Annotated in this window: 147 protein-coding genes, 1 tRNA gene and 1 riboswitch; of the genes, 79 read left to right on the forward strand and 69 right to left on the reverse strand. The window is 60.3% G+C overall.

What is annotated here, in order from left to right; genetic code table 11:
• Positions 1-503: 503 nt before the first annotated feature.
• On the reverse strand, positions 504-887 hold the full coding sequence (locus A8O26_RS13420; protein ID WP_064118459.1) for a hypothetical protein: 384 nt from the start codon (positions 885-887) through the stop codon (positions 504-506).
• Positions 888-978: 91 nt separating this feature from the next.
• On the opposite strand from A8O26_RS13420, the gene nudK reads away from it, so the two are divergent.
• The gene (nudK, locus tag A8O26_RS13425; RefSeq protein ID WP_064118460.1) at positions 979-1854 is read left to right on the forward strand and encodes a GDP-mannose pyrophosphatase NudK; all 876 of its coding nucleotides are present in this window, start codon (positions 979-981) and stop codon (positions 1852-1854) included.
• Positions 1855-1856: 2 nt separating this feature from the next.
• On the opposite strand, the gene A8O26_RS13430 is transcribed toward nudK, so the two are convergent.
• Positions 1857-2093, reverse strand: a complete 237-nt coding sequence (locus A8O26_RS13430; RefSeq protein ID WP_172828160.1) for a hypothetical protein — start codon at positions 2091-2093, stop codon at positions 1857-1859.
• Between the two features lie 191 nt (positions 2094-2284).
• Between A8O26_RS13430 and tspO the strand changes: the two genes are divergently transcribed.
• Complete coding sequence (gene tspO / locus A8O26_RS13435) at positions 2285-2728, forward strand: tryptophan-rich sensory protein TspO (protein ID WP_064118461.1); 444 nt, start codon at positions 2285-2287, stop codon at positions 2726-2728.
• Positions 2728-3705 (forward strand): alpha/beta hydrolase, encoded by a 978-nt coding sequence (locus A8O26_RS13440; RefSeq protein WP_172828161.1) that lies wholly within the window; start codon positions 2728-2730, stop codon positions 3703-3705. The genes tspO and A8O26_RS13440 overlap by 1 nt, the downstream gene beginning before the upstream one ends.
• Here A8O26_RS13440 and mug read toward each other — a convergent pair.
• Positions 3693-4208: a G/U mismatch-specific DNA glycosylase gene (mug, locus tag A8O26_RS13445; RefSeq protein WP_064118463.1), complete on the reverse strand. Its 516-nt coding sequence runs from the start codon at positions 4206-4208 to the stop codon at positions 3693-3695. The two genes, A8O26_RS13440 and mug, sit on opposite strands and share 13 nt — an antisense overlap.
• 8 nt (positions 4209-4216) lie before the next feature.
• Positions 4217-4840, reverse strand: a complete 624-nt coding sequence (locus A8O26_RS13450; RefSeq protein WP_064118464.1) for a TetR/AcrR family transcriptional regulator — start codon at positions 4838-4840, stop codon at positions 4217-4219.
• 271 nt (positions 4841-5111) lie between these two features.
• Between A8O26_RS13450 and A8O26_RS13455 the strand changes: the two genes are divergently transcribed.
• The 5 genes from A8O26_RS13455 to A8O26_RS13475 all read left to right on the forward strand — a co-directional run bounded on the left by A8O26_RS13455 (position 5112) and on the right by A8O26_RS13475 (position 11392).
• Positions 5112-6248: an HlyD family secretion protein gene (locus tag A8O26_RS13455; RefSeq protein WP_064118465.1), complete on the forward strand. Its 1137-nt coding sequence runs from the start codon at positions 5112-5114 to the stop codon at positions 6246-6248.
• Entirely contained in the window at positions 6248-7726 is a 1479-nt protein-coding gene (locus A8O26_RS13460) for a DHA2 family efflux MFS transporter permease subunit (protein WP_064118466.1), read from the forward strand. Before A8O26_RS13455 ends, A8O26_RS13460 begins: the two co-directional genes overlap by 1 nt.
• Positions 7727-7745: 19 nt before the next feature.
• The gene (locus A8O26_RS13465) at positions 7746-9212 is read left to right on the forward strand and encodes an efflux transporter outer membrane subunit (RefSeq protein ID WP_064118467.1); all 1467 of its coding nucleotides are present in this window, start codon (positions 7746-7748) and stop codon (positions 9210-9212) included.
• A 22-nt stretch (positions 9213-9234) separates the two neighbouring features.
• On the forward strand, positions 9235-10188 hold the full coding sequence (locus A8O26_RS13470; protein WP_064118468.1) for an aldo/keto reductase: 954 nt from the start codon (positions 9235-9237) through the stop codon (positions 10186-10188).
• Between the two features lie 268 nt (positions 10189-10456).
• Positions 10457-11392: a LysR family transcriptional regulator gene (locus A8O26_RS13475; RefSeq protein ID WP_064118469.1), complete on the forward strand. Its 936-nt coding sequence runs from the start codon at positions 10457-10459 to the stop codon at positions 11390-11392.
• Positions 11393-11436: 44 nt separating this feature from the next.
• Here the strand turns inward: A8O26_RS13475 and A8O26_RS13480 are convergent, their stop codons facing one another.
• Together A8O26_RS13480 and A8O26_RS13485 are read right to left on the reverse strand one after the other, a co-directional pair.
• The gene (locus A8O26_RS13480; RefSeq protein WP_064118470.1) at positions 11437-11694 is read right to left on the reverse strand and encodes a DUF2790 domain-containing protein; all 258 of its coding nucleotides are present in this window, start codon (positions 11692-11694) and stop codon (positions 11437-11439) included.
• 177 nt (positions 11695-11871) lie between these two features.
• Complete coding sequence (locus A8O26_RS13485; protein WP_064118471.1) at positions 11872-12066, reverse strand: hypothetical protein; 195 nt, start codon at positions 12064-12066, stop codon at positions 11872-11874.
• Between the two features lie 157 nt (positions 12067-12223).
• Between A8O26_RS13485 and A8O26_RS13490 the strand changes: the two genes are divergently transcribed.
• Genes A8O26_RS13490 through A8O26_RS13500 form a run of 3 tightly spaced genes read left to right on the forward strand, consistent with a single transcriptional unit; the run spans position 12224 to position 14835 of the window.
• Positions 12224-14083, forward strand: a complete 1860-nt coding sequence (locus A8O26_RS13490; RefSeq protein ID WP_064118472.1) for an ABC transporter ATP-binding protein — start codon at positions 12224-12226, stop codon at positions 14081-14083.
• Positions 14080-14484, forward strand: a complete 405-nt coding sequence (locus A8O26_RS13495) for a hypothetical protein (RefSeq protein ID WP_064118473.1) — start codon at positions 14080-14082, stop codon at positions 14482-14484. Before A8O26_RS13490 ends, A8O26_RS13495 begins: the two co-directional genes overlap by 4 nt.
• A 3-nt stretch (positions 14485-14487) precedes the next feature.
• Positions 14488-14835, forward strand: a complete 348-nt coding sequence (locus tag A8O26_RS13500; protein ID WP_253756852.1) for a hypothetical protein — start codon at positions 14488-14490, stop codon at positions 14833-14835.
• A 57-nt stretch (positions 14836-14892) separates the two neighbouring features.
• Here the strand turns inward: A8O26_RS13500 and A8O26_RS13505 are convergent, their stop codons facing one another.
• The 7 genes from A8O26_RS13505 to A8O26_RS30605 form a co-directional block, all read right to left on the reverse strand.
• Positions 14893-15978 carry a patatin-like phospholipase family protein gene (locus A8O26_RS13505; protein ID WP_064118474.1) on the reverse strand — a complete coding sequence of 362 codons (1086 nt, stop codon included), beginning with the start codon at positions 15976-15978 and terminating at the stop codon, positions 14893-14895.
• Positions 15978-16883 (reverse strand): diguanylate cyclase regulator RdcB family protein, encoded by a 906-nt coding sequence (locus A8O26_RS13510; protein ID WP_064118475.1) that lies wholly within the window; start codon positions 16881-16883, stop codon positions 15978-15980. The genes A8O26_RS13505 and A8O26_RS13510 overlap by 1 nt, the downstream gene beginning before the upstream one ends.
• The gene (locus A8O26_RS13515) at positions 16880-19294 is read right to left on the reverse strand and encodes a dynamin family protein (protein ID WP_064118476.1); all 2415 of its coding nucleotides are present in this window, start codon (positions 19292-19294) and stop codon (positions 16880-16882) included. Before A8O26_RS13515 ends, A8O26_RS13510 begins: the two co-directional genes overlap by 4 nt.
• Positions 19295-19432: 138 nt before the next feature.
• Complete coding sequence (locus A8O26_RS13520; protein WP_172828162.1) at positions 19433-20845, reverse strand: hypothetical protein; 1413 nt, start codon at positions 20843-20845, stop codon at positions 19433-19435.
• A 242-nt stretch (positions 20846-21087) separates the two neighbouring features.
• Positions 21088-21501, reverse strand: a complete 414-nt coding sequence (locus A8O26_RS13525; protein ID WP_064118477.1) for a PaaI family thioesterase — start codon at positions 21499-21501, stop codon at positions 21088-21090.
• A gap of 165 nt (positions 21502-21666) precedes the next feature.
• Positions 21667-23067, reverse strand: a complete 1401-nt coding sequence (gabP, locus tag A8O26_RS13530) for a GABA permease (protein ID WP_064118478.1) — start codon at positions 23065-23067, stop codon at positions 21667-21669.
• A gap of 161 nt (positions 23068-23228) precedes the next feature.
• Positions 23229-23447, reverse strand: coding sequence for a hypothetical protein (locus A8O26_RS30605; protein ID WP_437339883.1), 219 nt, complete (start codon positions 23445-23447; stop codon positions 23229-23231).
• Between the two features lie 223 nt (positions 23448-23670).
• Here A8O26_RS30605 and A8O26_RS13540 point away from each other — a divergent pair, with 223 nt between their 5' ends.
• The 3 genes from A8O26_RS13540 to A8O26_RS13550 all read left to right on the forward strand — a co-directional run bounded on the left by A8O26_RS13540 (position 23671) and on the right by A8O26_RS13550 (position 26192).
• Complete coding sequence (locus A8O26_RS13540; RefSeq protein WP_064118480.1) at positions 23671-25020, forward strand: HEAT repeat domain-containing protein; 1350 nt, start codon at positions 23671-23673, stop codon at positions 25018-25020.
• A 91-nt stretch (positions 25021-25111) separates the two neighbouring features.
• Positions 25112-25567 (forward strand): GNAT family N-acetyltransferase, encoded by a 456-nt coding sequence (locus A8O26_RS13545; protein WP_064118591.1) that lies wholly within the window; start codon positions 25112-25114, stop codon positions 25565-25567.
• Positions 25568-25715: 148 nt separating this feature from the next.
• A complete protein-coding gene (locus tag A8O26_RS13550; protein WP_064118481.1) occupies positions 25716-26192 on the forward strand; it encodes a hypothetical protein in 477 nt (158 codons plus the stop codon).
• Between the two features lie 47 nt (positions 26193-26239).
• Here A8O26_RS13550 and A8O26_RS13555 read toward each other — a convergent pair whose 3' ends face one another.
• Entirely contained in the window at positions 26240-26674 is a 435-nt protein-coding gene (locus A8O26_RS13555) for a hypothetical protein (protein WP_064118482.1), read from the reverse strand.
• 184 nt (positions 26675-26858) lie between these two features.
• Here A8O26_RS13555 and A8O26_RS13560 point away from each other — a divergent pair, with 184 nt between their 5' ends.
• On the forward strand, positions 26859-27107 hold the full coding sequence (locus tag A8O26_RS13560; RefSeq protein ID WP_016984867.1) for a DUF6555 family protein: 249 nt from the start codon (positions 26859-26861) through the stop codon (positions 27105-27107).
• Between the two features lie 2 nt (positions 27108-27109).
• The gene (locus tag A8O26_RS13565; RefSeq protein ID WP_064118483.1) at positions 27110-27502 is read left to right on the forward strand and encodes a GFA family protein; all 393 of its coding nucleotides are present in this window, start codon (positions 27110-27112) and stop codon (positions 27500-27502) included.
• 80 nt (positions 27503-27582) lie between these two features.
• Here the strand turns inward: A8O26_RS13565 and A8O26_RS13570 are convergent, their stop codons facing one another.
• On the reverse strand, positions 27583-28590 hold the full coding sequence (locus tag A8O26_RS13570; RefSeq protein WP_064118484.1) for a hypothetical protein: 1008 nt from the start codon (positions 28588-28590) through the stop codon (positions 27583-27585).
• Positions 28591-29085: 495 nt separating this feature from the next.
• Between A8O26_RS13570 and A8O26_RS13575 the strand changes: the two genes are divergently transcribed.
• Complete coding sequence (locus A8O26_RS13575; RefSeq protein ID WP_064118485.1) at positions 29086-29448, forward strand: DUF6124 family protein; 363 nt, start codon at positions 29086-29088, stop codon at positions 29446-29448.
• Positions 29449-29745: 297 nt separating this feature from the next.
• Positions 29746-30609, forward strand: a complete 864-nt coding sequence (locus A8O26_RS13580) for a hypothetical protein (RefSeq protein WP_064118486.1) — start codon at positions 29746-29748, stop codon at positions 30607-30609.
• A 518-nt stretch (positions 30610-31127) separates the two neighbouring features.
• Here A8O26_RS13580 and A8O26_RS13585 read toward each other — a convergent pair.
• Positions 31128-31538, reverse strand: a complete 411-nt coding sequence (locus A8O26_RS13585; RefSeq protein WP_064118487.1) for an ASCH domain-containing protein — start codon at positions 31536-31538, stop codon at positions 31128-31130.
• Between the two features lie 179 nt (positions 31539-31717).
• Between A8O26_RS13585 and A8O26_RS13590 the strand changes: the two genes are divergently transcribed.
• Positions 31718-32185: a thiol-disulfide oxidoreductase DCC family protein gene (locus tag A8O26_RS13590; protein WP_064118488.1), complete on the forward strand. Its 468-nt coding sequence runs from the start codon at positions 31718-31720 to the stop codon at positions 32183-32185.
• On the opposite strand, the gene A8O26_RS13595 is transcribed toward A8O26_RS13590, so the two are convergent.
• The 4 genes from A8O26_RS13595 to A8O26_RS13610 all read right to left on the reverse strand — a co-directional run bounded on the left by A8O26_RS13595 (position 32169) and on the right by A8O26_RS13610 (position 35590).
• On the reverse strand, positions 32169-32660 hold the full coding sequence (locus A8O26_RS13595) for a DUF2269 family protein (protein ID WP_064118489.1): 492 nt from the start codon (positions 32658-32660) through the stop codon (positions 32169-32171). The genes A8O26_RS13590 and A8O26_RS13595 overlap by 17 nt on opposite strands.
• A 1-nt stretch (position 32661) precedes the next feature.
• Positions 32662-33789 carry a saccharopine dehydrogenase family protein gene (locus A8O26_RS13600; protein WP_064118490.1) on the reverse strand — a complete coding sequence of 376 codons (1128 nt, stop codon included), beginning with the start codon at positions 33787-33789 and terminating at the stop codon, positions 32662-32664.
• 73 nt (positions 33790-33862) lie between these two features.
• Entirely contained in the window at positions 33863-35089 is a 1227-nt protein-coding gene (locus tag A8O26_RS13605; RefSeq protein ID WP_064118491.1) for an NADH:flavin oxidoreductase/NADH oxidase family protein, read from the reverse strand.
• A 78-nt stretch (positions 35090-35167) separates the two neighbouring features.
• The gene (locus tag A8O26_RS13610; RefSeq protein WP_064118492.1) at positions 35168-35590 is read right to left on the reverse strand and encodes a MerR family transcriptional regulator; all 423 of its coding nucleotides are present in this window, start codon (positions 35588-35590) and stop codon (positions 35168-35170) included.
• A 245-nt stretch (positions 35591-35835) separates the two neighbouring features.
• A riboswitch (cobalamin riboswitch) is annotated at positions 35836-36041 on the forward strand.
• 92 nt (positions 36042-36133) lie between these two features.
• Here A8O26_RS13610 and A8O26_RS13615 point away from each other — a divergent pair.
• From A8O26_RS13615 to A8O26_RS13630, 4 genes are read left to right on the forward strand one after another with little or no spacing between them, the layout of a single operon-like run.
• Complete coding sequence (locus A8O26_RS13615) at positions 36134-38071, forward strand: TonB-dependent receptor plug domain-containing protein (RefSeq protein ID WP_064118493.1); 1938 nt, start codon at positions 36134-36136, stop codon at positions 38069-38071.
• Positions 38071-38430 (forward strand): (2Fe-2S) ferredoxin domain-containing protein, encoded by a 360-nt coding sequence (locus A8O26_RS13620; RefSeq protein ID WP_064118494.1) that lies wholly within the window; start codon positions 38071-38073, stop codon positions 38428-38430. The genes A8O26_RS13615 and A8O26_RS13620 overlap by 1 nt, the downstream gene beginning before the upstream one ends.
• The gene (locus tag A8O26_RS13625) at positions 38427-39350 is read left to right on the forward strand and encodes an ABC transporter substrate-binding protein (protein ID WP_064118495.1); all 924 of its coding nucleotides are present in this window, start codon (positions 38427-38429) and stop codon (positions 39348-39350) included. Before A8O26_RS13620 ends, A8O26_RS13625 begins: the two co-directional genes overlap by 4 nt.
• A gap of 54 nt (positions 39351-39404) precedes the next feature.
• Positions 39405-39608: a PLD nuclease N-terminal domain-containing protein gene (locus A8O26_RS13630; protein ID WP_007916127.1), complete on the forward strand. Its 204-nt coding sequence runs from the start codon at positions 39405-39407 to the stop codon at positions 39606-39608.
• 60 nt (positions 39609-39668) lie between these two features.
• On the opposite strand, the gene A8O26_RS13635 is transcribed toward A8O26_RS13630, so the two are convergent.
• Positions 39669-40895, reverse strand: coding sequence for a zinc-dependent alcohol dehydrogenase (locus tag A8O26_RS13635; RefSeq protein ID WP_064118496.1), 1227 nt, complete (start codon positions 40893-40895; stop codon positions 39669-39671).
• A 317-nt stretch (positions 40896-41212) separates the two neighbouring features.
• On the opposite strand from A8O26_RS13635, the gene A8O26_RS13640 reads away from it, so the two are divergent.
• The 3 genes from A8O26_RS13640 to A8O26_RS13650 all read left to right on the forward strand — a co-directional run bounded on the left by A8O26_RS13640 (position 41213) and on the right by A8O26_RS13650 (position 44339).
• Positions 41213-41689, forward strand: coding sequence for a hemerythrin domain-containing protein (locus A8O26_RS13640; RefSeq protein ID WP_064118497.1), 477 nt, complete (start codon positions 41213-41215; stop codon positions 41687-41689).
• Between the two features lie 103 nt (positions 41690-41792).
• Positions 41793-42845, forward strand: coding sequence for an NAD(P)/FAD-dependent oxidoreductase (locus A8O26_RS13645; RefSeq protein ID WP_064118498.1), 1053 nt, complete (start codon positions 41793-41795; stop codon positions 42843-42845).
• Between the two features lie 93 nt (positions 42846-42938).
• On the forward strand, positions 42939-44339 hold the full coding sequence (locus A8O26_RS13650; RefSeq protein ID WP_064118499.1) for a PLP-dependent aminotransferase family protein: 1401 nt from the start codon (positions 42939-42941) through the stop codon (positions 44337-44339).
• Here A8O26_RS13650 and panB read toward each other — a convergent pair whose 3' ends face one another.
• The gene (gene panB, locus A8O26_RS13655) at positions 44340-45155 is read right to left on the reverse strand and encodes a 3-methyl-2-oxobutanoate hydroxymethyltransferase (RefSeq protein ID WP_064118500.1); all 816 of its coding nucleotides are present in this window, start codon (positions 45153-45155) and stop codon (positions 44340-44342) included. It abuts the gene before it with no gap.
• A 304-nt stretch (positions 45156-45459) separates the two neighbouring features.
• On the opposite strand from panB, the gene A8O26_RS13660 reads away from it, so the two are divergent.
• From A8O26_RS13660 to A8O26_RS29190, 5 genes are all read left to right on the forward strand, one after another.
• Complete coding sequence (locus tag A8O26_RS13660) at positions 45460-45942, forward strand: GNAT family N-acetyltransferase (protein WP_064118501.1); 483 nt, start codon at positions 45460-45462, stop codon at positions 45940-45942.
• A 19-nt stretch (positions 45943-45961) separates the two neighbouring features.
• Positions 45962-46651 (forward strand): phytanoyl-CoA dioxygenase family protein, encoded by a 690-nt coding sequence (locus A8O26_RS13665; RefSeq protein ID WP_064118502.1) that lies wholly within the window; start codon positions 45962-45964, stop codon positions 46649-46651.
• A 60-nt stretch (positions 46652-46711) separates the two neighbouring features.
• Complete coding sequence (locus A8O26_RS13670; protein WP_064118503.1) at positions 46712-48253, forward strand: class I SAM-dependent methyltransferase; 1542 nt, start codon at positions 46712-46714, stop codon at positions 48251-48253.
• A gap of 122 nt (positions 48254-48375) precedes the next feature.
• On the forward strand, positions 48376-49284 hold the full coding sequence (locus A8O26_RS13675) for an alpha/beta fold hydrolase (protein ID WP_064118504.1): 909 nt from the start codon (positions 48376-48378) through the stop codon (positions 49282-49284).
• A gap of 162 nt (positions 49285-49446) precedes the next feature.
• Positions 49447-49605, forward strand: a complete 159-nt coding sequence (locus A8O26_RS29190; RefSeq protein WP_064503199.1) for a DUF2986 domain-containing protein — start codon at positions 49447-49449, stop codon at positions 49603-49605.
• Positions 49606-49637: 32 nt separating this feature from the next.
• On the opposite strand, the gene A8O26_RS13680 is transcribed toward A8O26_RS29190, so the two are convergent.
• Together A8O26_RS13680 and argG are read right to left on the reverse strand one after the other, a co-directional pair.
• A complete protein-coding gene (locus tag A8O26_RS13680; protein WP_064118505.1) occupies positions 49638-50219 on the reverse strand; it encodes a hypothetical protein in 582 nt (193 codons plus the stop codon).
• Positions 50220-50381: 162 nt separating this feature from the next.
• Positions 50382-51713 carry an argininosuccinate synthase gene (gene argG / locus A8O26_RS13685; protein ID WP_064118506.1) on the reverse strand — a complete coding sequence of 444 codons (1332 nt, stop codon included), beginning with the start codon at positions 51711-51713 and terminating at the stop codon, positions 50382-50384.
• 445 nt (positions 51714-52158) lie between these two features.
• On the opposite strand from argG, the gene A8O26_RS13690 reads away from it, so the two are divergent.
• The 5 genes from A8O26_RS13690 (at position 52159) to A8O26_RS13710 (ending at position 59195) form a co-directional block, all read left to right on the forward strand.
• Positions 52159-53445 carry a lysine N(6)-hydroxylase/L-ornithine N(5)-oxygenase family protein gene (locus A8O26_RS13690; protein WP_064118507.1) on the forward strand — a complete coding sequence of 429 codons (1287 nt, stop codon included), beginning with the start codon at positions 52159-52161 and terminating at the stop codon, positions 53443-53445.
• A 54-nt stretch (positions 53446-53499) separates the two neighbouring features.
• Entirely contained in the window at positions 53500-54786 is a 1287-nt protein-coding gene (locus tag A8O26_RS13695) for an ATP-grasp domain-containing protein (RefSeq protein ID WP_064118508.1), read from the forward strand.
• 114 nt (positions 54787-54900) lie between these two features.
• Positions 54901-56811 carry a class I tRNA ligase family protein gene (locus tag A8O26_RS13700; protein WP_064118509.1) on the forward strand — a complete coding sequence of 637 codons (1911 nt, stop codon included), beginning with the start codon at positions 54901-54903 and terminating at the stop codon, positions 56809-56811.
• The gene (locus A8O26_RS13705) at positions 56808-57974 is read left to right on the forward strand and encodes a saccharopine dehydrogenase C-terminal domain-containing protein (RefSeq protein WP_064118510.1); all 1167 of its coding nucleotides are present in this window, start codon (positions 56808-56810) and stop codon (positions 57972-57974) included. Before A8O26_RS13700 ends, A8O26_RS13705 begins: the two co-directional genes overlap by 4 nt.
• A 24-nt stretch (positions 57975-57998) precedes the next feature.
• Positions 57999-59195, forward strand: coding sequence for an MFS transporter (locus A8O26_RS13710; protein WP_064118511.1), 1197 nt, complete (start codon positions 57999-58001; stop codon positions 59193-59195).
• A 78-nt stretch (positions 59196-59273) separates the two neighbouring features.
• Here A8O26_RS13710 and A8O26_RS13715 read toward each other — a convergent pair whose 3' ends face one another.
• Complete coding sequence (locus tag A8O26_RS13715) at positions 59274-60686, reverse strand: aldehyde dehydrogenase family protein (RefSeq protein ID WP_064118512.1); 1413 nt, start codon at positions 60684-60686, stop codon at positions 59274-59276.
• A 124-nt stretch (positions 60687-60810) separates the two neighbouring features.
• On the opposite strand from A8O26_RS13715, the gene A8O26_RS13720 reads away from it, so the two are divergent.
• The gene (locus tag A8O26_RS13720) at positions 60811-61713 is read left to right on the forward strand and encodes a LysR family transcriptional regulator (RefSeq protein ID WP_064118513.1); all 903 of its coding nucleotides are present in this window, start codon (positions 60811-60813) and stop codon (positions 61711-61713) included.
• Positions 61714-61727: 14 nt separating this feature from the next.
• Here the strand turns inward: A8O26_RS13720 and A8O26_RS13725 are convergent, their stop codons facing one another.
• Positions 61728-62435, reverse strand: a complete 708-nt coding sequence (locus tag A8O26_RS13725) for a class I SAM-dependent methyltransferase (RefSeq protein ID WP_064118514.1) — start codon at positions 62433-62435, stop codon at positions 61728-61730.
• A 426-nt stretch (positions 62436-62861) separates the two neighbouring features.
• On the reverse strand, positions 62862-63185 hold the full coding sequence (locus A8O26_RS13730) for a hypothetical protein (RefSeq protein WP_155740660.1): 324 nt from the start codon (positions 63183-63185) through the stop codon (positions 62862-62864).
• A 127-nt stretch (positions 63186-63312) separates the two neighbouring features.
• Between A8O26_RS13730 and A8O26_RS29785 the strand changes: the two genes are divergently transcribed.
• The 5 genes from A8O26_RS29785 (at position 63313) to A8O26_RS13750 (ending at position 69033) form a co-directional block, all read left to right on the forward strand.
• A complete protein-coding gene (locus tag A8O26_RS29785) occupies positions 63313-63810 on the forward strand; it encodes a hypothetical protein (protein WP_155740661.1) in 498 nt (165 codons plus the stop codon).
• 101 nt (positions 63811-63911) lie between these two features.
• Positions 63912-64370 (forward strand): metallophosphoesterase family protein, encoded by a 459-nt coding sequence (locus A8O26_RS13735; RefSeq protein WP_064118516.1) that lies wholly within the window; start codon positions 63912-63914, stop codon positions 64368-64370.
• Positions 64371-64442: 72 nt separating this feature from the next.
• A complete protein-coding gene (locus A8O26_RS13740) occupies positions 64443-66824 on the forward strand; it encodes a DUF3772 domain-containing protein (RefSeq protein ID WP_064118517.1) in 2382 nt (793 codons plus the stop codon).
• A gap of 181 nt (positions 66825-67005) precedes the next feature.
• Positions 67006-68448, forward strand: a complete 1443-nt coding sequence (locus A8O26_RS13745) for a surface-adhesin E family protein (RefSeq protein ID WP_064118518.1) — start codon at positions 67006-67008, stop codon at positions 68446-68448.
• A gap of 123 nt (positions 68449-68571) precedes the next feature.
• Complete coding sequence (locus A8O26_RS13750; RefSeq protein WP_064118519.1) at positions 68572-69033, forward strand: DUF3574 domain-containing protein; 462 nt, start codon at positions 68572-68574, stop codon at positions 69031-69033.
• 185 nt (positions 69034-69218) lie between these two features.
• On the opposite strand, the gene A8O26_RS13755 is transcribed toward A8O26_RS13750, so the two are convergent.
• The 13 genes from A8O26_RS13755 to A8O26_RS13815 all read right to left on the reverse strand — a co-directional run bounded on the left by A8O26_RS13755 (position 69219) and on the right by A8O26_RS13815 (position 83807).
• Complete coding sequence (locus A8O26_RS13755) at positions 69219-70619, reverse strand: APC family permease (RefSeq protein WP_064118520.1); 1401 nt, start codon at positions 70617-70619, stop codon at positions 69219-69221.
• A complete protein-coding gene (locus A8O26_RS13760; protein WP_064118521.1) occupies positions 70609-72993 on the reverse strand; it encodes a TonB-dependent receptor plug domain-containing protein in 2385 nt (794 codons plus the stop codon). The genes A8O26_RS13755 and A8O26_RS13760 overlap by 11 nt, the downstream gene beginning before the upstream one ends.
• 433 nt (positions 72994-73426) lie before the next feature.
• A complete protein-coding gene (locus tag A8O26_RS13765; protein WP_064118522.1) occupies positions 73427-74098 on the reverse strand; it encodes a sulfite oxidase-like oxidoreductase in 672 nt (223 codons plus the stop codon).
• A 150-nt stretch (positions 74099-74248) separates the two neighbouring features.
• Positions 74249-75304, reverse strand: coding sequence for a substrate-binding domain-containing protein (locus tag A8O26_RS13770; RefSeq protein ID WP_064118523.1), 1056 nt, complete (start codon positions 75302-75304; stop codon positions 74249-74251).
• Positions 75305-75327: 23 nt separating this feature from the next.
• On the reverse strand, positions 75328-76353 hold the full coding sequence (locus A8O26_RS13775) for an ABC transporter permease (protein ID WP_064118524.1): 1026 nt from the start codon (positions 76351-76353) through the stop codon (positions 75328-75330).
• Positions 76346-77902 (reverse strand): sugar ABC transporter ATP-binding protein, encoded by a 1557-nt coding sequence (locus A8O26_RS13780; protein WP_064118525.1) that lies wholly within the window; start codon positions 77900-77902, stop codon positions 76346-76348. Before A8O26_RS13780 ends, A8O26_RS13775 begins: the two co-directional genes overlap by 8 nt.
• A gap of 8 nt (positions 77903-77910) precedes the next feature.
• Positions 77911-78582 carry a methionine ABC transporter permease gene (locus A8O26_RS13785; protein WP_064118526.1) on the reverse strand — a complete coding sequence of 224 codons (672 nt, stop codon included), beginning with the start codon at positions 78580-78582 and terminating at the stop codon, positions 77911-77913.
• Positions 78579-79379 carry a methionine ABC transporter ATP-binding protein gene (locus tag A8O26_RS13790; RefSeq protein WP_081265196.1) on the reverse strand — a complete coding sequence of 267 codons (801 nt, stop codon included), beginning with the start codon at positions 79377-79379 and terminating at the stop codon, positions 78579-78581. Before A8O26_RS13790 ends, A8O26_RS13785 begins: the two co-directional genes overlap by 4 nt.
• Positions 79376-80185 carry a MetQ/NlpA family ABC transporter substrate-binding protein gene (locus A8O26_RS13795; RefSeq protein WP_064118527.1) on the reverse strand — a complete coding sequence of 270 codons (810 nt, stop codon included), beginning with the start codon at positions 80183-80185 and terminating at the stop codon, positions 79376-79378. Before A8O26_RS13795 ends, A8O26_RS13790 begins: the two co-directional genes overlap by 4 nt.
• Positions 80186-80212: 27 nt before the next feature.
• Positions 80213-81259 (reverse strand): isopenicillin N synthase family dioxygenase, encoded by a 1047-nt coding sequence (locus tag A8O26_RS13800; protein WP_064118528.1) that lies wholly within the window; start codon positions 81257-81259, stop codon positions 80213-80215.
• A gap of 228 nt (positions 81260-81487) precedes the next feature.
• Positions 81488-81784: a hypothetical protein gene (locus A8O26_RS13805; protein ID WP_064118529.1), complete on the reverse strand. Its 297-nt coding sequence runs from the start codon at positions 81782-81784 to the stop codon at positions 81488-81490.
• A gap of 1010 nt (positions 81785-82794) precedes the next feature.
• Entirely contained in the window at positions 82795-83322 is a 528-nt protein-coding gene (locus tag A8O26_RS13810) for a hypothetical protein (RefSeq protein WP_064118530.1), read from the reverse strand.
• 197 nt (positions 83323-83519) lie between these two features.
• Positions 83520-83807, reverse strand: a complete 288-nt coding sequence (locus tag A8O26_RS13815; protein ID WP_064118531.1) for a hypothetical protein — start codon at positions 83805-83807, stop codon at positions 83520-83522.
• Between the two features lie 153 nt (positions 83808-83960).
• Here A8O26_RS13815 and A8O26_RS13820 point away from each other — a divergent pair, with 153 nt between their 5' ends.
• Together A8O26_RS13820 and A8O26_RS13825 are read left to right on the forward strand one after the other, a co-directional pair.
• Entirely contained in the window at positions 83961-84797 is an 837-nt protein-coding gene (locus A8O26_RS13820) for an AraC family transcriptional regulator (RefSeq protein WP_064118532.1), read from the forward strand.
• A 55-nt stretch (positions 84798-84852) separates the two neighbouring features.
• Complete coding sequence (locus A8O26_RS13825) at positions 84853-85449, forward strand: LysE family translocator (RefSeq protein WP_064118533.1); 597 nt, start codon at positions 84853-84855, stop codon at positions 85447-85449.
• Here A8O26_RS13825 and A8O26_RS13830 read toward each other — a convergent pair.
• On the reverse strand, positions 85446-86216 hold the full coding sequence (locus A8O26_RS13830) for an AraC family transcriptional regulator (RefSeq protein WP_064118534.1): 771 nt from the start codon (positions 86214-86216) through the stop codon (positions 85446-85448). The genes A8O26_RS13825 and A8O26_RS13830 overlap by 4 nt on opposite strands.
• Before the next feature lie 232 nt (positions 86217-86448).
• On the opposite strand from A8O26_RS13830, the gene A8O26_RS13835 reads away from it, so the two are divergent.
• From A8O26_RS13835 to A8O26_RS13855, 5 genes are all read left to right on the forward strand, one after another.
• The gene (locus tag A8O26_RS13835; protein ID WP_064118535.1) at positions 86449-88074 is read left to right on the forward strand and encodes an APC family permease; all 1626 of its coding nucleotides are present in this window, start codon (positions 86449-86451) and stop codon (positions 88072-88074) included.
• A gap of 22 nt (positions 88075-88096) precedes the next feature.
• The gene (locus tag A8O26_RS13840; RefSeq protein WP_064118536.1) at positions 88097-89023 is read left to right on the forward strand and encodes a 4-hydroxyproline epimerase; all 927 of its coding nucleotides are present in this window, start codon (positions 88097-88099) and stop codon (positions 89021-89023) included.
• Between the two features lie 55 nt (positions 89024-89078).
• Positions 89079-90026, forward strand: coding sequence for a dihydrodipicolinate synthase family protein (locus A8O26_RS13845; protein WP_064118537.1), 948 nt, complete (start codon positions 89079-89081; stop codon positions 90024-90026).
• A gap of 61 nt (positions 90027-90087) precedes the next feature.
• On the forward strand, positions 90088-91680 hold the full coding sequence (locus A8O26_RS13850; protein ID WP_064118538.1) for an aldehyde dehydrogenase (NADP(+)): 1593 nt from the start codon (positions 90088-90090) through the stop codon (positions 91678-91680).
• On the forward strand, positions 91670-92932 hold the full coding sequence (locus A8O26_RS13855; RefSeq protein ID WP_064118539.1) for an NAD(P)/FAD-dependent oxidoreductase: 1263 nt from the start codon (positions 91670-91672) through the stop codon (positions 92930-92932). The genes A8O26_RS13850 and A8O26_RS13855 overlap by 11 nt, the downstream gene beginning before the upstream one ends.
• A gap of 92 nt (positions 92933-93024) precedes the next feature.
• Here A8O26_RS13855 and A8O26_RS13860 read toward each other — a convergent pair whose 3' ends face one another.
• The 3 genes from A8O26_RS13860 to A8O26_RS13870 all read right to left on the reverse strand — a co-directional run bounded on the left by A8O26_RS13860 (position 93025) and on the right by A8O26_RS13870 (position 96455).
• Positions 93025-95310, reverse strand: a complete 2286-nt coding sequence (locus A8O26_RS13860) for a hypothetical protein (RefSeq protein ID WP_064118540.1) — start codon at positions 95308-95310, stop codon at positions 93025-93027.
• A 25-nt stretch (positions 95311-95335) separates the two neighbouring features.
• Positions 95336-95410, reverse strand: a tRNA-Lys gene (locus tag A8O26_RS13865).
• Positions 95411-95528: 118 nt separating this feature from the next.
• Complete coding sequence (locus tag A8O26_RS13870) at positions 95529-96455, reverse strand: Gfo/Idh/MocA family protein (protein WP_064118541.1); 927 nt, start codon at positions 96453-96455, stop codon at positions 95529-95531.
• 184 nt (positions 96456-96639) lie between these two features.
• Here A8O26_RS13870 and A8O26_RS13875 point away from each other — a divergent pair, with 184 nt between their 5' ends.
• The 8 genes from A8O26_RS13875 (at position 96640) to A8O26_RS13910 (ending at position 105547) form a co-directional block, all read left to right on the forward strand.
• Positions 96640-97689 (forward strand): NAD(P)-dependent alcohol dehydrogenase, encoded by a 1050-nt coding sequence (locus A8O26_RS13875; RefSeq protein ID WP_064118542.1) that lies wholly within the window; start codon positions 96640-96642, stop codon positions 97687-97689.
• A gap of 144 nt (positions 97690-97833) precedes the next feature.
• Entirely contained in the window at positions 97834-98529 is a 696-nt protein-coding gene (locus A8O26_RS13880; protein WP_301336276.1) for a tRNA (adenine(22)-N(1))-methyltransferase, read from the forward strand.
• 106 nt (positions 98530-98635) lie between these two features.
• Positions 98636-99469, forward strand: a complete 834-nt coding sequence (locus A8O26_RS13885; protein ID WP_064118544.1) for an oxidoreductase — start codon at positions 98636-98638, stop codon at positions 99467-99469.
• An 11-nt stretch (positions 99470-99480) separates the two neighbouring features.
• Positions 99481-100419 (forward strand): AraC family transcriptional regulator, encoded by a 939-nt coding sequence (locus A8O26_RS13890; RefSeq protein WP_064118545.1) that lies wholly within the window; start codon positions 99481-99483, stop codon positions 100417-100419.
• A gap of 88 nt (positions 100420-100507) precedes the next feature.
• Positions 100508-101431, forward strand: coding sequence for a LysR family transcriptional regulator (locus A8O26_RS13895; protein ID WP_064118546.1), 924 nt, complete (start codon positions 100508-100510; stop codon positions 101429-101431).
• A gap of 108 nt (positions 101432-101539) precedes the next feature.
• Entirely contained in the window at positions 101540-102046 is a 507-nt protein-coding gene (locus A8O26_RS13900; protein WP_064118547.1) for a sigma-70 family RNA polymerase sigma factor, read from the forward strand.
• Positions 102043-103011, forward strand: a complete 969-nt coding sequence (locus A8O26_RS13905; RefSeq protein ID WP_064118548.1) for a FecR domain-containing protein — start codon at positions 102043-102045, stop codon at positions 103009-103011. Before A8O26_RS13900 ends, A8O26_RS13905 begins: the two co-directional genes overlap by 4 nt.
• 100 nt (positions 103012-103111) lie before the next feature.
• A complete protein-coding gene (locus tag A8O26_RS13910) occupies positions 103112-105547 on the forward strand; it encodes a TonB-dependent siderophore receptor (RefSeq protein ID WP_064118549.1) in 2436 nt (811 codons plus the stop codon).
• A gap of 63 nt (positions 105548-105610) precedes the next feature.
• Here the strand turns inward: A8O26_RS13910 and A8O26_RS13915 are convergent, their stop codons facing one another.
• Positions 105611-106195 (reverse strand): TetR/AcrR family transcriptional regulator, encoded by a 585-nt coding sequence (locus A8O26_RS13915; protein ID WP_064118550.1) that lies wholly within the window; start codon positions 106193-106195, stop codon positions 105611-105613.
• 211 nt (positions 106196-106406) lie between these two features.
• Between A8O26_RS13915 and A8O26_RS13920 the strand changes: the two genes are divergently transcribed.
• The 4 genes from A8O26_RS13920 to A8O26_RS13935 all read left to right on the forward strand — a co-directional run bounded on the left by A8O26_RS13920 (position 106407) and on the right by A8O26_RS13935 (position 112736).
• The gene (locus A8O26_RS13920) at positions 106407-107084 is read left to right on the forward strand and encodes a type 1 glutamine amidotransferase domain-containing protein (protein WP_064118551.1); all 678 of its coding nucleotides are present in this window, start codon (positions 106407-106409) and stop codon (positions 107082-107084) included.
• A 70-nt stretch (positions 107085-107154) separates the two neighbouring features.
• A complete protein-coding gene (locus A8O26_RS13925; protein WP_064118552.1) occupies positions 107155-108279 on the forward strand; it encodes an alkene reductase in 1125 nt (374 codons plus the stop codon).
• A gap of 327 nt (positions 108280-108606) precedes the next feature.
• Complete coding sequence (locus tag A8O26_RS13930; protein WP_064118553.1) at positions 108607-110145, forward strand: cryptochrome/photolyase family protein; 1539 nt, start codon at positions 108607-108609, stop codon at positions 110143-110145.
• A 128-nt stretch (positions 110146-110273) separates the two neighbouring features.
• The gene (locus A8O26_RS13935; protein ID WP_064118554.1) at positions 110274-112736 is read left to right on the forward strand and encodes a hybrid sensor histidine kinase/response regulator; all 2463 of its coding nucleotides are present in this window, start codon (positions 110274-110276) and stop codon (positions 112734-112736) included.
• Here A8O26_RS13935 and A8O26_RS13940 read toward each other — a convergent pair.
• A complete protein-coding gene (locus A8O26_RS13940; RefSeq protein WP_064118555.1) occupies positions 112698-114245 on the reverse strand; it encodes a sensor domain-containing diguanylate cyclase in 1548 nt (515 codons plus the stop codon). The two genes, A8O26_RS13935 and A8O26_RS13940, sit on opposite strands and share 39 nt — an antisense overlap.
• 295 nt (positions 114246-114540) lie before the next feature.
• Positions 114541-115173: an isochorismate family cysteine hydrolase YcaC gene (ycaC, locus tag A8O26_RS13945; RefSeq protein ID WP_008081401.1), complete on the reverse strand. Its 633-nt coding sequence runs from the start codon at positions 115171-115173 to the stop codon at positions 114541-114543.
• Between the two features lie 317 nt (positions 115174-115490).
• Between ycaC and A8O26_RS13950 the strand changes: the two genes are divergently transcribed.
• Positions 115491-116237: a helix-turn-helix domain-containing protein gene (locus A8O26_RS13950; RefSeq protein ID WP_064118556.1), complete on the forward strand. Its 747-nt coding sequence runs from the start codon at positions 115491-115493 to the stop codon at positions 116235-116237.
• A gap of 209 nt (positions 116238-116446) precedes the next feature.
• Here the strand turns inward: A8O26_RS13950 and A8O26_RS13955 are convergent, their stop codons facing one another.
• From A8O26_RS13955 to A8O26_RS13975, 5 genes are all read right to left on the reverse strand, one after another.
• Positions 116447-118405, reverse strand: coding sequence for a MacB family efflux pump subunit (locus A8O26_RS13955; protein WP_064118557.1), 1959 nt, complete (start codon positions 118403-118405; stop codon positions 116447-116449).
• Between the two features lie 2 nt (positions 118406-118407).
• Positions 118408-119556, reverse strand: a complete 1149-nt coding sequence (gene macA, locus A8O26_RS13960; RefSeq protein ID WP_064118558.1) for a macrolide transporter subunit MacA — start codon at positions 119554-119556, stop codon at positions 118408-118410.
• Between the two features lie 66 nt (positions 119557-119622).
• Positions 119623-137451, reverse strand: coding sequence for a non-ribosomal peptide synthase/polyketide synthase (locus tag A8O26_RS13965; RefSeq protein WP_064118559.1), 17829 nt, complete (start codon positions 137449-137451; stop codon positions 119623-119625).
• Positions 137448-150464 carry a non-ribosomal peptide synthetase gene (locus A8O26_RS13970; RefSeq protein ID WP_064118560.1) on the reverse strand — a complete coding sequence of 4339 codons (13017 nt, stop codon included), beginning with the start codon at positions 150462-150464 and terminating at the stop codon, positions 137448-137450. Before A8O26_RS13970 ends, A8O26_RS13965 begins: the two co-directional genes overlap by 4 nt.
• 256 nt (positions 150465-150720) lie before the next feature.
• On the reverse strand, positions 150721-157131 hold the full coding sequence (locus tag A8O26_RS13975) for a non-ribosomal peptide synthetase (protein ID WP_064118561.1): 6411 nt from the start codon (positions 157129-157131) through the stop codon (positions 150721-150723).
• Positions 157132-157607: 476 nt separating this feature from the next.
• Between A8O26_RS13975 and A8O26_RS13980 the strand changes: the two genes are divergently transcribed.
• From A8O26_RS13980 to A8O26_RS13995, 4 genes are all read left to right on the forward strand, one after another.
• Positions 157608-158402 (forward strand): helix-turn-helix transcriptional regulator, encoded by a 795-nt coding sequence (locus A8O26_RS13980; RefSeq protein ID WP_064118562.1) that lies wholly within the window; start codon positions 157608-157610, stop codon positions 158400-158402.
• A gap of 174 nt (positions 158403-158576) precedes the next feature.
• Complete coding sequence (locus A8O26_RS13985; protein ID WP_064118563.1) at positions 158577-159971, forward strand: efflux transporter outer membrane subunit; 1395 nt, start codon at positions 158577-158579, stop codon at positions 159969-159971.
• 156 nt (positions 159972-160127) lie between these two features.
• Positions 160128-160733 (forward strand): SCO family protein, encoded by a 606-nt coding sequence (locus tag A8O26_RS13990; protein WP_008079652.1) that lies wholly within the window; start codon positions 160128-160130, stop codon positions 160731-160733.
• A complete protein-coding gene (locus A8O26_RS13995) occupies positions 160733-161212 on the forward strand; it encodes a copper chaperone PCu(A)C (RefSeq protein WP_064118564.1) in 480 nt (159 codons plus the stop codon). The genes A8O26_RS13990 and A8O26_RS13995 overlap by 1 nt, the downstream gene beginning before the upstream one ends.
• A gap of 121 nt (positions 161213-161333) precedes the next feature.
• Here A8O26_RS13995 and A8O26_RS14000 read toward each other — a convergent pair whose 3' ends face one another.
• The 3 genes from A8O26_RS14000 to A8O26_RS14010 form a co-directional block, all read right to left on the reverse strand.
• A complete protein-coding gene (locus A8O26_RS14000; RefSeq protein WP_064118565.1) occupies positions 161334-162044 on the reverse strand; it encodes a hypothetical protein in 711 nt (236 codons plus the stop codon).
• 115 nt (positions 162045-162159) lie between these two features.
• Positions 162160-163176: an ABC transporter substrate-binding protein gene (locus A8O26_RS14005; RefSeq protein WP_064118566.1), complete on the reverse strand. Its 1017-nt coding sequence runs from the start codon at positions 163174-163176 to the stop codon at positions 162160-162162.
• Between the two features lie 74 nt (positions 163177-163250).
• On the reverse strand, positions 163251-164270 hold the full coding sequence (locus tag A8O26_RS14010) for a sterol desaturase family protein (protein ID WP_064118567.1): 1020 nt from the start codon (positions 164268-164270) through the stop codon (positions 163251-163253).
• A 437-nt stretch (positions 164271-164707) separates the two neighbouring features.
• On the opposite strand from A8O26_RS14010, the gene A8O26_RS14015 reads away from it, so the two are divergent.
• On the forward strand, positions 164708-166918 hold the full coding sequence (locus tag A8O26_RS14015; RefSeq protein WP_064118568.1) for an LTA synthase family protein: 2211 nt from the start codon (positions 164708-164710) through the stop codon (positions 166916-166918).
• Positions 166919-166965: 47 nt separating this feature from the next.
• Here A8O26_RS14015 and A8O26_RS14020 read toward each other — a convergent pair whose 3' ends face one another.
• The gene (locus A8O26_RS14020; RefSeq protein WP_064118569.1) at positions 166966-167352 is read right to left on the reverse strand and encodes a hypothetical protein; all 387 of its coding nucleotides are present in this window, start codon (positions 167350-167352) and stop codon (positions 166966-166968) included.
• A 276-nt stretch (positions 167353-167628) separates the two neighbouring features.
• On the opposite strand from A8O26_RS14020, the gene katG reads away from it, so the two are divergent.
• On the forward strand, positions 167629-169899 hold the full coding sequence (gene katG, locus A8O26_RS14025) for a catalase/peroxidase HPI (RefSeq protein WP_064118570.1): 2271 nt from the start codon (positions 167629-167631) through the stop codon (positions 169897-169899).
• A gap of 491 nt (positions 169900-170390) precedes the next feature.
• Here the strand turns inward: katG and pepN are convergent, their stop codons facing one another.
• Genes pepN through A8O26_RS14055 form a run of 6 tightly spaced genes read right to left on the reverse strand, consistent with a single transcriptional unit; the run spans position 170391 to position 176907 of the window.
• Positions 170391-173048 carry an aminopeptidase N gene (gene pepN / locus A8O26_RS14030; protein ID WP_064118571.1) on the reverse strand — a complete coding sequence of 886 codons (2658 nt, stop codon included), beginning with the start codon at positions 173046-173048 and terminating at the stop codon, positions 170391-170393.
• Positions 173049-173058: 10 nt separating this feature from the next.
• Entirely contained in the window at positions 173059-173889 is an 831-nt protein-coding gene (locus A8O26_RS14035; protein WP_064118572.1) for a DUF2797 domain-containing protein, read from the reverse strand.
• Positions 173886-174146: a YeaC family protein gene (locus A8O26_RS14040; RefSeq protein ID WP_007919229.1), complete on the reverse strand. Its 261-nt coding sequence runs from the start codon at positions 174144-174146 to the stop codon at positions 173886-173888. The genes A8O26_RS14035 and A8O26_RS14040 overlap by 4 nt, the downstream gene beginning before the upstream one ends.
• A 33-nt stretch (positions 174147-174179) precedes the next feature.
• On the reverse strand, positions 174180-175049 hold the full coding sequence (locus A8O26_RS14045; RefSeq protein ID WP_038366006.1) for a rhomboid family intramembrane serine protease: 870 nt from the start codon (positions 175047-175049) through the stop codon (positions 174180-174182).
• Complete coding sequence (locus A8O26_RS14050; RefSeq protein WP_064118573.1) at positions 175046-176017, reverse strand: metallophosphoesterase; 972 nt, start codon at positions 176015-176017, stop codon at positions 175046-175048. The genes A8O26_RS14045 and A8O26_RS14050 overlap by 4 nt, the downstream gene beginning before the upstream one ends.
• Positions 176017-176907 carry an NAD(+) kinase gene (locus tag A8O26_RS14055; protein WP_003224174.1) on the reverse strand — a complete coding sequence of 297 codons (891 nt, stop codon included), beginning with the start codon at positions 176905-176907 and terminating at the stop codon, positions 176017-176019. Before A8O26_RS14055 ends, A8O26_RS14050 begins: the two co-directional genes overlap by 1 nt.
• Before the next feature lie 115 nt (positions 176908-177022).
• Here A8O26_RS14055 and A8O26_RS14060 point away from each other — a divergent pair, with 115 nt between their 5' ends.
• Positions 177023-177973 (forward strand): DUF1853 family protein, encoded by a 951-nt coding sequence (locus A8O26_RS14060; protein ID WP_064118574.1) that lies wholly within the window; start codon positions 177023-177025, stop codon positions 177971-177973.
• 130 nt (positions 177974-178103) lie between these two features.
• Here the strand turns inward: A8O26_RS14060 and A8O26_RS14065 are convergent, their stop codons facing one another.
• Positions 178104-179387, reverse strand: coding sequence for an arsenic transporter (locus A8O26_RS14065; RefSeq protein ID WP_064118575.1), 1284 nt, complete (start codon positions 179385-179387; stop codon positions 178104-178106).
• Positions 179388-179552: 165 nt separating this feature from the next.
• Complete coding sequence (locus A8O26_RS14070) at positions 179553-180110, reverse strand: NADPH-dependent FMN reductase (RefSeq protein WP_064118576.1); 558 nt, start codon at positions 180108-180110, stop codon at positions 179553-179555.
• Between the two features lie 183 nt (positions 180111-180293).
• Here A8O26_RS14070 and A8O26_RS14075 point away from each other — a divergent pair, with 183 nt between their 5' ends.
• Together A8O26_RS14075 and A8O26_RS14080 are read left to right on the forward strand one after the other, a co-directional pair.
• Positions 180294-180524 carry a hypothetical protein gene (locus A8O26_RS14075; protein WP_064118577.1) on the forward strand — a complete coding sequence of 77 codons (231 nt, stop codon included), beginning with the start codon at positions 180294-180296 and terminating at the stop codon, positions 180522-180524.
• An 85-nt stretch (positions 180525-180609) separates the two neighbouring features.
• The gene (locus A8O26_RS14080; protein ID WP_064118578.1) at positions 180610-181503 is read left to right on the forward strand and encodes a LysR family transcriptional regulator; all 894 of its coding nucleotides are present in this window, start codon (positions 180610-180612) and stop codon (positions 181501-181503) included.
• Here the strand turns inward: A8O26_RS14080 and A8O26_RS14085 are convergent.
• From A8O26_RS14085 to A8O26_RS14105, 5 genes are all read right to left on the reverse strand, one after another.
• Positions 181469-182083 (reverse strand): GNAT family N-acetyltransferase, encoded by a 615-nt coding sequence (locus tag A8O26_RS14085; protein ID WP_034152338.1) that lies wholly within the window; start codon positions 182081-182083, stop codon positions 181469-181471. The genes A8O26_RS14080 and A8O26_RS14085 overlap by 35 nt on opposite strands.
• 14 nt (positions 182084-182097) lie before the next feature.
• The gene (locus A8O26_RS14090) at positions 182098-184353 is read right to left on the reverse strand and encodes an Orn/Lys/Arg decarboxylase N-terminal domain-containing protein (protein WP_064118579.1); all 2256 of its coding nucleotides are present in this window, start codon (positions 184351-184353) and stop codon (positions 182098-182100) included.
• A gap of 165 nt (positions 184354-184518) precedes the next feature.
• A complete protein-coding gene (gene dnaQ, locus A8O26_RS14095; protein ID WP_064118580.1) occupies positions 184519-185277 on the reverse strand; it encodes a DNA polymerase III subunit epsilon in 759 nt (252 codons plus the stop codon).
• 192 nt (positions 185278-185469) lie between these two features.
• Positions 185470-185940 (reverse strand): ribonuclease HI, encoded by a 471-nt coding sequence (rnhA, locus tag A8O26_RS14100; protein ID WP_064118581.1) that lies wholly within the window; start codon positions 185938-185940, stop codon positions 185470-185472.
• Between the two features lie 91 nt (positions 185941-186031).
• Positions 186032-186790 carry a class I SAM-dependent methyltransferase gene (locus A8O26_RS14105; protein ID WP_064118582.1) on the reverse strand — a complete coding sequence of 253 codons (759 nt, stop codon included), beginning with the start codon at positions 186788-186790 and terminating at the stop codon, positions 186032-186034.
• Between the two features lie 66 nt (positions 186791-186856).
• Here A8O26_RS14105 and gloB point away from each other — a divergent pair, with 66 nt between their 5' ends.
• The 8 genes from gloB to fabI all read left to right on the forward strand — a co-directional run bounded on the left by gloB (position 186857) and on the right by fabI (position 197795).
• A complete protein-coding gene (gloB, locus tag A8O26_RS14110) occupies positions 186857-187624 on the forward strand; it encodes a hydroxyacylglutathione hydrolase (protein WP_064118592.1) in 768 nt (255 codons plus the stop codon).
• A gap of 99 nt (positions 187625-187723) precedes the next feature.
• Positions 187724-189187 carry a transglycosylase SLT domain-containing protein gene (locus A8O26_RS14115; RefSeq protein WP_064118583.1) on the forward strand — a complete coding sequence of 488 codons (1464 nt, stop codon included), beginning with the start codon at positions 187724-187726 and terminating at the stop codon, positions 189185-189187.
• 412 nt (positions 189188-189599) lie between these two features.
• The gene (locus A8O26_RS14120) at positions 189600-191432 is read left to right on the forward strand and encodes an extracellular solute-binding protein (protein WP_064118584.1); all 1833 of its coding nucleotides are present in this window, start codon (positions 189600-189602) and stop codon (positions 191430-191432) included.
• A complete protein-coding gene (locus tag A8O26_RS14125; protein WP_064118585.1) occupies positions 191429-193270 on the forward strand; it encodes an extracellular solute-binding protein in 1842 nt (613 codons plus the stop codon). The genes A8O26_RS14120 and A8O26_RS14125 overlap by 4 nt, the downstream gene beginning before the upstream one ends.
• Positions 193271-193274: 4 nt before the next feature.
• Entirely contained in the window at positions 193275-194348 is a 1074-nt protein-coding gene (locus A8O26_RS14130) for a microcin C ABC transporter permease YejB (protein ID WP_016987121.1), read from the forward strand.
• A 1-nt stretch (position 194349) separates the two neighbouring features.
• Positions 194350-195369, forward strand: a complete 1020-nt coding sequence (locus A8O26_RS14135) for an ABC transporter permease (RefSeq protein WP_064118586.1) — start codon at positions 194350-194352, stop codon at positions 195367-195369.
• A 1-nt stretch (position 195370) separates the two neighbouring features.
• Positions 195371-196981, forward strand: a complete 1611-nt coding sequence (locus A8O26_RS14140; protein ID WP_064118587.1) for an ABC transporter ATP-binding protein — start codon at positions 195371-195373, stop codon at positions 196979-196981.
• A 19-nt stretch (positions 196982-197000) separates the two neighbouring features.
• Positions 197001-197795 carry an enoyl-ACP reductase FabI gene (fabI, locus tag A8O26_RS14145; protein WP_007910591.1) on the forward strand — a complete coding sequence of 265 codons (795 nt, stop codon included), beginning with the start codon at positions 197001-197003 and terminating at the stop codon, positions 197793-197795.
• Positions 197796-197918: the final 123 nt, after the last annotated feature.

Raw genomic sequence — 197918 nt, forward strand, 5'->3', positions numbered from 1 at the left:
GGCTGGGACGGCCCCTTCGCGAGCAAGCTCGCTCCCACAGGGGATGTTGGGTGTTTGCCGGACTTTGCGCATCACCGAAATCAGTGTGGGAGCGAGCTTGCTCGCGAAAGCGGTGGGTCAGTTGCGGTGATGTTGGCTGGGACGGCCCCTTCGCGAGCAAGCTCGCTCCCACAGGGGATGTTGGGTGTTTGCCGGACTTTGCGCATCACCGAAATCAGTGTGGGAGCGAGCTTGCTCGCGAAAACGGTGGGTCAGTTGCGGGGATGTTGGCTGGCCGAGCCCGTTCGCGAGCAAGCTCGCTCCCACAGGGGATGCTGGGTGTTTGCCGGACTTTGCAGTTCACCAAAATCAGTGTGGGAGCGAGCTTGCTCGCGAAAACGGTGAGTCAGCTGCGGGGATGTTGGCTGAGAGGGACCCTTCGCGAGCAAGCTCGCTCCCACAGGGGATGTTGGGTGTTTGCTGGACTTTGCAGTTCACCAAAATCATTGTGGGAGTTGTGGGGATCAGGCTTTGTTGAGGGCGTGCAGAATCCGTTCAAGCTCGGGCCGTGTCCAGCGTTCCCACGGGGAGACATCCCGGGTGTCGCCCGTGTGCCAATGCTCTCCTGCATCGAACGCACGGTAGATCGAGAATGCCGGTTCGGGCATGTCTTCGTGCATGCCCAGGTCGACGATGTCGCGAGACAGGATATTCATCACCTCGTCGCATGCGTGGAAGTCGCGAGTGCCGGCCAGGAACTGCCGGGCCATGGCGATGGCCACTTCATTCAACAGGTCGCGCGAGGTGATCTGCAAGCGCTGGCAAATGCTGCTCAAGTCATGCATCGCCGCTTGCAAAAGATCTTGCAGGACGTCCTCGACATCCGCTGGGCTCAGACGCGTTTTCATTGCTTCAGACTTCGTCCCCAAAGGCATCTCCTGAACAACGAGTGAGCGGCAGTGTGTTATTAATTCACAAATTTTCAAAGGATCACGGCCCATGCATCACCGCAATGTGCGAATCGTCGCCCAGCATCTGCTCTCGGACAACTGGTACCTGCTGAAAAAGATCGACTTCGAATTGCAGCGCCGCGACGGCAGTTGGCAGGCGCTGAGCCGCGAGGTGTACGACCGTGGCAATGGCGCGACGATTGCCCTGTACAACCTGGCGCAACGCACGGTCATCCTCATTCGCCAGTTCCGCATTCCGACGTTCGTCAACGACCATGACGGCTACTTGATCGAAACGGCGGCCGGGCTGTTGGACAACGCCGGTCCCGAAGAGCGCATTCGCCTGGAAGCCGAGGAGGAAACCGGTTATCGCGTGCGTTCCGTGCGCAAGGTGTTTGAAGCATTCATGAGCCCCGGTTCGGTCACCGAGCGCCTGCATTTTTTTGTCGGTGAATACCAACCCGAAGACCGCGTCAGTGCCGGCGGCGGGCTGGCCGATGAAGGCGAAGACATTGAAGTGCTGGAACTGCCTTTCGAACAGGCGCTGGCGATGGTCGACGACGGTCGCATCATGGACGGCAAAACCATCATGCTCCTGCAATACCTCAAGCAGATCATGCCGTCCTCACCGGCCCTGACAATTGTGCTGGCCGGGGCTAATCTGCCGGCGCTGCAAACATGCGCTGGCGAGTTGCTGCAAGCCGGGCACTTTCCACTGCTGGCCCCACTGCTCGCCAATGAGGGCAGCGTCGGCGATCAGGCTCATTATCATGAGTACGCGAAAGCGCTGTTGCAGCGTTGCGACGCGGTGCTGTGCATTGGCGGTGAATCCGCGGGCGCGGATCCGTTGGTGGAACTGGCCCGGCAGCGCGGACTGGCGGTCTATGACGATCCGCGCGAAGTCCCCGCCGCCAGGCCGCGTTGATCTCAGTGGGGTTGGCTGACGACCTCAATCTGCGTCAGGCCAACCCGCTCGGCCTGCTCGATAATCTGCTCAGGCGAGTCGTCCGCCGTGGGCATGAGCAGGCCGTTTTCGGCATCGCCAAGGTGCAGCTCCAGCAGGTGCATCGCCGCTTCGTGCTTGGCAAGCTGTGCTTCTTTGAGGTCAAGTTCGTACGTACGCGGCTCGCCGTTGAACAGGTACTTCAAGACAAAGTGATGCATGGTCTGCTCCTTGTAATGAGTGAAAGGCAACTGAATATCCTGACGCACCAGTCAGTTTTTAGTTCAAATCCATCGTTGCGCGGAGAAATCTGCCGGATCGCTTCAAACTTTTCGCTGCGCCGGGCGTCCCTTCTTTAACGGCCGACATGGCTTGGCAACCTAAACCAGCTGACCTCAGCTAAGGATTGGCGATGACCTTTTTCATTTTTCTTCTGGCCTGCGCAGCGGCGGCAAGCACCGGGATTATTTTCAAACCGGGCGCGTGGTATGAGTCGCTGAACAAACCCTCTTTCACCCCGCCGAACTGGGCATTTCCGCTGGCCTGGACGGTGATTTATCTGTTGCTGGCCTGGGCCGGTTACCGCTTGAGCCTGATCCCCGGCAGCCAGGTGGTGTTGGCCTTGTGGGCAGCACAGATTGCGCTGAACACGCTGTGGACGCCGGTGTTTTTTGGCGCGCATCAGGTGTTCGCCGCAATGGTCATCCTCACGCTGCTCTGGCTGGTGGTCGCGGCCATGGTGGTGCTGGCGTTGCAACTGGACCTGATCACCGGGTTGATCCTGTTTCCCTATCTGGTGTGGCTGTGCGTGGCGGCGGCGCTTAACTTTTCCATCCTGCGCAACAACCGCACGTGATGAATGCCAACGTGAACTCGCAAACACCCTGGCCACAAGGCGAGCGCGAGTTGGCGCAAGTGCGCGACTTCAACAAGAAGCTTGCCTGGCTGCCGCGCTTTAAAATTCGTAATCGCCTGACGCCGCGGCTGATTCAGGGGTTGCTGCGGGTCATTCAGCTCGGCGGCGACGCTAAATTGCTCAAGCATGGCCTCTCGGTGCAAAGCAAAACCCTCGCAAGCGGCGGCGCTCTGCGGATCATTCGGCCGCAAGGCAAATCCTTGGGCGTGGTCCTGGATTTCCACGGCGGTGGCTGGGTGATTGGCAATGCGCAGATGAATGACAATTTCAACCTCGCCATCGTCAACACCTGCAACGTCACCGTGGTGTCGGTCGATTACCGGCTCGCGGTGTCGACGCCGATTGAAGGTTTGCTCGAGGATTGTCTGTGCGCGGCGCGCTGGTTATTGAATGAAGAAGAGTTTGCCAGCCTGCCGGTGGTGGTCGTCGGTGAATCGGCGGGCGGCCATTTGGCTGCGGCCACTTTGTTGGCCTTGAAGCCATTCCCAGAGCTGTTGCGGCGGATCAGCGGCGCGCTGCTGTATTACGGCGTCTACGACTTGACCGGCACGCCGAGCGTACGCGCCGCGCCACCGGAAACGTTGGTGCTGGACGGCCCGGGCATGGTCGAAGCGTTGCGCCTGCTGACGCCGGATCTGACGGATGAGCAACGTCGCCAGCCGCCGCTGTCGCCGCTGTACGGCGACTTCAGCGACTTTCCGCCGGCGCTGATGTTGGCCGGGGAGCTCGATCCGTTGCGCGACGACACGCTCGACATCGCCCAGCGCTGGGCGCAATCGGCGCCGGTCGAAATGTACCTGCTGCCCTCCTCGCCCCACGGTTTTATCCACTTCCCCACGGCCATCGCTGAGGGTGTGCTGGCCTACAGTCGCCAATGGATTTCGGCCCGCGTCGCCGCCGCGACTCAACCGGCTTGAAGCGCGGCAGCCTCATACAATTGCCGATACGCGATGACCAGTTGTTCTTGAGAAAAAGCCAGGTTGCGCCCGCTGGGGTTGGGCAGCACCCAGACCGCTGCGCCGGCGAAAGTGTCAGTCTGCAAGCCCCACGGCACAGCCTTCTGGCCCGATAAGCCGAGATAGGCCGCTTTACCGAGAAACGCCAGATGGCGCGGTGTGTACCGGGCAATCTTCTGCTCGAATGCTGCGGCGGCAGCGACAAACTCCTGCGCCGACACTTGATCGGCGCGCGCGGTGGGTCGGGCGACCACGGCGGTCAATCCGCAGCGATAAGCCAGAATCGAGCGGTCGTTTTCCGGGCGCACTTCTTCAGCGGTGAACCCGGCCAGGTGCAGCGTGCGCCAGAAGCGATTGCTGCGCCCGGCGAAGTGATGCCCTTGCTCCGCCGCGAGCAAGCCGGGATTGATCCCGCAAAACACCACGGACAAATCCTCCGCGAGAATGTCCTCAAGAGCGTTCATGACGCCCCTCAGCCGCAAATGACACTGACGGCGTTGCGCACAATAGCCGCCAGTTCTTCACGGGATTTCCCCGCCCGCGCGCGGATCGAGATGCTGTGCAGCAGCGAAGATGCCAGCACCGCCAACGCGGCGAGGTCGCTGCCGGCTTTCAGTTCGCCGTTGTCCAGCGCGGTTTGCAGACGCGCTTCGAGATCAGCATCGAGCTGGCTGAGTCGGGCCGATAGCACATTGCGAATTTCCGGGTCTTCCACCGCTTCAGTGGTTGCCGTGCCGATGGCAAAGCAGCCGCGTGGCTGGCCGTCACCCGAGAAATAGATCGCCAGTTGCCCTTCATAAAAACCGTTCAGCGCTTGCGCCAGCGTCAGGCTGCTGTCGGTCAGCGCCGCCTGCATGGCGATGTGCGCGGTTTCCCAATATTGGTCGAGGGCCTTGATATACAGCGCGTGTTTGTCGCCAAACGCGGCGTACAGGCTCGGGCGGTTCATGCCGGCGGCACTGGCGATGCTGTCCAGCGAAGCGCCGGAGTAGCCGGTGTTCCAGAACACACCGAGGGCTTGTTGCAACGCGGTCTGCGGGTCGTACGCACGAGGGCGGCCGCGGCCTTTTCCTTCTGTCGGTTTATTTTGTGCCATGTCGTATAAATTCCTTGCGTGGAGAAGAACACGCTCATATTCTTACACCATCGCACAAAATTAAGGAACCAGAAATTCCTTGGTTGGCAGGTTTGTTGTAACGCAGCTCGAATCGGGTGTGACAACGACGCAACAGCGGTCAGGAGCGATCCTCCCCCACCGCGCACGGTTTTGCTTTCTCGCAGCAATTAATGACGTCGCGGCCACCGGCACATTGCCCGGGTCGGCCCGATTTCCCGGTTCAGGTTTCAACACTTGGAAACAGCAGATCATGACCAAGCCCTTTGATCTCACCGCAGAACAAGCCAGCGCCCAGCCGGTTTCAGACCTTGCCGGTGCGGCGCCGAAAAAACCGCTCAAGCAACGCTTGCGCCCACTGTTGATGACCGGCGTGCCCGCGCTCTTCGCCGTGATCGGCTACGCCCAATACGTAGCCAACGCGCCGTTCGTGTCGACCGACAACGCTTATGCCCGCGTGGCCAAAGCCTCGATCAATGCGCGGGTTTCCGGGCAAGTGGTCGAGATTGCCGTCGATGACAATCAGCCCGTGCGCAAGGGCCAAGTGCTGTTTCGGATCGACTCGCAACCCTTGCAGATCGCCGTCGACCGCGCCGAAGCACAACTGGGCAATGCACGCCTGCGCATCGACGGCCTCAAGGCCAGCTACCGCCAGCAACAGGCGGAACTGCAATCGGCGCGGGCGTCGGCGGATTACGATCAGAAAGAGTTCACCCGCAAGAAAGCGCTGATTGCCAGCGAGTTCGTCTCCCGTGCGGTTTATGAACGCGCCGAAACCGACCTGAAGGTTTCGCGCCAGCGCATCGCGTCCATCGAGCAACAGATCGCCAGCACCGTGGTCGCCCTCAACGGCGACCCGGACATTGCCGTCGATCGCCACCCGACCGTGCGCGAAGCCAAGGCTCAGCTCGACGAAGCGCAACTGTATTTGTCTTACGCGACGGTGACCGCGCCGGCGGATGGCATCGTGGCCAAGGTCGACGATTTGCAGGTGGGCAATTACGTCAATAACGGCAGCGCGGCCTTCGCGTTGATTTCTGATCATGAGATCTGGGTCGAAGCCAATTTCCGCGAAACCCAGCTCACGCATATGCGCCCTGGGCAGACCGCGACGATCACCCTCGACACTTATCCGGATCGGCCGTTCAAGGCCCACGTCATCAGCATGAGCCCGGGGGCCGGCGCCGACTTCGCCCTGCTGCCGCCGGAAAACGCCACCGGCAACTGGGTCAAGGTCGTACAGCGGGTGCCGGTGCGCCTCGAACTCGACGATGCCGACCCCGCGTTGCCGCTGTTCTCCGGCACCAGTGCGACGGTCAAGGTCGACACCGGGCACCGCACGCCTTGGTGGTATCCGCTCAAGTCGTTGCTCAGCGCAGGTAATTGGTGATGAACGCCACCGCCCGAATGACCTCGGCCGACGTGCGCCTGTTGCGATTCGTCGCGCTGCTGGCGACCTACCTGCAATCGATGAATCTGCCGTTGCCCAACGCGGCCCTGCGATTGATTCAGGGCAGCCTGTCGATGACCGATGATCAGGCCGGCTGGATTTTCACCGCTTATCTGGCGGCCAGTGCGATCACCTTGCCGATCGCGCAATGGCTGGCCGCGTCGTTCGGTTTGAAACGGGTTTATCAGTTGGCACTGGTCGCGTTTGCCCTCGGCCTGTGGCTCGGCACCTTGGCGAGCACGCCGCTGGAGTTCATTGCCGCACGCATTCTGCAAGGCTTGGCCAGCGGCGTATTGGCGCCGCTGTCGATGGCGATTGCGCTGGAAACCCTGCCTGCGGAAAAGCGTCCTGCGTTCGCCCCGAAATGGACGGCGCTGGTGCTGTTCGGCATCGTCAGTGGCCCGAGCATCGGTGGCTTGATCTGTGAGTATTTCGACTGGCGCCCGATGTTCTATCTCAGCCTGCCGCTGACCGCGTACATCTTTATGGTGGTGACATTGCTGCTCGCGGAGAAAAAAGCCGAGCAACGTCCACCGTTCGATTTCTTCGGTTTCGGCACCTTCACCCTCGGCATGATCGGCCTGCAGATGCTGCTCGATCGCGGCGAGCGTCTGGACTGGTTCGACTCGCTGGAAATCTGCCTCGAAGCGTTGGCCTGCGTGCTCGGCCTGTATTGGTTCTGCGTGCATCGGCTGACCGCCAAAACGCATTTCATCAGCAAGGCGTTGCTTGGCGATCGTAATTTCGTCCTGTCGACGGTGATGTTTTTCGCCCTCGGTTTTGTGCTGCTGTCGACCATGGCGCTGACCTCGCCGATGCTCGACGAAATCATGGGCTATCCACCGGACACCACCGGTTTTCTGACCATCCCGCGCGGCATCGGTCTGGTCGGCGCATTCCTGTTGATGGGCCGCGCGCCAGGCTGGATCGACAGCCGCGCGTTGATCGCGATCGGCATTGCGCTGGTGGTCTACGCCAACTGGCTGATGCTCGGCTACTCGCCGCTGATGGACTGGACGCCGGTGGCGTTGACCGGGTTCATCCAGGGCGTCGGCCTCGGCATTTTGATGCCGGCGCTGAGCAAGGTTGCGTTCAGCACGATCAACCCGACTTTGCGCCCGGAAGCCAGCGGCATTTTCAACCTGATGCGGGTGTACGGCAGCACCCTCGGTGTGGCGGTGGTGCAGATCTTTTTCTTCAACAACACCCAGGCCATGCACGTGGCGCTGGTCAGCCATCTGACGCCTTATCGCACGGTGCTGCCGACTTCGCTGCCGGCGCTGGAAGGCTTGAACCACTTGGTGACCCATCAAGCCGCGTTCGTTGCAGTCATGGGCCAATTCAAAATTCTGATGCTGGCGATGCTCGTGGTGAGCCCGCTGGTGTTGTTCCTGCGCAAGCCGGCTGCGGCCAACTGAATTTCGTGGAGTGTGCACAATGAAAACGTCCAAGCGTTTCACCCGTTCTGCAATCCCGAGCGCATTCAGCGCGCTGGCGCTGTTGGTGATGCTGTCGGCCTGCAGCGTCGGCCCTGACTTTCAACGACCCGATACAAGCTCATCGCAGCACTACGATCAACAGGCTGAGCGCCCTTCCGCCGATCAGCGCTTCGACATGGGCCAGCGCATCAACGGTGACTGGTGGTCAGCCCTGCGCTCGGTAAAACTCGATCAGGTGATGCGCCGCGCCATCGCTGGCAACCTTGAACTGGTCGCCGCCGATGCCACCCTGCGTCAGGCCGCCGCCTCGGTTGCGGCGGCGGAAGGTGCGCTGTATCCGCAGGTGGATTTCGTCGCGGCGGGCGGTCGGCAACGCACCCACAACGGGCCGGAGCCCAGCGTCGCCAATGTCTATGCAATCGGGCCGCGCGTTGCCTTCGATCTGGATGCCTTCGGCGGCATCCAGCGCGAAGTCGAAGGCCAGCAGGCGCTCACCGATTTGCAGAAACACCGCTACGAGGCGGCGTACCTGACATTGACCGGTGACGTCGCCCGCCAGGCGCTGCTGCTCGCGTCGGCGAATGCGCAGATCGCGGCCGTGCAAACGCTGCTGAGCAACGATGCGAAGAACCTCAATCTGGTGCAGCGCGCGCAGCAAAGCGGCAGCACGACGCGGATTGATGTGTCGCTGGCCGAAACCCGTCTGGCCCAGGATCGCACCCTGCTGCCGCCGCTCGCGCAACAGCGCGATGCGGCGCGGCATGCGTTGTCGATCCTCGCCGGCAAAGGCCCGGCCGACTGGATCGCGCCGGACTTCAGCCTCGACGAATTCACCTTGCCGGCGAACCTGCCGGTCAGCCTGCCCTCGCAGATGGCGCGCACCCGGCCGGACATCCTCCAGGCCGAAGCCGAGCTGCACATGGCCAGCGCCGCTGTCGGTGTGGCGACGGCCAATCTGTATCCGCGCGTCGAACTGTCGGCGTCACTGGCGCAAGCCGCCTCCGGCAATGGCGGTGCAGCGTTATGGGGATTCGCCGCCGGACTGACGGCGCCGATCTTCAATGGCGGCACGCTCAAGGCTGAACGTCAGGCAGCGGTCGATGGCTACAACGCCTCGCTCGCGCGCTATCAACAAACAGTGATTCAGTCGTTCGGCCAGGTCGCGGACAGCTTGCAGGCGATCCATCACGGCGCTGAGCAAAACGTCGCGCAGGACGACGCATTGCGCGCAGCCGACAGCAGTTTTCGCCTCAACCAACAGGCTTACGCCCAGGGCGAAAACAGTGTCCTGCAAGTGCTCGAAGCCGAGCGTGCCTACGAGCAGGCGCTGCTCGGCCAGATTCGCGCGAAGACCGCACGCTATCTCGACACGGTGCAATTGTTCGTGGCGCTGGGCGGCAACGCCGTCGGCGTCTTCGAGCAGAAAGTTGCCACCCGCGAACGCACTGATCAAACCCCGCTGTAATCACTGACACTGGAGAAATACCATGACCTACGAAGCCTTTCACGATGCGCTTCGCGACACTCGCTGGCCGCTGAACAACGGTGCAGGCTCGATGCCCGCCGTTGGCTTCGGCACCTTGTTTCGCGATTTGAGCACCACCACCGACGCGGTCAAATGCGCGCTGGAGGTTGGTTTCCGCCACTTCGACTGCGCCGAGCGTTACCGCAACGAAGCGCAGATCGGCATCGCCTTTCAGCAGGTTTTCGCTGTCGGGCAGATTCGCCGCGAAGACGTGTTCATCACCACAAAATTATGGAACACCAACCACCGGCCCGAGCGGGTTAAACCGGCATTCGAAGCGAGCTGCCAGCGCTTGCAGACCGACTACATCGATTGCTATCTGATCCACACGCCGTTCGCGTTCAAGGCGGGTGATGATCAAGACCCGCGAGACGCTTTCGGCCATGTCATCTACGATGGCGAAATCACTTTGCTCGACACCTGGCGTGCGCTGGAAAGTCTGGTGGATGAAGGTCGCTGCAAATCCATCGGTCTCTCGGACATCACCCTGGAAGCATTGCAGATGATTGTCGCGGCGGCACGGATCAAACCAGCCGTGGTGCAGATCGAATCGCACCCGTACCTGCCGGAATGGGAGATGCTCGAGTTCTGCCAGGCGCACGGCATCATCCTGCTGGCGTTCGCGCCGTTGGGCCACGGCATGGAACCGAACGTGCTGGAAGACGCCGTGCTGACCGGCATCGCCCGCCATGTGCAGAAAACCCCGGCGCAAGTGGCACTGGCGTGGGCGGTGCAGCGTGGCACGGCGTTTCTGACGACGTCAGCGACGCCGAGCCACATTCTGGAGAACTTTGATATCGCGACCTTGCCGCAGCGGGCGATGCGTGAGATCAAGGAGGACATCAGCACGCGGATTCGCTTTAACTCGGTGGTGGAGACTGGGGTGCCGGGGTTTATTCCACGGCGTCCGGCTTGAAGCTTGTGGCGTGATGTAGATCGTGGCCCTCACCCCCCGCCCTCTCCCGGGGGGAGAGGGAGCCTGATTGTGGGATGCTCAAGTAAGTCGCCACACCGAAAGCATGTTACCGAATCCATAATCGCTAAGGTCTTTCAGGTCGGCGGACAGCCTGAGACACCTCGGTCAGTCCCCTCTCCCTCCGGGAGAGGGTTAGGGTGAGGGGCTGCCATTAAAAGTGAACAGCGACGCACCAACACCACACAACCCACCATAAGGCGGAACAACGATGGACGTTTTCCAGAGCATGCGTTTCTTCGTCGCCGTCGCGCAAAGCGGCAGCTTCACGGCCGCCGCCGAACTGCTCGACACCACCACGACCAACGTGTCCAAAGCCGTGTCCGCCCTTGAAGCCCGTCTGCACACCCGCCTGATCAACCGCACCACCCGCCGCCTCGCCCTCACCGAAGCGGGCCTGCGCTACCTGCAACGCTGCGAAAAAATCCTCGACGATGTGCGTGAGGCCGACACTGAAGCCGGCACCGCGCAAACCCTGCCGGTCGGTCGCCTGAAAATCCATGCGATGTCAGCCATCGGCAACCACTACGTGATCGACGCCATCGCCCGTTACCGGGAGATTCACCCCACGGTCATGTTCGACCTGACGTTGACCAATCGCGTCCCCGATCTATTGGAAGAAGGCTACGACATGTCCATCGTGCTGGCCCGCGACCTGCCCGACTCAGGCTTCGTCGCGCAGCGTCTCGGCATGACGTACAGCATCCTCTGCGCGGCGCCGGCCTATCTGGAAAAACACGGAATACCGGACACACCCGCCGCGCTGGCTGAACATGAGTGCCTGCGGATCGTCAACACGGTGATGCCGGTAGAGCACTGGACGTTCGAAGGCCCGCAAGGCTTGGAGACCATCACCATTCCCCTGTCGCCCTTCCATATCAATACGGCCGACGGCATGACCATCGCCATCAGAAAAGGCATGGGTATCGGCATTCAGCCGATTGCATCGGCCGTGGAGGGCCTGCGGGCGGGGACGTTGGTGCGGGTGTTGCCGGAGTACCGGCTGGAGGAGTTGAACCTGTTTGCGATCTATCCGTCGCGCAAGTTCGTTGATGCGAAGACTAAAACCTGGGTGGATTTTCTCAAGCTGTCGATCCCGGAGTTACTGGCATCGGATGAACAGATTGCTGGAGCAAGAAAGCACTGAGCGCAGCAGACAAGGAGTGTCGACCCTCCCTTCTCTGCAGTGAATCAACTGGAGCAGCCAGTGCCCATGACCTGGTATTGCAGAACATGGCGCTCGCCATGGGAATCTTCATAGGTCATTTGAACCGGCACGGGGGCGCACTCGTTGGCCGGCTCGGTGATCGAGATCACATGCTCGATGTCGAGATTGGTCGAGTAGGCGTAGGTTTCAACCGGAAGATTTTCGGTCGGCACTGTATCCGCATACGCTTGCGCGCCCAGAGTGCCAAGCAGTAACGCCATTGCGATTTTCATTGTGTTCATGATGTTCACCGTCTCGTTGAGTGGGCCGCGTCAGCGTGATTGCTGGTGGCCTGGAGACGATGCTAGGGAATGACGATGGCGGGAAAAATCGGGCGGAGGGACAAACACTGTTGCCAAATCAGCGATGAATGTCAGAGGTGATAAGTCAGGGCGGGTGACTCATGCATCGCCGGCGTCTCAAGCGAGGTAAAAGAAGTACAGCGCCAAGCCCAGCAACTGCATGATCAGCAGGATAGAAAGCACATGATTGCAGCCCTTCCACGCCTGGCTCACCGGTTGTTTTTTTGCCACTCGGTAGCGAAGGTAACTGTCGAGTGACAGAGACGCTGTGGGGATGAGCACGAACAAAAACGTCAAAAAGAAATTAAACATTTCCGTTGCTCATCGACTCCCAACAGGAAACCCGGTGTGTTCGCTGCATTTTGTTCTGCTCAAGTCACTTGAACCGTTAGCGTAGCTGATAGGGCGAACCCTCAAAGCTGCAATTAAATGGCAGAATTCGCTGAACCTGATTATTTCGGAGACCCCAATGCTTCGCGTGTTTGAACGAAGACTCGACCCCTTTCCCCCTGACGAAGCACCCCCACCGCCAATCGGCCTGATGCGGTTTCTGTGGGCGTGCACGCGCGGCGCACGCGGTTATATCCTCGCGCTGGCGTTGCTCAGTGCCGGGGTGTCGATCTACGAGGCCTGGCTGTTTTCCTTTCTCGGTCAGGTCGTCGATCTGCTCTCGACCTGGCAGGCCGGCGGCGGTGTCAACGCGCAAGAAAGCCGCGTGCTGTGGGGCATCGGCATCGTCCTGTTCGTCAGCATCGGCCTGGTGGCGCTGCGCACCATGGTCCAGCACCAGATACTGGCGATCAATCTGCCGCTGCGGCTGCGCTGGGACTTTCACCGGTTGATGCTGCGGCAAAGCCTTTCGTTTTTCTCCGATGAATTTTCCGGGCGGGTCACGACCAAGGTCATGCAGACGGCATTGGCCGTGCGCGAAGTGCTGTTCACCCTCATCGAAATCGCGCCGGGCATCGGTGTTTACTTCATTGCGATCATCGCCCTGGCTGGCGGTTTTGCGCTGAAACTGATGCTGCCGTTCATTGCCTGGCTCGCGTTGTTCGGGCTGGCCATGCTGTATTTTGTGCCGCGCCTGGGCAAGGTCGGCCAGGAACAGGCCGATGCGCGCTCGTCGATGACCGGGCGCATCGCCGACGCCTACACCAACATCACCACGGTCAAACTGTTCTCGCACTCCAAGCGTGAAGCGCACTTCGCACGCGCGGCGATGGAGGATTTCAAGCTCACTGGTTTTCGCCAGATGCGTCTGGTCAGCCAGTTCGAGATCGTCAATCAGGCGCTGGTGGTCGGGCTGATCATGGGCGCCGGCGGCTATGCCCTGTGGCTGTGGCATCTGGGTCAGGTCGGCACCGGCGCCGTCGCGGCGATCACGGCGATGGCGTTGCGCATCAACGGCATGTCGCACTGGATCATGTGGCAGATGACGTCGCTGTTCGAGAACATCGGCACCGTGCAGGACGGCATGGCCACCCTCACCCGTGGCCCAAAAGTGCAGGATGCGCCGAACGCCGCCGTGCTCGCCCCCGCTGGCGGCGCGGTGTCTTTTGACAAGGTCTGCTTCAACTACAACGGCGAACGCCAGGTCCTCGACAACCTGAGCCTGAACATTCGTCCCGGTGAAAAGATCGGTCTGGTCGGGCGTTCCGGCGCCGGCAAATCGACGCTGATCAATCTGCTGCTGCGCTTCTATGACGTCGACAGCGGTGAAATTCGCATCGATGGGCAAAACATCGCGCAGGTGACTCAAGACAGTCTGCGCAGCGCGATCGGCATGGTCACGCAGGACACGTCGCTGCTCCACCGTTCGATTCGCGACAACATCGCCTACGGCCGCCCGGACGCCACCGACGAAGACATCCGCCGCGCCGCCGCCAATGCGCAGGCCGACGGTTTCATCAGCCAACTCAGCGACAAGCAAGGCCACAGCGGCTACGACACGCTGGTCGGCGAGCGTGGCATCAAGCTCTCCGGCGGCCAGCGCCAACGCATCGCCATCGCGCGCGTGATGCTCAAGAACGCGCCGATCCTGTTGCTCGACGAAGCCACCAGTGCGCTCGACTCTGAAGTCGAAGTGGCCATTCAGGAAAGCCTCGATGAAATGATGCAGGGCAAAACCGTGATCGCCATCGCCCATCGGTTGTCGACGATTGCGGCGATGGATCGACTGATCGTCATGGATGAGGGGCGGATTATCGAGCAAGGCACCCATACCGAATTGCTCAACAGAAACGGCATCTATGCGCGGCTCTGGCAGCATCAGAGCGGTGGGTTTCTCGGGGAAGATCAAGGCGTGGCGGCGGCGATGGATCAAGCATGAGGTATTCAAAAGGCTCAGGCCGGCCACCGACGCATCTCACGTTGATCAGCTCGGTGGACACCGAAACCGGCAGCCTGGTGTTTGCCGACACCGAAGTCGGGGAGCACAGCGTGCATTACACATCACGTGCCGAGTTGCTGAGCCTGCTCAACAGCCTTTTGCGTCAGCGCGTGCCCATTGCTGTCGGCGGCATGCTCCCGGGGCCTGCCGACGAAGTCGACATGTTAATAGCGAGCAAAGCACTTGAAGGGCCGTACATAGAACTGTCTTGGTCCGGCCCCGGGCAATGGACTCTGCGCGAAATTGGCGTCACTGCTGGGCAATGGCAATTAGTCGCCGACGCTCGAAGTATGGCCAATGTTTCATTCGATCCGCAGTCACTGAAAGTCTCACGCCGGTAGAGGATGGCATCGGCCAATAGCGCACTCACGGCCCATGCCTTCTTCGACCAGAAGGCGCCGACTGAAAGACAATTCATGACAGCTGTCTCAAATACGGGAAATAGAGCCGTGCAGTTTCAAATTATTTACACCCAGACAGATATGCTCCTCTCCAAGCATCCTTATCCATCCTGGAGAGAAATTCAAAATCAGTACAGTGACTACCTGACTTCTCTCGGTCCGTGGGATCAAGGCACGGTTATCGAATACCTGGCAGATGAATATCCCGATCTTTTCCCTCCTCCAAAACAGCAAGTCGTTGCGTTAATCGAGGATATTCAAGAGACGAGAGTGCTGACCTTTGCCGTGTAAAAAGTCTCCGTGGCGGCCATTCGCTTGCAGATCAGCGAGCTCCATCAGCCAGTCTTGTCAGGGCTGCCTGGATAATCGTGCCATTGCATCGGCCAGTGTGGCATCGGCACTTGCGGACTCATTTGCGATGCCTGCGAGAGCCGCTTGCGCGACACGCAATTCGTCGCGGCTTTGCTGAGCCTTCATGACCCGTCCAACACAATGCAGCGTGTCCTGATAACCCTGTTCGATCCACGTGGGGATCTTGTCGACATCAAAACCGAGCAAGTCCTGAGCGCCGCTCATGAGACCCGTCGCTCGGTTCAGGCTTTGCTGGGGCCGAATTTCCAGAATGGTCGCATCCGGAAATCGTTGACGGCTCCATGGCGATCCATCACTCAGGTGAGTAACGATCACCAGATTGCATCCAGCTTCCAGCAATGGGGTGATTGGCGTATTACCCTGCATCGTCTGCCAGCCACCTTGTCCGCCGTCCGAGTAACGTTTTTCACCGTGTTTGCGGGAGGCGAACAATAGCGGGATTGCAGCAGAAGCCAGCAAAGCCTGTTTGCGTAAGTCTTCCTCAAGGGACTGTATATGCACAAACTCCGAATCCGACGTATTGCTTAGCCCCAACTCGGCCATGAATGCTGACGCCAAGTCCTGTAGACCGCCGTTGCTGCGATACAACGAGACATAGAGTGGCATCCCTGTCGCTAGCTGCTTGCTGTCGAGAAACTCATCCATCAACTGCTTCAACGGCTGGTCGTCCAGCAAGCCTTCGTCGAGCCCGTCCAGCCAGCTCGGTAACTCGAACTCAAAGGCCCCCGCTATTTTCTTCACGGCATGAACAAGCCCCAACACAGCGCCTGCACCCTGGACCCGCAAGCCCGCTGCAGCCAACAGCGCCAGATACCCAGGCGCTTTCATGCTTAACGGGGATTCATTGGCCAACCGTTCCCAAACGGCCTCAAGGCGCTCGATAGCAATATCCAGTGATGGAGAAGAAGCCAGGACGCCGCCATTGAGGGCGCCAATGCTGGCGCCTGAAACTGCATCAATGCGGGTGCCGAGTTCGCGCAAGGCTCTGAGCACACCGACCTGATAAGCCCCCTTGGCCCCACCACCGGAAAGTACCAAACCGACCTTCATGGGAGCAGTCATCACAAGGCCTCCAGAAACAGCTCGCTGATCATGGCTTCTGTCACCCTTGGCGCCGCAATGATCCTTGGCAGATGCACAGGCAACGCTTCCGGGGTCTGCGAGGCCGCAAATGCGAACGGTGTGGAATATGGGTCCGTCCAGTCCCCCAGATAGCGAATAGCATCTTCGCCATCAGCCGAAACGACACTTCCAACAGGACGAGCCAGCCACCGGTCGCGAGTCGCGATACGCTCGCCCTGACTGATTCCTGCATCCTTGTTCATCTGAATGATTGCCTGATTGGCCAGACGCTCGAGCTGTTTCTGTCGTTCGTGCCCGGACACGGTCTGGCAATAGTCGCCAAACGCCCCCCATCGCAGTTCTTCAAGTGCTGCGTAGCAGCGCCCGGACAGCGTGAACATATTGAACCGCCCTGCTCCCCACTTCCCGAAAACATCGTCAAGGTGCAGATGCGCCTGCTGTAGTCGGTCAATCCTTGCGACATTGCGATCCAGCTCATCACAACGCTCATCCAGACGTTGCGAAAGCAGGTTAATGGCCTGGCGGCTCTCTATCGAAAAATCGACGAGGGTGGCGACATCATGTTTGAGGGCGTTGACCCGGGTGTTGACTTGAACAATCGCATGATTGCTTTTGGCCAACGACTCGCTCAAATCCTTCAACCAGTTCAACGCACCTTCCACGCCATCAGTAAGGCTTGCGTTGATCTCAGCCTGATTGCGATCACCCTGACCGGTAAAGCCGTCGAAAAGGCGAGTGAAAAACCCATCCCGCTTGGCCATGTAACGTTGGCGCTCCCGCGCGACATCAATGCCGTTGGCAAAATCCACCACGAATTTTTCGGGCAGACACGTCAGTGTCTGGCAGATATCCGAGCCGGGTGAAATCGGGGTCTGCTCACTCATACCGCCACCTCAACGCCCGCGGAAGGGACGTCACGTTTGAGCGCATCACTGTCCTTTTGAATACCTGGCACATGGCGTTTGAAGCCTGCCAGCAGTTTACCCAGTCTTTGCTGCTGCCCTTGATCGGACTGTTTGTCGCGAATACTTTGATTCAGGTCGCTGCGAATGGACTCGACGGTGAGCCTGAGTTCATCAAAGAAGTTGTCAACACTGGCTTCCAGTGGCTTGGCGATGGTCTCGACCGTGGCACTCGCCAAACCAGCGAACACATCGGCGACAGACTTTTCGATAGAGGCCTTCACCTTATTGACGTCGATTTCAAAATATTCCTCTTTCGACGAATAGGTTTCCCAACCCCAGTCATCTGTCTCGAAGAAGCTGCAAATGCCGCCCCACAGGCCACCGGCTCGACGCCGCCGACGCACACTGCGCTGCTTGTTTTCGATGACCTCACCCAACACTTCTCCACTGGAAGGTCGCATTGAAAGCGCTGGCATGGGAGGCAATTTGATTGCAATGGAAAAACCGCTGCGGTTCAAACGCTGGTTGAGTTGACTGATAATCTCACTGGCCTGAGTTGAAATGCCTTGCTCGAACAAAACATGAAAATCTCGCAAAATGAGCTCAGTCTCTGCGACTAAACGCCTTTCATTGAGCGTGATTATCTCCCGGACTCCATTCTCGATACCCTGCGTAATCTCTTGAGCTTTTTCCCGATTGCTGAGTTTGATGACAGGCGTGTCTTCATTAAACTCATAGCCGTAAGTCGTACGTCGTCTCTCCAGCCTCCGTTGGCTACCCGCACCCGTCAGCATCGAGAGCAGTCCGGTCAGAGACTCTCTTTTGCGCTCCGGAGGTTGTTGCTCTTCGGTTTCCTTGCCCGCTTTGAATCCCTCTTGAATCTGAGCGCTGATGGCGGCACGAATTTCAGAAAAGACCTTATTCATTTTTCCATCAATGGCTTGCAAGGCGCGTTCGGCATCCTTTCGCGTCTTGGCCTCGAGACCGGTGATACGTTCGATGTCACTGCGCAAAGAATTGATCTGCTCGCTCAATTCTTCTACGCCCTTTCCCAGCGCGGCATCTCGAACAGAGAGAAAGTTGTTCAATCTGCCCGCGATGTCAGCGAGCTTGGCGGCAGCAGAAGCCACGGCAAGTGTCGCAGCGCCGGCGTGGGCTTTACGAATGATCTGATCCAGAGGGGCCGCGAACAACGAGGCATTCCAGAGTGCGTTGGCCGCTGTTTTCACGGCCTCCGGATTTGTCACCATACTCGTCCAAAGCATGCCGAACGCCGCTTTACCGAAGTCCTCCACCCAAGCGTTCTGTTCGCCGACAATCGTAGGCAAGCAGCCATTGAGTGCCAACTCGCGTCGTGCACGGTTGGCAAGATCGCCGAATTTTGACGATACGGGGAATACCTGAGAATGCTGTAGTCGTCCCCCCATCAATGAATCAGCAACAAGGCGTTTGGTCTGCGCCTCATCATCACTGTTGCGATCTTTCTCATCGAACTTGTTGACGAGCGCAAACATCCGCCCTTGAGCTACATCTGCGATTCGCTCCAGCTCTTGGCGCACATGCTGGTCAGCATCTGACTTGAGTTGAGTGAAGTCCAGAACGGCTAAAACAGCCGAGGCGTTTTTCAGTTGCTCGCCTAGCATTTTGCGAAGATGCTGCTGGCCGGCTTCATTCGGGCCGGGCGTGTCGAGCAAGGTCAGACGGCCCAAACCTTCTGGCATTGCGGCCAAATGGGAAAACTCGACTTCAATAGCGGGGATTTCGTGAATTTCGTCATAGCTATCAAATGGGAAGTCCACGCCCAACTCGAGCGCTACGCGCACTAGATCATTCAAGCTTCTGAGAAACCAGAAAATGGCCTCAGCCCCCTGATAGCAGTTGTCAAACCGCTGATTCTCGTCAATTAGCCGCAGCAGGGACTGCATATCCTTGTCGTCACTCAGTTCGTAGGGCAATTGCTGCCCGGCGGGGTCACGCAACAACTCATGCAACTCAGCTACGACACTGTTGATCGGGCCAATGTTTTCCAGACGCAAAACAGGCTCGATCTGTCCAAGCGTGTGACGAATCAACGTCGGTAACGCGGTCATCGGCCGGTTGCGATTCGGGAGCACCTCGGTGCCGACAATGGCGTTAATCGTGGTCGATTTGCCTGCCTTCATCGTACCGACAACGGCCAGCACCATTTCCAGACGCTGAAGCTTGTCTACTTCGCCCCGGAGCATTTGCAAATCTTTCTGGATGCTGGCTTGGGTAAACGTCTGGTGCTCATGACTGTGCTCATCGACCACAACGCCGTCCGCGTCCTTCATTCGTTGCAGCAGATCGATTTCCACTTCAAGCAAACGCAGGGATTCTTCGCGCAGCAGTTCGATATTTTGCTCGTACATCTGATCTCCTTGAAAATTAGCGGCCCGGATTGTGGTCCTTGAATCTGCCAATGCTTTACTCACAACAGCTGTCACTGCATCTAATAACGAAGGGATCATGGCCAACGCCTCAGAAACTTGAAAACTCACGGCGTGCTATCAGCGAACGTCGTACCCCAACATAAACAACGAACGCTCCAACATGCTTAATGTCACCGTGTAACCCTGCGCGCCGAGAATTTCGCCCGTAGCCCGCAGCAAGCGGCTGCTCATCCGCACCAGTTCAGCCCACTCGCTGTTACGTGCAGGAATGTCGCTGGAGGCGGTATAGAGGTTTGTAAAAATGAACAGATCTTGCGAAGGATTTCTCGTTTCGTCCTTCTGGTTCTCGGTCTTGGTATTCGGGCCCCAGCGAAACGCCAAGTCCGTGGGAACTGTGCGTTGAGCGTTTGCCAGCAACCAAGTGCGCGCCAACAAGCCCAAGGCGGCTCCCACGCGACCGTCATAAATAATCAAGCTGTCCGGCGCTGCAGCGGCATAGATCTTGGTCATGGCCGAATTCATCAACAGTGTCTTCCCGTTGAAATCGATCAACGATGCCGCAGATTGACGGTCAAGCAAGTCAACGGCCTGCAGAATTGAGCGGCACAAAGTCTTGGCAGCTGCCTGCGACTGCACCCAAAGCAAAGAAGCATCATCCGCCTTTCGTGCAACGCCCCCCCAGGCAAAGATCGCCTTGCACGCAACCAACGCTGCAGCATCATCATTGGCCGCCAGACTCTTGCGCAGCTCAGCTGCAATACTCGCAAAATCATGCGGTGCGGCTTTTTCAGGCCAGCAATAGTGTTGATTCGCCTGGCTCAAGCTCTGGCACCACCAATCGCTGGCGCCATGCCGAGCTCTCCAGTCTTTCCAGGAATGGTGCCTACTGACCTTGTAGCGATGCGAAAACGAACCTGCTGCACCTGTCCATAACCCGCTCAGATACCGCGCAAAATCAAATTGCCTGGCAGTGAGCAAGCCCTTCCCGACTCGTCGTACCGGGTTCGAAAATGAAAGATCATTGGCTGCGAGAGGCGTCACGAGCCAGACAGCATTAGGCGTCGATGTGCGAATATCGACCACGCCGAGGGCTTGCAGAATTGGCAGTACGTAATTGATGTTTCGCGGTCCGTACGCCCCGCTCAACGTAACTCTACTGGCACGACAGAGCGGGCCGGATAGCGTCGGATCATTGTTCGACTTGATCAGGCACGGACTTTCAATCCCATGGCTGTGTTGGTGAAGGTAATTCAGCGCAGCTTCGAACGCCGATCTGAGCAGGACGTGGCGCTTGGAGGCGACCAATACGATCACCCGGTCATCGGCGAAATCCTCAACGATGTATTCACTGCGTTGGGACGGAGTACGAAGTCGACTCAGCTCTCCCATGCGCGACCAGGCACGAGAAATCGTTTGCACCACCCTCTGCGTCATGCTGATTCCTTTCGATCTCAAAGCTGCTCGCGACTGACTGAAACTGGCTGGCCGATCCATCTCCAAGATCGCCAATATGATGTCGAAAAGGCGCACGAAGGCGCTCCCTTTCCCATGATTCCACTTCAGTCTGCTTTGGCAGCGGCGCCCGATTATGCACAGGAAGACATCGAAATGCCATCACGCCAGACACCGACCAAAGTTCTATCGACGCGGCCGAAACTCAATCAGAAACGGCCCTGATTGGCTTACCGTACGAGTTTCAACGGGTGCGCCAAAAGATGCAGTGGCGCAAGGGTTAATGGCACAGCGATCAACGCTTTGATGAATACTCACTTTCAACCCATCGGCACCGCAAACACCGCACTGGCCCGTGCAACCGTTCGCTCACCGACATGCAAACTGACGGCAGCAAACGCCAGTTGCCGTCCTTTTTTCGAGTACTCAAGACGCACTTCCAGCCACTCATTCATTTTCACCGCGCCGAGATAATCCAGGGTCATGCTCGCCGTGATCAAAGGCTGTGGAGGGTCGCTGGAAAATGCCATGGCGTAGCCCATGCCGACATCGGCCAAGGTCGCCAGGACGCCGCCATGCAAGGTGCCACGGCCATTGGCATGACGTGAGTCAGTCAACAAGCCCAGTTCCAGTTGCAGCCCACTGCCCCGCGCGTAGATCGGGCCCAGCAGATCAAGCAACGGACTGCTGCGGGTAAACGGGGTGAAACCCTCGGGAATTGCGGTGGCGTCCATGATCCCTCCGTGCGCCGGCGACTACCGGCGTCATTGACCTGAATACTTCGCTTCAGTGAGAGGGTTTATGGGCGAACGCGTAACGGGGCAAGCACTATACGGATGCGGAATTTGCAGTGATAACGCCCGGCGACATCAATAGATCAGCGCAATCCGCTCCCTTTTTTACCCGACCGAAGTCACTCGCGCCGCCGGCGCAGGATGACGCGACGTCACCAGGCCGATAAAGGAAATCGCCAGCGCCAGGCCAATGGTGGTGGTGACTTCGGTGCGGTGCTCGGGGGTGATCATCATCACCGCCAGCGCGGCACAAATGAACACGATTACCAACCACGTCAGCCACGGAAACAGCCACATGCGAAAGGTCAGTTCGACCTTGCGCTGACGCAATATGCGGCGCATGCGCAGCTGCGAAACCGCAATCGCCAAATACACCAGCAAGGCAATCGCACCGGAGCTGGCCAGCAGGAATTCGAACAACCCGGCCGGCATGAAATAGCTCCACACGGTGATCGAAGCACCGAGCACGGTGCTGGCAATAACAGCGGCCCGTGGCACGCCTGCCGAGGAGGTTGTCCTGAGCATTTTCGGCGCGTCGCCACGCCGCCCCAGCGAATACAACATGCGCGAGGCGATGTAGATCGAAGAGTTCATGCAACTGGCCACGGCGATCAGCACGACCACATCGACCATGAACTTGGCATGGGGAATGTTCATGATTTCCAGGGCGCGCTGATAAGAGCCGACCGACGCCAGCAACGGATCATTCCAGGGCACCACGGAGATCACCACGAAGATCGACAACAGGTAAAACACGCCGATGCGCCAGATCACCGAACGCGTGGCCTTGGCAATGTTGCGCGACGGATCGTTGGATTCGGCTGCGGCGATGGTCACCGCTTCCGTGCCGATGAAGCTGAACATGATGGTGATGAAGGCGCCAACCACCGCCGACAGGCCATTGGGCGCAAACCCGCCGTGCGCAGCCATCAGCCCGCTCAATCCACTGACTTCACGGTCGGGCACCCAGCCCATCAACACGGCAAAACCGACACCGATAAAACCAATGATCGCCACGACCTTGGCCATGGCGAACCAGAACTCGAATTCACCGTACTTGGACACGCTGAACAGGTTGGTCACCACCAGCGCAATGATCGAGCCCAACGCGAACAGCCAGGCATCGACCTGAGGAAACCATTGGTTCAGCACATGCCCGGCGGCCAACGCTTCGATGGGAATCACCAACACCCAGAACCACCAGTAAAGCCAACCGATGGTGAAACCGGCCCAGCGCCCGATGGCCTGATCGGCATAGGTGGAGAACGAACCGGTGTCCGGATTGGCCACCGCCATTTCACCGAGCATGCGCATGACCAAAACCACAAGCAAACCCGAGAACAGATAAGCCAGCAGAACCGCTGGCCCCGCCGCCGCAATGGCATGCCCCGAGCCGACGAACAATCCGGCGCCGATAATCCCGGCGATGGACAGCATGGTGACGTGACGAGGCTTGAAGCCCTGCGCCAATTGGCTACTCGAATCCGTTGAGTTCGGGCTGATCATTGGTTTTTTTATTCTCTGCTGAGAGACATTTGAGCGAGTTGACTGGGCAAACGAGCACGATCGTTGCCTGTTGCCCCCCCGAAAGAAGACCGTCCAATCGCCGCAGTTCTTATCAACCCCATGATCTGGATGGGATTATTTTGATGTGAAGACACCTCACCTTACCGGGCCTGACGAATGGCTAAGTAGCCTGATTGCGCCATGGTTGTGTCTGATATCGACATTTGAAGACCGAAAGGTCGAGAGGGATACCCTTCAGTCAGCGACGCGGCTTCAACCTTTGTCCCCAGTATCAGATAGCCGGGAAGCGTGTTCGCCAGATGGTGATTGATGATCCAGTGTTCGGTTTCATGAATGATGAAATGCGGGGCAATTTCCATGTGCCGGAGGTCCTGAAGCTTCTGAGGCCGCAGAGCAATGCCCGCCATGGGCCAAAATGGTCATCACCCATGAGGTAACGTTTGAAGAGCTTGAAAAAATCAGGTCGCTCCTGACTGATATGAAGTCTTCTGAAAAACAAGGATTTTTTTGCCCTCCGGTGCAAGTCGCGTACGCTGACGCTTTTGCGCAAAACAATTTGCCCCCGCAAGGACGCACTGCCCGATGAACACCACACAAGACTGGCTGACCCGGTTGGCACAAAAGCAAGGACAGCCTGCCACTTATGAAGACTATCGGCGCAACGAGGCGCTGGAGATCCTCACTCGCCTTGGCAACACTGGCACTTGGGCAGATGTGAGCAATGACCACAACGGTTTTGTTCGCGAAGTCGCGGTGCGGGAGCTGTGCAGGCAGCCGTCTGCTGAAGCATTAGCGGTGTTGATCGAACGCCTGAACGACTGGGTCCCGCAGGTGCGCGACCTGGCGGCGGCGGGCCTGCAACACTACTTGTCGCCCGCCCACACCCAGGCTTGGCTGTCCGCCCTTGAACCGTTGATGGCACTGGCAGCGCAACGCCGGGTCGACCACAGCCAGACGCTGTCGACGGTGCGTGCACTGCTGCAATCGGCGCAATGCCGGGATGAGGTGTATGCCGACTTCTTGCATCGTCAGGGCAAAACCGCGCGCTACCTGTTTGCGCTGTTGCTGGAAAATCCTGAGAACCCCGAAACCCTGCTGCGCAGCGCTCTGGCGCATCGCGAGTTGACCGTACGCTCGATGGCAGTGCCGGCGAGTGCGATGTTGCCGGCGGCACAACGTCTGCCGTTGCTGCTTGAAGCGATGTCACACCCGGGCGCCAAAATCCGCGCGCTCGTGCTGTATGCGCTGCTGCCGCTGCTCGCCGATCCAAAACCTGTTCTGCGCGAAGCCCTGTTGGATGTGTCACCGGCAGTGCGCAATCTGGCGCTGTGGGCCGCTCCGCGTAACGACGTTGATGCGCACACAGTCCTCGCCGAGCGCTTGAGTCAACCTTTGCCCTCAGCAAAACAACACTGGCTGGGCGTGCTTGGCCTGACCAGTGAACTCGCTGACACGTTGCCAGAGCACTGGCATGCCCGCGCATTACGTTCGGCTTTTGTCACCGTGCGACAGGCCGCAGCGCGCCTGCTTCGCGATGATCAATTGCCTGAACTGTTCGCGGCACTCGATGATCCGTCGGATAAAGTTTTTTCGGTGGTGATTGCGCGACTGGACGAAGTGTCCTGGCCGCTGTTGATCCGTGGCGTGAAAGCCAAACTTGATCAAGACTGGCATGAACTCCCGCTGACGCGCCGCAGCGCCATTTTCCAACTGCTGCCGACCTGGCAACAAATCGGCTACTTGTTAGGCCGCCTCGACACGGGGCATGCCGGACAGACTTACTGGATCAGCCAAATCGAATCGTGGTGCGACCGGCAGTATCTGGCCGCCGATCCGATAACGCCCAAGGCCGAGCGCGAAGCGTTGCGGGAAAAGATTCGAGAGTTGACGGCACAAGGACTGATCCGCTCGGGTGTGCGTTTGCTGTCCTGAGTGACCGGGCTGATCAGCGCGGCCGTTGTGAACCGCCTATTAGGCACCGGATCGAACAACCCACGCCGTAAATCGGGAGAGCGCTGGCTTGATCAATTACCTGATTCGAAAGGCTACGCATACAGATGCGCCGGCCATCAGTCAAACCATCATCCACACGCTGCGCGAGTCCAATGCGCAGGACTATTCTCCGGAAATCATCAATCAAGTGACGCAACACTTTACGCCTGAGGCGATCCTTCAATGGTTGACCGAACGCCAAGTACTCGTCGCAACAATCGACAGCCGAGTCGTCGCAACGGCAAGTATGGATAAGAATGTTGTCCGCAGCGTATTTGTCGACCCGCGCTATCAGGGCAAGGGCATTGGAAGACACCTGATGGCGCAGATTGAATCAAGCGCACTCGACGCTGGCATGGAGGTGCTTCGTGTTCCCTCCTCAATCACCGCGGAGGGCTTTTACGCTTCGCTCGGCTTTCAGAAAATCCGCGACGAGTTCCACGGATCGGAGCGCACGATCATCATGGCGAAAGCATTGGACCTGTAGCATTGCTACTTCGCCCGGCCTTCACCGGGCGGAATTGTTTTGACCGTTTGCCGGCCAGTTCCTCGACAACCGCTACCTTTACTCCTTTACATGGAACGACGGTCAATCCTTGTTCTCTACCGCTGAACCTACAGCGGAGGGATTGACCATGATTGCCCCTGAAACCGGTATGAAACCGGGTGAGCGTTATCGCATTGAAAGCGTCGAGCGCGCGCCGCAATTTTCTGGATTTTTCCTCGACGGCAAATACTACCTGGGCCCTGAGTTGCAGACGGCCGTGGGTTGGCTCGAAGGGCAGAATTTCTTCTATGACCAACTCGATCCCAATGGCGAACCGGTGTATCCAGACAGACTCGTCGGCACGATCACCGCGCGCACCCTGGAGTTGTCAGATGGCCTGCGTCTGAGCATCGAGGAAATGCCCTTTCAGGCAGAAGTCGTTACGCCAATCCAGAGGCTTGACGAAATGACCGTTGAAACCCGACCACGGGCGATATCGCAGCGGCATACAGCGGCAGGCTTGCGCCAACCGATGCAACCTTCGGCGCTGCTCGTTGCAGGCGCAGCCCTGTTGGTCGGGCTGTGCCTGTTGGCAATCAATCGTTCTGGCGGCCGAGTCAAATAGGCTTTACACGACGCGGGCGGTGACCGTTTCTCTGTCACGGCCCGCGATCAAAGGCCAAGCACAGCGCTTGCTTCACGCATGAAAATTTCCACGGTTTTCGGACCGATGCCGTCGAATTCTGCCAGGCGTTTCTCAAACGCCTGGCGATCAGCGCTGACCTCGATCATATGGCTGACCTTGCCCGCGTACTCGTCGTTTAACCGGCGTGCCAAGGCGAGCAGCCGCACGGCGGTGGTTTCGTCGTAACGCACGTAATGCGCCTCCCCGAGCATCGCGACCAGTTCACGATGGCTGCACGCCGCCAGTTTGCGCGGTGTATCGCGCCCGTGTTTATCGGCAATCACCCGATAGGCTTCGGCGGCGATTTCGGCCTGTATCCGCTTGCCCATCAGGAAACTGGCAAGCAGCCACTTGAACAGGGCAGCGTCATCGTTGTGTTTTAGCTGAATGTTCAAATCCTCGGCGCTGATCGTCTTGTTCACTGGCAGCCTCCGGGGGTGAAATCGTGGGGTCTGTTAGTCCGCGCGGGGACTTGATTTTTAGGCTGCGGCCAGTCCCAACCGTTCAAAGCAAAACAATTGTCAGCGGCCTGAAACAAACCCCGAAAATCCTTTGAATTTTTTTTGTCGGCAAAACTCATTTGCGTATGAGCGTAAGGAGGAACGCATGAGTAACGTCGACATCTTCGTCATCGAATACAAACTTCACGGCCAGCCAAAGTCTTTCGTCATCCGCGCAAAAACCATGCGCAACGCTGACGCATGGCATTGGGCGAGCTGCGACGCCGGCATTGCGCCGATTCCCAAACCCGGCAAGCCACCGTTGAAAGTCATCTCCAAACCCCAGGCCGAGCGGTTCGGCATCACCGAGGTCAAATGGCGGGAAACGGCAACGGTGGACTGGATGGAGGCTTGATCATGCTCAAACAGATCGGCAACACACTGATCCGCCGCGACCATCGCGCCAGTTGCCATTGCGGCGCCGTGATCCTCGAAATCCACTTGCCCGACGGCCTGCCCACGCCCCATCGCTGCGACTGCTCGTTCTGCAAACGCCGGGGCGCGATTGTCGCCGCAGTGCCGGCGGCCGACCTGAAAGTGATCCGAGGAAAATCCGCACTGTTGAAGTACAGCTTTGGCCAGCAAGTGGCCGAGCATTTTTTCTGCGGTAACTGTGGCATCTACACCCATCACCGACGTAGCACCAATCCGCAGGAGTTCGGCTTCAATGTTGGCTGCCTTGAAGGGGTCAATCCCTATGATCTGGGCGAGGTGCCTGTGGCGGATGGTGGGGCTTGGCAGTCGCCTTAGAGCAAATGACCGCTGACGAGCGCATCAAGGCTCGTCAGCGGTTCAATGAGCAAGATCGGCATTGCCGATAGCGACCTGCCTTATTGCAACTTCAGCTCAAGCAACTCACCGCCCTCCTTGCTCAGACGCTCCAGATACGCGCCGGCCTCCAGCAACTGATAAGGGAAGTAAAGACCTGCCGGCGTAGGCGCTCGACCATCGAGCCCGAGCAGTCGCTCCAGCAGCATCGCGACACTCAACCCCGTCAGCGCCGCAGCACCTGCCGGATGAACGAGTGCATGCCGCGTGTGCATCGGTCGCCCGCTGCGATCTTCGCCGACCATTTCGATGAGAATTTCGGTAGACATCGGCTGTCCCGCGCGACGCGAAGAACTGACCCCGCTGCCGAGATTGAACTGCACATTCGGCGCATCGGTGGCGGCCGCCAGCCCGGTGACGTCGATGGACGAGAAACCGCTGGCTGGCATCGATATACCGTCTACCGCGCGGAAGCTAACGTTCTTGTCCTCCCCTTCACGCCAGACGTAATCGCCATCGCGCCGAATCAGGGCGGCCGGCAGCATCTTGTTCAGGTGCTCGAAATCCTTGGCCACGGTCGGCCCGCCACCGTCCTCCTCGTCGACCAGCGCATCGATGCGGATATCGCGCACCCGCGAAAACGACTCGGCAAGGTGCAGCGTCGCCACCGTCGTTGCACCCACCATCCATTCGTAACCGAGCACGATGGGCGCCGCGTCAGGGCGATGGATGTAACTGGCGATTTGCGGCGCAATCTCGAACACGCCGGAAGAAATGCTCAGATGCGGAATCTTGCGCTGCTGCGCGAAACGCAGCCCGGCCAGGGAATGATCCATGTAGAAAACCGCCACGGCGCTGACCGGGCGATCGCCCAGCCCCAAGTCGTCGGCAGCAGGATCAATGACCACGCCCTGTGCCCCGCCCATTTCCTCGGCGGCTTGCTGAGCCTTGGCCAGGTCACGGCCGCCGATCAGTAACGGTACGTCGGGATGGGCGGCGCGCAAGGCTTTGGCAGAACGGTGGCCGATGGCGCCGGAGCCGCCCAGAAACAGAATTGGATGAACTGACATAGGTATCCCTCCTCGTCTTTTTGAGTTGCAACTTAGTGTTGGTGCGTGCCTTGGCGTGAGGGTTCCGCACCATTACCTGAGCTGGAGGGTGGACTGACGGACGTCATTTTGAACGGTGTGTTGATGAAGCGTGTTTAGGAGTTTTTCGTGATTGTTTAAAAGACACGTCGCGTTACTTGCTTAAGGCTACAACTTCTTGCGCCGTTGCCTACGACTACGCCAGAATCCGCCGGCTTGTGCGTCTGGGGTGCGGGTTTTATCGTTTGTCGGTCACTGAAAAACAGTGATCGGGTTTGGTAGCCCGGTATTCCCAGGCGCATCGCGCACCTCTCTCAGAGATCGTTTTTCTTGATCTCCGTTTTATGGTGGCCATGCGTAGGGCGTCCTCGGACGCGCCGGGTTCCTGGGCCGGTCTACCAACCTGTGCATGGCCGCCACCCTTCGCTTGGTAGCGAATCGTGATGGCTCCTTAATCGTTTCCCAGGAGTGTCATCTATGTTCAAAGTCACGCCCAACCCACCAGAAACCGATCCAGTCTCACCCTACAAATTCCCGGACTCCCGAACACTCAACGACGCCGCCGAACGCGCCCTCGATTACTACCTCACGCCAACCCAACGCATCATGGGCAGCGACGAGAAACACGCCCCCATGTTTTTGGCCAACGCCGATTACGACAGCGAATCCCTGCTCGTCAACGCCAGCGAGTCCCTAAGCTCAGCCACCGAAATGCTCTGCAACTTCGCCGCCCTCTTGGACCCCGGCCACCGCAAAACTGCGCTGGGGATTGCGCAAGTGGTGATGCTGGGGGAGCTGGCGGTGAATCGAGCGCTGGATAATGTTGTGCCGGTGGATTGAGGGGTAATCCCTTTGTGGCGGCGGACAGACTGCCACAGAGGGATTAAAGCTACATGGTGCGTCTGTCTTTGGCCATAAATGGACGTTCACAATCGACCGCCAACGGTCGGAAGCAGTCATTCGTGGGTGGTCGTTTTCGGCCAGAAAAAGGATTGTGGATACCATGCAGTGGAGATGGTAGCGTATTAATAAAAATACTCGAAGTTGAGCCTCGAAATAACAACTCACTAAAGGTGTATTTTGAAACATTACAAGAATAGATTGATCTGCTTTCTAGACGTTCTTGGTTAATCCTCCATGATAGAGAAAGTTGGGATCGAAGAGATCTACAACAAGTATTCGCAATTTGTTGACATAGCGAAAAACAAAGTATTTTTCGGAACACCTGACGACTACGAAGGCCCGAGCAATAATTTCGAAATATCAGAGATTGTTTCCGACTCAATACTTTTAGTCTCTTATGATGTGGGCGATGTAGCATCTATCAATAACTTCATAGGGTCTATACACTTTTTTCTGGAATTAGGTCTTGCAAGCGGCTTTATGTTTCGCGGATGCATTAATCAAGGTGAAATTATATTCGATGAACAAAGGAATATTTTTTTAAGCAAGGAGTTTAATGAACTGGCCAAGTTCGAGCCAAAAATTGATGCTCCGGTATGCGTTATTTTCGATGAGGCGAAATCTACAATCCTGTCATCTTTGTTTGGGCCTAGGTTTGGAAAAGATGGAGTAGTACCTTCAAAATCCTTGCCAGTTATTAAATGGCCCACCCCTTTAAAAGGTGACATAACAAAAGATCTTTGGTGCATTAATTACACTTTTTTCTGTAATAAAAAACACATAACCGACTCTATTGAGTATTTAGCAGGAGATTCAGCAAAACAAAGAAACTTTATTAAGTATCTTGATTTTCTGGAGGTTTTGCCTGAGGAAAGGCTGACATCTAACAACCAAAACCCTGATAGCAACTATTTGAAAATAATGAAAAGTAGAAGCGGAATGCGAGTTGCATTTGCAAATAAACGCGATGAAATTACGCAGCCACCTATTCAGTGGGGTTTTCCTACTGTCTTTATTTCGCCGCCAGAAGAGATAATGATGCAAGTTGATCCCGTAACATGCCTGGTGAGCTTCACCGCGAAAGGACGATGGTGCTGAATAGTTCACCTTTGCGGTCAAAATCCTATCGCCGGAAGGAACGGGTAGATTAGCCACAGTGCACCGCTGTCTTTATTCGGCACAAAGCTGGCCCTTGCGAAGGGCAGCAATTGGCCAGAAGCAGTCAATCGTGAATGGCCGTTTTCGACCTAAAGCTGCCAATCAACGCCTGCGGAAGTCAGCAAACATTAGCCAATCGTTCTTGAGCTGAGTTACGAGGATTGTGAGAGGCTCCCATTGAGGTTAGCCTTCTGAAGCGTAAGCGCTGCAATTCCAGGTAAATTAATAGGATGGTAAGCCATGCTTCTACCCTTTCTCCTGACTGAGCGCAGTACGTTGCAATCATTTCGTACTGTGAACTCATACACAGCGCATTTAAAAGTGCCCTGTGTACCTACTGACGATTAATTATCATGCCAAATATATCGAAAGGATCTCTCAGGGTCAGACCTCCATTAACTTAAACGTGGTCTTACACCGACTTCACCAAGTATTTGCGTGCTAGGGAGCCTTGCCTATTACAATACTTCGACCAGTTCAAACTCTTCCGCCACAAGTTCCATAGCCTCGTCGAACCAGCCCTCTCTTTGGAAAAAATCTTTATGACCTTCCCTCCAGTACTTGAGGCTGAGATCCCCTTCGCCTTCTTTCCTTGCAAAATCTTGATCTACATCGCAGTAACGAGTGATACGCATCGAAACAACCCTGATCACGCATACCGGTTCGTCCTTACTGTTGAGGACGATGCTATAACCGCCAAGAGTGGGTGATTCATCTTCAAGTTTGAATGACGAGAACGAACTACATGTGGCTGTTTTTACGCCTTTAACAACCCGTTCAGCCAGCTCATCTGCCATTTCTGGAGCATCCCCAAATGACCAGGCAATGGCGCCGGGGTACTTGATCTTTAAATCATCAATCATGCTCATAATTCAATCCCTTTAAATCATGGAGAGGTCACATACTTATTTATATTTGGCTACGCCAATCATGAATCGCGGCGTTGTAGTGATCAATGGTTCGACGTCAGCTATCGGCCGAGTACAGTCATTCGCGAACGACCGCTTCCAGCGCTATGATCGAAACCCAGCTTCCAGAACGACCACCCATGCCCACCTCAATAAAACGCCCAACCCCCGCCCCGCTACTCAATCCGGGCGAATCCGTCGTCCTCTTCGACGGCGTCTGCAAACTCTGCAACGGCTGGGCGCGCTTCCTGATCCGCCACGACCACGAACGTCGCGTACGCCTGGCCTCCGTGCAATCTCCCGAAGGCCAAGCCCTCCTCGCATGGGCCGGCCTGCCAGTGGACCAATTCGACACCATGGCCGTCATCCGCGACCACCACTACTGGGAACGCTCAGACGCCTTCTTCGAAGTCATCAGCCAATTACCCGCCCGCTGGCAGCCATTGCGATTGCTGCGCGTCTTCCCGCGAGGCCTGCGCGACTGGGCCTACGACCGCATCGCGCTAAACCGTTATCGCCTGTTCGGCAAGTACGACACCTGCCTGCTTCCTACTCCGGACCATGAACAACGCTTCCTGAAAGCCACTGCAGCTAAAGCAGAAAGCTGAACAGCTGCACCGGGGTCATCTTCGTGACCATCATCAGCACGATGACGAACATCCCGGCGAAACCCATCACGCCCATCCAGAACCATTTGCGGTACACGGCTTGATATTGCTCATCCAGCCCCGCGCCCGCCTCGCTCGCATTCGCCGCCATCACGCACAGGCGTTTCTGCAACAGCAGTACCGGTAACCACAGCGCGCCGACGCAGAAGAAGATGATCAACGATGCCAGCACCCACTCGGTGCTCATGTTCAGCCCGGAAAGTCGCATCAGCACATAACCCGTGATGATCTGCACGAAACCGGCCGGCGTGGTAATCCATGTGTCGAAGCCGACGACCATGCGCGCGACGTGGGCAATCACTTGCGGGTTGCGCGTGCGGCTGGCGGCGATCAGGTAGAGGTAGGAGCCCATGCCGAAACCGAACAGGAAGATCGCGGCGATGATGTGCAGGTATTTCAGGCTCAGGTAGAGCATGTCAGCGCTGCCCGTCCGAGTAGTTCACGGCCAGGCTCAGGTTGGCCGGGTCGTTGATGGCGGCCATGTATTCGGCGACGCTGATTTCGCCCACGCACGGTCGGGCGCCGGCGGATGGCACGTAGCCTGAGGCCATTTTTGTCGCCAGCGCGACGGCGGCGCAGCTGGGGATTTCCGGGCCTTTGTCGTTCAGGGCGGTGAGTTGCGCGGTCATCGACAGCGGTTTGCCGTCGACACCCAAACCTTGAACGTCGATGTACATCGCACTTTTGCCATCGCCGAAACGTTCGAAGTGCAGGCCGAGGCGATGCAGTCTGGCCGCCCACAGCGCATGGTCGCGCACCAGTCCGACTTTCAGTGCCTGAGCCAGCAGGCCGTTGGCGATGCCGCCGAGTTTCAGCCCGGCGCCGGCCTTGAACTTCAGGGTCTGCGCGCCATAACGGCTGGCGAAGATGTCCATGTCCGGCACATCGACGTTGGCCAGCAGTCGGGTGCCCATCTGCGGCATTTTGCGCAAGGTCAGATCCAGCCAGCCGGACACCTCATGCACCTTGCCGTTTTTCAGTTGCTTGATCGGTTTGCCGGCGTAAGCGAGTACGCCTTCGATGGTCGACAGCCCGGGCATTTTTGCCGATGAAGAAATGCCGTGCTCGATCGAGTCGATGCGTGAAAAGCGTTGGCGCTGTTCATCGATGATCGCCGACGACAACGTCGGCACCGAGCTGCAACCGCTGAGGATCGCCACGCCAGCCTGTTTCGCACGTGCGTCGAGCACGTCGATGCCGTTGACGAAAGTGCGGCAATCCGCGAGATCGCAGTAGTTCACGCCGGCATCGATGCAGCTCTCGGCGACCGCATAGGATTGCCCTTGAAACGGCCCGCCGGTGTGGACGACCAACTGAATGTTCAGCGCGCTCAATGCGGATCTGAATTCGCCGCCCATGGCATCGCCGCACCAGCCTGCGCAGACGTTGGCTGATTTACTGTTGAGCTCATCGAGTTTGCTTTGCAACTTGCGCGGATCGCGCCCCGAAAGCACCAGTTCGACATCCGGCATCAGCGCCAGATGCCGGCAGACGATGCTGCCGAAATTTCCGTAACCACCGACCACCATCACCCTGAACGGCATGCAATTCTTCCCTAAGTCGTTCCATCACACAGGCGTGCAGGATATAGGGCCGAACGTCAGCAAGCCATTCAGATCAGTTGTTCGCCACCCATTTGCGGTACTGACGCGTACGCAAGGCATTGCCGATTTGCTGCATGATCAGCGCGCGCAGCGGTGACACGCGCGGATCGGGCTTTTGCGCCTGACTGAGTTTGCGCAACTGGAACTTGACCACCGCCATGTTGGCCAGCGACGCCATGGCTTTGTTCTTCCAGGTGATCGGTGGCAGTTCGGGGGCGCTGTCCTTGCCCTGCAGCCAGTCACGCGGCAGGTTCGGATCGATGGCCAGCGCAGTGCCGATGCCGACCATGTCCACGCCACTGTTAACGACCATTTCAGCGATCGGCCGACGGCGCACGCCACCGGTGACCATCACTGGCATCCGCGCGACTTTCTGGATGTCTTGGGCGAACTCGACAAAATACGCCTCGCGCGCGAGAGTGCGGCCATCGCGCGCCTCGCCCTGCATGGCCGGCGCTTCGTAACTGCCGCCGGACAGTTCGACCAGATCCACGCCCAGATCATTGAGCATTACAACCACCTGACGCGCGTCATCAGCACTGAATCCGCCGCGCTGGAAATCAGCTGAATTGAGCTTCACCGCCACGGCAAAACTCGGTGAAACCACCTGCCGTACAGCCTTGACGATGTCGAGCAACAGCCGCGCGCGATTCTCCAGAGACCCGCCCCACTCGTCCGTGCGCTGATTGGTCAGCGGCGACAAAAACTGGCTCAACAAATAGCCGTGCGCGGCGTGGATTTCCACGCCAGTGAACCCGGCTTGCTCGCCGAGTTGCGCGGTGCGCGCGAAGCGCTGAATGACGTCTGCGATCACGCGGGCTGTCATCGCATGCGGCGTGGAGAAATGCCTGGACAGGCTGCCCATGCTCAGCGGGACCGCCGATGGCGCCCAGGTTTTCTGGCCGAGGTTGGCCTGCATCTGTCGGCCGGGGTGGTTGATCTGCAACCAGAACTGCGCACCGCCGGAACGGCCGACCTGCGCCCAACGCTTGAACTTGGCCAGTTGCTGATCATCCTGCAACACCACGCCGCCCGGCCCGGTCATCGCGCGGCCATCGACCATGACGTTGCCAGTGATGAGCAAACCGGCACCGCCGTCGGCCCAGGCTTGATACAGGCGCATCAGTTGCTCGGACGGCGCCTGATCGGCGTCGGCCATGTTTTCTTCCATGGCGGCTTTGGCGATGCGGTTTTTGAGGGTGGAACCGTTGGGAAGCAACAGGCTGTCGAACACGTTCATGAGGAATCCTCGTTTGGGCGTGCGGCAACCATAAGATTAAAGCGAACTTTAAGGTCAAGAGCTTTTTATCAACGTTGATTATTTGACCGAGACGGCCTTCTCCTTGCGCATCTGATTGATCAACAACTGCGCGTTGTCCGCACAGCCGACGTCCGCCGGTTTGCTCTCGATGCCGTGGATGACGCGCAGCAGTTGCGCCTTGTTGTGCGCCAGGCGCTGCTGCAGCACTTCGATTTCCTCGACCTTGCGCTTGAGTCCGATCAGCATCTCTTCGTGCTGCCAGTCCTGCGCATTCACCGGCAGTAACTGGCGGATTTCCTCCAAGGAAAACCCCGCCGACTGTGCACCGGTGATGATTTGCAGAATCCACTCGGTTTCCGGGGCGTAATCGCGATAGCCGTTGGCTTTGCGCCCGACCGATTTGATCAGCCCGCTCGCCTCATAAAAGCGGATGCGCGAAGGCGCCAGGCCGCTGATTTTTGCCAGTTCACCGATTTTCATGTTTCACCTGAGCAGTGATCGACTTTGAAGTGAACTTTAACCCTTCACCTATCAAACGACCAAGTGCGACCTCGACCTGTTTTTAATGCAGAGCAGAGATCCTGTGGGAGCGAGCTTGCTCGCGAAGAGGCCGGGTCAGTTACATCATTGTTGATTGACACCACGCATTCGCGAGCAAGCTCGCTCCCACAGTGGCTAGAAGAGTACGCACCCGGGAAAGTTGACGAACGGTCTGTCGAATGTTCAGATGCCGCCCTGTTTCAGGTGCCCCCTGCCGCCGTGCATGGGGTGAAACGGGAAACCGGTACGTTCTTTTCGAACAAGTCCGGTGCTGCCCCCGCAACGGTAGGCGCGTGATGCTTTCGATACACCACTGTGGCCAGACGGCCATGGGAAGGTGAAAGCCTCGATACGCGCGAGCCCGGAGACCGGCCTGAAATGCTGTTTGGCAAAATCCTGCGGTGGGCGGGCATGGGCCGGTATTGGCTGTGCGCGATGCCTTCTCCTGCATGCTCTTCTGCGAAGATCCTTTTCGAGAAGACAATGATTCGACCTTTCAACACTTCTGCTCCCTCCCTGTTGCTTGGCTGCCTGTTCAGCCCGCTGCTGCTGGCCGACGACGCGCCGCTGGAACTCAATCAGCAAATCGTTTCTGCACCGTCCGTGGAATCCACCACCGTCGCCGACATGGCGAAGTTCGGCAGCAAGGTCGAGATTGTCAGCCGCGAGCAGATCGAACGCGCCGGCCCCAGCGCCGATGTCAGCCGCGTGATGCAGATGTTCATTCCCGGCCTCTACGTTGCGCCGAAAAACGGCCCGTTCGACTACGGCACTTATTCGTTGCTCGGCGGGCGCAACGACGACACGCTGATCCTGCTCGACGGCGTGCGCCTGAACAATCGCCTGTACGGCGGCCTGTACCTGGACACTCTGCCGGCCAACGCCATCGAACGCATCGAAGTGCTCAAGGGCGGCCAGAGCCTGTTGTTCGGCACCCAAGCCGTTTCGGGGGTGATCAACATCGTCACCCGCAGCCCGCAGAGCCGCAAAGCCGCCGGCGAGGTGAACCTGGGCGTGGATAGCTTTGGCGGCACCAGCGAAGATGCGCGGGTCGAGAATATTTTCACTAACGGTTTCGGCGATCTCGGTTTGCTGGCCTACGTCAGCCACAACGTCTCCGACGGTTACCAGCCGTATCGCAATCGCGACATGAAAAACGACTCCGGCAAGGATCGCGCCTACGAAGTCACTACGTTCGGCGGCAAGGTAATCCAATCGTTCGGCGATGATTCGCGGCTGGAACTGTTCTACCAATACGCCGACGCCAACCTCGATTTCGCCCGCCCGGTCGACAACCACAAGACCACCAACGACCGCGTTCAACAGATCGCTACCGCGACGTTCGAACAGAACATCAACGAGCGCCTGAGCTACTTCGTCAAAGGCCATATCAACGATTGGGACACGCGCTACACGCGCATCAACAACGTCGCCGGCGGCGGCACCAAAGTCATCAACCACAATGACTATTGGGGCTTCACCGATTGGGGTGTGCAGGCCGAGGGCAAAGCACAATTGCCCGGAGGCCATGTACTGGTGTTCGGCACCGACAACCAATGGTTCAAGGGCCAGGACGATGTGCTGGTCATCGACAACGACAAGGCCGAAGCCCACGCCGTCTACACGCAATTGCGCCCGCAGATCGACGCCCTGCCGAACTGGCACCCGAGCATCGGCGTGCGTCACGAAGCCATGAGTGGCGGCGACGGCGCCACGGTCGGCATGCTCACTTCGCTGTATGACCTCAACGACAACTGGTCGGTGCGTGGCCAATATGGCAGCGCTTACAAACTGCCGAACGCCGAGCAACTGTTCGTCAACGAACCGGGCGACGAGATCGGTAACCGCAATCTCAAGCCGGAAAAAAGCCGCAACGCGGAACTGGGTGTCGACTACAAAGGCTTCCTGCTGGATCGCGAATTCAGCGCCAGCGTGACCCTGTTCAAACGCAAGATCGACGACCTGATCACCCTCGACGACATTCAGTGGGTCAACGGCGAAGGTCAGGTGCGCATGCGTGGTTTCGAGGCCGATGCGAAGCTGGCGCTCAACGATCAGTGGAGTCTGCAAGCGGACATGACCCGCAACCTCACCGAATCACGCACGGGGGCGACCATCAATGATATCCCGAGCTTCTTCGCTCGCTCCCGTGTGGGTTACGAGTCGGAAAATCGCCTGTGGGGCGCCGGCGGCGCGATCCGCTATATCCGCGACATCACCAGTTCGAAACAGGTCGAATACGGCCACTATTCGGTGGTCGATGCCGACGCTTATCGCTACCTCGACAATGCCCACCAACACCGTGTCAGTCTGCTGGTGGAGAACCTGTTCGACCGCGATTACGTTACCAGCCGTTCGAGTAACGTCGACAACCTCGGCCGGCCGTTCACCTCCGAAGTGCGCTACACGTACCGCTTCTGATGAGTGAAATCAGCCCTGTCGACGGCGTCGACTCGCACCCGGACTGGTCACATGTGCCCGAGCATGCGCGTCATGTGTTCATCTGCACCGGCCCGCGCTGTACTCAGCGCGGCGCCCAGCAGTTATGGAAAACCTTGCGTCGGCATCTGCTGGAGCACGATCGCATCGAGACCCCGGGCGGCGTGTTGCTGACCCGCACGCACTGCCAGTTTCCGTGCAATCGGGGGCCGATCCTGACGGTGTATCCGGAACGCTGCTGGTATGGCGTGCACAGCAACGCGGACGTGCAGCGACTGGTCGAAGTGCATCTGGTCGGCGGTGACGTGGTCGAGGATTTGCTGATCAAGGCGCGGACATGAGGAGACTTTTATGTTTGTTCGGCGCCCTGCTCTGCTCGTCAGCGGTGCTCGCCGACAATTTCAGCAATTGCGGCGAAGACTGGCGCCAGGCACCCACACCGCCCTCGCGGATTGTGGCGCTCAACCAGCATGCGGCCGACATCGTATTGGCATTGGGCGCGGGGCCATCGTTGATCGGCGTCGCCTACCTGGATGACACCACTGCCGGGCAGCTGCCGTCCGAGTATTTCGGCGTGCCGGTGATCGCGCGGCAGTACCCGTCCAGCGAGGTGTTGTATGCGCAGAAGCCGGATCTGGTGATCGGCGGTTTCGCCACCGCGTTCGGAACCGGTGTGACTTCCCGCTCAGGGCTGGCGCGCAACGGTGTCGGCTCGTATTTGCTGGAGTCAGCCTGCAACGGCCATTCGCTGGATTACTTCGCGCTTGTGCGCAAGGACTTGCTGACGCTGGGCCAACTGCTGCACAAACAGTCGCAGGCGCGGCAATTGAGCGAAGCCATGGATGCCGATCTTGCCAGTGCCCGGGCCTTGGCCGGTGCGGGTAAACCGCTGTCGGTGTTCTATCTCGACAGCGAGGTCAAAGGCCTCGACAGCGAAGGCCGACGCGGCTTTGTCACGCCGCTGCTGGCCGCCGTCGGTGCGCGCAATGTGTTTGCCGACATCAACCTCTATCGAGTGACGGTGAACAGCGAAACCCTGCTGGCCAGCGACCCCGACGTGATTCTGCTAGCCGATGCGCAATGGTCGCCGGCCAGCCGTAAACGCTATCTGCTGACCCACGATCCCGTGCTCTCGCAACTGCGCGCCGTGCGTGAAAACCGCCTGATCGACATCCCCTTCACCCATTTGCTGCCCACCCTCAACAGCGGTCGAGTGGCATTGGAGCTGGCCCGCCAGCTCGACGCCTTGAACAAAAAATAAATGAACCCGCCGCACCACACGCCGCCTAACGCACAGACCATCAGGAGGTAGCCAATGCAAATCGAAACCGTGTGGATCGTACTGGCGGCAGTTCTTCTGCTTATCGAACTCTGGGCCATCAATCGGGTGCGCAAGAGCGAGGGGAAAGCGAGCAATAAAGGCGTGTGGATCGTACTGATCGTGTTTGTACCGTTGTTTGGCTTGATTGCCTGGGCGCTGGCGGGGCCCAAGCATGTCAGTCAGCATTCGGCGTCGTAACTCGATTCAACGCCGTGATGCGGGGCTTGCCATCGGCAGCGCCCCGCTGATCACGTTTGATCAACTGACGGGCACCAACGGCGGCATCTCCTCCATCTGCGCCAGCGGCACGTCACTGCTGCCGGGGGTCAGGATGACCTTGCGGCAGTTTTCCTCTTTTTTGTCGAAGATCTTGTAACCCTCGGCGGCCTGCTCGAGAGACAGCCGATGAGTGATGATTGCGTCGGGTTGCAAGGCGCCGGTTTCAATGTAGCCGAGCAGCTCCGGCAAGTAGCGCTGCACATGGGTCTGGCCCATTTTGAACGTCAGGCCCTTGTCGAAGGCATCGCCGAACAGAAAACCGTGGATGAAGCCCGAATACACGCCCGGCACGCTCACCACCCCGCCGCGCCGCACAGCCGCGATGCACTGGCGTAACGCTTTGCCGCTGCTGCCCTCAAGCTTGAGCGTGGCGAGGATCGTTTCGGTGGTGCTGCCCTTGGCTTCGAACCCTACGGCATCAATCACGGCATCGACGCCACGACTGCCCGGGGTCTGGCGAATAATCGTATCGGCCGGGTCATCGTCGTCATCGAAGTTGATCGGTATCACGCCATAAGTACGTTGCGCGTAGTCGAGCCGATACGGGTGGTGATCGACCATGAAAATACGTTCGGCGCCGAGCATCTTCGCGCATGCAGCGCTGAGCAGGCCAACCGGTCCGGCACCGTAAATCGCGATGTTTGAACCCTGACCGATGCCAGTATTGGTCACGGCTTGCCAGGCGGTCGGCAGGATGTCCGAGAGGAACAACACCTTCTCGTCCGAGAGTGTCCCCGGCACTTTGAACGGCCCCATATTGGCCTTCGGCACTCGGACCAATTCCGCTTGGCCTCCGGGGATGCCACCGTACAGACGGCTATAGCCAAACAACGCAGCAGGCGGCGGAATGACTTTCTTGTTCATCGCTGAACCGGGGCCGCTGTTAGTGGTTTCGCATGCGGCATACAGTTCCTGCTGACAGAAAAAACAGTCGCCGCAGGCAATCACGAACGGAATCACCACGCGGTCACCGGGCTGCACCGCAGTCACCGCCGAACCGGTTTCCTCGACGATGCCCATGAATTCATGGCCGAAGATATCGCCATGCTCGACAGTCGGAATCTTGCCCCGATACAAGTGCAGGTCGGAGCCACAAATCGCCGTGGCCGTCACCCGCAGAATGATGTCGTCGTCGGCTTCCAGTTTCGGGTCCGGCACGGTTTCGACTCTGACGTCATGGGCGCCGTGATAGGTCATTGCTCGCATGGTGAGTTCCTCGATCGCTTGAGTAAAATGGCTGCTGTCTCCCATACGGCAGGGCAACGCCAAAACGAGTTCAGAACGCTTTCGCACATTCGGATCAGCGGGCCAACACTTGCGGCGAAGCGGTGATCTGCAATGCCTGCGACCCCCGTTTCATGCAGCCTGCACGAAGGCTTTTTGCCTGTGCCGTCGCAAACCCCTTGATTCATCGCGCTTGAACTTCGCTCCCCGATTGGCACGCCAAATGCTGTGGGTTCAGGGCATTCACAGATCCGTGAGACAACGGCCTGTGTTCACTCCGTGACAGCAGAGGCAACGCCATGAACGCCATCGACCTACTCAAAGCCGATCATGCCAAAGTCAAAGACATCCTGAGCCAACTGAGCGAATCGACCGAGCGCGCGCTGAAAAAACGTGTCGAGCTGCTGGGCAAGCTGGAAATGGAAATTTCCATCCATACCCGCCTCGAAGAGGAAATCCTCTACCCCGCCTTCAAGGCTGCCGGCAGCAAAGAACAGGACGTCATGTACTTCGAAGCCAAGGAAGAACATCGCACCGTCGACTCGCTGGTGCTGCCCGATCTGAAACTCACCGACCCGGGCACCCCGGAGTTTTCCGGCCGGGTGAAAGTGGTCAAGGAACTGCTTGAACACCATATCGAAGAGGAGGAAACGGAAATGTTTCCTCAGGCGAAAAAGCTTCTCGGCAAGGAAAAACTCGAAGAGCTGGGCGCGCAGATGGAAGCCATGAAGGCCAGCTACAAAAAGGAAATGGCCGCAGGAAATATGGCTGCTTAATTCGTTGCAAGCGTCCGAGCCCGGCTTTGGCCGGGCTTTTTTCTGGTTGCTCGCATTGCCTCACTGTTGCAGGATCAGCGCGTCGACAACAGGGAGTGTTGAAATGAAGCAGAACGCATGCGAGCGAATTGTAGTGGTGGGTGCGGGCATCGTCGGCGCCTCCCTTGCGTATCACCTGGCTGCCAAAGGTGCGCAGGTCAGGTTGATCGAGGCCGGCGAGATCGCGAGTGGCGTCACGGCAAGCTCTTTCGCCTGGATCAATACCACGCACGCTGGCGCGGATCCGATTGCGCAATTGCGCGGTGCGGCCATCGAGGAATACCGCCGACTCGAAATCGAGTTGCCGGATTTGCAGATTCGCTGGACCGGAGCTTTGTCGTACAGCGAATCTGCGCAGAGCTGCGCTTTGACAGCGTTGATAAACCGCCCCGAGATCCTTGTACACGAACCCAACCTGAAGCATCCACCGCCTTACGCGCTATACAGCGCTGAAGAAGGCGCGCTCGACGCCGTACAGGCCACCCACGCCTTGATTGCCGGCGCCCAGGCGCTGGGAGCGACGCTGCTTACGCAAACCCGAGTGACCGGTTTCAAAATCTGCAACGCAGCCGTGAGCGGCGTTGAAACCACAACGGGCACGATCAATGCCGACCTTGTTGTGCTTGCAGCGGGGACCGGTACCCAACAGTTAACGCAGATGCTCAACGTCTGCCTGCCCATCGACGCCTCGCCGGCCATTTTCATCCGCTACAAGACCCAACCGGACCTCGTCAAAGGCATCATTTCCAGCCCCGAAATGGAAGTTCGGCAAAATGCCGACGGCACGTTGCTGGCCGCTGAAGATTATCTGGGAGAGGCGCCGGGTAACTCGCCGACAGACATCGCCTGGCGCACCGCCGAAGCCATACACAGTGAACTTCACGGGGTAGTTTCCATAGAGCCGCAAACCGTCGCCGTCGGGCTGAGGCCGATACCCGCTGATGGCATCCCCGTTGTCGGTTACCTGCCCGGTGTCGGCGGGGTTTACGTTTGCGCGATGCATCCCGGGGTGACGCTGGCGGCAATCGTCGGGCGCCTCGCCAGTGAAGAGCTGCTTGATCGCCAGTCATCTGCCGCCCTTGAGCCGTGCCGCCCAGAGCGCTTCGTTCAGGCTTGATTTAGACTTGCCGACGTTTTGCAGCTGGGGTCTGCGCGGCAATGCATCGTCATTCCGGGCAGTGGTAAATCGAAGTACAAAAGGAGAGCAGCATTGACGGTACGCAAGGACGCTTCATTCGCCTATCAGGAGGTCTACCACTACCTCGTCGGGTTGATCGATGCGGCCAGAGGCACGACTGAACAGAAACTGCCATCCCTGCGACAACTGGCCCTGCGCCTCGGCGTTTCGGTGTCGACGACCAAATACGCCTACGCACTGCTTGAAGACGAAGGCAGAATCCACGCCAAAGCCAGGTTCGGTTATTTCACCCGGGGAACACCGGCGGCGCCTGTGACGGCCAGCGCAGACAGCCTGCTGGACAACGTTTTCGCCAGTGCCCGTCAGCCCTCCATGCTGGCCCTGAGCAGCGATGCCCCGGCGATGCTGTTGTCGCTACAAGGTCCGTTGTTGACAATCGAGCGCGAACTGACCCGCCAATACCCGCGCTCGCACGCGCCGCTTTATCAGCCACTCGGCGAGCCCGAATTGCGCGCGGCGCTGGCTGAACGCTACACCCGTTCCGCGCACGGCCACTGGCAGGCCGAACACGTGTACATCGGCGCGGACTTGCGCAGCGTATTGGAATTGTCGCTCGACGCCTTGAACCTCGGCGGCACTGTAGCGCTGGTCGAATCGCCCTGCTCTTGGGCGATTCTGCGCCAGTTGCAGGCGGCCAACATCCGTGTGATCGAGATGCGCCTCGACGATGACGGCCGCTTCAACCTGCCTGCATTGAAGGCGTTACTGATGCGCGAACCGGTGCGCCTGGCGGTGTTTTCCTCCACGGTGAATATTCCTCAGGGCCAGTTGATGCCGGCCCACGACAAGCAGCAGATCTGTGACTGGCTGGCCGAGCGCGATATCTGGCTGTTCGAAAACGACACGTGGGGCGAGTTGTGTTTCGCCGAGTCAGCGCCGCGCTATCGCGATTTTGCCGATCCGCACAAGCTGCTGGTGTTCTCGACATTCGACAAAATCATGGGCGGCGAAGCGCCCTACGGCTACGTGCTGTGTCGCCAGCAGACCGCGTCATTTCATCGACTGTTTATGCAGCGCGGATTTCGTCTCTCGCCGATGCGGCAGAAAGCGATTGCCAGACTCTACGGTTCCAGGCGCATCGACCAGCACCTGACGACGCTGCGCGGGCTGTTGTTCAAGCGCATGCAACAGCTGCAGACCTTGCTGGAAGAGCACGGCAACGACCAGTGGCAGGTCGTCGCCCCGCAAGGTGGTGCGAGCTTCTGGCTCAAGGCTGTGCGTCCGATCGACATGCAACGGGTGTTCGAACGCCTGCTGGCCGAGCGGATCGTCATCGCTCCCGGCGAGATCTTCAGTCAGCAAGGCGCCTGGCAACAGTACGTGCGCCTGAGCTACACCGTCGATTGGGACAAAGACATCGGCCACGCGGTGAGACAACTGGCGCAAGCTATCGGCGCAGAACATCCGGCGTAACTAGAGTCCATAACAATGCCGCGCTTCAGGAAAGCGGCCATGGCGCACATCGTCGGCGAACTGCGCGCAAGCCTCGCTGATCACCGCGCCGACATCGGCGTACTGTTTGACAAAGCGCGGCGGCTGCCCACCGCCCAGTCCGAGTACATCTTCGGTGACCAGCACCTGCCCGTCGCAGGCCGGTGAGGCGCCAATGCCGATGGTGGGCATTGTCGAGTCCAGCGTAATCTGCCGCGCCACGCCCTCCGCTACCCCTTCGAGCAACAGACTGAAGGCACCGGCATCGAGATTGGCCCGGGCGTCTTCGGCAATCAGCGCGCCGGTTTCAGCGGTCAGGCCCTGGGCCTTGAAACCGCCCATGACATTGACGAACTGCGGCATCAGCCCGACATGCGCCATGACCGGAATCCCGCGCGCCACGAGAAACTCGACGGTCGACGCCATGGCCTGGTTGGCTTCCAGTTTGACCGCGTCGCAACCGGAACGCGCCAACACCTGAGCGCAATTGCGAAAGGCCTGCTCGTGGGATTCCTGATAACTGCCGAACGGCATGTCGGCCACCACACAGGCCAGGCGCGTACTATCGACCACCGCCCGCGTGTGGCCGATGATTTCTTCGAGCTGCATGCTCAGTGTCGAGGCGCGGCCATAACCGACCATGGCCGTCGAGTCGCCGATCAGAATGAAGTCGACGATGGGGTCGATCAGCTTGGCGATCGCACTGGAATACGCCGTGAGCGAGACGATTTTCTGCTGGCCTTTCATCGCGACCAGTTGCGGTACGGTCAGGCGTCTGGTGCGGGTATGCAGACTCATGAGCGCACCTGCGAACCGATTGCCCGCGCGCCCTGAATGTCGTCGAAATGAATGTTTATTGCTTGCATACAATGCCCAATTCCCAAGGATTCGAGCGCTCGATTATTGGTTTAACGCAGCAATATTCAATGTACAGATTGGCCCGAAAAAGCAACCCAGGCGCTTCCCACCTCAGGCTTCGTCCTGGAAAATGCGCACAACCTTTCGGATGCTTTATCTCGCCGTTTATCGCAGGATAAGTGGCTGATACAACGGTCAACCGATCGGTTCTGATCACGGGCTACAACTGGAAACGGAAGTCATCATGGAAGCAACCATTACCTACCGCACCGCCACACCTGACGATGCATTGAAAATGTGCGAGCTGGGCCAGTTACTCAATTCGGTACACCACGAGGCCCGCCCGGACATTTACGCCGCCGCGACCGCAGACTTTTCCCGTGATTTGCCGCACTGGTCCGGCGTTTTCGAGAAACCGGGCCATGTTGTGTTTCTCGCTAGCGTGGCCGACCAGGCCGTTGCATTCATTACCGCCAACCTGTCCGCCAGTTCCGGGCCGTTGATGCAGCCGCAGAATGTTGTTCGCATCGGCTCGGTGTGTGTCGCCGAGCCGTTCTGGGGCAAAGGCATTGGCCGCGCACTGATTCAACGGATTAAGGACTGGGCCATCGAGCAGAATGCGCAGGACTTGCGCTTGACAGTCTGGCCTTTCAACGAGCGTGCGGTGCGCATGTATGCCGAGTTCGGTTTCGAGACCCGTGCCCTGGAGATGGGCGTTCGATTGTAAGGAGCGGACACGTCCAATCATGAATAAACGTGAACAGCTCCATCAGCAGGGTTTTGCCCTGCTCCGTCGCGCTATACCCGCCAAGTGGCTGGACGACCTGCGCCAGGCGTTCGATGCGGGTGTGTTGCCGTCAGATCGCTGGCCCGTCCCGCGCGGTCATGACTGGCGCCATTCGCTGCTGGATGAGCATGCAACCGTTCGCGCGGTGTGCCGCTTGCCAGCAGTGTTGGCAGTGGTGGGCGAGCTGATCGCGGAGCGCTTCTTTCTGTCCCAGGTCGAGGGCCGCGAACCGCTTCTGGATGGCGGCCATCAGCAACTGCATCGCGACTTGTCCGCGCAACGCCCCGGAGACTGTGCAGTGGCCCTGGCTTTTTTCGATGATTTTGGCGCCGACAACGGCGCGACCCGTATTGTCCCCGGCAGCCATCGCCCCGCGCCGGGAGCGCCGCCCGTAGATGGCAATGATGAGACGGGGTCGGTGCAGCTCACGGGCCGCGCGGGTGACATTCTGGTGTTCGATGTCGACCTGCTGCATGCCGGCAGCAAGAATCTGTCGGGCGCACGCCGGCGCTCGATTCTGATCAACTACTGCGCCGAGCCGCTCTACGCGGCTCACCGGCAGACCATGGCGCTGCGAAATATCCGCATGGACCCTATCGAATGGTTCGATCCTGCCGACAACATCGTAGTGGACACCAAGAGGTTTTAGCGGCGAAAGTCCACCTCCGTACAAGAGCCACTTTCACTTACGATTCAAGAGGCTGCACCCATGAGCAACGCCTGGAACGAAGGTTATTTCACCGACGAAGGCTACACCTACAGCTATAGCCGGGAGATCAATCCGGTATTCCAGCGTTACTGCTTGCTGCTGCGCGGTTTTGCCAGCCTGGACAATCCCGACGGTTATCACTGCGAACTCGGTTTTGGTCAGGGTGTGTCAATCAATATTCACGCCACGGCCAACCCTGCCGGCTTCGTCGGAACCGACTTCCACCCCGGTCAAGCCGCTCACGCCATTGAACTCGCAGCGCTCAGCAACAACGGTGCAAAGCTGTATGACGACAGCTTCGAACAGCTGCTGGCGCGCCATGATTTGCCGCAGTTTGACAGCATCAGCCTGCATGGCATCTGGACCTGGGTCAGCCGCGACAACCAGAAGCTGATTGTCGAATTCGCCCGCCGTCACCTCAAACCGGGTGGCCACCTGTACGTCAGCTACAACGTCTTCCCCGGCTGGTCGCCGTCAGCGCCGTTGCGCCAATTGTTCAGCCTGCACGACCGTTTTGCCAATCACTCCACGCGACCGGATCAGCGCATCGATGCCGCGTTGCAGTTTTCCGAAGCGCTGTTGGCGGCCAACCCCAAGTACGCCTTGGCCGCGCCGAGCCTGGGCGCCCGGCTGCAGACCATCAAAGGTCAGGACCGCCAATACGTCGCCCACGAATATTTCAATCGCGACTGGAACTGCATGTATTTCGCCGACATGGTCGATGCGCTGGCCCCGGCCAAGCTCGATTACGTCACGACGGCGGTGCCGCTGGATTCGGTCGACGCACTCAATCTGAGCGCCGAAGGCCTGGCCTTTCTCGACGCTATCGAGCATCCGGTGATGCGCGAACAGGCACGCGACTACTTCGTCAACCAGGCTTTCCGCCGCGATCTGTACGTGCGCGGTGCCAACCGGCTCTGCGCGACCGAGCGCCGGTCGCGCCTGCTCAATACGCGATTTGTGCTGATGCAACCGGCAGAAAACGTCGCGTCCAGCGTTACCGGCCCCGCTGGCGAAGCATCACTGCAAGCGGAAATTTACGGACCGGTTCTCGATGCACTCGCGGGCCAGACGTATGAAGCCAAAACGCTGCAGCAGTTGCTCGAATCGGTGTCGCCAATGGCCTATGACGATCTGGAACAGGCCATCGCCATCCTGGTCGGCATGGGCGCGGTAGCGCCTTGCCAGAGCGAAGCCGCCGAGGCGCTGGTGTACGAACGCTGCGCCGCATTCAACTTGCAACTGTGCAAGCGCGCGCTGTTCAACGCCGACATTCAGGTGTTGAGCAGTCCGGTCACCGGTGGTGGCGTCACGGTCAGCCGCTTCCAGCAACTGTTCCTGATTGCGATCCGCCAAGGCAAACAGCACCCGGCGGAGTGGGCACAACTGGCGTGGAGCATCATCGCCGATCAAAACGAAGTGTTGCTCAAGGACGGCAAACCGCTGACTACCGCCGAAGCCAACATTGCCGCGCTGACCGAACAGGCCCAGGCATTTGCCGAGCAGTCGCTGATCGTGCTGAGTGCTTTGAAAATCGTCTGATCAAGGTGGGTGGCGCGCAGTTATGCAAGCAGGAAATCGGCTGCCACCGGCCTGGTTTATTCCACCGCCCCTGACCGATACGTCTACGCTGTCTCCATCGCCATCACGCCTGGAGACTCGCCATGACCCGCACGCTGTTGACCGGCCTCGCCCTTTTCACCTTGAGCCTCGCGGCGCAAGCGGATGTCACGCCATTCCCGGCGACCTTCCACACCCAAGACATCAAAGTCGAAGGCGCGACCCTGCATGTGCGTGTCGGCGGCAAAGGCCCGGCCGTGGTGCTGTTGCATGGTTTTGGCGACACTGGCGACATGTGGGCACCGCTGGCAGCAGACCTGGCGCGCGATCACACGGTGGTGGTGCCGGATCTGCGCGGCATGGGCCTGTCGTCAATTCCCGACGGCGGCTATGACAAAAAAACCCAGGCCGCGGACATCCGCCAGGTGTTGAGCACCCTGAAGATCGAGCACTCGGTGGTCATCGGCCACGACATTGGCACCATGGTCGCCTTCGCCTACGCCGCGCGCTATCCGCAGCTCACCGAGCGGCTGGTGGTGATGGATGCGCCCGTGCCCGGCATCACGCCGTGGAACGACATTGTCCGCTCGCCGATGCTCTGGCACTTCGACTTCGGCGGCGCGGACATGGAACGTCTGGTGGCCGGGCGCGAGCGCATTTACCTCGACCGCTTCTGGAATGAATTCGCCGGTACGCCCGCCAAAGTCGATGAAGGCACCCGCCAGCATTACGCCAAACTCTATGCGCGCCCCGGCGCCATGCACGCCGCATTCGCCCAGTTTCGCAGCATTCGTCAGGATGCCATCGACAACGCCCCCGTCCTGCAGAAACACCTGAGCATGCCGGTGCTGGCCGTCGGCGGTGAAAAGTCCTTCGGCAACAACGAAGCGATCGTCATGCGCAATGCAGCGGACAACGTCACCGAGGTGGTGATTCCGGCGGCGGGCCATTGGTTGATGGAAGAAGCACCCGCGCCGACCATCAAGGCCGTGCGCGACTTTATCGCGATGTGAAGAATTGGCGTTGCCTTGGCCCGAGGCTTACGTCAGGATTCGCCCCTTTTCGAGCGAAAGGCGCAAACGTGGAGTGTCCATTCGTTTATGGGCTCGACCCTTGACGCGCACGTTCACGCCCTTCGCTAACCGATATTCAAACGTGTAAGCCGGATAGAAAACATGAATCGCCAAAAGAAACTCAAGCAGTTGTTCAAGGAAAAGGCCAAAAAGGCCAGCGCCAAACTGGCGCCGAAAAAAACCAAGTACATCAGCAAGGCTGACCGGGCGAAACTGGAAGCAGAGGCCGCTGCGCAACCCGTCGATACCACCGAGAGCTGATCGACGCTTGCAGGCGTCGATTGCCCTGCGGGTTAATCCGCCTGCAACTGCGACTCAGCAACGCCTTTGGGTGGATACAGCACTTCTTGAGTGTCCAGATTGCGAATTTCGGAATCGACGGCAATGCTCATCACCTCACGGCCCCGAGCGCCACTGATGCCTTCGCGCGTGGAGAAGTCGACGATGTAACGCTGGCCTGCGCGGAACTCGACATCGCGAGCTTCAAAGCCACATCTGGCGCCGCCGGTGCCCAAGCCATTCATCGATGCCCAGCACCACGTCAGCGAGTGTTTGCCCGGCGTCAGGCGCAGTGCTTGCATGCCGGACACGTCAAGGATCGAACGCCGGCCAGCGCCCTCCAGCAATTGGTCATCGACATGCGTGGCCAACAACAAGCGATGAAACGGCACGCCGAGCGCGCGGTAGCGCGTAGTTGCGAAGTAAACCACCGGCGCATCGGCCTGGTGATTGGACAGGTCATACGGGGTCATCGACTCCGGCGCCCAATCGGCCTGGTAATGCTTGTAGTGGTAGTTGGAGCAGGCGGTACTGAGCCCGGCCAGCAGGAGCAGGGCCGGGATCTTGAGAGACGACAGCAATGACAACGCGCGCATTTTTCTTCCTTGATTGACGAAGCGGCGCAGGATACCGCAGCGCGAGTCAGTAAGTAATTGCCCTCCTTGTCAAATGTTGACCAAGACGGTCGAGCGCTTGCTCAACCGTCCTCTGGATCGCGTCGAATGAAGCGTGCCCGTGCTGATCGCCGGGCTGGCGACTCAGTCGTCGCCCTTCTCTTGCGCCAGAACCGAGGCATTCGCCGCCGTGAGCAGGCCGGCTTCGGAGTAGATCCGCAGCTTGTCGAGGGTGTCGGCAATGTCCAGGTTGCGCATCGTCAACTGACCGATCCGGTCGCGTGGCGAGAACGTCGAAACGACCTTTTCCATCGACAGGCGTTCCGGGTGGTAGGTCAGGTTCGGCGACTGCGTGGCGACAATCGAGTAATCATTGCCGCGACGCAATTCGATTGTCACTTCACCGGTAATCGCCCCCGCCACCCAGCGCTGAGCGGTTTCGCGCAGCATGATCGCCTGTGGGTCGAACCAGCGTCCCTGATACAGGAAACGCCCCAGCCGGCGGCCGTTCTCGCGGTACAGCTCCATCGTGTCTTCGTTATGAATGCCGGTGACCAGACGCTCGTAGGCAATGTGCAGCAGCGCCAGGCCCGGCGCTTCATAAATGCCGCGACTCTTCGCTTCGATGATGCGGTTTTCGATCTGATCGCTCATGCCCAGGCCATGCCGACCGCCAATGCGATTGGCCTCGAGCATCAACTCCACGGCATCGCTGTAGACCTTGCCGTTCAATGCAACGGGATGCCCTTGCTCGAAACGGACTGTGACGCGCTCTCTGTCGATCCGCACGTCATCACGCCAGAACGCTACGCCCATGATCGGATTGACGATATCGATGCCAGTGTCGAGGCTCTCGAGGTCTTTGGCTTCGTGCGTCGCGCCGAGCAGATTGGAGTCGGTCGAATAGGCTTTTTCGGCGGACATCTTGTAGGCAAAGCCTGCCTGCTGCATGAACTCGGACATCTCGGCACGGCCGCCGAGTTCGTCAATGAATTGCGCGTCGAGCCACGGTTTATAAATCTTCAGGTCCGGATTCACCAGCAGGCCGTAGCGGTAAAAACGCTCGATATCGTTGCCCTTGTAGGTGCTGCCATCGCCCCAGATGTTGACGCCGTCGGCCTTCATGGCCGCGACCAGCATGGTGCCCGTAACGGCACGGCCGAGCGGCGTCGTGTTGAAGTAGGTCGCGCCCGCCGTCGTGATGTGAAAGGCGCCGCATTGCAGCGCGGCAATGCCTTCGGCCACCAGTTGCGCGCGGCAGTCAATCAGACGCGCATCTTCTGCGCCGTACTCCATGGCCCGACGCGGAATCGACTGATAGTCGTCCTCGTCCGGCTGCCCGATGTCGGCGGTATAGGCGTAAGGCACGGCGCCTTTGATACGCATCCAGTGCAACGCCGCACTGGTGTCGAGGCCTCCGGAGAAGGCAATGCCGACCTTTTGACCCAGCGGAAGGTTTTCAAGAATGTTGCTCATGACTCAGTTCCTTGTAGTCGGGGAGCAGGAGAATACCGCGAATTTCAACGTTGCACAGACTCCCGAACGTGCCCTTGGCAGCGCTGAATATTCGCGCGGACTAATTTTTAAATACGCCTCGCAAGGACATTGACGGTTGAAAAATCGTCGTCCATATTGGATCCAATCTATTGTTGATGCATGTTTACAATAACGACACAAGGACGTGTGTATTTCAAATGATTACAAAAAACCCTAGCGCTGAAACCCGAGCACGCCGCCACCGGTCACTTCAAAAAACAACATCCTGACCGGCCTCCAAGTTCTTCTATTTGCCTGTCACTGAAAAGTTCGAATCTGCTGACAATCAAGAGAGCGCCGTAATGGCCTTCTCCTGGTTGATCTCGCTTATTGATTGCGAAAGTTCTCACTCGCACGACGCGGTGAGCCAATGGAGAATGTTGAAATGGAAAACCAGATATACGATTGCGTAGGGATCGGCTGCGGACCGTCGAATCTCAGTATTGCTGCGCAACTGTATGGCCTGCGCGACGTTCGCAATATCTTCTTCGAGAAGAAAACCGAGTTCTCCTGGCACAGCGGCATGATGCTGCCGGATGCCTGCCTGCAAGTGTCGATGTTCAAGGACCTCGTCACACTGACCGAGCCGACCAATCCATTTTCGTTTGTCTCGTACCTGCATCAGCACGGCCGCTTGCTGCCGTTCCTCAACGCCCAGTTCGCGCAGATTTCCCGTCTGGAGTTCGCCGCGTATCTCAAATGGGCAGCGCACACCAATCAGAACGTTCATTTTGGCGAAGACGTTCAGGCTGTCGATTTCGATGGCACGCACTTCGTCGTACAAACGTCGAAACGCCAGGTACTGTGCAAACACATTATTGTCGGCGTCGGCATTGCACCGTACCTGCCTGATTTCGCGCGGCCGCACATCGATAGCGACAGCCATTTTCATATTTACGAGTTCGCCAACAAGCCGCGCCACTTGGGCGGTCAGCGGGTTGTTGTGGTCGGTGGTGGCCAATCCGGAGCAGAGATCGTGCTCGAACTGCTGCGGCGCACGGGCGATGAGGCACCGAGTCAGGTTTCCTGGATATCGCGTCGGGAAAACTTCTCGCCCATCGATGACTCACCGTTTGCCAACGATCTTTTCACGCCCGCCCACTCGGATTTCTTTTATAGCCAGGATGCGAACTTTCGCGAGGCGTTTCTCAAGCGCAATGAACTCGCCAGCGATGGCATTTCCGAGCACACATTGCGCAGCATCTACCAACGTATTTATACCCTGCGCTACATCGAACACTCGCCCATGAGCGTGCGCCTGATGCCGTCACGCAGTGTCTCGGAAGTCTGGCGCGAAGACGCTGGGTGGAAGCTCGCCGCGCAACATCCGGGCAGTGCAGCCGCAGAAATCCACGAAACCGATGTGCTGGTGTGGGCCACCGGTTTCCGCTCGGCCGCTCATCCATTCATGGGGGCGCTGGAGAGTCGCCTCGAACGCGAAGGCGGGGAAATTCGTGTGGACCGTGACTACGCCGCCGTTTGGTCAGGCCCGGCCGACCGCCATATCTTCATGCTCAATGCGACGCGGCGCCAACGCGGCCTCGCCGATCCGAACCTGAGCCTGATGGCATGGCGCGGCCAGATCGTCATCGACCGGATACTGAACCGCCCGCGCAGTACGGCCATGGACAATGACTCCTTTGTCAATTGGCAACCCCTGGCGGCCGGTTGAGCCGCCGACGTTGCGCAACCGCAGTCTCATCATTGAAATAACAAGGATCAAATCGTGAGCCGATTAGTCAACAAGGACGTCATCGTTATCGTCGGTGGCCTGTCGAGCGGTCGTCACCTTGCACCGCTGTTCAAAGGGTTGGGTTTCAGTTGCATCCACGTCTGTACCGTGGACGCTCTCGAGCACCCGATTCTCAAGCCGACATTCAACCCGCTCGATTACGCCGAAAATCACTTGCTGGCGTCGGAACAGGAGGCAGATCAATTCATCTCTGCCCTGCGCGGGCGTCATGTCAAAGCCGTGATTGCCGGGTGTGAACCTTGCGTGTTGTTTGCCGACAAACTCGCCGAAATGCTCGACGCACCACGCAACCTTGGCGCCCTGAGCACCGCGCGCAGAAGTAAATACCTGATGCACGACACGCTGCGGCGCCATGCACTGAAATCGGCCAGACAGCTGCTCACCGATGACCTGGAACAGATCTATGCATTCCACGAGGAGATCGGTGCCCAGATCGTGCTGAAACCGGAAGCGGGCGCCAACACCGATGGCGTGCATTACTGCAAAACACGCCAACAGATTGCTGACGCCTTCGATTCGATTCTCGGTGCGAAAAGCCTCTTCGACGACTTCAGCGAAACCTACAACAAGGTGCTGGTGCAGGAGTACCTCGACGGCAAGCAATACCTGGTCAACACCTGTTCTTCGGACGGGCATCACTATGTCTGCGATGCCTGGGGCGAAACCCGAGAGAACGACGATGCACCCTCGAACGACAGCCACGCGGACCTGGTGAGTCGCGAAAGCGCCCTCCACCATTCACTCTGCGAATATGTCGGCCGGGTCTGTGATGTGCTCGGCATTCGCTACGGCGCCGCGCATTTCGAACTGCGCATGACCGATGAGGGCCCCTGCCTTATCGAAGTCGCTGCACGCATGTCCGGCAACGTCGACTTTTCCGTCCTGTATGACACCCACAGCCTGACCCAACTCTCACTGCTTGCCGATGCGATGCTCGATACCCAGGCCTTCGTGACGCGTACACGTGGCGCCAATCCCAAGAGCAAAGCGGCGAGAAAGGTCTACTTGTCCTCCGACATCACGGGCGATGTGCTGCGCGAACCTGAGCTGAATCTGCTGCTCGATATCGAGACCGTGCGCAGTGTGCTGTTCCGGGTTGGCAACGGCGATCGGTTGTACAAGACCGACCGCTCTCAAGGCCACGACCGGCCGGGTCATCTGTATATGGTCAGCGATGATGCAGAAACCATCGAACGCGATTACCAACGCGTACGGCGCAACGAACGCCAGCTGTACGAAACGATGCTCTTGCGCCCCTGAGGCCACTGCCAGCATCAGGATTCAATAAACCAGGCCGTCGCCCTCCTCTTCCAGTCGATAACAGACAGGACGGGCCACGGCTGCGCCGCGACCTCATTTCATGTGTGCAGGCTTATGAAAATTACCCGTACCTTTCCGTCATCCTTTGATCTGCAATCCGGGCAAGTAAACGTTCGCGAGATCACCCTGGCCCCCTCGAAAAAGACCAACATCCACAATCACCACGACCGCGAATGCTGGTCAGTGCTCAGTGGTGAAGGCGTGCTGACGTCGGGCGCGCAACGCGTGACGATCCGTGCCGGCGATCATGTGCTTTTCATGCCGTTCGAAGAGCACACGGTCGAAAATCAGGGCGACGCAGACTTGCGCTTCACCTCGCACTGGTTCGTCGACTGGAGTGCGGTCGCCAATGAACACGATTCCCGCTCGCCAGCCGACGAGCACGTATTGATCGAGACGGCATTCCCGACGCCTAACGGCCCCTTGCATCTGGGGCATCTGTCGGGCGCATACCTCATGGCGGACGTTCTCAAACGCAGTTGCGAACTGACCGGCATCGACTCGTTTGCCTACTGCGGAACGTACGGCCACACCAATCACATCGACAAAACCGCCGCCGCCAAAGGCTTGACCTACGACGCGCTGGTGGCCAGTTGCGAAGGCGTCATCGGCAACGACCTTGAGATGTTCCACATCCAGTACGATGCTTTCCTGCCGCATTTTCCGGTTTCGCAAGGCTTCGAAAAGGCAAAAACGAGGTTCATCGATCTGTTGATGCAATCCGGTTTCCTCATCGCGCGCACGGTCGATCATCCTTACAGCGAAGCGTTGCAGCAGTTTGTCTGCGAGAGCTACGTCGCCGGTCAGTGTCCGCATTGCGCGAGCATGACCATCGCCATGGAGTGCGAAAATTGCGGTCTCTATCAGGATGAATGCAACCTGCTCGAACCGGTTCATTCGCTGACAAAAGAGCCGCTCGTGCAGCGCAAGGTCGAGCGTCTGTATCTGCGGCTCGACCACTCGATCATCGGTGAAATAGCGGCACTTCTGTACAGCCACAACACCGCTGCCAGCCGTATCTGCTACGACCGTTTGCTGGAATACATCAATGCCGGCGCCCTTCACGACATCCCGGTGTCGTCCTTGCGCGGTCAAGGCGTGCCCGTGAAAGGCGAGCAAGTGCTGACCGTGGTGATGGAGCGGGCACTCCGATCGTTTTTTGGCCTGTCGCTTTACCCTGTCGCTACCCGACACCTGTTCTTTTGCGGCTTCGACAACCTCTGCGGTTCGGGGATTCTGCTGCCGTACGTGTTGAAAGTTCTCGGCATTGCCGATGCGCAACTGCCGGTCGCCGCCATCAACCACTTCAGCTTGCTGGATAACCGCAAATTTTCTACCGGTGCCAATCACGCGATATGGGCCAACGATTTTTTGCAGGCCTACCCCGCCGATCTGGCGCGCCTTTATCTGTGCCATTTGCACAACCCGACCGGCGAAAGCAACTTCCGCGTTGCTGAGTTTGGCAACTATTCGCGGCGGTTTGTGCACACGCTGATCGACGTCTTCGCCAATGGCCGCGAACTCGTCGCACACTTTGCCGATGGCCCGATCGAGGCCGGGCCGTGGCTGAAGCAGGACATCGCGTTTTATCGTGAACTGAGCGCGGCCATGGACTACTGCCTCGATCATTACGCGCATCACTCGCCGCGCGCCGCCGTCCACAGAATTGATTATCTGCTGGAAGTAATCGCTGACTACATCGGCCAGAGTTACGCCTATCGCGATGATCGCAACCTGTTGCGCACCAAGGTCGCGTTAATCCTGCATGCCTATCAGTGCCTGGCTTACTGCCTGTTTCCGGCGATGCCGGAGTTGGCGACGCAACTCTTCAGCGGCCTCGGCGCAGAGCGCACGCAATGGCACGCCGAGCGCCGTGCCGTACGCATCACCGAGCGTGCCCAGACTGGCATCGACGCAATTGTCGAGGTCTTGAGCAGCCTGCAGAAAAAGGTCGCGCAAGCATGAAAAAGACCATCGCACTGATCGGTTGCGGCAATCTCGGTTTTCCGCTGGCGTTGCACATCGGCCAACTGGGGTTCGACACCTTGCATGTTCACGATCTGGATGCGCGCAAGGCGGCGCAACTCAAAAGTGACATTCAGCAGGCCAATCCGGCCTTGCATGTCGTCGACCATCTCGACACCCATGAACTGGACGTGGTGCTACTGGCGCTCAGCGGGCCGGCGACCATTGCCTTCGTCACCGATGAACGCAACTACGCCTTGTTCAAGGGTCGCGCGGTTTTCGTCAGCCTCGGCCGCCCCAGCTACGACGATTTCGCCGCGCACGAAGCGCTGCAAGGCTTTTTGCTCGAACGTAACGCCGCCCTGCTCTTCGGATTCGGCGTGGAACCGGGCCTCGTCGAACTGCTGATGCACGACCTCGCGGCACGCTACGAACCGGGCATGGTGAAGAGTCTGAGCGCGTTTTGCGGCGGCGTCCCGCAGCATCCCACGCCGCCACTGAACTACGATCTGTTGTTTGGTGATCGCCTGCCCGCGCTCAATCGCAAAGCGCTGATGAAGCTCGACGGCCACCTCGGGCATTGCCTGCGTTTCGACATGAAAGAGTCCCGGTTCATCGAAGAGGTGGGCCTGCTTGAGGTCTACCACGACGGTCTTTCGCCTTACCTTTTGCGCTCGCCGCACCTGCAGGCCATTCCAACGATCAAGCAACAGACCGCCCGCTGGCCGGGCTTTCATGACAGCGTGCGCAGCCTGATCGCGTTGGGTTTACTCGATGAGCAGGCATTGCCTGGCAGCACCGTCTCACCGAGCGATCTGGTGCACGACATCCTGGTGCGCAACGGCAGGCTCGCGCGTAACCGCCCGGACGTCAGCTTTGTGGAAGTGGTGGCCGAGCTGGTCTCGGGTGACCGCACGACCCTGCGCATCATCTCCCGGTTTGACGACGACACGGGGTTGACCGGCATGGCACAACTGACCAGTTTCCTCGCCGCGTGGTCGGCACGTCGGGTTGCGCACGACCCGGCGTCATACCAAGCGGGGCTGACCCTCAGCCATGAGTTTTATGACGGCGAGGCAACGCGTGAACTGCTGGCGGCGTATCAGCAATACGTGAAGTGCAGCGTACGCTCGTCAGTACAGCCTCATGACGTATCTCTCTAACCCCATACTTTCGACAGGACGTCCATGACCGCCACCCTACCTATCCCACTGACCCGGCCCGAACTGAAAGTCGTGACGATCGTCACCCTGTTGCTGCTGGTCGGTTTGCTGGGCACCGATATCCACCTTTCCGCGTTACCGCGAATGATGCAGGACATGCACACCACCCAGTCGCTGATGCAATCATCGATTTCGGTGTTCCTGTTCGGCATCGGCCTGAGCGCGCTGGTCTACGGCCCGCTCAGCGATGTTTATGGCCGCAAGCCCGTCGTCCTGACCGGGCTGGTCATCGCCATCTTCGGTAATCTGCTGGGTGCGTCACTGTCCGAAATCGGACCTTTCCTGGGTGCACGCTTCATTCAGGGGGTCGGCAGCGGCGTATGCCTGGCGCTGTCGCGCATCGTGCTTTCGGACATTGTGCGCGCCGATCGATACGCGATTACCAGTTCCTACATCACCTTGTTCACCGGATTGTCGATCGTGCTCGGCCCGGTCATCGGCAGCTTCATCGAAATGTGGTTTGGCTGGCGGGCCAACTTCATCACGCTGGCGATTCTGCTGGCGGGAATGCTGATGGTGTACGCCTCGCAGTGCCCGGAAACCAACGCTTACCGAAACAAAAACCTGCGCATCGGGAATGTCATCGCGAACTATAAGTTCGTCCTGCAAAACCCGACGTTCGTCTGCGCCGCGACACTGGCGGGCATCGGCATGTCGTGCTTCGTGATGTACACCGCAACCAGTCCGTTCGTGTTGCAGCAACAGTTCGGCTTTTCACCGACGCTGTACGGTTGGGTCACGGCGCTGGTCAGTGCGGGGTTGCTGATCAGTCGCTCGTTGCTGCCGCGACTTATCCGCCAGTACGGAATGATCAGAATAATCCGCCTGGGATTGCTCATTCTGCTCGCCTGCGGCGCTTCACTGCTGATCCTCAGCCGGCTCTGGGGCCTGTCGACGTTGTCCTTTCTGGCGAGCGTGTCGGGCGTATTTTTCAGCTATACGTTCATCGTGCTCTGCGCATCGGCGATTTCGATGACACCCTTTACCGACAAGCGCGGCGCCGCCGGTGCCGTTTATTCCTGTTCGCAAATGGCCCTGGCGTTTGCCGTCAATTCGCTGGCTTCGTCATTCTCCGGCAATGAAGTGCTGCTGCTCGGCGTGACCTTCATCGTGTTGCCGATTGTGGGTCTGTTGCTTTGCCGACGCATGCAGACCGAGTGAAGCGGGGATGGCCGCTGTTGCAGGCGTCACAACGGCAGCGGCCGATCCTGCACCACCCGTTTCATCATCAGCGTCGGGTCAGATCAATGTTTTCGGCTCCAGGTACGCGTTCATGCCCCACTTGCCCATTTCGCGGCCAAGGCCTGAGTGCTTGAACCCACCGAACGGTGCGCGCGGTTCGTGGGCCAGCGTGTTGATGAGCACACGTCCGCAATTGATCTGGCGGGCGATACGCCCGCAACGTTCGGTGTTCGTCCCCAGCACCAGTGCGCTCAGGCCATAGTCCGTATCGTTGGCAATACTGATCGCTGCAGCGTCATCTTCGTAGGGAATGATCGTCAGCACGGGGCCGAAAATTTCCTCACGGGAAATGCGCATCTGGTTATTGGCATCGGTGAAAATCGTCGGTTTGACGAACCAGCCGGCGTGCAGACCTTCTGGTCGACCTTCGCCACCGGCCAGCAATCGTGCGCCCTCTTGCTGGCCGAGTTGAATGTAACGCTGTACCCGCTCCCATTGTTTCTGGCTGACCATCGGGCCGATGTCCGTGTCAGCCTTGCGCGGATCGCCCGATTGAATCTGTGCGACGTGCGCCTGCGCCACTTTCTCGAACTCTGCCAACCGCGTGCGCGGCACCAGGATCCGGGTGCCGGCGATGCAAGCCTGGCCGCTGTTGAGAAACCCGGCTTGCAGCACCAACGGCATGATCGCCGGGAAGTCGGCATCATCGAGCACCACGGTCGGGGACTTGCCGCCCAGTTCGAGCGTTACGCGTTTCATCGTGTCGGCGCTGGTTCTGAGCAGATGCTGGCCGACAGCGGAGGAGCCGGTGAACGAGATCTTGGCCACATCGGGATGGCGGGCGATTTCCTCGCCCACCACATCGCCGCGGCCGTTGACGATGTTGAAGACACCCGGCGGCAGCCCCGCTTCGTGCAGAGCCCTGAGCACAACCTGCGTCTGCAACGCACTCATTTCGCTGGGTTTGATGACGGAGGTGCAACCTGTTGCGAGTGCGGTGGCCAGCTTGCTGCAGATGAAGCCCGCATTGCTGTTCCAGGGCGTAATCAGACCGGTAACGCCCACGGGCGTCAGCACGACCGTGGCGATACCGACCTGTTCCTCGAACTCGAACGCTTGCAGTGCATCGATGGCCTGCGCGATCACATCTGCCGGATAAGTCGCCATCCAGCGTCCGCGAACCGCAGGGGCGCCGTACTCGGCCAGGATGGCTTCGTGCAATTCCTGCTCCCGGGCCGCCAGCGCCCGGTGCATGCGTTGCAGCGCCGCGATACGCTCCTCGCGGGTGGTTAGCGCCCAGGCCGGAAACGCCGCTTTGGCGGCGGCGATGGCGCGCTGCGCGTCCAGTGCATCGCCCAAGCGAACCTGGCCGATGACCTCCTCGGTGCTCGGGTTATGCAGGTCGAACCATTCCTGGCCATGAGGAAGGACGAACTCTCCATTGATGTAGATGTGTTCAATGCGTTGCATGACGACTCCTGGTTGAGTGCTGCCCGACTGGATCGAGCTTCTGTGAACGGGAGTCTATGAAAGGTCTATTATTCCGATAAGCCACTCTTTACCTTATGAAGTATCCGTATTTTCAGGACAATTAATGCACAGAACAGGAATGACCGAGCTGGAAGTCGTGTTAGCGGTGGCGCGCCGCAACAGTTTTCGTGGCGCGGCACAGGAATTGGGCATGTCCACCACCGCGGTGAGCAGCGCGGTGGCCGGACTGGAAGCGCGGCTGAAGGTGCGCCTGTTCAATCGCTCGACGCGCAGTGTGGCCCTCACCGACATCGGGCAACGCTATGTGGAGCGCATTGCCCCGGCATTGGCGCAGATCAAAAGTGCCGGCGAAGAAGCCAGCGTCGGCCTCGATGAGCCCAGCGGCACGCTGCGCATCAATGCTCCGTATGGCGCGGCCTACCTGCTGCTGGAGCCACTGTTCAAGCAGTACGCCGAGCGCTATCCCGACGTGCGTATCGACATCGTCAGCGAGGCGAGCATGGTCGACATCGTCGCCGGGGGCTTCGACGCCGGAATTCGCCTGGCCGAGTCCGTACCGCAAGACATGATTGCCGTGGCGTTGTCAGGCGACATCCGCATGTTTGTGGTGGCAACGCCGGAGTATCTCGCCCGCCATGGCGTGCCCGAACACCCGCGAGACCTCCTGACCCACCAGAGCATCGGCATGCGCATGGCCCACGGCGGGCTCTACCATTGGGAACTGGAGCGGGACGGGCAGAAATTGCAAATGGAACTGCCCGTGCGCTTCGCGTCCAACGAAGTGTTGGCGATCAAGCAGGCCGTGGTGTCCGGCCTTGGCATCGGTTTCATTTCCGAGTGGTTTATCCAGGAAGAACTGGCAAGCGGTGCCCTGGTGCCACTGCTGATGCCGTGGTGCCCGGCATTTGGCGGATTGACGCTGTACTACTCGGGCCATCGCTTCGTGCCAGCGCGATTGCGCGCACTGATTGATCTGGTGCATGAGCTGCGACCCGCTCAGCGTTGAAATGGCGAGAACGCTCAGCGCAATTTACACGCCAGCCATGCGCCCCAGAACAGACTGCTGAAAAACCGCGTCGCCGCGCCAAACCCGGCCTCATGCAGCAACGCCTGAATCGCTGCCTCGGAATGCGGCGGATCGGCGCCCTGGAGAATCTTCCCCAGTTTGGCCTGCACTTCCTCTGCGCTGGCGCCCTGCTGCCGCCACCGCTGGCCCCACGCTTGCAGCATCAGTGGCTGACTGGCGTAAGCGTAATGGTTACCCGCGATAATCAGCGGTGCACCCGGCTTCAGGCGTGCCTGAATCGATCGCAGGATCTGTTGTTTGGCTTCATCGCCGTTGAGGTGATGCAGCACACCGATCAAGGTTGCCGCATCGAAGGACTCGTCTGCCGGCAAATCCTCGACATGCCCCAGATGCACCTCGGTTCTGTGCAGCAAATTGTTGGCTTGCAAGTGCTGTGTCGCGGCTTCCAGCATCGGCACCGAAGGATCGATAGCGGTGAAGCGCCAGTCGGGTTCCAGCGCCGCCATCGCGATGATCTCCTGCGCCGTACCACCCGCGCCGACCACCAGCACCCTGGCCGCCCGAGAGGAACCAAGCGTGGCAGCCAACATGCACGCGGCCAGATCGTGACAGGCGTCGTAACCGGCCAGGGCGATGCGGCTTTGCCGGGCGTATTCGCTGGCGCGCGAGGTGTCGAATTTTTCAGCGGCGCTTGAGGTCACGGGCGATTCTCCTTGGCTTTTGGAGGACGTTACGCCGTAGGGCTAGATAAGAAAAATTCATAAATTTTATGCGCTGTATTCCTGGGGGGAATGGGCCGTTAACTTATTTGCTGCTGCATCGGGTCAAACCCCGATGAAGGTTGGCATCGACCTCTAGCAGCAACTCCCCGCGGTCGACCACCTCAACTCCGCCCTGAGAGGCCCGATCGGTCAAGACAGAGTCGATGAGGGTGAAGATGTATCAGCGTCACCTCACTGCCGACGCCTGAAGCACGCCCCTTTAGGAGCAGGCGACGGCTGTGAATTTTTGGCTTTTATAGATTGCGTGGTGATGCATCCGCTCGTCGCCACTTGGATTAAATCCGTAATCCTGACAAGCGGTGATGAGGATCGGATTTCAGTTTTGGGCAAGGAACCTTTTCGACACTACTCTTTATACTTCTCACTCAACTCTTTTGTGTAGTCTTCCATCGCAAGCTTTTTCGCCCTGAACAAATCAAAAACATACTTGACTATTAATATAAAAACAAACAAGGGAGAGAGACACATAAGACCAATACCAACACCAATACCTTGTCTGAAAGCAGCTTCTTTCTCTTTCGCCAAGTCTACTGGAACATCCATAAAGTACATTGAATACACCCACCCCAAGGCGAATGACACCAATATTGCCAGCGCCGCATTTTTGAACAACGCCATAGCGGACGGCGCATATTTTTCATAGTATCTAACAGGATCTGTTGGTGACATCAGAGCTTATACCTCAATAAATTTACAGACAGAAGTAGCACAAGGCTACTACACTCAGTAAAATTGTACCACCTCGACTTTCCCGCCTATCGCACAGGGATAAGCATTCTCCAAGGATTAATAAAATATGAATACTCCAACTACGTTTGATCTCGATGCACATGGTTCAGGCTGGTACTCTTGGGATGATATACATAAGTGCTTTTGGCCTGGTGTTGGAAAAAAATCAATACACATAGATCCTGTACTTGGGGAAATTGCCACATCAAAAGGAATTTATTGCATTGCATGGAGAGCGACTGGAAAGGCTTCCCCTGATAATCCGGCCATTAAATATATCGGACAAACAAGTTCATTCAAATCTCGAATGGAGCAGTTTGGTTGGTCTGCCGGCTTCTGGGGTGAAAGGGCACGAGGACATTCAGCAGGTTGGCGCTGGCACGAAAGAAACAACGAAAAAATGTACGTCTCCTTCTTTCCCCTTGCCACTTCAAACTTGCCAAAACATATGCTCAACGGATATTTACACTGGTACGAAGCCCTTGCGTTGGATATTCATCACAAGCAGTGTGGGTCATTGCCATTTATCAACATACCAAAGAATGGCGTCATTGTTTTGAGTTAACTAATCGCTTATGTATGTATTACTATACTGCTTGCTTGACTACTCACTGAGCGAGCGCTGCTTCTGACCAAGGCAGCCATCCAAGACTGCTACTCTCTCCCATGAAAACCGCCCTCATCTCCGACACTCACGGCCTCCTCCGCCCCGAAGCCCTGACCGCCATCCAAGGTTGCGACCTCATCCTCCATGCCGGTGACATCGGTGCGCCCGAGATCCTCAGCCAACTCGCCGCCATTGCCCCGCTCCACGCCGTGCGCGGCAACAACGACCTCACCCTCCCCTGGGCCGCAAACATTCCCGACCACCTCACCCTCGACCTCGACGGCTGGCCAACCCTGCTCACTCACGACATCGCCGACGTTCCCGCCCTCCTTACTGACCACATCAAACTGATCATCACCGGCCATTCCCACAAGCCCTTGATCGAATGGCGCGACGACCGTCTCTACCTCAATCCGGGCAGTGCTGGCCGGCGGCGTTTCAAACTGCCGGTGACGCTGGCCTTGCTCGAAGTCAGCGCAGACGCCCTGCAACCCCGGCTCATCCACCTGCTGCCGTGAAACTTTTCCGCCCCATCCGGCCTGATCACCTAACCTCATAGACTGTGTGTTTATCGAGAGTCGGTCCGGCCCATGCGCAACACCTTGAAGTCGTTGTTTTTGGTCATGTTCGTTCTGCTCATCGGTGGCAGTCCTTCGCCGTGGGCAGCCGGTTTTCCGGCGCCCACCGTCACGGCGGCGGCGCCGCTGCCGGTGATTTCGCAGAGTGATCTGCAAGCGCTGCAGCAACGTCTCGATGGGCTCAAGCAGCAGATTTCTGCGGCGAATAATTACAACCAGTTGGAAGGTCCGCAGGATCGGGTGCAGGCGTTCATTCTGGATGTCGATAAGTTGTCGGCGGCGTTGTTGCCGCAGCAGGCGCAACTGGCGGTGCAGTTGGGCGTGTTGGGCGCGGCGCCGGGGACTGAAGTGGCGGCTGAGCAGGCGGATATTGTCGCGCAGCGTGCGTCGTTGACGGAGCAGAAAAACAAAGTCGACGGGACGTTGAAGAGTCTGGCAGCGCTGAAACAAAGTGCGGCGGATCTGATTACGCAGATTGCCGGGATTCGACGCACGTTACTGGAAAGCGAGCTGACGCTGGGCACCGAGAGTGTCTTGAGTCCGGCATTCTGGTCGCCACTGGTGCGGCCGACGGCGGATGATCGTCAGCGCCTGAGTTTTTTTGTCGCGCAGGTGCGTGATACCTGGGCGACGGTGTGGGCGCCGGGGGAGCGGTTTTACACCAGTGTGCTGGTGTTGCTGGCGCTGCTCATCTGGACCTTCGGACGCCGGCTGGCCGAGCGTGGTTTGACCTGGATATGCATTCATCGCATGCCCGAGGGGCGTTTGCGCCGCAGTGCGCTGGCGTTTGCGTCGGCGCTGGCAACCATTGTCACCACGGCGTTTGCCTTGCAACTGCTGTTCTACGCCTGCACCCGCCACCAACCTTTACCGCCGGTGTTGGAGACCTTTTCCGAGGAGTTCGAAAAGGTCGTGTATGCCTGCGTGCTGATCACCGGGCTGAGCCGCGCGCTGTTGTCGACGCAGCATCCTTCGTGGCGGCTGCCAGCGATTGCCGATCAGGTGGCCCACGCACTCAAGCCTTATCCACGCATTCTGTCCTGCACGTTGCTGGTGCTGGTGACGCTGGTGCAGGTGAGCAATGCCACGGGCATGAGTAGCCAGATTGTGATTGCCGGGCGCGGAGTGATTTCGTTGGTAGTGCTGGTGATTGTCACGTCGCTGCTGTTGCGCGTCGGCAAGGTGCGCAAAGCGCTGGTCGCCGCCAATGACCCGCAGGCGGGCAGTACGTTTGCCGGGGTGATTTACACCGTTGCGACCATTTCAATGTTCGTTTCGGTGATTGCTTTGCTTGCCGGCTACGTGTCGCTCGCGCGCTTCATCAGTTATGAACTGGTGTGGGCGTACATCGTGCTGTCTGGCTTCTATCTATTGATTCAGGTGCTCAAGGATGGCTGCGAGCATCTGTTTTCGCCCAAACACGCAAGCGGCAAGGCGCTTAAACAGTTGCTCGGCATTGGCGATCGGCGGCTGGATCAGATCTCGATTCTGTTGTCCGGTTTCAGTCGCGCCGGGTTGTTGCTGCTGGCGGTGATCGCGCTGTTCGTCGGCGGCATCGGCACCACGCTCGGGCAGTTGGCGACCAATATCATGGCGATCCTCGGCGGCGCCGGGTTGCGCAAACTGAACATCGTTCCGGGGCATCTGCTCAACGCGCTGCTGGCGTTGATGATCGGTATCTGGCTGATCCGCGCCCTGCGCCGCTGGCTCGACAATGAGTTTTTGCCCAAGACCGAGATGGACCCGGGCATGTGCGCCTCGTTGAGTACGCTGTTTTCCAACATCGGTTACGCCTTTGTGATTCTGCTGACGCTGTCGTCGCTCGGCGTGCAGTGGACCAATCTGGCGTGGATCGTCAGTGCGCTGTCGGTGGGCATCGGTTTTGGCTTGCAGGAGATCGTGAAGAACTTTGTGTCGGGACTGATTCTGTTGACGGAGCGACCGGTGAAGGTCGGCGATCTGATCAGCATCAGCGGCGTCGAGGGCGATATCCGCCGGATCAATGTGCGCGCCACGGAGATCCAGCTCAGCGACCGTTCGATTGTGATCGTGCCGAACTCACAACTGATCTCGCAGAACCTGCGCAACGTCACACTCGGCGGCAGTGCTCAGGGCGTGGCGTCACTGGAGCTGGTGTTTCCGCTGGATATCGATCCTGAAGAGGTGAAGGACCTGCTGCTCAATACTTATCGTGAAAACGAAACCATCCTTGAGAAACCGGCGCCGTTTGTGCGCTTCAGCAAGTTGTCGCCGGACGGCATCACGTTGACGGTGACCGGTTATGTCGGCAGCCCGAGGATTGTCGGGGTGACCAAGAGTGATCTGCTGTTCGAGATTCTCAGGCGTTTGGGGGCGGCGGGGATTGCATTGGCGAAGCCGCCGGCGAGTGCTTGAGGGCAAAGTGTTGTATCTGGCGTGGAGCAAGAGCGTGCTCAAGAGCCCAAGCCTGCTATACCTGCGCGACGACTTGCTGGCTGAGTTCAATCGGGCGGTCTGAAGCAGTCTTTTTCGGTTATGGATGGCTCTGCCGTCATGCTAATATGCCATCACTTTTTTCTTGATAGCGTGCACTCGCATGGATGCTTTGTCCCACCGTTTCAAATGCCTGTCTTTAATCACCCTTGTCCTCGGCCTGAGCGGTTGTCAGAGCGCCCCGACCGGACTGACCGATGCCGATCTGGATGCCTTGGGTCGCAAGGAACTCGACGCCGCCCTGCTCGACCAGCCTGATCCAGATTCCATCGTGCGTGACGGTGATCGCGTGACCTACGTTGTCTCGGCGGGCGAGGGACGGATCATCCACCACCTGGCCCGCTTCGATGCCGACTGCCATTTGCCGGATGCGCAAATGGCCTATCTGACCACCACCGGTATGCAGCGCTTCGCCGTTGATTCCAGAGGCAGAACGCCAGAAGGCCAGCAGATGCCGGCCGCCGAGAAAAACCGCTATTTGCAGAGTGCCCAGCTCAAGCAAGTGTGCGCTGAGGTGCCGGTGCCGCAATGGCGAGTCATTGCGGCGCCCGATCAGGAGGATTGGCACCTGATTGATCGTGCCAGCCTGAGTCAAAAGGACGGCCAGGTGGTTTTCTGGTCGGCGCGGGTTCCGGCCATGGAAACCTTGTTGCCATCTGACGAGGGTTTGTACGCCCAAACGCGGCAACGCTGGAGCGCCAATTGCGCGCGCGAGCAATTGACCTCACTGAGTACGTTCTACGTGAGTCAGCAAAACGTTGTTCGCGAAGGGTCAGTCTCCCAGCAAGCGAGGCCCCTGAAGAACCTCGATGCGGACCAGCGTCAGTTGCTCAAAGTGGCCTGCGGGACGACGCAGGCGCTGGATCAATACAAGCCTTTTCAGGGCCGGACACAAACGCCTTTTGTGCTGCCCGACCCGGTCTTGCCAAGCTCCATAGTGAAATCGATCGAGGCTTTGAAGCTCCCCACCCCGCAGCAAAATCTTCAGCACCTGCGCGTGTCGTTCCATGATTTTCATGAGCCTGACCGTGGCAGATTCGGACGCCTGGGGCGGGACACGAACTATCTTGCCTACCAGCCAGGCAAACAAATGACGGAGCGTTACAACGGCCAGCAACGTCAATTCGTGAAACTCAGTTTTCGCGGTCTGATCCCGTTGGCCGAGATCGATTACACCCATGACCGATACGGGACACGGGTCAACCGAGACGCTATCACCGACCTCAGATTCACTGGCGACTGGGCGACCCTGCCCGTCGGCGCACAGTTGAGCTACACCGAACAAAGATCCTTCACCCCATACGAGGGAGCACCGAAGCTGACCGACAGGACATTTGCCTGCGAGGTGCAATCCCACAAGTCCGCCAGTGAGCTTTATCCGACGTTGACCGGGATGGCCAACGTTATCCGCTGTACCGGTGAATATTATCGCCATGGTCTGGGCACCGGCACATACGCCTACCTGCAGAATTACGGGCTGTTTGTGCCGATCGATTTTCAGGAGCGATCGGCTTACGGCCAGTTCAAAATCCTCATGGCGGATTGAGTCTCGTGGCGCCGAGGGGGTTATTCCCGAAGCGCCTATCACCCTGCTTTTTAGGTCTTTATTGGCCGGCAAATGGCAACCTTATACTCGCGGGGCTCACCCCGAATTCAATAAGGATGTTCCATGCCTCAACGTCTTTTACTGGCGGCACTGTTCCTTGCCGTCGCCGGTTGCGCCAGCCCTCCTCCTGCGTCCGTTCACACCCACGATCCCGCCAGTTCGACCCTGCAAGGCGACGCCGCACGGCCGGCGCAGGCGCAGTGGCTTCGCACCGAGCTGTACTTCTCGGCGGGCTCGATCGATGGCAAGGAAGGTGCGGTCAGTCCGGCGCGCTGGCGCGAGTTTCTCGACAAGGAAGTCACGCCGCGTTTTCCGGACGGCTTCAGTGTGCTCGATGCTTATGGGCAGTGGCGGGATAAAGGCGCGCAAGAGCCCGAGCGCTTGAGCACCAAGGTCATTGTGATCTTGCATGAGAACAGCGCGAAGAATGGGGCCAGCATCGAAGCGATTCGTTTGGCGTACAAGCGTATTACCGGGGATTTGTCGGTACTGCGGTTGTCGCAGCCGGCGCAGGTGTCCTTCTAGAAGTAGAAGCCCCTCACCCTAGCCCTCTCCCAAAGGGAGAGGGCACCGATCCGGGGATATTGGAGGGATACGCCGACTTGAATTCGCTTTACTGAATCCATAACCGACTCAGCCTGAATTTGCACCACTGCATGCATAATCGACCTCGACCTGTATTTGGCTCAAGCCATAATCGGTTCGGTCTTTCAGGTCGATGTATCACCCAAGACACCTCGGTCGGCTCCCTCTCCCTCGGGGAGACGGCTGGGGTGAGGGCTTGGCGTTAGTCGGCTCAATACTGCCAGTATCACCGCCCCCACCAGCAACACCCCTATCCCCAAAAACGCCCCGTACCCGACCACCGTCACGCTGGAATACAGCATGTACAGGCACAAGCCGAAAAACAGTAACGGCAATAGCGGGTACAACGTCACTTTGACCGGCCGCGGCACCTCGGGAAAGCGTCGGCGCAGCATGATCAGCGCGACACTGCTCAAGCTCAAAAACAGCCAGTACACCGGGGTCAGGTATTCGACCATGGTGTTGAATCCGCTCTGAGTAAAACTGCCGAACAACACCAGCAACAATGCCACCGCGCCTTCCGCCAGCAAGGCTTTGCGCGGCACGCCATGGCGCTCATCCCAAGCGCCGAAACTGCGCAATTGCGGCACATCGCGGGCGGCGGCGTAGGTGGTGCGGGCGCCGACCAGCAAGGTCGAGTTGATGGTCGCAATCGCAGCGATGCCGACCATCAACAGGATCAGCGTGACGCCCGGGGCGCCGAATGCACGGTTCAACAGTTCAACCGCCGGTGCATTGCTGGCTGCCAGTCCGGCAAATCCAAGGCCTTCGACGAACGCCCAGTTCAGCGCCAGATAGATCACCATCAGCACGCTCAGCGCACCGAGCATGGCGATGAAAATGCCCCGTCGACCGTCGCGTACTTCTGCCGATAACGTCGCCGCATCGCTCCAGCCGCCGAAGGCCAGAAAGACGAAAATCATCGCTGCCGAAAACCCGGCCATACCGGTGTTTTCAGCTACAGGCGAGAGACTCGGCGCAGGCGGTTCAATGCCTTGCCACGCCAAAAACACACCGGCGCTGGCAATGCTCAAAAAGCCCAACGCCAACAGCCCGACCAGCAACGTCTGGGTGATGAAGCCGATGTGTTTGCCCGTGAGGTTGAGCAGCACCAGCGCTGTAATCACCGCGCCGGCAAACAGTCCCGAACCGTATTGCCCCAACGGCACCACGGCATTGACGTAGTCGGCAAACATGAACGCCGACAGCGCGATCCAGCCGGTGTGCATCACCGAAAACCGCGACCAGGCGAACAAGAATCCCATGCGCTCGCCATACGCCGTGCGCAGAAAGTGATAGTCGCCGCCCGGGTGCGGAAACGCCGTGGCCATCTCGGCAAAACACAGCGCGCCGATCATCGACGCGATGCCGCCGAGTACCCACACCAGGTAGAAATGTTCGGGCCCAACGTTGAGGGCCACGGTCGGCGCGGTTTTCAGGATGTCGGTGGTGATCACCATGCCCAGCGTGATCAGCAGCGCCTGAACAACCGGCAGGTGCCGCCCCGGTCCCGCGTTAGAAACCATAAGTGGCGCGAGCGTAGTAATAGGCACCGTTGGTGCCGATCGGCGAGAGCACGTCGTACGGCAGGTTGCCGCCGTAGTTGATCGCCGAACCGGAGCGTTCCGGGTAGTTGTCGGTGAGGTTGTTGCCGCCCACGGCAATGTTGAATTTCGGAGTGAATTTGTAGGCCACTTCGGCATCCAGTTGCCACACCGCGCCGTAGGTCTGCTCAGGTTGCGAGTCGCCGAAATCGAACACGCGAGTGGTCTCGCCCTGACGGGTCAGACGTCCGAGCAAGCCCCAATGCTCGCTGGCCCAGTTGGCAGAGAATACAAAGCGATCCTTCGGTGCCGCGTCGGTCAGGGTGTTGGTTTCTTCGACGCCGACCAAGGCGTCGTTGCCGATCCCCAGCGCGGTCAATTGCGACGGCGTGCCTTTGGTACTGGTGACGCTAGTGTGGTTGTAGGTGTACGCGGTGGTCAGGCCCAGTTGCCCCTCGTAGAACGGCTGATGGTAGTTGAGCACCAGTTCGGCGCCGTGGGTGCTGGTGTCGGCGGCGTTGGTGAAGAAGTTGACGTCGTGCACCCCGGCCACGCCAAAGTTGTCGTTGATGTAGTTCTCCAACGCGTCGCTGCCGATGCGTTGCGACAGGGTGATGCGGTCTTTGACGTCAATGCGGAACACGTCCAGCGAGGCATCGAAGCGTTCGTTCAACTGGAAGGTCAGGCCGAGGCTGAAGTTTTTCGAGGTTTCCGGATCGAGTTTTTCCGCACCGAGCGCGCGGGCAATCGGGTCGTTGACCGAGAGCACACGGATGTCGGTCAAGGTGCCGCCATCGCCGAAGTTGCTGGTGGTGTTCTGGAAGCCGCTTTGCGCCAGCGACGGCGCGCGGAAGTTGTTCGACACCGCGCCGCGCAACGCCCATTGTTCGGTGAGTTTGTAGCGACCGCTGAGTTTGCCGGTGAGTTTGCTGCCGGCATCGTCGTAATGCTCCCAGCGCGTGGCGGCGTCGACGAAGAAGCGGTCAGTGAGATCACCGGACAATTCGGCGTAGGTGCCGAACACGTTGCGATCCAGATCCGACTCTTCGCTGGGACGCAGACCGTTGGCGCCATCAGCGCCGGAGCCAATATAAGAGGCCTCGTCACCCGCGAAGGTCAGGTAGTTTTCATAACGGTATTCGCCGCCGACGGCCAGCACGAACGAGCGCTCGCCGAGGCGCAATTCGCGGCTGAAATCAAGGTTGGCCGTGGTCTGGCGCAGCTCGTAGTCACCGGTATCGAACTTCGTCGGCGAGTCTTCACCAAGACTGACGTTAAGGGTGCGTTGAGTCGAGCCGTCGAAGCGGTTGCGACCGTGGGTGACGCTACTGTCGAAGTCCCACTCATCCCCGAGCAGGCCTTTGAAACCGGCGGTGGCGGAGATGTCCTTGTTGTCGCCCAGCGACTGCGGCAGGTAGCCGTTGGGATAGAACTGCGGTTGCTCGTAGGGATAGCGATAAAACTCGGCGCCCGTGGTGTGGCGTTGGTTGTAGGTGCCGAAACTGTAGGCCTTGCCGCCGGCCAGCGGCAGTTCGCCGTTGAACCAGGCGTTGACGTCCCGCGCGACGCCATCGCCCATCACGTAATTGCGTTGGCCGGGGGTGTCGGCAAAACCGTCGAAGCCGGCGCGGTTGGTCGGGTTGCGATTTTTGTACTCGGTGCCGCCGCGAATGAAGCCGCCCTCCTCGCCGAGGCGCGTGCCGATCTTCGCGGTGGTGACGCTGTTCTGGCCGTCGGTGGTGGTTTTGTCGATGGCATCCTGATGCGTGTGATAGGCGCCATAGCTGGTCGACACCTCACCGCCCTCGGGCGCGTCATCGAGGATGATGTTGATCACCCCGGCAATCGCATCGGAACCGTATTGCGCGCCGGCGCCGTCACGCAGCACTTCGATGCGTTTGATCGCGCTGAGCGGGATCGAGTTGAAGTCCACCGGCGCGGTGCCGCGGCCGATTTTCGACGAGTCGTTGACCACCGCCGAGGTGTGCCGGCGCTTGCCGTTGACCAGCACCAGCACTTGATCCGGACTCATGCCGCGCAGTTGCGCGGCGCGCACATGGTCGGCGCCGCCAGAGTTGGACTGACGCGGCAGGCTGAAGGACGGCAACAGCGTCTGCAATGCCGCGCCCAGTTCACCGTCGGCGGCGCCGGCGGATTTCAGGTCTTCGGCGGTGAGCACATCGACCGGTACGGGTGAGTCGAGCACGGTGCGCGCGGTGCCGCGGGTGCCGGTGACCAACACCGTGCCGAGGCGCGATTCGTCTTCAGCGGTGGCGGTTTCTTCGGCTTTCGCAGGAAGTTGCCAAATCGCGGCCACGACCGCAGCAGCCAGTAATGAACGGGAACGGTAATACATGGAACAGCTCCTTGAATCGCAGCTAATACCTGGCCTCGCCAACCATAAGGAGTCGGCAATCAGTGCGCGGCAATGTCTGCTGTAGTTTTAAATATCTGAAAGGCAGTGCAGGCGGTTTGATCTTTTACATGCTGATAAAGCGCAGGATCCCCAACGTTAGTTATTCCCCTTGAAGACTGATCCTAGAGGACTTGATGGCATCTGCAAAAGAACCATTAACACTTAGGTTAGATCGGCTGAAAGGGTTGTTGTTAGTTCAACACAAGTGTTGCTGAGGCAACACTAAAGCCAACTAACAACAACTAACCAAATTGTAAATACCTCTCCCCTGTGGGAGCGAGCCTGCTCGCGAAAGCGCTGGATCAGCCAACTCGGAGAGAGCTGGCCCGGCCCCTTCGCGAGCAGGCTCGCTCACACACGTTGATCAGGCGTCTTAATCGAAGGCCTTTTCCAGCCAGGCATCTTCGGCAATGTCCAGTTGATCACCACTGAAACGCTGTTCGGCAAACGGATCGGCATGCAGGTGAAAACCGTTTCGCTCCCAGAACCCCGCGTGCTCATGGTCGACGAATTCAAGTCCGCGCAACCATTTGGCGCTTTTCCAGAAGTAGCGCCCGGCCACCACCAATCGTAATGGCCAGCCATGTTGCGCGGTCAGCGGTTGGCCGGCGTAATGGGTGGCGAGCAGACTGTGCGGATGCAACAGATCATCAAGTAACACATTGGTTTGATAGTCGTGATCAGCGTGGGCCATGACGAATGTTGAGGTCGGCTGAATATCGAAAGCCTGCAACACATCCTGCAAATGCACCCCGCTCCATTCGGTGTCGAACTTCGACCAACGCGTGACGCAATGGATGTCGCATTTCAACTGACGATGCGGCAACGCTTGCAGATCGGCGTAACGCAGTTCGATTGGCGTTGCGAGCGTACCGAACAGGCGTAGCGACCACGTCGCCAGGTCATATTCCGGCACTGCGCCTTCATGGAGAATCGGAAAGCGCTCCGTCAACACCTGCCCGGGTGGCAGTCGCCCAGCGAACGCCGGATCCGCTTTCGGCGAACGGCTTTTGCGCAGGCGCGAGGCTTTGTTGTGTTCTTTCATTCTTGACCCTCCCTCGATTTGCTCAACTGCCCGCCAACCTGTGGGAGCGAGCCTGCTCGCGAAAGCGCTGGGTCAGTCACTGAAGAGGTAACTGACCTGGCCTCTTCGCGAGCAGGCTCGCTCCCACAGGGACCCTGTTGCGGCTGATGTTTAGTTAGCCACCGGAATCCACGGCGCCCGCGCCACATTGGCGCTATCACCGAACGCCGGGAGTTTTTTGGCCAGGTCACGGACATTCTTCACATCCAGATCCAGCAGTTGCTGACGGGTGATCAGCGTCGGTGGCACCAGCACTTGATGGCCCGGATTTTCCCCGGCAATCAACATCGCCAGACTGCGTACACTGATCGCCCCCGCCACTTGCGGGTTGACCGCCGCCGTGGCGGCCCAGGCGCTGTCCGGTTCTTTCATGATCTGGATGTCGGCGGTGGAAATATCGGCGCTGTAGATCTTCACCTTGCTCGCCAGTCCTGCCTCGTCCACGGCGATTTTCGCGCCTTTGGCAAACTCGTCGAACGGCGCGAAGATCACGCTGATGCCCGGATTGGCGCGCAACACGGCGCTGGCCTGATCCGCCACAGAGTTGGCAATCGGCGGGTTCAACGTGCCGAAACGTGCCTTCTCAACGATCCCCGGATTGGCTTTTTTCACCTGGCTCCAGATTTCGTCACGCCGCTCCATCGGCGTAAAACCGCTGATGTACACGTAACCGGCATCGAAGCGCGTGCCGTTGTCCTTCACCGCTTGCTCCAGCGCCAGACGCGCCAGCGCATGGTGATCCTGCTCGACCTGGGTCACTTGCGGCGTGTTCAGATCGACATCGAACGCGACGACTTTGATGCCTTTGGCGATGGCCCGGTCAATCGGCGCCTTGAGGGTTTCCGCCAGGCCCAGTTGCACGATGATGCCGTCGACGCCCAGTGCAATCGCCTGATCGATCATCTCGCCCTGACTCGCCGCCTGCTGGCGCGCATCGAACACCCGCAGGTTGGCGCCGAGCGCTTCGGTCTGTTGCTCGACGCCACGCAGATACGCCTCGGGGAAGTCTCCGGAAAACAGATAACCGACCAGCGCGATCTGCACCTGCCCCTTGTCGAACGGCGCCGGTGCACCGGGCAAGGCCTTGGCCTGAGCGTTCACTGCCAACGCCGAAAGCAAAGCCGCCGCCAGGCAATGGCGGGCGAATTGTTTGATTGAACCGTGCATACAACGTCCTTGAATAAAGCGGCTCAACGCGCCCGATGCGCGAGGCCGAAGGTGAACATCAGGGCCAGCACCAGCACCAGTCCCTTGACGAAATCCTGCGCGTAATACGGCGCGTTGAGCATGGTCAGGCCGTTGAGCAACGAAGCCACCAGCAACGCGCCGACCAGGGTGCCGAAGGCGTTGGGTTTCTTCGCGCCGAGCACGGCAAAACCGATCAGCGCGGCACCCAGTGCGTCGAGCACCAAACCATTGCCGGAGCTGACATCGCCACGCCCCAGGCGAGCTGCGAGGAGCAAACCACCCAACGATGCCAGCAACGACGACAACACGTAGGCCAATAACTTGAAGCGCTGCACCGGCGCGCCGGCGAGTCGCGCCGCCTGCTCGTTGCCGCCAATGGCATAGAACAGCCGACCGATGCGGGTCCGTTCGAGAAACAGCCACACCGCCAACGCGATCAGCGCGGTAATCAGCACCGGCACCGGCACCACGTCCCATAACCGGCCACGGCCAAGCGCAAGAAACGCGACACTGAACGCGCCCTCGGTTTCCTCGCCACTGGGCAAGGTCATGCCGACGGCAATCGAGCGCCCACCGGTAGGAATCAGTTGCACACCGATCACCAGAAACATACTGCCCAACGTCGCCAGAATGTCCGGCACCCGCAGCTTGACGATCAGCCAACCGTTGAGCAGCCCGACCAATGCCCCACCGGCGAGGCTGATCAGCACCGCCGGCACTGCGCCCCAACCGAGCACTACCATCACGTAACTGGCGATCATCAGGCTCATCGCCGCCACCGCACCAATCGACAGATCGAGTCCACCGACGGCCATGGTCAGGGTCACGCCCAACGCCAGCAACGCAACGATCGACACTGATTGCAGGATGCTGAACAGGTTGCCGACGCGCAGAAACGCCGGCTCGGCAAAGCTGAAAAACACCACGATCAGCGCCAGCAGCCACAACAGGCCGTAGCGAATCAGCGCTTGCAGCAGACGCTCGGTCGGCGCTGGTGCGGTCGATAACAGTGAAGTCGAATCAGGCACTCGCTCTGCTCCTTGGCGTGGCTTGAAGGGGATGTTTGCTGACGTCGGTGCCCGCCAGTGCGGCCACCAGCTCTTCGCGATTAAGACCGGCGCGGGGGAATTGGGCGACCACCGCGTGATCACGCACCAGCAGAATGCGGTCGGCAATTTCCAGGGCTTCGTCGACATCGGCGCAAATCACCAGCGTCGCCCGGCCCTTGGCGGTGTCGCGCAGCAGTTGGCCGATCTCGCGGCGGGCGCGTACGTCGACACCTTGGAAAGGTTCATCGAGGATCAACACCCGCCCTTCGCCGAGCAACCAGCGACCGAGCACGACTTTCTGTTGGTTGCCGCCGGACAACGCAGCCATCGGCACATCGATGCCGGTGGTCTTGATGCCGAGCGCAGCGACCTGCGCTTGCACTGCGGTCGCCTCGGCACGATTGCGGATAAAACCCGCGCGGGTGAAGCGCTCGAGAAACGGCAAGGTCAGCGTGCGGCGCAAGGAAAAGTCGCCGACCAAAGACTGACTGGCGCGGTCCTCAGCGGCATAAAACACCCCGCTGCGAATGGCCTCACCCGGCGAGCCCGGCAGCCACTCGGCGCCATTGAGTTTGACCGTCCCGGACGCGGCTGTGCGCAGCCCGAACAACACCTCGGCAATGGCGCTTTTGCCGGCGCCGAGCAGCCCGGTCAGCACCACCACTTCGTTTTCGTGCAGGCTCAGATCGAAGGCTGTCGAGCGCGGTAATAGCTGCATCGCCTGCAACTCAAGCACGCCGCGCCCCGCCACTCGCGGCGTATAGACATGCGCGTCCAGCGCCTGGCCGAGCATGGCGTGCACCGCCTCGGGTAACTGCCGGGACGTGAACTCGCCCGCCAGGCGTCCATCGCGCAAGACGACGGCGCGATCGGCAACCCGTTGCAGGTCCGAGAGTCGATGTGAAATGTACAGAATCGCTACGCCACGGCTGCGCAAGGTATCGATCAAACCAAACAAGCGCTGCGCCTCGGCCTCCGATAACGCTGCGGTGGGCTCATCGAGAATCAGCAATCGCGGCTGTAACGCGAAGGCGCGGGCGAGCACCACCAGCTGCCTTTCCGCCTGCCCTAGATGTTCGATCGGTTGCTCCAGCGGCAACGTCAGGCCGAGCCCGGCGGCGATGCTGGCGGCGCGTTCCAGCAGGCGTTTGCGATTGAGCCAGAAGTCCGCGTCGGGGCGGCACAGTTCATCGAGCAGGAGGTTTTCCGCCACGCTCAAACCCGGCGCGATGCCCTCATTGATCTGCTGATGCACGGCAACGATGCCGAAGCGCCGTGCCGACAGCGGCGAGTTGAAATGCCGAGGTTCGCCGTCAACGCGAATTTCGCCGGCGTCTGCGCTTTGGCTGCCGGCGAGGATTTTCACCAGTGTCGACTTGCCCGCGCCATTGGCGCCCAACAACGCCACCACTTCAGCGGGATAAATATCCAGACTGACCCGATCCAGCGCCCGGTGCGGGCCAAACAGTTTGCTCAGTTCACGTACACGAATCAGCGGCTCTTGGGCCACGGCGAGCGGAACACTCATAGATTTCCTTAGCGGCGATGCGCCAGCGAACGCACCAGTCGATCGCCCAGGCTTTGCACGCCCTGAACGAGGATGACCAGCACCACCACGGTGGCAACCATCACTTCATTGTTGAACCGTTGATAGCCGTAACGGATTGCCAGATCACCGAGGCCGCCGCCACCGATGACCCCGGCCATCGAGGAAAATCCGATCAGCATCACCAACGTCAAGGTGATCCCCGCCAACAACGCGGGCAGCGCTTCGGGCAACAACACTTTGAAGATCACATGACGAATATCACCGCCCATGGCAATGATCGCTTCGATGCGGCCACGGTCGACTTCGTCCAGGGCGTTTTCGACGATGCGCGCGAAAAACGGAAACGCACCGATGGTGATCGGCACCACAGCAGCGGTGCTGCCCAGGGTGGTGCCGACCACCAGCCGGGTCAGCGGGATCAGTGCAATCAGCATCACCACAAACGGCAATGAGCGGCCGAGGTTGACCACGCCACTCAGCGCAGCATTCAAGCGTGGCAGCGGATACAAGCCACTGCGGCGGCTGACAAACAGCAACACGCCCAACGGCAAGCCGATCAGCAGCGTGAACAGCCCCGCGAGCAAGACCATGTACAGGGTCTCGCCGGTGGCGTTGAACACCAGTTGGAGGATTTCATTCCAGTTGATCGTGCGGTTCATGAGTGCGCCGCCCTTACCCCGTATTGTTTGAGAAAACTCAGGCCGGGCGCGTCGTGACCCAGCGGCAGTCCGCAGGTCGGACGCAGCGAAGCACCAAGACTCGACTGCGGATCGGCCAACAGCCGTGGCACCGGACCGGACTCGACCAGACGACCGTTGACCATGAACGCCGCGTGGTCGCAGATCGACTTGACCACGTCCAGTTCATGGGTGATCAGCACGATGGTCACGCCCAATTGCCGATTGATATCGCGCAGCAGGTCCAGAATCGATGCGGTGGTTTCCGGATCCAGCGCACTGGTGGCTTCGTCCGATAACAGGTACGCCGGCTCTGCCGCCAAGGCGCGGGCAATGCCCACGCGCTGTTTCTGCCCGCCGGACAATTGCGAGGGAAAGGCTTGTGCCTTGTCACTCAAGCCGACCAGTTCCAGTAGCTCGCGAACCCGCACATGCCGCCACGGTTTGCCGACACCGGCGATTTCCAGCGGCACCGCAATGTTGTCGAACACCGTGCGCGAGTGCAGCAAATTGAAGCCCTGGAAGATCATGCCGATGCGCTGACGCTGGCGGCGCAAGTCGCTGTCGGACAGTGTCGTCAGGTCGACGCCATCGAGCAGCACTCGTCCGCTGTCCGGGCGTTCAAGCAGATTGAGGCAGCGCAGCAGCGTCGACTTCCCCGCCCCGCTACGCCCGAGAATGCCGTAGACCGCGCCGTCGGCAATGCTCAGCGATACCTGATCCAGCGCCGGTTGCGGCGCCGCCGGGTAGGTCTTGCTCAACTGCTCGACGAGGATCATGGCTGGCTGCCCGCCACCGGAATCACTGAACCGGCGAAGTTGTCGGTGATGTACTTGGCCACTTGCGGCGAGGTCAGGTCCTTGGCCAGTTGCGCAATGCGCGGATCGCTGGCCAGTTGCGGCGTGGTCACCAGAATGTTGGCGTAGGGATTGTGCTCGGCCTTCTCCAGGCCCAACGCATCCTTGGCCGGCACCAGTCCGGCGTCCAGCGCATAGTTGCCGTTGATTACCGCCAGATCGACGTCGTCGAGCGAGCGCGGAATCTGCGGCGATTCGATTTCAAGGATCTTCAACTGTTTCGGGTTTTCGGCGATGTCCTTGGGCGTCGCCTGATCGGCAGCCGGATCGTTGAAGCCGGGTTTGAGTTTGATCAGGCCGTTGTCCTGCAACAGGTACAGCGCGCGGCTCAGGTTGGTGACGTTATTGGGCACAGCGACGGTGCCTTTTAGCGGCACGTCGGCGAAGCTTTTGTGCCGGCGCGAGTAGATGCCCAAGGGCTCGATGTGCACCGTGGCAGCCACCGCGAGTTTCTCGCCGAGGGCCTGTTCCTGCGACTTCAGGTACGGCAGATGCTGGAAGTAATTGGCATCGACATCGCCATGCACCAACAACTCGTTGGAGTTCACGCCGTTGGGGATTTCGATGACTTTGAGATTGAGTTGCGGATCGATTTTCTGGATGTACGCAAGGATCTGCGCGTGGGGCACCGGGTCGGCGGCCACGCGCAGCGGTTCCAGCGCCTGAGCACCGAACGAAGTCACCAGCGCGCCGAGAATGGCCAGGGTCAAACCTGCTTTCTTGATCATGTGCGGAGTCCTTGAACGAGGGCTGTATCAGGCGGATTTACGAACGGCAACTGGCGGCAGCAGCGCATCGGCATAGAAGCGCTGAGCGACGTCCGGATGTGAGCGCAACCGACCCTTGAGGTAGTTCCAGCCGACATCGCGAAACAGTGGATTGAGCGGATCACTCGCCGGCCCGCGTGCCTCGCGCAACAGTGCGGTGGGCAACGGGTACAACGGCACCGTGGCGTCGAGTTGCGCACCGAGGAAGAATGCGATGGACAGGCGCTCGCTGCCCTGAGGCGGCGACACCACGCGATGCACCGTGGCGCGCAAATAGCCGTTACTGGCCAGTTCGAGCAGCTCGCCGATGTTCACCACCAGGGTGTTCTCGCGCGGCAGCGCATCGATCCAGCGGCCCTCTTCGATTTCGACTTGCAGCCCGGCTTGCTGGTCTTGCAACAGGAAACTGAGGAAACCGGAATCCTTGTGCGCACCGACACCCTGATGGCTGTCCTCGACCGCTTGACCGGGATAGCGCATCAGCTTGATGTGTTCGTTGGGCTTGTCGCCATACAGTTGATCGAAGGCATCGGCGCGCAGCGACAGCGCCTGCGCGAAGGCGCGTAACAGGCGCAGCGACATGTGCGTCATCGCCTGCTGCCATTCGAGCAGCAAAGGTTTCAGTTCAGGCAAGGTCGCCGGCCATTGGTTGGGGCCCTGCAGTCGCGCCCAGAACGGACTGTCCGCTTGCAACGGCAAGGCTTCGCGCTCGGCGCCCAGATCGAACTGCTCACGTTGATCGGGCTGACCACGGGTGATCTCGGAGGCCGCACGGTTGTAGCCGCGAAAGTGCGGCGAGTTGATCATGCCGACGGCGGTTTTCTCGCTGTCGGGCAAGGCGAAAAATTGTCGGGCATGCGCCTGCACTTGCTTGAGCAAGGCGCTGTCGATGCCGTGACCGGTGAGGTAGAAAAAGCCGACGTCGCGAGCGGCATGGCGCAGGTTTTCCAGAAACTCATAGCGCTGTTGCGCCGTGCCTTCGAAGAGTGAAAGGTCGAGCGTCGGTAATGCGGTGATGTCGAGGGTATGCGGCATGATTCACTCCCGTGTGAACCAAACCTGAAGAGCCTTTGATCGATTCAGCGTGTGCCGTCATGGCAATCGGCGGGTCAGCGGTTTGATGCGTGTTGATTCGTCGTTGCAGACAAAACTAAACGATCTTAAAAACACCAAGCCAATACCTTTTTCGCATTACCTTAGGCATAAAAAAGCCCGGCTGATCAAGCTGGGCCTTTTGTTGAGACCTGCGGTTACAACCGGCATTCAGACTGCACGGCGTTCGAGCAAGCGATCAGCCCCCCCTTCAGCCAGCCGATTGCCTTGCAGGTGATCGGAACCGTCGGACGCAACGGCATCGCTGAACAGTGGATCGGTTTCGGTGGCGGCGACTGCGTCACTGAACAATGGATCGGTTTCGGTCGCGGCCACAGCGTCGCTGAACAGCGGGTCTGTTTCAGTCGCGGCCACTGCATCACTGAACAGCGGGTCTGTTTCAGTCGCGGCGAACGCGTTCAATGCGAAGAGCGAGAAAGCGATACCGAGGATAGTTTGGCGTTTCATCAGGGAGTGCTCCGATTGCAGTGGTTGGGAATGGAGCCGATCTTACGCCGCACCACTGATATGAGAACTTCATTGAGTTAATGGTTGTTATTGACGCGATCAATGATTGATTGGGTCTGGCTGCCCTCGCGATGCTTGAATTGCTCCAGCGCCTGCTCTGACCAGCGCTGATACCTACAACTATCGACGAATCGCCCTACAGCTCGCAAAGCAGAGTCAGCGGTAACTCCTACTTTTGACAGTAAAATAAAAACAAAAAAAACCCGTTTCAGCCGAAACTGAAACGGGTCTTTCCTCACCGTCTACGACCGTTACTTCAGGTCATCGAAGTGATCTCGCAGGAACTCGTAAAAGCGAAACGCTTTTAATAATCTCCATACGAGGCTCAGCGCACGTAGCAAAAGCTTCATACGTTTTGGCCTCCAGGCTTGGGGGCCAAACCTCCAGCAGACTTACCGGACCATGTGTGCCTTGGGCTTACAGGTCAGTGTTGCCAGTGAGGCGGCCGGTTGAAGTCCCTCCGAGGTAACATTCCGGCACGGGTGCAACACCGTGTCAGAGGGCATGAAACCGTTTAGTCGCCAGCCAAGCCTCACTGCTACACCTACATCGAGCGTCGGCATCATACCCCGTAATCTCTCCCTCACGGGCTCCCTTCAAAGTTTTCTGGCGAAGATAATTATGGTTTTTGTAAAACGTTATTTCTGTCAGATTTTTTCTCTGATCACATAGCAGTGTAAGTAGCCATATGAAGGCAAAATTGAGGGTTGCAGGGATGAACAAAGGCACATACCATGAACCCACGTCAGTGTAGCCAGTGAAGCAACAAATCTCGGCCGCAAACCGAGGTTTACAAAAAACCGCCCCGCAAGGCGGTTTTTTTTCGCCTGCCGTTTCACTGAAAGAACGATGAGAAGCATCACAAATCCCGCGCCCATGTCTGGCTCACCATCCTTGCCAAAACCGTGAATCGCCTCCTCTACCCGTTCAAACTGGCCATGGCAGCTGAACTATTTGGTGACTGGAAGAAACCTCAGGCAGGGAAACCCGGTTTTCATGCGCAGTTGCTGAATGGGCTGCACGCTTTCCTCGTCGCCGACTCTTTTCACGACACCGACGCCGCAGTACTGCTGGTCGTATTTGAAGACGGGAATGAGGCCTGGCTTGGTCTCACTCCAGAAGCCGGATTTGACGATGTACGTCGCACCGGCCTGTGGCGTGAAGGAAAACGGTATCCGGCACACGCTGCCACCGACGACATCGCTGTACGTCAGTACAAGTTCTTTGTCCACGGCCACTTTTGATTCGATGAAGTCACCGTTATAGGGCAGTGGCGTGAATCCGGCGTAGCAGGTTTTTTCGCTGAAGGTGATGGCGTCCAGCGTGGTGCCGCGTTCAGATTTCAAGCGCACTGTCGCAGAAGGCTCATCTGCGCGCGGAAACTCATATTGTTTTCCCATGAACAACGACGTGCATCCATTCAGCGCAAAACTTGCGACCAGCAATACACCCCAGCCAGACCTTTGAAGACCGTACATCAACTGCTCCCTGATATTTTCCCGACCTCCTGCAGATAGTCAGGAGACGGACGTTATTCGATTGTTGCGCCATTCAATTGTTGCTCTAGGGTCTGACTCGGCCGCTTACGCAAAAACCTTAGTGCTAACGTCCATTTGCACTCGATCCATGCCGCGGCGGGCGGCGGATCAAACATGCGCTGAAGCAGGGTCACAGGCTATTTGCACCTGGCCAACACCACCTGACAGGTAGCGGGCGTGCCGCCGGAACGCGCGGCATATCGCGCGCAGTTGTTCATCGACTTTTGTCGCGCCATGTTCAGGCTGGAACCCCAGGCGAGGCCGCCCTCGCCGACTGTCGGCAATGCTTTGGCGTAGCAGCTGTCGCCGACGCCTGACGGTGGGTAGTGTTTGCGGTTTGAACAGCCTGCCGGCAGCGTCAGGCTGAAAGTGATCAGGATGAGCGTGAGGCACCGCGAGCACCGGTATTTGAAGGTGCCGATCATCGCTTTTCACCTGCGGTTCGAAAGGGCTGACGTGTAGAGTCTAGCCGCATGCCTCTGTTCACTTGCACAAATCTTCTAAACACCGAGCGCCACTGCGCGCTATTTTAGCGGGCCAAATCGTTGAACGTTGAACCGTGATGTCTGGAGCCTTCCATGGATAAACGCAGCTGGATCGAACTGTCCCAGGATGGCGATACCGGGATCGAATCGATTCGCGCGCATTTTCAGGGGCATGCCTACGATCCGCATTGGCATGACAGCTTTCTGGTCGGCGTGACCGAACAAGGTGTGCAGCAATTCAATTGCCGCCGCGTGCGCCACCGCAGCACGCCGGGCAACGTGATTTTGCTTGAGCCGGGAGAAATCCATGATGGGCAGGCGCCCACCGAGGAGGGCTTCACCTATTCGATGCTCTACCTCGATCCGCATTGGCTTGAACGGGAGATGCACGCGCTGTTCGAAGACGCGCCGTCCGACAGTCAACCGGGTTTTGCCGACACCCTGAGTCAGGACCCGCGTCTGGCCACGGCGATCAATCAAGCCTTCCATGCGCTGCATGACGGTGACCTGCGTATGGTCCGTCAGACCGCCATCGACAGCCTGCTCGACTCGCTGACTCGCCATCTCGCCTGGCGTAAACGTCAGGATTTCGATCCGCGCCTGCCGCTGGTGGCGCAAGTGGCGCGCGATTACCTGCACGCGCATACCTATGAAGACATCGGCCTGGATGACCTTGCCTGCGTCTGCGGCGTCGATCGCTTTCGTCTGAGCCGCGCGTTCAAGACAGCCTTCGGCCTCGCGCCGCATGCGTACTTGATCCAGTTGCGCCTGGCCAAGGCGCGGCAGTTGCTGGCGCGCGGTGAAACACCGGCACAAGTTGCCAGCGTGCTCGGTTTTGCCGATCAGAGTCACCTCGGTCGCTGGTTCCGCCGAGCCTATCAACTGACCCCCGCCGACTACCGCAAACGCTGCTCAAACCTTCCAGACTGAGACCTCGGGACTGGCGATCATGCTTCCCTGTATTCACTTTCAGGGATTCTGCACCATGGCCTCATTACTGCCCTTCCTGCTGTTTGCATTCGTTGCATCGATCACCCCGGGACCGACCAATATTCTGGTGTTGAGCCACAGTTCGCGCCGGGGACTGCTCGCCACGCTGCCGATCATTTTCGGCGCCTGCGCGGCAGCGGCGCTGATTGTGCTGGTGGTCGGCCTTGGCGCGGGTGAAACGCTGTTGCGCTATCCGCGTGTACAACACGCCATGGCCTGGGCCGGTGTGCTGTGGCTGAGCTGGCTGGCCTGGCAGATCTTTCGCAGCGCGCCACCGTCGCTGGATCCGGCGGATGCGCAGGCTAAAGGTTTCAGTGTGTTCGGCGCCGCCATGCTGCAACTGGTCAATCCCAAGGTGTGGATGATGGCAGTGGCCGTGGTCAGCGTGTTTCTCGGCGGTGGCGACAAGACTTTGCGATTGCTGGTGCTGTCGTTGGCATTTCTGCTGGTGTCGTTGCCGTGCATGACGTTCTGGGCGCTGCTGGGTGTGGGCAGTGCGCGGTTGCTCGGATCGCCAAAGGCGTTCAAGCGCATGAATACCGCACTCGCGCTGCTGTTGCTGCTCTCGGCATGGCTGACGGTATTGGCCTAATGCCCGGTCGCCTGCCGATACTGGCGTGGCGTGAACCCGGTCGAAGCTTTGAACTGGCGGGTGAACGCACTGTGATCGGTGTAGCCGCATTGCAGCGCCACGTCGGTGATCGGCAGGTCTGTGTGCAATAAACGATGCGCGTGCTCAAGGCGCACTTTTTGGATCATCTGCCGTGGCGTCAGGTGGAATACGCGTTTGCAGTAGCGCTCCAGTTGCGCCACGGAAATGCCGGCAATCCGGGTCAGCTCACCCAAGGTGACCCGCCGATTGAAATTCGCGCGGATGTGCTCGTCGACAGCCGCCAGGCGTTCGAAAGCCGGATGCGTTTCGCTGGCCGATTGCAGGTCCACCGAAATCCCCGCCAAACCAATAATCACCCCGTCACGGTTGTACAGCGGCTGCTTGTGGGTCAGGCACCAGCCCGGCTCGCGACTGCCGTACAGATGCAGTTCGAGCTGATCTTCCAGCACAAACCCTTCCTCCAGCACTTTGCGATCCTGCTCGGTGTAACCCGGCCCCAACTGCGCCGGGAACACTTGCGCGCTGGTTTTTCCGAGCAACGGGCGCAAGTCTTTCAAGCCGCAACGCTGCACCAGCGTACGGTTGGCCAACACGTATCGGGCCTGCACATCCTTGATGAAAATCGCCGCATTGGGGATCACGTCGAGCATCGGCAACAGCAGCGCCGCACCGGCCAATAACTCCTCCAGCGTTTGCGGACGATGGCCGTCAACGCCTTGGGACAGGATCGAAAACGCGCTCTGCATCGAAGGTATCTCCCCGCTTCAAAGATCGGCCAAGTGCCCGTCATGCGACGTTCGCGTGCAGATTGCAGCATCGCTCAAGGCGTGTCGAGGGCCGCGTCAGATCGGCAGCATTGTGCTGATTTCGTCATCGATCGCGCGGCAAAAGATCAATCGCCGTCACGTCGATGCGTTCAAAGTCTGGCCGTCCCAGTGACACAACTGCCTATCCAATAACTCACAAGAAGGCGATGCCATGTCAGGCCAAGGCAAGTTCAAAAAACAGCTTTCACTGATCGACCTCACATTTATCGGGCTGGGTGCGATCTTCGGCTCCGGCTGGTTGTTCGCGGCCAGTCACGTGTCCGCAATTGCCGGGCCGGCGGGAATTTTCTCCTGGCTGCTGGGCGGTTTCGCCGTGTTGCTGCTGGGCATCGTCTATTGCGAACTGGGCGCGGCACTCCCGCGCGCCGGCGGTGTGGTGCGTTATCCGGTTTACTCGCACGGGCCGCTGCTCGGCTACTTGATGGGCTTCATCACCCTGATCGCGTTCTCAAGTCTGGTGGCGATCGAAGTGGTTGCCTCGCGTCAGTACGCCGCCGCGTGGTTTCCCGGGCTGACCAAGGCGGGCACAGGCGATCCGACGATATTGGGCTGGATGGTCCAGTTCGGCCTGCTCTGCGTGTTTTTCCTGCTCAACTACCGCAGCGTGAAGACCTTCGCCAAGGCCAACAACCTGGTCAGCGTGTTCAAGTTCATCGTGCCGCTGCTGGTGATCGGCGTGCTGTTTACCTTCTTCAAACCGGCAAACTTTCAGGTGCAGGGTTTTGCCCCGTTCGGCTTGTCCGGTATCGAAATGGCTGTGTCGGCGGGCGGCGTGATTTTCGCGTATCTGGGGCTGACACCGATCATCTCGGTGGCCAGTGAAGTGAAGAATCCGCAGCGCACCATTCCCATCGCGTTGATCCTCTCGGTGCTGCTGTCGACGTTGATTTATGTGCTGCTGCAAATGGCCTTTCTCGGCAGTATTCCGACAGAAATGCTCGCCAACGGCTGGGCCGGCATCAGTAAGGAATTTGCCCTGCCGTACCGCGACATCGCACTGGCATTGGGTGTGGGTTGGCTGGCCTGGCTGGTGGTCGCCGACGCGGTGATTTCGCCGAGCGGCTGCGGCAACATCTACATGAATGCGACCCCACGGGTGATCTACGGTTGGGCGCAAACCGGGACGTTCTTCAAGGTTTTCACCCACATCGATGAAAAGTCCGGGATCCCGCGCCCGGCGCTGTGGCTGACCTTCGCCCTGTCGGTGTTCTGGACCCTGCCGTTCCCGTCGTGGGAAGCGCTGATCAACGTGGTCTCCGCCGCATTGGTGTTGAGCTACGCCGTGGCACCGGTGTCGGTGGCAGCGCTGCGCCGCAATGCGCCGAACATGCCGCGCCCGTTCCGGGTCAAGTGCATGGGCGTGCTCGGCCCGGTGTCGTTCATCATCGCAGCGCTGATCGTTTACTGGTCGGGCTGGAACACCGTGTCGTGGCTGCTCGGCCTGCAGATCCTGATGTTCGTTGTGTATCTGCTCTGTGGCCGTTTCGTGCCGACCGCTCACCTCAATCTGGCCCGCCAGGTGCGCAGCTCGGCATGGCTGATCGCCTTCTACGCGGTGACCATCGTGCTGTCGAAACTCGGCACCTTTGGTGGCCTCGGCATCCTCGCTCATCCGTTCGACACGATCGTCGTCGCTGCATGTGCCACCGGCATTTATTACTGGGGCGCCGCGACCGGTGTACCGGCGCATCTGGTGCGTCTTGAAGAGGACGACGAAGAAAGCGAAGTCGTCGCCCCCGCCTCGAGCGTGTCTGCGCGCCCTGCCGGCGCTTACTGAAATCACCTAAAGGAATCTATCCATGAAAGCACTACACGTCATTGATTCCCACACCGGCGGTGAACCCACGCGTCTGGTGATGACAGGCTTCCCCGATCTGCCCGGCAACAGCATGGTGGAAAAACGCGACGCGCTGCGCACTCAGCATGATCAATGGCGCCGCGCCTGCCTGCTGGAACCGCGCGGCAACGATGTGCTGGTCGGCGCGTTGTATTGCGAGCCGGTTTCGCCGGACGCCACGTGCGGGGTGATTTTCTTCAACAACGCCGGTTATCTAGGCATGTGCGGCCACGGCACCATCGGGCTGATCAATTCATTGCAGTACCTGGGAAAAATCCAGCCGGGCGTACACAAGATCGACACCCCCGTCGGCCCGGTCAGCGCCACGCTGCATGAGGACGGATCGGTGACTTTGGGCAACGTACCCGCCTACCGCCATCGCAAACAGGTGCCGGTGGAGGTGCCGGGTTACGGCCGCGTATTCGGCGATATCGCTTACGGTGGCAACTGGTTTTTCCTCGTCTCCGAGCACGGCCAGACCCTGAACATGGACAACGTCGAACACCTCACGGCGTACACCTGGGCGATGCTCAAGGCCCTCGAAGATCAAGGCATTTATGGCGAGGACGGCGCCGTCATCGACCACATCGAACTGTTCGCCGACGACGCCAACGCCGACAGCCGCAACTTCGTCATGTGCCCCGGCAAAGCCTACGACCGCTCACCGTGCGGCACCGGCACCAGCGCCAAACTCGCCTGCCTTGCCGCCGACGACAAGCTGCAACCCGGCGCGACCTGGGTGCAGGCGAGCATCACCGGCAGCCAGTTCGAAGGCCGCTTCGAATGGGACGGCGAACGAGTCCGCCCGTTCATCACCGGCCGCGCCTACATGACCGCCGACAGCACCTTGCTGATCGACGAAGCAGACCCGTTCGCGTGGGGCATCTGAGCCGCCGCGCAGACTTTTCAGCGTAATTTGAATGATGTGCCAAGGAGTTAAAACAATGAGCGACAACATCTTCACCGGTTGCATGCCGGCCCTGATGACCCCGTGCACCGCCCAACGCAAACCGGACTTCGACGCCTTGGTAGCCAAGGGTCGCGAGCTGATCGATATCGGCATGAGCGCCGTGGTTTATTGCGGCTCGATGGGCGACTGGCCGCTGCTCACCGAGGCCGAGCGTCAAGAAGGCGTGGCGCGTCTGGTGGCGGCGGGAATTCCGACGATTGTCGGTACCGGCGCGGTGAATTCCCGCGAAGCGGTTGCCCATGCCGCGCATGCCGCGAAAGTCGGCGCACAGGGCTTGATGGTGATTCCCCGCGTGCTGTCCCGGGGTGCTTCGGCGACTGCGCAGAAGGCGCACTTCGCGGCGATTCTGCAAGCGGCGCCGAAGCTGCCGGCGGTGATCTACAACAGCCCTTACTACGGCTTCGCGACCCGCGCCGAGCTGTTCTTCGAACTGCGCCGCGAGTACCCGAACCTGATCGGCTTCAAGGAGTTTGGCGGTGGCGTCGACCTGCGTTACGCCGCCGAAAACATCACCTCCAAGGACGATGACGTGACCCTGATGGTCGGGGTCGACACGCAAGTGGTGCACGGTTTCGTCAACTGCAACGCCACCGGCGCCATCACCGGTATCGGCAACGCCCTGCCCCGTGAAGTGCTGCAACTGGTGGCGCTGAGCAAGCTGGCGGCCAAAGGTGATGCCAAAGCTCGTCGTCAGGCACGGGAGCTGGAATCGGCGCTGGCGGTGCTGTCGTCGTTCGATGAAGGCTGCGACCTGGTGCTGTATTACAAGCACTTGATGGTGCTCAACGGTGACAAGGAATACACCCTGCACTTTAACGAGAGCGATGCGTTGAGTGACTCGCAGCGTCGTTATGCCGAGAAGCAGTATTCGCTGTTCCGTCATTGGTACGAGAACTGGTCGGCGGAACAGAACTTCGCCTGACACGCCCTCACCTGCCGCGAAAACCGCGGCAGGTACTTCTCATTTTTATCAGGAAGACACCATGACTCTGACGGGCCACATGTTGATCGGGCAGCACACGGTTGCGGGTAATCGCGCCGCCATTCACGGGATCAACCCGGCCACCGATGAACCGCTGGAACCGGCGTATGCCGGTGGGTCGGCCGAGCATGTCGAACAGGCCTGCGCGCTGGCCTGGGCAGCGTTCGATGGGTATCGCGAGACAGCTCTGAATGTTCGCGCCGAATTTCTCGAAAGCATTGCCGAGCAAATCGAAGCCCTCGGTGAGGAGCTGATTGACCGCGCGCACGCCGAAACCGGCCTGCCACGCCCGCGTTTGACCGGTGAGCGCGGCCGCACCTGCCAGCAATTGCGCCTGTTCGCCCGCACGGTGCGAGCCGGCGAATGGCTGGACGTGCGCGTCGACACCGCGCAGCCGCAACGTCAGCCGTTGCCGCGTTCCGATCTGCGTCAACGGCAGATTGCGCTGGGGCCGGTAGCCGTGTTTGGCGCGAGTAACTTCCCGTTGGCGTTCTCGGTGGCGGGCGGTGACACGGCGTCGGCACTGGCTGCCGGTTGTCCGGTAATCGTCAAGGCGCACAGTGCGCATCCCGGCACCAGTGAGCTGGTCGGCCGTGCGGTCGCTCGGGCGGTAACAGCCTGTGGTTTGCCACACGGCGTATTTTCGTTGCTGTACGGTTCCGGGCGCGAAGTGGGCATTGCGCTGGTCGCTGATCGGCGCATCAAAGCGGTGGGTTTTACCGGCTCGCGCAGCGGTGGTTTGGCACTGAGCCAAGCGGCACAGGCGCGTCCCGAGCCGATTCCGCTGTATGCGGAAATGAGTTCGATCAACCCGGTGTTGCTGTTTCCGGCGGCGTTGCGCAATCGCGCGCCAGCGCTGGCGCAAGGTTTTGTTGCCTCGCTGACGCTGGGTGCAGGGCAATTCTGTACCAACCCGGGACTGGTGATTGCCCGCAAGGGCCCAGCACTGGATGCATTTATCGCCGCCGCTGGCGAACACATTCAGCGCAGTCCGGCGCAGACCATGCTTACGCCTGGCATCTTCAGCGCCTATGCGTCTGGCGTGAACGCACTGGCCGAGAACGCGCGGGCGAAGCTTGCCGCCAGCGGCCAACCCGCCACCGGGCCGAATCAATGTCAGGCCCATCTGTTCGTCACCGAGGCTGTGGATTTTCTCACGGATCAGACCCTGCAAGCCGAGGTGTTCGGTGCCGCCTCGCTGATCGTGCAGTGCGCCAGTGACGAAGAAGTTCGTCAAGTCAGCGAGCATCTGGAAGGTCAACTGACGGCCACCTTGCACCTCGATGATGACGATGTCGCTCAAGCCCGCGCATTGCTGCCAACGCTGGAGCGCAAGGCCGGTCGCCTGCTGATCAATGGCTGGCCGACCGGTGTCGAAGTCTGCGAGGCGATGGTGCATGGCGGGCCATTCCCGGCCACGTCCGATGCACGCGCCACGTCGGTGGGCACGGCGGCGATCCTGCGTTTCCTGCGGCCGGTCTGCTACCAGGATTTCCCCGAAAGCTTGTTGCCCAGCGCGCTGCAACAGGCCAATCCACTGCAGGTGCGGCGTCTGCTCGATGGCCATAGGGAAGCGCAGCACCATGGCGAATAACGTTTCCCACGACATCGCCGTGGTCGGCGCCGGCATCATCGGCGTCGCCTGCGCGCTGCGTCTGGCTCGCCAGGGTTTGCGGGTAGTGGTGATCGATCAACAGCTACCGGGCCAGGGTGCCTCGTTCGGCAATGCCGGGCATCTGGCGACGGAGCAAGTGTTTCCAATCGCCGATGCAACAATTCTCAAACGCTTGCCGGCCATGCTTATGGACCCGATGGGGCCGTTGCGGCTGGACTGGCAGTACCTGCCGCGCGCCCTGCCGTGGTTCACCCGACTGCTGTTGAATCTGCGCCCGGCGCCTTTTCAGAACACCGTTGCCGGTTTGCGCGCGCTGAATGAAAGCAGTCTGGATGCCTGGCACCGTTTGCTCAGCGACATCAAGCGGCCAGACCTGCTCAAGGTGGACGGATCGTTATTGGTGTTCGAACGTGCCGAGGCGCGTCAGGCCATCGACGCGCTGCAAACAAAGATGCGCCAGCAAAATGTGCCGGTCGACTTCTGGCAGGCCGCCACGGTTCGCGAGACGGCGCCGCAACTCAGTGACCGGATTCAGGGCGGTTTGTTCTTCCCACGCACCGGACACTTCATCGATCCGTACCGTGTGGTGTGTGAATTGGTCGAAGCGGCAAAGGCCAGCGGCGTGAGTTTTGTGCAACAACAGGTTCAGGGCGGCTCTGCGCAGGAACACGGCGTTTCGCTGATCACCGGCTCAGGTGAACTGACCGCAAGCCGCGTGCTGATCGCCTGCGGCGCGCACTCGGCGAAGCTGACCACGGCATTGACCGGCAAAAAAGTGCCGCTGGACACCGAGCGCGGTTATCACCTGATGCTGCCTCACGAACATGACCGACTGCCCTTCCCCGTCACCTCGCTGGAGCGCAAGTTCATCATGACGCCAATGTCCGAGGGCTTGCGCCTGGCCGGAACTGTCGAGTTCGCCGGGCTTACGAAACCACCGAACATGGCACGCGCATGGCAGTTGCAACGGTTGAGTCAGGGCTTGTTTCGCAAGGACCTGAACGTGGAAGCCGCGACGCCGTGGATGGGCTTTCGACCTTCGTTGCCAGATTCATTGCCGGTGATTGATCAGGTGTGTGATGGCAGGGTGTTGCTTGCGTTTGGGCATCAGCATCTGGGGCTGACGCAGGCGGCGGTGACGGCGGAGATGGTGGTGCGGATGGTTATGCCGGTGGCGCACGATGCTTGCACGCTGCCGATCAACAAACCGTACAGGCTGGATCGTTTTTGAGCGGAGTTCCTGCTCCTGCGCCGCAAGCCTGCTGTCCAGTGCAGGCTTGCGGAGCGCTCTGACAGATTTGCCGCGCCATGGAGACTCGGAGGTTACGAAGGCATTAACCAATGCCGCTCAGTGGTCCATCCCAGAAAAACCTTGGCGCCCTCATGTTCCTGACGACTCAAGGTCAGCCGATGCCCGTTAACGGCGACGCGCAAACCAACCATGGCGGGCAGAAATCTTTCCCGGAATTCACTCGATTGGGCTGCAAAATGCGACTCAAGACTGTCGAGCGCCGAACGCACCCGTTCGCCATCCAGCATCGACAGATAAAACACCATCTGGCGCCAGGCATACGCTGAATTTTTCAACATTAGCAGACGGCCATGGTAGTGCTCGATGTGCATTTGTTGCCGCTTGCAAACCCACTCGAAGCACGCAAGGGCCAGCGCACCCAAACGGTGATGCAGTAGCGCTTTCAGATTCAATTCGCCAAACAACGGCGCGAGGTTTTGTGTTGTCAGAATCTGTTGCTGTTCGAGGATCGTGCCGTTGACCGCTGGCTGCCATGTGCCCAAGGTGGCGTTTGCGCGCCGCGCGCACAGCGTCGCCAAGGCATCCGGGCCGTTTCTTTTGTGCCGCGATCGGCGCTGATCGGGGAGGTCTGCCAGCTCATCCGTATCAATGTCGTAATAGCGGGCGTAAAGCGTGCCGGCTATCAGCCTTGCCGATTGCCTGGCCGCTCTTGTGAACTTGTTGGAGAAAGCGCCCATGAAGATGTCAGCCGCCACCTCTTCGACGAAGGGAAGATCCAGCTTCGCCGTTTCAGCCAGTGAAACAAACTCCTGCAGCAGCTTGTTCGGAAGAATTGCCTGCGCAAATGCATTGAGGGTCATTGCAGAGGCTTCGACCAACGTCTGTCGGGCGCCCGCAGTGGCCATGCCGCTGTCCTCACGTTCACTCTCTATAGCGGCGACCCAAGGTAACTCGACAATTTTGACCTGACTTTGCAGGTTGAGCAGCAACAATGACCGCCGACGGCGGAAGGCACGATACGTGGCACCTGCCAGCGCCTGCAGCGTCTTGTCTTGATATCCGGCGCTACAGATTTCAGCCGTCATGGCTGGCAAAACCTGCGCCACAGTATCGCCAGATGAAATCAAGCCATGGTCAATCAACTCGGCGATTGTGCCTTTGCGGCAACGTTCGAGACGCCGACGAACAGCAGACGGAATAATCGCCCCAACGGTCAGCGCGTAATGCTTGGCTTCTGCATCGGCGATGGGTATCAGCAGCGGCGAAAAGTCACTGACACCGTCCGCCCCCGGATAACTTGCCAGACGCGCCGCAACAACCCGCGCAACCAAATGATGCCCCGGGGCCGCCACGTGATTGCGCTGCTCTGCTCGTTTGATGGAATGTGCGTCGGATTCGGGATGACCGTGTTTGGCGACAAAATCATCGACAATTTGCCGGATACGACCGACGTGTCGGCCCGTCAGCGAGGCTTGATCACGGAAACACTGCGCGAGTAACGCAAACAGCTCCGCTGACCGGGTCTTGAATGGACCATTGCTGTGAAGTTCAACGCCACAGGTTTCAGCGATCTGCGTTCCAAGTGCAGTTGCGCGCTCGAACCAACCTTCAGGAAAGTGTCTGCAAGGCCAGCCATCCTGATACGTCAACAGAAACAGCGAGACCGTTGCGTCGTAGAGAGGCAGGCGATTTTCAACGACGTGCTTTTGCATGGCCAGACGGGGTTGAGCCAATTGCTGCGCCAATTGCTGCCTGACACTGGCGGTGTCAAAAACGTGCACCTCGGCCGTCGAAATCGGCGGCTCATCGACGGCGGTCGGGAAGAAACGCAGGCGATCGAAGAACGGCGCGATCTGCTCGATCAGCGTTCGTGCTTCGTCAGTACGCTGATGCTGCAGAAGCCATGACACTGTCAGCAGCGCAGCTTCCTCCGGGACATCGATCTGATAATTGCCTTTCGCTAAACGCGCTTGCAGCGCTGCAATACCCGCATCCGAAAGATGCCAGACATTGAGATCGAGCCGCTCATGGCCTGCACGAATACCGGGGATCGACGCAGCCAACTGTTGCTCATAAGCAGTCAAGTTGCCACCGGCCAAGAGCTGCCCAGTGGCAAAGCCCCCCGTAGCCACTTCCAGTGTGACCCACGCCGGTATATCGGCGAACGGCACGCGCGAACCGTGCTGTGCGCTGCCCTGCATCAGATGCTCGACAACCCGCAGCCAACGTTCGATGCGCCTGCGTGCCTGTGGGTCAGCGTCGCTCGGCGAAGCGGTCAACGCTCGGGAGAGTTGATACACCGCATAACCGGCATTCACTCCACCGCGCTCGTCGAAATCACTGTCGTGCCTGGACATACTTCCTTGTGACCCTGAAATGTAATGGGTCCGGGGGCTGGATTCGAACCAGCGCCCACCCGGTTAAGAGCCGAGTGTTCTACCGCTGAACTACCCCGGAACAGAGCGCGCATTGTCGACCAGCCACGAACGGATGTGAAGCCCGGCGCTGCGGTTTCTATTGCGAAATAAATCTGCGAGCACGCAGCATCACACAGAGGCTCCCGACAGGTTTTTAATCAGTCGTAAAACGCCTCGACCGCCACCCGACTCCCGACAAAAAAACTATCCGCCACCAAGCGCAACGGCTGCACATCCAGGTCACGGGCCTTATCACCAATCAACTGCTGGAAATGCCGATAAACCGCCGCGTACTCACCCTCCTCCGACACCGACTGACGCACGCCGTCGATGCTCAACAACGCGCCGCCGTTGTCCAGACGCAAAACACCTTCGGCGCAACGAACCTCAATGCTCCACAGCTCATCATGCCCATGGTCGAAATCGAACTCCGCACGCACATCAAGCTGACGTGCGTCAGACATTTTGATCGACGCGGCAATCGGCGACTGGCAGTTGTTCGGTACGCGCAGTTCGGCGGATTCGACGAACAGGGGCAGCGGTAGCAGATGAGTGACGATCGACAAGGCGTTGATACCCGGATCGAACACGCCGAGGCCGCCGGGTTGCCAGATCCAGGTCTGGCCGGGGTGCCATTTGCGCACGTCTTCTTTCCAGTCGATCTGTACGCTTTGCAGGGTGCGGGTGGCGAGCCAGTCTCGCGCGATCTGGATGCCGGGCGCGTAGCGTGAATGCCAGGCGAATAACGCGCTGACACCCTGCGCCGCCGCCAGATCCACCAATGCCAACGCCTCGCCCAACGTGGCGCACGGCGGCTTTTCCACCAGCACATGCTTGCCAGCGGCGAGCGCTTCTTGCACCAGGGCAAAGCGCCCTTGCGGCGGCGTGCAGAAGGCAATCGCGTCAACCTGCGGGCCGTTCTCCAGCAATTCGCTCAGGGAATGGAAATTCTCGACACCGGGGCAAGGCTTGCCCTGGGTGGCGACAGACACCAACTGAAAAGCTGGATTGGCGTTGATCGCCGGGACGTGTTGATCCTGGGCAATCTTGCCGTAGCCCACCAGACCGAGACGGATCGGTTGCATCAGTGACTCCTGTTTTTATTGTTGTCAGCGAGCCGGCAGATTACCCGCAAACAGCGTGAGCGTCTGTCACCGCAACGTCACAAGCCCTCGCAGGATCAGGCAACGATTGCACAGGAATGCACTACTGCTCCGCGCCGCAGAACATCAAGAATGGTTTCACGACCCACCGATTGAGGATGTTCCCATGCTCGTACATGCCTACGGCGCCCACGCTGGCGACAAACCCCTTGAGCCGATGCAGATCAACCGCCGCGCCCCTGCCGCCCATGATGTGCAGATCGATATCGCCTTCTGCGGCATCTGCCATTCGGACTTGCATCAAGTGCGCGCCGAGTGGGCTGGCACGCAGTTTCCTTGCGTACCGGGGCACGAAATTGTCGGTCGGGTTTCGGCGGTCGGCGCGCATGTCGCGGACTTCAAAGTCGGCGATCTGGTCGGCGTCGGCTGCATCGTCGACAGCTGCAAACATTGTGATGATTGCGAAACCGGCCTGGAAAACTACTGCGACGGCATGATCGGCACCTACAACTTCCCGACCCCGGACTCACCGGGCTGGACGCTCGGCGGCTACTCGCAAAACATCGTCGTGCATGAGCGCTACGTGTTGCGCATTCGCCATCCCGAAGCGCAATTGGCCGCCGTCGCGCCACTGCTGTGTGCCGGTATTACCACCTACTCGCCGCTGCGTCAGTGGAATGCCGGGCCGGGTAAAAAAGTCGGCGTGGTCGGCATCGGTGGTCTCGGCCACATGGGCATCAAACTGGCTCACGCCTTGGGTGCGCATGTCGTCGCCTTCACCACGTCTGAATCCAAACGAGAAGCGGCAAAAGCGTTGGGCGCCGATGAAGTGGTGGTGTCGCGCAATCCCGAAGAAATGGCTGCGCACACCAAGAGCTTCGACTTGATCCTCAACACCGTCGCCGCGCCGCACGATCTCGATGCGTTTCTGGTGCTGCTCAAGCGTGATGGTGCGTTGACGCTGGTCGGTGCGCCGGCCACCTCGCACCCGTCGCCGAACGTGTTCAACCTGATCATGAAGCGCCGCACGATTGCCGGTTCGATGATCGGAGGCATCCCTGAAACCCAGGAAATGCTCGACTTCTGCGCCGAGCACGGCATCGTCTCCGACATCGAACTGATCCGCGCCGATCAGATCAACGACGCCTACGAGCGCATGCTCAAGGGCGATGTGAAATATCGTTTCGTGATCGACAACGCGACATTGGCTGAGTAAACCCCAGCGGCCCTGGCAGTTCTGCGCACGCGGATCTGCCAGACGCCAGCGACGATTCTGTCGGCGGCATTTGACAGCGTCGGCATTGCTCGCCAGAGTCGCCCCCCTTTGCCTGCCAAAGATGCCGCAGCACAGGGGTTGCCGTTGAACGAACAGACATTGTCCATGCGCCTGGAACGCGTGGCCGCACACATTCCGGCCGGCGCACGGCTGGCCGATATTGGCTCGGATCACGCTTATCTGCCCGTGGCGCTGATGCGCCGTGGTGCCATCGAGGCCGCAGTGGCGGGCGAAGTCGCATTGACGCCGTTTCATGCCGCGCAACGCACCGTGCGCGAGAACGATCTGCACACCCGCATCATCGTGCGCCAGGCCAATGGTCTGGCGGCGATCAAGCCCGCCGATGCGATCACCGCGATCAGCATCTGCGGCATGGGTGGCGAAACCATCCGTGACATTCTCGACAGCGGCAAGGCGCACCTGAGCGGCCGCGAACGCCTGATCCTGCAACCCAATGGCGGCGAGCAACCCTTGCGTCAATGGTTGATGGATAACGACTACTGCATCCTCAGCGAAGAACTGCTGCGGGAAAACCGCTTCGACTACGAAATCATCGTCGCCGAGCGCGTCGGCCCGGTGACGTACACGGCTCAGGAGCTGTACTTCGGACCCTTGCAGATGCAGGCGCGCAGCCCCGCTTTTCTGAGCAAATGGCAGCGCAAGCTACAACACAAACGAAAAACCCTCAGCCAACTTACCCAGGCCCGACAAGCTTTGCCGGCAGACAAAGCCGATGAGCTTGCCCGAGAGGCGCAGTGGATCACTGAACTGCTGACCTGAACGGCTCGTGGCTGATAGGAATAGGCAATGCTCGAAGACGAACCGGCATAGGTCGGCGTTTTGCGGCTCGTTACCATGACGCCACACCCAAGCATTGGAGTCGCTCATGAGCCGCACGAAAACCCTGTTCATCACTGGCGTCAGCAGTGGCTTCGGCCACGCGCTGGCTAGAGAAGCACTCGCAGCGGGCCATCGCGTGATCGGCACGGTGCGCAGTGAAGCCGACTTGCAGGCCTTTCAGGCGCTGTCCATGGATAACGCGTATGGCGTGGTCCTCGATGTCACCGATTTTGCGCGGATCGACAGCGTGGTCATGGCGGTTGAAGCCACGCACGGCCCGGTCGATGTGTTGGTCAACAATGCCGGCTACGGCCACGAAGGCATCTTCGAAGAGTCGCCGCTGGAAGACATGCGTCGGCAGTTCGAGGTCAACGTCTTCGGCGCGGTGGCGGTGACCAAGGCGTTTGTGCCGTTTTTCCGCCAGCGCCGCGCCGGGCATATTCTCAACATCACCTCGATGGGCGGCACGATCACCATGCCGGGCATCTCGTATTACTGCGCGAGCAAGTTTGCGCTCGAAGGCATCTCCGATACGCTGAGCAAAGAGCTGCGGCCTTTCAATATCTTTGTCACCGCCGTGGCCCCGGGCTCGTTTCGCACCGATTGGGCCGGTCGCTCGATGCAACGCACGACGCGCAGCATTGCCGACTATGACGCCAGTTTCGATCCGATCCGCAAGGCACGGGAAGACAAGAGCGGCAAGCAACTTGGTGACCCGCAAAAGGCCGCACAGGCCATGCTGCAAATTATCGACAGCCGTGCGCCGCCCGCGCATTTGCTGTTGGGCAGTGACGCATTGCGGTTGGTGCGCGACAAGCTCCAACACGCGGCCGCCGAAATCGATCAATGGGAAGCGTTGACCCGCTCCACCGATCATTGAGGGAGTATTCAATGCAGCAGGCCGATTCGACGAGCGCACGCATGGTGCAGTTGCTGGAGACCCTCGCGCCGGTCGAGGGCTATAACCTCAGCGCCCTTGAGGAGGTGCGTTTCCTGCGCTCGAATCGGCCGTTGACGCGCACGCCGGTGCTTTACGATCCGGGCATCGTGATTTTGTGTCAGGGCCGCAAGCGCGGTTATCTGGGTGAAGACATCTACGTCTATGACGCCCAGCATTATCTGGTGGTATCGGTGCCGATCCCGTTCACCATGGAAACCGACGCCACGGCCGCCGAGCCGATGCTCGCCATTTATATGCGCCTGGATCTGCAACTGGCCAGCGAGTTGATGCTGCAAGTCGACGAGATCCATGGTGTCAGCGATGCGCCGCCCAAAGGCATGTACGCCTCGCCGATGGACGACTCACTGCGCGAGTCGACCTTGCGCTTTCTGCAAGCGATGAGCGTGGCCGGCGAGGCGCAGATTCTCGGGCCGGCGCTGCTGCGGGAAATCTATTACCGCATCCTCACCGGCGAGCAAGGTGGCTCGATGCGTGCCGCGCTCAATCGGCAGGGGCACTTCGGCCAGGTCAGCCGCGCGATCCGCAAGATCCACAGTTGTTATCAGCAACGTCTGGACGTCGAGCAACTGGCCCAGGAAGCGAGCATGAGCGTGCCGAGTTTTCACCTGCATTTTCGCAACGTCACCGACGCCTCGCCCATGCAATACCTGAAGTCGACGCGGCTGCACCAGGCGCGCCTGTTGATGTTGCGCCATGCCATGAGCGCGTCGGCCGCGGCGTTCAACGTCGGCTATGAAAGCGCCTCGCAGTTCAGTCGCGAGTTCAAACGCTTTTTCGGCCGCACCCCGCAGGCCGAGATTGAATGGATGAAAGCCACGTATGCGCTACCGGCGCCGGCAACGCCTTCACTCTATGTTTCGTCGCATTAGTCACTTCACCAAAACCCCCATACCGATGGCACGGCGTGCTGTGGTAAACAGAGAGCGGAATGTCGGTTGATCCTCGGTGTAATCAAACATGAAGCGTCACTTTGATGACTTGCAATTGGGCAGTATCGAACTCTTTTGTCTCGCCGCCGAGGCCGGTAGTTTCACTGCCGCCGCCCAGCTTGCCGGGGTGACACCGGCAGCGGTGAGCCGCTCGATTCTGCGTCTGGAGAAGCGCCTCGGCTCGCGGCTGTTTGCCCGCACCACGCGCAGCATTCGCCTGACCGAGGCCGGGAAAAAGTTTTTCGAACACTGTAGTCAGGCACTGGCGCAATTGGTCGAAGCGCAACAAGAAGTCATGGGCGCGCAAACCTCGCCCTCGGGACGCCTGCGTATCAGCCTGCCCACCACCTACGGCCATCACCGCATCCTGCCGCTGCTGCCAAAGTTTCGCGCGCTGTACCCGCACGTCACCGTCGACATCCACTTGGGCAATCGCAACATCGACTTTGTCGAGGAAGGCTACGACCTGGCGATCCGCGTCCGTGCCCAACCGGACTCGAGCCTGATTGCCCGGTTGCTCGAAGACGCCAAACTGGTGGTGGTCGCCGCGCCCGAATATTTGCGCAAGGCCGGTACCCCGCAGACGCTGGAGGATCTGCTTGAGCACGAGTGCATCCAGTTCGAACTGCCCAGCAGCGGGCGGCGGATTTCCTGGTTGTTTCAGGAGGATGGCAAGGATCGAGAGGTGATGTCCGACGGCGGTTATTCTTGTTCCGACGACGTGCTGGGCGGCGTCACGCTTGCCAAACACGCTGCCGGGCTGTTTCAGACGTACAAGTTTATCGTCGAAGAAGAGTTGGCTGATGGTCGTCTGGTCGAGGTGTTGCAACCGTACCGCGGCCGCTCGCGACCTTATACATTGCTGTACCCGCATGGTCGTCATGTGCCGCAACGGGTGCGGGCGTTTGTGGATTTTCTGCTGGAATTTCGTGATGAGTGGGCGGCGCCCTAACCACAGTGTCGGCGTAATCGCCCGACATTAACGTTGGGACATTGCACTGGCTCTGGCGACGCAGGTAGTATTGAGAGAGATTCTCACTAACATCTGGAAAGTCGACCAGTGCAATCTCCTCCGTCCAGCAAGCTGGGATTCTTTTTCAGCGACCATCACCGTTGGCTGCTGCAACACATCAATCGGCAGGTGCGCAATCACGCGGACGCCGAGGACACCGCCGCCGATACCTTTTGCCAATTGCTGGTGGCGCGCGTCGACCCGGACAGCATCGAGCAACCGCGCGCGTACCTGTCGACCATTGCGCGCCGCCTGATATTCGATCGTCATCGCCGGCGCAAACTGGAACTCGCCTACCTTGAGCGTTTGTCGACGCTGCCCGAGGTGCTGGTGCCCTCCCCCGAAGAACAACTGCAACTGATTGAGGCGCTGGTCGCCATCGACCGGGCGATCGATGGTTTGCCGCTGATCGTCAAAGCCACGTTCCTCTACAGCCAACTGGACGGCTTGAGCTACGTGGCGATTGCGCAAAAACTCGGGCTGTCGGAGCGTACGGTCAGCCGCTACATGAAGCAGGCCTTGCGCCAGTGCTACCTGTGCGAAATGGCCTCATGAGCAAGCCGCGCCTGGACCCGGTCAGTGAGCAAGCCATCGACTGGATGGTCAAGCTTCGCGCCGGCACGCCCGACCTCGCCCTGCAGGAGCGCTTCAACGCCTGGCTGGCCAGCGATCGCGCAAACAGCCAGGCGTGGGACAAACTGCAGGAACGTCTCGGTGGCTCGTTCAACACCGTGCGCACGCTGGATCGACGCTTGCCCGGCCAAGCCAGCGAAGCCCGTCAGGTTTTACTGCAGCCACAGGCTTCGCGCCGCGACGCCCTGCGCGTGATCGCCGGCCTGGGCCTGCTCGGCGGCAGCCTGTGGCTGGGCAGCAAAAGTCAGTTCGGTGAATCGTTGCTGGCTGACCTGCACACCGGGCGTGGCCAGCGCCAGAGCTTCAATCTGAGCGATGGCAGCCGCCTGAGCCTGAACGCCGACAGTGCCGTCGACCTGCGCTTCGACGGTCAGCAACGCGTGCTCATTTTGCGCCACGGTGAACTGATCATCGACGTCGCTGCCGATCCGCGCCGCCCGCTGATCGTGCGCACGGCCGAAGGCGAAATGCGCGCCTTGGGCACGCGCTTTCTCGTTGCGCAGGAGCAGGACGCCAGTCGCCTCGTGGTGTTGCAGCACTCGGTCGAAGCGCGGCTGTTCGACGGCACCACGCAAATCGTCAAGGAAGGTCAGGCGGTGCTGCTCTCTTCGCACCACATCACGTTCGCCAGCGGCGATGAGCGCCGCCGCGCCGACTGGTTGAACGGCCGATTGAATGTGCTGGATGAATCTCTGGAGCAGGTGGTCGAGGCCTTGCGCCCCTACAGCCGAGGATTTGTCCGGGTTGCTCCGGACATTCGAGGCTTGCGCGTCCAGGGTGTATTCCCGCTGGACGACCCGCAGCGCACCTTCAGTGCGCTGGCCGAAACCCTGCCGATCCGTGTCGATCGCTACAGCCCGTGGCTGACGTTGATCAGTAAAAGATGAGACGGCAAAACTATTTTATGAAAATCGTTCTTGTTTGTGTCCGGTTTTCATTTCTCATCGCACCTATCTCCTGACACTTGCATAAAAACAGGAGAATGTTGTGTTCAACACGTGGCCCCGTACCCTTTCCGCTGCCGTTGCTTTGGCGACGTTGTCGGCCTCAGCGCTGGCGCAAGACCTGACGTTCAACCTGCCGGCCGGCCCTCTCGCCAGCACCCTCAACGCCATCGCCGGCCAGAGCGGGCAGATCATTTCGCTGGAGCCGGCGCTGGTCCAGGGCAAACGCGCGCCAGCGGTGATCGGGCAAATGCCGGCCGAGCAAGCGATGCAAAAAGCGCTGTCGGGCAGCGGTTTGCAGTTACGCGTGACGGGCCAAGGCAACTTCAGCGTCGAACCCGCCAGCGACAGCAGCGCCTCCCTGCAACTGGACGCCACCAACATCGTTGAACGCAGCCTCGACGCTACCACAGAAGGCTCGAACTCCTACACCGCACGCGCCGTGACCATCGGCAAAGGCACGCACACGCTCAAGGAAATTCCGCAGTCGATCACCGTGATGACGCGCAAGCAGATGGACGATCAGGATCTGGTTGATCTCAAAGACGCGGTCAACAAGACCACGGGGTTGGTCGGTTTGCAGGGCGTGGGCAAAGGCATGATCATTTCCTCACGCGGCTTTCAGATCGATGACTGGCAATACGACGGCGTGCCGATCCCGCGCAACACCTATGCCTTGGGTAACTGGGCGACTCAGGATCTGATTTTCTTCGATCGCCTGGAAATTTTGCGCGGCGCTTCCGGCCTGCTACAAGGTACTGGCAGCCCCGGCGGCGCGATCAATCTGGTGCGCAAACGCGGGCAGAATGCGCCGACCGTGACCCTCACCGGCAAGGCCGGCTCCTGGGATCACTACGGCCTGCAACTGGATGCCGGTGGCCCGCTGAACTCCACGGGCACCGTACGCGGCCGCTTCGTGGCCGACGAAGACCAGAGCCAGTCGTTCGTCGATTACGAATGGAGCAAAACCCACTCACTGTACGGCGCGCTGGACTTTGATCTGCGCGACGACACCACCCTGGGTCTGGCCATCAGCAATTCCGATGGCGAGTCACGCCCGATGATCCGTGGCCTGCCGCGCTACGCCGACGGCAAACCGCTGAATGTGCCGCGCTCCACTTATGGCGGTGCGCGCTGGAACCATCTGGACATCGACGTCACCACGCTTTATGCCGATCTGGAACACCGTTTCAACGACGATTGGGCGTTCAAGGTCGGCGCGGTGCGCATGGACGAAACCAACAAGGGCAAAAGCCAGCGTCTGCAAACCAGCGGCGACGGTATCAACCCCGATGGCAGCGGCATTCAGTACGCCGATTTCGTCACCGATTTCGATGCGACCAAACTCGGTCTCGACATGAACGTCACCGGCAAGTTTGAAGCCTTGTCCATGGCCCACGAAGTGATGCTCGGCGGCAACTACTCGAAATACACCAGTGACGACAAAATCGCCCGAACCTTCAACAACAACACCACCGATACCATTTTCGGCATCGATCACGACCGTCCGGACATCAGCTACGAAGGGATTCTCAACACACCGGGCGGCCAAGCCACGCCGAGCAAATACGAGATTCACCAAAAAGGCTTGTACGGCAGCTGGCGGATCAAGCCAATCGATCCACTGACCCTGGTGCTCGGCTCGCGCGTCAGCTGGTATGACTACAGCTATCAGTACTCGACGCAAAGAGCCTTCAACGCGGCGATCGCGCAACCGGAAAGCATCGTAACGGAAACCGGCGTGGTCACGCCGTACGCCGGTATCGTCTACGACTTGAGCCGCGAGTGGGCGGTGTACGCCAGCTACACCGATGTGTTCGAACCACAAACCAACCGCGACGTCAGCGGCAAGACGCTGAAACCGGTAGTGGGCAGCAACTACGAAGTCGGCCTCAAGGGCGAATTGATGGATGGCCGGGTCAATACCTCGCTGGCGGTGTTCCGCTATGACCAGGAAAACCGCGCCATCAACGATCTCGCCTCGGGCATGGTCTGCGACGGCTGGTATTGCTCCAACGCGGCCGGCAAAGTGCGCAGCCAGGGGATCGAGGCCGAGATCAGCGGCGAAGTCCTGAACAACCTGCAACTCTTCGCCGGCTACACCTACAACACCACCCAGTACCTGGATGACCCGGACAACGAAGGCAAAGTCTTCAGCACCTGGACGCCAAAGCACATGCTGCGCGTGTGGGGCGATTACCAGTTCAGCGGCGATTGGCAACGCGTCAGCACCGGCCTCGGTTTCACCACGCAAAGCCATACGCTGGGTTACGAACACACCTACGATGTGGCGGGCTACACCGTGTGGAGCGCGCGCCTCGGCTACCAGTTGAGCAAGGAAATCGGCCTGGCGGTCAACGCCAACAACCTGTTCGACAAGCGCTACTACGCCTCCGCGTACAACCAACTCAACGGCAACAACAACTTCGGCGACCCGCGCAATGTGATGTTCAGTGTGAAGTACACGCCGGAGTTTTGAGGCAATTACGCGAGTAAACACCGACTTGCCGTTGTCGGCAGGTCGGCTCTGAGTAAAACGCGATCAGACGCGCAGCAGTCGCTGGGTGGTGGCCATCGACGTGTTCAGCGACTGCCCGGTACGCTGCAGTTTGTTCAGCAGACTCGCGCCCAGCCACAGCTGATACAAGGTTTCCGCCAATTGCCGGGCATCGCCGTCGGGCAGGCTGTTTTCCGCCTGGCCTTGTTCGATGCATTCAGCGATACGCGCCACCACTTGCTCGGCGCCGTCACGCAAAGTGAGGCGCATCGCCTCGGACAAGTCGGCGACTTCGGCGCTGAGCTTCACCACCAGGCATTCATCGCCATGGCCTTCCAGTGTGCAGCGATCCTGCCAGCCCTGCCAGTAATCCATCAGCCGCTCGTAAGCCGTCAGCCCCGGCAGCGTCAGGCGTCGCTCCATGTCGGCGAGGTAGCCGACAAAGTAATCCGCGAGCAAGGCCTGGCCGTACAGCTCCTTCGATTTGAAGTAGTGATAGAACGAGCCCTTGGGCACGCCGGCGGTTTGCAGGATTTCGTTAAGGCCGACACTGGTGAAGCCCTTCTCGGCCATCATCCGGTGGCCGGTGTCGAGCAAGTGTTGGCGAGTGTCGTCGTAGGTCGGTTTCATGGGGCGCAAATTACCAGACAATAGACCAGTCGTATATTTCAGAGGATGGCGAGTTTGCCACACCTGCCGGAGAAAAACCTGCACTCGAAAAAATTACTAGACGACTGGTCTAATTGGAAACTATGCTGCGCCCCGTCAACCGCTTTTCCGGGTGTCGACGCCACGCGAATCCCTCGCACGGCGAGTCCACCTGATCAATCCAGGGTGCTCTATGAAAATCTTGATGGTTTTGACTTCCCACGATCAACTCGGCAACACCGGCAAGAAAACCGGCTTCTGGCTGGAAGAATTCGCCGCCCCCTACTTCGCCTTCAAGGACGCCGGTGCCGACATCACACTGGTGTCGCCAGCCGGTGGCCAGCCACCGCTCGACCCGAAAAGCGATGAGCCCGGTGCGCAAACCGCCGAGACCGATCGCTTCCGTAACGATCCCGCAGCACAACAGGCACTGGCCAACACCGGGCGCTTGGCGGACGTCCGCGCTGACGATTTCGATGCGGTGTTTTACCCAGGTGGCCACGGCCCGCTGTGGGATCTGGCCGAAGACCCACGCTCAATTGCCTTGATCGAAGCCTTCGCCCGCAGCAACAAACCCCACGGTTTTGTCTGCCACGCGCCGGGCGTATTGCGTCACGTGGTGACGGCGGACGGTCAAGCGCTGATTGCCGGTCGCGCGGTCACCGGTTTTACCAACTCGGAAGAAGCCGCAGTCGGCCTCACCGATGTCGTGCCGTTCCTGATCGAAGACGAGTTCCAGCGTCTTGGCGGGCGTTACTCGAAAGTCGCTGACTGGCAGGTACATGTGGTCACGGATGGCCAACTGGTCACCGGCCAGAATCCTGCCAGCTCCGCCGCAGTGGCCGAACAACTGTTGAAGATGCTCGGCTGATTCAGCGGCAAAAATTTTTTATCTCATTAATAGTCGACTGGTCTAATAAACCAGTCAACAAGGTATTTGCATGAACCACAGCAGCTATTTCCGACCCGCGACACTGGGTTTGCACACCCTGAAAAACCGCATCGTCCTGCCACCCCTCACCCGCCAGCGCAGCACCCAGCCGGGCAACATTGCCAATGAGCTGATGGCTGATTATTACCAGCAGCGCGCCGGTGCAGGTTTGCTGGTGACCGAGGGCACGCAGATCGAACCGCGCGGCCAGGGTTACGCGTGGACACCGGGCATCCACACCGCCGAGCAAATCGCCGGTTGGCGCAAAGTCACCGAAGCTGTGCATGCGGTGGACGGCGTGATCTTCGCTCAACTCTGGCACGTTGGCCGGGTGTCCCACACCGCGTTGCAACCGCACGGCGCGGCGCCGGTGTCGGCCTCCGCCGTGGCCACTGACCGGGTCAGCGTGTTCATCGAAACCGCGCCGGGCGCCGGTGCACTGGTTCCGCCTTCGGCGCCGCGCGCGCTGAGCACCGATGAAGTCCAGGAACTGGTCCAGTTGTATATCCAGGCCGCGCGCAATGCCATGGACGCCGGCTTCGACGGCATCGAACTGCATTGCGCCAACGGCTATCTGGTCAACCAGTTCATCTCCGCCCACAGCAATCTGCGCACCGATCAGTACGGCGGTTCACTGGACAATCGCCTGCGCTTTTTGCGTGAAGTGGTGGCCGGTGTTGCCGAGTGCATCGGCAAGGAAAAAGTCGGCGTGCGTTTTGCACCGCTGTTCACCACCACCGATGAAGCGCGGACTTATCTGGGCATGGTCGAGGAGGACCCGCACACCACCTACATCGAAGCGATCAAGATTCTGCAAGACGTGGGCATTGCCTATTTGTCCATTGCCGAAGCCGATTGGGACAACGCGCCCGCCATGCCACTCACATTTCGCCAGGCCGTGCGCGACACGTTCAGTGGCGCGATCATTTACGCCGGCCGCTACAACGCCGAGTCCGGCGCGCAGTTGCTCGATTCCGGGCTGGCTGATTTCGTCGCGTTCGGCCGCCCGTTCATGGCCAACCCGGACCTGCCCGCGCGTATTGCCAATGACTGGCCACTCAACGCGTTGAACCCGGCCACGGTGTATGGCGGCAACGCCGAAGGCTACACCGACTACCCCGTTTATCCCGGCTAAGCCTTCCCACGCGGCGTCAAGCGCTCCCGCAACAGCGGGAGCGTTCATCCGAGTCGGAGTCCAAGCCCTTGTGGGAGCGAGCCTGCTCGCGAAAGCGGCGTGTCAGTCAGCCAAAATGTTAAATGTGATGACGCCTTCGCGAGCAGGCTCGCTCTCACAGGGGAGATCTGAATATTGAGGCTTCGGTTAGATACGATTCACCAATACCCGGAATCACGCAATTCACCGCACAAAAACCTATACAAAGACTACAATCTGTACAACTATCTGGACTAAACAATTAAACGTCCACTTGGCAGCCTGCCGCTCTTACGCTGAATTCGTGAAATGAACAAAACTCGTCGGCTGTGCCTGGTTCTGGGTGACCAGCTCTCTTTTGATCTGGCGTCATTGGCCGATCTGGATGGCGAGCACGACCATGTGTTGATGGTCGAGGTCATGGAAGAAGCCACCCACGTTGCCCATCACCCACAGAAGATCGCGCTGATTTTCAGCGCCATGCGTCACTTCGCTCAGGCGCTGCAGAGCCAGGGCATCCGTGTGCAATACGTGACACTCGACGATCCGCAGAACAGCGGCTCGGTACCCGGCGAGTTAAAGCGCTGGCAGGCTTTATTGCAGGCGAGCGAAGTGCACATTACGGAGTGCGGAGACTGGCGCCTGGAACAATCGCTCAAGGCATCTGGCTTGCCGATCCATTGGCACGTCGACGGCCGCTTCCTGTGCAGCCGCGATGAGTTTCGCGCTTGGGCCTCGGGTAAAAAGCAGTTGCGCATGGAGTTCTTCTACCGCGAGATGCGCCGCAAAAATCGCCTGCTGCTCAACGGTGACGGTACGCCGGTCGGCGGCGCGTGGAACTTTGATGCCGACAATCGCAAAGCCCTGCCCAAATCCGTCAAGGCGCCCTACCCGGCCGGTTTTGCCAACGATGCAATCACCCTCGAAGTCCTCGCCCTGGTCAAGCAACGCTTTGCCAGTCACTACGGCAGTCTGGATGCCTTCAACTATCCGGTGACACACGCCGACGCCCAAAAACTCTGGGCGTACTTTGTCGACTATGCCCTGGCCGGGTTCGGCGACTATCAGGACGCCATGGCCAGCGACGAGCCGTTTCTATTCCACGCTCGCATCAGTGCAGCGCTGAACATTGGCTTGCTGGACCTGCGCCAACTCTGCAGCGATGTTGAGTCGGCCTACTGGTCCGGCAGCATTGCGCTGAATGCTGCCGAAGGCTTCATTCGCCAACTGATCGGCTGGCGCGAATATGTCCGTGGCGTGTACTGGCTGCACATGCCCGAGTACGCCGAGGGCAATGCATTCGCCAACCAGCGGTCGTTGCCGGAGTTTTACTGGACCGGCGCAACCAAAATGAATTGCATGCGCCAGGCCATCGGCCAGAGCCTCAAACATGCTTACGCCCATCACATCCAGCGGCTGATGGTGACCGGCAATTTCGCCTTGCTCGCCGGCATCGCGCCGAAGCAGATCTGTGAATGGTATCTGGCGATTTACATGGACGCTTTCGATTGGGTCGAACTGCCCAACACCCTCGGCATGGTCATGCACGCCGACGGCGGCTACCTCGGTTCCAAGCCTTATTGCGCCAGCGGCCAGTACATCAATCGGATGTCCGACTACTGCCGCGACTGTGCGTACTCGGTACGTGAAACCACGGCCGACAACGCCTGCCCGTTCAACGCCTTGTACTGGCATTTCCTGATGCGCCACGGTGACCTTCTGCGCGGCAATCAACGTATGGCCATGATGTACAAAAACCTCGATCGCATGCCGCCAGCCAAGCAACAGGCGCTGTGGCAACGCGGCCAACGCTTGCTCGACACGCTGGATAGCGGCGAAGCGTTATGACAACGCATGCGCACCGGGCCCGCGTGCAACTTAAACAGGCCACCCTGGGTCAATGGCTCACAAAGCTTGTGAAGCAGAGGGCTTGAAACCCGCCAATTGAACGCAAGCCAACCATCAACGCATGAAGGGTGAACATCCTGAAACAGCTTACTCGCGAGGAGCTTGAGTCCGAGGTCACGCGCCTGCGTCTGGCCGTCAAGGCGACCTGCGACGCCGTCTGGGACTGGGATCTGAAAACCAATCAGGTCGTCTGGAACGACTCGCTGCAACAGGCGTATGGCTACGCATCAACAGCCATAGAACCGACGTGTGACTGGCGTTTTGCGCAGATTCACACACAGGATCGCGCGCGCGTGACAACCTCGATTCGCTCGGCGATTGATGGCTGCGGCACGACCTGGAGCGCTGAGTACCGCTTCCTCTGCCACGATGGTTCATACGCCGAAGTGCTTGATCGCGGACATCTGATCCGCAATGCCGATGGCCAGGCCGAACGCATGATCGGTGCGATGCTTGACCTGACTCGCTCGCGCAGCGCCGAAACCGCATTGCGCCGCAGCGAAGAACGTTTCAGCACCATTCTGGAAACCATCGAAGCCGCATTCGCCATCGTCAAAGTCAAATTCGATGCTGACGACCACCCCATCGACTATTGCTTTGTCGAGGCCAACCCGGCGTTCGAACGTCAGGCAGGGGTCAACCTGCGTGGCAAGTGGGTCACCGAGTTTGCGCCCAACCTGGAAAAATTCTGGTTCGAGACTTACGGCCACGTGGCCAAAACCGGCGAGCCGGCAAACTTCGAGAACTACGCCAATACCTTCGAACGCTGGTTCGATGTGCGCGCCGTGCGCGTCGGTGACCCGGCCGATCGGCAGATTGCGATCTTCTTCAGCGACGTCACCGAGCGCCGCGACGCGCAAGAGCGCTTGCGCGTCAGCGAAGCGATCGCTCGGGAAAACATCGAACGGGTCCAACTGGCCCTGGCCGCCGGCGCCATTATCGGCACCTGGCACTGGCACTTGCCCAGCGATCGTTTCAGCGTCGATGAGGCCTTTGCCCGGGTTTTCGACCTCGATCCTGCCTGGGGTCTGGACGGTCTGAGCCTGGAACAGGTGGTGATGACCGTTCACCCGGACGACCGGGAAGGACTCACAACCGCCATCAACGAAGTCATTGCCCGAGGAGGCGCCTATTCGCACCAGTACCGAGTGCGCGGCGCGGATGGCAAATACACCTGGATTGAAGCGAACGGCCGCGTCGAGTGCGCCGAAGACGGCACGCCTTTGCGCTTTCCCGGCGTGCTGATCGATGTCGAAGACCGGCGTAACGTCGAAGCCGAGCGCGACCGGGTCACCGCCGCGTTGAAAACCCTCAATGACACATTGGAACAACGGGTCTCGGCGCGCACCGCTGACCTGATGCAGGCCGAAGAAAAGTTACGGCAATCGCAGAAAATGGAAGCGGTCGGGCAACTCACCGGCGGTCTGGCCCATGATTTCAACAACCTGCTGGCGGGCATCTGCGCTTCCCTTGAGCTGATGGAAAAACGCATCGCCCAAGGTCGCCTGAAAGATATCGACAAATACATGCTGATCGCCCAGGACGCGGCCAAACGCGCCACCGCCCTGACCCACCGCCTGCTGGCGTTCTCCCGCCGCCAGACCCTCGATCCACGGCCGACCGAAATCAACGCGCTGATTGCCGGCATGACCGAACTGATCCAGCGCACCGTCGGCCCGAGCATTCGTCTGAAGACGGTGATTGCCGCCGATCTGTGGCCGGCGCTGGTCGATGCCAGTCAACTGGAAAACGCCCTGCTCAACCTGTGCATCAACGCCCGCGACGCGATGCCCGATGGCGGCAGCATCACCGTCGAAACCGCCAATCGCACCCTGGATGCTGAATCGGCGCGCTCAAGAGAGATGCCCGAAGGGCAATACCTGTGCCTGTCGGTTGCCGACACCGGTACCGGTATGAGTGCGGAAGTGATCGCCAAGGCTTTTGACCCGTTTTTCACCACCAAACCGCTGGGCCAGGGCACCGGATTGGGGCTGTCGATGATCTACGGTTTCACCAAGCAATCCGGCGGGCAAGTGCGCGTGCAGTCGACCGTGGGTCAAGGCACCACGATGTACATTTATCTGCCGCGTTACCTCGGCGAAACGCAGCGCAATCACGCTGACGCGCAAAGCTCGGCAACCCTGCAGGCAAAGGCCGGTGAAACCATCCTGGTCGTCGACGACGAACCCACCGTTCGAACGCTGCTCAAAGACGTGCTGCACGATCTCGGCTACAACCTGCTCGAAGCAGGCGACAGCGTTGAGGGACTGGAAGTATTGCGATCCGGCGCGCACATCGATTTGCTCATCACCGATGTCGGCTTGCCGGGCGGCATGAACGGCCGGCAAATGGCCGATGCGGGTCGGCAAATCAGGCCGAGGCTGAAGACCTTGTTCATCACCGGGTACGCGGAAAACTCAGTGATCGGCAACGGTCAGCTCGGCCCGGGCATGCAGGTGCTGACCAAACCGTTCGCCGTTGACACCCTGGTCTCACGGGTCAGTAGCCTGTTGTCTGTCGACTTCGAATAAAGGTTGCGCAGCAGACGTCATGAACCGGTTGCGTCCTGCTGTTTTCGCTTGATACAGCGCCTGATCGGCGCACTCGATCAGCCCCTGCACCGCCTCCAGGTACGCACCGCGCGCAGCGGCAATGCCGATGCTCAGGCTCACCCGGGCCACCGGACTGCCGGGGTGGGCAATGTTGGCTTGCTGCAAGCGCTGAATAATCAGCTGCGCCACCACCGCCGCGCCGGCGCTGTCGGTATCGGGCATGATCACGGCGAACTCTTCACCACCGTAGCGCGCCACCAGGTCCGACGGCCGCCGCACACACTCGTCCAGCACGTGGCCGACGGTCTGCAGACAGGCGTCACCGGCAACATGACCGAGCGCATCATTGAACCGCTTGAAATAGTCGATATCGATCATCAGCAAGGCCAGCGATGAACCGTCGCGCTGTGCCCGACGCGCCTCTGTGGCGAGGGTCTGGTCGAAGCAGCGCCGATTCGCCAGACCCGTCAGCGCATCCTTCAAGGCCAACAGTTCCAGTTGCCGATTGGAGCCGAGCAACTGCTGCTGAGCGATGCGCAGTTCGCCTTCAACCTGGGTCCGGCGGCGAATATCGACGATCAAGAACCAGCCGATCAGGCCGGTGAGCCCCAACAGCCCCGCCACCACCACCGCCGACAACAGCGCCTCGGTTCGCCAGGCCCTGAGCGCTTCACGCTTGCCGATGGCGACCGTGGTGATCAGCGGCAATTTCTCGCTTTTGCGGAAGGCGTAGAGGCGTTCGACGCCATCCAGGCTGGAGGAATAGGACGCGGTGCCGACCGATTGATCGACCAGGTACTTGGCGTAGATCGGCGACTTGGAAAAGTTGCGCCCCATGTCCTGCTCGCGGAAGGGATAGCGCACCAGCAACGTGCCGTCGGTGTATGACAAGCCAATCGCGCCGTCCTGGCCGATGTCGAGTTTGCCGAACAGGCGCAGAAAGTTTTCCACGCCGAGCGTCACGGCCACGACCCCGGCAAACTCGCCGCGATCATCATTGAAACGGCGGCTGACGGTGATCACCCATTCCTGATTGGAGCGGCTGCGGATGGGAGGCCCGATATAGGGCTCGCGGCTCGGATCATCGCGATGATGAATGAAATAGGCCCGATCACTGCTGTTGGCGCCCACCGGAATCGGCCGGTTCGACGACATCAGCCAGTGGCCATTGCGGTCATAGATGGTGATACCGCTCAACTGCGGCATCAGCGGTTGCTGGCGGTTGACCAACGCACTCAGGCGCTGGATCTGCGCCGGCCCGCTGCCTTCGGTTTCCAGGCGTTCGACCAGCCCGAGCAACAGCAGCGAACTTTGTCGGACAATGCCTTCGGAGTAGGTCTCGAGTGCCTGGGTCAGGTTCAACCCATGCACGTTGACTTCCTCCAGCGCGCGATCGCGCGAAGACAGCACTTTCCAGATGGTCAGCGACGCCAGAGAGCAGCCGATGACCAGCAGCAAGAGGGTGACGAGGTGGGTATCACGCTTCACGAAAGTACCTTATGGAAAGTCCGGTTTCCCGTCCCGGCCGTTACTGATTCAAGGCAATAACGGCGGTCGTATGTCCTCGACCGGCAAGGATACAAGTAGCGCGTTGAATGCGCAGCAACCGCGTGGCGGAACGTCGGTTTCAGAGCCTTGGCGTTGTTGCTCAACGGTGCGGCAACGTTCTGCAGCTTATGTTCAGCCTGCAGAACCTCGCCCCACAGACAAAAATTCAGCCTTAACGCGCAGACAAAACAAAAGCCTGCTTTTCAGGGCAGGCTTTCGTTTGGCTCGCGTCGGCTTACTTCTGCTGCGCCGTCAGTGCCGAGTAGCTGTTCATCAGGTTGCGGTAGTTGGGAATCCGCTGCGACAGCAGATTACCCAAGCCTTCAATGTCGTTGCGCCAGTCGCGGTGCAGCTCACAGGCCACCGAGAACCAGTTCATCATCTGCGCGCCGGCCTGAGTCATGCGGCTCCAGGCGGCTTGTTGCACGGTGGTGTTGAAGGTGCCGGAGGCATCGGTCACCACAAACACGTCAAACCCTTCCGCCAGCGCCGACAAGGTCGGGAACGCTACGCAGACATCCGTCACCACGCCGGCAATGATGATCTGCTTGCGGCCGGTGGCCTTGATCGCCTTGACGAAGTCTTCGTTGTCCCAGGCGTTGATCTGACCTGGGCGAGCGATGTACGGCGCATCCGGGAACATTTCTTTCAGTTCCGGCACCAGCGGGCCGTTCGGGCCTTGTTCGAAACTCGTGGTGAGGATGGTCGGCAGGTTGAAGAACTTGGCCAGATCGGCCAGGGCCAGCACGTTGTTCTTGAATTCGTTCGGCGAGAAGTCCTGCACCAGCGAAATCAGACCGGTCTGGTGATCGACCAGCAGCACGATAGCGTCGTCTTTGTTCAGGCGGTTGTAGGTTGGAGTGGTCATGGTGTGCGTCCCTTTTCGATGTTGGAAGTTGTTGTTGCGTTCAAGTTGGGTACAGATTACTGACGCATCGAACAGGGATAAATCGGTTGAAAAGCGTTTCACCGTCAACCAGAAAGGGACAATTCAGCAACGGGGCTTTCAGCATTTCAACCTTGAACCCGCTACGTCGCGGTTATGAGCTAATAACACCTTCATTAAACCGTCGCTCAAACGTTGTACTAGGATAGGATCCAAGTCTGCGGTGTTTCGTCGATCAAGGAGATCGTCGACGGAGCTGCAGACGTTTTGAATCAACACCTCTCAGGGATGACACGCACATGAATTCACACTTGTTCCCCCACATCGGCAAGGTCATCGCAAGCACCGGCAGCCGACACTTTCCGCGCATGCTGCATGACCTGATCCTGACGCAATTGGCGGTTGACGCCACACACATCCGACAAATGCGTGTCGAACCGGTGGGCCGCGCGTCGAACCGCAGTGAGCCGGAGCCGATGAAAGAGCCGGCTCTGCTCGCCGAAACGGTGTTTTCCGAGCACAGCGCGGCTGCCGACCATTTACAGAACCCGCCGGCCGCACCCCGTACGGACGCCTCGCAATTGCACCTGACCCGACGCAAGGACGGCTATCGCTACGTGATTTCTGTTTACCGCAACGGCGAATCCCAGCGCTTTTCCGCGCAGGAGCGCAGCCTGTTGCAGGACATCTCTCCGGTGCTGCTGCCGATGGTCGAAAAACACATTCACGCCCTGCAGCCGGCCGACCCTGACTCGCAAAGCCAACCCGAGTCAGCCGAAGGCTCCGGCCTGGAAACCTTGCGTCTGCGCTTCGACGAACGTCTGGTGCAACTGGGGCTGAGCCTGTCGAACCGAGAAACCGAGGTGTGTGTCGGCCTGCTCGCCGGGCGCACGGCGCCGGAATTGGCCGAGCAGTTGGCGTTGAAGGTCAACACCGTGGAGAGCTACCTGAAACGCGCGGCGATCAAGTTGGGCATCAGTGGGCGGCATTCGTTGATGCGCTGGATGTATTCGCCGCTGGAGACGTCGGCGTCGAGTGCGGCCTGAAGAGTGAGGGCTGCGGTTTTTTCGGTGTGTCAGTGAGATTCCCCCCTCACCCCAGCCCTCTCCCCCAAGGGGGCGAGGGGGAAAGGGAGCTGATCTTTGTGCACTTCAAAACCTGAGTTCGACTCGGTAAGTCAGGTCGGTGTACCTCGAAAGAACACCGCAATCGGTCCCCCCTCCCTCCGGGAGAGGGCTAGGGTGAGGGTCAGATCTTAATCCCGCGCCAACGCCTCAATCGGATCAAGCCGCGAAGCATTCCGCGCCGGTACAAAACCAAACACAATCCCGATCAACGTCGAGCAGATCACCGCCGTCAGCACCGAGGTCAGCGAGAACACCATCTCCCACTCCTTGATAAACAACGAAAACAGATGCCCGATGGCATACGACAGGGAAATACCAATCGCACCGCCCAACAGACACACCATCACCGCCTCCACCAGAAACTGCTGACGAATGTCCGACTGCCGCGCTCCCACCGCCATGCGAATGCCGATTTCGCGGGTCCGTTCAGTCACCGAGACCAGCATGATGTTCATCACGCCAATCCCCCCCACCACCAGCGAAATCACCGCAATCAACGACAACAGCAACGCCAGCGAGCGGCTGGTTTTCTGCACGGTCTGCAAGACGCTGTCGAGGTTGTTGGTGAAGAAATCCTTGCTCCCGTGGCGTTGCAGCAACAGTTGCGTGACATGTTCTTCCACCACTTTGCTCGGCTGGCCGTCCTTCATGCGCACGCTGATGCTGTCCAGAAAACGCTGGCCCAGCACCCGCCCGGCCGCCGTTTCGTAAGGCACCCAGACGTTGAGGGTCTTGCCCGAGGCAAACAGGCTTTTATCCGGCGCGGCCACGCCGATCACCGTGCACGGCAGGTTGCCGATCAGGATCACCTGACCCAGTGGATCGACATCCTGGCCGAACAAGCGCTGTCGGGTGTTGTGATCGATGACCACGACTTGTGCCTGGCGCCGCGCATCGCTTTCGCTGAACGCGATACCCGCCGCGAGCTTGATGCCGCGCACCTTGAAGTATTGATCGCTGACGCCGTTGACCTGCGCATCCAGATCGATATTGCGGTAGCGCAACAACAGGCTGCGGCCGATCATCGGCGTGGCGCTGTCGACGTAGTACAGCTGATTCAGCGCCGTGACATCGGCCGGCGTCAGGGTTTCGATCGACGCGGCTCGTTTGTCTCCGTAGCTGCTGCCGGGATAGACATCGATGGTGTTGCTGCCGATGGCGGCGATGTCCTTGAGCACATAATTCTTGGCGCCCTCGCCGACCGCCGAAATCGACACCACCGAGGTGATGCCGATGACGATGCCGAGCATGGTCAGCAAGGTGCGCATGCGGTGCGAAATCAACGCCACCCACGCCATACTGAACGCCTCTTTGAACAGCCCGAGACTGGCGACCAGACGTCGAGAGGCAGCCGCTTTCGGTGTCACCGGCTCATCGCTGAGCAACTGCGTGGTGTCGCGTTCGTTGGCGCGGTCGCTGAGGATTTCGCCATCGCTGACTTCGATGATGCGTTCGGCATTGGCCGCAACTTTCGGGTCGTGGGTCACCAGAATCACCGTGTGCCCGGCCGCGTGCAGCTCCAGCAGAATGCGCATCACCTCTTTGCCGCTGGCCGTGTCGAGGGCGCCGGTCGGTTCGTCGGCGAGAATCACTTCACCGCCGTTCATCAAGGCCCGGGCGATACTCACGCGCTGCTGCTGACCGCCGGACAACTGGCTCGGCCGGTGCGTCAGGTGCCCTTCCAGACCCAGCCGCGCCAACAATTCACGAGCGCGGGCATGGCGTTGCAATTGCGGCGTGCCGGCATAAATCGCTGGCATCTCGACGTTGTGCATCGCGCTCAGATGCGGCAGCAAGTGGTAGCGCTGGAAGATGAAACCGAAATAGTCGCGGCGCAGTTCGGCCAGCGCCTGATTGTCCAGGTCACGGGTTTCCTGGCCGTTGATCTTGTAGCTACCGGCGGTGGCGTAATCGAGGCAACCGAGGATGTTCATCAGCGTCGATTTACCGGAGCCGGAAGCGCCGATGATCGCGACCATTTCCCCGGCATGGATCGTCAGATTGATGTTGTTCAGCGCGAGAAATTCGCGGTCACCGGCGGTGAAACTGCGGGTGATGCCGGTGAGCTGTAACAGTGGCTCAGTCATGCTCAAGCCCCCGCCACGTTGGTCAGCGGATCACCGATGACCACGCGATCACCTTCAGCCAGACCGTCGTTGATCTGCACTTTGACGTTGTTGTTGATCCCGGTCTGCACATTGCGTGACTGCGCGTGCCCCTTGGCGTCGAGCACGCGTACCGGGAAGCTGCCGTCGGCATTGCGCGGCCCGAGCGCCGCCACCGGCACGGTCAGCACAGCCTTGGCGGTGTCGAGGACGATGCGCACCTGCGCGGTCATCGAAATGCGCAGGCGATGGTCGGGGTTCGGCACTTCGAACAAGGCGTTGTAAAACACTGCCGAACTCTGTTTTGGCGTGCCGGCGGGCGGCGTTTCGAGAAAGTTCTGCGGCGCCGGATCCGTGCCACGCAGCTTGGCGTAATAGCGTTTGTCCTCACCGAGAATGGTGAAATACACCTCTTGCCCCGGCGCAATGTGGATCACATCGGCCTCGGACACTTGTGCCTTGACCGTCATGGTGTCCAGATCCGCCAGTTTCAGCAGAACCGGGGCCAGTTGGCTGGCGATCACCGTCTGGCCTTCCTGCGTCACCACGCCGACCACATCGCCATCGATTGGCGCAACAATCCGCGTGTAGGCCAGATTGACCTTGGCGGTGTCGATCTGGATGTGCGCACTTTTGATCTGCGCGTCCAGCGACATCAGGTTGGCCTGTTGTACCTGATAGTTCGACTCGGCGGTTTCAAAGTCCTGGCGCGAGATTGAAGCATCCTCCTGCAGGTTCTGATAGCGCTCGTAAATCGCCTTGGTCTGTTTCAGTTGCGCTTGCGTGGCGCGTTTTTGCGCCTGCAGGTTCTCCTCATCAACCTGCGCCTGACGCAGGGTGTTCTGCAGCACCAGCGGATCGATTTCCGCCAGCCACTGACCTTTCTTGACCTTGTCACCGACCTTGACCTTGAGCGACTTCAGTTGACCGGACACCTGCGCACCAACGTCAACCTGTTTGATCCCTTCAAGTACGCCGGTGGCCAGCACCGCGTTCTCGATATCATCCCGCGCGACCGTGGCGGTCAGGTACTGCGGCGCCTCCGCCGGTGCCTGCACCGTGTAGAACACCAACCCCGCCACCACCGCCAACGCCAACCCCATACCGACTTTGCGCAACTTCGACTTTTCCATAAATGACCACAAGTCCGTTCAGGATTGAACCCGGCCAGCGGCCGGGCTCTGGTAGATAAACAACAATCAGGACAACACTTCGCCGGCCGGTACCTTCAAGCCGTCATGCCACCACGCCGCGAGACTGAAGACGTTGGGCGCCTTGAGAATCGTGAAATGGTTGCCCGGCCCGTACCACACCGTCAGATCCTGCACTTGACGCTGCCAACCCTCGACCATCGCCGCTTGCTCACGCTGGTTGCCCCACGCATCCAGCGTCGGGTCATCGACCAGCGCCAGCCGTACGGGCCCGGTGTAGGCCCGTTGCGGTTGATAGACCGTGCGCAGCGCGGTGGCGAAGGTGCGGACCGGGCCATGCATCGCCTGCGCTGACGAACGCGCAGACAACACACCGGCGCGCACCATCCCGGCATGCAGCAAGCGCATTTGCGTAGCGTCATCAGCGTCGGCAAAAACCTGCGGATCGATCTCCAGCGACTTGCCACTGGACAGTTGCAGGGTGTCGATCAAGCGCTCCAGCGCCGCCGTACCGGTGTACGGCTTGCCCGCCGTGCCGTTGCCGCCCGGCGCTTCGCTGTCGATCAACGTCAACGAAGCCACCTCGCGCCCGGCCGCTTGCAACTGCGCCGCCATGGCATGCGCCACCCAACCGCCGAACGAATGGCCGATCAGGTGCACCGGGCCTTGTGGGTACGCCTGCGCGATCGCCTGCAGATAAAACGCGGCAGCGGCCTCGACCTGACTGTGCGGCACACTGCTGCCGTCCAGCCCGCGCGGTTGCAGGCCGATGATCGGCCACTCCGGGCCAATCGCTTCGGTCAGATGAATGAACCCGGTGACGCTGTCACCTGCCCCCGGCACACAGAAAATCGGCGCATGCCCCAGATGCCCGCTCTGGATCGTCAGCAGTGGCTGATACACCGCCGTGGCGGGCGCGACTACCGCCTCAAGTGCCTGGGTGATGGCCTGCCCCAACGCCTGAATATGCGGATTTTTCATCATGCTGCGGTGATCCCCGGGGATATCGATGCACTGCAACAGACGACTGTCGAAGCGCTCCTCCCAACCGCGAGTCGGGCTTGGCACAGACTGCCCGTCCATCAGCGCTTGCGCGCGGAACAGATGAACAGTCTGGCTCGCCGGGCTGACCCGGTAATGCGCCAAGGCCAAGCGATGCGCCGCCTCGCGATCGAAGTAATGCCAGGCATCGGCCGCGCTGACCGTGGCCAGTTCCGGATCGGTCAGTTGCTGCACCTGGCAACGCTGGAACAGCGCGTGGAAATCCAACTGCTCCATTTCGGCTTCCAGAGCCTCGACCGCCGCCAACGCGGTGGCGCCTTCAGCACCGAGCATCAGCGCACGCCCCCGGCAATGCCCGAGCAACTGGCGCTTGTCGAGATCCTTGCCGCTCCACATCGCCTTGTCCTGGGCCAGTGAGTTGGGCGAGTAGCTGTCGAGCATGCCGATGAAGTCCACCGTTTGGTCCTGACCGAGCAATTGCTGGGCAACTTCATGGGCCAGCACCCCGCCGAACGACCAGCCCGCCAGACGATACGGCCCGTGTGGCTGCACCGAACGGATGATCCCGGCCATCCGCGTGGCCATGCATTCGATTGTGCGCAGCTGTGGCTGACCCAGCGGCACGCCGGGCAGGCCATAAATCGCAAACTCGCCGCCGATGTGCTGCGCCAGTGTCGGGAAATACACGTCGCGGCCACTGAATTCATGCACCAGGAACAGCGGCGTACCGATATCCCCGGCACGTACTACGACCAGCCCCTCCGGTTGCCCGGCCATTTCGTCCTGAGCGAGCAACGCTGCCGCCGACTCGATGCTCGGGTGCTGGAACATTTCGGCCAGCGACACTTGCAATCCGCCGCGTTGCAGCAGATTGACCAACCGCACCGCGAGCAACGAATGTCCGCCCAACTCGAAGAAGTTGTCGTGACGACCGACCTGCTCGACGCCAAGCACCTCTGCCCAGATCCGCGCCATCGCGGTTTCCACCTCGCCTTGCGGCGCGACATAAGGACGGTTGATCAGCGCGTCTGCACCCGGCTCCGGCAAGGCCTTGCGGTCGACCTTGTCGTTGGGGGTCAGCGGCAATGCGTCGAGTAGCACATAGGCGCCGGGCACCATGTACTCCGGTAAGCGTTCCAGCACATGGGCACGCAAAACCTCCAGGTTTGGCGTTTCGATCCCTGCACGCAACGTGTACCAAGCCACCAGACGCTCGTCGCGCACCATTACCACCGCTTCGCGGATCGCCGGATGTTCGGTCAGCCGCGCTTCGATTTCCCCCGGTTCCAGACGCAAGCCGCGCAGTTTGATCTGGAAGTCATTGCGTCCGAGAAATTCCAGATCGCCGTCGTTGTTGTAGCGCGCCAGATCGCCGGTGCGGTACAGCCGATCACCGGCCACGAACGGGCTGTCGATGAAACGCTCGGCCTGCATCTGCGGCAGTCCGTGATAACCGCGCGCCACACCCACACCGCCAATGTGCAACTGGCCGCTGACACCCTGCGGCACCGGTTGATCGTAAGCATCGAGGACGTACAAGCGCGTGTTACTCAGCCCTTGGCCGATCGGCACCGCGTTGTGTGGCACCGGCTGATCCGGTTCAAGCGTCCAGCCGGTGCTGTCGACCGTGGTTTCGGTCGGGCCGTAAACGTTGTGCAAACGCACCCACGGCAAGCGATCGCGCACCTGACGCGCCAGGGCCGCGCTGAGTTCGCCACCACCGTTGAGCACATCGGTCAGGCTGGTGCACTGGCTGACGTCGGCCTGCTCAATGAAGTCCTGCAGCAGCGCCGGCACGAACTTGACCACCGTCACGTGGTGCTCGCGAATCGCCTGCACCACATAAGCCGAATCGCGGTTGCCATCCGGCCGTGCCAGCACCAGTCGCAGGCCGGAACACAGCGGCCAGAAAATCTCCCACACCGAACTGTCGAAGCTGAACGGGGCTTTTTGCAAGAGCGCGCCATGCTCGGTCGGCGCACTGATCTGCGAGCCCCAATGCACCATGTTGCAGGCGCTGCGATGCTCGATCATCACGCCTTTCGGCAGGCCGGTGGAGCCGGAGGTGTAGATCATGTAGGCCAGGTTCGCGGCACTCAGGCCCGGCACCTGCGGATCGTCAGCGGGCAGTTGTTGCCAATGACCTTGATCGAGGTCGATGAAGGTCATTGCAGGCGCGTCGAACAGCGAACGCGTCGCCGCTTGCACCAGCACCGCGACCGGCGCGCTGTCCTTGAGCATGTAGGTCAGACGTTCCGCCGGATATCCCGGATCCAGCGGCACATACGCCCCGCCGGCCTTTAGAATGCCGAGCAGACCGACCACCAGATCCAGCCCGCGCTCGACGCAAATCGCCACGCGTGAATCCGGCTCCACGCCCTGTTCGCGCAAGTGATGGGCCAGTTGATTGGCCCGTGCATTGAGTTCCCGATAGGAAAGCCGCCCAGCTTCGGACTGCACGGCGATGGCCTCGGGTTTAGCCCGTACCTGCGCTTCAAACAAGCAGTGCAACGGCTGTTCCAGTGGGCAATCGACTTCGCTGGCGTTGAAGTCGTGCAACAGGCGCTGACGTTCGTCCTGCGCCAGCAACGGCACCTGCTCCAGCAGCGTTTGTTCATCGCTCACCAACGCGGCCAGCAAGCGCTGGAAGTAACCGACAAAACGCCGCACCGTCGACTCATCGAACAACGCCGTGGCATAACGCAGCGAACCGCGAACACCATCGGCGCTATCGCCGAGACTCAGCGACAGGTCGAACTTCACAAAGTGGCTCTCCCCCGCTACGCCTTCCAGCGTCAGGTCGCCAAGTTGCAGGCTCGGGCCGTCATTGTTGTCCCAGCTCAGCAGGGTCTGGAACAACGCGCTGTGGGCCAGACTGCGCAGCGGTTTGCTGATGTCCACTACGTGCTCGAACGGCAGATCCTGATGCGCCTGCGCCGCCAGGGTTTGCGCCTTGACCCGCGCCAGCAACGCTTCGCCGCTGAGTGCGCCCGAGGTGTCGATGCGCAAGGCCAGGGTGTTGACGAACATGCCGATCAAACCTTCGATCTCGGCGCGGGTGCGGTTGGCCACCGGCGAGCCGATGACCACGTCGGTCTGGCCGGACAAGCGACTGAGCAGCATCGCCCAGGCACTGAGGATCACCATGTACGGCGTCACAGCGCGACGTTGGCACAGCGCTTTGAGTCCGCGACTCAGAGATTCGCCCAGCACCACCTCGACATGACTGCCGGCAAAGTCCTGTTGCGCCGGACGCGGTCGGTCGGTCGGCAGCGTCAGCAACGCCGGAGCACCGGCCAAGGTCTGCTGCCAGTAATCGCTCTGCCGTTGCAGCACCTCGCCAGTGAGCCAGCGGCGTTGCCACACCGCGTAATCGCTGTACTGCAGCGCCAGCGCGGGCAGCGGGTCTTGCTGATCATGGCTGAAGGCTTGATACAACGCCGCCAACTCACGCGTCAGCACACCCATCGACCAGCCATCGGAGATGATGTGATGCAGCGTCAGCAACAGCACGTGGTGATCGTCGGCCAGACGCACCAGACGTCCGCGAATCAGCGAATCGCGAGCAAGATTGAACGGTGCGCCGGCTTGCTCCTCGATCAGCCCACGCAAGGCGTTATCGGCCTGCGGGTGCTGGCGCAAATCTTCAACCTGCAGCAACAGCGCGGCCTCGGCCGGCACGATCAGCACCTGCGCTTGATCGTCGATCTGGGTGAAGCGGCTGCGCAGGGTTTCGTGGCGCTCGACAATACGCGCCAGTGCCCGTTGCAGCGCGTCTTCATCCAGCCGCCCGCGCAGACGCAGGCCCAGCGGAATGTTGTACGCCGTATTGCCGCCGTCCATTTGCGCCAGGAACCACAGGCGCTGTTGCGCAAACGACAGCGGCAGCGCTTGCTCACGCGCTGCCGGCACAATCTCCGGCAAGGTGCTGCGCGCGGCCCGGCTCAACACCTGCGCCACGGACGCCAACTCGGGATTGGCGAACAGTTCGGCCAGGGTCAGCTCCACATCCAGCTGTTGGCGAACCTGCGACAGCATGCGCATCGCCAGCAATGAATGCCCGCCTAGCTCGAAGAAATTGTCGTGTCGTCCCACCTGCTCGATCTGCAACAACCCGGCCCAGATGCGCGCCAGGTTTTCCTCCAGCGCCGTGACCGGCGCCATATAGACCCGGCTGAGCATGGCGGCTTGGGTCGGTGCCGGCAGCGCCTTGCGGTCGATCTTGCCGTTGTTATTCAGCGGCAACGCCTCCAGTTGCACCCACGCCGTCGGCAGCATGTACTCCGGCAAGCGCGCCGACAGTTGGGCGTGCAGTTCAACGCTGTCGAGTTGTCCCTCGTGCGCGGTGTAATAGGCGACCAGACGCGGGGTCTCATGAGCGTCGCGGCGCGCCAGCACCACGGCTTCCTTGATCCCCGCGCAGTTCAGCAGGCGGTTTTCGATTTCACCCAGTTCGATGCGGAAACCACGGATTTTGACCTGATCGTCGTTGCGCCCGACGCAATCGAGTTGCCCCGGCGCCAGCCAGCGCGCGAGGTCACCGGTGCGATACAACAACGCACCGGGTTTATCGCTGAACGGATCGCGGAGGAATTTCTCCGCGGTCAGATCCGCCCGGTTCAGATAACCCAGCGCCACGCCCTGCCCGCCGATATACAGCTCACCGGTCACGCCCATCGGCAGCGGTTGCTGATGCGCATCGAGCACATAGACCTGCGTGTTGGAAATCGGCCCACCGATTGGCACGCTCTCGGCGTTTTCGGCCACCGCTTGCACTTCGAACGTCGTGGCGTAAGTGGTGGTTTCGGTCGGGCCGTAGCAATGCACGATGCGCAGTTGCGGCGCTTCGGCCAGCAGCGTGCGGAACGCCTCCGGATCCCCACGCTCGCCACCACAGAGCAGAATGCGCAGGCCTTTGAGGGCTTGCGGAATCAGTTGCACGTACTGGTTGAATAACGCCGTGGTGACGAACAGGATCGTCGCGCCACTGGCGCTCAACTCACGACCGAAGGCCTGCGGATCAAGCAGGGTCTGATGGTCGATGATCACCACGCGACCACCGTTGAGCAGCGGCCCCCAGATGTCCATGGTGCTGGCATCGAACGCCGGGTTCGAGGCGAACACCACGCGATCCTGCGCATTGAAATCGGCGTAACCGTTATTGAGCACCAAACGGCCGATACCACGGTGCGGCACCATCACCCCCTTCGGCGTGCCGGTGGAACCGGAGGTGTACATGATGTACGCCAGCGACTCGGAAGACTGCGCAAGGTTAGGGTTATGCGTGGGTTGATCACTGAGTTTCAGCCTGTCCAGATCGATACGCGTTGCGGCGTAATCGATGACTTCGTCGCTCAGGGTCAGCAGCGCGGCCGCCCGACAGTCCTCGACCATGAACGCCTGACGTTCGCTCGGCGCATGGATGTCCAGTGGCACATAGGCCGCCGCGCACTTGGCAATCGCCAGTTGCGCTACCAGCAGTTCCAGCGAGCGTGGCAACAGGATCGCCACGTGATCCCCTGGTTGCACGCCTTGGCCGATCAGGTGATGAGCCAGGCGATTGGCCTGCGCGTTCAGTTCGAAATAACTCAGCGATTGTGCGCCATGCACCGCCGCCACAGCCTTTGGATGCGCCGCCGCTTGTTGCTGGAAAATCCCGTGCACGGTCAGGGCCTGCGGATAATCGCGCGCGGTGGCGTTGAATTCGACGAGCAAGCGCTGACGCTCCTCTGCCGCCAGTAACGGCAGGTGTTCAAGGACTGCGTGATCATCGCTGACCATCGCTTGCAGCAGCCGCTGGAAGTAACCGACAAAGCGGCGGATGGTCGCTTCGTCGAACAGCGCCGTGGCGTAGTTCAGCGAGCCGCGAATCACGCCGTTGACCTCGCCCAGGGTCAGCGTCAGGTCGAATTTGGCGACCTCGTCGGCGCCGGCCACCGCTGCCAGTGTCAGCTCGCCCAGCGCCAATTGCGGGCCGCCGTGACTGTCCCAGCTCAGTGTGGTCTGGAACAGCGGACTGTGCGCCAGGCTGCGCGACGGTCGGGTGATTTCCACCACTTGCTCGAACGGCAGATCCTGATGCGCCTGCGCCTCCAGTGTCCGTGCCTTGACCCGTGCCAGCAGCGTTTCGACACTCGGCTCACCCGAGGTATCGATGCGCAGCGCCAGGGTGTTGACGAACATGCCGATCAACCCTTCGATTTCAGCGCGGGTGCGGTTGGCCACCGGCGAACCGATCACCACATCGGCCTGCCCGGACAGACGACTCATCAGCAGTGCCCAGGCACTCGTCAGGGTCATGAACAGGGTCACGCCATGCCGCTGGCTCAGGGCTTTGAGTGCGGCGCTCAGATTTTGCTCCAGCGCCACTTCGAGGTTGCTGCCGGCATAGTCCTGTTGCGCCGGGCGCGGACGATCAGTGGGCAGCGTCAACAGCGCCGGAGCACCGTCGAGGGTTTGTTGCCAGTAATCACTTTGCCGTTGCAGCACTTCACCGCTGAGCCAGCGTCGTTGCCACACGGCGTAGTCGCCGTATTGCAGCGTCAGCACTGGCAGCGGATCGGGCTGGCCCTGGCTGAACGCCTGATACAAGGCCATCAATTCTCGGGTCAGCACGCCCATCGACCAACCGTCGGCGACGATGTGATGCACGGTCAGCAACAGCACATGGTGATCGTCGGCCAGACGCACCAGCTGTCCGCGAATCAGCGGGTCGTTCTGCAGATCAAACGCCGTCAAGGCTTCCTTCGCCATCAACCTTTGCAAAGTGTCCTCGGCCAGTGGTTGTTGGCATAAGTCTTCAACACGCAGCAGCAAGCCGCTGTCGACCGGCGCAATCGTCACCTGCGCAGTGTCATCGCGACTGATGAAACGGCTGCGCAGGGTTTCGTGGCGGGCCACGATGCGCGCGAGCGCCGCTTGCAGCGCATCGATGTCGAGTCGACCGCGCAGGCGCAGGGCGATGGGGATGTTGTACGCCGAGTTGCCGCCCGCCATTTGCGCCAGGAACCACAGGCGTTGCTGGGCGAAGGACAAGGTGCCGTCACGCGTTACCGGGACAATCGACGGCTGGGTGCTGCGCTCGGCACCCGCCAGGCACTCAGCGACCGCCGTCAGTTCGGCATTGGCGAACAGATCCGCCAACGCTAGCTCCAGCCCCAACCGTTGCCGGACCTGCGCGACCATGCGCATCGCCAGCAACGAATGCCCACCGAGTTCGAAGAAATGATCATGACGCCCTACCCGTTCGACCTGCAGCACCTCGGCCCAGATCTGCGCCAGGGTGGTTTCGGTCTCGCCCTGCGGCGCGGCGTAGTCACGGGTGAACAACGCGGCCAGATCCGGTTTCGGCAACGCCTTGCGGTCGACTTTGCCGTTGGCCGTCAGCGGTAAGGCGTCGAGCCTGACAAAAGCGGCCGGCACCATGTACTCCGGCAGTTGTTCCAGCAGATGCGCACGCAGCTCGCCGACGTTCAGCGCTTCGCCTTGCGCGGCTTCGGTGAAATACGCCACCAGTCGCGGCTGGCCGGGCTGATCTTCACGGGCCAGCAGCACGACATCCTGAATCCCCGGCAACTGATTAAGGCAGGTCTCGATTTCGCCAGGTTCGATGCGCACGCCACGGATTTTCACCTGGTCGTCATTGCGCCCCAGGTATTCCAGCGTGCCGTCCTCACGCCAGCGCGCAAGGTCACCGGTGCGGTACATCCGCGCGTTCGGCAAGCGGCTGAACGGGTCATGCAGAAAGCGCTCGGCGGTCATTAGCGGGCGGTTCAAATAGCCACGGGCGACGCCGGCACCGCCAACGTATAACTCGCCCATCACCCCCAGTGGCACCGGACGCTGCTGCTCATCAAGCAGATAAACACTGGCATTGCTCACCGGTTTGCCGATGTGCAGCACTTGCCCGGCCTCGATCAACCCGGACGTGGCAACCACCGTGGCCTCGGTCGGGCCGTAGTTGTTGATCACCTTGAAGGACTGGGTGCGATTGAACTGGCGCAGACGATCGCCGCCGATCAGCAAGGTTTTCAGGGTTGGATGCGCCTGCTCCTGGCTGAAGGCGTACTCGGCCACCGGCGTCGGCAGGAAGCTGACGTCCAGCGGCTGCGCGCGCCACCAGTCGAGCAGTGCATCGATGTCTTCGTTGCCGTCGTGGGCCGGCGCCAGATGCAGGGTCGCGCCGACGCACAACGCCGGCCAGACTTCCCAGGCCATGGCGTCGAAACCGAACCCGGCGAGGCTTGAGGTGTGGCTGCCGGCGTGCAGATCGAACGCCGCACAATGCCAGTCGAGCAGATTGCTCAGGGTGCGGTGCTCGACCATCACGCCTTTGGGCTGCCCGGTGGAACCAGAGGTATAGATCACATACGCCAAGTGTTGCGGCGTCAGCGCGGGCACTGACGGCGTGTCGATTCTGCTGTTTGGCCACTGGTGCAGATCAAGGTCGATCAGCGGCACTTGCAGCTCGGGCAGACGTGCGCGCAGTGTGCTTTGGGTCAACACGGCAACCGGCGCGCTGTCCTCCAGCAGATAGTTCAGGCGCTCCGCTGGATGCGCCGGGTCCACCGGCACATAACCGGCGCCCGCCTTGAGAATCGCCACCAATCCGACCAGGGTATCGAGCCCGCGACGGGCAACGATGGCCACGCGATCATCAGGCCGCACACCCGCTTCGATCAGGTGATGCGCCAAGGCGTTGGCCTGGTGGTCGAGTTCGGCATAACTCAGGCGCGCGCCAGCAAAAATCACCGCCGGCGCGTGCGGTCGCTCAGCCACTTGCTGCTCGAAACGCTGGCCGATGGTCAGCCCCTGAGGGTAGTCGGCGTGGCTAGCATTAAAGCCAATCAACAGCTGTTCGCGCTCAGCGGCCGGCAGGATCGACAAGCGTTCGAAGCCTTGATGCGGTGCCTGTTCCAGTGCCTGCACAAGGCTGTGCAAGGCACATTGCAGATAGTCGCAAACACGTCGCGCGTCGATGCTGGCACCGGCCGACGCGCTGAGGCTGAAGCCTTCGCCGAGGTCGTCGACGCTGAGGGTCAGGCGATAATTGCTGTGTTCCTCGGCTTCCAGCAATTGCATGCCGTGCCAGGCCGCCGCAGCCTCGGCCGAACTCGACGACGCCGCAGCCCCGTGACGATAGTTGAACAAAGTGCTGAACAGCGGCGTGGTCGGCGCCATCGCGCTGCAATGCTGGATGCGCGCCAGCTGCGCGTGTTCGTGCTGGAGCAATTGGCTCAGCCGTTGATGGGTAGCCAAGGCCGCGCCTTTGACGCTGTGCGCGGTCAGATCGATGCGCAGCGGCAAGGTATTGATAAACACCCCGAGCGCACGCTCGGCACCCTCGCCGCCGTGCAAGCGGCCAAGTAATACCGTGCCGAACACCACGTCGTCGCGGCCCGACAACTGCCCGAGCGTCTGTGCCCAGGCCAGGTGCATCAGGCTCGCGGCGCTGACACCCAGACGCCGCGCCTGCTGGCGAATATCGCGGCTCAGACCGAGGTCGAGGGGCAACCGCGCCTGCTCAGCCAGCCCTTCCTGTGCAGGAGCCTGGCCGTACGGCAAGGTTGGCTCGTCGATATCACCGAGCATGTCGCGGAAGAAGCTTTCATGCTGCTCATCGCTCATCCCGGTCAAGGTCTGCGCCACGTAATTACGGTATGGCACCGGCTCGGCGAGACGTTGCGGCTGGCCGCTGAGGAAGGCCTGCATTTCCTGTTGCAGCACTTCCAGCGCGACGTGATCCATCACCAGATGATGGAACAGCAGCAACGCGACAACCCGCTGATTGACCGCGTCCCACGCGTGGACCACGCGCATCAGCGGCGCCTGATTGACGGCCATGCGGTAATGGCCGGCATCGAAGCGAGCGCGCAACTGCGCCAGTGCATCGCCGCCCACGACCTCCAGTGCAATACCTTCGCAGGCCAGTGACGCCTGGCGCCAAACCACTTGCACCGGGTCTTCGAGGCCTTCCCAGAACAGCGAGGTGCGCAGAATGTCGTGGCGCTGAATGACCTTCTGCAGAGCTTCAGTGAAGGTGTTCAGGCGTTGTTCGTCGGCAAACGCAAACTGTGCCTGCAACACGTAGGGGTCGCCCTGCGCGGCCGCCAGGTGATGGAACAGAATGCCCGTCTGCAAAGGCGCCAACGGATAAATGTCCTGCACATTAGCCGCGCCGCCGGGGATGCTGGCAACGATGCGGTCAAGGCTCGCTTGATCGAGCGTCACCAGAGGCAGCAGATCCGGGGTGATGCGCGTGCAGTTCGGCGCAATGCGGTTGGCCGGAATCTCGGCTTGCGGCTCGCCACCAACGGCCGCCGCCAGTGCGGCGAGTGTCGGCTGGTTGAACAGCACGCGAATGTCGGCGCTGAGGCCGGCACGACGCATCTTCGCCAGCAGATTCACCGCCATCAGCGAGTGCCCGCCCAGCTCAAAAAAGTGGTCGTGACGCCCTACCCGTTCGACGTTGAGCAATTGCGCCCAGAGCGCAGCGAGGAGGATTTCCACTTCGCCGACCGGCGCCTCGTATTCACGTGCAGCCAATGCAGCCAGATCCGGGGCCGGCAGCGCCTTGCGGTCGAGTTTGCCGTTCGGGCTCAGTGGCAGCGCATCGAGGTGCACGAACACCGCAGGCACCATGTAGTCCGGCAAGTGCTCCAGCAGATGGCTGCGCAGCGTTTCGATGTCCAACTGTTCCCCGGTGTAATACGCGACCAGACGCTTGTCGCCGGGTACGTCTTCGCGGGCCAGCACCACCGCTTCCGGCACCCCCTCGATCTGGGTCAGGCGTGCCTGAATTTCACCCAGTTCGATGCGCAAGCCACGGATTTTCACCTGGTCGTCGTTGCGGCCCAGGTATTCGATATTGCCGTCGGCCAGATAGCGGGCAACGTCGCCGGTACGGTAAATACGGCCATTGGCCTGGAACGGATCATCGAGAAAGCGTTGCGCACTCAGTTCTGGTCGGTTGAGGTAACCACGGGCCACCTGCACGCCACCGATGTACAACTCACCGACAACGCCTTGCGGCACCGGTTGTTGTTGGCCATCGAGGATGTACATGCGGGTGTTGGCGATCGGTTTGCCGATCGGCGTGTTGTCCGGGGTTTGCTCCAGCGGCCCGGCGCAATTCCACGCGGTCACGTCGACGGCGGCTTCGGTCGGGCCGTAGAGATTGTGCAACGCAGTGCCCGGCAATTGCCGTTTGAACCGCCGCACCAGACTGCCCGGCAACGCTTCACCGCTGCACATCACCTGACGCAGTTGCGAGCAGCGCTGGGTGTCGCCATGGGCAAGGAACACGTCGAGCATCGACGGTACAAAGTGCAGCGTGGTAATCCGTTCTTGCTCGATGATTTCGCTGAGATACAGCGGGTCCTTGTGCCCACCGGGCTGCGCCATGACCAGACGTGCGCCGGTCATCAACGGCCAGAAAAACTCCCACACCGACACGTCAAAACTGAACGGTGTCTTCTGCAACACCGTGTCCGCTGCTGTCAGCGGGTAGGCGTCCTGCATCCACAGCAAGCGGTTGACCACCGCGGTGTGTTCGTTGATCACGCCTTTGGGCTGGCCGGTCGAACCGGAGGTGTAGATCACGTACGCCATGTGTTGCGGGGTCAACTCGGCGGTCGGCAGAGGGTCGCTCGGCAGCGACTGCCAGTGCGGTTGATCGAGATCGATCACAGGCAGGGTGACTTCACCGAGCAGCCCGCGAGTTGAACCTTGCACCAACACCGCCAGCGGCGCGCTGTCGTCCAGCATGTAGCCAAGACGTTCCAGCGGATATGCCGGGTCCAGCGGCACATAACCACCGCCAGCCTTGAGGATCGCCAGCAGACCGACAACCATGTCCAGACCGCGCTCGACGCAAATCGCCACCCGCGAATCCGCCTGCACGCCCACGCCACGCAGGTGTCGCGCCAGTTGGTTGGCCTTGGCGTTCAGCTCGGCATAGGTCAAGCGCTGTTCACCGGCGAGCAACGCCGGCGCCTGTGGCGTGCGCGCCACTTGCGCCTCGAACAGACCGTGGAGGGTCTGCTCAAGGTTGTAATCCACTGCCGTGGCATTGAAATCATTCAGCAGCCGCTGTTGTTCGTCCTCTGCCAGCAGCGGCACGTGTTCCAGCACCGTTTGATCATTGGCGACCATCGCCTGCAACAGACGCTGGAAATAGCCGGCAAAACGCAGCACCGTCGCCTCGTCGAACAGCGCCGTGGCGTACTCCAGCGAACCACGAATCACACCGTTGCACTCGCTCAGGTTCAGCGACACATCAAACTTGGCGAAGTGACTCGGTTCCGCCACGCCTTCCAGGGTCAAATCACCGAGGGCCAGCGCTGGGCCTTGCAGACCGTCCCAACTGAGCAACGTCTGGAACACCGGGCTGTGCGCCAGACTGCGCAGTGGACGAGTAATTTCCACCACCTGCTCGAACGGCAGATCCTGATGCGCCTGGGCTTGCAGCGTCAGCGCCTTGACTCGGGCCAGCAGCGCTTCGACGCTGAGTTCGCCCGAGGTGTCGATGCGCAGGGCCAGGGTGTTGACGAACATGCCGATCAAACCTTCGATTTCGGCACGGCTGCGGTTGGCCACGGGCGAACCGATCACTACTTCCGACTGACCGGATAAACGACTGAGCAGCATGGCCCAGGCGCTCATCAGCGTCATGTACAGCGTCACGCCATGACGCTGGCCCAGCGCCTTGAGGCCGGCGCTCAAACGTTCATCGAGCACCACTTCGACGCTGCTGCCGGCGTAATCCTGCTGCGCCGGTCGTGCACGATCGGTCGGTAACAGCAACAGCGCCGGAGCGCCCGTCAACGTCTGCTGCCAGTATTCACTCTGGCGCTGCAACACCTCACCGCTGAGCCAGCGCCGCTGCCACACGGCGTAATCGGTGTATTGCAGCGTCAGCGGCGGCAGTGGATCAGCCTGACCTTGGCTGAACGCCTGATACAGCGCCATCAGTTCGCGGGTCAAAACACCCATCGACCAGCCATCGGAGATGATGTGGTGCAGGGTCAACAGCAGCACATGATGATCGTCGGCCAGACGCACCAGACGTCCGCGAATCAACGCATCATCCTGCAAATCGAACGGCCCGGACGCTTCGCCCTGAATCAGCGCCTGCAAGGTTGGCTCGGGTTGCGGGTGTTGGCGCAGGTCTTCGACACGCAACAACAGGCCGCTGTCGACCGGAGCGATCAACACCTGTGCTTGATCATTGAACTGGGCGAAACGGCTGCGCAGGGTTTCATGGCGGGCAACGATCCGCGCCAGTGCACGCTGAAGCGCAGCGTCGTCGAGGCGGCCACGCAAACGCAGGGCCACGGGAATGTTGTACGCGGTATTGGCGCCTTCCATTTGCGCCAGAAACCACAGCCGTTGCTGGGCGAATGACAGCGGCAAGGCGCCGTCACGCGGCACCGGCACAATCTCTGGTTGCGTGCAGCGCCCCGCCTCGCTCAGTACCGCAGCGACCGCCGCCAGTTCGGCGTTGGTGAACAAATCAGCCAGGGCCAGTTCGACGCCAAGCCGTTGGCGCACTTGCGAGACCATGCGCATCGCCAGCAGCGAATGGCCGCCGAGTTCGAAAAAGTGATCCTGACGCCCGACCCGTTCGACCTGCAGCACATCGGCCCAGATCTGCGCCAGCGCGGTTTCCACTTCGCCTTCGGGTGCCACGTATTCGCGGGTGAACAGTGCCGACAACTCCGGTGCCGGCAAGGCTTTGCGGTCGACCTTGCCATTGGCGGTCAACGGCAATGCGGCGAGTTTGACGAACGCCACCGGCACCATGTACTCCGGCAAACGGCTCAGCAGTTGCGCGCGCAACTCGCCGACCGGCAGCGCTTCAACCTGTGCTTGTTCGGTGAAATACGCCACCAGTCGTGGCTGGCCGGGCTGATCTTCGCGGGCCAGCAGCACGGCTTCCTGAATCCCCGGCAACTGATTGAGGCAGGTTTCGATTTCCCCCAGTTCGATGCGCACGCCACGGATTTTCACCTGATCGTCGTTGCGACCCAGGTATTCGAGCGTGCCGTCCTCGCGCCAGCGCGCAAGGTCACCGGTGCGATACATGCGCGCGTTCGGCAGGCGGCTGAACGGGTCACGCAGAAAGCGCTCGGCGGTCATTTCCGGTCGATTGAGGTAACCACGAGCGACCCCCGCCCCGCCGACGTACAACTCGCCCGCCACGCCCATCGGCACCGGACGTTGCTGCTCATCAAGCAGGTACACCGTGGCGTTGCTCACTGGTTTACCGATGTGCAACGCGTCGCCGCTGTCGACCCGTGCCGATGTCGCGACCACCGTGGCCTCGGTCGGGCCGTAGTTGTTGATCACGTCGAAATGCTGGTTGCGATTGAACTGGCGCAAGCGGTCGCCGCCGATCAGCAGCGTGCGCAGGGTCGGGTGTTCGAGGTTCTGGCTGAAGGCGTATTCAGCCACTGGCGTCGGCAGAAAGCTCACGTCCAGCGGTTGCGCGCACCACCACGCCAATAGCGCGTCGATGTCTTCATTGCCATTGTGGGTAGGCGCCAGATGCAACGTCGCACCTGCGCACAGAGCCGGCCAGACTTCCCAGGCCATCGCGTCGAAACCGAAACCGGCGAGGCTCGAGGTGTGGCGACCGGCGCACAGGTCGAATGCCGTGCAGTGCCAATCGACCAGATTGTTCAAGGTGTGATGCTCGACCATTACGCCTTTGGGCAGGCCGGTGGAGCCGGAGGTGTAGATCACGTACGCGAGGTGTGAGGGGGTCAGCCCCGGCACGTTCGGGTCGAGCGTGCAGGTCAGTGGCCAGGTGCAGCGGTCGAGGTCGATCACCGGCACGTCCAGCGCCGGCAAGCGCTCACGCAGATCGGTTTGGGTGAGGACGACCACCGGCGCGCTGTCACCGAGCAGATAGTTCAAGCGCTCGGCCGGGTGTGCCGGATCGACCGGCACGTAACCGGCGCCGGCCTTGAGAATAGCGACGAGCCCGATCAGCGTATCGAGCCCCCGGCGGGCGACGATGGCCACGCGGTCGTCGGGTTTTACGCCGCGCTCGATCAGGTGATGTGCCAGGGCATTGGCGTGGCGGTTCAACTCGGCGTAGGTCAATTGCGCGTCGGCAAACACTGCTGCCAGCGCTTCCGGCCGTTCGGCAACCTGAGCTTCGAAGCGTTGCTGAAGGGGCTGGGCCGGCGGGAAACTTATTTGCATCGCGTTGAAGCCAACCAGCACTTGCTCAAGCTCCGCTGCCGGCAGAACCGGCAGTTGATTGACCGGTGTTTGCGGCGCCTGCTCCAGTGCCAGCAGCAGATTTTCCAGCGCGCAGTGCATGTAGGCGCAGATCCGCTGCGGGTCGATTTGCGTGCTCGCCAGCAACGTCAGACTGAACGCGTCGCCGAAGTCGTCAACGCTCAGGGTCAGCGGATAGTTGGTGCGTTCCTCGGAGTGCAGGGTGGCAATGCCCTCCCATGCCGCGAGCGTTTCAGCGCTGGCCGTGGTGACGTTGTGGCTGTGGCGGTAGTTGAGCAGCGTGCTGAACAGCGGCGTCGGTGCGACCACGTTGCTGCAGCGCTGGGCCAAGGCCAGTGGCGCGTATTCATGGCGCATCAGCGAGGTCAGCCGCGCATGGGTCGCGTTGACGGCGGCACGCACGTCGGCGCTGTCGACATTCACCCGCAACGGCAAAGTGTTGATGAAGATCCCCAGCGCCCGATCAATGGCTTCGGCGCCCTGCATGCGCCCCATCAGCACCGTGCCGAACACCACTTGCTGCTTGCCGGTCAACGCTGCCAGCACCTGTGCCCAACCGAGGTGAAACAGGCTCGCGGCACTCACCCCGAGCTGGCGTGCCTGGGCGCGCAAGCGCTGGCCCAGCAGCGGCTCGATCGGCTGGCTCAATTCAACAATCTCGCTGCCGTCACCCTGCACGTCTTGCAAGCCGTACGGCAACGTCGGCTCGTCGATGTCGCTGAGCATGTCGCGGAAAAACGCCTCATGCTCGGCTTCGCTGACGCCCAGACGCGCCTGCGCCACGTAATTGCGGAACGGCACCGGCCGCCCGAGCAACTCGCTCTGCCCGCTGAGGCAGGCGCGCATTTCATGCCGCACCACGTCGAGGGCCGAGTGGTCGAGGGCCATGTGGTGGAACAACAGGGTCGCAATCACCCGTTGCCCGGCTTCGTCCCAGGCATGGGCCAGGCGCATGAGCGGCGCGCGGTTGACGTCGAGGCGAAAGTGTCGGGCGTCGAAACGCTCGTGCAGGTACGCCAGCACATCGCTGTCAGCGTCAGGCACCACGACCTCTTCCACGGGCAGTTCGGCGCGGCGCCAGACCACCTGCACCGGAGCGTCCAGGCCTTGCCAGTGCACCGAAGTGCGCAGAATGTCGTGGCGATCGATCACCGTTTGCAACGCTTGCGCGAACGCCTGAAAACGTTCGCGACTGGCGAAGGCGAATTGCGACTGCATGACATACGGATCGCCTTCACCGCCACTGACGTGGTGATAAAGAATGCCTTCCTGCAACGGCGCCAGCGGGTAGATGTCCTGCACATTCACCGCGTCGCCTGGCACTTGCGCCACGAGGTGGTCGATGCTGGCCTGATCCAGCTCGACCAGACTCAGCATCGACGGGGTGATCTGCGTGGCGTCGGCAGCGATGCCGTTGACCGGCACCTCGACCTGACCGGCCTTGGTGGCCGAGTATTGCCCGGCCTTGATCAGTTCGATCAGCGCCGGTTTGTGCTCACGCAGCGCCGCCAGCAACGCCGGATCGCTCAAGGCCTGCTTGTTGCCGTTCACCCGCAACTGGTCATCCGTGACCGCCAACTGAATGTCTTTTGCCTTCAGGGTTGCCAACAGTTCGAGCACATTCACAGGACGATCTCCATTCTTTCGGTAATTGCGGCGTAGCCGGCCAGGGTCGGTTGTTCGAACAACGCCCTGACGTCGGCTTCCATGCCTTCCTGACGTAACCGGCCGATCAGACTGACCGCCAGTAGTGAGTGACCACCCAATTCAAAGAAATGGTCGTGGCGCCCTACTCGCTCGACGTTGAGCAACTCGGCCCACAGCCGTGCGAGGGTGATTTCGACGTCGCCGACCGGCGCTTCGTATTCGCGGGTTTTCAGCGCTTGCTGATCCGGCGCCGGCAGCGCCTTGCGGTCGAGCTTGCCGTTGGGGCTCAGCGGTAAAGCGTCGAGATGCACGAACACGGCGGGCACCATGTAGTCCGGCAAGTGCTCGAGCAAATGACTGCGCAGCAGGTCGATGTCCAGCCGTTCACCGGTGTAATACGCGACCAGACGTTTATCGCCGGGCACGTCTTCACGGGCCAGCACCGCCGCCTCCTGCACACCCTCGATCTGGGTCAGGCGCGCCTGAATTTCACCCAGTTCGATACGCAAGCCACGGATCTTCACCTGATCATCGTTCCGACCCAGGTATTCGATGTTGCCGTCGGCCCGATAACGGGCGACGTCACCGGTGCGATACATCCGCCCGCTCGGCTGGAACGGATCGTCGAGGAAGCGCTCGGCGCTCAGCTCAGGCCGGTTCAGATACCCCCGTGCCACCTGCACACCAGCGATGTACAACTCGCCGACGACGCCTTGCGGCACCGGTTGTTGTTGCGCATTGAGGATGTACATCCGGGTGTTGGCGATCGGTTTGCCGATCGGCGTGTTGTCCGGGGTCTGCTCGATGGACCCGGCGCAATCCCACGCCGTTACGTCGACGGCCGCTTCGGTCGGACCGTAGAGGTTATGCAAGGCGCTGCCCGGCAGTTGCAGTTTGAAGCGCCGCACCAGACTGCCCGGCAACGCTTCGCCGCTGCACATCACCTGCCGCACGCTGTCGCAGCGTGCGGTGTCGCTGTTGGCGAGGAACACGTCGAGCATCGACGGCACAAAGTGCAGCGTGGTGATGTGTTCACGCTCGATCACTTCGCTGAGGTAGTGCGGGTCCTTGTGCCCGCCGGGCTGCGCCATGACCAGTCGCGCGCCGGTCATCAGCGGCCAGAAGAACTCCCACACCGACACGTCGAAGCTGAACGGGGTTTTCTGCAACACCGAATCGGCAGCGCTCAGACGATAGGCGTCCTGCATCCACAGCAAGCGATTGACCACACCGGCATGCTCGTTGACCACGCCTTTCGGTTGGCCGGTGGAGCCGGAGGTGTAGATCACGTACGCCGTGTGCTGTGGCGTCAGCGCCGGGATTTGTGGATTGTCGGCGGACAGGGATTGCCAGGTGTTGTGGTCGAGGTCGACGACCGCTGCCGAGACATCTCCCAGCAATTCGTCGGTCGCCGCGTGCACCAGCACCACGGCCGGCGCGCTGTCTTCAAGCATGTAGGCGAGACGCTCCGGCGGATAGGCCGGGTCCAGCGGCACATAACCGGCGCCGGCCTTGTTGATCGCCAGCAAGCCGATGACCATCTCCAGGCTGCGTTCGACACAGATCGCCACCCGTGAATCCACTTGCACACCGAGGCTGATCAAGTGCCGGGCCAAGCGGTTGGCGCGTTCGTTCAACTGCGCGTAGCTCAATGCCTGTTCGCCGATGACGACGGCCACAGCCTGTGGCGTACGCCGCACCTGCGCTTCGAACATGCCGTGCAACGTCTGCTGCAAATCGTAAGCGACGTCAGTGTCGTTGAGGCCGAACAACAACGCCTGGCGCTCCTCGTCCGCCAACACCGTCAGGCGATTCAACGGTTGCTGCGGCGTGTGCTCCAACGCGTCAACCAATGCGCCCAGCGCGTTCTCCATGTACTGGCCGATGCGCGCCGCACCAATGCGCGACGGGGTCATCACTGTCAGTTGGAAGCCGCTGCCCAGATCATCGACGTTGAGGGTCAACGGGTAGTTGGTGCGTTCCTCGCCGGCAAGGGACTCGATGCCCTGCCAGGATTCACGCTTGGCGTTTTGTCGGGCCTCATTGTCGCTATGCCGGTAGTTGAGCATTGCACTGAACAACGGCGACGGCGCCGCAACGCCGCTGCAACGCTGGGCCAGTGCCAGCGAAGCATGTTCGTGGGCCAACAACGCACTGAGCCGCGCATGGGTCGCCTTGACCCCGGCGCGCACATTGCTTTCGTCGACATCCACGCGCAATGGCAAGGTGTTGATGAACATGCCCAGCCCACGATCCGCGCCCTCACCGCCCTGCATGCGGCCCAGCAACACCGTGCCAAAAACCACAGGCTGCTGAGCGGACGTTGCCGCCAGCACCTGCGCCCAGGCGAGGTGGAACAGGCTGGCAACGCTGACGCCGAGCAAGCGTGCCTGACTGCGCAAACGCAGCGCCACCGCTGACGGCAGCGGCTGGCAGACTTCCTCGATGTCATTGCCGTCGCCCTGCACATCCTGCAAGCCGAACGGCAGCGTCGGTTCGTCGATGTCGCCGAGCATCTCGCGAAAGAACGCTTCGTGCTCTTGCTCGCTGACGCCGAGGCGTGTCTGCGCAACATAATTGCGGTACGGCACGGCGGCCATCGGCAATCGTTCATCGCCGCGCAAAATCGCCTGCATTTCTGCACTGACCACCGCCAGCGCCGTGTGGTCCATGGCGATGTGGTGGAACAACAGCATGGCCACCACGCGCTGATTGTGCGGATCGAGGGCATGCACCAGACGCAGCAGCGGTGCCTGATCCAGTTCCAGACGCCAGTGCCGCGCATCGAAGCGCGCGCGCAACTGATCGATGGCTTGACCCTGCGCGGGCTCCAGCGCCACCGCTTGTACCGGCAGCTCGGCCTGGCGCCAGACCACTTGCACCGGCGCCGCCAGTCCTTGCCAGACAATCGACGTGCGCAGGATGTCGTGGCGCGTCATCACTTGGCGCAGCGCCGCCGCGAACCCTTGAAAACGCTCGAGGCTGTCGAACGCCAGACACGATTGCAGCAGGTACGGATCACCCTGCGCGGCGCTGAGGTGGTGATACAGAATCCCTTCCTGCAACGGCGCCAGCGGATAAATGTCCTGCACGTTGGCCGCGCCACCCGGCACCGTAGCGACGATGCGCTCGATGCTGGCCTGATCCAGTTGCACCAGTGGCAGCATGTCCGGGGTGATGTGCGTGCAATCGGCGGCAATCAGATTAACCGGCACCTCGACCTCGCGACCGCTGCCTACCGCCGCCGCCAGCGCGGCCAACGTCGGCTGGCTGAACAGCACGCGCACGTCGGTGCTCAGATCGACCTGGCGCATGCGCTCGATCAGCGTCACCGCCAACAATGAGTACCCGCCCAGTTCAAAGAAGTTGTCGTGACGGCCGACCTGCTCGACGTTGAGAACGTCAGACCAGATCTGCGCCAGCGCGATTTCCACCGAACCTTGTGGCGCGGCATATTCGCGGCTCAGCCACGCCGTTTGATCCGGCTCTGGCAATGCCTTGCGGTCGAGTTTGCCGTTGGCGGTCAGCGGCAGTGCTGGCAGGCGCACGTAAGCGGCAGGCACCAGCGCTTGCGGCAACTGCGCTTGCAGATGACTGCGCAAATCCTCGATGTCGACGCTCTGGCGCTCGGTAAACCACGCCAGCAACTGGCCGTCGCGCACCAGCACCACGCAATCCTGCACGGCTTCGTGAGCGCTCAGCGCCGCTTCGATTTCGCCCAGTTCGATGCGCACGCCGCGCAGTTTGACCTGATCATCGTTACGTCCCAGGTATTCGACCGAACCATCGGCGAGCCAGCGTGCGAGGTCGCCCGTGCGGTACATGCGCGCCTGCGGTTCATCGCTGAACGGATCGTCGAGGAAGCGTTCGGCCGTCAGCTCGGGGCGATGCAGATAACCGCGCGCCACCCCGGCGCCGCCGACATACAACTCACCGGCGACACCGACCGGGACCGGGCGCTGCTGTTCGTCGAGCAGATAAATTTTCGCGTTGGCCATCGGCCGACCGATGTGCAGCACCTGCCCGGCTTCAACCGCACCAGAAGTCGCGACCACCGTGGCTTCGGTCGGGCCATAGTTATTGATCACCGCGAAGGTCTGTTCACGCGGCAACTGCCGCAATTTATCGCCACCGATCAACAGCGTGCGCAAGGTCGGGTGGCCGAGGTCGCGAGTGAACGCGTATTCGGCCACCGGCGTTGGCAGGAAACTCACCTGCAACGGCTGCGCGCGCCACCATTGCAGCAACTCGTCGAGGTGCTCGTTGCTCACCGACTCTGGCGGCAGGTGCAGGGTCGCGCCGACACACAGCGCCGGCCAGACCTCCCATGCCATGGCATCAAAACCAAAGCCGGCGACACTCGACGTGTGGCTGCCGGCGCGCAGGTCGAAGGCCTCGCAGTGCCAGTGCACCAGGTTCTCCAGCGTCGCGTGTTCGACCATCACGCCTTTCGGCTGGCCGGTGGAACCGGAGGTATAGATCACATAGGCCAGATGCGCCGGGGTCAGCGTCGGCAGTTGCGGATTGCTGTCGGACAGCTGTTGCCAGGTGGGATTGTCCAGATCAATCAGCGGCACTGCGCCGAGCAAATCAGCGGTCGAAGCCTGTGCCAGCACCGCCATCGGCGCGCTGTCCTGCAACAGATAGGCGATGCGTTCCGCCGGGTACGCCGGGTCGACCGGCACATAACCGGCGCCGGCCTTGAGGATCGCCAGCAACGCGACGAGCATGTCCGGGCTGCGGCGCAGGCACACGGCGATGCGGTCATCGGGCTGCACGCCGAGCCCGAGCAAGTGATGGGCCAGGCGATTGGCACGCTGATTGAGTTGCGCGTAGGTCAGTTGCTGCATGCCCTGAACCACTGCCAGTGAATCCGGCTGCTGCTCGGCCTGAGCCTCGACCAAGCGCTGAATCGTCGCGCCACGCGGATACGCCGCTGAGTGCTGGTTGAAGCCGACCAGCAAGTGCTCGTATTCCGCCACCGAGAGCACCGGCAAGCGGTTGAGCGGACGTTGCGGCGCCTGCTCCAGTGCCGTCACCAGATGTTCGATTGCGGTGTGCATGTAACTGCAAATCCGTTGCGCGCCGATCTCTGCGACCGCGAGCACATTGAGGGCGAAGCCTTCGCCCAGATCATCGACCGACAGGGTCAGCGGATAATTGCTGCGTTCTTCGCCGCCAAGCATGCGCACGCCTTGCCAGATGCCCTGGCCGTCACGCGGCTGCTGTGCGGCGGCGCTGTGCCGGTAGTTGAGCAAGGCGCTGAACAGCGGCGCGGAACTGGCCATGGCACTGCAACGTTGGGCCAGCGCCAGTGACGCGTGTTCATGACCGAGCAGCGCCGTCAGCCGTGCATGGGTGGTTTTCACCCCGGCGCGCACGCCTTCAGCGAGATCAACCCGCAGCGGCAAGGTATTGATAAACACCCCCAACGTGCGGTCGGCACCCTCACCGCCCTGCATCCGCCCCATCAACACGGTGCCGAAGACCACGTCGCGGCGCCCGGAGACCACGCCCAGCACCTGCGCCCAGGCCATGTGCATCAGGCTCGCCGGGCTGACGCCCAACTGCCGCGCCTGTTCACGCAGGCGCAAATTGAGCGTCGCATCGACCGCTTGCAGCGCTTCTTCGATACCACGTCCGTCGCCCTGCACATCCTGCAAACCGAAGGGCAAGGTCGGCTCGTCAATATCACCGAGCATCTCGCGGAAAAACGCTTCGTGTTCCTGCGCATCGGCGCCCAAGCGCGCCTGCGCCACGTAATTGCGGTAAGGCATGGGCGGTGTCAGCGTGTCGAGCTGATCGAACATCAACGCGTGCATTTCCCGAGCGATCACTTCCATGGCGGTATGGTCGAGAATCGAGTGATGGAACAGCACGATCGCGACCACTTGCTGCTGCAACGGATCCTCGGCGTAGACCATGCGGATCAGCGGCGCCTGATTCAGGTCGAGGCGGTAATGGCGCGCATCGAAACGCGCGTGCAACTGCTCGAGAACGTCGGCGTCCTGCGCATCCAGCGGCACCTTTTGCACGACCATCTGCGCCTGCCGCCAGACCACTTGCTGCGGGCTCGGCAAACCTTCCCAGACCACGCTGGTGCGCAGAATGTCGTGACGGGCGATGACCTGCTGCAAGTGCTCGGCGAAGCTGTGCAGACGTTCAAGACTGTCGAAAGCCAGACGCGATTGCAGCAAGTACGGATCGCCCTGCTCGGCACTGAGATGGTGATAAAGAATGCCTTCCTGCAACGGTGCCAGCGGATAGATATCCTGCACATTCGCAGCGCCACCCGGCACCGTGGCGACGATGCGCTCGATACTGGCCTGATCCAGTGTGGTCAGGCTCAGCATGTCGGGCGTGATGTAAGTGCAATCGGCCGGAATCAGATTGGCCGGCACCTCGATTTCCCGGCCACTGCCCAGGGCACGGGCCAGCGCGGCCAGGCTCGGCTGATTGAACAGCACGCGCACATCGGCGCTCAGACCGGCCTGACGCATGTGTTCGATCAGGCTCACCGCCAACAGTGAATGGCCGCCGAGTTCGAAGAAGTTGTCGTGGCGGCCGATCTGTTCGATGTTGAGTACGTCGGCCCAGATCTGCGCCAACGCGATCTCGACCGGGCCTTGCGGCGCTTCGTATTCACGGCTGAGCCATGCGTGCTGATCCGGCTCGGGCAAGGCCTTGCGATCGAGTTTGCCGTGGGCGGTCAGCGGCAGGCTGTGCAGGCGCACGTAAGCGGCCGGCACCAAAGTGTCCGGCAGTCGGGCTTGCAGATGCTGGTGCAAGTCGCCGATGTCGACAGGCTCGATTTCGGTGAACCAGGCGACCAGACGGCCGTCACGCACCAGCACCACGCATTCGCGGACGGCGTCGTGGGCGCTCAACGCCGCTTCGATTTCGCCGAGTTCAATGCGCACGCCGCGCAGCTTCACCTGATCATCGTTGCGCCCCAAATATTCGATGTTGCCGTCAGCCAGCCAGCGCGCGAGGTCACCGGTGCGGTACATCCGCGCGTGCGGCTCATCGCTGAACGGATCTTCAAGGAAGTGTGCCGCCGTCAGTTCCGGGCGATTCAGATAACCACGCGCCACCCCGACGCCACCGACATACAACTCGCCCTGCACGCCAGTCGGCACCGGCTGTTGCAGGCGATCAAGCAGATAAATCCGCGCATTGGCAATCGGCCGGCCAATGTGCAGAACCCGCCCGGGTTCGATACGCCCGGAAGTCGCCACCACCGTGGCTTCGGTCGGGCCGTAGTTGTTGATCACAGCGAAAGTCTGATCACGCGGAAACTGCCGCAACTTGTCGCCACCGATCAGCAGCGTGCGCAGGGTCGGATGGCCCAGACCGCGACTGAAGGCGTATTCGGCCACCGGGGTCGGCAGAAAACTCACCTGCAGCGGTTGCGCGCGCCACCATTCGAGCAATTCATCAAGGTGTTCATTGCCGATCGAGGACGGTGGCAGGTGCACGGTCGCGCCGACGCACAGTGCCGGCCAGACTTCCCAGGCCATCGCATCGAAACCGCAACCGGCGACGCTGGCGGTGTGGCTGCCGGCGTGCAGATCGAAGGCTTCGGCGTGCCAGTGCACAAGGTTTTCCAGCGTCCGGTGCTCGACCATCACGCCTTTCGGTTGCCCGGTAGAACCCGAGGTGTAGATCACATAGGCCAGACTCGCCGGCGTCAGCTTCGGCCGTTGCGGATTGTGGTCAGGCAAGTGCTGCCAGTCGCTGGCGTCCAGATCAATCACCGGGACAACGCCGAGCAGGTCGCGCGTCGACGCCTGTGCCAGCACCGCAATCGGGTCGCTGTCCTGCAACAGGTAGGCGATGCGCTCTTGCGGATAATCAGGATCAATCGGCACATAACCGGCGCCGGCCTTGAGAATCGCCAGCATTCCAACAAGCATGTCCGGGCCGCGACGCAGGCACAGCGCGACACGGTCGTCGGTTTGCACGCCGAGGCCAATCAGGTGATGGGCGAGACGATTGGCGCGCTGATTCAGTTCGCGGTAGCTGAGCCGTTGCTCGCCCTGCGCCACCGCCAGCGCATCGGGATGCGCCAGGGCTTGCGCTTCAAAGAGGCGCGGCACTGTTTGCGCGGGCGGGTATTCACGACCGCTGATGTTAAAGCCGACCAGCACCCGTTGGCGCTCGCTCGGCGACACAATCGACAGCTGCTGCATTGGCGCCTTCGGCGTGTACTCCAGCGCCGTAACCAGACTGTGCAAGGCAGTTTGCAAGTAATCGCAGACCCGCGCGCCGTCCACCTGCGGCACCGCTTGCACGCTCAAGCGGAAACCTTCGCCGAGGTCGTCGACGCTGACCACCAGCGGATAATTGCTGCGCTCGCGCGAGCTGAGAATCTGCACGCCGTCCCAGATGATGGCGGCAGATTCCGGCGCACTGTGGCGGTAGTTGAGCAACGTGCTGAACAGCGCCTGCGAACCGCTGACACCACTGCAACGCTGGGCCAGCGCCAGCGAGGCTTGCTCATGGCCGAGCAATTGCGCCAGGCGCGCATGGGTGCCACGCACGCCACTTTCTACCGACTCCGCAGCGACGCTGACGCGCAGCGGCAAGGTGTTGATGAACATGCCCAGCGCCCGATCAGCGCCCTCGCCACCTTGCATGCGCCCGAGCAAAACGGTGCCGAACACCACGTCTTGCTGGCCGGATACCTGCGCTAACACCTGAGCCCAGGCCTGATGCACCAGACTGGCGACGCTGACACCGAGCCGGCGCGCCTGCTCACGCAGACGTTGGCCGAGGCCGGCGTCCAGCTCCGCATGACTGTCGAGGATACCGCTGCCGTCGCCGTGCACGTCCTGCAAACCGAAGGCCACGGTCGGCTCGTCGATGTCGGCGAGCATCTCGCGGAAGAATGCCTCATGCGCCTGATCATCGGCGCCAAGCCGCGCCTGCGCGACAAAGTGGCGGTACTGCACCGGCGGCGGCAGCTCGCTGCTGCGGCCGAGCATGACATCGTTCATTTCCGCGACCAGCACCTCCAGCGCGGTGTGATCGAGGACGATATGGTGCAACAGGAGGATGCCGATCCAGCGGCTGTGCGGCTGATCTTCGGTGTAGACAAAGCGCATCAGCGGCGCACGATTGAGGTCGAGGCGATAGTGGCGCGGATCGAAACGCGCCTGCATCTGCTCCAGCACATCGCCGTCGAGCTCATCGGCATCGACGCGCTCCAGCGCCAGCGGCGCTTCACGCCAGACCACTTGCACCGCCTCTTCCAGCCCTTCCCAGACGATACCGGTGCGCAGAATGTCATGGCGCTTGATCACGCCGTTCAAGGCACGCACGAAGTCTTTGATCTGCGCCAGGCCGTCGAAGGCAAATTGCGCCTGCAACACGTAAGGATCGCCAGCACTGGTCGCCAAGTGGTGATAAAGAATCCCTGCCTGCAACGGCGCCAGACCATAAATATCCTGCACATTGGTGATACCGCCCGGCACGCTGGCGACGACACGGTCGATCGCGGCTTGATCGAGAGTGGCCAGCGGTAGCATGGCCGGGGTAATGCGCGAGCAGCCCGGCTCGATCAGGTTGTCCGGCACGACGATCACGCGCTCGCTGCTCAAGGTCGCCGCCAGCGCCGCCACGCTTGGCTGGCCGAACAGCACGCGCACATCACAATGCAGATCCTGTTGGCGCATGCGCTCGATCAGCTTCACCGCCAGCAACGAATGCCCACCGAGTTCGAAGAAGTTGTCATGGCGACCAACCTGCTCGACGCCCAGTAGTGTCTGCCAGAGCCCGGCAATCAGCGTTTCCACGGCACCGACCGGTGCTTCGAAACCACGCCGGGCAAAGGCCTCGCTGTCCGGCGCTGGCAGGGCTTTGCGGTCGAGTTTGCCGTTGGTGGTCAGCGGCAAAGCGTCCAGACGCACGAAAGCGCTCGGCACCATGTACTCAGCCAGCGACACCAGCAGTTGATCGCGCAAATTAGCCACATCCGGCGCGGCGCCTGCGTCGGCCAGCCAGTAGGCGACCAGACGTTGATCGCCGGGGCTGTCTTCGCGAGCGATCACCACGGCTTCGCGCACGCCTGCGCAGGCCGCCAGGCGCGCTTCGATCTCGCCCAATTCAATGCGGAAACCGCGAATTTTCACCTGATCGTCATTGCGTCCCAGGTACTCGAGGCTGCCGTCGACGGCCCAGCGTGCGAGATCGCCGGTTTTGTACAACCGCGCCTCGGCGTTGTCGCCGAACGGATCATTGATAAAGCGCTCGGCCGTCAGCGCTTCGCGGTTCAGATAACCGCGCGCCACCCCGGCCCCGCCGACGTACAACTCGCCAATCACGCCGACCGGAACCGGCTCACGCTGAGCATCGAGGACATACAGTTGCAGGTCGGGAATGCGCACACCAATCGGGCTGACACCGACCAACGACGCATCGGCAGCCTGCAACGGCCGATAGGTTACGTGCACGGTGGTTTCGGTGATGCCATACATATTCACCAGCCGCGTACCGGCATTGCCAACCCGTGCATACCACGGTTTGAGCAGGCCCGGCTCCAACGCTTCGCCACCGAAAATCACTTCCCGCAGCGAGTGCTGCAGCGGACTGCGACCCTGTGCGGCGATCAATTGGCGGAACGCGCTCGGCGTCTGGTTGAGCACGGTTACGCCGGTTTGGCAGAGCAATGCATAGCAGTCATCCGGCGAGCGGCTGACGGCTTGCGGAACCAGCAGCAATTGCCCGCCGAACGCCAGCGCACCCCAGATTTCCCACACCGAGAAGTCGAACGCGAAGGAATGGAACAGCGCCCAGATGTCCTGTTGATTGAACTGGAACCAGTCATGGGTGGCCGAGAACAGCCGCGCCACGTTGCGGTGCTCGACCATCACGCCTTTGGGCAGACCGGTGGAGCCGGAGGTGTAGATCACGTAGGCCAAATGGGCTGATGTCAGTTCGGGGATCTGCGGATTGCTGTCGAGTTCGGCCTTGAGGTGGGCGCTGTCGAGATCGATCTGCGGCACCTCGAGATCAGCCACGCGATCGCGCGTCGCGGCTTGCATGAGCACGGCTGCCGGGGCGCTGTCCTGCAAGGTAAAGCTGATTCTGTCCAGCGGATAAGCCGGGTCGATCGGCACGTAACCGGCGCCGGCCTTGAGTACGCCGAGCAGGCCGATGATCATTTGCGGGCCACGTTCGACGCAGATCGCCACGCGGTCATCCGGGCGGATGTTCAATGCCAGCAAGTGATGGGCGACCTGGTTGGCACGACGATTGAGCTCGCCGTAGCTGAGCGTCTGCCCTTCGAAAATCAACGCCGTGGCATCCGGTCGGGCCTGCGCATGGGCTTCGAATTGCTGATGAATCAGTGGGGTGTCGAGGTACTGCGCCAACGGCGAATTGCCGCCGCGTAACAGTTGTTCGCGTTCGCTGGCGGGCAGAATTTGCAGCGTGTGCAACGCGGCGTCGGGAGCGTCTTGCAAGGCCGCCGCCAGATTTTCCAGCGCCGTATTCAGATAAGCCGCCATGCGCTCGGCGCCGAGTGCAGCGTCCGCCAGCGCGGTAATGCGCAAATCTGCGCCGAGGTCATCGATGTTGATGGTCAGCGGATAGTTGGTGCGCTCGCGGGCACCCAACACCTGCACACCGGGGGCAATATCGACCACATCAGCGACTTCTTCGACGCTGCTGTGCCGGTAGTTGAGGATCGCGCTGAACAGCGGCGTCGGCACCGCCACTGCGCTGCAACGTTGGGCCAGGGCCAGCGAGGCCTGCTCGTGCGCCAGCAACGCGGTCAAGCGCCGATGGGTTGCCAGAACCCCGGCACGCACGCTTTGCGCGCCGACATCAACACGCAGCGGCAAGGTGTTGATGAACATCCCCAACGCCTGCTCGCCGCCCTCGCCCGCGTCCATCCGCCCCAGCAGCACGGTGCCGAACACCACCGCTGTGCGCCCGGACAATTGTCCCAATACGCGCGCCAGCGCCAGGTGCGTCAGGCTCGCGACGCTGACCCCGAGCTGCCGCGCCTGCTCGCGCAACTGCCGGCTCAAGCGACTGTCGAGCATCAGCGCGGCTTCCTCGATGGCGTGGCCGTCGCCCTGCACATCCTGCAAACCACACGGCAGCGTCGGCTCGTCGATGTCGGCGAGCATCTCGCGGAAGAACGCTTCCTGCGCCGGCTCATTGCCGGCACTGCGCGCCATCGCCAAGTGATCGCGATACGGCACTGCCGCCGGCACTTGCGCGGTCTGCCCGAGCAGAAACGCCTGAATTTCCCGGCGCAGCACGTCCAGCGCGACGTGGTCCATGATCATGTGATGAAACAGCAACAACGCGACGACGCGGCCCTGAGCAGGATCCTGCGCATAGACCACGCGCAACAGCGGCGCTTGCTGCATGTCGAGGCGAAAGTGCTGCGGGTCGTGGCGTGCGAGCAGCTGCGTGAGCACATCATGGTCGCTGTCGAGGCTGATTTCTTCGCATACCAGCGGCGCCTCGCGCCAGACCACTTGCACCGCTTCATCGAGGTATTCCCAGACGAACGAGGTGCGCAGAATGTCGTGGCGCTTGATCACCCAGCGCAGCGCATCGGCGAAGGCGTCCAGGCGTTGCTGGCTGTCGAACACGAAGCGCGCCTGAGAAATGTAGGGGTCACCGGCCTTGGCCGAGAGGTGGTGATAGAGCATGCCCTCCTGCAACGCGGACAACGGATAAATGTCCTGCACGTTGGCGGCGCCACCCGGCACCGTGGCGACGATACGGTCGAGGGTGTGCTGATTCAGCGTCACCAGCGGTAGCATGTCCGGGGTGATGCGAAAGGCCGGGCTCAGCCAGTCGCCGCCGTGTTGGGCGACCAGTTCCAGCAGTTGCGCCTTGTGCGCCGAGAGGCTGTCCCACAACGCGTCATCCAGCGCGTCGTCGCTGCCCAGAATGACCAGGTCTTCATCTTCCTGTTGAAGGCGGATCGCATGGGTGGAAATAACAGCCATCAGTTCGCTGAAATGCATGAGGTAACCTGCTGTAAATGCGGAAAAAAGGAGCGCGCAGCAGCGAGTCCGTGCAGGCCGCGCGCAGCCTGGAAAAACTAAAACATCGAGGCGTGGGTGTCTGACATGGGAAGCGGGGACAAGCCACCAGCGTGAGCACTGCAGGCTCCTTGTGGGAGCGAGCTTGCTCGCGAAGGCGGTGTATCAGTCACCAGCAACATTGACTGAACCAGCGCTTTCGCGAGCAAGCTCGCTCCCACAGGAGTTGTGCCGGCCTTCAGAGCCGGCGTTTGCGATTGAGGCTCGGGATGGTGGTCTGGGCGATTTCGACCTGCCTCGCCTGCCGCGAGGTCTGTGCCGCCAGTGCGGCCAGTGTCGGCTGGCTGAACAGCGTGCGCGCATCGACATGCAGCCCGGCCAGACGCATCCGCGCCACCAGACTCACCGCCAACAACGAGTGCCCGCCCAACTCGAAGAAGTTGTCGTCGCGCCCGACCTGCTCGACCTTGAGCACCTGCGCCCAGATCTGCGCCAGGGCCGTTTCAACGTCGCCTTCGGGCGCCGCATATGGCCGACTGAGCAGCGCCTCCGCGCCCGGCTCCGGCAAGGCCTTGCGGTCGATTTTGTCGTTGGGCGTCAAGGGCAGCGCCGCCAGCATCACGTAGGCACCGGGCACCATGAATTCCGGCAACCGCGCCAATACATGCGCGCGCAACGCTTCCAGCGTCGGTGCAGCCAACTCGGCACGCACGCTGTAATAAGCCACCAGTCGCTCATCGCGCACCAGCACCACCGCCTCGCGGATCGCCGGGTGCTCGAGCAGACGCGCTTCAATCTCGCCCAGCTCAAGACGAACCCCGCGCAGCTTGACCTGAAAGTCATTGCGCCCGAGGAACTCGAGGTTGCCATCGGCGCCGTAACGCACCAGATCGCCGGTGCGGTACAAGCGATCACCGGCCACGAATGGACTGTCGATAAAACGCTCGGCCTGCAGTTGTGGCAGCCCCAGATAGCCGCGCGCCACGCCCACGCCGCCAATGTGCAGATGCCCGCTGACGCCAAGCGGCACCGGTTGATCGCTGGCATCAAGGACATACAGCCGCGTGTTGCTCAGGGCCTTGCCGATCGGCACCCATGTCGGCGGCACCGGCTCGCCGGGCTCCAAGGTCCAGCCGCTGCTGTCGACGGTGGTTTCGGTCGGCCCGTAGACATTGTGCAGGCGCACCCACGGCAGGCGTTCGCGCACTTGCCGGGCCAGCGCGACGGTCAATTCGCCGCCACCGTTGAGCACGTCGGTGAGGCTGGTGCACTGACTGACATCGTCCTGTTCGATGAATTGCTGCAACAAGGCCGGCACGAACTTGACCACGGTAATGTTCTGCTCGCGGATCACTTGCGTGACATAGGCCGAATCGCGATTGCCATCGGCCCGCGCCAGCACCAGGCGCATGCCCGAACACAGCGGCCAGAAAATCTCCCACACCGAACTGTCGAAGCTGTACGGCGCCTTTTGCAGCAACGCCCCGTGTTCGGTGGGCGGGGCCAACTGCGAGCCCCAGTGCACCATGTTGCAGGCGCTGCGGTGTTCGATCATCACGCCCTTCGGCGTGCCCGTGGAGCCGGAGGTGTAGATCATGTAGGCCAGATTCGCCGCGCCGAGGCCCGGCACCTGCGGATTGTCGTGAGGCTGGTCCTGCCAGGCGCCGAGGTCGAGATCGATCAGCGGCACGCCGGCTTCGCCGAGCAGATCGCGCGTCGCGGCATGCACCAGCAGCGCGACCGGCGCGCTGTCCTGCAACATGTAATTCAGCCGTTGCAGCGGATAATCCGGATCGAGCGGCACATACGCACCGCCAGCCTTGAGAATGCCCAGCAGACCGATCACTAATTGCGGCCCGCGCTCGACGCAGATCGCTACCCGCGAATCCGCTTGCACGCCCAGCCCGCGCAGATGATGGGCCAGGCGGTTGGCTTGCTCGTTCAACTCGCGATAGGTCAGGCGCTGCTCGGCAAATTGCACGGCGATGGCATCCGGTTTGCGCAGCACTTGCTGTTCGAACAGTGTGTGAAGCGGCTGGTCCATCGGGCAATCGACTGCCGTATCGTTGAACTCGACCAACAGCCGTTGCAGCTCTTCCTCCGGTAACAACGGCAGGCTATTCAATGGCCGTTGCGGCTCGGTTTGCAACGCCTCGACCAAGCCGCTCAAAGCCGCCTGCACGTAAGCGCAAATCCGTTGCGCACCGATGCTCGACACGGTTCTGGTGGTCAGGCGCAAGCCCGTGCCGAAGTCATCGACACTCAGGGTGAACGGATAATTGGTGCGTTCCTCGTTGGCCAGGGTCTCGATACCTTCCCAGGTTTGCCGGGAGTCTTTCTGCTCGACGTCATCGCTGTGTCGATAGTTGAGCAAGGCACTGAACAGCGGCGCGGGCGCGGCGACGCCACTGCACCGCTGAGCCAGCGCCAATGAGGCGTGCTCATGACCGAGCAAAGCGCTCAGCCGTGCATGGGTGGCTTTCAGCGCTGCGCGTGCGCCCTCACCGACATCGACGCGCAGCGGCAAGGTGTTGATGAACACCCCCAGCGCGCGGTCAGCTCCCGCGCCGCCCTGCATGCGCCCCATCAGCACCGTGCCGAACACGACACTGTGCTGGCCGGACGTCGCCGCCAGCACCTGCGCCCAGGCGAGGTGGATCAAACTGGCGATGCTCACGCCAGTCAGACGCGCCTGCTGCTGCATGCGCTGATAGAGATCGGCCGCCACGGCTTGCTCGGCTTCTTCGATGTTGCTGCCGTCGCCCTGCACGTTCTGCAATGCGAACGGCAAGGTCGGCTCGTCGATGTCACCGAGCATCTGCCGAAAGAACGCTTCATGCTCCTGCTCGCTGACGCCCAGGCGCGTTTGCGCCACATAGTTGCGATACGGCACCGGTACCGCCAGAGGTTCGGTGTGCCCGGACAGGCTGGCGTGAATTTCTTCACGCATCGCCTCCAGTGCAATGTGATCCATCGCCAAGTGATGGAACAGCAAAATGCCGACCACCCGGTTATGCGCCGGGTCACGGGCAACCATCAGGCGCAGCAGCGGCGCCTGACTGATGTCGAGGCGATAACGCCGCGCGTCGAAACGCGCGTGCAATTGATCGATGATCGCGCCGTGGGCGGGCTCAAGTTCGACTTCCTGCACCGGTAGAATCGCCTCACGCCAAACCACTTGTACCGGTGCCGTCAGCCCCTCCCAGACCACCGCCGTGCGCAGGATGTCGTGCCGCGCCATGACCTGACGCAGCGCATTGGCGAAGGCCTCGACCCGCTCGAAGCTGTCGAACGCCAGCAGCGATTGCAGCAGATATGGATCGCCCTGCGCGGCGGTGATGTGGTGATAAAGAATGCCTTCCTGCAACGGCGCCAAGGGATAAATGTCCTGCACATTGGCGGCACCGCCGGGCACTGTCGCGACAATGCGCTCGATCATCGCCTGATCCAGTTGCACCAGTGGCAGCATCTGCGGCGTGATGTGCGTGCAATCGGCGGCAATGCGATTGGCCGGCACCTCGACTTCGCGGCCACTGCCCTCTGCCGCTGCCAGCGCGGCCAGTGTCGGCTGGTTGAACAGCACCCGAACGTCGCTGCTCATGCCAATCTGGCGCATGCGTTCGATCAGGCCGACTGCCAACAACGAATGGCCGCCCAGTTCAAAGAAATGGTCGTGACGCCCTACCCGCTCGACCTGCAAGACCTCGGCCCAGATTTGCGCCAAAGCGGTTTCGACGTCACCTTGTGGCGCCTCGTATTGACGCCGGACCAACGCTTCCGGCCCCGGTGCCGGCAGGGCCTGACGGTCGAGCTTGCCGTTGGCCGTCAGCGGCAAACTCGCCAGACGGATGTACGCGGCCGGCAGCATCGCGGCCGGCAAACGTGAGGTCAGGTGCGCGTGCAGTTGCAGGATGTCCAGCGCTTCACGCTCGGTAAACCATGCCAACAGTTGACCGTCGCGCACCAGCACCACCGCTTCTTGCACCGCGTCATGGCTGGCGAGTGCGGCTTCGATTTCGCCCAGTTCGACCCGCACGCCACGGACTTTGACCTGGTCATCGTTGCGGCCGATGTATTCAAGATTACCGTCGGCGCGCCACCGTGCGAGATCGCCGGTGCGATACATGCGCGCACCCGGCTGCGTATTGAACGGGTCGTCGAGGAAGCGTTCGGCCGTCAGTTGCGGACGATTCAGATAGCCCCGGGCTACCCCGGCGCCGCCGACATACAGCTCGCCGATAATGCCGATGGGCACCGGGCGCTGTTGTTCATCAAGCAGGTAAGCGGTGGCATTGCTCACGGGTTTGCCGATGTGCAACGCCTGGCCCGGAGTGATCAGCCCCGACGTGGCGACCACCGTGGCTTCGGTCGGCCCGTAGTTGTTAACCACCGCGAAGCCCTGCGCACGGTTGAACTGACGCAGGCGATCACCGCCAATCAGCAAGGTGCGCAAGGTCGGGTGATCGAGTTGTTTACTGAAGGCATATTCGGCGATCGGCGTGGGCAGGAAGCTCACGTCCAGTGGCTGCGCACGCCACCACGCCAGCAGTGCATCGATGTCTTCACTGCCTTCGGTCGCCGGTGAAAAGTGCAGCGTCGCCCCGGCACACAACGCCGGCCAGACTTCCCACGCCATCGCGTCGAAACCGAACCCGGCCAGGCTCGACGTGTGCTGCCCTGGGCCGAGCCCGAACGCGGCGCAATGCCAGTCGACCAGATTGGCCAAGGTGCGGTGTTCGACCATCACGCCTTTGGGCAACCCGGTGGAGCCGGAGGTGTAAATCACATAGGCGAGGTTGCCGGGGTTCAGCCCGGCAACCTCGGGATCGGTGACGCTGTCGAGCGCCCACTCGCGCCGATCAAGCTCAATCACTGGCAGCGCTATGGCAGGCAAACGCTCGCGCACATCGCTTTGCGTCAGCAGCGCCACCGGAGCGCTGTCGCTGAGCAGATAACTCAGGCGTTCGGGTGGATGCGCCGGGTCAATCGGCACATAAGCGGCGCCAGCCTTGAGAATCGCCAGCAGCCCGACCAGGGTTTCCAGGCCTCTGCGGGCGACAATCGCCACCCGGTCATCGGGCCGTACGCCGAGGCCCAGCAGATGATGGGCCAGCGCATTGGCTTGCCGGTTGAGCTCGGCGTAACTCAGCGACCTCCCCTGATAAGTCGCGACCACGGCGTCCGGCTGTTCGGCCACCCGCGACTCGAAGCGTTGATGAATTGTCTGGTTTTGCGGATAGCTGACTCGGGTGTCATTCCACTCATTCAACCGGGCGAGTTCTGCCGGGCTGTTCAGGTTGAAATCGGCGACGATCCGCTCAGGACACTCCAGGCCTTGCTCCAGAATCAGCAACAAGCACTCGGTGAACGAGGCGATCTCATCCGCCGTGAAATACGCCGGCGAATACACCAGATGCCACCAGGCCTTGTCGTCGTAACGGTTGCTGCGCAGGTGAAAGGCCAGCGGTGTCGCCTCGTGCTGGTTGGAGACCTTGACCGAGTGTCCCGACGCCTCACCGTAACGGTAGTCATGGTCATCCTGCTCGTACGACACCGACAACTCGAACAGCTGCGAACGGTCTTCACGCAACAGGCCTAATGCGCGGTTCATCTCGCTCAGCGGGTAGCGCTGATGGCGGAAATCCTGCTTCAGGCCAGCGCCGATCGCCTTGATCAATTCGGCAAAGGACAACGCCCGGCCAAAGCCCATGCGCATCGCACTGACTTGAGTGAACAGGCCCAAGGTGCTTTTGAAGCGGGCACCGGAGCGATTGAGAATCGGCAAGCCGACCACCCACTCGTCACGTTGCGCGGTGCGACTGAAATACACGTGCAGCGCCGCCAGCAACACATGAAACGCCGAGCCGCCCAGTTGCCGCGCGGTGTCTTTCATGCGCTCGTGCAACAGTGCCGGAAAAGCCTCGACGTGGATGCGACTTGGCGCCTTGGCAGGGTCAAGGGGTTCGTGATTCCGGGGCGTCAATAAGGGCTCGGGAATACTGCGGTACTTGTCCAGCCAGTAACGTTGATCGAGTTCATAACGCGCCGACTGGTGGTAGTGCGCGTCATCTTCGATGAAGCCGACATAGGACGGAGCCGCCAGCGTTGGGCGTTCGCCACGGCACAGTGCGCTGTAGATTTCACCCACTGCCTTGAACAGCAGACCGAAGCCCCAGCCATCGATGATCAAGTGATGGGCCTGCCCCGCCAGCCAGTGGCGCTGGTGATCGAGACGAATCAGACAAAAGCGGAACAGCGGCTGCCCGCTCAACACACAGGGCTGCGCCATCTGCTCTTCGACCAACGCCTGAGCCGCCGACCGAGGGTCGCGGTGTGCGCTGAAGTCATGCAGCGGCATGGCCACCGGCAACGCCTGCGCAAATCCCTGCAACGGCAACCCGTCGCGGCCAACATCCGCGAGCAGAACAATGCGCAAGGCATCGTTTGCCGCCACCAGACATTCGAGCGCCGAGTGCAGCACTAGCGGATCCAGCGGCCCGGTCAGCTCGACGTAACCGCCAATGTTATACAGCGGCGAATCTCCGCGGCTCAGTTGGTCCAGCCAGATATCCCGCTGCGCGGCAGTCAGCGCAAATGTCTCGACAGGCACGGACAGATCGTCCGCCACGTTGGCAGAAGTAGGCTGCATAAGGTCCTTCTCATGTGATTTTGCCGGTATTCAAGCATCGGCCCCAGTGCCGGCATGACACCTGAAACCCGGACAATCATCACGCCCGCCACAGCGCAAACAGGCGATTCATGCAGGCACTGTCTAAAAGTTCGCAGAGGAAATACTGAAAAGCTTGTAGGAAAAGAACCACATACCAGCGCCGCTATTTACCCCGGTGCACTTGATGAAAAATCAGCATCGTCCGGGTTTACGGGGCCTCAAAGTGACTAAACAGTCACTCATGCCGGTAAACCGGTGCTCGCAGCCGTCAGAACCCCGGCGCCAGGATTCGGAAATAGTGGCATTTTGTGTCCCCGTTTTCCCCTACAGACGTAGGACAAATCCATAGGCTTAAATCCCGCTCCAGATCATGTTCAAGGAGAAATGACTGCGTGGGCGGCTTTTACAGAGACGGCAGACGATTCAGTGATGGCTCTGAACCAGGGATGAAGGATATGAATCTGACCGGCAGCATTCGCAACATGGAAAACCCGCATTTTTACTGGCAGCTCGGGGAGTTGATTGCCAGCACCGGCGATGATCACTTCGCCACGAACATGTTCCAGTTGGTCGACACGCTGGTGCCGGTCAACCGCGTTGATCTGAGCGAATGGACGCTGGATGAGCGACAGGCCAGCGTGGTCGAGATCAAGCCGCTGGGCAGTGCCGGTCTGTCGCAGACGTGTGCGCCGCCCGACCTGCTGGAGAGTCCTGATGATCATCCGTTGCTGCAAAAGATGATCGAGATGAATGACTCGCTGTTGATTCAACTCAAAGCCTCGTTGCAACCTCGGCACCCGCAACACAGCGCGCACCAATGCAATCTGGTGTCGCGTACCTCCAACCGCCGCTGCGTCATCTCGTTTTTCCGACCGCACACGCAGCGGGTGTTTTCCTTGCCGGAGTTGTCGTTTCTCAAGCGCCTGTCGGACACGCTGCTGCCGCTGATCGAGCGTCATGCGCACATCAGCCGACAAACCCTCGCCAGACAACCGCGCCTGCCTTTGGCCGACCTCGACCAGGCACCGCTGGCGCAGGTTTTCGATGAGCGTCTGGCCTTCAGTGGCGTCGTCCTGTCGGTGCGCGAGAAGGAAGTCTGCCTCGGTCTGCTGACCGGCGGCACGGTGCCACAAATGGCGGAAAAGCTGCGGGTGAAGAACAGCTCGATCGAGACCTATCTCAAACGCGCCACCGCCAAACTCGGGGTCAGTGGTCGCCATGGTCTGGCGAAATGGATGGCCGGAGCCTGACTGCCAGCAACGATGAATGTCGTTGTGGCGAGGGAGCTTGCTCCCGATGGACTGCGTAGCAAGCCCTGTTTTCAGGAGCAAAAGAAGGGCCGCTTCGCGACCCAGCGGGAGCAGGCGCCCTCGCCACAGCTTGGCTTTGCAAGCGTCTCCCCCCTTCAGATATGAGGCCGTTCGATGTTGACGTTGCGACTTTCCCTGCTGTCCATGGCGGTGCTGATGGGCGGTTGTTCATTGATTCCCGAGTATCAGCGGCCAGCGTCTCCCAGCGCCGCGCAGTATCCGACCGCGACGCAGGCGGCAACGCGCAGCGAGGACTGGCGCACACTGTTCAACGACCCGGCCCTGCAACAATTGATCGAGTCCGCACTGGTCAACAACCGCGATCTGCGCGTGGCCGCGCTGAACGTCGAAGCCTTTCAGGCGCAATATCGCATTCAACGCGCCGACCTGTTTCCGGCGGTGTCGGCCAACGCCAATGAGCTGCGCCAGCGTATGCCGCCGAGCGTGACCCAAGGCAAAGCGCTGATCAATTCGACGTACTCGGTCAACCTCGGCATCAGTGCCTATGAACTGGACTTCTTCGGCCGCGTACGCAGCCTCAGCGAACAGGCACTGCAAACCTGGCTGGCGACCGAACAGGCACGACGCAGTGCCGAGTTGAGTCTGGTGGCCAACGTCGCCAATGCTTACCTGACCTGGCGTGCCGATCAGGAACTGCTCGAACTGACCCGCGACACCCTCGCCGCCGATGAGCAGAGCCTGCACCTGACCACGCGCAACCGCGAGGCCGGCAAGTCTTCGGCGCTGGAACAGGCGCAGGCGCAAACCAGCGTCGACAGTTCACGGGCCAATCTGGCGCGCTATCAGCGCCAGGTGGCTCAGGACTTGAACAGCCTGACGTTGCTGGTCGGTGCACCGGTGCCGGCGTCGTTGCCTGCGCTGCCACTGGCCAACGATTTGGTCCTGCAACTGCCCGCCGGTTTGCCTTCTGACGTGCTGCAACGGCGCCCGGATATCCTCCAGGCGGAGTACAAACTCAAAGCCGCCAACGCCAACATCGGCGCAGCGCGGGCGGCATTTTTTCCCAGCGTCAGCCTGACTGCCAATGCCGGCACCTCGAGTCGCGACCTCTCCGGTTTGTTCGGCGGCGGCTCAGGCGCGTGGACCTTTCAGCCGCAGATCAGCCTGCCGATTTTCAATGCCGGCAGCCTGCGCGCCAGTCTCGATTATTCGAAGTTGCAGAAAGACGTCGCCGTGGCCGAATACGAAAAATCAATCCAGACCGCCTTCCAGGAAGTCGCCGACGGCCTCGCCGCGCGCAGCACCTATCAGCAACAGTTGCAGGCGCAACGCGATCTGGTCGCGGCCACCCAGACTTACTACAACCTGGCGCACAACCGTTATCAGAACGGCGTCGACAGCAGCCTGACGTTCCTCGATGCCCAGCGTTCACTGTTCAGTTCGCAGCAAGGCCTGATCACCGATCGACTGGCGCAACTGGTCGCCGAGGTCAATCTGTACACCGCGCTGGGCGGTGGCTGGCGGGCCGATGAGGCGCGTGTGCAGTAAGCCATCGTCACTTTTTCTTACACCTTTTGTCGCGCGATCCTACGTCGCAGGGCGATCCGCAGCCGTCGTCTGGTCTCAGTTTGGTATCATGCGCCGCTTTTACGGTTAACCCCCCGCCAGTCCTGCCGACTGACGGGCTGCAAAAGGCGGTATTAGATGACGGCTTTGTTGACTCGCCGCAAGGTGCTTGCGGGAATGGGCGTGCTCGGGCTCGGCCTGCTCGCCGGCTGCGACACCCGCGGCCAACTGTCGTACAAGTACGGCAAGGATCTGAGTAACAAGATCATGGGGCGCACCTTCAAACTGAAGAACACCGATGGCGAAACCATGACGCTGTCGAGCTTTCGCGGCATGATGCCGATGGTCTTCTTCGGCTTCACCCAGTGCCCGGCAGTCTGCCCGACTACCCTGGCCCGCGCGGCGAAAATCAAGAAGCTGATGGGCGCCGATGGCGATCGTTTGCAGGTGATTTTCATCAGCCTCGATCCCGAGCGCGACACGCCAGAAATCCTCGACGCCTACATGAAAGCCTTCGACCCGACCTTCGTTGCGTTGTACGGCACGCTTGAGGAAACCGCGGCCACGGCCAAGGAATTCGACGTGTTCTACGAGAAAGTCCCGGCCGGCGACACCTACACCATCTCGCACACCGCCACCAGTTACGTTTACGACTCCAATGGTGGCCTGCGCCTGGGCCTGTCCACCTCGCTTTCGGCAGAACAATGCACGGAAGATTTGCTCACTGTTATGGAGGTTTGCTGATGCAACCTGTTCTGAACCACATCAAACGCGCTGTCATCGGGCTGTCTCTGCTGGGCCTGTCGTTCCAGGTCTCGGCGCAGACCCAAGTCGACGACGCCTGGGTCCGTGCCACCGTGCCGACCCAGTCCGCCAGCGGCGCGTTCATGACCCTCACCGCCGACAGCGACAGCAAGTTGCTCAGCGTCGCGACGCCGGTGGCCAAAGACGTGCAAATCCACGAAATGACCATGAAGAACGACGTCATGAGCATGGGCCCGGTGAAGTTCGTCGAACTGCCGGCCGGCAAAGCCGTCAAGCTTGATCCGAACGGCTACCACGTGATGCTGATGGGCCTGACCGGTCAGTTGAAAGAAGGCGAAAGCGTGCCGCTGACCCTGACCGTGGAAAACGCCAAAGGCGAGAAAGAGACCATCGAGGTTAAAGCGCCGGTGCGCGCGCTGACCAACATGGAAGGTCACGATCACAGCAAGATGCATTGATCTGACTGAGCGGCAATAAAAAAGGGGCGGCCTGATTGATGATCAGGACCGCCCCTTTTTTTGACACGCATGCCTGATCCTGGGCCCATTGATAGGGCGAAGACAATAACTCGCCGACAACTCAACCGTTACGCGACAGTGCCTTGCGCACGCTGCTGCTGGTCATGCCTGCAGGTTTGGCGGTTGCCTGAGGCTGAGGCTGAGGTTGCTCAGGCATTTGCACCTGGCCGGACCGCCCTGCGTGGTATTGGCTTTCGACCTGCTGGTTCAAACGGGCCAAAAAGGCTTCCAGTTCGGCGATCAACAGCTTCTTGCGCTTGGAGCCTTTGACGCACTCATAGAGGTAGTAGCCCGTCCCCACCAGAAAGCCCAACACACCGGCAACCAGACCGATGCCGATCCATAGGGCAAAGGCAATCAACAAGGGCTTCCAGCGAAACGGCGACAACCCAAGCTCAGTGTTCAGCGCCTTGGCATCGCGAATCTGGTAGGTCTTGGCCGAGGCCTGGTTTTGCAGGTAGGTGTGCAGCACCTTCTCGCCATCCTTGCTCACCGCGCTGATCAGCGAAATGTCCTGGCCGCTGCGCAGAGGAATATCGAGCCCGCGAAAATTCACATCGTGCTCGATACCGTCCGCCGTTCTGATCCAGAACTCATGGTTGATCACCATCACCGAGTTGATGTGCACCGCGATAGGCTGACCATTGCTGTCGAATTGCCCGTTGCCACCTGTGGAGGTGATGTGGGTTTCGCTCATTTTCTCGCTGCCCACCACTTCACCGCTCAACACGGTGAAATCAACGGTTACATCGCCATGGGTGAACTTGTGCATTGGGGGTCCTTGATGCGTCGGTCGACGTTCGGGATAGAAATCCATAGGCCGCGAATGCTACTAAGTGGCCATCTCCCTGTCCAGAACGCCCCGCCCCTCATGATTAATCGCCTTCTTAGCTCCCGGCGCCTTCATGCGCCTCGTCAAAGAAGTAATCCTTCCAGCTCCCGGCCTTGTTCTTCAGCACACCGAGCTCCTGCAACTTCTCGGCATAGATAAAGGTGCGTTGCGGCACCACGGTGAAGTCGATTTCCGGATCCTTGACGATCTGCTCGACCAGCGCCAGTGGCAACTTCGACTGCTCGACGCGGATGTAAGCCTGTGCCGCCGCCGGTTTATCGGCCTTGATGATCTTCTCGGCTTCCGCCAGTGCGGCGTAGAACGCCTTATAGGTTTTCGGGTTTTCGTCGTGGAATTTTTCCGTGGTGTAGAGCACGTTGAACGTCGCCTGCCCACCAAGAATGTCGTAGGAACTCAGCACTTTGTGCACGTTGGGATTTTGCAGGGCCTGATACTGGAACGGCGGGCTGGAGAAGTGCGAGTTGATTTCCGAACCGCCGGCAATCAGTGCCGCCGTCGCGTCCGGGTGCGGCAGGCTGACCGAGATGTCGTCGAATTTCTTGTACTGCGCGTCGCCGAATTCCTTGGCGGTCTCGATCTGCAAGGTGCGCGACTGGAAGCCCACGCCCGCTGCCGGCACGGCGATACGGTCCTTGTCGCTGAAATCCTTGAGGGTCTTGATGTTCGGATTGTTGGTCAGCAAATAGTTGGGCATCGAGCCCAGTGCGGCGATGGCTTTGACGTTCTGTTTGCCCTTGGTGCGGTCCCACACGGTGAGCATCGGCGGCACGCCGGCAGACACCACGTCGAGCGCGCCGGTCAGCAGCGCTTCGTTCATCGCGGTGGCGCCGGAAATGCTGTTCCAGTCGACCTTGATGTCGAGGCCCTGTTCTTTACCGTGCTTTTCGATCAGTTGCTGATCGCGCACCACGTCGAGAATCAGGTAACCAATGCCGAATTGCTGGGCGATGCTGATCTTGCCTTCGGCGTGGGCGCCGGTGCTGAACAGCGCGCTGGCTGCCAGGGAAGCGGCCAACAGAGTCAGCGCGGAACGTTTGAACGGTGTGGCCATGACAACCTCGCAGCAGGGGGTGGTGTGCTGAAAGGCCTGACTTTATCGCTATAAAAAATAGAAATTAAATACCTTTATCGCATATCGATAGCACGTGAACGTCTGGCCGGCGAAACTCGCCGCGCGGTTTCCACAAAGGGCGTGACGATCAGGCTGTACAGCGTGAGGTAGCGCTCGCGATCCGCCTCGCCGGTGCCGAAACGCAGCGGTTCAGGTGTTGAGGTGGTGACGTAGAGCGTGCCGAACATCCAGTCCCACACGGAAAAATTGGTGGCAAAGTTCTTGTTGCGGTGGCGCATGGCGTCGCTGTGATGGATCTGGTGCTGAGCCGGGCTGTTGAGCACATGCTCGAGGGTCGGGCCAAACGACAGCCAGACATGGCTGTGACGCAGGTTCGCCCCCAGGCTGTTGAGCAACAGCACCAGCCCGGTTACACCCAACAAGGTGTAGCGACTGACTTCCCCACCACAGAGATACCAGACCACGCCGGCAAATGCGGCGATGCCGGCAATCATCACCAGCCGTTCGACCAGCGTTTCGACCACGTGAATGCGACTCGCCGTGGCCGGTACCAGCACCGGCGCCGAGTGATGCACCTTGTGAAACTCCCACAGAAAGCGCGAATGAAAGGCGCGATGAATCCAGTAATGCAGGAAGTCCTTGAGCAGGAATACGCCGACTCCGTAGCACAGCGCGATCAACGGATGATCCGGCACTTGCTCGCGGGCGCCCCAGAGTTGGGTAAAAAACCGTTGATAGTCGGCGGACCTGAGGATGTAAGGATCGACCAGCCCCGCGATCGGCAACACCCAAACCACCTTGAGAATGGCCTTGATGAAGTAATAGCGATAATCCAGCCACGCCGAGCGATGAGCGAATACGCGAGCACCGCCGATGAACTGCCAGAACGACTCGGAGTCGGTCAGTGCGCGGGATTTTCTGTAGCGAAACAAACCGTAGGCGACGGCGCAAGACGCGATGAGGAACACCACGCCGAGGCGACCATTGAGATCGAACAGGCCAATGAATTGCCCGCTGACCGGGGCGATGACCCACCGATCAAGGTGAGCGTAAAGTGGCGCGAGAACATCCACGGAGGCTGATCTCCATTAGAGGACGAGCATTGTAAATCGCAACGGTTCGCAAATGCAGCCTTTACAGATCAAAGGATCGCTGCATCAGCCAACACCCTTCAAATGTGGGAGCGAGCCTGCTCGCGAAGGGGCCAGAGCAGTCAACATTGCTTGCGCCTGACACAACGCTTTCGGGAGCAGGCTCGCTCTCACACTGATCGTTTGCAAGCCGCTTGTTAAACAGCCTGAAACAATAAATCCGTTGAGACGCTGCGGCAGCAATAACGCCGATTGCCGCGCAACACGAACGCCCCATCTGGGCTGCAGACATTCCTGGCCCCGCCGCAGCCATCCCGCCACCGTCTCAGCTGTGCGTTTAAAAGGGCGATCAGACAGCCTACCCTTGGTATCATCGCGCACACTTTTTTGACGTTTTGATGACTGGAAGGTCTTTTTTTGTGAGCGCTCTTTTTCACCGGTTGCGACAGTCGCACGCCCGCCTCTTTTCACTGATCGTTCTGGTGCTGATCGTGCCGCTGTGCCTGCGCGCAGCCCTCGGCTGGTCGACACCGCTGGGTTACCTGTCGGATCTGGCCATTGGCAGCCTGCTGGTGGTGTTGCTGCATCGTCGCGCGTGGTGGCTGGCGCTGCCGGTGTTGCTGTTCTGGGGATTGCTCGCGGTGGCGACGGCGGAACTGGTCAGCGCCGTCGGCCGGCTGCCGACGCCTTCCGACATTCATTACCTGATCGATCCGCAGTTCGTCGAAAACTCCACGGGCGGTGGCCTGGCACACCCGGCAATCGGCATCAGCCTGCTGCTGGCGTTGTTGTTTTGGTTGCTGACGCAATTCAGCGCACGCGGCGTGTCGCGCCCGGCCCTGCCCCGCGCGGTTTGGGCCGCACCGCTGGTGCTGTTCGCCGCCCACTGGGGCGCGCAAAACCTGTGGCCGAGTGAGGCCGACCCATGGCGCCTGTACAACCTGCCGCATCAATTGCTGGCGAGCGAGGTCGCTGATCTGCAGATCCAGGCCGAGGAGTGGCTGGACGGCGACGTCGAAGAAGCCGCACCGGCCATGGCCGGGCTCACCGATGTCGACCTCAACGGGCAGAAATTGCTCGCCGCTTCGGGGCAGGCGCGCAATGTGCTGATCATCGCGCTGGAAGGCATTCCCGGCGCCTACATCCGCGCCAACCGCGAAGCCATCGGCAGCCATTATCAGGAAGACCTGATGCCCAACCTCAGCCGCTGGGCCGAGCGCGGCATGAATACCCCGGATTACGTGCTGCACACGCACCAGACCATTCGCGGTCTGTACGCGATGCTCTGCGGCGATTACGACAAACTCAACAACGGCACGCCCAAAGGCGTGGAAATGCTCACCCTCAATGAGCGCAATCAAGCCTGTCTGCCGGCGCAGCTGCGCGAGCACGGCTTCAGTACCCACTACCTGCAAGGCGCCGGCCTGCGCTTCATGGCCAAAGACAAGATCATGCCGCACATCGGTTTCGATGCGACCCATGGCCTGGAATGGTTCAGCAACAGCAACTATCTGGAATTCCCGTGGGGCAAGGATGACAAGGCGTTCTTCGAGGGCGCGCTGGACTATGTCGACCAACTGAAAAAACACCAGCAACCGTGGATGCTGACCTTGTTGACCGTCGGCACTCATCAGCCCTACTCCGCGCCGGAGGACTATCTGCAGCGCTATGAAACGCCGAAACAGGCCGCCGTCGGTTATCTGGACGATGCGCTGGATCAGTTCCTCGCAGGCCTTGAGCGCCAGGGTGTGCTCAAAGACACGCTGGTGGTGATCACCTCGGACGAATCCCACGGCATCGACGGCGTGCGCCTGGCCTCGTCGTGGGGCTTCAATCTGACGCTGGCACCGGAGCACGAACAACTGCCACGCCTGAACAAAGGCGTCTACGGCCACGTCGACTTGAGCACGTCGATCCTCGACTATTTCGACTTGCCGGTGCCAACCGCACTGAGCGGGCGCTCGCTGTTTCGCGACTACGATTCCGGGCGCGAAATCATGTCGTTCACCAACGGCAAATTGCGCTACCACAACGGTCAGGGGATCTTCTCCGAATGCGACATGCCGCGCCGTTGCCGCTATTACGAAAGCGCCGGTTTCATTGCCGAGCGCGCCACCTTCAAAGGCACCTACAGTGGCCATCCGGCGCGCCAGATCGCCGCGCGGGCCAATGCCCTCGACTTGTCATTGCTGCGCACCCCGCTCAACCATCGTTATCAGTTCGGCAGCACCAACATCATCCAGCTGCAAGCACAGATCAACAATGACTGGGCCGACAACCTGATCGGCGCGCAATACCTGGAAATGCCCAAAGGCTCGCACACCCGCGTGCGCCTGACCGTGCGTTCGGTCGATCCGCAGCAGGCGGCGTACATTCAACTCAAGGCCAAGGAGTTTGAACAGGACGTGCAGATCGGTTTGCCACCGGAGATGGTTGCAACCGCCGAGCAACCACTGGAAATGAACTTCAGCTTCGACAACCCGCAAGAGCGCAAAGCGTTTTCCTTCCATTTGCTGGGTTATGGCTCAGGTGCGGTGGAAGTGACCGATTTCAGTGTGATTACGCAGCTACCGGGTCAGGACGATTTGCTGGATGAGTTACCTGAGGACGAGGCTGCGCAATCGAGTTGATTGTTTATTGAGTTGGCAGGATGGTTGAGTGCCCCGCCAATGCTGGGTCAATTATTTTTTCTTTCAATATCGAACGCTCCCTTCACCGTCGTTTTATCTTTCAAAGTGAAGGTAATGTTTCCAATAACCCTTACTCGATATTTATCATGAAAATTAAATGTCGCTTCAGCTGACTCGTACTCGACGTGAACCCCTTCAATAATGACTCCCCACTCAACTGGCGCGTCTTTATTCGTCACTGTGTGCGGGCCCAAGCCCTCCAGTTTCCTGGACACAGTAAAGGCTACCGAACTTGGTCCATAGCCCTCTCCAAGAAGATGAAAATCATCCTTAAGATTATCAAAAGCTACTTCTTTAGTAGCCAGAAATACAATTCCATTTTTCGATGCGTCGAAAGTGCCTTTGGCATTATATTCTTTTTCGCCTTCACTCATAAATAATTTTCCTTTTATTGAATCGAACCGTCACACCATTTATCCCGAATCAAAACTAATTCATCGCTGCAATCACTACCACTGTCAGATCTGACAGTCCTTTAGCTCATTTCGAAGTAAAAACCCGTCCCTTCATTATCTAAAACACAACGCTGAAAGAGCCTGCCTATCACCCTCCAATAGTCGGCCTATTAGCTGACTCTCCAAGTCGGGTCTAGCCTTACAAGTCCGAAGTCGGCACGAGCCGGCCGTAGCAGACCTGATAAGGACCCGAACATGGCAAACGAATCGAAATGCCCGTTCAACCACGCCGCCGGTGGTGGTACGACGAACCGTGACTGGTGGCCGAATCAACTCAACCTGAAAATCCTCAGCCAGCATTCGCCCAAGTCCGACCCGCTGGGTAAGGATTTCGACTACGCCAAAGCCTTCAAAAGCCTGGATTTCCAGGCGCTGAAACAAGACCTCACCGCCCTGATGACCGACTCTCAGGACTGGTGGCCGGCCGACTTCGGCCACTACGGCCCGCTCTTTATCCGCATGGCCTGGCACAGCGCCGGCACCTATCGCACCGCCGATGGCCGTGGTGGCGCCGGTTCCGGTCAACAGCGTTTTGCGCCACTCAACAGCTGGCCGGACAACGTCAGCCTCGACAAGGCCCGCCGTCTGCTGTGGCCGATCAAACAGAAATACGGGCGCAATATTTCCTGGGCTGACCTGATTGTCCTCACCGGTAACGTCGCGCTGGAGTCGATGGGTTTCAAAACCTTTGGCTTCTCCGGTGGTCGCCCTGATGTGTGGGAGCCGGATGAAGATGTGTACTGGGGTTCGGAACACGAATGGCTCGGGGGCGACAGCCGTTACGGCAAAGACAAGTCCGCGATGCAGGAACCCGGTGACGGCACGCTGGTGGCTGAGCCGGATCTGCACGGCAAAGAAGAAAGCCGCACCGATCAGGGCGAACGCAATCTGGAAAACCCGCTCGCTGCGGTGCAAATGGGCCTGATCTATGTGAACCCGGAAGGCCCCGAGGGCAATCCCGATCCTGTGGCCTCGGCCCACGATATCCGCGAAACCTTTGGCCGCATGGCCATGAACGATGAAGAAACCGTGGCGCTGATCGCCGGCGGCCACGCCTTCGGTAAAACCCACGGTGCCGGCCCTGCCGACAACGTCGGGCCAGAGCCGGAAGCGGCTGGCCTGGAGGAGCAAGGCCTCGGCTGGCGCAACGCGTTTGGCACCGGCAAGGGTGGCGACACCATCACCAGTGGCCTCGAAGTGACCTGGACCACCACGCCGACCCGATGGAGCAACAACTACCTGGAAAACCTCTTTGGCTTCGAGTGGGAGCTGAGCAAAAGCCCGGCCGGTGCGCATCAGTGGATACCGAAAAACGGCGCCGGTGCCGGCACCGTTCCGCATGCTCATGACCCGAGCAAGAAACTCTCGCCAACCATGCTCACCTCTGACCTGGCGCTGCGTTTCGATCCGGCCTACGAGCAGATCTCTCGACGCTTCCTCGCCAATCCAGATCAGTTGGCCGACGCCTTTGCCCGCGCCTGGTACAAACTGATCCACCGCGACATGGGCCCGTTGTCGCGCTACCTCGGGCCGGAACTGCCGAACGAAGAACTGCTGTGGCAAGACCCGATTCCGGATGTCACGCACCCACTGATCGACGACAGCGACGCTGCCGCGCTGAAAAGCAAAATCCTCGCGTCGGGGCTTTCGGTGTCGCAACTGGTCTCGACCGCTTGGGCCGCCGTTTCAACTTTCCGCGGTTCGGACAAACGCGGCGGCGCCAACGGTGGCCGCCTGCGTCTGGCTCCTCAGAAATTCTGGCAGGCCAACCAGCCTGAGCAACTGGCCAACGTGCTGCAAACCCTTGAGGGCATTCAGAACGAGTTCAATGGCGGCGGCGCCGGCAAGAAAGTCTCGCTGGCGGACTTGATCGTGTTGGCGGGCAATGCCGGCGTCGAACAAGCGGCAAAAAACGCCGGGCATTCAGTCACGGTGCCGTTCAAACCGGGGCGTACGGATGCCTCGCAAGAGCAAACCGATGTCGACTCGTTCGGCTTCCTCGAACCGATTGCCGATGGCTTCCGCAACTACAGCAAAGGCAAATACACCGTTTCGGCCGAAGCGTTATTGATCGACAAGGCACAACTGCTGACCCTCACCGCGCCGGAAATGGCCGTGCTGCTGGGTGGTTTGCGAGTGTTGAACACCAACGTCGGGCAGACCCGTCATGGTGTGTTCACCTCACAGACTGAAGCGCTGAGCAACGACTTCTTCACCAACCTGCTGGACATGGGCGTGGAGTGGAAACCGACGTCACGGGATGCGGATGAGTTCGAGGGACGCGACCGCAAAACCGGCAGCGTGAAGTGGACGGCGACGCGGGTGGATCTGGTGTTTGGCTCAAATGCGCAGTTGCGGGCATTGGCTGAGGTGTATGCCAGTGCGGATGCGAAGGAGCAGTTTGTTAAGGACTTTGTGGCGGCGTGGACGAAGGTGACGAATCTGGATCGTTTCGACCTGAAGTAATTTTTTCGGAAAATGAAAACGCCGCGTTTTTAATGCGGCGTTTTTTTGCATGTACGGCTTGGGGATTTATGTTGATGCATAAATCTTACCCCCTCACCCCAGCCCTCTCCCCCAAGGGGGCGAGGGGGAAAGGGAGCAGATCGGGGGCCGTTCAGAATCTGAGTTCGACTCCGCACTTTCAGGTCGGCGTATAGCGCAAAAACACCCCGGTCAGTCCCCTCTCCCACTGGGAGAGGGTTAGGGTGAGGGGCCGTTCAGAATCTGAGTTCGACTCCGGACGTTCAGGTCGGTGTATAGCGCAAAAACACCCCGGTCAGTACCCTCTCCCACTGGGAGAGGGTTAGGGAGAGGGGCCGTTCAGAATCTGAGTTCGACTCCGGACGTTCAGGTCGGCGTATAGCGCAAAAACACCTCGGTCAGTCCCCTCTCCCACTGGGAGAGGGTTAGGGTGAGGGCCGCTCCAAAGCTGGAACACCGACGCCAACACACCATCAAGCCAGGCTTTTGCTCACCACCTCATACACATCACTCGACAACTGCCCCGACGCCAGAATCCGCTCCAGCTCAGCCTTCATCAACGCCTGACGAGCGCTGTCGTATTTACGCCAGCGAGTCAGTGGCGCCAATTGACGCGAAGCAATCTGCGGGTTGAAACCGTTCAGCTCGATCACCAGATCCGCAAGAAAGCGATAACCCGAGCCATCGGCCGCGTGGAAGTTAATCAGGTTCTGCCCGGCAAACGCGCCGACCAGTGCACGCACCTTGTTCGGGTTCTTGATGTTGAACGCCGGGTGCTGCATCAACGCTTTCACACGCTCCAGACCGCCCGGCAAGGTGCTGCCGGCCTGCACGCTGAACCACTGATCCATGACCAACGGGTTGTCCTTGAAGTGCTCGGCGAAACTGGCCAGCGCCAATGCCTTCTGCTCTTCGAACGGCGAGTTGACCAACACCGCCAGCGCCGTCAACCGCTCGGTCATGTTGTCGGCGCTCTCGAACTGCTCCAGCGCCGCCGCCAGGACTTCCGGCTTGCCGCTCAGCATCAGGTACGACAGCGCAATGTTTTGCAGCGCGCGACGGGCGAAGTGCTCGGCTTCGGCGACGTACGGGGTTTGCTTCGACAGGTCACGGTTGGCCTGATAACGCAGCCACAGTGCCTCGAACAGGCCTTCGGCCAATTGCTTGCGGGCGAACTCGCGGGCGCCATGGATGGCATCGACGTCCGCCACTTCGCTGATTTCAGTGAGGTACGCCTCACCCGGCAGCGAGAGCATTTCGGCAACCATGGCCTGATCCAGGGTCTCATCCGACAGCACCGTGCGCAGCGCGGAAATCAGGCGCGGGTCGAGCACCAGGCTCTCGCCCTTCTGCTGCTGGGCAATCAGTTCTTGCAGCACTTGCACCGACAGTTGCTGACCGGCATCCCAGCGGTTGAAACCGTCGCTGTCGTGCTGCATCAGGAACATCAACTGATCGCGGTTGTACGGGAAGCTCAGTTTCACCGGTGCCGAGAAACCGCGCAGCAGCGATGGCAGCGGCTGTTCGGCAACGTCGACAAAGGTGAAAGTCTGCTCGGCTTCGGTCACCGAAATCACCCGCGTGGTGCCTTGCGCCGACGCTTCGCCAGCCAGACGCAGGGCAATCTCGTTGCCTTGGCTGTCGAGCAGGCCCAGTTCGACCGGAATCACGAACGGCAGTTTTTCAACTTTGTCCGGGGTTTCCGGGCAGCTCTGGCGGAAGGTCAGGCTGTAGGTTTTCGCGGCGGCGTCGTAAGACTCGCTCACTGCCAGACGCGGTGTACCGGCCTGGCTGTACCAGCGCTTGAATTGAGTCAGGTCGACGCCGTTGGCATCTTCCATCGCTTTGATGAAGTCATCGCACGTCACGGCTTGACCGTCGTGACGCTCGAAATACAGATCGCTGCCCTTACGGAAGCCTTCGGCGCCGAGCAAGGTGTGGATCATGCCAACCACTTCCGAGCCCTTCTCATACACGGTCAGGGTGTAGAAGTTGGAGATTTCGATGAAGCTGTCCGGGCGCACGGCGTGGGCCATCGGGCCGGCATCTTCGGCGAACTGGTGGGTACGCAGGTACGCCACATCCTGAATGCGCTTGACCGTGGCCGAGTTCATGTCGGCGGAGAAGCCGGAATCACGGAACACCGTGAAGCCTTCCTTCAGCGACAACTGGAACCAGTCGCGGCAGGTCACGCGGTTACCCGACCAGTTGTGGAAGTATTCGTGAGCGACGATCGCCTCAACACGCTGGTGCGCGGCGTCGGTCGCGGTTTCGGCGCGAGCGAGCACGGCGCTGGAGTTGAAGATGTTGAGGCCTTTGTTCTCCATCGCGCCCATGTTGAAGTCATTCACGGCGACGATCATGAAGATGTCCAGATCGTACTCGCGACCGTAGACCTCTTCGTCCCAGCGCATCGACTTCTTCAGGCTGGTCATCGCGTGCTGGCACTTGTCGATGTTTTCCGGCTCGACGTAAATGCGCAGCGCAACGTTGCGGTTGGTCATGGTGGTGAAGGTGTCTTCAACGCACCACAAATCACCGGCCACCAGCGCGAACAGGTACGCCGGTTTCATGAACGGGTCTTCCCAGGTCGCCCAGTGCCGACCGTCTTCGCCCGGGCCCGAGGCGATCGGGTTGCCGTTGGAGAGCAGCACCGGGTAGCTGTGCTGTTCGGCAACCACGGTGGTGGTGAACTTGCTCATCACGTCCGGGCGGTCGAGGTAATAGGTGATCTTGCGGAAACCTTCGGCCTCGCACTGAGTGCAGAACATCGTGCCGGACTTGTACAGGCCTTCCAGTGCGGTGTTGGTTTCCGGGTGGATCCTGACGCTGGTGTCGACCGTGAAGGTGTCGCTGGTCGGTTGCAGGGTCAGGTGGTTTTCGCTGACCTGGTAATCGCCGTCCGCCAGCTCCTGATCAGCCAGGGTCACCGACAACAGTTCCAACTGCTGGCCATCGAGCACCAGCGGCGGCAGGCCCGGGCCACGGGCCGGGTTGCGGCGCATCACCAATTGCGCGTGGACCAGGCTGTGATCCTCGAACAACTCGAAGGTCAGGTGCGTTTCGTCGATCAGGTACTCGGGCGCCTGATAGTCCTTCAGGTAAATCATCTTCGGTTGTTCGGTGCGCATGCTGGAGTCCTTATTGATGCACGGCGAGCTGATAAGCCGTGTACTTACGAATGTTGATCACGCCGGTGTCGAAGATCAGGTACTGGCCCTTGATCCCCAGCAGCGTGCCTTCGGCAATCGGGTTCTTGTCCAGGTTGAAGCTGACGATCTTGGCCGGGTACTGCTCGACCGGGTAACGAATTTCCAGCGGTTCGACATCGGCAATGGTCTGAATCGCCTGCAGGCCGAAGCGCTCCTGCAAACCTTGCAGACCTTCAGCGCAACTCTCGAACAGTTGATCGCGCACCTGCGCCAGATCCACCGCCACCGCGTCGCCCTTGAGCAGCGCGCGCCAGTTGGTCTTGTCAGCCACCTGACTGCGGAACAGGTCTTCAACGAAGCCCGATTGCTGCCGTGTCGAGACGCGCATGATCGGCAATGCCTGACATGCGCCCTGATCGATCCAGCGAGTCGGCAGTTGCGTAGCACGAGTAATGCCAACCTTGATGCCCGACGAATTGGACAGGTAAACCACGTGATCGGTCATGCAGAACTGCTCGCCCCACGCAGGATCGCGACAGGTGCCGGCGTCATAGTGGCAGCGCTCCGGGCTCATGATGCACAGGTCGCACTGCGCCAGTTTGGTCATGCACGGGTAGCAGTAACCCTGGCTGAAACTGGTTTTGGTCTTGCGCCCGCAATGGGTGCAGTGAATCGCCCCCAGGTATTCCAGACGCAGCGTGGTGCCGATCAACGGGTTGACCGGCACCTCGACGTCATCCAGACGAAACGCGTATTGCACGTTCGGCCCGTCCAGGCGCGCCGACATTTTGCTGATTGCACCGCGGCCAATCTCGATCAATGGATGGCATCCGACTTGAACAGGATGTTCGGCACTTCGATCGACTTCGATGCACATTCCTGCGGGCCCATGTAACCGGTGCGCTGGTCTTCCGGCAGGTTCTGGATTTCCCAGGCGATCATCGCCTGCAGCGACAGCTCGCGCTGCTCGGCGGTGAGCTTGCCACCGTCCGACCACTTGCCGATTTCCACGGCCAGTTTCAGGCTCTCGTAGATGTCCGGGGTGATGTTGTTGATCATGTCGTTAAAAGAGGACATCAGGGTCTCCGTGCTCTTTATCTACAGAAAATTTCAGGCGGCCAGTTTACGGCGGTTATACAAACCACCCAACAAACCGGTGAAGCATCCGATGAGTAACCCGCCGACGTGGGCGGCGTTGGCGATTTCGCCGAAACCGATCATCGAGATCAGCCCGGACATGCACACCAGCAGCCACACCAGCATCATCACCAGCACGCCGCGCGGCAGGCGATAGGCCGGATTCGGCGCCAGCAGCTGGAAGATCCAGCAATGCCCGAGCAAACCGTACAGCACGCCCGACAGGCCGCCAAACAAGGTCGCGCCGCTCCAGGCAAATTGCGCGTAGTTGGAAACGAGGCTGAACAACAGCGTCAGGCCGATCAGGTTGATGCTGCCCTGCCGTGACTCGATGCGCCGGCCCAGCTCCCAGTACCACATGCCGTTCATGGCCAGGTGGAGGATGCCGAAGTGGATCAGCATCGGCGTGACCAGACGCCACCACTGCCCCGCCGCCAGACTGTCTGCCAGCGGTGTGAAATGGATGTACTCACCGACCACCTGAAAATCGAGGAAGGTCAGCCAGCGCAGGGTTTGCAGGTTTTCGCCGAGGTACGTCAGCCCGCCAACAATCAGGCACAGCAACAGGATGAACCCGGTGGCCTTGGCATATTTCAGTTGCTCGGCGAAACTCGGGCGCTTGAAGGTTGGTGCGACAGGGATGTCCATTTGCTGATCGGGGTCGCCGGCCGGGAAGCGCTCATACAGCGAGCGCACGTCTTCACTGATTTCCGCCGGCGCCCACAACACTTGTTCGCCGGCCTCTTCGCTGACCCGATGCGGGACCTGCATGCGTTGCAGCAGTTTGACGAAACCGCTCAAGTCCACTGCCAACGGCAGACGTAATACCGCTACCGCACTCATTGCAGCACCTCCGGCCGCTCGACATCGACCCAGACAAATTTATGCGGATCCAGACGCGTTTCCTGATCCAGACGATAGGCCACCAGTTTGCCGTAGAGCACCGCGCTGTAATCCAGACACGCGAGGTTCGGACGGATCGGCGCCGGTTTGCCGCTGCGCCAATAGTGGCCGACGAACAGCAATGGCTCGTCGACGCCGTAACGCAGCAGGTTGTTTTTTTCGCTGGAGGTCAGCGGTTTCTGCGCCACCGGTTCTGGCAGTGCATCCGGCTGGAAGACGATATCGCCGTATGTTTTCGGGTCGTCTTCCCAGAACTTGGTGCGGAAGAACGAACGCACCAGACCGTCGCCGCTGGTCATGGTCAGACCATCCGGCAGGCGCATGTCGGTGCCACGCAGCAGGCGGTCGAACACGGTGCAGGCAAAACTGCCGGGCACGGCGGACGCCTGAAGAAAGTGTTCATCAATGCAGCCGTTCGCAAATTGCGCACGCAACGGTTCGATCAGGCCGGCATCCCAACAGGCATGCACGACGCGGAAGCGTCCGGCGTCGACAAACAGCGGCAGCTCATAGAACCAGCGCTGGAAGTCGTGCCAGTCGCCGGGATGGTTTTCGAACTGTGTCAGGGTTTCCTGCAGCAGGCGCGCATGGCGCGGCGTGTGTTCGCGGACGAACTGCTTGCCGCTGCCCGGAGGCGCCGGAGTGCTCCAGCCCAGAGCGTTGAATTCGTGGTTGCCCATGATGCACAAGGCCTGACCGGCCTCGACCATGTCATGGACGATGTGCAGCGCCTCGCGAATACGCGGGCCACGGTCGATGATGTCGCCGACGAACACGGCCATGCGCGATGGATGCCGCCAGACCCCGCCCTGCTTGTGATAACCGAGACGGTCAAGCAAGTGTTCGAGGGTCAGGGCGCATCCGTGCACGTCACCAATCAGGTCATAACTGCGCGCGGGATCGAGCATCAGTCGCCTCCACCGCCCAGCTTGCTGCCCCAGCCGAGCTTGGTGCGGCAGACTTCGTAGTAGTTGTGGTCGAGCGGATGGATCAGCCGCAGCTTCTGCGCTTTCTTGCTGACGGTAATGGTGTCACCCGGCGCGCAGGTGAAGTGGTTCTGCCCATCGCAGGAGACTTGCGGGTAAATCTGCATGTTTTTCGACACGACGATTTTCAGCTCACTGTTGCCATCGACCACGATTGGTCTACTGGACAACATATGGGGGTACATCGGCACGATCACAATGGCATCGAGCTTGGGGTGCATGATCGGCCCGCCGGCAGACAGCGCGTACGCGGTGGAACCGGTCGGCGTGGCGACGATCAGGCCGTCAGCCTTCTGGCTGCAGACGAACTGGCCGTCGATGTACAGCTCGAACTCGATCATCCGCGTCGATTTGCCCGGGTGCAGCACCACGTCGTTGAGCGCATCGCCCTGGCCGATGGCCTCGGCGTGGCGGCGCACTTCGGCTTGCAGCAGGAAGCGGTTTTCCACCAGGTAGTGGCCGTCGAGCACCTTGGCGACTTCGACTTCCAGCTCGTCCGGGCGAATGTCCGTCAGAAAACCGAGGCTGCCACGGTTGATCCCCAGCACCGGGATATTGTGTTTGGCCAGCGCCCGCGCGGCGCCGAGCAGGCTGCCGTCACCGCCGACGACGATGACCATGTCGCAGACTTCACCGAGCATCTTGCGCGACGAAGTTTGCAGGCCGTGGCCCGGCAGGACTTCGGCGATGGTGTCTTCGAGGATCACATGCAGGTGACGATCGAGCAGAAACCGTTTCAGTCGGCGGACGGTATCCAGCACCTGGGAACTGCCCAGGCGACCGATGATGCCGATATTACGAAATTGCTCCATGGGACCTCTGCGGACAATCGAAAACGCGAAAAACCCGATTATGGGCGAAAGCGCCGGTTAGACAAAATCCTTTCAGCCTCAAGGGTGTGCTCGTGTTTACGGCTATGCTCGCAAGATGATCCTATTTCCCGACTTGCTGCAGTTGCCCCACCAATTACGCCACCCGGAAGTGCGCGATCTGGCGTGGGTGATCCTTGCCCCGCCGATGCTCGCCACCACGCCGTGGCCGCAGCGCCATCCGTTGGCGGGCAGCGACTGGGTGCAGGACCCGCAGCAATTGGAACACTGGCTGCGCCAGCTCGACCGCGACAGCTATGGCTTGCTGCACTGGTTGTCGCAGGCGCGCACACGGCGTCTGGGCCTGTATTACGAACGGCTGTGGCAGTTTGCCGTGGAGCATGCGCCGGGCATCGAGCTGATTGCCGCCAACCTGCCGATCCGCCGCGAGGGCCATACGTTGGGCGAACTCGACATGCTGTTGCGTGACCGCGATGGCGTGCATCACCTGGAACTGGCGATCAAACTCTATCTCGGCCCGCAGAATGGCGACGGTCGTGATCCGGCGCAGTGGCTTGGCCCGGGCTGTCATGATCGGCTGGACCGTAAACTGGCGCATCTGGCCGAGCATCAGTTACCGATTTCGGCGCGCCCGGAAAGCCGTGAAGTGCTGGCGGCGCTGGACATCGAGGTGTTCAGTGCTCAGTTGTGGCTCGGTGGTTATCTGCTGTACCCGTGGCCGGGGCAGGCCGAATCACCGAATGGTGCACATCCGCAGCATTTGCGCGGCAGTTGGTTGCATCAGAAGGATTGGCCGGCGTTTGTAGCCCAGCGCCCGGCCGGGCGCTGGCAACCCCTGCCCCGCCATGCCTGGCTGGCGCCAGCGCATTATCCGGCGGATCAGACGTGGACTTTGGAGCATTTACGGATGTGGCTGGAAGACCTGGAGCCGCTGGCGCCGGCGCAGTTGCTGGTGCGCCTGATCGAGAATGCACGGGGGGAATGGGAAGAGGCGGAGCGCTTGTTTCTGGTGTCGGATCTTTGGCCGAATGTACCCGGCCAGGCCTGAAGTTTTTAGTGCCTGACCCGGCCTCTTCGCGAGCAGGCTCGCTCCCACATTTGGACTGGATTTCAAATGTAGGGAGATGAGATGCATTCCCCTGTGGGAGCGAGCTTGCTCGCGAAGGGGGCGACTCGGTCTAAAGGGAAAGCCGCAAAGCCAAAGCCGCCAACGTCACCAACAACACCGGCACCGTCAGCACAATCCCGACCCTGAAGTAATACCCCCAACCAATGTGAATCCCCTTGCGCTCCAGCACATGCAGCCACAACAACGTCGCCAGACTGCCAATCGGGGTGATCTTCGGCCCCAGATCGCTGCCGATCACGTTGGCATAGATCATCGCCTCCTTGACCACTCCGCTCGCCTGACTCGCATCGATCGACAACAAGCCAATCAACACCGTCGGCAAATTGTTCATGATCGACGACAGCAACGCGGTCAGCACACCGGTGCCCATTGCCGCGCCCCACACGCCGTGACCAGCAAACACATCCAGCCAACCGGCCAGATACCCGGTCAGCCCGGCATTGCGCAGGCCATAGACCACCAGGTACATGCCCAGCGAGAAAATCACAATCTGCCACGGCGCCTCTTTCATCACCTTGCGCGTGGAAATCTTGTGGCCGCGAGCAGCGATGCCCAGCAACAGCGCGGCGCACACGGCGGAAATCGCACTGATCGGAATGCCCAGCGGCTCCAGTGCAAAGCAACCGATCAGAAGAATCATCAAAACCGCCCAACCCGCGTAGAACGTGGCTTTATCGTGGATCGCGGTCTCAGGGTGTTCTAGTTGTTCAGGATCGTAAGCCGCCGGAATGTCGCGACGAAAGAACCACAGCAACATGCCCAGGGTCGCCGCCACGCTGACGAAGTTCACCGGCACCATCACCGCGGCATAGCGGTTGAAGCCGATGTGAAAGAAGTCCGCCGAAACGATATTGACCAGGTTCGACACCACCAGCGGCAGGCTCGCCGTGTCAGCGATAAACCCTGCGCCCATGACAAAGGCCAGCGTCGCCGCCGCAGAAAAGCGCAGCGCCAGCAACATCGAAATCACGATAGGCGTGAGAATCAGTGCCGCGCCGTCATTGGCGAACAGTGCCGACACCAGCGCGCCGAGCAGCACCATAAAGGCAAACAGCTTGCGCCCGCTGCCCCGCCCCCAACGCGCCACGTGCAGCGCGGCCCAGTTGAAAAACCCGGCTTCATCGAGCAGCAGGCTGATGATGATCAGCGCGACGAAGGTGCCGGTGGCGTTCCAGATGATCTGCCACACCAGCGGGATGTCGCTGAGGTGAACGACGCCGAAAATCAGCGCCAGCACGGCGCCAAGCGTCGCACTCCAGCCGACGCCGAGGCCTTTGGGTTGCCAGATGACAAGGGTGATGGTCAGCAGGAAAATCAGTGACGCAGCGAGCATCCGCAACAGCCTTAAATTAAGTAGAAGAGCTAAACACTAAAACCTGTGGGAGCGAGCTTGCTCGCGAAGGCGGACTGTCAGTCACCCATGATGTGTGGCTGACGCCCCCTTCGCGAGCAAGCTCGCTCCCACAGGATCTCTGTTGTGCCAGGGATTTCGGTGAAGTTACTTCTTGTGTTGCTCTACGAATTGACCGTAGGCATTGATAAAACTCTGCAGAAAAGGTTTCACCGATTCGCTCAACTTGCCGGCTTCATCAAACGCCGAACCCGCGCCACCGAGGTACGCTTCCGGCTGCTGCATGCACGGCACATCGAGAAACACGAATGACTGGCGCAGATGCTGATTCGCGCCGAAACCACCGATCGCACCGGGCGATACGCTGATCACCGCCCCCGGCTTACGACTCCAGACACTCTTGCCATAAGGCCGCGAACCGACGTCGATGGCATTCTTCAACGGCGCCGGTACGGAACGGTTGTACTCGGGCGTGACAAACAGCACCGCGTCGGATGAACCCACTTTTTGCCGAAAAGTGCTGTAGGCTGCGGGCGGTGAATCACCGTCGATGTCTTCGTTATACAGTGGCAGATCGCCAATTTCGACAATCTCAAGCTTGAGGTTGGCCGGGGCCAGCTCTGCCAGTGCCAGGGCGACCTTGCGATTGATCGATGCTTTGCGCAGGCTACCGACCACTACCGCGACGTTGTAGACATTGCTCATGGAAGACTCTCGATTGTCCGTGGGAGGAGCCAGTAGTTATAGATGATCCGGTGACGATTCCACCAGCACCCTAGGGAAATTCCCGCGTGTTGAATATTTTTTTCCTGTAGGAAAACTTACAGGCCTTGATGGCGGTCTACCAAGCCGCAAATCAAGCGTTTTATCTCCAGAGGTTCTAAGCAGATGGCAGCAGTACTCGTCGGTCAGTTCCATGCAAGAGATGCGGAAGGCCGCGTTTATTCCGTGCATGAATTCCAGGAATCCAACCCGTCGGTCGACGGTCTCACTGGCTCGGAGCCGATTTACAAACTGGCCATTGGCGATCGCATCAAAAAGATCGATGACCAGACGTTCGAACTGGTTCAGTCGGGCATCACCCTGATCCGCGAACCTGAGCCAACCGTCGCTTCATAACTGGCCGTTATGAGCAGAAGTCATATGCGCAGACTTGGGGTAGGATTCAGCCACTGACCCCACCTGCTGAACATGGACTTCACGCATGCGTTTACGTCATATCGAAGTGATTCAGGCGCTCTTGCAGACCGGTCACCTGGGCACCGCCGCCGAATGGCTGCAGTTGCCGGTGGCCGAGGTCGAAGAACGTTTGCGCGAAGCCGAGAGGCAGTTGGGGTTCATGCTGTTCGCCAGCGTGCGCGGACGCCTGCAATCGACGCCCGAAGCACGGGCGTTGCAGGTGGAAATCGCTCACGTTTATGCAGCACTGGAGCCGGTGCAGCGGCTGGCCAGCAGCCTCAAGCAATACCTCGCCCCACCCTTGCGCATCATCGGCACCCCGCCGCTGGCGCAACAATTATTGCCACAAAGTCTCGCCGCCCTGCGCCGACGTCTGCCGGATGCACCATGCAGCCTGCTCAGCGCGCCGACCCGCGACATCGTCCGCAGCCTGTTGCTGCGCGAAAGCGATCTGGGTTTGAGCCTGCACGATCCCGAACATCCCGACATCGATTGCCGGCCATTGGCGCAAGGCAAACTGCAATTGCTCGCACCCCACGGCTGGCTGCAGCCGAAGCAGAAATACATTTCCCTGCAGGATCTCGCGGGTCAGGCCATGGTCGGCCTCGAAGGTCAGGACCCGCTGAGCCCGGCGCTGGAGAACAAGCTACAGGCCTTGCGCCCGGCGCCGAGCATCCAGACCCGCGTACAAACCCATCAGATGATGCGCAGCATGGTCGAGGCAGGCGAAGGCCTGGCCATTGTCGATCCGTTCACCGCATTGGGCGCGCGTTCGGCCGGGCTGGATGTCTGCCCGCTGTCGCCGGCGGTGCCGATCAGCCTGTACGCCCTGACTTTCAAGCACGCGGCGCCGTCAGCGGCGATTCAGACCTTGCTCGCCATCGTCACGGAACAAGCCGAGGCGATGCTGTCGAGCTGAGCGGGTTTTCCAACGGGTTATCGAACAATCGATACCAGAACAGCGCCACTTCGGCGGTGTTCGGATCGATGCCGCGATAGCGCAACTGGTCGACACCACCAATCACATAGCCGCAGCGCTCATACAAACGACAGGCACCGAGGTTGTTGTTCTGGGTTTCGAGCATGATCCCCGGCAGCTTTTTCTTGCGACTCCAGAACTGCGCGACATCCAGCAATGCCTTGGCCACGCCATGCCGACGCGCGGGTGCATGCACCGCCAGTTCATCGATATGCGCGAAGCCGTTCCAGTTGGTGCTGATCACCAGATGGCCAACCGGCTCATCGTCCAGATAGGCCATGAAGATCGCGCTGTCGGGCGCGTTATGGAAGGCGCTGAACTCCTCGGGATCAATGCCATAGCACTTGCGGTACGGCACGATCGGCGTCACCCGCCATTGCTCGACTGGCTGGCCAATCACGGCAGCGCCATAGGCGGCAACTTCGAAACTGAAGTCGCTGCCCCAGATATATGGCGCAAAGCCTTCATCGGCGACGCGCACCGACAGCCCTGGGTATTTTGGATTCATGACCGGTTGCATACTCGGGAAAGTCCTCATTCCTTGACGCAATCGACGGTGTACTGCCGCCCATTGCCTTCATCTTCATGTTGCAGTCCATGCACATCAGCGACAAAACCGGGGAAGCTGCTATCGAACGTGCGGGCAAATTTCAGGTAATCGATGATCGAGCGCGTCGCTTCGGTGAAGCGCTCACCGGGCATGATCAACGGAATCCCCGGCGGATACGGCACCAGCATCACCGCAGCAATGCGTCCTTCCAGCTCATCGATCGGCACTGCCTCGACTTCGCCGCGTACCAGATGATCGTAGGCGTGGGCGGGTTTCATGGCGATTTCCGGGAGCACGGTGTACATGCGTTTAAGGTGTTTGGCGGTAGCATTGCTGCGGTAGCAGGCGTGCAACTGATCGCACAAATCGCGCAGGCCCATGCCGCGATAGCGTGCGGTGTCTTGTTGCGCCACACACGGCAGGCAGGTTTCCAGACGCACGTTGGCGTCGTAACTGCGCTTGAACTCGAGCAACTCGGTGAGGAGCGTGCTCCATTTGCCTTTGGTGATGCCCATCGAGAACAGCACCAGGAACGAATACAGACCAGTTTTTTCGACAACCAGGCCACGTTCCCAGAGGAACTTGCTGACCACCGCCGCCGGAATGCCCTTCTCGCTCAGCGCGCCGCCGGCATTCAGCCCCGGCATCACCAGCGTGACTTTGATCGGATCGAGCAACACGTAATCGTCACTGACTTCAGCAAATCCGTGCCACTCGGCATCTGGTTGCAACAACCAGTCTTCAGTCTGCACGCGGTCGATGCCCTCGACACCCGGCGGCTGCCAGATCGAAAACCACCAGTCATCGGCGGCAATGTGCTGGCGCAGATTGGCCAGCGCACGGCGGAAACTCAACGCTTCGTCGAAGGTTTCCTGCAACAGCGATCGCCCGGCCGGGCCTTCCATCATCGCCGACGCGACGTCCAGCGAAGCGATGATGCTGTACTGAGGCGAGGTCGAAATATGCATCATGAACGCTTCATTGAAACGGTCGCGATCCAGTTGCCGTGCGCCGCCGTCCTGCACATGAATCATTGAGGCCTGACTGAACGCGGCGAGCAGTTTGTGCGTGGAATGGGTGGTGAACACCAGCGGGCTGTCTTCGCTACGCGAAGTGGCCATGCCGTAGCGCCCGGCGAAAAACTCATGAAACGCCGCGTAGGCGTACCAGGCTTCGTCGAAATGCAGCACTTCGACACTGTTGCCCAGGCTTTGCTTGATCAGTTCGGCGTTGTAGCAGAGGCCGTCGTAAGTCGAATTGGTCACCACGGCAAGTTTGACTTTCGGTGCACGGCCCTTGGTCAACGGACTGGCATCGATCTTGGCTTGAATCGATTCGCGGCTGAATTCGCTCAGCGGGATTGGCCCAATAATCCCCAGTTCATTGCGCTCTGGGCACAGGTACAGCGGAATCGCGCCGGTCATGATGATCGCGTGCAACACCGACTTGTGGCAGTTGCGATCGACCAGCACCAGATCATCGCGCGCAACCATCGAGTGCCAGACAATCTTGTTGGCCGTCGAGGTGCCATTGATCACGAAAAAGGTGTGATCAGCGCCGAAATTACGCGCTGCGCGTGCTTCGGCTTCAGCGAGCGGGCCGGTGTGATCGAGCAGCGAACCGAGTTCCGGCACCGACACCGACAAATCCGAACGCAGGGTGTTTTCACCGAAGAACTGGTGAAACGCCTGCCCGACCGGGCTCTTGTGATACGCCACGCCGCCGCCATGACCAGGGGTGTGCCAGGAATAATTGGAATCGGCGGTGTGCTGCACCAGCGCCTTGAAAAACGGTGGCAACAAACCGTCCAGGTACTTGCGCGCGGCCCGCGCCACTTGCCGGGCCAGGAACGGCACGGTGTCTTCGAACAGATAGAGAATGCCGCGCAACTGATTGAGTTCGGCCATGGCATCGGCCGGGGCATTTTCCAGGGTAACTTGCTCGCCGAGGGCGAAGATTGGCAGATCCGGCGCACGCACCCGTGCCAGGCCGATCAGTTCGGCCATGTTCTGCAACAGATGCGAATTAGTGCTGGCGTCCTCGGCGGCAATCAACATGCACGCGAGGCCGTGGTGGGTCGACGCCACCAACCGCCCTTCGGCGTAGTCGATGGCCGAAACGATATTGAAACCTTCCTGCTCCAACTCCCGGGCGATGCCACGGATACGGTCCCCGGCGACCGTGTCGGCCTTGATGTCGCGATGGACGATCAACACCGGAAACTTCAAATCTTTGTACATGAGGCTCAGTGTCCTGAGGCGGCCGATTGGAATCTGCCAATGCACTCAGGGTAGAGGGTTGCAGCGAATGTGGCGAGGGTGGCCACTTGCTCCCATCGCATGAAGCACTTTGTGGCGAGGGGGCAAGCCCCCTCGCCACAGATCATCTGCTCAGAGGTAGTTGGTTTACGCCTGCGCGTCCGCTTCAGCGATCTGCGTCCACAACGCCGGCCCACCCGCCGACTTGGCGATGATCTCCAACCGCACCAGATGCGCCGCCAGTTCATCTTCCGTCGCGCGAATGATCCGCGCTGGCTGACGATCCGCCGGCAAACGACGAATCTCGGTCGCCGAGTTGTCCGCGCCCTCGCCCGAGCCATTGCCGTCCGACGCGTTGCCGGCCAGCGACAGACTGGTCTGGCCGCCGGTCATGGTCAGGTAGACGTCGGCGAGAATCTCCGAGTCGAGCAATGCGCCGTGCAGTTCACGGCCGGAGTTGTCGACGCCATATCGTTTGCACAACGCATCGAGGCTGTTGCGCTGCCCCGGGTGACGTTCCCGGGCCATCATCAGGGTGTCGAGGATCGAACAATGCTGGGTGATGTCAGCACGATCCTTCTGGCCCATCAGCGCGAATTCGTTGTTGATGAAACCAACGTCGAACGCCGCGTTGTGGATGATCAGCTGCGCGCCTTTGATGAACTCGAAGAACTCATCGGCGACTTCGGCAAAGCGCGGTTTGCCGACCAGGAATTCGTTGGTGATGCCGTGAACGCCGATGGCGCCTTCATCACTTTCGCGATCCGGTTGCAGGTAAACGTGAAAATGCCGGCCGGTCAGGCGCCGACCGATCAGTTCGACACAGCCGATTTCAATGATCCGGTGACCATCGGTCACCGGCATGCCGGTGGTTTCGGTATCGAGTACAACGGATCTGGTGGCCATCAGTGCTCAGCTCTCAACGGGTCGATCTTGCAAAAAACGCGGATGTTAACACGCTCGCCGGGGTGTTTCAGTCAGACCGTGGCGTCCCATTCGCGAGCAAGCTCGCTCCCACAGTGGATTTGTGTTGTGAACACGATCCAGTGTGGGAGCGAGCTTGCTCGCGAATGGCCGCACCACGGTTCAGAGGCGAAATCAGCTCTGCTTGTAACCGCGAACCTCATCCACCCCACGGTTAGCCAACTGGTCCGCCCGCTCGTTACCGTGATGACCAATGTGCCCACGCACCCATTTCCAGGTGACGGTGTGGCGGTTGACCTGCTCGTCCAGCTCTTTCCACAGATCAGCGTTTTTCACTGGTTCTTTCGCGGCGGTTTTCCAGCCGCGCTTCTTCCAGTTGGCCATCCACTCGTTGATGCCTTTCATCACGTACTGCGAGTCGGTCACCAGCAGCACTTCGCACGGGCGCTTCAAGGCTTCGAGGCCACGGATGGCGCCGAGCAGTTCCATGCGGTTGTTGGTGGTATTGGCTTCGCCGCCCCACAGTTCCTTTTCAACGCCCTTGCACACCAGCAAGGCGCCCCAGCCGCCCGGACCGGGGTTGCCCTTGCAGGCACCGTCGGTGAACAGTTCTACGGTGTCGACGCTTTCAACGCTTTCGCTCATGCCACTCTATCCAGAAAAATGCCTGTCTTGCCGATCACGGATCGACAATGACCGAGGCCGGAACAAGTCCGGCCACTTATAAAAAGAAGGTTTACGGTTCGATGCGGCGACGGTTGACCTTGGCCATCGGCAGCGGAATCAGCTTGCCCATCGGCTCGCGACGCTCCTGACGCAGCGGCCGCAGCCCGACCACAATCTTGCGCGCGACCAATAAATAAAAGCCGCCGCCCGACAGTTGCCAGTCACCGGCCTTGCGTTCCCAGCCGGCCAGACGGGCCTGCCACTTGGCTGACGCGAGCGGCGGACGATAGCACCCGAAGCGGCGTTTCTCCAGCGCAAAGCCGAGCAGATTGAGCCAGTCGGCGACCCGCGACGGCGAGATGCAACGCGCCTGACGCAAGGCGTCGTGGGCGAAAACATGGCGCAGGCCCCAGGTGCTCCAAGGGTTGATGCCGATAATCAGCAAATGCCCGCCGGGGCGCACGCTGCTCGCCGCTTCACGCAACAAACCGTGGGGCGACAGGCAGAAATCCAGACCGTGCTGCATCACCACCACGTCGGCGGCATGCTCGCTCAAAGGCCAGGCCTGCTCTTCGCAGACGATTTCGACCCCGGGCAGCGGCGCACCGAGACGCACGTTGCGCTGCACTTGCGGCGCGGCCGGCGGGGTTTGCGCCGATGGCCCGTAATGCACCAGATAACCACCGAAGAAACGGCCCAACTCGTCTTCGAGCATGCGCCGCTCTTCATCGAGCAGAAATTGCCCGAGCGGGCCGGACAGCCATTCACGGGCTGCACCGATCAGGGCCAGCCAGTCAGGATCAGCCTGTGCGAACGCTTTATCACTCATCGCATTCTCCAAAGCGCCAGGAACTACTAAGATGCGCCAATGTTTTCCGCTTGGCGAATTCCGACGATGATACAGATCAGTGCCCTGCCCGCGTTCACCGACAACTACATCTGGTTGTTACAGGATCACCGCACCCAGCGCTGCGCGGTGGTCGATCCCGGCGATGCCGCGCCAGTGCAGGCATGGCTCGCCGCCCATCCAGGCTGGGTGCTGAGCGATATCCTGATCACCCACCATCACCATGATCACGTTGGCGGCGTCGAGCGCCTGAAAGCGGCGACCGGCGCTAAGGTCTACGGCCCGGCCAGCGAGAGTATTCCGGCGCGCGATGTCGCGCTCACGGACAACGACACGGTCAGCGTGCTCGGCTGGGACTTCGACGTCTATGCGGTGCCCGGTCACACCCTAGGCCACATCGCCTATTACCACCACGGCCTGCTATTCTGCGGCGATACCCTGTTCGCTGCCGGTTGCGGTCGTTTGTTCGAAGGCACGCCGGAGCAAATGCACCACTCGCTCAACCGCCTCGCCGCCCTACCGGAAGATACGCTGGTCTACTGCACCCATGAATACACCTTGAGCAATCTGAAGTTTGCCGCTGCCGTCGAGCCGGGCAACCCGGACATCGCCGCCCGTCTGGAAAAAGTCACCCAGCAACGGCAAAACGGCGTGATGACCCTGCCCTCGACCCTGGCCCTGGAAAAGCTCACAAACCCGTTTTTGCGCACCACTGAAACATTAGTTACACAAAAAGTGGACGAACGGGCAGGCGCTCAAAACCGGGCGCCGAGTGAGGTTTTTGCGGCTCTGCGGGCATGGAAAGATAAGTTCTAAGACCCCCATTGCCTGGTACAAAAATTCTGAATGGTTGACCGCAAGGGGTGCGCTTTCTAGAATCGCCCGACATTTTTGCCCGGAACTTACTTCCAGCCAATGTCGTCATCCATACGTAAGTCCGTCAATTCAGACGCATTGACCCGCCTGGCGCAAGCCATCGCGGTGGCTGTGTCCGCCACGCTGGCGGGCTGTTCCAGCCATGCTCCGCAGACTGAAGCGACCCATACGCCGAACATTGCTGCGCGAGCCAAGCAGAAGCCGATCTGGCTGACCGAGAAGCCCAGCCCACAGGTTCCCCAGGATATCTGGGAACGCATGCGCCAGGGCTTCCAGCTGCAGGAAGGCCTGGGCGTCAACCCGCGCATCGAGCAACAGCGCCTGTGGTTCGCCAGCAATCCCTCTTTCCTCGAGAACGCCGGCGAACGCGGCAGTCTCTATATTCACTACATCGTCGAACGCCTCGAAGAACGCAACATGCCGCTGGAACTGGCCCTGCTGCCAGTGATTGAAAGCGCTTACAACCCGATGGCCTATTCCCGGGCCGATGCTGTCGGGCTGTGGCAATTCATTCCGTCCACCGGGCGTTACTTCAACCTGCGTCAGACCCGCTTTTACGATGGCCGTCGCGATATCACCGCGTCGACCACGGCAGCGATGGACTACCTGACCCGCCTGCACGACATGTTCAACGGCGACTGGCTGCTGGCCCTCGCCGCGTACAACGCCGGTGAAGGCACGGTCAGCCGCGCCATCGAGCGCAACGAAAAGCTCGGTCTGCCAACCGACTACTGGAACCTGCCACTGCCGGCGGAAACCCAGGCCTACGTACCGAAGCTGCTGGCACTGTCGCAAGTGGTGCTGGCGCCGGAAGCCTACGGGGTCAACCTCAACCCGATCGCCAACGAACCGTACTTCCAGGTCGTCGAAATCAACCAGCGCATGGACCTGTCCAAGGTCGCTGCGGTGGCCAACATCGACGAAGACGAACTGTTCCAGCTCAACCCGGCGTTCAAACAACGCACCACCATCGACGGCCCTCAGCATTTGCTGGTGCCGACGTCGAAGGCGCAATTGCTGACCGCCAGTCTGCAGACCATGCGGCCTGAAGAGCTGATCAGCCCGCGTTCGCTCAAGCCCGTGTTCGAAGGTGCCGATCCGTCGGAAGTGGCCCAGCTCAAGCGCGCTTATCGCGTGAAACGTGGCGACAACCTCGGTTCCATCGCCAAGGCCAACAAGGTCGAAGTCAAGGACCTGCAACGCTGGAACAAGCTGACCGGCAAGAACCTCAAGGTCGGCCAGACCCTGGTGATGCAAGACACCAGCAAGCGCGCTCCGGCACGCAAGTCTGGTCGGGTCAATACGGTGATTGCGTCGAACAGCAAGAGCAAAACCAAGGACGACAGCGCGCAGCAGACTCAGTACAAGGTCAAGCGCGGCGACACGCTGTACGTCGTGGCCAAGCGCTTCAACGTTGAGATGCAGCATCTCAAGCGCTGGAATCCGGGTGCGGGTAAAGCGTTGAAGCCGGGGCAGATGCTCACGGTTTATCAGCCGCACTGATGAAGAGCCCCTGAGTTTTCAGGGGCTTTTTTTTGGATCAGGTTTTTGTGGTGTGCTTTAGATCCATCCCCCTCACCCCAGCCCTCTCCCCCAAGGGGTAGAGGGAAAGGGAGCCGATCGGGGGCTTTCCAAAATCTGAGCTCGGCTCGCTATCGCACGTCGGTGCAACCCTCCAGAGCACCACGTTCAGTCCTCTCTCCCCCTGGGAGAGGGTTAGGGTGAGGGGCTTTTCAAAACGTGAGTTCGGCTCGACAGTTCAGGTCGGTGTAGCTCGAAGAAACAACTCGGTCAGTCCCCTCTCCCTCCGGGAGAGGGTTAGGGTGAGGGGCTCTTTAATCCGCATCTTTTTCCTGTCCAGACAAGCTGTTACTGTACGGCCCACAAAGCCCAAGCCGCCTGGATCGGATCTGACTTGAAGCGTCCCCTCCTCCTGCTCCTGATCAGCCTGGCCTTGAGCTCAACCGCAAGCGCGACGATTACCGAAAGTCACGGTTATGCGCAGTTCGGCACGCTCAAGTACCCGGCCAGATTTACCCACTTCGACTGGGTCAACCCGCAAGCGCCCAAGGGCGGTACGTTGCGGGTGATGGCGTTCGGCACCTTCGATACGGTCAACCCGTACACCTTCAAGGGCACCAGCCCGGTGACTACGCCGAATTTCCTCCAGTACGGCATCAACGAGTTGAACGAGCCGTTGATGGTCGGCACCGGTCAGTATTCGCCGTCCGGCGACGAACCCGCGTCGAGCTACGGCTTGATCGCGCAATCGGTGGAATACAGCGAAGATCGCAGCTGGGTGGTGTTCAATTTGCGCCCGGAAGCGCGTTTTCACGATGGCACGCCGATCACTGCGTATGACGTGGCGTTCTCCTATCGAACGCTGCTCAAGGACGGCCATCCGCTGTACCGCACCGCGCTGCAGGAAGTGCTGCGCGTCGACATCCTCAACAAACAGCGTATCCGCTTCGTGCTCAAGCGCTCGGGCAATCCGTTGTTGATCCTGCGCCTCGGTGAGTTGCCAGTGCTGCCACAGCATTACTGGAAGGACCGCGACTTCAAGGCCACCACCTTCGAACCGCCATTGGGCAGCGGCCCTTACCGCATCACCTCAGTGACACCGGGCAGGCAGTTGATCTTCGAACGGGTCAAGGACTACTGGGGCAAGGACCTGGCGGTCAATCGCGGCAAGTACAATTTCGATCGCATGGAAGTCGAGTTCTACCGCGACAGCGATGTGGCCTTCGAAGCGTTCAAGGCTGGCGAGTTCGACATCTACATCGAGCATCAGGCGAAGAACTGGGCCAACGGCTACAACTTCCCGGCCATACGCCGTGGCGACGTGATCAAGGCGCAGATCCCGCATCAGATCCCGACCCCGAGTCAGGGCCTGTTCATGAACACCCGCCGCGCCACCTTCGCCGATGTGAAAACCCGCGAAGCGCTGGGCCTGATGTTCGACTTCGAATGGACCAACCGCGCGCTGTTCAGCGATGCCTACAAACGCACCACCAGCTACTACCCCAACAGCGAATTCAGCGCCAGCGGCCTGCCGGTTGGCCACGAATGGCTGATGCTCAAGCCGTATAAAGATCAGTTACCGGCGAAGCTGTTCACCGAGCCGTTCACCTTGCCGCAAACCGACGGTCGCGGCATCCCGCGGGAAACCATGCGCAAGTCGCTGGCCCTGCTCGCCGAGGCCGGCTGGAAGCTCAACGGCCAGCGCCTGCAAAACGCCAACGGCCAGCCGCTGAGCTTCGAACTGTTGCTGGTCAACCCGAATCTGGAGCGAATCCTCCAGCCGTACATCGAGAACCTCAGCAGCATCGGTATCGATGCGCGCCTGCGCACGGTCGATCGCGCGCAGTACAAACAGCGCCTCGATCAATTCGATTTCGACATGATCCTGATGACGCTCAACCAAACCCTCAGCCCGGGCCTTGAGCAGTGGCAGTACTTCCACTCCAGCCAGGTCGGGGTCAAGGGCAGCAAGAATTACGCGGGCATCGCCAACCCGGTGGTCGATCACCTGCTCGAACAATTGCTCGCCGCGCGCACCCGCGACGAACAGGTCGCCGCCGGCAAGGCGCTCGACCGCGTGCTGCTCTGGCAGCACTACAGCATTCCCAACTGGTACCTCAATTATCACCGTCTGGCCTACCGCAACCGGTTGGCCTTCGTCACCACGCCGCCCTACACCCTGGGCCTGAGCGCGTGGTGGCTGAAGTCTTCGGAGAAAGATCAATGAAACCGATCCGCGCCCTGCTCGTCCAGGCCAGCGGCTTGCTGTTCGCCGGGCTCGCCTGTGCCGCCCCGCAACACGCCGTGACCCTGTACAACGAGCCGCCGAAATACCCGGCCGATTTCAAGCAGTTCGATTACGTCAACCCCGACGCGCCGAAGGGCGGGATTTTCCGTCAGGCCGGATTCGGCGGCTTCGACAGCCTCAACCCGTTCATCAGCAAAGGCGTGCCGGCCGATGACGTCGGGCAGATCTACGACACCCTGACCAAGCACAGCCTCGACGAACCGTTCACCGAATACGGCCTGATCGCCGCCAAGATCGAAAAAGCCCCGGACAACAGTTGGGTGCGTTTCTACCTGCGCCCGGAAGCCCGTTTCCACGACGGTCACCCGGTGCGCGCCGACGACGTGGTGTTCAGCTTCAACACGCTGACCAAAGAAGGCTCGCCGATGTTTCGCGGCTACTACAGCGACGTTTCCGAGGTGATCGCCGAAGATCCGCTGAAAGTGCTGTTCAAGTTCAAGCACAGCAACAACCGCGAGTTACCGTTGATTCTCGGTCAGTTGCCGGTGCTGCCAAAACACTGGTGGGCTGATCGCGACTTCAACAAGGGCAATCTGGAAATCCCGCTGGGCAGCGGTCCATACAAGGTTGCTGAAGTGAAGGCCGGGCGTTCGGTACGTTACGAACGGGTCAAGGATTACTGGGGCAAGGACCTGCCGGTCAATCGTGGTTTTTACAACTTCGACACGATGACCACCGATTACTACCGCGACAACACCGTCGCCCTCGAAGCCTTGAAGGCCGGGCAGTTCGATTACTGGCTGGAGATGACCGCGAAGAACTGGGCCAACGCCTACAACATCCCGGCGGTCACCGAAGGTCGCTTGATCAAGGAACAGATCGCCAACAGCAACCCGACCGGCATGCAGGGCTTCGTCTACAACCTGCGCCGCCCGGTGTTCCAGGACGTGCGCGTGCGTCAGGCGCTCGGCCTGCTGTTCGATTTCGAATGGACCAACAAGCAACTGTTCAACGCAGCCTACTTCCGCACCCGCAGCTATTTCGAAAACTCGGAAATGGCCGCCACCGGCCTGCCTGATGCTGATCAGTTGGCGATCCTCGACCCGTTCCGCAGCCAGTTGCCGGCACAGGTGTTCAGCGAAGCCTTCGACAATCCCAAGACCGACGCCAGCGGCATGATCCGTACCCAGCAGCGCGAAGCCTATCAACTGCTGCAAGAGGCTGGCTGGAAGATCGTCGACGACAAAATGGTCGACACCACGGGCAAGCCTGTCGTGATTGAATTTTTGCTCGCGCAGACCGAATTCGAACGCGTATTGCTGCCGTTCAAACGCAACCTCAGCGACCTCGGCATCGATCTGGTGATCCGCCGCGTCGACGTTTCGCAATACATCAACCGCGTGCGCTCACGGGATTTCGACATGATGGTCGGCAGCTTCCCGCAGTCCAACTCGCCGGGCAACGAACAGCGCGAATACTGGATGAGCGCTGCTGCCGATAAACCAAGCAGCCGCAACACCATGGGTTTGAAGGATCCGACCGTCGATCAACTGGTGGAAAACCTGATCAACGCAGAGTCACGCAAAAGTCTGGTGGCCCACGCCAGGGCGCTGGATCGGGTGCTGCAATGGGGCTACTACGTGATCCCCAACTGGCACATCAAAACCTGGCGCGTGGCTTATTGGAATCACATCGGTCACCCCAAGGTCTCACCCAAATACGACATCGGTATCAACACCTGGTGGGTCAAGCCTGACGCGAAACCGGCGATAGAAGTCGAAACCAAACTGCAAGCCGACCCTGCGGGCACGGAGTAATCAGATGCTGGCGTATATTTTTCGGCGACTGCTGCTGATCATCCCGACCTTGTTCGGCATTCTGCTGATCAACTTCGTGATCATCCAGGCCGCGCCCGGTGGTCCGGTGGAACAGATGATCGCCAAGCTCGAAGGCTTCGAAGGCGCCACCAGCCGGATTGCCGGCGGCGGTGCCGAGGTGTCCGTAGCCGGCTCGTCGTATCGCGGCGCGCAGGGCCTGGACCCGGCGCTGATCAAGGAAATCGAGCACATGTACGGGTTCGACAAGTCGGCCCCGGAACGCCTGTGGATCATGGTCAAGAACTACGCGACGCTGGATTTCGGCGACAGCTTCTTCCGCGACGCCAAGGTCATCGATCTGATCAAGGAAAAGATGCCGGTGTCGATCTCGCTGGGGCTGTGGAGCACGCTGATCATGTACCTGGTGTCGATCCCGCTGGGGATCGCCAAGGCCACGCGGCACGGCAGCCACTTCGATGTGTGGACCAGCTCGGCGATCATCGTCGGCTACGCGATTCCGGCATTCCTCTTTGCAATTCTGCTGATCGTGGTGTTTGCCGGCGGCAGCTATCTGGACTGGTTTCCGCTTAGGGGCCTGACCTCGAACAACTTCGATGAGCTGAGTTTCGGCGGCAAGATTCTCGATTACTTCTGGCACCTTGCGCTGCCAGTGACGGCACTGGTGATCGGCAACTTCGCGACCATGACCCTGCTGACCAAAAACAGCTTTCTCGACGAGATCAACAAACAGTACGTAGTCACCGCCAAGGCCAAAGGCCTGACCCGCCACCGCGTGCTCTACGGCCACGTGTTCCGCAACGCCATGTTGCTGGTGATTGCCGGGTTCCCGTCGGCGTTCATCGGCATCTTCTTCACAGGCTCGCTGCTGGTGGAAGTGATCTTCTCCCTCGACGGCCTCGGTCTGATGAGCTTCGAGGCGGCGATCAACCGTGATTACCCGGTGGTGTTCGGCACTCTGTTCATCTTCACCCTGCTCGGGTTGGTGGTGAAACTGATCGGCGACCTCACTTACACCCTGGTCGATCCGCGCATCGACTTCGAAAGCCGGGAGCATTGAGATGAACCTGTCCCCTCTCAACCGCCGCCGCTTCGAACTGTTCAAGGCCAACAAGCGCGGCTGGTGGTCGCTGTGGCTGTTTTTGATTCTGTTCGGGCTGAGCCTAGGTGCCGAACTGATCGCCAACGACAAGCCGCTGGTGGTGCATTACGACAACAACTGGTACTTCCCGGCGATCAAGCGTTACCCGGAAACTGCGTTCGGTGGCGAATTCCCGCTGGAAGCCAACTACAAGAGCCCGTACATCCGCGAACTGCTCAAGGCCAAGGACGCGTGGGTGTTGTGGGCGCCGATTCCCTACAACTATCAAAGCATCAACTACGACCTGAAAGTCCCGGCGCCGGCGCCACCGTCGGCGGACAACCTGCTGGGCACTGACGATCAGGGCCGCGATGTGCTGGCGCGGGTGATTTATGGCTTCCGTATTTCCGTGCTGTTTGCGCTGACGTTGACTGTGTTGAGTTCGATCATCGGCGTGATTGCCGGCGCCCTCCAGGGTTTCTATGGCGGCTGGGTCGATCTGGCCGGACAGCGTTTTCTGGAGATCTGGTCGGGGCTGCCGGTGCTGTATCTGCTGATCATTCTCGCCAGTTTCGTCCAGCCGAATTTCTGGTGGCTGCTGGGGATCATGCTGCTGTTCTCGTGGATGAGCCTGGTCGACGTGGTGCGCGCCGAGTTCCTCCGTGGCCGCAACCTCGAATACGTGCGCGCCGCGCGGGCGCTGGGCATGCAGAACGGCGCGATCATGTTCCGCCACATCCTGCCCAACGCGATGGTCTCGACCATGACCTTCATGCCGTTCATCCTCACCGGCGCCATCGGTACCCTGACCGCGCTGGACTTCCTCGGTTTCGGCTTGCCGGCCGGCAGTCCGTCGCTGGGTGAACTGGTCGCCCAGGGCAAATCCAACCTGCAAGCGCCGTGGCTGGGCATGAGCGCGTTCGCCGTGCTGGCATTGATGTTGAGTTTGCTGGTGTTTATCGGCGAGTCCGCTCGCGATGCCTTCGACCCGAGGAAGTGAAATGAATCAGGACAATCTGATCGAAGTGCGCGACCTCGCCGTCGAATTCGGTTTCGGCGAGCGCGTGCACCGGGTCGTCGAAGGCGTGAGTTTCGACATCAAGCGCGGCGAAACCCTGGCACTGGTCGGCGAATCCGGCTCGGGTAAATCGGTGACCGCGCATTCGATCTTGCGTTTGCTGCCCTACCCGATGGCCCGCCATCCGGCCGGCAGCATCAACTACGCCGGGCAAAACCTGCTGGGCCTGAGCGAAAAGACCATCCGCCATATTCGTGGCAACCGCATCGCGATGATTTTTCAGGAGCCGATGACCTCGCTGAATCCGCTGCACTCGATCGAGAAGCAGATCAACGAAGTCCTCGGCATCCACAAGGGTCTGACCGGCAAAGTCGCGACCAAGCGCACTTTGGAGCTGCTGGAGATGGTCGGCATCCCAGAGCCACACAAGCGCCTCAAGGCCCTGCCCCACGAATTGTCCGGTGGTCAGCGCCAACGGGTGATGATCGCCATGGCCTTGGCCAACGAGCCGGAACTGCTGATTGCCGACGAACCGACCACGGCGCTGGACGTGACCGTTCAGCTGAAAATCCTCGATCTGCTCAAGCAATTGCAGGCCAGATTGGGCATGTCGCTGCTACTGATCAGTCACGATTTGAACCTGGTGCGAAGAATTGCGCATCGCGTATGTGTCATGCAGCGCGGTTGCATCGTCGAACAGGCATCGTGCGAAGAGCTGTTCCGTTCGCCGCAGCATCCGTACACTCGGGAATTGCTCGGCGCGGAGCCCAGCGGAGGCCCGGCGAGCAATAAAATCGGCGCGCCGCTGCTTGAGGTCGAAGACCTGAAAGTCTGGTTCCCGATCAAGAAAGGCCTGCTCAAGCGCACGGTGGATCACGTCAAGGCAGTGGACGGCATCAATTTCAGCCTGCCTCAGGGTCAGACCCTGGGGATTGTCGGGGAAAGCGGTTCCGGCAAATCCACGCTGGGTCTGGCGATTTTGCGGCTGATTGGCAGCAAAGGCGCGATCCGCTTTGAAGGCAAGCAGCTAGACTGCCTGACGCAGAACGAGGTTCGCCCGTTGCGTCGGGAGATGCAGGTGGTGTTTCAGGATCCGTTTGGCAGCCTGAGCCCGCGCATGTGTGTCAGTGACATCGTTGGCGAAGGCCTGCGGATTCACAAGATGGGCACCGCAGCCGAGCAGGAAGCGGCGATTATTGCGGCATTGAAGGAGGTAGGTCTGGATCCGGAAACCCGGCACCGCTACCCCCACGAATTTTCCGGTGGGCAACGGCAACGAATCGCCATTGCCCGGGCCTTGGTGCTGAAACCGGCGCTGATCCTGCTGGACGAGCCGACTTCGGCGCTCGACCGGACGGTGCAGCGGCAAGTGGTGGAGCTGTTGCGTTCACTGCAAGCCAAGTACAACCTGACGTATTTGTTTATCAGCCATGACCTGGCTGTCGTCAAAGCGCTGAGCCACCAGTTGATGGTGGTCAAGCATGGCCAAGTGGTCGAACAGGGAGACGCGCAAAGTATTTTTGCCGCCCCCCAACATCCGTATACACAGCAGTTGCTGGAAGCCGCTTTTTTGGCACCAGCCACTGCGCAATAACCTGAAAGAGGAGCAACACATGGGTTTTCTCGCCGGTAAGCGCGTACTGATCGTCGGTGTCGCCAGCAAGCTGTCCATCGCATCCGGCATCGCTGCCGCCATGCATCGCGAGGGCGCTGAGCTTGCCTTCACTTATCAGAACGACAAACTGAAAGGTCGTGTTGAAGAATTCGCCCAAGGCTGGGGTTCGAGCCCTGAGCTGTGCTTTCCGTGCGACGTGGCCAGCGATGAAGAAATCGCCAAGGTCTTCGAAGCACTGAGCAAGAAGTGGGACGGCCTGGACTGCATCGTCCACTCCGTTGGTTTCGCCCCGGGCGACCAACTGGACGGCGACTTCACCGAAGCCACCACCCGTGACGGTTTCCGCATCGCTCACGACATCAGCGCCTACAGCTTCGTGGCCCTGGCCAAAGCCGGCCGCGAAATGATGAAAGGCCGCAACGGCAGCCTGCTGACCCTGTCGTACCTGGGCGCCGAGCGCACCATGCCTAACTACAACGTGATGGGCATGGCCAAGGCTTCGCTGGAAGCTGGCGTACGTTACCTGGCCGGCTCCCTGGGCCCGGACGGCACCCGCGTCAACTGCGTATCGGCTGGCCCGATCCGTACCCTGGCAGCCTCGGGCATCAAGAACTTCCGCAAAATGCTGGCCGCCAACGAAGCGCAAACCCCGCTGCGTCGCAACGTCACCATCGACGAAGTCGGCAACGCCGGCGCCTTCCTGTGCTCCGACCTGGCGTCGGGCATCAGCGGTGAAATCATGTATGTCGACGGCGGCTTCAACACCACCGCCATGGGCAACATCGAAGAGTGATCTTCGCTTAGCCAATAAAAAACCCGCCGATCTGGCGGGTTTTTTTATGCCTGCAACACTGGCCCCTGTGGGAGTGAGCTTGCTCACGAAGAGGCCGGCACATCAACAGAGATGTGCCTGACC

Origin of the sequence: Pseudomonas fluorescens, assembly GCF_001648775.1 — a bacterium.
Taxonomy (GTDB): Bacteria; Pseudomonadota; Gammaproteobacteria; order Pseudomonadales; family Pseudomonadaceae; genus Aquipseudomonas; species Aquipseudomonas fluorescens_M.

Coding starts and splice junctions, on each gene's coding strand:
- A8O26_RS13420 (WP_064118459.1), bottom strand. CDS start 887: ATGAAAACGCGTCTGAGCCCAGCGGATGTCGAGGACGTCCTGCAAGAT.
- nudK (WP_064118460.1), top strand. CDS start 979: ATGCATCACCGCAATGTGCGAATCGTCGCCCAGCATCTGCTCTCGGAC.
- A8O26_RS13430 (WP_172828160.1), bottom strand. CDS start 2,093: ATGCATCACTTTGTCTTGAAGTACCTGTTCAACGGCGAGCCGCGTACG.
- tspO (WP_064118461.1), top strand. CDS start 2,285: ATGACCTTTTTCATTTTTCTTCTGGCCTGCGCAGCGGCGGCAAGCACC.
- A8O26_RS13440 (WP_172828161.1), top strand. CDS start 2,728: ATGAATGCCAACGTGAACTCGCAAACACCCTGGCCACAAGGCGAGCGC.
- mug (WP_064118463.1), bottom strand. CDS start 4,208: ATGAACGCTCTTGAGGACATTCTCGCGGAGGATTTGTCCGTGGTGTTT.
- A8O26_RS13450 (WP_064118464.1), bottom strand. CDS start 4,840: ATGGCACAAAATAAACCGACAGAAGGAAAAGGCCGCGGCCGCCCTCGT.
- A8O26_RS13455 (WP_064118465.1), top strand. CDS start 5,112: ATGACCAAGCCCTTTGATCTCACCGCAGAACAAGCCAGCGCCCAGCCG.
- A8O26_RS13460 (WP_064118466.1), top strand. CDS start 6,248: ATGAACGCCACCGCCCGAATGACCTCGGCCGACGTGCGCCTGTTGCGA.
- A8O26_RS13465 (WP_064118467.1), top strand. CDS start 7,746: ATGAAAACGTCCAAGCGTTTCACCCGTTCTGCAATCCCGAGCGCATTC.
- A8O26_RS13470 (WP_064118468.1), top strand. CDS start 9,235: ATGACCTACGAAGCCTTTCACGATGCGCTTCGCGACACTCGCTGGCCG.
- A8O26_RS13475 (WP_064118469.1), top strand. CDS start 10,457: ATGGACGTTTTCCAGAGCATGCGTTTCTTCGTCGCCGTCGCGCAAAGC.
- A8O26_RS13480 (WP_064118470.1), bottom strand. CDS start 11,694: ATGAACACAATGAAAATCGCAATGGCGTTACTGCTTGGCACTCTGGGC.
- A8O26_RS13485 (WP_064118471.1), bottom strand. CDS start 12,066: ATGTTTAATTTCTTTTTGACGTTTTTGTTCGTGCTCATCCCCACAGCG.
- A8O26_RS13490 (WP_064118472.1), top strand. CDS start 12,224: ATGCTTCGCGTGTTTGAACGAAGACTCGACCCCTTTCCCCCTGACGAA.
- A8O26_RS13495 (WP_064118473.1), top strand. CDS start 14,080: ATGAGGTATTCAAAAGGCTCAGGCCGGCCACCGACGCATCTCACGTTG.
- A8O26_RS13500 (WP_253756852.1), top strand. CDS start 14,488: ATGGCATCGGCCAATAGCGCACTCACGGCCCATGCCTTCTTCGACCAG.
- A8O26_RS13505 (WP_064118474.1), bottom strand. CDS start 15,978: ATGACTGCTCCCATGAAGGTCGGTTTGGTACTTTCCGGTGGTGGGGCC.
- A8O26_RS13510 (WP_064118475.1), bottom strand. CDS start 16,883: ATGAGTGAGCAGACCCCGATTTCACCCGGCTCGGATATCTGCCAGACA.
- A8O26_RS13515 (WP_064118476.1), bottom strand. CDS start 19,294: ATGTACGAGCAAAATATCGAACTGCTGCGCGAAGAATCCCTGCGTTTG.
- A8O26_RS13525 (WP_064118477.1), bottom strand. CDS start 21,501: ATGGACGCCACCGCAATTCCCGAGGGTTTCACCCCGTTTACCCGCAGC.
- gabP (WP_064118478.1), bottom strand. CDS start 23,067: ATGATCAGCCCGAACTCAACGGATTCGAGTAGCCAATTGGCGCAGGGC.
- A8O26_RS30605 (WP_437339883.1), bottom strand. CDS start 23,447: ATGGAAATTGCCCCGCATTTCATCATTCATGAAACCGAACACTGGATC.
- A8O26_RS13540 (WP_064118480.1), top strand. CDS start 23,671: ATGAACACCACACAAGACTGGCTGACCCGGTTGGCACAAAAGCAAGGA.
- A8O26_RS13550 (WP_064118481.1), top strand. CDS start 25,716: ATGATTGCCCCTGAAACCGGTATGAAACCGGGTGAGCGTTATCGCATT.
- A8O26_RS13560 (WP_016984867.1), top strand. CDS start 26,859: ATGAGTAACGTCGACATCTTCGTCATCGAATACAAACTTCACGGCCAG.
- A8O26_RS13565 (WP_064118483.1), top strand. CDS start 27,110: ATGCTCAAACAGATCGGCAACACACTGATCCGCCGCGACCATCGCGCC.
- A8O26_RS13570 (WP_064118484.1), bottom strand. CDS start 28,590: ATGTCAGTTCATCCAATTCTGTTTCTGGGCGGCTCCGGCGCCATCGGC.
- A8O26_RS13575 (WP_064118485.1), top strand. CDS start 29,086: ATGTTCAAAGTCACGCCCAACCCACCAGAAACCGATCCAGTCTCACCC.
- A8O26_RS13580 (WP_064118486.1), top strand. CDS start 29,746: ATGATAGAGAAAGTTGGGATCGAAGAGATCTACAACAAGTATTCGCAA.
- A8O26_RS13585 (WP_064118487.1), bottom strand. CDS start 31,538: ATGAGCATGATTGATGATTTAAAGATCAAGTACCCCGGCGCCATTGCC.
- A8O26_RS13590 (WP_064118488.1), top strand. CDS start 31,718: ATGCCCACCTCAATAAAACGCCCAACCCCCGCCCCGCTACTCAATCCG.
- A8O26_RS13595 (WP_064118489.1), bottom strand. CDS start 32,660: ATGCTCTACCTGAGCCTGAAATACCTGCACATCATCGCCGCGATCTTC.
- A8O26_RS13600 (WP_064118490.1), bottom strand. CDS start 33,789: ATGCCGTTCAGGGTGATGGTGGTCGGTGGTTACGGAAATTTCGGCAGC.
- A8O26_RS13605 (WP_064118491.1), bottom strand. CDS start 35,089: ATGAACGTGTTCGACAGCCTGTTGCTTCCCAACGGTTCCACCCTCAAA.
- A8O26_RS13610 (WP_064118492.1), bottom strand. CDS start 35,590: ATGAAAATCGGTGAACTGGCAAAAATCAGCGGCCTGGCGCCTTCGCGC.
- A8O26_RS13615 (WP_064118493.1), top strand. CDS start 36,134: ATGATTCGACCTTTCAACACTTCTGCTCCCTCCCTGTTGCTTGGCTGC.
- A8O26_RS13620 (WP_064118494.1), top strand. CDS start 38,071: ATGAGTGAAATCAGCCCTGTCGACGGCGTCGACTCGCACCCGGACTGG.
- A8O26_RS13625 (WP_064118495.1), top strand. CDS start 38,427: ATGAGGAGACTTTTATGTTTGTTCGGCGCCCTGCTCTGCTCGTCAGCG.
- A8O26_RS13630 (WP_007916127.1), top strand. CDS start 39,405: ATGCAAATCGAAACCGTGTGGATCGTACTGGCGGCAGTTCTTCTGCTT.
- A8O26_RS13635 (WP_064118496.1), bottom strand. CDS start 40,895: ATGCGAGCAATGACCTATCACGGCGCCCATGACGTCAGAGTCGAAACC.
- A8O26_RS13640 (WP_064118497.1), top strand. CDS start 41,213: ATGAACGCCATCGACCTACTCAAAGCCGATCATGCCAAAGTCAAAGAC.
- A8O26_RS13645 (WP_064118498.1), top strand. CDS start 41,793: ATGAAGCAGAACGCATGCGAGCGAATTGTAGTGGTGGGTGCGGGCATC.
- panB (WP_064118500.1), bottom strand. CDS start 45,155: ATGAGTCTGCATACCCGCACCAGACGCCTGACCGTACCGCAACTGGTC.
- A8O26_RS13660 (WP_064118501.1), top strand. CDS start 45,460: ATGGAAGCAACCATTACCTACCGCACCGCCACACCTGACGATGCATTG.
- A8O26_RS13665 (WP_064118502.1), top strand. CDS start 45,962: ATGAATAAACGTGAACAGCTCCATCAGCAGGGTTTTGCCCTGCTCCGT.
- A8O26_RS13670 (WP_064118503.1), top strand. CDS start 46,712: ATGAGCAACGCCTGGAACGAAGGTTATTTCACCGACGAAGGCTACACC.
- A8O26_RS13675 (WP_064118504.1), top strand. CDS start 48,376: ATGACCCGCACGCTGTTGACCGGCCTCGCCCTTTTCACCTTGAGCCTC.
- A8O26_RS29190 (WP_064503199.1), top strand. CDS start 49,447: ATGAATCGCCAAAAGAAACTCAAGCAGTTGTTCAAGGAAAAGGCCAAA.
- A8O26_RS13680 (WP_064118505.1), bottom strand. CDS start 50,219: ATGCGCGCGTTGTCATTGCTGTCGTCTCTCAAGATCCCGGCCCTGCTC.
- argG (WP_064118506.1), bottom strand. CDS start 51,713: ATGAGCAACATTCTTGAAAACCTTCCGCTGGGTCAAAAGGTCGGCATT.
- A8O26_RS13690 (WP_064118507.1), top strand. CDS start 52,159: ATGGAAAACCAGATATACGATTGCGTAGGGATCGGCTGCGGACCGTCG.
- A8O26_RS13700 (WP_064118509.1), top strand. CDS start 54,901: ATGAAAATTACCCGTACCTTTCCGTCATCCTTTGATCTGCAATCCGGG.
- A8O26_RS13705 (WP_064118510.1), top strand. CDS start 56,808: ATGAAAAAGACCATCGCACTGATCGGTTGCGGCAATCTCGGTTTTCCG.
- A8O26_RS13710 (WP_064118511.1), top strand. CDS start 57,999: ATGACCGCCACCCTACCTATCCCACTGACCCGGCCCGAACTGAAAGTC.
- A8O26_RS13715 (WP_064118512.1), bottom strand. CDS start 60,686: ATGCAACGCATTGAACACATCTACATCAATGGAGAGTTCGTCCTTCCT.
- A8O26_RS13720 (WP_064118513.1), top strand. CDS start 60,811: ATGCACAGAACAGGAATGACCGAGCTGGAAGTCGTGTTAGCGGTGGCG.
- A8O26_RS13730 (WP_155740660.1), bottom strand. CDS start 63,185: ATGTCACCAACAGATCCTGTTAGATACTATGAAAAATATGCGCCGTCC.
- A8O26_RS29785 (WP_155740661.1), top strand. CDS start 63,313: ATGAATACTCCAACTACGTTTGATCTCGATGCACATGGTTCAGGCTGG.
- A8O26_RS13735 (WP_064118516.1), top strand. CDS start 63,912: ATGAAAACCGCCCTCATCTCCGACACTCACGGCCTCCTCCGCCCCGAA.
- A8O26_RS13740 (WP_064118517.1), top strand. CDS start 64,443: ATGCGCAACACCTTGAAGTCGTTGTTTTTGGTCATGTTCGTTCTGCTC.
- A8O26_RS13745 (WP_064118518.1), top strand. CDS start 67,006: ATGGATGCTTTGTCCCACCGTTTCAAATGCCTGTCTTTAATCACCCTT.
- A8O26_RS13750 (WP_064118519.1), top strand. CDS start 68,572: ATGCCTCAACGTCTTTTACTGGCGGCACTGTTCCTTGCCGTCGCCGGT.
- A8O26_RS13755 (WP_064118520.1), bottom strand. CDS start 70,619: ATGGTTTCTAACGCGGGACCGGGGCGGCACCTGCCGGTTGTTCAGGCG.
- A8O26_RS13760 (WP_064118521.1), bottom strand. CDS start 72,993: ATGTATTACCGTTCCCGTTCATTACTGGCTGCTGCGGTCGTGGCCGCG.
- A8O26_RS13765 (WP_064118522.1), bottom strand. CDS start 74,098: ATGAAAGAACACAACAAAGCCTCGCGCCTGCGCAAAAGCCGTTCGCCG.
- A8O26_RS13770 (WP_064118523.1), bottom strand. CDS start 75,304: ATGCACGGTTCAATCAAACAATTCGCCCGCCATTGCCTGGCGGCGGCT.
- A8O26_RS13780 (WP_064118525.1), bottom strand. CDS start 77,902: ATGAGTGTTCCGCTCGCCGTGGCCCAAGAGCCGCTGATTCGTGTACGT.
- A8O26_RS13785 (WP_064118526.1), bottom strand. CDS start 78,582: ATGAACCGCACGATCAACTGGAATGAAATCCTCCAACTGGTGTTCAAC.
- A8O26_RS13790 (WP_081265196.1), bottom strand. CDS start 79,379: ATGATCCTCGTCGAGCAGTTGAGCAAGACCTACCCGGCGGCGCCGCAA.
- A8O26_RS13795 (WP_064118527.1), bottom strand. CDS start 80,185: ATGATCAAGAAAGCAGGTTTGACCCTGGCCATTCTCGGCGCGCTGGTG.
- A8O26_RS13800 (WP_064118528.1), bottom strand. CDS start 81,259: ATGCCGCATACCCTCGACATCACCGCATTACCGACGCTCGACCTTTCA.
- A8O26_RS13805 (WP_064118529.1), bottom strand. CDS start 81,784: ATGAAACGCCAAACTATCCTCGGTATCGCTTTCTCGCTCTTCGCATTG.
- A8O26_RS13810 (WP_064118530.1), bottom strand. CDS start 83,322: ATGTACGGTCTTCAAAGGTCTGGCTGGGGTGTATTGCTGGTCGCAAGT.
- A8O26_RS13815 (WP_064118531.1), bottom strand. CDS start 83,807: ATGATCGGCACCTTCAAATACCGGTGCTCGCGGTGCCTCACGCTCATC.
- A8O26_RS13820 (WP_064118532.1), top strand. CDS start 83,961: ATGGATAAACGCAGCTGGATCGAACTGTCCCAGGATGGCGATACCGGG.
- A8O26_RS13825 (WP_064118533.1), top strand. CDS start 84,853: ATGGCCTCATTACTGCCCTTCCTGCTGTTTGCATTCGTTGCATCGATC.
- A8O26_RS13830 (WP_064118534.1), bottom strand. CDS start 86,216: ATGCAGAGCGCGTTTTCGATCCTGTCCCAAGGCGTTGACGGCCATCGT.
- A8O26_RS13835 (WP_064118535.1), top strand. CDS start 86,449: ATGTCAGGCCAAGGCAAGTTCAAAAAACAGCTTTCACTGATCGACCTC.
- A8O26_RS13840 (WP_064118536.1), top strand. CDS start 88,097: ATGAAAGCACTACACGTCATTGATTCCCACACCGGCGGTGAACCCACG.
- A8O26_RS13845 (WP_064118537.1), top strand. CDS start 89,079: ATGAGCGACAACATCTTCACCGGTTGCATGCCGGCCCTGATGACCCCG.
- A8O26_RS13850 (WP_064118538.1), top strand. CDS start 90,088: ATGACTCTGACGGGCCACATGTTGATCGGGCAGCACACGGTTGCGGGT.
- A8O26_RS13855 (WP_064118539.1), top strand. CDS start 91,670: ATGGCGAATAACGTTTCCCACGACATCGCCGTGGTCGGCGCCGGCATC.
- A8O26_RS13860 (WP_064118540.1), bottom strand. CDS start 95,310: ATGTCCAGGCACGACAGTGATTTCGACGAGCGCGGTGGAGTGAATGCC.
- A8O26_RS13870 (WP_064118541.1), bottom strand. CDS start 96,455: ATGCAACCGATCCGTCTCGGTCTGGTGGGCTACGGCAAGATTGCCCAG.
- A8O26_RS13875 (WP_064118542.1), top strand. CDS start 96,640: ATGCTCGTACATGCCTACGGCGCCCACGCTGGCGACAAACCCCTTGAG.
- A8O26_RS13885 (WP_064118544.1), top strand. CDS start 98,636: ATGAGCCGCACGAAAACCCTGTTCATCACTGGCGTCAGCAGTGGCTTC.
- A8O26_RS13890 (WP_064118545.1), top strand. CDS start 99,481: ATGCAGCAGGCCGATTCGACGAGCGCACGCATGGTGCAGTTGCTGGAG.
- A8O26_RS13895 (WP_064118546.1), top strand. CDS start 100,508: ATGAAGCGTCACTTTGATGACTTGCAATTGGGCAGTATCGAACTCTTT.
- A8O26_RS13905 (WP_064118548.1), top strand. CDS start 102,043: ATGAGCAAGCCGCGCCTGGACCCGGTCAGTGAGCAAGCCATCGACTGG.
- A8O26_RS13915 (WP_064118550.1), bottom strand. CDS start 106,195: ATGAAACCGACCTACGACGACACTCGCCAACACTTGCTCGACACCGGC.
- A8O26_RS13920 (WP_064118551.1), top strand. CDS start 106,407: ATGAAAATCTTGATGGTTTTGACTTCCCACGATCAACTCGGCAACACC.
- A8O26_RS13925 (WP_064118552.1), top strand. CDS start 107,155: ATGAACCACAGCAGCTATTTCCGACCCGCGACACTGGGTTTGCACACC.
- A8O26_RS13930 (WP_064118553.1), top strand. CDS start 108,607: ATGAACAAAACTCGTCGGCTGTGCCTGGTTCTGGGTGACCAGCTCTCT.
- ycaC (WP_008081401.1), bottom strand. CDS start 115,173: ATGACCACTCCAACCTACAACCGCCTGAACAAAGACGACGCTATCGTG.
- A8O26_RS13950 (WP_064118556.1), top strand. CDS start 115,491: ATGAATTCACACTTGTTCCCCCACATCGGCAAGGTCATCGCAAGCACC.
- A8O26_RS13955 (WP_064118557.1), bottom strand. CDS start 118,405: ATGACTGAGCCACTGTTACAGCTCACCGGCATCACCCGCAGTTTCACC.
- macA (WP_064118558.1), bottom strand. CDS start 119,556: ATGGAAAAGTCGAAGTTGCGCAAAGTCGGTATGGGGTTGGCGTTGGCG.
- A8O26_RS13970 (WP_064118560.1), bottom strand. CDS start 150,464: ATGCATTTCAGCGAACTGATGGCTGTTATTTCCACCCATGCGATCCGC.
- A8O26_RS13975 (WP_064118561.1), bottom strand. CDS start 157,131: ATGCAGCCTACTTCTGCCAACGTGGCGGACGATCTGTCCGTGCCTGTC.
- A8O26_RS13980 (WP_064118562.1), top strand. CDS start 157,608: ATGAATCTGACCGGCAGCATTCGCAACATGGAAAACCCGCATTTTTAC.
- A8O26_RS13985 (WP_064118563.1), top strand. CDS start 158,577: ATGTTGACGTTGCGACTTTCCCTGCTGTCCATGGCGGTGCTGATGGGC.
- A8O26_RS13990 (WP_008079652.1), top strand. CDS start 160,128: ATGACGGCTTTGTTGACTCGCCGCAAGGTGCTTGCGGGAATGGGCGTG.
- A8O26_RS13995 (WP_064118564.1), top strand. CDS start 160,733: ATGCAACCTGTTCTGAACCACATCAAACGCGCTGTCATCGGGCTGTCT.
- A8O26_RS14000 (WP_064118565.1), bottom strand. CDS start 162,044: ATGCACAAGTTCACCCATGGCGATGTAACCGTTGATTTCACCGTGTTG.
- A8O26_RS14005 (WP_064118566.1), bottom strand. CDS start 163,176: ATGGCCACACCGTTCAAACGTTCCGCGCTGACTCTGTTGGCCGCTTCC.
- A8O26_RS14020 (WP_064118569.1), bottom strand. CDS start 167,352: ATGAGTGAAGGCGAAAAAGAATATAATGCCAAAGGCACTTTCGACGCA.
- katG (WP_064118570.1), top strand. CDS start 167,629: ATGGCAAACGAATCGAAATGCCCGTTCAACCACGCCGCCGGTGGTGGT.
- pepN (WP_064118571.1), bottom strand. CDS start 173,048: ATGCGCACCGAACAACCGAAGATGATTTACCTGAAGGACTATCAGGCG.
- A8O26_RS14040 (WP_007919229.1), bottom strand. CDS start 174,146: ATGTCCTCTTTTAACGACATGATCAACAACATCACCCCGGACATCTAC.
- A8O26_RS14045 (WP_038366006.1), bottom strand. CDS start 175,049: ATGAGTGCGGTAGCGGTATTACGTCTGCCGTTGGCAGTGGACTTGAGC.
- A8O26_RS14050 (WP_064118573.1), bottom strand. CDS start 176,017: ATGCTCGATCCCGCGCGCAGTTATGACCTGATTGGTGACGTGCACGGA.
- A8O26_RS14055 (WP_003224174.1), bottom strand. CDS start 176,907: ATGGAGCAATTTCGTAATATCGGCATCATCGGTCGCCTGGGCAGTTCC.
- A8O26_RS14060 (WP_064118574.1), top strand. CDS start 177,023: ATGATCCTATTTCCCGACTTGCTGCAGTTGCCCCACCAATTACGCCAC.
- A8O26_RS14065 (WP_064118575.1), bottom strand. CDS start 179,387: ATGCTCGCTGCGTCACTGATTTTCCTGCTGACCATCACCCTTGTCATC.
- A8O26_RS14070 (WP_064118576.1), bottom strand. CDS start 180,110: ATGAGCAATGTCTACAACGTCGCGGTAGTGGTCGGTAGCCTGCGCAAA.
- A8O26_RS14075 (WP_064118577.1), top strand. CDS start 180,294: ATGGCAGCAGTACTCGTCGGTCAGTTCCATGCAAGAGATGCGGAAGGC.
- A8O26_RS14080 (WP_064118578.1), top strand. CDS start 180,610: ATGCGTTTACGTCATATCGAAGTGATTCAGGCGCTCTTGCAGACCGGT.
- A8O26_RS14085 (WP_034152338.1), bottom strand. CDS start 182,083: ATGCAACCGGTCATGAATCCAAAATACCCAGGGCTGTCGGTGCGCGTC.
- A8O26_RS14090 (WP_064118579.1), bottom strand. CDS start 184,353: ATGTACAAAGATTTGAAGTTTCCGGTGTTGATCGTCCATCGCGACATC.
- dnaQ (WP_064118580.1), bottom strand. CDS start 185,277: ATGGCCACCAGATCCGTTGTACTCGATACCGAAACCACCGGCATGCCG.
- rnhA (WP_064118581.1), bottom strand. CDS start 185,940: ATGAGCGAAAGCGTTGAAAGCGTCGACACCGTAGAACTGTTCACCGAC.
- A8O26_RS14105 (WP_064118582.1), bottom strand. CDS start 186,790: ATGAGTGATAAAGCGTTCGCACAGGCTGATCCTGACTGGCTGGCCCTG.
- gloB (WP_064118592.1), top strand. CDS start 186,857: ATGATACAGATCAGTGCCCTGCCCGCGTTCACCGACAACTACATCTGG.
- A8O26_RS14115 (WP_064118583.1), top strand. CDS start 187,724: ATGTCGTCATCCATACGTAAGTCCGTCAATTCAGACGCATTGACCCGC.
- A8O26_RS14125 (WP_064118585.1), top strand. CDS start 191,429: ATGAAACCGATCCGCGCCCTGCTCGTCCAGGCCAGCGGCTTGCTGTTC.
- A8O26_RS14130 (WP_016987121.1), top strand. CDS start 193,275: ATGCTGGCGTATATTTTTCGGCGACTGCTGCTGATCATCCCGACCTTG.
- A8O26_RS14135 (WP_064118586.1), top strand. CDS start 194,350: ATGAACCTGTCCCCTCTCAACCGCCGCCGCTTCGAACTGTTCAAGGCC.
- A8O26_RS14140 (WP_064118587.1), top strand. CDS start 195,371: ATGAATCAGGACAATCTGATCGAAGTGCGCGACCTCGCCGTCGAATTC.
- fabI (WP_007910591.1), top strand. CDS start 197,001: ATGGGTTTTCTCGCCGGTAAGCGCGTACTGATCGTCGGTGTCGCCAGC.